The sequence below is a fragment of the Providencia sp. PROV189 genome, from assembly GCF_028480065.1.
Lineage (GTDB): Bacteria > Pseudomonadota > Gammaproteobacteria > Enterobacterales > Enterobacteriaceae > Providencia > Providencia stuartii.
Map to the genome: position 1 here is coordinate 1 of NZ_JAMPOG010000005.1, position 230,686 is coordinate 230,686.

195 protein-coding genes, 1 tRNA gene, 7 pseudogenes and 1 CRISPR repeat array (1 of these 204 cut by a window edge) are annotated in these 230,686 nt (G+C 40.6%); of the genes and pseudogenes, 113 read left to right on the plus strand and 90 right to left on the minus strand.

Annotation, left to right across the window (positions count from 1 at the left end):
• Nucleotides 1–22: 22 nt before the first annotated feature.
• Nucleotides 23–357 (plus strand): annotated as a pseudogene (locus PR833_RS04075) (IS1 family transposase); the annotation flags it as partial.
• A gap of 301 nt (nucleotides 358–658) precedes the next feature.
• On the opposite strand, the gene PR833_RS04080 reads toward PR833_RS04075, so the two are convergent.
• The 10 genes and pseudogenes from PR833_RS04080 to PR833_RS04125 all read right to left on the minus strand — a co-directional run bounded on the left by PR833_RS04080 (nucleotide 659) and on the right by PR833_RS04125 (nucleotide 11,077).
• Nucleotides 659–1,327: a hypothetical protein gene (locus PR833_RS04080; RefSeq protein ID WP_272525899.1), complete on the minus strand. Its 669-nt coding sequence runs from the start codon at nucleotides 1,325–1,327 to the stop codon at nucleotides 659–661.
• 13 nt (nucleotides 1,328–1,340) lie between these two features.
• Nucleotides 1,341–1,901 (minus strand): RHS repeat-associated core domain-containing protein, encoded by a 561-nt coding sequence (locus PR833_RS04085; RefSeq protein ID WP_272525900.1) that lies wholly within the window; start codon nucleotides 1,899–1,901, stop codon nucleotides 1,341–1,343.
• A gap of 48 nt (nucleotides 1,902–1,949) precedes the next feature.
• Nucleotides 1,950–2,030, minus strand: a pseudogene (locus PR833_RS04090) (RHS domain-containing protein); the annotation flags it as partial.
• A gap of 30 nt (nucleotides 2,031–2,060) precedes the next feature.
• Nucleotides 2,061–2,225, minus strand: a complete 165-nt coding sequence (locus PR833_RS04095; RefSeq protein ID WP_230085228.1) for a hypothetical protein — start codon at nucleotides 2,223–2,225, stop codon at nucleotides 2,061–2,063.
• A 456-nt stretch (nucleotides 2,226–2,681) separates the two neighbouring features.
• Complete coding sequence (locus tag PR833_RS04100) at nucleotides 2,682–3,278, minus strand: hypothetical protein (protein ID WP_014656623.1); 597 nt, start codon at nucleotides 3,276–3,278, stop codon at nucleotides 2,682–2,684.
• Nucleotides 3,279–3,290: 12 nt separating this feature from the next.
• The gene (locus tag PR833_RS04105) at nucleotides 3,291–3,506 is read right to left on the minus strand and encodes a hypothetical protein (protein ID WP_004922802.1); all 216 of its coding nucleotides are present in this window, start codon (nucleotides 3,504–3,506) and stop codon (nucleotides 3,291–3,293) included.
• Nucleotides 3,507–3,766: 260 nt separating this feature from the next.
• Nucleotides 3,767–4,357: an imm11 family protein gene (locus tag PR833_RS04110; protein WP_071599657.1), complete on the minus strand. Its 591-nt coding sequence runs from the start codon at nucleotides 4,355–4,357 to the stop codon at nucleotides 3,767–3,769.
• Nucleotides 4,358–4,369: 12 nt separating this feature from the next.
• Nucleotides 4,370–8,641: an RHS repeat-associated core domain-containing protein gene (locus PR833_RS04115; RefSeq protein WP_272525901.1), complete on the minus strand. Its 4,272-nt coding sequence runs from the start codon at nucleotides 8,639–8,641 to the stop codon at nucleotides 4,370–4,372.
• Nucleotides 8,642–8,646: 5 nt separating this feature from the next.
• Nucleotides 8,647–9,078, minus strand: coding sequence for a DcrB-related protein (locus PR833_RS04120; protein WP_014656615.1), 432 nt, complete (start codon nucleotides 9,076–9,078; stop codon nucleotides 8,647–8,649).
• Nucleotides 9,079–9,424: 346 nt separating this feature from the next.
• On the minus strand, nucleotides 9,425–11,077 hold the full coding sequence (locus tag PR833_RS04125; protein WP_072502480.1) for an alpha-keto acid decarboxylase family protein: 1,653 nt from the start codon (nucleotides 11,075–11,077) through the stop codon (nucleotides 9,425–9,427).
• A gap of 290 nt (nucleotides 11,078–11,367) precedes the next feature.
• Here PR833_RS04125 and PR833_RS04130 point away from each other — a divergent pair, with 290 nt between their 5' ends.
• A complete protein-coding gene (locus PR833_RS04130; protein ID WP_004922790.1) occupies nucleotides 11,368–11,637 on the plus strand; it encodes a DUF1471 domain-containing protein in 270 nt (89 codons plus the stop codon).
• Between the two features lie 162 nt (nucleotides 11,638–11,799).
• On the opposite strand, the gene PR833_RS04135 is transcribed toward PR833_RS04130, so the two are convergent.
• The 4 genes from PR833_RS04135 to gltS form a co-directional block, all read right to left on the minus strand.
• Entirely contained in the window at nucleotides 11,800–12,150 is a 351-nt protein-coding gene (locus PR833_RS04135) for a RidA family protein (protein WP_004922788.1), read from the minus strand.
• A 9-nt stretch (nucleotides 12,151–12,159) separates the two neighbouring features.
• Nucleotides 12,160–13,401, minus strand: a complete 1,242-nt coding sequence (locus PR833_RS04140) for a D-amino acid dehydrogenase (RefSeq protein WP_040132383.1) — start codon at nucleotides 13,399–13,401, stop codon at nucleotides 12,160–12,162.
• Nucleotides 13,402–13,457: 56 nt separating this feature from the next.
• On the minus strand, nucleotides 13,458–14,363 hold the full coding sequence (locus PR833_RS04145; RefSeq protein WP_004922785.1) for a LysR family transcriptional regulator: 906 nt from the start codon (nucleotides 14,361–14,363) through the stop codon (nucleotides 13,458–13,460).
• Between the two features lie 230 nt (nucleotides 14,364–14,593).
• Nucleotides 14,594–15,799 (minus strand): sodium/glutamate symporter, encoded by a 1,206-nt coding sequence (gene gltS, locus PR833_RS04150; RefSeq protein ID WP_000599533.1) that lies wholly within the window; start codon nucleotides 15,797–15,799, stop codon nucleotides 14,594–14,596.
• 443 nt (nucleotides 15,800–16,242) lie between these two features.
• Here gltS and PR833_RS04155 point away from each other — a divergent pair, with 443 nt between their 5' ends.
• From PR833_RS04155 to PR833_RS04165, 3 genes are read left to right on the plus strand one after another with little or no spacing between them, the layout of a single operon-like run.
• On the plus strand, nucleotides 16,243–16,563 hold the full coding sequence (locus PR833_RS04155; RefSeq protein WP_040132382.1) for an antibiotic biosynthesis monooxygenase family protein: 321 nt from the start codon (nucleotides 16,243–16,245) through the stop codon (nucleotides 16,561–16,563).
• Complete coding sequence (locus PR833_RS04160; RefSeq protein ID WP_000460651.1) at nucleotides 16,556–16,942, plus strand: hypothetical protein; 387 nt, start codon at nucleotides 16,556–16,558, stop codon at nucleotides 16,940–16,942. The genes PR833_RS04155 and PR833_RS04160 overlap by 8 nt, the downstream gene beginning before the upstream one ends.
• Before the next feature lie 7 nt (nucleotides 16,943–16,949).
• On the plus strand, nucleotides 16,950–17,636 hold the full coding sequence (locus tag PR833_RS04165; protein WP_272525902.1) for an ArsR/SmtB family transcription factor: 687 nt from the start codon (nucleotides 16,950–16,952) through the stop codon (nucleotides 17,634–17,636).
• Here the strand turns inward: PR833_RS04165 and tetR(B) are convergent.
• Entirely contained in the window at nucleotides 17,614–18,237 is a 624-nt protein-coding gene (gene tetR(B), locus PR833_RS04170; protein ID WP_000088605.1) for a tetracycline resistance transcriptional repressor TetR(B), read from the minus strand. The genes PR833_RS04165 and tetR(B) overlap by 23 nt on opposite strands.
• Nucleotides 18,238–18,318: 81 nt before the next feature.
• Here tetR(B) and tet(B) point away from each other — a divergent pair, with 81 nt between their 5' ends.
• Nucleotides 18,319–19,524: a tetracycline efflux MFS transporter Tet(B) gene (tet(B), locus tag PR833_RS04175; RefSeq protein ID WP_001089072.1), complete on the plus strand. Its 1,206-nt coding sequence runs from the start codon at nucleotides 18,319–18,321 to the stop codon at nucleotides 19,522–19,524.
• A 112-nt stretch (nucleotides 19,525–19,636) separates the two neighbouring features.
• On the opposite strand, the gene tetC is transcribed toward tet(B), so the two are convergent.
• Nucleotides 19,637–20,230, minus strand: a complete 594-nt coding sequence (tetC, locus tag PR833_RS04180; protein ID WP_000428546.1) for a tetracyline resistance-associated transcriptional repressor TetC — start codon at nucleotides 20,228–20,230, stop codon at nucleotides 19,637–19,639.
• An 87-nt stretch (nucleotides 20,231–20,317) separates the two neighbouring features.
• On the opposite strand from tetC, the gene PR833_RS04185 reads away from it, so the two are divergent.
• From PR833_RS04185 to PR833_RS04200, 4 genes are all read left to right on the plus strand, one after another.
• Nucleotides 20,318–21,250 carry a helix-turn-helix domain-containing protein gene (locus PR833_RS04185; protein WP_004922753.1) on the plus strand — a complete coding sequence of 311 codons (933 nt, stop codon included), beginning with the start codon at nucleotides 20,318–20,320 and terminating at the stop codon, nucleotides 21,248–21,250.
• 83 nt (nucleotides 21,251–21,333) lie between these two features.
• Entirely contained in the window at nucleotides 21,334–21,738 is a 405-nt protein-coding gene (locus tag PR833_RS04190) for a RidA family protein (protein ID WP_004922750.1), read from the plus strand.
• A 399-nt stretch (nucleotides 21,739–22,137) separates the two neighbouring features.
• Nucleotides 22,138–23,289 carry a lactonase family protein gene (locus PR833_RS04195; RefSeq protein WP_404935976.1) on the plus strand — a complete coding sequence of 384 codons (1,152 nt, stop codon included), beginning with the start codon at nucleotides 22,138–22,140 and terminating at the stop codon, nucleotides 23,287–23,289.
• Between the two features lie 64 nt (nucleotides 23,290–23,353).
• On the plus strand, nucleotides 23,354–23,557 hold the full coding sequence (locus PR833_RS04200; RefSeq protein WP_014656609.1) for a hypothetical protein: 204 nt from the start codon (nucleotides 23,354–23,356) through the stop codon (nucleotides 23,555–23,557).
• Between the two features lie 37 nt (nucleotides 23,558–23,594).
• Here PR833_RS04200 and PR833_RS04205 read toward each other — a convergent pair whose 3' ends face one another.
• Complete coding sequence (locus PR833_RS04205) at nucleotides 23,595–24,938, minus strand: NCS2 family permease (protein WP_036941381.1); 1,344 nt, start codon at nucleotides 24,936–24,938, stop codon at nucleotides 23,595–23,597.
• Between the two features lie 24 nt (nucleotides 24,939–24,962).
• Nucleotides 24,963–26,753 carry an adenine deaminase gene (locus PR833_RS04210; protein WP_272525903.1) on the minus strand — a complete coding sequence of 597 codons (1,791 nt, stop codon included), beginning with the start codon at nucleotides 26,751–26,753 and terminating at the stop codon, nucleotides 24,963–24,965.
• A 195-nt stretch (nucleotides 26,754–26,948) separates the two neighbouring features.
• Here PR833_RS04210 and PR833_RS04215 point away from each other — a divergent pair, with 195 nt between their 5' ends.
• The gene (locus PR833_RS04215; protein ID WP_004922734.1) at nucleotides 26,949–27,863 is read left to right on the plus strand and encodes a LysR family transcriptional regulator; all 915 of its coding nucleotides are present in this window, start codon (nucleotides 26,949–26,951) and stop codon (nucleotides 27,861–27,863) included.
• 12 nt (nucleotides 27,864–27,875) lie between these two features.
• Here the strand turns inward: PR833_RS04215 and PR833_RS04220 are convergent, their stop codons facing one another.
• On the minus strand, nucleotides 27,876–28,382 hold the full coding sequence (locus tag PR833_RS04220; RefSeq protein ID WP_040132372.1) for a DUF2165 family protein: 507 nt from the start codon (nucleotides 28,380–28,382) through the stop codon (nucleotides 27,876–27,878).
• Between the two features lie 279 nt (nucleotides 28,383–28,661).
• On the opposite strand from PR833_RS04220, the gene PR833_RS04225 reads away from it, so the two are divergent.
• The 4 genes and pseudogenes from PR833_RS04225 to PR833_RS04240 form a co-directional block, all read left to right on the plus strand.
• A complete protein-coding gene (locus PR833_RS04225) occupies nucleotides 28,662–29,555 on the plus strand; it encodes a hypothetical protein (protein WP_154610238.1) in 894 nt (297 codons plus the stop codon).
• 199 nt (nucleotides 29,556–29,754) lie between these two features.
• The gene (locus PR833_RS04230; protein WP_004922730.1) at nucleotides 29,755–30,492 is read left to right on the plus strand and encodes a vWA domain-containing protein; all 738 of its coding nucleotides are present in this window, start codon (nucleotides 29,755–29,757) and stop codon (nucleotides 30,490–30,492) included.
• Nucleotides 30,493–30,973: 481 nt separating this feature from the next.
• On the plus strand, nucleotides 30,974–31,153 hold the full coding sequence (locus PR833_RS04235; RefSeq protein ID WP_004922728.1) for a hypothetical protein: 180 nt from the start codon (nucleotides 30,974–30,976) through the stop codon (nucleotides 31,151–31,153).
• A 120-nt stretch (nucleotides 31,154–31,273) separates the two neighbouring features.
• Nucleotides 31,274–31,408, plus strand: a pseudogene (locus PR833_RS04240) (IS256 family transposase); the annotation flags it as partial.
• A 50-nt stretch (nucleotides 31,409–31,458) separates the two neighbouring features.
• Here PR833_RS04240 and PR833_RS04245 read toward each other — a convergent pair.
• From PR833_RS04245 to PR833_RS04275, 7 genes are all read right to left on the minus strand, one after another.
• Nucleotides 31,459–32,160: a tetratricopeptide repeat protein gene (locus PR833_RS04245; protein ID WP_060560814.1), complete on the minus strand. Its 702-nt coding sequence runs from the start codon at nucleotides 32,158–32,160 to the stop codon at nucleotides 31,459–31,461.
• A gap of 334 nt (nucleotides 32,161–32,494) precedes the next feature.
• On the minus strand, nucleotides 32,495–34,894 hold the full coding sequence (locus PR833_RS04250; protein ID WP_272525904.1) for a beta-N-acetylhexosaminidase: 2,400 nt from the start codon (nucleotides 34,892–34,894) through the stop codon (nucleotides 32,495–32,497).
• 264 nt (nucleotides 34,895–35,158) lie between these two features.
• A complete protein-coding gene (gene efeB / locus PR833_RS04255; RefSeq protein ID WP_272525905.1) occupies nucleotides 35,159–36,430 on the minus strand; it encodes an iron uptake transporter deferrochelatase/peroxidase subunit in 1,272 nt (423 codons plus the stop codon).
• Nucleotides 36,431–36,441: 11 nt separating this feature from the next.
• Entirely contained in the window at nucleotides 36,442–37,341 is a 900-nt protein-coding gene (locus tag PR833_RS04260) for an EfeM/EfeO family lipoprotein (RefSeq protein ID WP_004922717.1), read from the minus strand.
• Nucleotides 37,334–38,167, minus strand: coding sequence for an FTR1 family iron permease (locus PR833_RS04265; protein ID WP_004922715.1), 834 nt, complete (start codon nucleotides 38,165–38,167; stop codon nucleotides 37,334–37,336). Before PR833_RS04265 ends, PR833_RS04260 begins: the two co-directional genes overlap by 8 nt.
• An 11-nt stretch (nucleotides 38,168–38,178) precedes the next feature.
• The gene (locus tag PR833_RS04270; protein WP_014656601.1) at nucleotides 38,179–38,514 is read right to left on the minus strand and encodes a cupredoxin domain-containing protein; all 336 of its coding nucleotides are present in this window, start codon (nucleotides 38,512–38,514) and stop codon (nucleotides 38,179–38,181) included.
• A 226-nt stretch (nucleotides 38,515–38,740) separates the two neighbouring features.
• Entirely contained in the window at nucleotides 38,741–39,298 is a 558-nt protein-coding gene (locus PR833_RS04275; protein WP_014656600.1) for an iron transporter, read from the minus strand.
• A gap of 264 nt (nucleotides 39,299–39,562) precedes the next feature.
• On the opposite strand from PR833_RS04275, the gene PR833_RS04280 reads away from it, so the two are divergent.
• Nucleotides 39,563–40,492, plus strand: coding sequence for a DUF7916 family protein (locus tag PR833_RS04280; RefSeq protein ID WP_004922707.1), 930 nt, complete (start codon nucleotides 39,563–39,565; stop codon nucleotides 40,490–40,492).
• A 102-nt stretch (nucleotides 40,493–40,594) separates the two neighbouring features.
• Here PR833_RS04280 and PR833_RS04285 read toward each other — a convergent pair whose 3' ends face one another.
• Entirely contained in the window at nucleotides 40,595–41,461 is an 867-nt protein-coding gene (locus tag PR833_RS04285; RefSeq protein ID WP_272525906.1) for a hypothetical protein, read from the minus strand.
• A gap of 325 nt (nucleotides 41,462–41,786) precedes the next feature.
• On the opposite strand from PR833_RS04285, the gene rimO reads away from it, so the two are divergent.
• Nucleotides 41,787–43,121, plus strand: a complete 1,335-nt coding sequence (gene rimO, locus PR833_RS04290; protein ID WP_004922699.1) for a 30S ribosomal protein S12 methylthiotransferase RimO — start codon at nucleotides 41,787–41,789, stop codon at nucleotides 43,119–43,121.
• A gap of 721 nt (nucleotides 43,122–43,842) precedes the next feature.
• Nucleotides 43,843–43,980: pseudogene (locus PR833_RS04295) on the plus strand (helix-turn-helix domain-containing protein); the annotation flags it as partial.
• 188 nt (nucleotides 43,981–44,168) lie between these two features.
• Here PR833_RS04295 and dhaM read toward each other — a convergent pair.
• Both dhaM and PR833_RS04305 read right to left on the minus strand, forming a co-directional pair.
• Nucleotides 44,169–45,602, minus strand: coding sequence for a dihydroxyacetone kinase phosphoryl donor subunit DhaM (dhaM, locus tag PR833_RS04300; RefSeq protein WP_272525907.1), 1,434 nt, complete (start codon nucleotides 45,600–45,602; stop codon nucleotides 44,169–44,171).
• 701 nt (nucleotides 45,603–46,303) lie between these two features.
• Complete coding sequence (locus PR833_RS04305; protein ID WP_014656595.1) at nucleotides 46,304–46,933, minus strand: response regulator transcription factor; 630 nt, start codon at nucleotides 46,931–46,933, stop codon at nucleotides 46,304–46,306.
• 488 nt (nucleotides 46,934–47,421) lie between these two features.
• On the opposite strand from PR833_RS04305, the gene PR833_RS04310 reads away from it, so the two are divergent.
• On the plus strand, nucleotides 47,422–48,417 hold the full coding sequence (locus tag PR833_RS04310) for a LacI family DNA-binding transcriptional regulator (RefSeq protein WP_036941349.1): 996 nt from the start codon (nucleotides 47,422–47,424) through the stop codon (nucleotides 48,415–48,417).
• 39 nt (nucleotides 48,418–48,456) lie between these two features.
• On the opposite strand, the gene PR833_RS04315 is transcribed toward PR833_RS04310, so the two are convergent.
• Complete coding sequence (locus tag PR833_RS04315; protein WP_196715474.1) at nucleotides 48,457–49,911, minus strand: glycoside hydrolase family 32 protein; 1,455 nt, start codon at nucleotides 49,909–49,911, stop codon at nucleotides 48,457–48,459.
• Between the two features lie 231 nt (nucleotides 49,912–50,142).
• On the opposite strand from PR833_RS04315, the gene PR833_RS04320 reads away from it, so the two are divergent.
• The 3 genes from PR833_RS04320 (at nucleotide 50,143) to purT (ending at nucleotide 53,414) form a co-directional block, all read left to right on the plus strand.
• A complete protein-coding gene (locus PR833_RS04320; RefSeq protein ID WP_272525908.1) occupies nucleotides 50,143–51,087 on the plus strand; it encodes an aminoimidazole riboside kinase in 945 nt (314 codons plus the stop codon).
• A 112-nt stretch (nucleotides 51,088–51,199) separates the two neighbouring features.
• Nucleotides 51,200–52,117: an EamA family transporter RarD gene (gene rarD / locus PR833_RS04325; RefSeq protein ID WP_171830651.1), complete on the plus strand. Its 918-nt coding sequence runs from the start codon at nucleotides 51,200–51,202 to the stop codon at nucleotides 52,115–52,117.
• Between the two features lie 118 nt (nucleotides 52,118–52,235).
• A complete protein-coding gene (gene purT, locus PR833_RS04330) occupies nucleotides 52,236–53,414 on the plus strand; it encodes a formate-dependent phosphoribosylglycinamide formyltransferase (protein WP_272525909.1) in 1,179 nt (392 codons plus the stop codon).
• Between the two features lie 45 nt (nucleotides 53,415–53,459).
• On the opposite strand, the gene PR833_RS04335 is transcribed toward purT, so the two are convergent.
• Nucleotides 53,460–55,067, minus strand: a complete 1,608-nt coding sequence (locus tag PR833_RS04335) for a GMC family oxidoreductase (protein ID WP_102780741.1) — start codon at nucleotides 55,065–55,067, stop codon at nucleotides 53,460–53,462.
• Between the two features lie 353 nt (nucleotides 55,068–55,420).
• Here PR833_RS04335 and PR833_RS04340 point away from each other — a divergent pair, with 353 nt between their 5' ends.
• The 4 genes from PR833_RS04340 (at nucleotide 55,421) to yjiA (ending at nucleotide 59,705) form a co-directional block, all read left to right on the plus strand.
• Nucleotides 55,421–55,897 carry a WG repeat-containing protein gene (locus tag PR833_RS04340; protein WP_014656592.1) on the plus strand — a complete coding sequence of 159 codons (477 nt, stop codon included), beginning with the start codon at nucleotides 55,421–55,423 and terminating at the stop codon, nucleotides 55,895–55,897.
• 382 nt (nucleotides 55,898–56,279) lie between these two features.
• The gene (locus PR833_RS04345; protein ID WP_004922657.1) at nucleotides 56,280–58,433 is read left to right on the plus strand and encodes a carbon starvation CstA family protein; all 2,154 of its coding nucleotides are present in this window, start codon (nucleotides 56,280–56,282) and stop codon (nucleotides 58,431–58,433) included.
• 70 nt (nucleotides 58,434–58,503) lie between these two features.
• On the plus strand, nucleotides 58,504–58,707 hold the full coding sequence (locus PR833_RS04350) for a YbdD/YjiX family protein (RefSeq protein ID WP_004922653.1): 204 nt from the start codon (nucleotides 58,504–58,506) through the stop codon (nucleotides 58,705–58,707).
• Between the two features lie 23 nt (nucleotides 58,708–58,730).
• Complete coding sequence (gene yjiA / locus PR833_RS04355; protein ID WP_272525910.1) at nucleotides 58,731–59,705, plus strand: GTPase; 975 nt, start codon at nucleotides 58,731–58,733, stop codon at nucleotides 59,703–59,705.
• Between the two features lie 670 nt (nucleotides 59,706–60,375).
• Here yjiA and PR833_RS04360 read toward each other — a convergent pair.
• The 3 genes from PR833_RS04360 to PR833_RS04370 all read right to left on the minus strand — a co-directional run bounded on the left by PR833_RS04360 (nucleotide 60,376) and on the right by PR833_RS04370 (nucleotide 64,400).
• Nucleotides 60,376–60,747, minus strand: coding sequence for a helix-turn-helix domain-containing protein (locus tag PR833_RS04360; protein ID WP_004922647.1), 372 nt, complete (start codon nucleotides 60,745–60,747; stop codon nucleotides 60,376–60,378).
• A 780-nt stretch (nucleotides 60,748–61,527) separates the two neighbouring features.
• Nucleotides 61,528–62,847, minus strand: coding sequence for an L-cysteine desulfidase family protein (locus PR833_RS04365; protein WP_014656590.1), 1,320 nt, complete (start codon nucleotides 62,845–62,847; stop codon nucleotides 61,528–61,530).
• Nucleotides 62,848–63,047: 200 nt separating this feature from the next.
• Nucleotides 63,048–64,400, minus strand: coding sequence for an MATE family efflux transporter (locus PR833_RS04370; RefSeq protein WP_004922637.1), 1,353 nt, complete (start codon nucleotides 64,398–64,400; stop codon nucleotides 63,048–63,050).
• Between the two features lie 216 nt (nucleotides 64,401–64,616).
• Here PR833_RS04370 and PR833_RS04375 point away from each other — a divergent pair, with 216 nt between their 5' ends.
• Nucleotides 64,617–65,513 (plus strand): diaminopimelate dehydrogenase, encoded by an 897-nt coding sequence (locus PR833_RS04375; RefSeq protein WP_272525912.1) that lies wholly within the window; start codon nucleotides 64,617–64,619, stop codon nucleotides 65,511–65,513.
• Nucleotides 65,514–65,897: 384 nt separating this feature from the next.
• Here the strand turns inward: PR833_RS04375 and PR833_RS04380 are convergent, their stop codons facing one another.
• The gene (locus tag PR833_RS04380; RefSeq protein ID WP_004922623.1) at nucleotides 65,898–66,725 is read right to left on the minus strand and encodes a phosphoenolpyruvate hydrolase family protein; all 828 of its coding nucleotides are present in this window, start codon (nucleotides 66,723–66,725) and stop codon (nucleotides 65,898–65,900) included.
• A gap of 10 nt (nucleotides 66,726–66,735) precedes the next feature.
• Entirely contained in the window at nucleotides 66,736–67,959 is a 1,224-nt protein-coding gene (locus PR833_RS04385; protein WP_272525913.1) for a Tm-1-like ATP-binding domain-containing protein, read from the minus strand.
• Between the two features lie 310 nt (nucleotides 67,960–68,269).
• Between PR833_RS04385 and PR833_RS04390 the strand changes: the two genes are divergently transcribed.
• Complete coding sequence (locus PR833_RS04390) at nucleotides 68,270–68,902, plus strand: TetR/AcrR family transcriptional regulator (protein WP_014656587.1); 633 nt, start codon at nucleotides 68,270–68,272, stop codon at nucleotides 68,900–68,902.
• A gap of 55 nt (nucleotides 68,903–68,957) precedes the next feature.
• Here PR833_RS04390 and PR833_RS04395 read toward each other — a convergent pair whose 3' ends face one another.
• Nucleotides 68,958–69,368, minus strand: coding sequence for a GNAT family N-acetyltransferase (locus tag PR833_RS04395; protein WP_004922612.1), 411 nt, complete (start codon nucleotides 69,366–69,368; stop codon nucleotides 68,958–68,960).
• A 149-nt stretch (nucleotides 69,369–69,517) separates the two neighbouring features.
• On the opposite strand from PR833_RS04395, the gene PR833_RS04400 reads away from it, so the two are divergent.
• Nucleotides 69,518–70,573 carry an AbrB family transcriptional regulator gene (locus PR833_RS04400; RefSeq protein ID WP_004922609.1) on the plus strand — a complete coding sequence of 352 codons (1,056 nt, stop codon included), beginning with the start codon at nucleotides 69,518–69,520 and terminating at the stop codon, nucleotides 70,571–70,573.
• A gap of 37 nt (nucleotides 70,574–70,610) precedes the next feature.
• Here PR833_RS04400 and PR833_RS04405 read toward each other — a convergent pair whose 3' ends face one another.
• Nucleotides 70,611–70,958 carry a YacC family pilotin-like protein gene (locus tag PR833_RS04405; RefSeq protein WP_004922605.1) on the minus strand — a complete coding sequence of 116 codons (348 nt, stop codon included), beginning with the start codon at nucleotides 70,956–70,958 and terminating at the stop codon, nucleotides 70,611–70,613.
• Between the two features lie 247 nt (nucleotides 70,959–71,205).
• Here PR833_RS04405 and cueO point away from each other — a divergent pair, with 247 nt between their 5' ends.
• Both cueO and hpt read left to right on the plus strand, forming a co-directional pair.
• Nucleotides 71,206–72,831 carry a multicopper oxidase CueO gene (gene cueO / locus PR833_RS04410; protein WP_272525914.1) on the plus strand — a complete coding sequence of 542 codons (1,626 nt, stop codon included), beginning with the start codon at nucleotides 71,206–71,208 and terminating at the stop codon, nucleotides 72,829–72,831.
• 362 nt (nucleotides 72,832–73,193) lie between these two features.
• The gene (gene hpt, locus PR833_RS04415) at nucleotides 73,194–73,730 is read left to right on the plus strand and encodes a hypoxanthine phosphoribosyltransferase (RefSeq protein ID WP_014656584.1); all 537 of its coding nucleotides are present in this window, start codon (nucleotides 73,194–73,196) and stop codon (nucleotides 73,728–73,730) included.
• A gap of 82 nt (nucleotides 73,731–73,812) precedes the next feature.
• Here hpt and can read toward each other — a convergent pair whose 3' ends face one another.
• Nucleotides 73,813–74,466 carry a carbonate dehydratase gene (can, locus tag PR833_RS04420; protein WP_004922593.1) on the minus strand — a complete coding sequence of 218 codons (654 nt, stop codon included), beginning with the start codon at nucleotides 74,464–74,466 and terminating at the stop codon, nucleotides 73,813–73,815.
• Nucleotides 74,467–74,724: 258 nt separating this feature from the next.
• On the opposite strand from can, the gene PR833_RS04425 reads away from it, so the two are divergent.
• The 12 genes from PR833_RS04425 (at nucleotide 74,725) to PR833_RS04480 (ending at nucleotide 88,808) form a co-directional block, all read left to right on the plus strand.
• Entirely contained in the window at nucleotides 74,725–75,666 is a 942-nt protein-coding gene (locus tag PR833_RS04425) for an ABC transporter ATP-binding protein (protein WP_004922590.1), read from the plus strand.
• On the plus strand, nucleotides 75,663–76,433 hold the full coding sequence (locus PR833_RS04430; RefSeq protein ID WP_014656582.1) for an ABC transporter permease: 771 nt from the start codon (nucleotides 75,663–75,665) through the stop codon (nucleotides 76,431–76,433). The genes PR833_RS04425 and PR833_RS04430 overlap by 4 nt, the downstream gene beginning before the upstream one ends.
• Before the next feature lie 754 nt (nucleotides 76,434–77,187).
• Nucleotides 77,188–77,739, plus strand: a complete 552-nt coding sequence (locus PR833_RS04435; protein WP_004922584.1) for a fimbrial protein — start codon at nucleotides 77,188–77,190, stop codon at nucleotides 77,737–77,739.
• A gap of 137 nt (nucleotides 77,740–77,876) precedes the next feature.
• The gene (locus PR833_RS04440) at nucleotides 77,877–78,557 is read left to right on the plus strand and encodes a fimbrial biogenesis chaperone (RefSeq protein ID WP_014656581.1); all 681 of its coding nucleotides are present in this window, start codon (nucleotides 77,877–77,879) and stop codon (nucleotides 78,555–78,557) included.
• A 35-nt stretch (nucleotides 78,558–78,592) separates the two neighbouring features.
• The gene (locus PR833_RS04445) at nucleotides 78,593–81,157 is read left to right on the plus strand and encodes a fimbria/pilus outer membrane usher protein (RefSeq protein WP_040132342.1); all 2,565 of its coding nucleotides are present in this window, start codon (nucleotides 78,593–78,595) and stop codon (nucleotides 81,155–81,157) included.
• A 14-nt stretch (nucleotides 81,158–81,171) separates the two neighbouring features.
• The gene (locus tag PR833_RS04450) at nucleotides 81,172–82,230 is read left to right on the plus strand and encodes a fimbrial protein (RefSeq protein WP_060560824.1); all 1,059 of its coding nucleotides are present in this window, start codon (nucleotides 81,172–81,174) and stop codon (nucleotides 82,228–82,230) included.
• Nucleotides 82,231–82,242: 12 nt separating this feature from the next.
• Complete coding sequence (locus PR833_RS04455) at nucleotides 82,243–82,794, plus strand: fimbrial protein (protein WP_004922571.1); 552 nt, start codon at nucleotides 82,243–82,245, stop codon at nucleotides 82,792–82,794.
• 1 nt (nucleotide 82,795) lies between these two features.
• On the plus strand, nucleotides 82,796–83,338 hold the full coding sequence (locus tag PR833_RS04460; RefSeq protein ID WP_004922566.1) for a fimbrial protein: 543 nt from the start codon (nucleotides 82,796–82,798) through the stop codon (nucleotides 83,336–83,338).
• 578 nt (nucleotides 83,339–83,916) lie between these two features.
• The gene (locus PR833_RS04465; protein WP_004922560.1) at nucleotides 83,917–84,486 is read left to right on the plus strand and encodes a fimbrial protein; all 570 of its coding nucleotides are present in this window, start codon (nucleotides 83,917–83,919) and stop codon (nucleotides 84,484–84,486) included.
• A gap of 66 nt (nucleotides 84,487–84,552) precedes the next feature.
• Nucleotides 84,553–85,227 (plus strand): fimbrial biogenesis chaperone, encoded by a 675-nt coding sequence (locus PR833_RS04470; protein ID WP_239504465.1) that lies wholly within the window; start codon nucleotides 84,553–84,555, stop codon nucleotides 85,225–85,227.
• Between the two features lie 27 nt (nucleotides 85,228–85,254).
• Nucleotides 85,255–87,750, plus strand: a complete 2,496-nt coding sequence (locus PR833_RS04475; RefSeq protein ID WP_102780736.1) for a fimbria/pilus outer membrane usher protein — start codon at nucleotides 85,255–85,257, stop codon at nucleotides 87,748–87,750.
• Between the two features lie 14 nt (nucleotides 87,751–87,764).
• Nucleotides 87,765–88,808 (plus strand): fimbrial protein, encoded by a 1,044-nt coding sequence (locus PR833_RS04480; protein ID WP_014656575.1) that lies wholly within the window; start codon nucleotides 87,765–87,767, stop codon nucleotides 88,806–88,808.
• A 140-nt stretch (nucleotides 88,809–88,948) separates the two neighbouring features.
• On the opposite strand, the gene PR833_RS04485 is transcribed toward PR833_RS04480, so the two are convergent.
• The 10 genes from PR833_RS04485 to sfsA form a co-directional block, all read right to left on the minus strand.
• Nucleotides 88,949–90,163 (minus strand): hypothetical protein, encoded by a 1,215-nt coding sequence (locus PR833_RS04485; RefSeq protein WP_121874632.1) that lies wholly within the window; start codon nucleotides 90,161–90,163, stop codon nucleotides 88,949–88,951.
• A gap of 58 nt (nucleotides 90,164–90,221) precedes the next feature.
• Complete coding sequence (locus PR833_RS04490) at nucleotides 90,222–91,436, minus strand: hypothetical protein (RefSeq protein ID WP_272525915.1); 1,215 nt, start codon at nucleotides 91,434–91,436, stop codon at nucleotides 90,222–90,224.
• Between the two features lie 243 nt (nucleotides 91,437–91,679).
• Entirely contained in the window at nucleotides 91,680–92,060 is a 381-nt protein-coding gene (panD, locus tag PR833_RS04495) for an aspartate 1-decarboxylase (RefSeq protein ID WP_004922542.1), read from the minus strand.
• A 48-nt stretch (nucleotides 92,061–92,108) separates the two neighbouring features.
• On the minus strand, nucleotides 92,109–92,972 hold the full coding sequence (panC, locus tag PR833_RS04500; RefSeq protein ID WP_060560830.1) for a pantoate--beta-alanine ligase: 864 nt from the start codon (nucleotides 92,970–92,972) through the stop codon (nucleotides 92,109–92,111).
• A gap of 33 nt (nucleotides 92,973–93,005) precedes the next feature.
• Entirely contained in the window at nucleotides 93,006–93,797 is a 792-nt protein-coding gene (gene panB / locus PR833_RS04505) for a 3-methyl-2-oxobutanoate hydroxymethyltransferase (protein WP_014656572.1), read from the minus strand.
• Nucleotides 93,798–93,856: 59 nt separating this feature from the next.
• Nucleotides 93,857–94,348: a 2-amino-4-hydroxy-6-hydroxymethyldihydropteridine diphosphokinase gene (folK, locus tag PR833_RS04510; protein ID WP_004922531.1), complete on the minus strand. Its 492-nt coding sequence runs from the start codon at nucleotides 94,346–94,348 to the stop codon at nucleotides 93,857–93,859.
• Nucleotide 94,349: 1 nt separating this feature from the next.
• Nucleotides 94,350–95,921, minus strand: coding sequence for a polynucleotide adenylyltransferase PcnB (gene pcnB, locus PR833_RS04515; protein ID WP_004922527.1), 1,572 nt, complete (start codon nucleotides 95,919–95,921; stop codon nucleotides 94,350–94,352).
• Nucleotides 95,922–96,006: 85 nt separating this feature from the next.
• Nucleotides 96,007–96,897 (minus strand): tRNA glutamyl-Q(34) synthetase GluQRS, encoded by an 891-nt coding sequence (gluQRS, locus tag PR833_RS04520; protein ID WP_004922525.1) that lies wholly within the window; start codon nucleotides 96,895–96,897, stop codon nucleotides 96,007–96,009.
• 61 nt (nucleotides 96,898–96,958) lie between these two features.
• Nucleotides 96,959–97,414, minus strand: coding sequence for an RNA polymerase-binding protein DksA (gene dksA, locus PR833_RS04525; RefSeq protein WP_004922522.1), 456 nt, complete (start codon nucleotides 97,412–97,414; stop codon nucleotides 96,959–96,961).
• Nucleotides 97,415–97,612: 198 nt separating this feature from the next.
• Nucleotides 97,613–98,323 (minus strand): DNA/RNA nuclease SfsA, encoded by a 711-nt coding sequence (sfsA, locus tag PR833_RS04530; protein ID WP_004922520.1) that lies wholly within the window; start codon nucleotides 98,321–98,323, stop codon nucleotides 97,613–97,615.
• A 59-nt stretch (nucleotides 98,324–98,382) separates the two neighbouring features.
• Here sfsA and hrpB point away from each other — a divergent pair, with 59 nt between their 5' ends.
• Complete coding sequence (gene hrpB, locus PR833_RS04535) at nucleotides 98,383–100,875, plus strand: ATP-dependent helicase HrpB (protein WP_272525916.1); 2,493 nt, start codon at nucleotides 98,383–98,385, stop codon at nucleotides 100,873–100,875.
• Nucleotides 100,876–101,605: 730 nt separating this feature from the next.
• A complete protein-coding gene (mrcB, locus tag PR833_RS04540; protein WP_036941313.1) occupies nucleotides 101,606–104,122 on the plus strand; it encodes a bifunctional glycosyl transferase/transpeptidase in 2,517 nt (838 codons plus the stop codon).
• Nucleotides 104,123–104,252: 130 nt separating this feature from the next.
• Here the strand turns inward: mrcB and PR833_RS04545 are convergent.
• Nucleotides 104,253–104,375: pseudogene (locus PR833_RS04545) on the minus strand (NadS family protein); the annotation flags it as partial.
• Between the two features lie 79 nt (nucleotides 104,376–104,454).
• Entirely contained in the window at nucleotides 104,455–105,744 is a 1,290-nt protein-coding gene (hemL, locus tag PR833_RS04550) for a glutamate-1-semialdehyde 2,1-aminomutase (RefSeq protein WP_004922511.1), read from the minus strand.
• Between the two features lie 334 nt (nucleotides 105,745–106,078).
• Between hemL and erpA the strand changes: the two genes are divergently transcribed.
• A complete protein-coding gene (erpA, locus tag PR833_RS04555; protein WP_004922507.1) occupies nucleotides 106,079–106,423 on the plus strand; it encodes an iron-sulfur cluster insertion protein ErpA in 345 nt (114 codons plus the stop codon).
• Between the two features lie 40 nt (nucleotides 106,424–106,463).
• On the opposite strand, the gene btuF is transcribed toward erpA, so the two are convergent.
• Nucleotides 106,464–107,291, minus strand: coding sequence for a vitamin B12 ABC transporter substrate-binding protein BtuF (gene btuF, locus PR833_RS04560; protein ID WP_004922504.1), 828 nt, complete (start codon nucleotides 107,289–107,291; stop codon nucleotides 106,464–106,466).
• A 78-nt stretch (nucleotides 107,292–107,369) separates the two neighbouring features.
• The gene (gene mtnN / locus PR833_RS04565) at nucleotides 107,370–108,062 is read right to left on the minus strand and encodes a 5'-methylthioadenosine/S-adenosylhomocysteine nucleosidase (RefSeq protein WP_102780731.1); all 693 of its coding nucleotides are present in this window, start codon (nucleotides 108,060–108,062) and stop codon (nucleotides 107,370–107,372) included.
• A 122-nt stretch (nucleotides 108,063–108,184) separates the two neighbouring features.
• On the opposite strand from mtnN, the gene dgt reads away from it, so the two are divergent.
• The 8 genes and pseudogenes from dgt to PR833_RS04605 all read left to right on the plus strand — a co-directional run bounded on the left by dgt (nucleotide 108,185) and on the right by PR833_RS04605 (nucleotide 120,162).
• Nucleotides 108,185–109,708, plus strand: a complete 1,524-nt coding sequence (dgt, locus tag PR833_RS04570; RefSeq protein WP_040132328.1) for a dGTPase — start codon at nucleotides 108,185–108,187, stop codon at nucleotides 109,706–109,708.
• Between the two features lie 322 nt (nucleotides 109,709–110,030).
• Complete coding sequence (gene rlmD / locus PR833_RS04575; RefSeq protein ID WP_141173140.1) at nucleotides 110,031–111,362, plus strand: 23S rRNA (uracil(1939)-C(5))-methyltransferase RlmD; 1,332 nt, start codon at nucleotides 110,031–110,033, stop codon at nucleotides 111,360–111,362.
• Nucleotides 111,363–111,378: 16 nt separating this feature from the next.
• Nucleotides 111,379–113,616, plus strand: a complete 2,238-nt coding sequence (relA, locus tag PR833_RS04580; RefSeq protein ID WP_004922493.1) for a GTP diphosphokinase — start codon at nucleotides 111,379–111,381, stop codon at nucleotides 113,614–113,616.
• Nucleotides 113,617–113,699: 83 nt separating this feature from the next.
• Complete coding sequence (gene mazG, locus PR833_RS04585) at nucleotides 113,700–114,494, plus strand: nucleoside triphosphate pyrophosphohydrolase (protein ID WP_272525917.1); 795 nt, start codon at nucleotides 113,700–113,702, stop codon at nucleotides 114,492–114,494.
• A gap of 38 nt (nucleotides 114,495–114,532) precedes the next feature.
• Nucleotides 114,533–114,847: pseudogene (locus tag PR833_RS04590) on the plus strand (ATP-binding cassette domain-containing protein); the annotation flags it as partial.
• Between the two features lie 607 nt (nucleotides 114,848–115,454).
• Complete coding sequence (gene pyrG / locus PR833_RS04595) at nucleotides 115,455–117,092, plus strand: glutamine hydrolyzing CTP synthase (protein ID WP_004922482.1); 1,638 nt, start codon at nucleotides 115,455–115,457, stop codon at nucleotides 117,090–117,092.
• A 63-nt stretch (nucleotides 117,093–117,155) separates the two neighbouring features.
• The gene (gene eno, locus PR833_RS04600; protein ID WP_004922479.1) at nucleotides 117,156–118,457 is read left to right on the plus strand and encodes a phosphopyruvate hydratase; all 1,302 of its coding nucleotides are present in this window, start codon (nucleotides 117,156–117,158) and stop codon (nucleotides 118,455–118,457) included.
• A 319-nt stretch (nucleotides 118,458–118,776) separates the two neighbouring features.
• Nucleotides 118,777–120,162: a DASS family sodium-coupled anion symporter gene (locus tag PR833_RS04605; protein WP_004922475.1), complete on the plus strand. Its 1,386-nt coding sequence runs from the start codon at nucleotides 118,777–118,779 to the stop codon at nucleotides 120,160–120,162.
• Nucleotides 120,163–120,291: 129 nt separating this feature from the next.
• On the opposite strand, the gene PR833_RS04610 is transcribed toward PR833_RS04605, so the two are convergent.
• The 3 genes from PR833_RS04610 to PR833_RS04620 form a co-directional block, all read right to left on the minus strand.
• A complete protein-coding gene (locus tag PR833_RS04610) occupies nucleotides 120,292–121,221 on the minus strand; it encodes a two-partner secretion domain-containing protein (protein WP_014656561.1) in 930 nt (309 codons plus the stop codon).
• Nucleotides 121,222–121,635: 414 nt separating this feature from the next.
• Nucleotides 121,636–124,797: an efflux RND transporter permease subunit gene (locus PR833_RS04615; protein ID WP_004922465.1), complete on the minus strand. Its 3,162-nt coding sequence runs from the start codon at nucleotides 124,795–124,797 to the stop codon at nucleotides 121,636–121,638.
• Between the two features lie 15 nt (nucleotides 124,798–124,812).
• On the minus strand, nucleotides 124,813–126,000 hold the full coding sequence (locus PR833_RS04620) for an efflux RND transporter periplasmic adaptor subunit (protein WP_004922461.1): 1,188 nt from the start codon (nucleotides 125,998–126,000) through the stop codon (nucleotides 124,813–124,815).
• A 133-nt stretch (nucleotides 126,001–126,133) separates the two neighbouring features.
• Here PR833_RS04620 and acrR point away from each other — a divergent pair, with 133 nt between their 5' ends.
• From acrR to mscK, 3 genes are all read left to right on the plus strand, one after another.
• Nucleotides 126,134–126,784, plus strand: a complete 651-nt coding sequence (gene acrR, locus PR833_RS04625; RefSeq protein ID WP_060560836.1) for a multidrug efflux transporter transcriptional repressor AcrR — start codon at nucleotides 126,134–126,136, stop codon at nucleotides 126,782–126,784.
• Nucleotides 126,785–126,798: 14 nt separating this feature from the next.
• Nucleotides 126,799–127,152 carry a DsrE/DsrF/TusD sulfur relay family protein gene (locus PR833_RS04630; RefSeq protein ID WP_004922455.1) on the plus strand — a complete coding sequence of 118 codons (354 nt, stop codon included), beginning with the start codon at nucleotides 126,799–126,801 and terminating at the stop codon, nucleotides 127,150–127,152.
• 80 nt (nucleotides 127,153–127,232) lie between these two features.
• Nucleotides 127,233–130,610 carry a mechanosensitive channel MscK gene (gene mscK / locus PR833_RS04635; RefSeq protein WP_272525918.1) on the plus strand — a complete coding sequence of 1,126 codons (3,378 nt, stop codon included), beginning with the start codon at nucleotides 127,233–127,235 and terminating at the stop codon, nucleotides 130,608–130,610.
• 6 nt (nucleotides 130,611–130,616) lie between these two features.
• Here the strand turns inward: mscK and PR833_RS04640 are convergent, their stop codons facing one another.
• Nucleotides 130,617–130,787 (minus strand): DUF2496 domain-containing protein, encoded by a 171-nt coding sequence (locus PR833_RS04640; protein ID WP_014656559.1) that lies wholly within the window; start codon nucleotides 130,785–130,787, stop codon nucleotides 130,617–130,619.
• 400 nt (nucleotides 130,788–131,187) lie between these two features.
• On the opposite strand from PR833_RS04640, the gene PR833_RS04645 reads away from it, so the two are divergent.
• On the plus strand, nucleotides 131,188–132,153 hold the full coding sequence (locus PR833_RS04645) for an FUSC family protein (RefSeq protein WP_014656558.1): 966 nt from the start codon (nucleotides 131,188–131,190) through the stop codon (nucleotides 132,151–132,153).
• An 82-nt stretch (nucleotides 132,154–132,235) separates the two neighbouring features.
• On the opposite strand, the gene priC is transcribed toward PR833_RS04645, so the two are convergent.
• The gene (priC, locus tag PR833_RS04650) at nucleotides 132,236–132,784 is read right to left on the minus strand and encodes a primosomal replication protein PriC (protein ID WP_053110366.1); all 549 of its coding nucleotides are present in this window, start codon (nucleotides 132,782–132,784) and stop codon (nucleotides 132,236–132,238) included.
• 146 nt (nucleotides 132,785–132,930) lie between these two features.
• On the opposite strand from priC, the gene apt reads away from it, so the two are divergent.
• The 9 genes from apt (at nucleotide 132,931) to PR833_RS04695 (ending at nucleotide 143,232) form a co-directional block, all read left to right on the plus strand.
• Nucleotides 132,931–133,482: an adenine phosphoribosyltransferase gene (apt, locus tag PR833_RS04655; protein ID WP_004922439.1), complete on the plus strand. Its 552-nt coding sequence runs from the start codon at nucleotides 132,931–132,933 to the stop codon at nucleotides 133,480–133,482.
• Nucleotides 133,483–133,590: 108 nt separating this feature from the next.
• Nucleotides 133,591–135,522: a DNA polymerase III subunit gamma/tau gene (gene dnaX, locus PR833_RS04660; protein WP_272525919.1), complete on the plus strand. Its 1,932-nt coding sequence runs from the start codon at nucleotides 133,591–133,593 to the stop codon at nucleotides 135,520–135,522.
• Between the two features lie 49 nt (nucleotides 135,523–135,571).
• Nucleotides 135,572–135,901, plus strand: a complete 330-nt coding sequence (locus PR833_RS04665) for a YbaB/EbfC family nucleoid-associated protein (protein WP_004922433.1) — start codon at nucleotides 135,572–135,574, stop codon at nucleotides 135,899–135,901.
• Nucleotides 135,901–136,500 (plus strand): recombination mediator RecR, encoded by a 600-nt coding sequence (gene recR / locus PR833_RS04670; protein ID WP_004922431.1) that lies wholly within the window; start codon nucleotides 135,901–135,903, stop codon nucleotides 136,498–136,500. Before PR833_RS04665 ends, recR begins: the two co-directional genes overlap by 1 nt.
• 268 nt (nucleotides 136,501–136,768) lie before the next feature.
• Complete coding sequence (htpG, locus tag PR833_RS04675; protein ID WP_004922423.1) at nucleotides 136,769–138,643, plus strand: molecular chaperone HtpG; 1,875 nt, start codon at nucleotides 136,769–136,771, stop codon at nucleotides 138,641–138,643.
• A gap of 192 nt (nucleotides 138,644–138,835) precedes the next feature.
• On the plus strand, nucleotides 138,836–139,480 hold the full coding sequence (adk, locus tag PR833_RS04680) for an adenylate kinase (protein ID WP_272525920.1): 645 nt from the start codon (nucleotides 138,836–138,838) through the stop codon (nucleotides 139,478–139,480).
• Nucleotides 139,481–139,608: 128 nt separating this feature from the next.
• On the plus strand, nucleotides 139,609–140,580 hold the full coding sequence (gene hemH, locus PR833_RS04685; protein ID WP_014656553.1) for a ferrochelatase: 972 nt from the start codon (nucleotides 139,609–139,611) through the stop codon (nucleotides 140,578–140,580).
• 118 nt (nucleotides 140,581–140,698) lie between these two features.
• Nucleotides 140,699–141,817: an LPS O-antigen length regulator Wzz(fepE) gene (gene wzz(fepE), locus PR833_RS04690; RefSeq protein WP_004922411.1), complete on the plus strand. Its 1,119-nt coding sequence runs from the start codon at nucleotides 140,699–140,701 to the stop codon at nucleotides 141,815–141,817.
• Nucleotides 141,818–141,918: 101 nt separating this feature from the next.
• Nucleotides 141,919–143,232 carry an inosine/guanosine kinase gene (locus PR833_RS04695; RefSeq protein ID WP_004922409.1) on the plus strand — a complete coding sequence of 438 codons (1,314 nt, stop codon included), beginning with the start codon at nucleotides 141,919–141,921 and terminating at the stop codon, nucleotides 143,230–143,232.
• Between the two features lie 379 nt (nucleotides 143,233–143,611).
• Here the strand turns inward: PR833_RS04695 and ybaL are convergent, their stop codons facing one another.
• Together ybaL and PR833_RS04705 are read right to left on the minus strand one after the other, a co-directional pair.
• Nucleotides 143,612–145,354: a YbaL family putative K(+) efflux transporter gene (ybaL, locus tag PR833_RS04700; protein ID WP_004922404.1), complete on the minus strand. Its 1,743-nt coding sequence runs from the start codon at nucleotides 145,352–145,354 to the stop codon at nucleotides 143,612–143,614.
• A gap of 262 nt (nucleotides 145,355–145,616) precedes the next feature.
• Nucleotides 145,617–146,840: an MFS transporter gene (locus PR833_RS04705; RefSeq protein ID WP_004922399.1), complete on the minus strand. Its 1,224-nt coding sequence runs from the start codon at nucleotides 146,838–146,840 to the stop codon at nucleotides 145,617–145,619.
• A gap of 376 nt (nucleotides 146,841–147,216) precedes the next feature.
• Here PR833_RS04705 and ushA point away from each other — a divergent pair, with 376 nt between their 5' ends.
• Nucleotides 147,217–148,884 carry a bifunctional UDP-sugar hydrolase/5'-nucleotidase UshA gene (ushA, locus tag PR833_RS04710; RefSeq protein ID WP_272525921.1) on the plus strand — a complete coding sequence of 556 codons (1,668 nt, stop codon included), beginning with the start codon at nucleotides 147,217–147,219 and terminating at the stop codon, nucleotides 148,882–148,884.
• Nucleotides 148,885–148,962: 78 nt separating this feature from the next.
• Here ushA and PR833_RS04715 read toward each other — a convergent pair whose 3' ends face one another.
• The 5 genes from PR833_RS04715 to copA form a co-directional block, all read right to left on the minus strand.
• On the minus strand, nucleotides 148,963–149,748 hold the full coding sequence (locus PR833_RS04715; RefSeq protein ID WP_004922395.1) for a nucleotidyltransferase domain-containing protein: 786 nt from the start codon (nucleotides 149,746–149,748) through the stop codon (nucleotides 148,963–148,965).
• Between the two features lie 166 nt (nucleotides 149,749–149,914).
• On the minus strand, nucleotides 149,915–151,006 hold the full coding sequence (locus tag PR833_RS04720) for a 3-oxoacyl-ACP synthase III family protein (protein ID WP_272525922.1): 1,092 nt from the start codon (nucleotides 151,004–151,006) through the stop codon (nucleotides 149,915–149,917).
• Nucleotides 151,007–151,425: 419 nt separating this feature from the next.
• Entirely contained in the window at nucleotides 151,426–151,902 is a 477-nt protein-coding gene (gene ybaK, locus PR833_RS04725) for a Cys-tRNA(Pro)/Cys-tRNA(Cys) deacylase YbaK (RefSeq protein ID WP_272525923.1), read from the minus strand.
• Nucleotides 151,903–151,921: 19 nt separating this feature from the next.
• Complete coding sequence (locus PR833_RS04730) at nucleotides 151,922–152,722, minus strand: TraB/GumN family protein (RefSeq protein ID WP_076914263.1); 801 nt, start codon at nucleotides 152,720–152,722, stop codon at nucleotides 151,922–151,924.
• 177 nt (nucleotides 152,723–152,899) lie between these two features.
• Nucleotides 152,900–155,845 (minus strand): copper-exporting P-type ATPase CopA, encoded by a 2,946-nt coding sequence (copA, locus tag PR833_RS04735; RefSeq protein ID WP_150375826.1) that lies wholly within the window; start codon nucleotides 155,843–155,845, stop codon nucleotides 152,900–152,902.
• 141 nt (nucleotides 155,846–155,986) lie between these two features.
• Here copA and cueR point away from each other — a divergent pair, with 141 nt between their 5' ends.
• Complete coding sequence (gene cueR / locus PR833_RS04740) at nucleotides 155,987–156,397, plus strand: Cu(I)-responsive transcriptional regulator (protein WP_014656544.1); 411 nt, start codon at nucleotides 155,987–155,989, stop codon at nucleotides 156,395–156,397.
• Here the strand turns inward: cueR and PR833_RS04745 are convergent.
• The 5 genes from PR833_RS04745 to tesA form a co-directional block, all read right to left on the minus strand.
• Complete coding sequence (locus tag PR833_RS04745) at nucleotides 156,351–156,830, minus strand: NfeD family protein (protein ID WP_014656543.1); 480 nt, start codon at nucleotides 156,828–156,830, stop codon at nucleotides 156,351–156,353. The two genes, cueR and PR833_RS04745, sit on opposite strands and share 47 nt — an antisense overlap.
• Entirely contained in the window at nucleotides 156,827–157,771 is a 945-nt protein-coding gene (locus PR833_RS04750; RefSeq protein WP_014656542.1) for an SPFH domain-containing protein, read from the minus strand. Before PR833_RS04750 ends, PR833_RS04745 begins: the two co-directional genes overlap by 4 nt.
• Nucleotides 157,772–157,784: 13 nt before the next feature.
• Nucleotides 157,785–158,642, minus strand: a complete 858-nt coding sequence (locus PR833_RS04755; protein WP_014656541.1) for a co-chaperone YbbN — start codon at nucleotides 158,640–158,642, stop codon at nucleotides 157,785–157,787.
• Between the two features lie 59 nt (nucleotides 158,643–158,701).
• Nucleotides 158,702–159,487 (minus strand): SDR family oxidoreductase, encoded by a 786-nt coding sequence (locus PR833_RS04760; RefSeq protein ID WP_004922369.1) that lies wholly within the window; start codon nucleotides 159,485–159,487, stop codon nucleotides 158,702–158,704.
• A 68-nt stretch (nucleotides 159,488–159,555) separates the two neighbouring features.
• Nucleotides 159,556–160,197 (minus strand): multifunctional acyl-CoA thioesterase I/protease I/lysophospholipase L1, encoded by a 642-nt coding sequence (gene tesA, locus PR833_RS04765; protein ID WP_272525924.1) that lies wholly within the window; start codon nucleotides 160,195–160,197, stop codon nucleotides 159,556–159,558.
• On the opposite strand from tesA, the gene ybbA reads away from it, so the two are divergent.
• From ybbA to PR833_RS04780, 3 genes are all read left to right on the plus strand, one after another.
• Nucleotides 160,165–160,851 carry a putative ABC transporter ATP-binding protein YbbA gene (ybbA, locus tag PR833_RS04770; RefSeq protein WP_014656538.1) on the plus strand — a complete coding sequence of 229 codons (687 nt, stop codon included), beginning with the start codon at nucleotides 160,165–160,167 and terminating at the stop codon, nucleotides 160,849–160,851. The genes tesA and ybbA overlap by 33 nt on opposite strands.
• Nucleotides 160,848–163,295: a putative ABC transporter permease subunit YbbP gene (gene ybbP, locus PR833_RS04775; RefSeq protein ID WP_004922364.1), complete on the plus strand. Its 2,448-nt coding sequence runs from the start codon at nucleotides 160,848–160,850 to the stop codon at nucleotides 163,293–163,295. The genes ybbA and ybbP overlap by 4 nt, the downstream gene beginning before the upstream one ends.
• 224 nt (nucleotides 163,296–163,519) lie before the next feature.
• On the plus strand, nucleotides 163,520–164,884 hold the full coding sequence (locus PR833_RS04780) for an esterase-like activity of phytase family protein (RefSeq protein WP_004922361.1): 1,365 nt from the start codon (nucleotides 163,520–163,522) through the stop codon (nucleotides 164,882–164,884).
• A 90-nt stretch (nucleotides 164,885–164,974) separates the two neighbouring features.
• On the opposite strand, the gene PR833_RS04785 is transcribed toward PR833_RS04780, so the two are convergent.
• The 5 genes from PR833_RS04785 to ppiB form a co-directional block, all read right to left on the minus strand.
• Nucleotides 164,975–166,225, minus strand: a complete 1,251-nt coding sequence (locus tag PR833_RS04785; protein ID WP_272525925.1) for an MFS transporter — start codon at nucleotides 166,223–166,225, stop codon at nucleotides 164,975–164,977.
• 102 nt (nucleotides 166,226–166,327) lie between these two features.
• Nucleotides 166,328–167,410 (minus strand): 5-(carboxyamino)imidazole ribonucleotide synthase, encoded by a 1,083-nt coding sequence (gene purK / locus PR833_RS04790; RefSeq protein WP_121874623.1) that lies wholly within the window; start codon nucleotides 167,408–167,410, stop codon nucleotides 166,328–166,330.
• On the minus strand, nucleotides 167,410–167,925 hold the full coding sequence (purE, locus tag PR833_RS04795) for a 5-(carboxyamino)imidazole ribonucleotide mutase (RefSeq protein ID WP_004922352.1): 516 nt from the start codon (nucleotides 167,923–167,925) through the stop codon (nucleotides 167,410–167,412). The genes purK and purE overlap by 1 nt, the downstream gene beginning before the upstream one ends.
• Before the next feature lie 128 nt (nucleotides 167,926–168,053).
• Nucleotides 168,054–168,803 (minus strand): UDP-2,3-diacylglucosamine diphosphatase, encoded by a 750-nt coding sequence (locus PR833_RS04800; protein WP_088499101.1) that lies wholly within the window; start codon nucleotides 168,801–168,803, stop codon nucleotides 168,054–168,056.
• A 14-nt stretch (nucleotides 168,804–168,817) separates the two neighbouring features.
• Nucleotides 168,818–169,312, minus strand: coding sequence for a peptidylprolyl isomerase B (ppiB, locus tag PR833_RS04805; protein WP_004922346.1), 495 nt, complete (start codon nucleotides 169,310–169,312; stop codon nucleotides 168,818–168,820).
• Between the two features lie 409 nt (nucleotides 169,313–169,721).
• On the opposite strand from ppiB, the gene cysS reads away from it, so the two are divergent.
• From cysS to PR833_RS04850, 9 genes are all read left to right on the plus strand, one after another.
• Entirely contained in the window at nucleotides 169,722–171,110 is a 1,389-nt protein-coding gene (gene cysS, locus PR833_RS04810; RefSeq protein ID WP_014656534.1) for a cysteine--tRNA ligase, read from the plus strand.
• Between the two features lie 725 nt (nucleotides 171,111–171,835).
• Nucleotides 171,836–172,351, plus strand: a complete 516-nt coding sequence (locus PR833_RS04815) for a fimbrial protein (protein WP_272525926.1) — start codon at nucleotides 171,836–171,838, stop codon at nucleotides 172,349–172,351.
• Nucleotides 172,352–172,421: 70 nt separating this feature from the next.
• Nucleotides 172,422–173,147, plus strand: a complete 726-nt coding sequence (locus PR833_RS04820) for a fimbrial biogenesis chaperone (RefSeq protein WP_014656532.1) — start codon at nucleotides 172,422–172,424, stop codon at nucleotides 173,145–173,147.
• On the plus strand, nucleotides 173,131–173,682 hold the full coding sequence (locus PR833_RS04825; RefSeq protein ID WP_004922332.1) for a fimbrial protein: 552 nt from the start codon (nucleotides 173,131–173,133) through the stop codon (nucleotides 173,680–173,682). The genes PR833_RS04820 and PR833_RS04825 overlap by 17 nt, the downstream gene beginning before the upstream one ends.
• Nucleotides 173,683–173,698: 16 nt before the next feature.
• Complete coding sequence (locus PR833_RS04830) at nucleotides 173,699–174,295, plus strand: fimbrial protein (protein WP_014656531.1); 597 nt, start codon at nucleotides 173,699–173,701, stop codon at nucleotides 174,293–174,295.
• A gap of 8 nt (nucleotides 174,296–174,303) precedes the next feature.
• Complete coding sequence (locus PR833_RS04835) at nucleotides 174,304–175,029, plus strand: fimbrial biogenesis chaperone (protein WP_230089043.1); 726 nt, start codon at nucleotides 174,304–174,306, stop codon at nucleotides 175,027–175,029.
• On the plus strand, nucleotides 175,029–175,760 hold the full coding sequence (locus PR833_RS04840; protein WP_042116748.1) for a fimbrial biogenesis chaperone: 732 nt from the start codon (nucleotides 175,029–175,031) through the stop codon (nucleotides 175,758–175,760). The genes PR833_RS04835 and PR833_RS04840 overlap by 1 nt, the downstream gene beginning before the upstream one ends.
• 96 nt (nucleotides 175,761–175,856) lie before the next feature.
• Nucleotides 175,857–178,457 (plus strand): fimbria/pilus outer membrane usher protein, encoded by a 2,601-nt coding sequence (locus PR833_RS04845; RefSeq protein WP_272525928.1) that lies wholly within the window; start codon nucleotides 175,857–175,859, stop codon nucleotides 178,455–178,457.
• Nucleotides 178,458–178,482: 25 nt separating this feature from the next.
• Complete coding sequence (locus tag PR833_RS04850) at nucleotides 178,483–179,625, plus strand: hypothetical protein (protein ID WP_004922316.1); 1,143 nt, start codon at nucleotides 178,483–178,485, stop codon at nucleotides 179,623–179,625.
• 464 nt (nucleotides 179,626–180,089) lie between these two features.
• Here the strand turns inward: PR833_RS04850 and ybcJ are convergent, their stop codons facing one another.
• Nucleotides 180,090–180,302: a ribosome-associated protein YbcJ gene (ybcJ, locus tag PR833_RS04855; protein WP_014656527.1), complete on the minus strand. Its 213-nt coding sequence runs from the start codon at nucleotides 180,300–180,302 to the stop codon at nucleotides 180,090–180,092.
• A gap of 17 nt (nucleotides 180,303–180,319) precedes the next feature.
• Nucleotides 180,320–181,177: a bifunctional methylenetetrahydrofolate dehydrogenase/methenyltetrahydrofolate cyclohydrolase FolD gene (gene folD, locus PR833_RS04860; protein ID WP_004922311.1), complete on the minus strand. Its 858-nt coding sequence runs from the start codon at nucleotides 181,175–181,177 to the stop codon at nucleotides 180,320–180,322.
• Nucleotides 181,178–181,365: 188 nt separating this feature from the next.
• Here folD and PR833_RS04865 point away from each other — a divergent pair.
• From PR833_RS04865 to arsC, 7 genes and pseudogenes are all read left to right on the plus strand, one after another.
• Nucleotides 181,366–181,442 (plus strand) — tRNA-Arg (locus PR833_RS04865).
• Nucleotides 181,443–181,505: 63 nt separating this feature from the next.
• Nucleotides 181,506–181,668 (plus strand): annotated as a pseudogene (locus tag PR833_RS04870) (integrase core domain-containing protein); the annotation flags it as partial.
• A gap of 127 nt (nucleotides 181,669–181,795) precedes the next feature.
• Nucleotides 181,796–182,131 carry a metalloregulator ArsR/SmtB family transcription factor gene (locus tag PR833_RS04875; RefSeq protein WP_004922304.1) on the plus strand — a complete coding sequence of 112 codons (336 nt, stop codon included), beginning with the start codon at nucleotides 181,796–181,798 and terminating at the stop codon, nucleotides 182,129–182,131.
• A gap of 47 nt (nucleotides 182,132–182,178) precedes the next feature.
• Entirely contained in the window at nucleotides 182,179–182,544 is a 366-nt protein-coding gene (gene arsD, locus PR833_RS04880) for an arsenite efflux transporter metallochaperone ArsD (RefSeq protein WP_004922301.1), read from the plus strand.
• A gap of 13 nt (nucleotides 182,545–182,557) precedes the next feature.
• Nucleotides 182,558–184,309 (plus strand): arsenical pump-driving ATPase, encoded by a 1,752-nt coding sequence (gene arsA, locus PR833_RS04885; protein ID WP_014656470.1) that lies wholly within the window; start codon nucleotides 182,558–182,560, stop codon nucleotides 184,307–184,309.
• Nucleotides 184,310–184,364: 55 nt separating this feature from the next.
• Nucleotides 184,365–185,654, plus strand: coding sequence for an arsenic transporter (locus PR833_RS04890; protein ID WP_272525930.1), 1,290 nt, complete (start codon nucleotides 184,365–184,367; stop codon nucleotides 185,652–185,654).
• 10 nt (nucleotides 185,655–185,664) lie between these two features.
• Nucleotides 185,665–186,090: a glutaredoxin-dependent arsenate reductase gene (arsC, locus tag PR833_RS04895; protein WP_053110357.1), complete on the plus strand. Its 426-nt coding sequence runs from the start codon at nucleotides 185,665–185,667 to the stop codon at nucleotides 186,088–186,090.
• 27 nt (nucleotides 186,091–186,117) lie between these two features.
• On the opposite strand, the gene PR833_RS20395 is transcribed toward arsC, so the two are convergent.
• The gene (locus PR833_RS20395; RefSeq protein WP_442959660.1) at nucleotides 186,118–186,234 is read right to left on the minus strand and encodes a putative zinc ribbon protein; all 117 of its coding nucleotides are present in this window, start codon (nucleotides 186,232–186,234) and stop codon (nucleotides 186,118–186,120) included.
• A 377-nt stretch (nucleotides 186,235–186,611) separates the two neighbouring features.
• Nucleotides 186,612–187,179: direct repeats of the CRISPR family, unit length 28 nt; unit sequence GTGTACTGCCGTATAGGCAGCTTAGAAA.
• Between the two features lie 153 nt (nucleotides 187,180–187,332).
• Between PR833_RS20395 and PR833_RS04900 the strand changes: the two genes are divergently transcribed.
• From PR833_RS04900 to lpxL, 3 genes are all read left to right on the plus strand, one after another.
• Nucleotides 187,333–187,680, plus strand: coding sequence for a hypothetical protein (locus tag PR833_RS04900; RefSeq protein ID WP_014656468.1), 348 nt, complete (start codon nucleotides 187,333–187,335; stop codon nucleotides 187,678–187,680).
• The gene (locus PR833_RS04905; RefSeq protein WP_004922284.1) at nucleotides 187,681–188,001 is read left to right on the plus strand and encodes a hypothetical protein; all 321 of its coding nucleotides are present in this window, start codon (nucleotides 187,681–187,683) and stop codon (nucleotides 187,999–188,001) included.
• A gap of 277 nt (nucleotides 188,002–188,278) precedes the next feature.
• Nucleotides 188,279–189,202 carry an LpxL/LpxP family Kdo(2)-lipid IV(A) lauroyl/palmitoleoyl acyltransferase gene (lpxL, locus tag PR833_RS04910; protein ID WP_014656467.1) on the plus strand — a complete coding sequence of 308 codons (924 nt, stop codon included), beginning with the start codon at nucleotides 188,279–188,281 and terminating at the stop codon, nucleotides 189,200–189,202.
• A 168-nt stretch (nucleotides 189,203–189,370) separates the two neighbouring features.
• On the opposite strand, the gene PR833_RS04915 is transcribed toward lpxL, so the two are convergent.
• Nucleotides 189,371–189,703, minus strand: coding sequence for a hypothetical protein (locus PR833_RS04915; RefSeq protein ID WP_004922279.1), 333 nt, complete (start codon nucleotides 189,701–189,703; stop codon nucleotides 189,371–189,373).
• A gap of 1,017 nt (nucleotides 189,704–190,720) precedes the next feature.
• Here PR833_RS04915 and PR833_RS04920 point away from each other — a divergent pair.
• The 3 genes from PR833_RS04920 (at nucleotide 190,721) to ascB (ending at nucleotide 197,514) form a co-directional block, all read left to right on the plus strand.
• Nucleotides 190,721–191,293: a hypothetical protein gene (locus tag PR833_RS04920; RefSeq protein ID WP_014656465.1), complete on the plus strand. Its 573-nt coding sequence runs from the start codon at nucleotides 190,721–190,723 to the stop codon at nucleotides 191,291–191,293.
• A 1,058-nt stretch (nucleotides 191,294–192,351) separates the two neighbouring features.
• Nucleotides 192,352–193,767 (plus strand): NAD(P)/FAD-dependent oxidoreductase, encoded by a 1,416-nt coding sequence (locus tag PR833_RS04925; protein ID WP_004922269.1) that lies wholly within the window; start codon nucleotides 192,352–192,354, stop codon nucleotides 193,765–193,767.
• Nucleotides 193,768–196,083: 2,316 nt separating this feature from the next.
• Nucleotides 196,084–197,514 carry a 6-phospho-beta-glucosidase gene (gene ascB, locus PR833_RS04930; RefSeq protein WP_053110356.1) on the plus strand — a complete coding sequence of 477 codons (1,431 nt, stop codon included), beginning with the start codon at nucleotides 196,084–196,086 and terminating at the stop codon, nucleotides 197,512–197,514.
• Nucleotides 197,515–198,302: 788 nt separating this feature from the next.
• Here the strand turns inward: ascB and PR833_RS04935 are convergent.
• The 7 genes from PR833_RS04935 to nrfA form a co-directional block, all read right to left on the minus strand.
• Entirely contained in the window at nucleotides 198,303–198,719 is a 417-nt protein-coding gene (locus tag PR833_RS04935) for a hypothetical protein (protein WP_004922246.1), read from the minus strand.
• Between the two features lie 235 nt (nucleotides 198,720–198,954).
• On the minus strand, nucleotides 198,955–200,052 hold the full coding sequence (nrfF, locus tag PR833_RS04940; protein WP_272525931.1) for a heme lyase NrfEFG subunit NrfF: 1,098 nt from the start codon (nucleotides 200,050–200,052) through the stop codon (nucleotides 198,955–198,957).
• The gene (locus PR833_RS04945) at nucleotides 200,045–201,925 is read right to left on the minus strand and encodes a heme lyase CcmF/NrfE family subunit (RefSeq protein WP_272525932.1); all 1,881 of its coding nucleotides are present in this window, start codon (nucleotides 201,923–201,925) and stop codon (nucleotides 200,045–200,047) included. Before PR833_RS04945 ends, nrfF begins: the two co-directional genes overlap by 8 nt.
• 21 nt (nucleotides 201,926–201,946) lie before the next feature.
• On the minus strand, nucleotides 201,947–202,903 hold the full coding sequence (gene nrfD, locus PR833_RS04950; RefSeq protein WP_272525933.1) for a cytochrome c nitrite reductase subunit NrfD: 957 nt from the start codon (nucleotides 202,901–202,903) through the stop codon (nucleotides 201,947–201,949).
• Nucleotides 202,900–203,571, minus strand: coding sequence for a cytochrome c nitrite reductase Fe-S protein (gene nrfC, locus PR833_RS04955; protein WP_004922233.1), 672 nt, complete (start codon nucleotides 203,569–203,571; stop codon nucleotides 202,900–202,902). Before nrfC ends, nrfD begins: the two co-directional genes overlap by 4 nt.
• Nucleotides 203,568–204,134 carry a cytochrome c nitrite reductase pentaheme subunit gene (gene nrfB, locus PR833_RS04960; protein WP_004922230.1) on the minus strand — a complete coding sequence of 189 codons (567 nt, stop codon included), beginning with the start codon at nucleotides 204,132–204,134 and terminating at the stop codon, nucleotides 203,568–203,570. Before nrfB ends, nrfC begins: the two co-directional genes overlap by 4 nt.
• Nucleotides 204,135–204,179: 45 nt before the next feature.
• Complete coding sequence (gene nrfA / locus PR833_RS04965) at nucleotides 204,180–205,616, minus strand: ammonia-forming nitrite reductase cytochrome c552 subunit (RefSeq protein ID WP_272525934.1); 1,437 nt, start codon at nucleotides 205,614–205,616, stop codon at nucleotides 204,180–204,182.
• A 764-nt stretch (nucleotides 205,617–206,380) separates the two neighbouring features.
• On the opposite strand from nrfA, the gene napF reads away from it, so the two are divergent.
• The 19 genes from napF (at nucleotide 206,381) to PR833_RS05060 (ending at nucleotide 224,983) form a co-directional block, all read left to right on the plus strand.
• The gene (napF, locus tag PR833_RS04970) at nucleotides 206,381–206,872 is read left to right on the plus strand and encodes a ferredoxin-type protein NapF (protein ID WP_272525935.1); all 492 of its coding nucleotides are present in this window, start codon (nucleotides 206,381–206,383) and stop codon (nucleotides 206,870–206,872) included.
• Complete coding sequence (gene napD / locus PR833_RS04975; protein ID WP_014656456.1) at nucleotides 206,862–207,140, plus strand: chaperone NapD; 279 nt, start codon at nucleotides 206,862–206,864, stop codon at nucleotides 207,138–207,140. Before napF ends, napD begins: the two co-directional genes overlap by 11 nt.
• Nucleotides 207,121–209,607 (plus strand): nitrate reductase catalytic subunit NapA, encoded by a 2,487-nt coding sequence (napA, locus tag PR833_RS04980; RefSeq protein WP_040132254.1) that lies wholly within the window; start codon nucleotides 207,121–207,123, stop codon nucleotides 209,605–209,607. The genes napD and napA overlap by 20 nt, the downstream gene beginning before the upstream one ends.
• Before the next feature lie 6 nt (nucleotides 209,608–209,613).
• On the plus strand, nucleotides 209,614–210,309 hold the full coding sequence (gene napG / locus PR833_RS04985) for a ferredoxin-type protein NapG (RefSeq protein ID WP_004922210.1): 696 nt from the start codon (nucleotides 209,614–209,616) through the stop codon (nucleotides 210,307–210,309).
• The gene (gene napH, locus PR833_RS04990; protein WP_004922205.1) at nucleotides 210,296–211,159 is read left to right on the plus strand and encodes a quinol dehydrogenase ferredoxin subunit NapH; all 864 of its coding nucleotides are present in this window, start codon (nucleotides 210,296–210,298) and stop codon (nucleotides 211,157–211,159) included. The genes napG and napH overlap by 14 nt, the downstream gene beginning before the upstream one ends.
• Nucleotides 211,156–211,605 (plus strand): nitrate reductase cytochrome c-type subunit, encoded by a 450-nt coding sequence (gene napB / locus PR833_RS04995; protein WP_004922202.1) that lies wholly within the window; start codon nucleotides 211,156–211,158, stop codon nucleotides 211,603–211,605. Before napH ends, napB begins: the two co-directional genes overlap by 4 nt.
• A gap of 9 nt (nucleotides 211,606–211,614) precedes the next feature.
• Nucleotides 211,615–212,217, plus strand: a complete 603-nt coding sequence (gene napC, locus PR833_RS05000) for a cytochrome c-type protein NapC (RefSeq protein ID WP_004922200.1) — start codon at nucleotides 211,615–211,617, stop codon at nucleotides 212,215–212,217.
• A 192-nt stretch (nucleotides 212,218–212,409) separates the two neighbouring features.
• Nucleotides 212,410–213,147, plus strand: a complete 738-nt coding sequence (locus PR833_RS05005; RefSeq protein WP_272525936.1) for a heme ABC transporter permease — start codon at nucleotides 212,410–212,412, stop codon at nucleotides 213,145–213,147.
• Nucleotides 213,147–213,359: a heme exporter protein CcmD gene (ccmD, locus tag PR833_RS05010; RefSeq protein ID WP_004922193.1), complete on the plus strand. Its 213-nt coding sequence runs from the start codon at nucleotides 213,147–213,149 to the stop codon at nucleotides 213,357–213,359. Before PR833_RS05005 ends, ccmD begins: the two co-directional genes overlap by 1 nt.
• Nucleotides 213,356–213,835 (plus strand): cytochrome c maturation protein CcmE, encoded by a 480-nt coding sequence (gene ccmE, locus PR833_RS05015; protein WP_036941240.1) that lies wholly within the window; start codon nucleotides 213,356–213,358, stop codon nucleotides 213,833–213,835. Before ccmD ends, ccmE begins: the two co-directional genes overlap by 4 nt.
• Nucleotides 213,832–215,763: a heme lyase CcmF/NrfE family subunit gene (locus PR833_RS05020; protein WP_171830673.1), complete on the plus strand. Its 1,932-nt coding sequence runs from the start codon at nucleotides 213,832–213,834 to the stop codon at nucleotides 215,761–215,763. The genes ccmE and PR833_RS05020 overlap by 4 nt, the downstream gene beginning before the upstream one ends.
• Complete coding sequence (gene dsbE, locus PR833_RS05025; RefSeq protein ID WP_004922181.1) at nucleotides 215,760–216,317, plus strand: thiol:disulfide interchange protein DsbE; 558 nt, start codon at nucleotides 215,760–215,762, stop codon at nucleotides 216,315–216,317. Before PR833_RS05020 ends, dsbE begins: the two co-directional genes overlap by 4 nt.
• The gene (locus PR833_RS05030; RefSeq protein ID WP_040132251.1) at nucleotides 216,314–217,381 is read left to right on the plus strand and encodes a cytochrome c-type biogenesis protein CcmH; all 1,068 of its coding nucleotides are present in this window, start codon (nucleotides 216,314–216,316) and stop codon (nucleotides 217,379–217,381) included. Before dsbE ends, PR833_RS05030 begins: the two co-directional genes overlap by 4 nt.
• 519 nt (nucleotides 217,382–217,900) lie before the next feature.
• Nucleotides 217,901–219,121 (plus strand): PfkB family carbohydrate kinase, encoded by a 1,221-nt coding sequence (locus PR833_RS05035; RefSeq protein ID WP_004922173.1) that lies wholly within the window; start codon nucleotides 217,901–217,903, stop codon nucleotides 219,119–219,121.
• On the plus strand, nucleotides 219,114–219,884 hold the full coding sequence (locus PR833_RS05040; protein ID WP_376738360.1) for a glutamine amidotransferase: 771 nt from the start codon (nucleotides 219,114–219,116) through the stop codon (nucleotides 219,882–219,884). The genes PR833_RS05035 and PR833_RS05040 overlap by 8 nt, the downstream gene beginning before the upstream one ends.
• A gap of 124 nt (nucleotides 219,885–220,008) precedes the next feature.
• Nucleotides 220,009–220,974, plus strand: a complete 966-nt coding sequence (locus tag PR833_RS05045) for a DMT family transporter (protein ID WP_036941236.1) — start codon at nucleotides 220,009–220,011, stop codon at nucleotides 220,972–220,974.
• A 1-nt stretch (nucleotide 220,975) separates the two neighbouring features.
• A complete protein-coding gene (locus PR833_RS05050; RefSeq protein ID WP_004922160.1) occupies nucleotides 220,976–222,007 on the plus strand; it encodes a phosphotriesterase family protein in 1,032 nt (343 codons plus the stop codon).
• Between the two features lie 362 nt (nucleotides 222,008–222,369).
• On the plus strand, nucleotides 222,370–222,804 hold the full coding sequence (locus PR833_RS05055; RefSeq protein ID WP_004922152.1) for a DUF2946 family protein: 435 nt from the start codon (nucleotides 222,370–222,372) through the stop codon (nucleotides 222,802–222,804).
• Between the two features lie 136 nt (nucleotides 222,805–222,940).
• Nucleotides 222,941–224,983: a TonB-dependent copper receptor gene (locus PR833_RS05060; RefSeq protein WP_004922145.1), complete on the plus strand. Its 2,043-nt coding sequence runs from the start codon at nucleotides 222,941–222,943 to the stop codon at nucleotides 224,981–224,983.
• Nucleotides 224,984–225,061: 78 nt separating this feature from the next.
• Here the strand turns inward: PR833_RS05060 and PR833_RS05065 are convergent, their stop codons facing one another.
• The 4 genes from PR833_RS05065 to glgC all read right to left on the minus strand — a co-directional run.
• The gene (locus PR833_RS05065) at nucleotides 225,062–226,441 is read right to left on the minus strand and encodes a sugar porter family MFS transporter (protein ID WP_004922142.1); all 1,380 of its coding nucleotides are present in this window, start codon (nucleotides 226,439–226,441) and stop codon (nucleotides 225,062–225,064) included.
• Nucleotides 226,442–226,756: 315 nt separating this feature from the next.
• Complete coding sequence (locus PR833_RS05070) at nucleotides 226,757–227,644, minus strand: helix-turn-helix domain-containing protein (protein WP_004922140.1); 888 nt, start codon at nucleotides 227,642–227,644, stop codon at nucleotides 226,757–226,759.
• Nucleotides 227,645–227,845: 201 nt separating this feature from the next.
• Nucleotides 227,846–230,299, minus strand: coding sequence for a glycogen/starch/alpha-glucan family phosphorylase (glgP, locus tag PR833_RS05075; protein ID WP_040132243.1), 2,454 nt, complete (start codon nucleotides 230,297–230,299; stop codon nucleotides 227,846–227,848).
• 4 nt (nucleotides 230,300–230,303) lie between these two features.
• Nucleotides 230,304–230,686 carry the 3' portion of a glucose-1-phosphate adenylyltransferase gene (gene glgC, locus PR833_RS05080; RefSeq protein ID WP_272525937.1) on the minus strand. Its footprint extends 910 nt past the window's final position, so only the last 383 of its 1,293 coding nucleotides appear in the window; the start codon falls outside the window, past its right edge — the gene reads right to left on this strand; the stop codon is at nucleotides 230,304–230,306.

Here is a 230,686-nt window from a genome sequence, read left to right on the forward strand (position 1 = left end):
CTTATTTTAGGGGGAGTGGACACTCTGGTATGCTTGGGAACCTCGCCTAAAACGGATTATTGCTCATACGTTTGGTCGTCGAAACAAGAGAACTCTTCGCCAGTTACTGGCTTTACTGTCTAGATTTAATGTGGCTTTTTGGTGCACGGATAAGCTCAGTGCTTATGAGATATTACCCAAACAAAAACATGTGGCAAGTAAGTTTTATACACAACGTAACGTATAGAAAGAGAGAATTTGAACTTGAGAAATCTCTTAAAGCAGCTTAACCGTAAGACGTTAGGTTACTCAAAGTCACCTGAAATGCATGATAAAATCATCGGTACATTCATAGAACGGGAGCATTACCTATTGTGATGATCTCTATATTGAATACACGACCGAAAAATGAGTATTTATTAGATGGTTTTATTGCCTACAGTTTGAAGTCGAAAAAGTCATCACTGAATATCCAACATACTGAAAAATTAAGATTTTAAATAATGGCTTAAACCTCGTTCAGACTATCTAGCTTCTATAGTAGTCTATGTCGTTATTTATAATTAATTACTTCTTCTCACTCTGGTTAGACTGTCAGGTTTAATTATGCCTAACATACTAAACCTGACAATCTAAATTTTAAGTAAATGCAGTCAATTGGAATCTGATGTTTGAATTGTTAATTATTTATACTATTCTCGACATATTCTTTAATGACATTAAAATCGTCAAGTAATTTTTTATTTTTACTGTTAATTGAGATTTCATTATACAATGCCATTGTTTGCTCTACATAATATTTTGGTTGAGAAGATAATTTTAATAACAAGCTTCCTTTTAATATTCTGTTACTAGTACTTAAAGCTAAAGGAGGAAGTTTTAACTGATTAATATCATTGATTTCTTTATTTGATTCGCTGGGGGAACTATATTTATCAAAAAATGGAATGCATATTTTAATAAAATCATTCTTCCATTCGGTAATTATGTCATTAATGCGGGTATCAGATGTTATGATCTGTTCTGTATACTCTCTGCCGATTTTTATATTAAAATGTTCACAAATTTCAGTAATTTCACCTCCATAGATATAAGGAGGGCAAACTGTATTTTTTGCTAATTTTTTGAACTCCTTATTTATGCCATCTATACTAATGTATAAAAAAGTTCTTAAGGCTAAATGACTCCCTCTATTAATAAAATTCAACATACATATTTTGCTGACTTCATTCTCAAAAATCTCAAATTCACATTTTGATTTTTTGTATTTAGCATTATAATGCTTCATGAATTCAATTAATTCGTTTAGCATAAGTTCTTTTTTGCTTGATAGACTAACTGGTTTCATTAGCATGATGTCCTTATTTGACGTAAAGAATTAGGTTTAATTGTTTTGCTTGACTACCTCTAGGTAAAACAGCACTACGGCTTGATCCTTTAAATGTTCCACCTTTTTCATTTAGTAGTTTTTGATTAGCTGTAAATGGGGCGTTTCCATTTTTAGCATCAACTAAGTCTATAATATTCCCTGAGTTTCTATCTATAACCATAAAGTCAGGATTAGAATACAAAGCTTTTCCGGTTGGTCCAACCTCTCCATTTATATAGACTCGCGGTTGCTCTAATATTTCATACTGTGCTGAAGGGTATTTGCTTTGAAGTTGTTTAAGCACCTCCGGTTCTGATAGAGTTTTTGCAGTATTGTAATTATCACGGACAACACTTAACCCCCAAGGGTCAATCCATACCAATGGATTCGGAGCATACTGATACAGATTCACCCCACCCAATAACCCAATTGGGTCGGGCATGATAAAACGGCCTATTTGTGGGTCGTAGAATCTAAAGGTATTAAAATGTAATCCGGTTTCATTGTCAAAATACTGTCCAGCATAGCGTAAGTTCTGCTCAAAGGACTCCATCTTGCGATCTGGGTCGGAGTAGAAACTTAATGGGCTATTGCGAACAAAGCCAAAGCGTTCATATTTCCCTGACCATACCGTATTGCCTTGTTCGTTGGTGACATCAAGTGGGGCACTGCTAATGTCGCAGTGATGCCAGTAATAGTGGTATCCACTGGATTACTTCACAATAACGGCGAGTGGGGTATAGCTGCCGTGTTCTTCGCAGTAATAGGTTTGGCATTTACCGGTATTGATATTCTGCTCTTGCAGTAACCATAGTCCTTGCCAGACAAAATGGGTTTCGTGGCGTGTTGGTTTGCCGTGAGCCCGTGATTCAACCACTTTATGAATATGACGACTCAGTGCATTGTTATTTCAAGAAGGCTATGCCTGTAAGGCAAATATTGAAAAGCAGGGTTGCCCCTGCTGATCGTTATGAAAAATATGAAGGTAGAGCGCCTCCTGTAAGTCTAGGTAACCCCTAATAATTCTTTAACCTGATAATCAGAATGTGGGCTTAATGGTGGGTATTTGGTTAAATGCATCAAAGAAGACGGGGCACCCCCAACTTATGATGAGCTCGGAAAAGCGTTGGGTTATTCAAAAGGTCTGGTCGCACACCGTGTGAGGTTGTTGGCAAAGCGGGATAAAAGCGTGGTTTTTCCCACTTTGTGTTATCAGCCGAAAATCAATAAATTGATTTTCGTAATTTATTTTCAAAACCTATTAGACTTGCCGCCAAACATAATATGTTTGTTAGCAGTCTGAGATGGCAGGTAAAACTGCCTTCTATACTTGTTATTTAGCAATATAAAAATTAAATGCGGTAGCTGTTAAGTAGCGACCATCTGTACCATCATAAATTTTTGCAGCATCAGGCCAAGCAAAATACCGAGTTTCAGGTTTGTCACGATACAATTCACCCGTTTCCCTGTTAATAGCATAAACCTTTTTGGCTCCTTTTTTGAAGATTTTCCAAACTCCTTTAACGAATGCCTCTGTTTCAGGGTCTTCTGCTGGTTTATAAGAAGCTGATATTGTCCCATTTCTCAAGCATCCTGCTGCAAAATCAGCTTCCTTTGAGTGAATAAATTGAACTAATCCTTTACCGACGAAACTACCCGAAAAACCAGCGTTGTTTGGGCGTGGAAATACATAGTTATTTTTATAATCACTTATACTAGTTATATCACTATTGATGATTGTAACGTTTGAATTTATTGCACCATAACATAAGGAAATCGAATTTCTTACAGGGGGATCAAGAGTATCCCAAACATAATTGTCAATGAATTTAATTTCTTTAAAATAATCACCCAAGGCTTTTGAAAAGTTATCTTCATCTACTTTACTCATAAAAACTTCAATACCAGGCAGTTTAACTTTAGCTGTCATATAGAATCCTTTTTAGCGTTGTGTGACTGTGCCAGCAAGCATGTTGTCAACATTCAATGCTCCCGGCTGTAAAGTGTTACCTTTAGGCACGGTAATAACAACAGCGTTTGGATTTTGTTGGGTTATTCGAACTGCGTTATCCCATTCCCGTTGACTCATTCCATTCACATTGCCTTTGTCTACCGTCTGAATGTAAACTGTGCGACCTTTAGCATCAGTAAATGTCATGTCGGTGTAAGATCCTCCCTTACGACCTGTTTCAGCTGGGTTTAGTGGTGGTAAATAGGTTTCCCGCAACTCAACGTTAGTACCTGCTTGTCTGCCACCTTCTATATGTCTAACTATTCCTGCATTATTTTAATCAATTGATCCGGAATATCATCCATATGTGTCTGATATAATCTTATTTATCTTTATAGGATTGTGACGCAATTCGTTTAGTAGTGGTTATCATCCGCTGTATCATGATTAAATTGGAAAACAAATATTTAACTAGTTTCACAGGAACTTCTATTTTTAGGGGTCAAATCAATTGATTTGCAAAATTCAATATTTTTTAGCCCTGCATTAATGATAGCTATTTTTAGCTTATCACTCACAACTATTGTATTGGGAGTTTCTTCACTTCTTACAATATCGAAAGAATATGGTATTTCATCTAACAGTACTGTATATAAAAATGCATATTGGGGATTATGGGGGTCAAAATTAGTTAATGTAAATTCACTTTTTTCCATATCAAAACAATTTATCTTTGTTAACACATTGATAGCACTGTAGCTATGTAGTACGTAATTTCCAAAAAAAATGTTTGCATCAAAAAACTCAACCTCGGTTGGTGCTATTTTTTCTAGAACTTCTCGAAGTTCTGAACTAACTAATTCAATGCCTGTGGTAAATAAAATATGGTTTTTCTTTATTTTATTCAAGCTAGCTTTATTTTTTGCCTTATAATTAATCTGAAAACAGTTTCCTTTTAAACTAATTCCTTCACGGAATAGAGTGTAGTCCACAGAGGTATTATGGCAATATTCAAGTAAGTTAAATGTATTTGTAATACTAGAAATTATATAACTCATTTTATCTTCCTATTAACAGGCATTGTTAAGTTTTATTTGTTTGGTTCTTAGGCGATTACCTACATCATCTGACAGAGCTTGAATCTGCATCCTTTTTATCTCTGGGCTTGCATTATTAGCATGTATCTTATCAAGCTCATTGCTAATATAACTATCGTAAGCTTTATTATGCCTCCCTCGATGTACCGTCCTTTCTGGATTTTGCTCAATCGCAGTTTTAGACGATGGTAATTGAGTAATATTTTGACTATTATTAATATCATAGCCTGAACTTATAATCGCTGGATGATTTGCCATCGATTGTGGAATGTTATGGTGTTTCTGAAAACCAGGCATGACAGGCATTTCTTTATAATCACCAGAAGCAGCTAACCCCCAAGGGTCAATCCATACCAATGGATTCGGCGCATACTGATACAGATTCATCCCACCCAGCAACCCAATTGGGTCGGGCATGATAAAACGGCCTATCTGTGGGTCGTAGAATCTGAACGTATTAAAATGCAATCCGGTTTCATTGTCAAAATATTGTCCAGCATAGCGTAAGTTCTGCTCAAAGGACTCCATCTTGCGTTCGGGGTCAGAGTAGAAACTCAATGGGCTACTGCGAACAAAGCCAAAGCGCTCATATTTCCCTGACCACACCGTATTGCCTTGTTCGTTGGTGACGTCGAGTGGGGCGCTGTTAATGTCGCAGTGGTGCCAGTAATAACGGTAGCCGGCGGGTTGCTTCACGATGACGGCGAGTGGGGTATAGCTGCCGTGCTCTTCGTAGCAATAGGTCTGACATTTACCCGTATTGATATCCTGCTCTTGCAGCAACCGTAGCCCTTGCCACACAAAATGGGTTTCATGTCGTTTCAGTGTGCCGTAAGCCCGTGACTCAACCACTTTATGAATGCGACGACCCAGTGCATCGTAGTGATATTGGGCTTTCATGTCGCTGGTTTGGGCGATAACTAAACGGTTATCCCCATCATACTGATAAGTTTGTTTGGCTTGGTTAGGGTGCCCGCGTGAAATCACGTTACCATAGGCATCATGGCGATATTGCCAGCCTTGAAATTGAAGTAGCCTATCCCCTTGTGGGCTTAGGGCAGGCATTGATGGCGTTTGAGCCTCGATTTCTGATTGAGGACGCTCTAACAGATTATCCGCACGGTCATAGAACAGCATGGCATCCATGTTTTCGCCACTGGCGACTTTTTTCAGTCGCTGCTCAGAGTCATACAGGTATTCCACCCAACCCCGATAATGGTCTTCCATCGCGCCAAGGTTATCTTGTTCGTCATAGAACCATTTTCGTGATGAGGCAATGCCGTTGAGTGGATGCGGTTTATTGCGTGAGCTGAAGGTACTTATCGTCCGTCCCAGCTTATCGTACTGTCGATATTGGGTTAGAGCACCTTGGGTACGGCTGATTTCACGGTGCAGGTCATCGCGTTCAAATTCGGTGATTAAGTGCGGGGTGCCGTCGACAAGGTGATTGATGGCAGTGGCATGCCCTGAACCGTAATAGAGCCAGTTTAGGCTGTCACCTTGAGGTAACGTCAGACAGCTCAGATTATTGAGTTCATCGTAAGCAAATTCGACGATATCATCGCCCGTTTGCTCACGGGTAATACGCCCAAGGGCATCATAGGTAAAGTGAACTTGGTTAGCCTGCAAGCCCATTTCAAGGCCGAGTTGATTCGGTTGCCTCGACGCCACCAACAGGCGGTTTAGGCTATCCCACTGGTATTGATAGCTATCAGTTAATGTTTCCCGTTGAACAAGGTTACCCGCGGGGTCATACTGTAACAACACCGTGCGAGCTGCGGAAGGGAACACGCGGTCGCCTAAACGAGTTTCCTCGGCTAAACGTCCGAAACTGTTATAGCGATATTGAAGCAGCGTATCATCCGGTCTGATTTCCTCGATGAGTCGGCCTTCGGCATCACGGTTGAGTAGGTAACGTCCGCCATTGGCGTTTTCAATTGAAATTAATACGCCTTCAGCATTGTAATGGTAATGGATATGTCGAGCGAGTTTATCGATTTCCGTTGTGACGCGACCGAAGGCGTTGTATTGCCACTGACGCGGGGTATTGTCATTGCGTTGGTGATGGGTGAGGAGCCCCGCGGCATTCCAGGCCAATTGAACGGTAGAATTATCCGGCAACACAATGCGCGTGATGTGTCCTGCATTATCGTAGTGGTACTCTGTGGCTTCATGTAAGGCGTTAGTGTGAGAAACCAAACGACCTTCATCATCATAATGCCAGTAGTGCTGCTTGCCAGAGCAGTCGGTATGACGCAGTAATTGTCCGCGTTTTGTCCAGAGGAACTCGCTGCGCCCCTGTTTGGCATCAATGCGGACGGTGGGGCGCAGTGTAGTTTTAAAGTCATAGCGGTATTCGGTCGTTCGCTCCAGTGGAGAGATTTCTTTGATTAACCGTCCAAAACGGTCATACTCTAAACGTGATTCAGTGCCATCAGGCCAAAAGACAGCAATAAGGCGGTCACGTTCATTTTGGTATTGCCAGCGGGTTTGGTTGCCATTACCATCGGTTAAACTGAGTAATCGTCCTAACTCATCCCATTCACTGGTTTGCGTATGTCCTTCGGCGTTGCGACAGCCGCAAGGTAGCCCAAACTCATCCCACAAGAGTTCGGTTTTGATGCTTGTTCGGTCAGTGTACTGAATGATTTGATAGTTATCATTGAGTTGCCAAAATGAGGTAGAGCCATCATGCCAATAAGCGGTGCGTGTGAGATGGATATCATCGTATTCCAGTCGGTAGCTTTCCCCTTCGCTGGTTGTGTTTTCAATCACACGCCACAGGTTATCGTCGGAGAGTTCCCAACGGTACTCGCTGCGTAAACCATATTTATCCGTATGCCACGCCATGATGCCAGCATCTGTCCAACCAAATTGGCGGTAAGGGTGGTCTGTGTGCTGTTCGACACGTACCAGTTGGGCGTGTTCGTTATAAAAATAAGCACATTGACGGCGACGAGCTTGATTGGCGTTTACCTGATACACGGCTGTGAGACGTGATACCGTTTTTTCTTCAAACGGAAAGGATTGGTATTCACAAACGATATTCAGGTCACCGCAACCGGTAATGTGAATGAGTTGATGCTGTTCGTTGTAGTGGAAACGTTGCTCATTACCGACATTATCTATGACGTGGCTTAAGCGGCTGCGACCTTCGGTATCAAAAGGGGGGTAATGATAACGCAGTTCACCTGCATCCTGAAACGTCCAACTGTCATCGTCATTGTGGATCATCCAGCCTTGGGCAGCCTCACAAAAGCTACGATACCCTAGTGGGATGTCTGGAAACGGAAGGATGTCACCCGACAGGTTTTGCCAAACAAAGCCGTCTTCGGTTTTAATCAATTGGGTTTCCCAAAAGAAACTCCAGCCTCGACCCAATACACCCTCATAACAATAACTGCTTAAATAGTTGCGTTGCCAGTGAAGCGGTAATTCAGACTCATAGGTAAAATCCAGCTCATCCTCGCCGTTTAATACTTTCTGCCCACCAATCACCTCCACAGGGCGAGTGAGTATGCCGATTGCGGGGATTGCCATGCTCATCGCTGTAAGTACCGTTCCATAACGACAGAAGAAACGGCTAATTTTGGCGCTGCCTGGTAATTTGCTCCACAGCTTTGCCACCGCGCTGGGGCCTTTCGCCACTCCTCCACCAAAGCTTAAAAATCCCGCAAATAACATGGTTAAATCAGAGGCCGTAGTGACCCAAGACGGAATTTCAGGCTCTATATCTTCAGTGGCTTGTGTCCCCCCACCAATCCGGACATTGGGGGAGCCTTCCATCACCGTGGCATCACAGGTGGTTTTATCACCGACCCGAGAAGCAGGGAATCCATTGATATACACCGAGTCAGAGCCTTGTGCCATTTGACGCAGACTATTTTCCTTATCGCACTTGACGTCACTGCGAGTGGAAATGGCGGCGGCCTTACCGTTAATTCGTACATTGTGAGAGCCGGTTTTGATTTCCCCGCAGGGGCTTAAGGATTTAGATCCCGTTTCAACACATTTATCCCGTGCCCATTCCGCTAGCTTAGCTGTGCCATACCCAATTGCTACTGAAGCTCCAATAGCAAAAAAGCCGATACCAACATAACTTGTTCCAATGCCAATCCCCATCAAGGCACCAGAGATGACTGCGCCTCCTATGGCAATAGCTGCCCCTAATACCGTACCGATGAGCATTCCCCACATCGATTTTGAATGACCGATGATATCACCGACTCTGGCGGCTTCTGGCATGGTGGTTACCCTCTTGGTTGAAAGCTAAGCAGGAGGGTGTTCATCCACGCCCATTGCTTATCGTTAAAGGCGTTGGGGGATGACATTGTGAAAATCAGGGTTTGGGTATCACTGAAAGGGTAAACGGCTTGAATTTGATACACTTGCTGTTTCTTATTGGGACGATAGCGTGAGCTGATGAGATAGCCGTGAATGCCGTCGAGTCCCAGTACAGAGGGCTTTTCTTCAAGGAGTTGCCAATCTTTCAGGGAGCGTTGTAACAGCTGCTTTTGACGAGCGACATAGTCATCAAAGGTTTCATCAGCGGGTTTGTCATCCCGAGAAATGTTAACCGCATTCCCTGTGGGGGAAATCAGGATATTGACGGTTTGTTCTTTATATCCATCGGGGAGGGTAACACTGCCTTCAGAAAAAACACAACGTGACTCAGTAATCATTCGTATCTCGCTTAAGTATGAATATTATTCTTTTTTAAATTATATAACCATTAAATTTCTCTTAATAATCGGTTATACCATATTAAGCCTACATACCTAAATGAAAATTTGAGTTATTCCAAGATAAATGTTAATCATAATTTTTTAAATTTCGATTTGAAATAACAATTAAATGAAATAACTAATTGATAATTAATGCTTTTTATCATGCTTCTAGCTTGGCATTTTTTAAGAGGAGAACATTGCACAAAAATAAGGCAAAAAGAAAATGACTAATGCAAAAACTGGCAAGGTTTTGATTATTTAATAACCAGCTGCCAGTTCTTATCATAATAGTTATTTCATATTAAGAAGAGTATAACGAATCTAATGCTCCCCGTAATTTATGTGCAAGTTCAGGTGCAACGTATTTATCAGTGACCACTTCAATGTAGGATGCAAAAGGGGATGACTCAGCATGATTGATGGCGATATCAAGTTCATTACAACGTGTTACCTTTTGGCAATTCCAATCATGACAACCTAATGCAGCGGGTAATTTTCCATAATCCCATTTAGCGATATCATTGTAATAAGCTTCCGGATCTTTGCATATTAAGCGCTCAAATAGATACCCATCATTATTGATAATGAAAATAATCGGTTTTAATTGAAAACGTGCAAACTGGCAAATTTCTTGTGCTGTTAACTGATGAGCCCCTTCCCCTGTAATTAAGATCACTCTACGCTTAGGTGCTGCCAAAGCCGCTCCGAAAGCGGCGGCAGTAGACCATCCAATAGACCCCCACAAGGTTTGGTTACAGAATTGAACCCCTTTAGGAAGTTGTGCAAAGACTAAACCCATTAATGGGGTTCCTGTGTCAGTAAAAATAATATCATTTTCTTTAAACATCTTTTCGAATCGAGAATATAGATATTCAGCCGATATTGATTGATAGCCGGTGAACAATGATTCATCTAAGCATTGAACTTTAGGGTGGTTTTGATGAAATGAGGGAATTCGCTCTTTCAATTTAGCGAGTACATCCTTCATATACACCTGAGAGTATACTGTAGAACCAATTTTGACATAATCAGGCATGATATTGATATGATATTCTGAAGGGATAGCGGCAGTAAAACAGCCCGTATTCATATCCGTCATCATTGCACCGATGCTAATAATACAATCGCTGCTTTCTATATATTCACTAACAGGGGTATTTATTAAATGCCCGTAATAGATGCCCATATAATTAGATGCTGTTTCATTGAGTACCCCTTTATCCATAATCATGGTGGCATAAGGTAAGTTTGATTTATTTATTAGGGTTTGAAGCTCATCGATTAATCCTAAACGAGAAGCTAAAATTCCCGGAAGTAGGCTAATTTTTTGGCTAGTTAATAGTTTATTTAAAATTATATTAATAACTTTGGTTAGGTTTTGATTATTACTTTGGGGAATATCAGTGCATACTGAATACCGTTTATTTGTATGAATAGGCATTTCAGCATAATCGGATGGAATACCGATATAGACAGGTTGGCGCTTAAATAAAGCGTATGTGATCAGCCGTTCTACTTCTTCAATACAATTTTCAGGGGTAAGAATTGCTTGCGCACAACTAATAGGTTGAAACATTTTATAGAACAGAGTGAAATCCCCATCTCCTAAAGAGTGATGAAGAATTTTTTTACTTTCCTGTGCACCGCTAGATGGCATACCTACCAAATGAAAAATAGGTAAATATTCAGCGTAAGAGCCCGCAATAGCATTGATAGCACTGAGTTCACCAACACCGAATGTTGTTGATAATGCAGCTATACCTTTTATTCGCGCATACCCATCTGCAGCATATGCTGCATTTAATTCATTACAGCAGCCAATCCAGCGCATTTTATTATTTTCACAAATGGCATCATTAATTGGAAATGAATAATCCCCAGCAACACCAAAAATATCGCTAACACCTATATCGTATAATCGAGTTAATAAATATTGTACTACTGTTTTTTTCATCATTTTCTCCATTATGCTTTTAAGACAGTCGGTAATGAATAATGAAATATCATTTGTAGATGAGTTTAAATGGAACTGCTCTATGTGATCGCTGTTATATAAATAAAATAATATAATAAAGCTTAAAAATGAGAATGTAGGGTAATCTTTTGTTTATTAAGAGCTAACAATATTTTCAATCTAGAAAGGAATAAACGAATTAGATAGTGTAGTCATTGACAGAACAAATATAAGTCATTAACGTTTTTTATTGTTTATAAACAAAAAATTATTGTTAAGGTGGCTTTATTATGAAAAAACTAAAAATACTTGTATTATCTTTTGCATTATTAAGTCCTTTAGCGTTTGGGGCGACAGAAATTAATTATACAAAATCTCTGTATTTGAAATTTGCAGGCACGGTCAATGTTGTTATGAATGATGGTGTATCTGCTGATTATGTAAAGGCAATCTCTCAAAAAGCGGATGAGAAAGGTGCTGAATATTTTGTTATTACTTCGGTTGAGTCTGAAGGAAGTGGAAACGATGTTTCGGTAACGGCCAGCTTATATAAAAAATAATCATTAAACTAAGTTGTATCATTCACCCTTTATTAAAGGGAACGATGCAACTTAGTTGTTTTTTAGGTAGGGATTAACCTGTTGAGAGTGATATGCAAAGGTCAAACGCCCATGGAATATAAAGCGCTTTTTTAGGCCAAAGTATCGTTATTGAAATCGGCACTAACGTTGCGCAGCGGTTACCATGATTTCCACAAGCACTTGCTCTCTAGCCATATTTGCTTCAACGGCAGCACGTGCAGGGCTATTCTCTGTTGGCATCCATGATTCCCAAACAGCATTAAAAGCAGCAAAATCACGTTCCATATTTTTGATCCAAACTTGGGCTGAAAGAATACGTGTTTTGTCACTGTTACTTGCAGCTAATAGAGTATCTATTTTTGCAAGTACATCTTGTGTCTGAGCTGTGATATCACCATTTAAATCATTAGGAACTTGTCCTGATAAATAAACTAAGCCTGCATATTCAACGCTATCAGCTAAACGTGGCTTTGGATTATTACGTTTGATCATATTGTTGTATTACCTCGTTAATCCAGTTAAAGAGATGGGAGATGTTTCTCCTGAAACTAATTGGCTGAGAATTTGAGCGCTGCCAGCGGCTAAGGTAAACCCTAAGCTACCATGACCAATATTTAACCAAAGATTGTTATATCCAGTTTTGCCTAATATTGGTGGCCCTTTTGGTGTTGATGGACGTAATCCACACCATGTTTCGGCATCTTCAATATTTGTTACATCAGGGAATGTGTTTTTAATAATATTTTTTAAGGCGGAAATTCGGTTATCACGCAAGCCTAATTTGTCATAACCGATATCCACCATTGCGGCGATGCGAAGTTGCTGATTAAGTTTTGCATAAACAATTTTATTTCCATAATCAGTTACATTGATTTTAGGCACCACATGTTCTTTTTCTGGATAAGGAATAGAAAGGCTATAGCCTTTTAAGCCAAGCATTGGTACATGAATACCTAATGTTTTTAGCAGTTTCCTGCTTCCATTTCCGGCACATACAATGACATCATCGGCAGAAATTGTTCTTTGCGGAGTAATAACACCTGTAATTCGCTTATCATCTTTAATAAATGAAACAACAGAATGTTGTAAGCATAGTGTAAAATCTGCTTGAGTTGATAAATATTGGAGTAAGTTTTTACAGAATAAATAACAGTCTGCACTTTCATCATCAGGAGCATAAATTGCGCCCACTAACTGTGATTGAATATTCTTTAATGATGGCTCTAAGGCGGTAATTTCAGTCGGATTTAAAACCTTTTGAAATTGACTGTCGATGGTTTCGCAAGCTTTATTAAAGCTTTTTTGGTCACGGTGAATAATTAGTTTACCCGATTTTTCCCAAGCAAAGTCACCGATATCACCATTATTACGCCAGATATTCATGATCTCTTGGCTGAGTAAAGAGAGGCGTAGTTGGTGAGCACCATTAATTTTATTTGTTTTGCGATTACAAGCTAAGGTGAATTGAGTTAACCAAGCCCATTGTTGCAGGGAAAATTGTATTTTTAAATTCAATGGTGAATCATCTTTTCCCATCCAACTTAAACCTTGTAATGGTACTCCTGCATCTGCTAACGGCGAAACATAGCGATAGCTAAGTTGTCCGCCATTGGCGAAACTTGTTTGCATGCCGACATCAGATTCTGATTCTAATAAAGTGACGGCATGACCCGCTTTGATTAAAGCATATGCAGTACTAAGGCCAATGACACCTGCACCAATAACCACCACATGTTTTTTCATAATTATCCGCAACCAATAATAACTGAGGAGTTATTATTTAACGGCGAATAAGTTAACTAAACAATTGAGTTTTCATTGCCAGAGTATAACTTTTGGTTAACTACTTTATTTCTTTTTTCGAGGGTTAGTGACAAAGTATTTACATAGTTTTGAGCCGCTTTAGTCAATGGTCTATCCGCACGATGGAAAACTGAAACAGCTAAATGCAGATCCTCTTTGAGTGGATAGATCATCGATTTTGGTAATGTGTGCTCAGCAGAGAAAATATCAGTAATACTGCAACCTAATCCTGCTCGAACAAATTCAGCCGCCATGTGGTAGGTATGCACACTAATATTTGAAACCGAGAACTCATGGTATTGCTGTAATAATTGCGCTAATGAGTCTGAACCTGGATGTATCCAACGATCTTGGTCAATATCAGCTAATGAAACAGGACCTTCATGTTTTTGCGTATCAACATAAACAAGGGGGATTTCAGCGATGGGTAATACCGTAATTCCGCCTTCAATAGCCAAATTGAAACCAATACCAATATCAAGGTCTTGTTGGGTTAATAATTGCATGATATCGACGGTATGATGGGTGCCAATCGTTAATTTTATATTGGGGTGTTTTTTAATAAACAGAGCGGTGACTTCAGGTACTAAGTTTAAACCTAGGCTTGGTAAACAGCCAATCGCTAATTTTCCCTGAGGGTTTTTGGATAAATTTTGCGCTAATATTCTTAAGCGGTCTAAATTTCGATAAACTTCTTTTGCTTCATCAAAAAGCAGTAAAGCCTCATCGGTTGGTAATAATTTCCCTCTAATTCGTTGGAATAATACTAACCCTAATTGTTGCTCAGCATGTTTGAGTGCTTTACTCGCCGCGGGTTGAGAAATATGTAAAACTTCAGCCGCACGCGTTAAGGAACCACAAGTCATTACAGCATAAAAGATATCGAGATGTCTTAATTTCATTCCATGTAGCCTACTGATTATTTATTTCTACGGACTATTCTAACGAATAAAGTATAAATAATCAGATATACTCGTCATAATTCAAATTTTGGTTTAGTTGTCACGAGAATTAATTCGTAAACGTGCAAGCTAAATAGATTGACTAGGGGAATATACGGGGTAAGAAAGCGGCTCGGCATACTGCCCTATAATAAATTGTTAGGAGAAGTACGCCGAGTAGTGTGTAGCTATTAGGTAAAGTACGTACCAATTTCAATAAATATTTTAATTAAGATACTGTTTGAAATATCAACAATAAAGGCACCGACCATAGGAACGACAAGGAAAGCTTTATGTGATGGTCCAAATGCTTTTGTGACTGTTTGCATATTCGCAATTGCTGTTGGTGTTGCTCCCATACCAAAGCCACAGTGACCCGCGCTGATCACGACAGCATCATAATCTTTGCCCATCATTTTGAAGGTGACAAAGCAGGCAAATAGCACCATGACAACAGTTTGTACAGCAATGATAATTAATACTGGCCCTGCCATGCTTGCCAATTGACCAAATTTTAATGACATTAACGCCATTGCCAAGAAAAGCGATAAAGCAACGCTACCTAATACATCGACGGTCGGCTCAAACACTTCGTGTTTAAATACATGAGTCAGTGTATTACGGATAATAATACCGACAAATAAACACCAGACAAAAGTAGGCAGTTGCAGAAAAGTATCTTTAAACAATGCACTGATATAGCCACCAACAACAATACAGATAATCAGCATTGAAATGGTTTCAATAACGTTATTTGCATTGATTTTTCTTTTGACGCTTGGTTGCTCAAAAGCTTCAACGATAGTGTCGCGCTCTTGCTCGGTTGTTTTAGGAATAGAGACCTTTTTCAAAAGATGACGGGCAACAGGGCCGCCAACTAAACCACCCAACACTAATCCAAGTGTTGCACAAGCCATCGCTAATTCAACGGCGCCTGTTACACCATATTTATCAGCGAGAATAGGGCCCCATGCTCCGGCATTACCATGACCACCTGTTAGAGTAATTGAACCTGCAATTAAGCCAATAAATGGACTTTCATTCATCATGACAGCCATACTCATGCCGACAGTATTTTGAATGGCGATTAGGATCGTTACTGCAATAGTTAATAGAACTAACGGCTTTCCTCCTTTAATCAGTCGAGAAAAGTCAGAACTTAGCCCGATAGAGGAAAAGAATGTGAGCATTAATAAACTTTGCAATGAAGCATCAAAAGTAAACGAATAACCTGATGTTTTATCAATAATTAACAGAACAATTGCAACAATAAAGCCACCAACGACGGCTTCTGGTATGTGGTTTTTTTGTAGGAACGGGGTAAATTTTACGACAAACATTCCTATGAGTAGCGCGATACATGCGACTAATAATGTATAACTGGCATCTAGGATCATTTTTTTACCTCTATTAGTTTACCAGAATTTTCACTATAACAATTTAACAATAGTGAAAAATGAAGTTACTTTGGTTAACTAATTTTTAACAATGAGTTTTATTAGGGTATCCATAACTTTTAGTTAATAGGGTCATAATTTAAGTGTGATCTTAATCATGAAATATTAAAAAGGTTAAAATAACAACAATGGTATTTAATGATGGGTAAACCTAAATACCATGCGGGATCCGCACTATTTTCGGTGATAGCAAAAAATAAAAAAGTATAAATAATAAACAAAATTATAAGAGAAGGAGAACATGATAAGCGCAGGCCAAGCAATTTAAAGAAGTGTGATATACAACATAAAACAGCAGCATGATCTTTCTATATTTCGTTGCTTATCGAAGTGTTAATTTTCGGGTGGATTACTCTGTTTGTTGATTAATAACGGAGAAAAATATGATTGCTGTAATATTTGAGGTGCAAATACAACCCGACCAACAAACTCGCTATTTGACTTTAGCTGAGGAGTTAAGACCACTATTAAGTCATGTAGCTGGTTTTATTTCAATTGAACGTTTTCAAAGTTTAGCTACAGAAGGAAAAATATTATCGCTATCTTGGTGGGAAAACGAATACGCAGTTCTGCAATGGAAAAATCATGTTTTACATGCGAAAGCTCAACAAGAAGGGCGAGAGTCAATATTTGATTTTTACAAAATTAGTATTGCTCATATTACTCGCGAATATTCATTTAAAAAGGACAAGGATAATGTTTGATGTTCACGTTGTTTTAGACAATCAAATAGGACAATTAGCATTACTAGGAAAAACATTAGGTAATAAAGGTATTGGATTGGAAGGGGGAGGGATATTTACGGTTGGTGATGAATGCCATGCTCATTTTCTTGTTGAACAAGGAAAGGAAGCTAAAATAGCGCTAGAGCAAGCTGGACTGTTAGTACTTGCGATCCGGACACCATTAATTCGTAAGTTAAAACAGGAAAAACCGGGGGAACTTGGCGAAATAGCACGAGTATTGGCGGAGAATAACATTAATATTTTAGTGCAATACAGTGACCATGCTAACCAACTGATATTAATAACGGACAATGATAGTATGGCTGCATCTGTTACGCTCCCTTGGGCAATAAAGTGAACTTGCGATGGCTAATTTAATACGAAAAGAGGTTACCTTTGAGTCCTCAATAGCCGCGATAGGGGCGGCTATGTCTGACATTTCACGAGTTAAAATACTCAGTGCTTTGATGGATGGGCGAGCTTGGACGGCCACTGAGCTAAGTTCTGTGGCGAATATATCAGCTTCAACGGCGAGCAGTCATTTATCTAAATTATTAGATTGCCAGCTAATCACAGTAATAGCTCAAGGCAAGCATCGTTATTTTCGGCTAGCAGGAAAAGATATTGCTGAATTGATGGAAAGTATGATGGGGATCTCCTTAAACCATGGCGTACATGCCAAAGTTTCCACGCCTGTGCATTTACGAAAAGCACGTACTTGCTATGATCATTTAGCTGGTGAAGTTGCCGTTAAGATCTATGATTCCTTTTGTCAACAGCAATGGATCACTGAAAATGGTTCAATGATCACATTAAGTGGTATTCAATATTTTCATGAAATGGGAATTGACATTCCTTCCAAACATTCACGTAAAATCTGTTGTGCGTGTTTAGATTGGAGTGAACGCCGTTTCCATTTAGGTGGGTACGTTGGAGCCGCATTATTTTCGCTTTATGAATCTAAAGGGTGGTTAACTCGACATCTTGGTTACCGTGAAGTTACCATCACGGAAAAAGGTTATGCTGCTTTTAAGACCCACTTTCACATTTAAGTTGTTTTTCTAATCCGCATATGATCAATTCAAGGCCGAATAAGAAGGCTGGCTCTGCACCTTGGTGATCAAATAATTCGATAGCTTGTCGTAATAATGGCGGCATACTATCAGTAGTAGGTGTTTCCCTTTCTTCTTTAGCGACTTGATGCTCTTGATCTTCCAATACGCAACCTAAAGTAAAATGCCCCACAGCGCTGAGTGCATATAATGCATTCTCTAGTGAAAAACCTTGTTGGCATAAAAAGGCTAATTGATTTTCGAGAGTTTCATACTGTTTTTCTGTAGGCCGTGTACCTAAATGTACTTTTGCTCCATCGCGATGACTTAGTAAAGCACATCTAAAACTTTTAGCGTTATTACGTAAAAAATCTTGCCAGCTTTCCCCTTCTAAAGGGCAAAAGTGAGTATGGTGCCTATCTAACATCTCAATGGCTAAGGCATCGAGCAAAGCCCGCTTATTTTTTACGTGCCAATACAATGTAGGCTGCTCCACACCTAGCTTCTGGGCGAGTTTACGAGTTGTTAAACCTTCGATTCCGACCTCATTAAGCAGCTCTAATGCGCTGTTAATCACTTTACTTTTATCTAATCTAGACATCATTAATTCCTAATTTTTGTTGACACTCTATCATCGATAGAGTTATTTTACCACCCCCTATCAGTGATAGAGAAAAGTGAAATGAATAGTTCGACAAAGATCGCATTGGTAATTACGTTACTCGATGCCATGGGGATTGGCCTTATCATGCCAGTCTTGCCAACGTTATTACGTGAATTTATTGCTTCGGAAGATATCGCTAACCACTTTGGCGTATTGCTTGCACTTTATGCGTTAATGCAGGTTATCTTTGCTCCTTGGCTTGGAAAAATGTCTGACCGATTTGGTCGGCGCCCAGTGCTGTTGTTGTCATTAATAGGCGCATCGCTGGATTACTTATTGCTGGCTTTTTCAAGTGCGCTTTGGATGCTGTATTTAGGCCGTTTGCTTTCAGGGATCACTGGAGCTACTGGGGCTGTCGCGGCATCGGTCATTGCCGATACCACCTCAGCTTCTCAACGCGTGAAGTGGTTCGGTTGGTTAGGGGCAAGTTTTGGGCTTGGTTTAATAGCGGGGCCTATTATTGGTGGTTTTGCAGGAGAGATTTCACCGCATAGTCCCTTTTTTATCGCTGCGTTGCTAAATATTGTCACTTTCCTTGTGGTTATGTTTTGGTTCCGTGAAACCAAAAATACACGTGATAATACAGATACCGAAGTAGGGGTTGAGACGCAATCGAATTCGGTATACATCACTTTATTTAAAACGATGCCCATTTTGTTGATTATTTATTTTTCAGCGCAATTGATAGGCCAAATTCCCGCAACGGTGTGGGTGCTATTTACCGAAAATCGTTTTGGATGGAATAGCATGATGGTTGGCTTTTCATTAGCGGGTCTTGGTCTTTTACACTCAGTATTCCAAGCCTTTGTGGCAGGAAGAATAGCCACTAAATGGGGCGAAAAAACGGCAGTACTGCTCGGATTTATTGCAGATAGTAGCGCATTTGCCTTTTTAGCGTTTATATCTGAAGGTTGGTTAGTTTTCCCTGTTTTAATTTTATTGGCTGGTGGTGGGATCGCTTTACCTGCATTACAGGGAGTGATGTCTATCCAAACAAAGAGTCATCAGCAAGGTGCTTTACAGGGATTATTGGTGAGCCTTACCAATGCAACCGGTGTTATTGGCCCATTACTGTTTGCTGTTATTTATAATCATTCACTACCAATTTGGGATGGCTGGATTTGGATTATTGGTTTAGCGTTTTACTGTATTATTATCCTGCTATCGATGACCTTCATGTTAACCCCTCAAGCTCAGGGGAGTAAACAGGAGACAAGTGCTTAGTTATTTCGTCACCAAATGATGTTATTCCGCGAAATATAATGACCCTCTTGATAACCCAAGAGGGCATTTTTTACGATAAAGAAGATTTAGCTTCAAATAAAACCTATCTATTTTATTTATCTTTCAAGCTCAATAAAAAGCCGCGGTAAATAGCAATAAATTGGCCTTTTTTATCGGCAAGCTCTTTTAGGTTTTTCGCATGTATTGCGATATGCATAAACCAGCCATTGAGTAAGTTTTTAAGCACATCATCATCATAAGCTTTAAGTTGGTTCTCTTGGATCAATTTGCTGACAATGGCGTTTACCTTACCAGTAATGTATTCAAGGCTAATTTTTTCAAGTTCATTCCAACCAATGATAGGCATCACTTCTTGGATAGGGATAAGGTTTTTATTATTATCAATAATATAATCAAGATAATGTTCAAATATACTTTCTAAGGCAGACCAACCATTTGTTAAATCAGTTTTTGTTGTGATGTAGGCATCAATCATAATTAATTGCTGCTTATAACAGGCACTGAGTAATTGTTTTTTATTTTTAAAGTGATGATAAAAGGCACCTTTGGTCACCAACGCTTTTCCCGAGATCTCATCTATTGAAACAGCTTGATAGCCTTTTTCAACAAACAATATTCGTGCTGAGTTAACCAGTGATTGATAGGTACTCTTAAAATTTTCTTGTTGATGATTTTTATTTTCCATGATAGATCTAAAATAACATACCGTCAGTATGTTTATGGTATCATGATGATGTGGTCGTGACAATCTTAAGAACATTTAGGTTATTTTATGTATATTGAACAGCATTCTCGCTATCAAAATAAAGCTAATAACATCCAATTAAGATATGATGATAAGCAGTTTCATACAACGGTTATCAAAGATGTTCTATTATGGATTGAACATAATTTAGATCAGTCTTTACTGCTTGATGATGTGGCGAATAAAGCGGGTTATACCAAGTGGTATTTTCAGCGGCTGTTCAAAAAAGTAACAGGGGTCACACTGGCTAGCTATATTCGTGCTCGTCGTTTGACGAAAGCGGCTGTTGAGTTGAGGTTGACGAAAAAAACTATCCTTGAGATCGCATTAAAATATCAATTTGATTCCCAACAATCTTTTACACGTCGATTTAAGTACATTTTTAAGGTTACACCAAGTTATTATCGGCGTAATAAATTATGGGAATTGGAGGCAATGCAGCCACCTATCAATTTCGATATTGATTATTTAGCAATTCCTCAAATTGTTGAGTGTGAACAGTATACTTTGCATATTAAAGAGTATCAGTATCTATCTTCATTAGATGAGGTTGGATTATTGCATGAAAATATTAGGGGAAGTTTTTGGGATGATTTTTTTAAGGCGACAAATTTAAAAATAAAAGAATGCTATGTGTTGATCAATTATCAGAAAACAGAGAAAAGATCACACATGGTGCAAGTGAAATACCAGATTGGCTTAAAAGCAATAGATCCAATTGTTGATCACAACCAGTTTAAAGAAATTTATTTACCTAGTGGAAAGTACGCAAAGTTTTCATTTAAAGGCTCTTTGGCTGAATACCGTGATTTCAGCTTAAATCTTTATCTTTATTCTTTGCCTTCTCTAGGGTTACTTCGTCGTGAAGGGGTGGATATTGAAAAATATATTAATAATAAAGAAAATGTAGAATTACCAATAAAAGAAATTGAAATAGAATATTTTGTGCCAATTTACTAACACTGAAAACTAGTTTGTTCAAGCTTTGTTTAAATATGAAAAGGTATTTTATTCAAAATACGATTATTTTAAAATGAGATAATATGTCAAAAAAATCAATTAATCCTTCATCTGTTTTTAATTCATTGCAGTATGGATTTAGTCAAGCTATTGAAACTACAGGTACTCGGCAGCTTTTTCTCTCTGGGCAAGTTGGTGTTGATGCGAATCAACAAACCGTGGCTGGTGGTATTTATGAGCAAACCATTCAAGCAATTAAAAATATCGAGTATGTCCTTAAAGAAGCCCACGGAACGCTGAATGATGTTGTTATGCTGCGGATTTATATTAAGCAAGGTTGTGATAGTGATGAAGAGCAAAATGCGATATCTCAGGCACTAAAAGAAAAGTTTACCTCGGCGCCACCAGCATCATCTTGGGTGATCGTTACGGGGTTATCATTGCCAGAGTGGCTGATTGAAATTGAAGCCCATGCAGTGCTTAATTAAATGAGATTAACCGATAATATTAATTATCGGTTTTCGCCAACTCAATAAAATCTAGGTGAAATACAGACTGTTATTGATGATTAAATAATGATGATTTTTGTTCAATAGCGCGACGCTTATCTCAAAAATAAAAATACATACTAAAGTTAAATTACCTATCCAGATTGATTTTAAAATTCAATTTTATCAACAAAGCCAGTTGTTAATGTGTAACACCAGCTAAGTGGAAATGGATAACGCTAGTTAGTAGATTATTTCCACGAGAAAATGGAAATAATGTGGCTGCACAGTCATAGATGATTTTTCTATTCTACCAATGTAGTGGTTAAGTTTAATACTCATATTCGGTCATATACCAAGATATGAGCGTGTATTGTTATTTAACTAGGAAAATTTATCATGGCAAATAAGTTATCTATCTGGGCGGCGTCATTTATGTTTGCGAGTACTTCTTTGGTTGCCGCTCCTCAATTTGCGTGGGTTGGAACTTATAGCCCTAATGGTGAAGGAATATATCGTTTTGATATCGATAATCAAACGGGGCAATTAAGCCGTAAAGTTTTAGCCGCTCCACTTACAAATGCTGCACAATTGGTTTTATCAAAAAATGGTAAAGTGCTGTATGCAGGGAGTGAAACAGAAAAGGGAACGGTTCATGCATGGCAGGTTAAGGATAATGGGGAGTTACAGGCGATAAATAATGTTTCATCTGGAGGGGATGGCCCTGTTTATTTATCGATAACCCCAGATGGGCGCTACTTATTGGTTGCGAATTACCATAGTGGTGCTGTGTCGGTGCTTCCTATTCGAGATGATGGCGGTCTATTACCTGCAAGTGAAGTTATTCAACATGATGGCCCTGCTGGGGCCGCCTATCCTGAAGCGGCAGTTGAGGGGAGCTTTGCTATCAGTGATCATAACGGGCCTCATGCTCACATGATAGCAACCGACCCTTCAGGGGAATATGTGTTTACCACAGATCTCGGTCTTGACCGCATCTATCAATATCGCTTTGATGGAAAGAATGGAAAATTAATTGCAAATGATCCCCCATACATTATGGCATCATCAAAAGGTGCTGGCCCTCGCCATTTTGTTTTTTCTAAATTAGGAGACAGAGTTTGGTTGGTTAATGAAGAAGCATCAACATTAACTGAATATCAATTTGATAAACAAAAAGGTACTTTAAAAGAGAAGGCGACAGTTTCGACGTTACCTGAAAGTTATAAAGGCACAAATTTTATTTCGGGTATTGTAGAGAGCCAAGATGGTAAACATCTCTATGTTGGAAATCGTTTACACAATAGTGTTGCACATTTTAGTATTAATGAAGAGGGTTCACTCAGCAAAGTATCGCAAACATGGACACGAGGGGATTACCCAAGAACATTAACATTGTCTCCAGACGGTCAATATTTATATGTTATGAACCAACGTAGTGACAATATTACCCGTTTTAAGGTTGAACCGAATACAGGGGAATTGGTGTTTGTTGATGACTATGTACCGATTGGCGCCCCTTCACAAATGGTCGTCAGTGAGACAAAATAACTTACAGGTTTTATTGGTGGTGCTAATAAGTGCGATCAATGCGAGTTGAGAAAAGGAAATTGCAATGTCCGGTGAAAAATTAGGGAATGAACGTATTCGAAGTGCAACAGGGAATAATAAGCGTCTGTCACGGCTCGAAATCAATGAAATTAAGCGTGCGGTTGAAATTGAAAATTCAATCAGTAAGCGTCAAGGTAAACAGCCTAAACAACCTCAAATTGTGCGTTTTCACTGTGGCTGTAATTGCTTTTCAATTAAGGTTGATTAATGGGAAAGCACCCAACAGTTGTTGGGTGCTTATATGATCAGTGTTTGACCAGCGTAGAAAAATAGTAGACGAGTGGTACAGCTAATACCCATAAGCTGATAGGGATCTCTCTCCATTTCCCTGCAACAGCTTTAATCAGAATATAGAACAGTAGGCCACCTGCAATACCCGTACCGAAACTATTGGCGATCAATGTGATCATCACCATCATTAAAACAGGTAAACCATCCGTAAAGTTTGCAAGGTCAACTTTACGTAGTCCACTGAACATATTTAGTCCAATCAAAATTAATGCAGGCGCGGTGGCTTGCGCTGGGATCATTAAAGCAATTGGTGTAAACAGTAGCATTAATAGGAACATAAAGGCCGCTGCAAGAGCCGTAAGTCCCGTTTTACCGCCGGCTTCCGCAGCCGCTGAAGACTCAATTAAAGCGGTTGCCGCAGGAATGCCTACCCATGGGCCGAGTGCGGCTGCAATTGAGTCAACGATAAATGGGCGGTTAATGTTCGGCATATTGCCTTCTTTATCAAGTAACCCCGCTTCACCACCGACAGCCAGTGTCGTACCCATCGTCGAGAAAAATTCAGCGGCAAAAAATACAAATAAAAAGGGTAAGAAGGCGATGTTTAAGGCGCCAATTAAGTCAACCTCTCCGAATACAGGGCCTACTGAATGAGGAATACCAATAAAGCTATCGGGTAATTTTGTGACCCCAAAAGGAATACCTATAACGGTGGCAAATAAAATTGCCCATAAAATAGCTCCGGGTATACGTCGTGCTTGCAAGGCGATGGCGACAAAGAAACCAGCCAAAGCCACTAATGCCCCCGGTGATAAAAAATCACCTAACATCAAGGCGTTGGTTTTAGGGTTAGCAAGTACTAAACCTGCATTTCGAAAACCGAGAACGGCAACAAATAAACCGATAGAGGCGGTTAGCCCAAGTTTGATCGATTGAGGAACCGAACGAGTGACAACTTCGCGTAAACCAAATTTAGTGAGCAGGAAGAATAAAATGCCTGACCAACAAGCTATGCCCAAACCAATTTGCCAGTTAATCCCTTCGCTACCTGCAAGTGTGATACCTACCAGTACAGAGCCGCCAATACCTGGTCCAACGACGAAAGGAAGGTTGGCATAGAAAGCCATTAGCAGACTCGCCAGCACAAAAACAATGATCGTGCCTGTTGTTGCGGCACCTTTATCCATTCCCCCTGCGGCGAGCAGCCCGGGGATCACAACTAACAAATAAGCGGCAGCAAGAAAACCTGTTACCCCTGCTAAGAACTCTGTTCTGACGGTGCTCCCTCGAGCGCGCAATGCAAAACGTTTTTCTAGCCAACTCCCTGATGTTGGCGCATTAATCATATTGTCAGCCATAAATTGGCTCTCCTATCATTATTATTAATTATTGTGATTGTGCGAGTGTTTACTGGTTTGAATCACGGGATCAACAATTTGTCGCGTTGTACCGTCAGTCAACCCTAGGTCAGTCAAATGAGGGCCTGCATTACAGGCAAGACAGGTGCCTTCAATAGCTTTAAAAACACGATAAGGCGGCTCCCAATCGGCTATTTCACTGCTAAGCTCTCGTAATTGACGAAACTGTTCTGCAAGCTGTTTTGCAGGCAGATCGGATAGCATGCCTGCAATTGGCATCGCAACGTGAGCGAGGACTTTACCGTTTTGAACTAAAGCCATGCCACCGCCACTTTCGATAAGCAAATTAGCCGCGTGTGCCATATCTTCTGCATCACGGCCTAGTACAACTAAATTGTGAGAATCATGTGAGTAGCTGGTTGCGATAGCACCGCGTAATTCACCCCAGCCTTCTAATAGTGCAATTTGTGGCTTGGCATCATGGCGTCCATGGCGATGTTGTACGCGGATCAAGCTAAAGCCATTCGGTATTTGAACTTTGCCATCGGTAATTTGCACATCAATTTCACCCCATTGTGTGAAGCGAGCTCCTCGAATATGGCGTAATCGAGCACTGCCATTAATAATATTATCAATTTGCAATGTGCAATCAGCGGCTGTGATAGGTGACAGACACATGGTATCTCTAGGTGGTAAAACGGTTTGATCTGTGGCTAGTGATTTAAATAGTTTTCCATCTTCGGAAATTTGCTGACCTGCAACATACACGCGGTGTGCTTGTAATTTTTTGAGTGAATCAAAGACCACCAAATCAGCGCGACGCCCTGCGGCAATTAACCCCAGATCGTGACGTTGTAAGCGAATGGCTGCATTTAAGGTTGCAAAACGGAGTACATCTGTCGCTTGCATACCATGCTCAATTAATAGATTCAGTAGGGCAATGATCCCCCCTTTTTCGATTAAAATATCAGGTGGAACATCATCGGTGCATACGGTGATTTGTGATGAGAGATGAGGTAGCTTTTGCAACTCAGCGACGATGTCTGGCAATAGATAAGGGGGAGAGCCACGAATTTCGAGTGTTAAACCAGCTCGCAATTTCTCTAAAGCATCTTCTGCTGAGGTAAGCTCATGATCAGATGTCACGCCAGCAGCGAGGTAGGCTTGTAAATCGGCTCCTTTTAACCCTCTAGCATGGCCTTCAATGAGTTTCCCCGACGTAAGCCCCGCGTTTAAAATCTCCTCCATTCGTTCACTACCATGAAGAACGCCGAACATATCCATCACTTCTGCAACACCATGGACCTCTGGCCAACTTAACATGGTTGACATTTCTTTTCCGGCAAAGTCGGCTCCTGACATTTCAAGGCCTGGTGTTGAGGGAACAGAGGAGGGGGCAGCTACCATGACATGCAGCGGTAAATTGCGGCTTGCTTCAATCGCATAACGGACACCTTCCAAGCCTAATACATTAGCCAATTCATGGGGATCCCAAAATACCGCGGTGGTTCCTTGTGTTAGCACTATTTCGGCGTAACGTACGGGAGGAAGATGGGAGCTTTCTAAGTGAACATGTGTGTCAATCAGCCCTGGTGAAATAAAATACCCGTTAAGGTCATGGATTTCCTTGGCATCACTTCGGCTTCCTGTTGGGTGGACACTCGCAATGAGTGAATCGACGATACCAATATCGGCGGCACGGATCTCGCCAGTGACCATGTCGACAATATTGGCTTGTGTGAGAAGCAGGTCAAAAGGGATTTCACCTTTTGCCGCTTGCACTGCTCTGCGTCTGCTGTAGTTGGTTTCGCTCATAAAATACCATCAATAAATGATCCTTTGCTGCTACTTTATGAGTTACGCAAACGTTTGCCAAGATGATAAAACTTATCAGATCATAAGAAAGGGTTATAATGGTGAATAAGAGCATTAAGGCTAGGTTAGGCTTTGTATGGTTAATTAGAGGGTTATAACAACGCCTTATCATAAAATAGAGTGTGAATAGAGAACATGAGTGAACCATGGCAGCGCCTGCCTGCATTGACGTTAAAACAGATACAATATTTTGTGACTTTGGCACATTTAAGGCATTTTACTGATACAGCGAGCCGACTAGCCATTAGTCAACCTGCGTTGAGTAGTGCATTACGTCAAATTGAAAGTGTGATTGGAGGAAAACTAGTTAATCGAACCGCTTCCTCTGTAACGCTAACAGAGCTTGGTGCTGCTATTTTACCGCATGCTGAACGTATACTGAGTGTTTCACACCGTGCTTTTAGTGATATTCAACAGATAATTGACGAAGGCGGAGACGGCACGTTGCGTATTGGCTTGGTGCCTTCCGTGAGTTCACTACTTTTTCCTGATGTGCCGACACAACTTAATTTGCACTTTCCTCGGCTGAATGTGGAGTTTTACGATAAAACCAATGATTCATTAGTTTCTCAATTAATGAATAATGAGATTGATTTTGGGGTTGGTGTATTAGACAGCTCAGTTCCTAGAGAGTTACAACTGTTTACGTTACAAGATGACCCTTTTGTCGCAGTCGTACATCGAGAAGATGTATTAGCGGGAGGCTTCCATTTGCCTTGGAAAATGCTTAATAATCGCGATATTGCGGTGTTTTCTAAAGGCAACATCCAACGTTTAGTGTTAGCCACATTGGAAAGCCACCGCTTAAAGCCCAATATTCGTTATCAAGTTGATTACATTGAAACGCTATATGGCTTAGTCCGTTCTAAATTGGCGATTGCTATTCTTCCTCACCTTTATACCGTACATTTACGCGACCCTGACTTAATGGTTTTGCAGTTACAGCAACCGGCATTGACTCGCACGGTGTCTTTGATGCGAACCAGCCAAATTTTAACACCAATGGTAGAATCCGCATTTACAGTGCTGCTTAAGACACTGAAAGCATAAGCTGCTTTTTAATTACTCATGCGGTTTTTCATCATCGCTGTCACGAGCCGTGACATACATGAGTACTAACAAAATGGTAATAAAGAAACGGAATGCATTGGGTATACCGTTCCATTGTTTTGACATCCACATTGCAAACCATTCACCCCCAATAGACATAAATGCGACTTGCCATAATAAGAATGCCAGTGTTAATCCGATAATTGCCCATTTTTTGCTTTGATTAAAAGCCACAGCATTTTTGTTGATATTTTTAAATAAGATGAAAGCTCCCCACCAACAAATGAGAGCCGCAATAATTTCAATACTAATAATAGTGATATAGACAAGATGGTGAAAGGGCGGTGAATTGATAGCCCGATACTTCACATTTGCATTAGGGAATATTGCATCCATTGTTAGGACATGCTGTACAAATAAAAAATTTGTGTTGTAATCGGTTAAATTATTAAAGGCAGTAAATGAAATGAATAAGGCTATAGCACAAACACAGAGTGATTTTGATAAACGAATTATCATTTGTTTCCCTTAAGTTATTTTTCATCGTTTCATCCATTGATAATTCGACAAGATAGCATCATTGACAAATTGCCGCTATTAACCATAGTAAATATCAGACAATATTCATCATATTGGCGACTTATTCTAAATAAGATAAATATTGAATATAAGTGCTATAAATATTATGAAGAAGGTAGGCGGTTTAGCTTAGTTTAAAATATGTTTCTATTTTTAATATGCTAATATTTTTCTATTAGAAAATGATAATACACACACCAATAGTGAGAAAAATAGATAATGAAAACAATATGTAAAAGTGGATTGCTAGCTATTGCGATGTTTGCTGTATCTGCTTGTGATGATTTTGATCCAATGAGCCATAAAGGTGAGTTTTATTATAGTAATCCAACAAACGATAATATTTCATTTAAGGTCGATAATAACGATTATAATGTGCTACCAGGGCAAAGAGGCATTATTCAACTTGCATCGGGTAAACATACGTTAGAAAACAGCCAAGGTGAATTATTTTCGTTTATGGTTTTTGACAACAATAACGGGGGGATTATTAACCCAAATAACCTTGTTTATTATACCCTTTCAGAGGCTTATGTTGTTGAAGGTAAAGCTGATCGTTTCAAACCGACCACTTATAACGTAACTATCAACGGCCATGATGTCAATATGGCAGTAAGAAGCGCAAATGCGTTTGTCATTGATGCTAATTTATTTAAGTGTAGCTATTTATTGGGAGAGCCTTTCCCTGAATCAATCACGACACATGATCAAAAATTAGACGGTAATATTAAGTCAAAGTGTTTTGATAAGGCTGAATTAATTGAATATATTGCCAATGAATATGGTGAAGATTTACAGCCTAATACGCCGGAAGATGCACTGCATGACTCCATCAATATGGCCTTTAGTTATGAGCTACCAACAGCAGACTTTACGGATCAATCGGTTCAGTCAATAGCCGAAGAATTGGTGAATTTACTAAAACAACTGAAAGAAACCAATGATACTGCTATCCATGAAAAATTAAATCAACAATTTCACCAGCTCAGTATCGAATTAGTGAAAGCTCATGCTAATAACTCGGCATCTAATTCAGTTTCAGATAACGAGCAATACAATAATTTTGTTCATCAGGTTGGTGAATTGAGAGGTTATGGTATTTGGGAGAAATAATAATAAATTTTAAATAATCAAAAAAAGATTGTATTTATAAAATCCCCCCAATCGTTGGGTAATCAATTATTGGGGGATTTTTTCTCCTTTCTTTTTAAGAATCTGCCTGCAAACTAACCAGAGAATTCTTATGTGAAATGATTGTGATAAACGGATGATAGCTATCATCAAATAAGATCATCTGCATAGGAATAATAATATGAAGGCAATATTAAAGCCATTTCTTGGTATTACGTTTGCTTCTATCTTTTTGATGTTTTCTTCAATAGCAAACGGCAAATCGATCGTTGTAGAAAAAACACAGCCTGAAGTCTTAGACCTTGTATTTATACTGGATAAAAGTGGTTCAATGTCAGGTTTTGAATCTGATACGATTGGCGGCTTTAATCGTGTGTTAACAGAAAATCGTAATAAAAAAGGGGATGTCTTTATTACGACAGTGCTGTTCAATGATAAAACAACCCTCTTACACAATAGAGAGCCTATCGATAAAGTACCAAATTTAACTTTAGAAGATTATCAGGTTGGCAGTAATACTGCACTATTAGATGCGGTTGGTGACACCATTAGCAAAATGCAAGAAAACCGGAAGATAACAAAAAATAATAACGTTTTATTCGTTATCATTACTGATGGTGAAGAAAATAGTAGCCACAAATATAGTCAATCGAAAATTAAATCTATGATCAAATCGGCAGAAATGGAGGATAAATGGGACTTTATCTTCCTTGGCGCCAATATTGATGCGATCACTGCTGCCGATAGTATTGGTATTAGTCGCTCCAAAGCAACTGGATATGTGCAAGATAAAACCGGTTACGACAAAGCATATAAAGCGATTAATAATGCCGTTGAGTCAAAGAAAAATGCTGCACCAATATCAGAGGAATGGAAAAAAGAGGTTGAAACTGACGCGATGGAGCGCACAAATAAGTAGTGTAATGGAAGAGTAGATTTACTGATAAACTAATCCCTCAATATTGAACTGCACCCCAAAAGTGAGACGCCTTTAGTCTAATTTGAAGGGTGCTTTTCTATGTTAAAACATACTCTAGAGTTTAAACTTGAAATTATTCAGGCCTACCTAAATGGTGAGAGGGGGTAAAATACTCGATAAAAGATTTAAACGTAATCATGATACGACTTGGTGATGGATTGAAAATTATCAACAGCACGGGGTGTATGGGCTAAACGTTAAAACATGAAAACAGGTTTATTTTCCTGAATTCAAATTTCATGCGGTTCACATGATCCTAAATGGAACATTTTTACATGAGGTGCTCTGACAGCTTGATATCAATGGCTGATCATATAAAGAATACGGTAGATAGGAAGTAAAAATAAACCGAAAGGGTGCCCAAACCAAATGAAGAAGTCTTCCCTGTTTTTGAGACAGCGATGGTAAAATTTCAGCTGAAATGCTGGGCAAGAACACTGTAATTTATGTTGAGAAACAACTTGGTGTTAAAATAGGTGAATATACAACATTTTGTAAAAATACTGTTGGTGCTTGTGCTGAGGCATCAGCAGCAGACTCGTTGATCCGCCAAGGGGTTAAGCCAGAAAATATCCGATTTACCCAAGCGGTCAGGCCATGAGAGGTTTGGGAAAAAGATACAATCCCGCTAAAAGCAATAAAAGAAACATGTGACAATTGCCTAGTTACATGGCCAACAGGCGTAGATAAATGAGTGCATTAGCAAATGACTGGAAACCAAGACTCTGCACAGAAAGTGATTTATTTAGCGATTGAATCGGCCTCTAAAAAATGGAGTATGCCAATTCAAAACTGGAAACAGGCAATGAGTCGTTTTATTATTGAGTTCGGTGACCGCCTAAACGGCCACATTTAATAAAAGGCAAATACACAGAATTATTTACAGGGTCCAATGGCTCTCCCTATTTATTGTTCACTGATATCTTTTAGTTCTAGAACTCTTTTACACCCATCTTGATTACCGTTATCGCACGACTTGCTATACCAAATTTTAGCAGTTGATTTGCTCTGTCTAACTCCTAATCCTTTATCATACATTTGTGCTAGATTGAATTGAGCCAATTCATTGTCTTGTTCTGCACCCTTCTGGTACCACTGTAGCGCCTGCTGGTAATCCTGTTCAACACCATTTCCATACTGGTACAACACGCCAAGATTATTCTGAGCTGCACTATTATTCTGTTCGGCAGATTTCAAATACCACCGTAACGCTTGCTGGTAATCCTGCTCAACTCCTTCTCCAAGATAGAACATCACCCCCAAGTTGCTTTGAGCGCTAGAATTTCCTTGTTGGGCCGATTTCAGGTACCATAGCCGCGCTTGCTGATCATCTTGCTCCCCACCCCAACCATGACTAAACATCACACCAAGCTTATATTGAGCATCTGCATTGTTCTGTTTTGCTGCTTTCTCATACCACTGTCTAGCCTTCTGATAATCCTGTATAACTCCTTCTCCATATTGATACATAGTACCTAATCTGTATTGAGCAGTTGCATTTCCCTGTTCGATTTTTATACATAAATCATGATCTGGTACTTCACAACTTGCGGCACTAACGACTACTGGAAGCATCCCCAAAAAAAGGAGAAAAATCGTTTTTTTCATCTAATCCTTATTCCCTAATCAGCACGTGAGGTAGGTATCGCTATGTTATATAAACATATTAAAATCTAACGAATTTTAGTTCAGAGCATAAAAGCAATAATTCAATATGGGATTAATAAGTGTTATTGCTTATCTGGCTTTATCATCGAGAAAATAGCGAATGAAAAACATACCTGAAAAAGTGGCGATATCATTAAAGTAAGTTTAACTTAAGGTAAAAGAATAGCATAAACAAACAGTGACTGATTTTCCAACTATTAAAACTCTTTATACCGATTATATTCCCCCCAAAAGTCGAATACTTGAGTTTAACTAAAGGGGGGATTGACTGTAACTATTGACCTGTTGTCGGGATGTGGCGGAGTAGTTTTTCTAGTGGTTCGACAATTGCAATGACAACTTCATCTTGCAAACCTGAGCTTTTTTCTAACTGCTGCAAAATAGCTGCTTTACGGCTCTCGGCTAACGGCTCACCTGTCGTATAATGCTTAATCAGTTCTAAACCAATCACCGTCAATTGTTCCACATTCTCGGTAACAGGCGTTAACCTAACTAAGTTAGCATTCTGTTTAATAAGACGCTGGACTTGTGGAATATTATCTTGCCAACGTTTTAATCTCTGCTCTAACCATTGTGCTGCCGCTGTATCATTCGGTTTAGCGATTAATGCGTCAATATGCTGGCGGAAGGCTCTTGCTTGCATACTTTCGGCCGGTAAAGCATCGACAAATCGGTTAAGAGGTTCATATTGATGATATTGGTTTTCTCTCCACTTAAGATGATGGCGAGTATAGTAATGTGCAGGCTCTACAGATTCAGAGAGGATCATCAAAGGCTCAATTTCAACGCCATTTGCTAAACGTGTAAATTCACGGGCCGTTTGTGCATGCTGCTGTAAACCCACCGAAATGGTTGACCAAGCATCTGTTGCGTTTAGGCGACGATACATGTCATTCTCATTATTGACATCTTTTGCAGACCATAGGCGCTCGGATACGGCAAAAGCACGTGGCCATAGCTTAGTATCAATGATGGGAGCGCGAATATTTTCAGCCCATAACGCAATTTCCCCGCCGAGAATATTGGTCATTTTATTATTGTCGGGCGTGGTTGGCGCAATTCCTTCGGGAATGGCTGTTAAGTGGGTTCCTGTCGTTGGATAGCGAGCATTACCTATTATGGTATAGCCGCTTAATTTATCATCCGTTAAAGTAACAACAGGACGAGTTTCTCCCATCCAAGTGTCCACTGAAAAACTGACTTGTTTAGGCGAAAACCACTCAATCTTATTAATTTCTCGACGTGATTTACCTGTAAAATCAATAAATCCACGCCATCCATTTGACCCCTTTATTAATGTAAAACTACCTTTGACGGGGCTACCTTTTAACCTTTCGATTTCAAATTGCCAACTTTGCGATTGTTCACCCTGTTTAACATTTGTCTCTACAGTAAGTGGCTGAGGTAGTATCTCATTTCGATAATGGTATGCCGCACTTTGAGATTGGTCGAGATAGAAACCGGTTGAAAGTAAACCTTTAAATCCTTCTTGAGCGCTATCGCCTAAAGAATCTTGTCCTTGCCACGACTGAATAACAATATTTTTTGATAGTGAAGGGTGTTGAATTTCATCCCAGCCGACCATTTTACGGTTATGTTTTGTGAGGATTTGTTCAAGCCGTTGATTGAAATAAGCCTGTAGTGCATGGGTATCTTTCAGGTTGTTTTTTTGCATAAACTCCTGAATAGCTGGATTGTTTTTCCATTGGGTTGGGTCAACCTCATCTCCGCCAATATGGATATATTCATCTGGGAAGATAGTGGTCAACTCGTTAATTAAGCTATCTGTAAATTGGTACACATTTTCTTGGGTTGGATTAAGTAGAGGCTGATGCACTCCCCAGTGACGTTCCATTTGGTAAGGGCCAGCTGCGCTTATAAGCTCAGGGTAGGCAACAGCAATAGCTGAGGCATGACCAGGGAAATCAATTTCAGGCACCACCCGAATTCCTCTTTCTTTGGCATAGGCGACAACTTGGCGCATTTGATCTTGAGTATAGTATTGGCCATCACTGGCTAGCTGTTGTAATTTAGGGTAGCTAAGTGACTCAAAACGCCAACCTTGGTCATCGGTTAGGTGCCAATGAAAAACGTTTAACTTAGCAGCAGCCATACCATCAATTTGGCGCAAGATATCATTGATTGGTAAAAAATGTCGTGAAGAATCAAGCATCACACCGCGCCAAGCAAAACGCGGACTGTCTTTAATTGTAAGCAGTGGGATAAACGTATTTTCCCCATCTGTTTGTATCAATTGTAATAATGTTTCCATCGCTCGCATTGCACCAAATCGGGTTGCCGCTTTGATCGTGGCGCCATGGTTATCTGTTGTGATTTGATAACTTTCGTCCATTTGTAGAGATGGCAATTCAGGTACTTTTTTCTCGATAAAAATTTTTATCGGGGCTTGAGTGTTGTTTGCTTGGTGTGGTGTTAATTGCCAGCCTGTTTGGGTCTCTATTCTTTCACGCCAACGACGGGTTGCATCACCTAAATCATCGCCTTCTACATAAATATCTAGCGTATTATTTAATACCCATTTTCCATCGGCATTTTTTACTTCAACTTGCTGTGGCCAAGGCATGAGCGGTAATTCAGATAATGATTGTGCTCCGCTTGGTAATGAGTAAATAAGTGAGGATATGACGATAGCAGACGTAAGTTTGTTAATCATAGAGATCCCTTATTATTCGTAATAGTGAATGCCATTTTGAGCATAAATCAATCTATGAAGTCCAACACGGTTATCGTATTAAATGATACGAGTCACATTATTTTTTATTGCGAATTAAGTGTGGATGATGTTGATTTATTTAATTTATTGATTTTGTGATTGTTTTTAAATGTGGCTATTAGAAGGGAAAAGAGGGGGTGATGATGTTTAGTAGAATATTCAAGTGCGGGAAGGCAATGCGCGATCCCGCAAAAATTAAATCGATTAAGCTTTTTTGGCGGCTTCAAACATACCTTGAGCTAGGTAGTCTTGGGCTGTTTGTACACCTGGCAATACAAAATAGTAGCCACCCCCAAAAGGTTTAATATAGCGTTCAAGTGGCTCACCATTAAGCCGTTTTTGAGTATCAATAAAACCTGTTTTAAGATTTTTTTGGTATGAAACGAAGATAAGCCCCATATCAAGTAACCCATTAGGGGTTAAACCAAGTGAGTAGCTGTAGCTACGGCGCCTTAGTTTTGCGGTATAACGCTCAGGGTTACGAGGTTCGGCACGGCGCATGTGGGAGTCGAATAATACGCGGTCCCCATGAGGATCTTTGTCAAATTGAGGGTCATCATGTTCTTGCTTCATACCGATAGGTGCCCCTGTATATTTATGGCGACCGAAATCATTTTCTTGGTCTTCAAGCGGGGTTCTATCCCAAAATTCAAGATTAAAACGGATGAGTCGTACTGCTTGATAGGTGCCGCCAGTACACCAACTAGGCTCTTTTCCTCCTTCGGTAACCCAAATAAGTTCATTCATTAATTGGTTATCATTGGCAGGGGCATTGCCTGTGCCATCTTTAAACCCAAATAAATTGATTGGCGTTGATTGGCTGTCAATATCACGAGAAGGTAAGAAACCATCTATTTTCCACAGTGGGAACATAAAAGGGGATGTATGCCTTAAAATATCGCGTAACGCATAAATGACGCTTTCTTGACTATTCGCACAAATTTGTAATGTGATATCACCGCCACACCACTTTTGCTCTAGCCTATCATTTGGAAAACTGGTCATTTCAACAAGATAGCGAGGTTTGATTTTATCTAACCCAAATCGTGTATCAAATAAGCTCTGACCCAGAGAAACCGTGACAGTTAAAGCATCTGGCTGAATGTGAGTTCCTAAAATCCCTGATTCAGCCGGCGGCATACGGTCATTAGGAGTTTTAGGTGCTGTTTGTACCTGCGTTAGATACGCAATTCTTTTTGTCAGTATTTCGAATAGCTTCTGTAGTTTATCGAGTGATTCAACGGTGACATTAAATGCAATAAATGAGGCATTTTTCTGTTCAGGCGTTAAAACACCCGCTTGGTGTAAGCCTTCAAAAGGGATCGTCTTATCATAGGACGACAAACAGGCATTTTGGCGCGTGTTAGCCGCAAATGTAGGAGCCGCTGCAATAAAACTACCAACAGCTAATGTTTTTAATGCATTGCGCCGAGATAAGCTGACAGTTGTAGAATCGTTTTGTAATTTAGCCTTCATGGCTTGTTACCTCAATATTTATAATATACATCAACACTGAGCTGATATCTGAGCTGTGCGAGGTCTTCAGCTTGCTGCGTTAATACGGAATAAAGTGCCATCATGTCTTTTTTGCTCAACTGGTTATAAGGCTGGTAAATCCCCGAGGGCAATTGATAAGGCTTCATGATCTCATTGGCCTTTTGATAATTATTTTGGATACGTTGGAGCACGTTGGGAGCGATAAAAGGGGTCAGCACTTTAATAACGTGTTGTGAGCCTTGCAGGTTTGCTGCTATATCGCTCAAATCAGATTGGCTATAGATATTCTCTTTGCCAGCCAATTTAGTTTCAAGGATCATCTCAATAAAATCGGCTGACGCTTGCACTAATTTAGGTATCTCAACACGTTCAGTCGCTACGCGTTTTTGAAGATCCCGGGCTTTTAGCAGTAGCTCATCGGTTGCAGCGAGTGCCGCTTTACTGTCTTTACGGTCAAATAATTGATATTCAATAAGATGGAAACCAGTGAAACGGTAATCTTTTTCTTTATCAAGAAAGTAGTCAGCCCTAGCATTAATGGTTCTGTCAGTATTACCAAACAATATAATAATTGGGCGAACAGATTCGTAATATTGATGTGCCTGAATATAGGCTTGTTCAGCGGTTTTGAGGTCGCCTTTTTTTAAACTTTTGTTCAAGGTTTCCAGTTGAGAAACCATTTTGCCTAATTGTTCCGTTGTATAACTTAAATAATTTGTAATGGCGGAATGATATTTCTCAGGGGTGGGAATATCACCTTTAGCGATAATTATGTCATCCCCTGTTTGTACAGGGGATCTTAATGCTTTTGCTGATACAGTAGTGGGTATTGCTATGACTAAAACCATACTGCATAGAAACATAGACTTTAGTGTTTTAGCATTACGCATGTTTTTTACTCCGAGAAAACAGCGCGATAACGACTATCCAATAAATGACAAATGTAATCACACTTAGCCAAATTGGTTGTGAGCGGTAAGCGAAGAACGAAGAGATAAAATTACCTACAATATTTGAATCATCTAATAGTGCTGTCGTATCCCATGCTGGGTAAATTAAAAACTCAGGAATAGCATAATCATATTCAATTAATAAGTTTGCGCTTTCTTCAACCCCTTTGAGTAGTAGCGATAAAGCAAGAAAGAGTAAGACCACGCCGGTGATTTTAAAGAACAGCTTCCATGAAATAAAACGGTTAGTAAGCAAGAAGGCATATAATGTTAGGCCTGCAATTAATACGCCACCTGCGACTTCTAAAGCAAATCCTGAAGCATTTTCTGCATTTAATGACATGATAAAGCTAGATAGGAAAACAACGATCTCACTACCTTCTCGAGCGATAGCAATAGCGATGATGAGTGCTGCTCCCCACCAATTATGGCGCTCTGCATTTCGGCTAATACCGGATTCAATTTCGGATTTTAAGGAACGACCATGCTTATTCATCCAATAGACCATTTGGACGATTAATATACACGCAAGGAATTCCATAAAGATCATAAACAGGGATTGCCCTGTATCATCAAGAATATTAAATACGCCATAAATGAGTAATGCTAACAAAATGGAAATGAGAAGACCGAGGGCAACCCCAGTCCATAAAAAACGCATTCCATTTCGTGCATCAGGGTGGTGTTTGATCCACGCATAGATAATGCCGATAACGAGTAGCGCTTCAAAGCTTTCACGCCATACAACAAACAGAACTTGCCCCATAAATTATCCTACTACTTCGCTATGATCTCACCTTTTGGGTGAGACAGGTGAAAATCATCAAAAAAGGTGTAACTTCCTGGTTTTAGAGGTGCAATGACGACAACAGAGCTAGCCCCCGGAGCGAGCACTTTTTCTTTGCGTAATTGGGTGCTTTCAAACTCTGCAGGTTCAGTGCCTGTATTGGTGATTTTGATCCGAATAATAGTTTTTGCAGGAACCTCGAGAACTCGTGGGATCAAGTCACCATTTTTCATTTCGAGTTCGACGGTAAATTTTTCTGCTGCGAAAACCGTATTCGGTATTAGCACTGAAAAAAGAAGCAGAGTAAGGCTTAGTAGTGTTCTCATCTTCATTTAGCTCAACAAAAGTGACCTTTAATAAAAGTAAAAGGGCTATTCGCAGCAATTAAGCAGCGGCTAGCCCTTAAACCCTATACACTCGCGATATTCAAGTTTAAATAACAGCGATATTAGTGATGCTGATGCGCACAGTTCATAAAGGTTTGTATGATCCTTGTGATACATTCATTTCACTTAGCTGCATCCCGAATGATTTAGAGTATTGATTCGTAGGTTAGTAGCTGCCTTTACGGCCGACGCCCGCATAGTCAAACTCCCATGAAACTTCGAAAGGTTTGAACCAAGGAGCAACGCCTGTTTCTTTATCGATATGACGACCAAAGGCAACTTGTTTGTTGTAGGATGGTGGATAAATTTTGTAGGTTACCTTGTATTTACCATTACCATCTAACTTGATGTTTTCGCCATAGTGAGGCCCATCACTTGCGACCATTGGCATGAAAGTACCCGTTTGGGTTTGGGGTTTGTCACCAAGTTTAGTTACTGTGTATTCGATGCTGAGATATGGGATCCAATCACCTTCAGCAAAACCATTCGGGTTATCTTCAACCGCATGAATATCTGCTTCTAAATGGATATCTGCTTTATCGGCTGGAAGGTGGGACATTGCATGTTGTCCTTCTTCGGTATCCATTGTGATAGGCTGTAGATAAACACCTTGGATTTCCATTCCATTTTTAATGACGGGCTGGCCTAAAGGGTATTCTTGAGCAAAAGCAGCCACAGAGAATAGAGCTAAACCCGAAACAGCAGCTTGATAAGCGAGTTTCATCATTTTGTCCTTACCATTATTTTATTATAGGAAGCGCAATGATAATCATTATTATTACTGCTATTCAAGTTAAAGTTTAAGCTGAAAATTTCATTTAACGCCAAATACATGAAAAGTTTTAAAAAAATAATTACAGTAAGAAAGTTATTATTCTTTAAAAAATATCTTGTTATATCGAATATAATCAGCTTATTGATTTTATGTCACGATGAATTGAACAGAGTTTGTTTATTATCACCCCACGAATATATAAAGGTGTAAAGTATGCAAAAACGTTATCTTGATTGTACGGCTTCTGAAATACTGCATATGAATAAAAAGGCATTATTAGAAGCGATTAAAGGAAGTGAAGGGCGCCTAGTGGTTTCTGAGACTATTGGCACTATTCAACCTGTTTTAATGAATGTGACAAATGCTGAACTTGCAGCGAGTCAAGGTGCTGACATTTTACTATTAAACATTTTTGATGTGGATAATCCCGTTGTTCAAGGGCTTCCTGATAATACACCTCAAACAGAGATCATCCGCACGTTAAAACGCCTTACTGGCCGAGCTATCGGCGTGAATCTAGAGCCTGTTCCAGCAGGTTTTAATAATCCTCATCAAGATGCGCAGTGGAAAATATCTGAAGGGCGATTAGCTACGGTAAAAAATGCCATCAAATTAAAAGAGATGGGAGTGGATATTATTGTATTAACGGGAAATCCAGGCAATGGCGTCACCAATCATGAAATTAATTTAAGCCTAAAAGAGCTTAAAGCGGCTGTGGGTGAAAATATTATCTTGGTCACGGGCAAAATGCATGCTGCGGGGGTGTTAAATGAATCTGCTGAGCAGTTAATTACCGAGACGGATATTCGTAGTTTTATTGATAGCGGTGCAGATGTGATTTTATTACCAGCCCCTGGAACGGTGCCGGGGATCTCAGCCGAATTTGTGCAAAAAATGGTGGCTTATTGTCATTCACAAGGGGTATTAACGATGACGGCAATTGGGACATCGCAAGAAGGGGCGGATATACAAACCATTCGCCAAATTGCGCTGATGTGCAAAATGGCAGGAACAGATCTGCATCATATCGGCGATTCGGGCTATAACGGTATTGCATTACCAGAGAATATTTTAAATTATGGTATTGTGATCCGAGGTGTTCGGCATACTTATTCACGTATTGCTCGTTCAATAAATCGTTAGTGTTTTTTAAGCCGAGAGTTGATAGGGAATAGCTTTCGGCTTTGTGGTTTATATTCGTTTCATTAGGTAAACCAAATGAGGAATGTGCGACAGCTAAGGTGATTATTTATTAACGTTATCGGTATAGCTAATATTGTTTACAGTTTCTGGATAAAGCCAACTCATAAATAAAGTCAATCCAATAAATATCGGGATAACTGAAGCTAATAACAAACCTAAAGCCCATGAAAATGGTAGGTTTATGGACAAAAATGTCCATAATATAAAGGAAAGACCTAAAATTATGATTGAGATAATAATGGCCTCTATATTTTCTACCCTTCTCTTTGATGGTGCAAATTCAAAGGTTTTTGGGTTTACATCGAGTTTAGTAAATACACTTTGATTGATTTTTATATCAGGAGTTCTCGCAAGTCCTTTAAGGACCGCCTTGAGCATCCACTTCCTTTTTTCTATTGGAGAGAAAAGTGAATAGTTAAGCCAGTTTTCGATGGGTAATTTATATTCTTTACGCTCATTTGAGGCATTTTTATATTGAAAAACAAGATAGTCAGGCCGATTTCTACCGCTTGTTTTAATATGCACAATATACTCAGAGCAAATATTTTCCCAGAGTATTTCAATGTTCCCGTTTGGATATAGGGTATTAATAATACGAAATCCGTCGTTATCTACAGAAAAATAACCAACAGTTTTACTTAATCGTTTTAGTAGAGCATAAAATGAAACTAATAGTATGGCCTCAATAGTAATAAAAAGTAACTTTCCCAAGATAATTTCCCATAAAATGAGAGAAGTAAATGCATATAGCAATGCAAAAAATAGCCATAAAAAATAAATAACTGCTTGATTACCATGGCCAATTACGGGTTCTATAGGGCGTTTTAGTTCATTTGGTAATGGGTAAATTATCGTTTCGAAGATAACATAAGGGTTATTGTTGTTACTGATACTATTGTCGTTACTCATGCTATCCATACTGAAAGTATTGCTGTTGTAGCTATGGTTATTTCTACGTCTGTTGCTTTTCTTATTCTTGCTCTTATTTTTCTTCATATTTTAACGAACAGTATTTAGCATCAACCCTTTTTAATGGAATCGAAGAGGGTAACATAAGTCAAATTTGATAGCTAATAAATAACGATGTATTAATAATGTCTATTTTATAGCGGTAAAATCCTTAAGAGGTAAATGGCTTAATCTAATCAATGTTCATAGCTAAAAATTTGTACAATTTTTACTATACTTCAGGTAAAATCCAGCCCATTTTTTAAAACAATAAAAGAAGTGAGTTATGTCGCAAAATACTAATCCGGTGCCAAAAATTGGTTTTGTTTCACTTGGCTGCCCAAAAAATCTTGTCGATTCAGAACGTATCTTGACTGAACTACGCACAGATGGCTATCAAGTTGTACCAAGTTATGATGATGCTGATTTGGTCATTGTGAATACTTGTGGCTTTATTGATAGTGCCGTTCAAGAGTCTCTTGAAGCGATTGGTGAAGCATTAAATGAAAATGGCAAAGTGATTGTGACAGGGTGTCTTGGGGCTAAAGAAAACCAAATCCGCGAAGTACACCCAAAAGTACTCGAAATTACAGGCCCTCATAGTTATGAGCAAGTACTCAATCATGTTCATCATTATGTGCCAAAACCAGAACATGATCCTTTTTTGAGCTTAGTTCCTGAGCAAGGTGTTAAATTAACGCCAAAACATTATGCCTATTTGAAGATATCGGAAGGTTGTAATCACCGTTGTACATTCTGCATTATTCCATCCATGCGTGGTGACTTAGATAGTCGCGCCATTGGGGATGTACTAAATGAAGCAAAACGCTTAGTTGAATCAGGTGTTAAAGAGCTACTGGTGATCTCACAAGATACTTCCGCTTATGGTGTTGATGTCAAACATCGTACAGGCTTTTGGGAAGGTAAACCCGTTAAAACCAGTATGGTTGGCTTATGTGAGCAATTAGCGTCACTTGGTGTGTGGGTTCGCTTACATTATGTCTACCCATACCCACATGTTGATGAGGTAATCCCATTGATGGCGGAAGGGAAAGTTCTTCCTTATTTGGATATTCCATTGCAGCATGCTAGCCCAAAAATTTTAAAACTCATGAAACGCCCAGGTGCGGTCGAAAGAACACTTGAGCGTATTAAACGCTGGCGTGAAATTTGCCCTGAATTAACTTTACGCTCTACTTTTATTGTGGGCTTCCCAGGGGAAACGGAAGAAGATTTCCAAATGTTACTCGACTTCTTACAAGAAGCGCGCCTTGATCGCGTTGGCTGCTTTAAATATAGTCCAGTTGAAGGCGCGAAAGCGAACGAGCTAGCCGATCAGGTTCCTGAAGAAGTTAAAGAGGAGCGCTATCATCGTTTTATGCAGTTGCAACAACAAATTTCAACAGAAAGGTTGCAAGAAAAAATTGGGCGCAAATTGCCTGTTATCATTGATGAAGTCGATGATGAAGGTGCAATTGGTCGTAGTATGGCGGATGCCCCAGAAATTGATGGTATGGTTTATTTAAATGGTGAATTTGACGTGAAGCCAGGTGACATTGTTAATGTGCTGATTGAGCATGCTGATGAGTATGATCTCTGGGGTTCAATTGTCTCTGAATAACCACCAAGTGAAAAGATAATAGACAAAAGCCTGCTCAATAATTGAACGAGCAGGCTTTTTTTAGCCGCATTATTAGTATCTAATTTCGATATAATCAATGTTATTGTCCTAGATCAAAGGATAAAAAACTATTCATGTATTATTTGATTTGTGATATTAAAATTTCATGAAAAATTGACATAATTTGAGAATGACTTACGGATGTATAAGGATGGCTATGTCTATTGATTTATCATCTCCAGTAATTTCTCCCAAATCAAAAGAAGTGGCAAAGGCGATTTCTTCAGAGTTGTTAATTCATTTTGCCAGTCTTGCTATCGAAAACGGATTGGCTCCTATCAATGATATGACTATCGATGCTTCACTCATTGAGCCTAATGGAAAAACGTTGTGGTTAAGTGAGATGCTGACAGCACCATTGGCTATTACCAACGTATTATCAAATTGTACAACTCAGGAAGCGTTATTTAGCTTATTTACTCATCCTGTTAAGTTACAGGGAACCTTTTATTATCTCGCCCCTATTTATTGTGAAAATAGAGCATTAATTGCCATCGTTGCGTTTGCTTCTCAAACGGTTGACAGCACTATTCTACTTGCCTTAGCAAACGCTGTTGGTCGTGAAATCAGTGAGAAAATAAAGCGTCACTTATGTTTGCAAGAGTTGGTTTTTGAAAAACATCAACCTACAGAGCGCCGAGAGCTGAGTATTCAGGAAGTCGAAAAAGCGGCAATTATCGAAGCGGCAAGGCTTTGTGGTGGAAAGGTCCAAGAGATGCATCAAGTCTTGAATATGGGGAGAACAACGCTTTGGCGAAAACTAAAGCAATACGACATTAATATTAAGGAATATAAGTAACTAACTCAAAGCGGCCTCATTATGCATGAAAAACAATGAGCAAAAAATGGTTGTAATTGATGGTTATCATCAAGAGATATAAAAGCCTTTCGAGTCGTTACACAAACCGCCGTATATTTTTACGGCGGCCTATGTTGAATCTATCAGAAATTGTCAGTGGTGGTAGTTGAAGCTCACCGTTTCACCATTTATGACGCCACTATTAATGAGCGAGTCTCAATAGATAATTGTAATTTTGTTTGTTCAGCTATTTGGTGAATGTTGTCGCCAAGATCCGTTAATATCGGTAGCCCCATTTTTGCCGCAATAATACAGGTATGGGAATAAGGGGAACCATTTGCTAGAGCAACACCCACTACGTTTGTATTTCTGTAGCGAAGTAGTTCAGAGGGGCCTAAGTTACCACTTAAAATAATCGTAGGCTCGGTGAAAGCACATGATGGCTGTGCGACAGATGATATTGACATAAGTAACTGATTTTTTAAGTCTTCAATATCAATAAATCGAGCTTGTAAATACTCATCGTCTAGTTGCTGATACTGTTTTGACATATTGTTGAATATGTTGGAAATCGCGTCATAGGCAGTATTGCGTTCATTTTCGATGCTTTGTGTGATTGATTCTACAAGTTCATCATCTTCTAATAATAAGCGATGTCCTCGAAAAATATTGGCAATCTCTTCACCATATTGTTCGCTCAGTGTATTAGCGAGAGAATCTAAGTGCGTTTTTAACTGTTCAATTGCTTTGGTGGCCCTACGGGTTTCGTTTTCACTTGTTTGATAAGACGAAATGCAAGGTTCAGTGTTTGGAGCGTGGCGATGAGCTAACCCTGCTACGGTTGGTACATAGGCCGTTTTCCCTACAAAGGTTTTGCTGTCCGTTGTTGCGATGTTATCTCCAAAATTGTGTTGGGCAAGCTGATTAAAAGCATCGATGGCATTTTGGCTATCTACTCCTTCTGCAACCAAAGTAATTTTGTCACCTTGACGCACTTGTAATAACGCAATTTGGTTCATGCTTTTCGCATCCGCGCGTTTTTCACCATGACGTAATTCTAGTGTGGCTGTAAAACCAGAAAGCAACGTTGCTAATTTTGCCGCTGGGCGGATATGTAGGCCCGAAGGATTTTTGACCACCCATTGGGTTGTTAATGCCTGCTCTGAAAAATGAGTATGTTTGTCTTTTTCATTCTCAGTGGTAGTGACGGTGTCATTTAGCTGTTGCTGTTTTGCCTGTAAAGCTTGTTGAGCTTCATTTAATATTTCATCAATTGAAGCTCCACCCGATGCGGCGGCCGTAATCGCTATGGCGCCTTCCACTAAAGGGGCGCTACATAAATGAACCTTTTCTGCCAAATCTGGATCGATGAGATCAAGTGCCGTTTCTGCACTGAGTAGTGCACTGCCTAAGTCCATTAATAAAATGATATGCTCGGCATCGGATAAACTTTCGATTGCCTCCATCACTTTCACCGCATCTGTGCCGATAGGGTGAGTTTCATCATCAACACCTGCCGCGGTGATGATGTGACACTTTTGTTTGTTTTGCATTTGCGCTGCAAGTTGATGCAACCCATCAGCGAGCAATTTACTATGAGAAACAATAATGAGACCAATCATATCCTTCTCCTTTACCAAAGTGTGGCGTTCAATCGTATCGTTTGATAATAGGGAATTTTACGGCAAAAAGAGAGCGCCTCGGCTGTTATTGAGCAATAAAAGTGCAAAATATTAGCGGAAGCGCAAATAAACCAGCCAATGCTCGTGGATGTTTGCTGTGTGGCAAGGATCGAGACTTAAAAACGTTTGCTCCCTTTTCCTGAAATTTTCATGGTGTCAGCTTACTGATACAAAAATTAAAGAAAAATGAAGTAACGGCATTATTATTGACTAATCATTGATACTTGGATGTCAGTTTTGAACCGTTTTTTTTAGATTAAGAGCATTTTTAGAGAATAGGATTTAACGGGGAGTAACTTAAATTTAAAAGAAAAGTTGAGTGCACCTAAGCGGTTATTTATATGAAAGAGGGCGATAAGTGAAATAACTTAAAACTAATATGCGAAATTATTTCACGGTGAAAATAATAATTCACTTAAGTAACATTAACGATATCGGCGAAGGAGGCTGACACATTGCAAGTTTACATGTGGCAGCCCAGAACATTAACTAATCTAGCCATGAAAATGGCCTATAGCAATTAAAACTGTAAAAACCTTAATATTCAAAATAAAAATATATTAATGGTTAAATTTTTTAATTAATTAAAGCTAAATAGCTAAATTAATATTATCGACAATGTGCATTGATAATCAATGATGTCATAAATTTCTAGAGTAAGTATTTATATATTCATACTCTTGTATTAATTGCGGTAACGATTTTATGCCGAGTTTTGTATAAATATTTGAGCGATGAACTTCAACCGTTCTTGGCGAAAGTGCTAATTTTTCAGCAGTTTCCTTACTCGTGTTACCTTCTAGGATCATATCCATGATCTCTTTTTCTCGATTGGAAAGACGATCAAATTTATCTGCTAATTTATTGTATTTCTTGAGCTCAGAATGCTCATTAGCAAACAATTCCATAGCATGGCTGACAGCATGCGCGATATCCGAATCTTTAAATGGAAATGAAAAGAAATCAAATGCGCCGGATTTGAAACTTTCACGGCAAAGCTCTACAGATGGCTTTTCTGATAGGATAATAAAAGGGATGATACCTAATGAACCATTGATATTATTCAATCTGCCAATATGATTATTTTCACTGTTTAGGAATATTAATACACACTCTTTTGCTCCTTCTTCTTGAGGGTACGTATAATTACTTGTAAATAAATCTTCATCATTATAGAACTTAAAATTGAAACCAAAAGATTCCATCATTAGTTTCAGTTTATTCTTAATGACATTATCATTTTCTATGATTACGTGAATGGTGTTATTCATCACCATACTCCTGTTACACTGATTTGATATTCATATAAAATTTGAAAAATACGTTGAGCCAGATTGCTACGTAAGCTAATGGTAATATTTTCTTGCTAATTTTTTAGATTTATTATTAATGTATTTACGGACCTTTAACGACCTTAATTTATATTATATTTCGCGACTAGGTAAATTTAATATAAAAGTAGGGTTAATGGTTAACGTTTGTGTCATTAAGTAAAAAATAATAAATATCTTACTATATGGTAAGTAGAAACACGTATACTTTGTTTATCTCACTATATATTTTAGATATGTTATAAAATTTTTTTATGTAATGGAATGATAATATCGTAAAATAGTAGTCATAAAAAGCTCTAATACTAGATTTAGTATAGTTTCATTTGTAATAATCACAAATATATTTAATCACTCCTGTAGGTGATTTTTATCCTTATCATGTTAGAATTTTCATTCGTTATTATATGGCTGAGTGAAAACACGTAATGGCTTCTTTAAAAGATGTGGCTCGACTTGCTAATGTTTCATTGATGACAGTCTCAAGAGCCATCAATAACCCTGAGCTTCTGAAACCTGATACCCTAAAACAGGTGCAGCAAGCCATTCAAACACTTAACTATGTTCCTGATTTTTCCGCTCGAAAAATTCGTGGGAAGGGGTCGAAAATATCCACGGTTGGTGTACTTGCGCTTGATACGGCTACAACACCTTACTCAGTTGAAATTATTCTTTCAATAGAACAGACCGCAAGGCAGTTTGGTTGGAGTAGTTTTGTGGTCAATATCACATCAAATGATGATAATGAGCGTGCTGTACGACAATTATTGTCGCAGCGGCCGGATGGTATCATTTACACAACAATGGGGCTAAGAGAAGTATCGATACCAGAAGGGCTACATACTTATCCTCTTGTATTGGCAAACTGTATTGACCCACAGCAGAATTTTCCTGCCTATATCCCTGATGATTACCACGGGCAGTATCATGCAATGTGCAAATTGATTGAAAAAGGTTATCGACGCCCTTTGTGTTTGTATATTCCAAAAGAAACATTAGCAGGACAGACCCGTAGAGAAGCGGTTGAATCTTCATGGAAGTCGGCTGGGTTACCACAAGAGGCATTAAAACAATATCACTTAGCGCTTGGTGATGAACATTATCTGGATGTGATCGACCTTATTAATAGGCATTGTGAAAGTGGTAAACCTGATTTTGATGTTGTGGTATGTGGTAATGATCGTATCGCTTTTTTAGCGTATCAGGTTTTGCTGAGCAAAGGGCTGCGTATACCTAAAGATGTTGCCGTATTGGGGTATGACAATATGATTGCGGTTGGGGAGCTGTTTTATCCACCATTGAGTACGGTTGTGCTGCCTCACTATCAGCTAGGGCAGGAGGCAGCATTACATATTATTGAACAACGAAAAATTGAAGGTACACAGTATGTTTCTTGTGACCTTCTGGAGCGCTCATCAATTTAATGAAAGGATCACGGTTTATTCGCGATCCTTAAAAAGTGGTTATTCGACCGCTTTATGCAGTGGCCATAATGTCGCCTTTATTAATTTGGCTTTCTGGTTTATGGCAAATAAAGTTAAAGCTCGCTCCCCTTCTTGCGGATAAATTCGGCTGGTAAAACACATTTCCCCCTCATTGATAAAAACTTCAATGCTAGATTTATCAATAAAAGCACGCATTTTGAGATACTGGGTTTGTGGTAACGGCGCACAGCGGTAATCACTAATAACATATTCTGGATAGTGGCGGGTGAGCATTAAGGTTTGTGTCTGCCCATCAATGAAGAATTGAGCACCATTACCAATCCAAAAACCGAATTTTTCAGCCGGGCTGTTCTGTAAATCCCAAATTAATTCAATTTCACAGGCTTTGGCATCATCATACATTTTAATCACACTATTTTTTTCTAACACACAAGGTGTGATCTCAATAGCTTCTTGCCGTAACGATGTCAGCTCTTTAATTGGGTTTACCTGTATTTTACCTTGGTTGTTCAAGGTTAGCTCTCTTGGGATGGTAAAGCAGCCTGACCAACCGTGAGGTTTTGATGGCATATGGCTTTCCCACATATCCATCCAAGCAATCGCTATACGCCGTCCATCTTTAGATAAGAAAGTTTGCGGCGCATAAAAGTCATGACCAAAATCGATTTCGGTAAAATGGTGAGTTATTTCATAAGGCTGTTGCGGTGACCAATGACCCACAAGATAGCCATTTTGGAAACGGTTTCGATACTGATGACCCGATGGTTTTTTGCCTTGAGGGGAAAATAATGTGACAAACTGTTCGCCTAAAGGGAAAAAATCAGGGCATTCCCACATATAAACATTTTTATCTTCTGTTTTAGCCAAAACTTGGTATTCACTAGGCCAATTAAGTAGATCCTCTGTGCTAAAGAGGAGAATTTGCCCCTGATTTAAATGGTCTCTTGCACCAACGACCATCCACCAACGGGAATCTTGATACCAAACTTTTGGGTCACGGAAGTGCATATAACCTTCAGGTGGAGGGATAAGGACACCTTTTTTCTCAAAATGTATGCCATCTTCACTCACTGCAAGGCACTGCGCTTGATAGATCTCGCTGTCATCCCCTTCATCGGATAACCAAATATGACCGGTGTAAAATAAGTATAGTTTTCCATGATGACTGACCGCAGAGCCTGAAAAACAACCGTCGCGATCATAGTCATTACCCGGTGCGAGGGCGATAGGTTGATGTGACCAGTGGAGCATATCTTGACTCGTAGCATGCCCCCAATGCATTGGTCCCCAATCTGAACTGTAGGGATGATGTTGGTAAAAAGCATGGTATAGACCATTATGATAAACAAGCCCATTTGGATCATTTAACCAACCCGCATAAGAGGCAAGATGATATTCAGGATAAAATTGCTTGTTTAGAGATTGTCTCGCTGTTTCAAGCGCTATCGATGCTTGTTCAATACGTTGTTTCATCATAGCTCCTTTACGTGTACCGATTGTTTATCAGTGCTTATTGTTAAAAAGATTAGGTAATGCACATTGATCCATAAATAGGATGAGGCGATATAACACGTGCGTTAATATTGTCTTTTATTTATACTCTAAGCTTTAAATGTTAACGTTAACAATCTAGGTTTTCCAGTACTAATTTGTGTTAATGTAATAATTGTATGTCGAGTCATTCAATCTTCGAATGGGGTGAATATGAAAGTTTGGTCTTTAGGTGATGCGGTCGTTGATTTAATTCCTCTGCACAGTATGCAATATGAAGCCTGTGCTGGTGGGGCTCCTGTGAATGTCGCTGCTGGTGTTGCAAAATTAGGGATACCAAGTGGTTTTATTGGGCGTGTAGGTGAAGATGCTTTTGGTCATTTTATGCAAAAGACGTTATTTGATATCGGTGTTGATACTAGCGCGATGGAATTTGATGAGCGGTATCGCACGAGTACGGTGTTAGTGTCTTTACATGAAAACGGTGAACGTGAGTTTTCCTTTTTAGTTTCACCTTCGGCAGATCAATTTCTCAGTAACAAAAATTTACCGCGTTTTGAAAAAGATATACTGCATTTTTGTTCGTTAGCGCTTGTTCATCCAGTTTGCCGCGCATCATTAAATGAAGCAATTGATAAAATTCAGCAAGCGGGGGGATTACTCAGTTTTGATATTAATATTCGACCTCAAATGTGGTCGGATCCTATTGAAATGCATACCAAGGTCGATGAATTTGCTTATCGGGCGGACATACTGAAACTCTCGGAAGATGAGTTATTGTGGCTTGTTGAGGAGGTGACATTGGATAGGGCAATAGAGAAACTCAAGAATTATCCTGCCCGTTTGAAAGTTGTCACTCAGGGAGCGAAGGGCTGCTTGGTATTAACCCATACTCATCAAATCGGCATTAGCGCATATCGTGTCGAAAGTGTTGATACGACGGGGGCTGGTGATGCTTTTATAGCTGGATTGCTTGCGGCCATCGCCCAATTTGGAGTGAGTGATAATGATGACGATTTAATGAAAGTCATTACACAAGCAACAGCTTGTGGTGCATTAGCGACAACACGTAAAGGGGCAATCAGTGCAGCGCCATCCCAGCAAGAGCTAACGGCATTTATTCACCAGCAACCACCATTACATATTCGCGAACTTTGAGAAGGGCTTTACGGATGCGAATAGTGATGTTAATTAATTCAAATTGATAAATAAAAGTGTATGATATTTATAGTGAAATTTTATTTAAGAAAACATCAATTTTGGGTTAATTATGTTACTGAGATCAGGGGTAGCATTGGCTATCTTTTCTTATATTTTATGGGGGATCACACCGCTTTTTTACCGTTTGTTGCCCGGCGCTGAACCTTTAGAGCTACTTGCCCAACGTGTAATTTGGTCGCTCCCCTTTTTATTAGCCATTCGCTTACTGATTAAAAATAAAACGCTTTGGCAACAAGTATGGGCAGATAAACGCTCAATTATTTTATGTTTGTTTAGTTCATCTATTATGGCGATATCATGGGGGGCATTCACTTATGCATTAACCCATGGGCAAGTACTTGCTGCCAGCCTAGGTTATTTTATTAATCCACTGTTTTCTATTTTACTTGGGGTCGTATTTTTACATGAACGGCTAGTTTTAGCCGAGAAAATGGCGGTATTGCTGATTTTTTCCGGTGTCTGTTTCCAAATCTGGCAGTATGGTGAATTGCCTCTACTTGCCCTTGTGATGGGAAGTGCTTTTGCCGTCTATGGTTTGATCCGCAAATTTATTCGTTTTGATGTTATCACTTCGCTTTTTGTTGAGGCGATGTGGCTATTGCCTGTCGCCATTGGGATCACATGGTGGCTATCCGCTAATGGCACGAGTGCTGTCGAGGCGGGGGATTGGCAAATCAAGCTGCTGTATATGCTTGCGGCTCCGGTGACAATTATTCCATTACTGTTTTTCACTGCGGCGATAAAACGCACAACATTAACCGTAATAGGACTTGCCCAATATATTGAACCAACGATCCAATTCTTATTAGCTGTATTCTTATTTAATGAACTATTTGATTGGGTGAAAGGGGTTAGTTTCTCATTGATTTGGTTAGGATTACTGTGCTGTATTATTGCCTTGCTGCATAAGCGCTACAACGAATATCACAAACGTGTCCCTTATGTAACAGGCCGTGATAAGCGTTAGAAATGCTAAGCGAATATTGCGATAAATGAAGTGAAATACGATCTCTTATGGTTTAAGCAAACGATTGCGTATATAATATTGTCCATGAAATCAGCTTTTTTATACAAGGTTATCCATCATGAATAAATTAGGTACAGCGCTTTGTCCTTCTGCAACAAAAGTGATGCTGCTCGGTTCAGGAGAGCTCGGGAAAGAAGTGGCGATTGAGTGCCAGCGTTTGGGCATTGAAGTTATTGCGGTTGATCGTTATGACCATGCGCCCGCCATGCATGTTGCTCACCGTAGTTATACCGTTAACATGCTAGATGGAGAGGCAATTCGCCAACTTGTTGAGAAAGAAAAACCTGATTTTATCGTGCCGGAAATTGAAGCGATTGCGATCAAGACCTTAGTGGAATTGGAGCAACAAGGGCAAAAAGTGGTGCCTTCTGCTAATGCGGTTTATTTAACCATGAATCGTGAAGGGATCCGCCGGCTTGCGGCAGAAGAATTAGGCTTACCGACCTCAGATTATCGTTTTGTTGAGACTGAAGCGGATTTTGTGACCGCAGCTAAAGAGATTGGCTTCCCTTGTATAGTCAAACCAGTAATGAGCTCTTCGGGTAAAGGCCAAAGTGTTATGCGCGGCGAACAGGATCTCAAAGCAGCATGGCACTATTCGCAAGAAGGTGGACGTACTGGTCAGGGGCGTGTGATCGTTGAAAAAATGATCCATTTTGATTTTGAAATCACGATGCTCACCATTAATGCCGTTGATGGTATTCATTTTTGTGCGCCTATTGGGCACCGCCAAGAAAAAGGGGATTATCGAGAATCATGGCAACCACAACAAATGAGTGAAAAGGCATTGGAAAATGCACAAGCGGCCGCTGCCAAAATTGTGACTGCATTAGGTGGGTATGGCTTATTTGGTGTGGAACTATTTGTATGTGGTGATGAGATCATTTTTAATGAAGTTTCGCCTCGGCCTCATGATACAGGTATGGTGACCTTAATTTCACAAAACTTATCTGAATTTGCCCTTCATGTGCGTGCTTTCTTGGGGCTACCTATCGGGGCAATCCGTCAATATGGGCCAAGTGCATCGGCGGTGATCCTTCCTGAATTGTCTAGTCGTGATGTTGTTTTTTCGGGGTTAGGGCAAGCGTTAGATTCGGATATTCAATTACGCTTATTTGGTAAACCTGAAATTGCTGGAACTCGCCGCTTAGGTGTTGCCTTGGCGATTGCGGATTCTATCGATCATGCGTTAAATAAGGCGAAGAAGGCAGCGGCAACCATAACCGTGAATGGGTAATGGCATTATTATCGCCCACTTAGGGTGAGTGGGCGATCATTGGCGTTAATGGTTATCCTGTATCACCATTGCCGCGCCACGCTCGGCAATCATGATTGTTGGAGCGTTGGTGTTACCACTTGGGATTTCTGGCATCACAGAGCAATCAATGACACGAAGTTGCTTAATGCCATGCACACGTAAGCGTAAATCGGTCACGGAAGTTGCTGTGTCTTTTCCCATACGACAACTGCCGACAGGGTGGTAGACGGTTTTACAAAAGTTACGTACAAACTCCTCTAATGCTGCCTCATCATGTTGAACCTGTGCTGGCGGCATTAATGTCTCTTTACTAACCGCTTGTAGTGCCTCCGACCCAAGTACTTTTAACCCAAATTTGACAGCACGTTTGCAGCCTTCCATATCTTCCGGTGCGGCTAAATAGTTGGCATGAATTTTTAGTGGCGCTTGTGGATCTTTGCTACGCAAGAGTAATTCACCGCGCGACTTAGGTTGTAAATAGCCCACTTTTAATGTGAAACCATGTGTCGCGGGCAGTGGCTCGCCGGGAACATCATCCCAGCTATCAAGTATGGGTAAAAAGTGAATTTGTACGTCGGGGCGACCTTGACCACAGCTATCAATAAATGCAGCACCTTCAAGTACGTTTGATGCTAATAATCCACTACGAAAAGCTAACCACTGAAAGCCATGTTTTATAGCATGGATACCTTTGTCAGCGCCAAAGAGGCTAATAGGATCTTTGGTTGTGACATTAATGGACATATGAAGATGATCATGGAAGTTTTTACCGACAGGAAGGTCAGCGACCGTTTCAATCCCTAATGATGAGAGGTGATCTTTAGGACCGATACCTGAGAGCATGAGTAATTTCGCGGAGCCCATCGCGCCGGCACAAATGATCACCTCTTTTTGGGCGAAAACATCGGCTTCACCACCATTTTTATCCTGATAGCTTACCCCAACAGCGACACCATCACGGATAATAATACGGTTAACTTGTTTATTAAGCTTTACTGTAAGTTTATCGCTTTGTGCGACACTCTTAAGATAAGTTTTTGAAGTGCTTGCTCTTTCGCCATTTTTCGTTGTTGTTTGATAAAAACTGACTCCTTGTTGGCTTTCACCATTAAGGTCATTAACATAAGGAAGCCCTTGCTCTTGTGCGGCTCGGATAAAAGCCATAGAAAGAGGGTGCCGATAACGGTTTTCACTGACAGGAAGCAGCCCTGCGGTACCATGATAGCTATCAGATAAACTTTCATTTTGTTCGGCTTTCTTAAACCAAGGTAGGACATCTTGGTAGCTCCAGCCATCACAGCCATAGATTTGCGCCCAATTATCGTAATCCTGTTTTTGGCCTCGAATATAAATCATGCCATTCACAGAACTGCTGCCTCCGAGAACTTTACCTTGTGCTATCTGCATCTTGCGATTATTTGCATGTGGTTCAGGTTCCGTTTCGTAGGGCCAGCTTTTTTGGGCAATAATTTTAGCTACCCCAGCTGGCATACGAATATACAGATGATTATCACTTCCTCCGGCTTCAATCAAAAGAACGCGTGACTGGGTTTCTTTAATAAGCCGTGCGGCAAGCACGCAGCCAGCCGAACCTGCTCCTACAATGATGTAATCATAGTTTTCATTATTCATACAGTTATTCCCCTGATCAAAGTAGCGTTGCTATAACAATTTATTTTCATGTTATTAACAATAACTCTTTATCTTATTAAGGTGTGAATAATGTGTTGTTTATGTGAAGAGTATCAAAATGAAAGTTGTGTGTTTTTTTCTCGGTGTTTTAGTATTTTGTTGTTTTTAAAGGATAAAAAAATCTAATTTATTAAGGTTTTTTGGGGTTTTCTTATTATTAATAAGTAAATGAGCTAATTAACTGATTGTTTTTTATTAGAGTATTTGCTGATTTTCGCTGTATTCTTAGTTTGAATATTAGTGGCATCCGCTATATTGCATTAATACAACTGACTGGGGTGAGGAAGTCGAAGATGAAGCAAGGTTTGATTGGGCTGTTATGCGTATTACCGAGCATGTTATTTGCTGATTCACTACATGAGCAATTTGCACAATTGATAGAAGCACCAGAAAAAACATTAAATTGCTTTGAAGCCGACTCTGCATATCGCTTTTGTTTAAAAAATCTCCCTAATCAAGGAATAGTTGTGGTCGACCAACAGGGCAATGAAGCCTATCGACCTTATTATTTTGATAATTGGCCTGATGAGCCTAAAAATGGGCTTTATCGTATCCGCCAAGGTGACAAAATTGGTTTTGCTGAGGCAAAAACAGGCAAGGTCGTGATTGAAGCAAACTATGATTGCGCCTACCCTTTTGAGAATGGGAAAGCCCATGTAGGAATAGGTTGCCAACGGGAAACGGATGGTGAGCATAGCTGGTGGGTTGGTGGCCATTGGGTATGGATTGATCTACAAGGAAATAGGATAACCGCTCATCCTGCATCGTGAGATTTTACGACTATTCGAGTTTTATTTAACAAACCATTTCATTTATACCATTTCCATTAATATGATTAACTTATTGATAATCAACTGTTATTGTTAAGTTAATCACACTTTTTTCGTCTTTGCCATTTCGATAAAACCATTCGCAGTGAAAAACTGACCGCTTAATTTTGTATGCAACCGCTCGCACTGACTTTAGACATTCGCCAATAGATATTTTCTACCATAGAGACCATGGCAGAGCTCAAATTTTTTCTTATTGCACGGTGATAACGACTGCCAAAAAGAGACTTAGTAATGATAAAGAACGGTTCTTTGAATCGATTTGTTATTGATAAGTCAATAAAACATAAGAGAAGTTCGTTTTACCTCAGAAGGGTGTTTTATGAACAAAAATGGTATTTTAAAGCACATTCCTTGGATGATCCTTGGGATTATCGGTGCGATTTGTCTAGGTGTGGTTGCACTTAGACGCGGAGAACACATCAGTGCGCTGTGGATTGTTGTGGCTTCTGTGGCGGTTTATCTCATTGCTTATCGTTATTACAGTTTGTATATCGCGAAAAAAGTGATGAAGCTCGATGAAACGCGAGCGACACCCGCGGTCATTAATAATGATGGCTTGAACTATGTTCCTACAAATAGAAACGTTCTATTCGGTCACCACTTTGCTGCAATCGCAGGTGCAGGGCCACTTGTAGGGCCTGTCTTAGCAGCACAAGTCGGTTACTTACCAGGCACCTTATGGTTATTGGCTGGGGTGGTACTGGCTGGTGCAGTACAGGACTTTATGGTGCTATTTATCTCTTCTCGCCGTAATGGTGCATCATTAGGGGAAATCGTTAAAGAAGAGCTTGGCCCTATTCCGGGAACCATTGCGCTTTTCGGCTGTTTCCTCATCATGATCATTATCCTTGCAGTATTAGCGTTGATCGTGGTTAAGGCACTAGCAGAAAGTCCATGGGGCGTGTTTACGGTATGTTCAACAGTACCGATTGCGCTGTTTATGGGAATCTATATGCGCTATATCCGACCCGGACGAGTGGGGGAAGTTTCGGTCATTGGTATTGTGTTACTGATCTTGTCGATTTGGTTCGGTGGTGTTATCGCTCATGACCCATATTGGGGGCCTGCACTGACCTTTAAAGACACTACAATTACTTATGTTTTAGTTGGTTATGCGTTTATCTCTGCATTATTACCTGTTTGGCTGATTCTGGCGCCTCGCGACTATCTCGCTACCTTCTTAAAAATCGGTGTGATTGTCGGTTTAGCGATTGGGATTGTGATTTTAAATCCTGAGCTAAAAATGCCAGCGGTCACTCAGTTCGTTGATGGCAGTGGCCCAGTTTGGAAAGGCACGCTGTTCCCATTCTTATTTATTACGATTGCTTGTGGTGCCGTATCGGGTTTCCATGCCTTAATTTCGTCAGGGACAACGCCTAAGTTGTTGGCTAACGAAAAAGATGCTCGCTATATCGGCTATGGTGCGATGTTAATGGAATCGTTTGTCGCGATCATGGCGCTAGTTGCAGCTTCAATTATTGAACCTGGTCTCTATTTTGCGATGAATACTCCACCAGCCGCTTTAGGTATCACTATGCCGAATCTGCATGAGCTTGGTGGTGCTGACGGTGCGGCAATCCTAGCACAACTGAAAGATGTCACGGCACATGCTGCGGCAACCGTCAGTTCATGGGGCTTTGTGATTTCACCTGAGCAAATTATGCAAACGGCAAAAGATATCGGAGAGCCTTCCGTATTGAACCGTGCAGGGGGAGCACCGACGTTAGCGGTAGGTATCGCGTATGTATTCCATGAAATCATACCTGCTGCTGATATGGGCTTCTGGTATCACTTTGGTATCCTATTCGAAGCACTGTTTATCTTAACTGCATTGGATGCAGGAACGCGCTCAGGTCGTTTTATGTTACAAGACTTATTGGGTAACTTTGTACCTGTGCTGAAAAAAACCGATTCACTGTTGGCTGGGATTATTGGTACAGCCGGATGCGTTGGTTTATGGGGATATTTATTGTACCAAGGCGTGGTTGACCCACTGGGCGGCGTGAAGAGCCTATGGCCTCTGTTTGGTATTTCGAACCAGATGCTGGCGGCAGTTGCCTTGGTGCTCAGCACCGTAGTCTTAATTAAGATGAAACGCAGTAAATATATCTATGTCACTGTGTTACCAGCGGTTTGGTTATTGATTTGTACAACTTGGGCATTAGGTTTGAAACTGTTTAGTGATAACCCTCAACTCGAAGGTTTCCTCTATTTAGCTAAGTCTTATAAAGAGAAAATTGCGGCGGGTGGTGCTGACTTAACGGCTCAGCAAATCACTGACATGAATCACATTATTATCAATAACTACACAAACGCAGGGTTAAGTATCCTATTCCTAGTTGTTGTCTACGGTATTATTTTCTATGGTATCAGAACAGCGATGAAGGCGTATAAAAACCCAGAGCGTACCGATGCTGAAACACCTTATGTACCGGTGCCTAAAGAGGGCGTGAAAACCTCATCTTCACACTAATCTTTAGTGTATAAAATGGTGCCCTGCATTGTGAGTAAACATGATGTAGGGCATCTGTATTGGAGAGCATATGTTTGGAAATTTAGGCAAAACAGGTAAGTACTTAGGGCAGGCTGCACGTATGTTGATAGGCATTCCTGACTATGATACCTATGTACAGCACATGAAAGATAATCATCCAGACAAACCGATTATGACTTATAAAGAGTTTTTTCGTGAGCGCCAAGATGCGCGCTATGGTGGAAGCGGTAAAGGTGGATTTCGCTGCTGTTAATTAATGACGTCATGAGGAATACAATGAAACCAATCTCTGTCACGATTTTGACCGGTTTTCTCGGTGCGGGCAAAACCACCTTACTACGCCATATTCTTCAAGCAGATCATGGGCATAAAATCGCAGTCATCGAAAATGAATTTGGTGAAGTGCCAATTGATAATGCCTTAATTGGTGATCGTGCGACACAAATAACGACATTGAGTAATGGTTGTATTTGTTGTAGCCGCTCTAATGAGTTGGAAAATGCTTTGCTCGATTTACTTGATGGGTTAGATAGTGGGAAACTCGACTTTGATCGCTTAGTGATTGAGTGCACAGGAATGGCAGATCCCGGTCCTATCACTCAAACTTTTTTTTCTCATGAAGTGCTTTGTGAACGTTATTTATTGGATGGCATTATTACATTGGTGGATGCGGTTCATGCAAATAAGCAACTTGATGATTTTGCGATAGCGCAGGCACAAATTGGCTATGCTGATCGGATCTTATTAACGAAAACGGATGTTCAGCCTGAGCATGAAGGCTTAATTGAACGCTTACAGCGCATCAATGCACGGGCACCCATCTATCCCGTGACCCATGGTGAGATTGACCTCGATTTACTGTTTAATATTCAAGGTTTTTTACTCGATTCACAACTGAAAGTGAATCAACCCACTTTCCGCTTTACCCCTAAACAGCACAATGAAGTGAATTCTATCGTTGTTGAATTTGATTACCCTGTTGAGTTAATGGCGGTCTCTGATGTTATGGAGTCTCTACTGCTAGGATTTGCGGATAATTTATTGCGTTATAAAGGGATTTTATCAATCAAAAACGAGCCGAAAAGGCTACTATTCCAAGGGGTTCAACGCTTATATAGTGCTGATTGGGATAGCGATTGGGCAGAGAATGAGCCGCGTCACAGTGTTTTGGTGTTTATTGGGATTAATTTACCAGAAAATGAAATACGCCAAAAATTCGCACAACTCCAGACGAATAATGAAGAGCTATAAACATATCGATAACCCCTTTCCTGACTGCTAAGGGAAGGGGGCGATAATAAACATACGAATCTTAACTTAACATCATAGCTTTTCATTGGTTCCGATATTAACTTAACCAAAATTAAATGGGTTAAATTTCTTGTCTCATAGGAACGGTACAAAAGTATCAAAACTAAATTTTAATAATTTCAAAAGGAAATTTATTCTTTATTTTAAGGGGGATTTTAGGTTTGGAAGGGTAAAAGTGTGCTCTAATCGAAAATAATGGTTATAAATTATCGACCTTACTCATTTTTATCCTATTATAAATTAGTATAAAGAATCAGTAATTAAATGATCCATTGGCTTGTGTTGATAGAAAAACGAAAAACCAGCGTGATAAGTTAATTTGCTATTATACTTTTAGTGATGCTATCGCGATATAACGTTCACAATCAATGATACTAAATTTAGTATCGTTGTTTTTATTGGCCATTTTATTAGTTCGGCCTTGGTTCTGTTGAAATAAACACGACTTACTCCACTGATATAACCAATAATAACAAGATTTTTTAACCCACTTTTACTAGCAAATACACTAGGGTGCCAAACAGGGCTAACTTACGTGTCTATCCTAACAGCGGCACCTTGACTGCAAGGGACTGAGAAAAAAGGAGATTAAAAGTTTATTAAATGCGATTTAGCCAAATAATAATGAAGATTTTGAAGTTACATAATGATCAGTTTTCTCACCATTATTTTTGCAAACATTTAATATCCTATCTAAATCAACGTGATTTTTGATCGGGGTTAAATTAATTTCTTCGATAAGTAAAGTATTAAATTCCCCAACGGTAATATCGAGTTTTTCTAATAATAGTAATAGCATGCTGACATTAATATGATTAATGCCACACTCATAGCGTGATATTTGCTGTTGGCTAAGATTGACTAAACGACCAAAATCGGCACCAGTTAAACCTTGATTTTGCCTAAGTCGTTTCAACGTTCGACCAATAGCTAATGAAATAGATGAAAAAAAACTATCGATACTCAATTCTTCACTTTCCATTAAAAACCTCTGTGTAGATAAAGTTAATAAATTATAGCCAACAAGCAATATGCTAAAACGTATTGCTTATTTAAGTTATGTTTTTATGTGAGCTTATTCTTATTTCTAAAACAAATATAAATCTTATTTTTTTTTAGATCAAATATCCGATAGTCTGAATTTATTTATTATACGAGTAAAACCCATAAATGGAGTAATGGTTCTATTAATATAAATCTAATAAAATCAATGCGATAAATGGTTATTGATACTTTTTGAGCACCAATAACTGAGTATTATATGCTTATAACCCTGGTTTTTATGTGTCAATTCGAGATAAACAACTAAGATTATTAACAATTAATAGTTGTTATATAAACATGTTACAAAAAGAAATGTTTAACGGGGAATTGTTAGAAAGTATTAATAAAGTATAAAAAAATATGAATATGAATAAATCAAAAATTATTACTATCAATAAGTTATAGGTTTCTGGTTTTTTGCCATATAAATAAGAAATAATAATGATTGTAATATATTAAATAACGCTCAACTGCATACATGCCAAGTTTAAATAAAAATTACCGATTATTTGGTTAACATCTACATTTTATTGAGTAACAGCACTATGCTCGACCTCTATTGAGCTAAATTATCTACAAACCCATATTTAAGTATTATTGTAAGAATTATCTTAGTTATTTTCTACTGTTTTTATCTGTTTTTTTAATATTTTTAGATGCCATAAAAAAAACAGGCCACGAATAATTAGTGGCCTGTTTTTCTTGAATTTTGATTATGTTAGCGCGCTTTTGCAGCCATTATTTCAATAATTTGAACATCGGTGTGCCTCATAGAGCCGGTAGCTAAAGCGCATAAGTTAGCTATGGATTGGTCTACATCGTCGGACACGATGCCATCAGAGCCTCTTACACAACTGTTGTCGAGAGCCATTAACACGGCTTTATAGGCGGCGCTAGCGCTGGTTGAAACCTTCATCGCACAACTGTTTGATGCACCATCGCATATCATACCACTGACATCGCCAATCATACTGCTAATTGCCATTGCGACAACCTCATAACGTGATTCTAGCAACCAAGCGATCCCCGCCGCAGCTCCCATTGCGGCTGTTGTTGCAGCACACAGCGCAGATAAGGCGGGCAGTTGATTATGGATATAGATTGCCATTAAGTGTGACAACATTAAGGCGCGAGCTAACTGCTCTTCTGTTGATTGTAAGTAGTCAGCAGTGACAACAACAGGCATTGTCGCCGCTATACCTTGGTTACCTGAGCCGGAATTACTCATCGCGGGTAATACGGCTCCACCCATACGTGCATCTGAAGCTGCCGATGTTCTGATCATAATTTCTGACATGAGATCTTTCGACAGCAAGCCTCTATCTCGCTGAGATTGCAACGTTTTACCAATATGCAGACCATAAACATGGCGTAGCCCTTCCTGAGACAGGGCATCATTTAAATGTGCGGCTTCTAAAATAAAGCGGATATCTTCAAATGGCGCTTGTGTTGCAAATTGATAAACAGCTTTGGCCGTGACAGGGGGAAGTGTCACGTCGGCAGCACAATCCACAGGGGATTCATTTTGTTGCATTTGTTGGGTGCTATCAAAAATAACAGTGTCGTTATGGATCATTTTTACGACATGCGTATGAGTACCCGCGATAACGACAGTTGCTGAGCCTTTATCTGTAAATACCGTTGCCTCTGAATAGATCACATCATCACAGGGATGCTTAATATCGACAGTAATAAGGCCCTGCGCCAACATATTTTTACTGCGTTCAATGGCACTCGTTGAGGCTGACTTTAATACCTCTAGCCCAGCGTCGGCATCCCCTCCAACAGCACCTAATGCCGCTGCAATTGGGAGACCCACCATGCCCGTTCCCGGTACGGTCACTCCCATGCCATTTTTCATTAAGTTAGGGGAAACGAATGCGGTGACACGAGTGACCGTACCACCAACGCAAGCAGCAGCTTTTGCTGCTGCTAAGGCTAAAGAGATTGGCTCAGTACAACCTAAAGCAGGTTTGACTTCTTGTTTTACTGCATGGATAAAATACTGCCAAAGAAGTGGCTGAGCTTGAACTTGCATAATGAATTCCCCCTAAAGAACACCTGTTTAATAAGGATATTTTAAAGAATTATTGGGAGAAAATTTTCACTATGTTAGAGAAGATAAAATTGTTTGAGAGAAATTTTTTCTATAAAGATGCGAATAGTAAAAAATAAATTTCAAGTTTGAGCTTAATCACAAAAAATCCTGCCTAAGCGATAGGCAGGATAGTATTGGTTTTAAGACTCACTTTCGAGATCAAGTCTCTTACTTTGCCATCGACGAGAACGCCAACGCCATGCGTTAGTTAAACCACGTAACCATTCATCGGCAAAAAAGCCAATCCAAATGCCTAATAAGCCCATTTCCATTTTTATTCCTAAGAAATAACCGAGTGGAATGGCGACTCCCCACATAAAAATAATGGCGGTGCAAAGTGGGAAGCGAGCATCTCCTGAAGCCCTAAGAGCGTTAACCATGACGATATTGATAGTACGCCCCGGCTCTAAAAAAACAGAGAGTAGAAACAGCGGTAATAACACATGAATAATATTTTGGTCATCCGTTAAATTGTTAAGGATAGGGGAACGGAATAACCAAAAGAAAAATACCACGCCAATCGTGACATAAAAGCCCATTTTTAAGCTTTTTATTCCACGACGGTAAGCCTCTTCAAAACGCTTAGCGCCAACAAGGTGTCCCACCATAATTTCATTACCAATACTGATAGAGATACCAAACAGCATGATAAAGAGTGAGAGTTGGAAATAGAGTGTTTGCGCGGCAAGAGAGGTTTCTCCCATTAAACCGATAAACGCAGATGCGGTCATAAAATGGAGGATCCACACTAAATTTTCACCCGCAGATGGCAAGCCTATATGCAGTATTTTACCTAGCATTGTACGTGACCAGCGAACCAGCAGCTGTGGCGTAAACTTGATCCTTAATCCATAGAATAACAGACAGAACAGCAAGATAACGGCGACAATACGGCCCACTACCGTCGACCATGCTACCCCTTCAAGGCCATATTGCGGCAGACCAAAAAAGCCATATAGCACAATCATATTACCAACAACAGTGATCACGTTAGCAATGAGCGTTACCCACATAGCGGGTTGAGCTTTGCCGTACACACGCAAGCAAGCAGCAAGAATGATGGAGATGGCTTCGGGGATTAGACAAATACCAAGAATATGCAAGTAAGCATAACCATCTTCCATTAGATGGGATGGCGTATTCATGATACTGAGGATTTTATATCCAAAAAACAGCGCGATAAGAGCACTGGAAAAACCGAGTAGAAAGTTAAAAGCGATAGAAATATGAATAGCTTGGCTGGCCTTTTCACGGCGTCCAGCCCCTAAATATTGGGCGATGACAACGCTACATCCCACACTAATAAAGTTAAATATGGTAATAAAAAGATCAAATACCTGATTCCCCACGCCCATTGCCGCAAGGTAGGCGGTTGAAACATGGCTCACCATATAGGTATTGATAAGTAATGTGGCCAAATGAAGAAAAATATCAATAAATATTGGCCAACTGAGAGAAAAGAGTGATCTCTCAGTGACATCGGATTGATGCATTGAGAACCTTCAAAATAATTAAAATAAAATTCATATGGATAAAGGAAAAGCAGGCAGATTTTACCCGTATTTATGTTGAGTTAATAGAGTCTATAGGTGCTTATTTAAGGAAAAGTTAATCTTTTGTTTAATAATGATGATTCTGCTAATTTATTCCTGATTGATAGTTATGATATCAATATAAAAAGACAACATCAGAACAGTAAAGGAGTCACAATGACAAAAATTAAAGCCGCAATAGTGGGGTACGGAAATATTGGCCGTTATGCACTCGAAGCGGTATTGGCAGCGGATGATTTTGAACTTGTCGGTGTGGTACGCCGTAATGTACAAAATATCCCAGCAGAATTAGCGGGGTACACCGTTGTCGATGATATTGAAAAATTAGGCAAAGTTGATGTGGCGCTTTTATGCTCACCCACACGGGCGATTGGTGATTTAGCTGAGAAAGTTTTAAGTCAGGGGATCAATACCGTCGATAGTTTCGATGTGCACTCCGATATTGTGGCACTAAAAAAACGGTTAGATAACGTTGCGAAAGAGCATAAAAGCGTTGCCGTTGTTTCCGCGGGTTGGGATCCGGGCTCTGATTCAATTATGCGTACACTCATGTTGGCAATGGCGCCAAAAGGGGTCACCTACACTAACTTTGGCCCAGGAATGAGTATGGGGCACAGTGTTGCAGCTAAAGCTATTGATGGCGTTAAAGACGCACTATCGGTAACGATTCCGTTGGGTACTGGCGTTCACCGCCGTATGGTCTATATTGAGCTTGATGCGGGCGCAAACTTTGCAGACGTTTCTAACGCGATTAAAGCCGATAGCTATTTCTCATCCGATGAGACCCATATTCGCCAAGTTGATAGTGTGGACGCGCTGAAAGATGTTGGCCATGGTGTCCATATGACGCATAAAGGGGTTTCTGGAGCAACGCATAATCAATTATTTGAGTACTCAATGCGAATTAACAACCCTGCACTGACATCGCAATTTATGGTTTCTGCGGCAAGAGCGACGATGAAACAATCTGCCGGAGCATATACCGTGATTGAAATCCCACCAGTGCATTTCTTGCAAGGTGATCTCGATAGCTTGATTGCTAAGTTAGTGTAATCACTGGATGGCATGATTGTTTTTGCTACACTCATGCCAACTCCGTTTGACCTATTTAGTCTTTTTAGATAAACCATTAACGTTGGTTTACCGCTTATTTCCCCCGCAATATCGCCATGTCGCGCAGAGTGATAATCTGAGTTTTATTTTAGGTGATCGGGCTATTTTTATGATGGCGCAACGAACGCTTTGTTTTTCCTTGAACGCAACAAAGACAAACGGATAAGTAAGAGAATCAATTCTGGCAGGCTGTAAAAAGAAAAGCACCTACGGTGAAGTAGGTGCCCTGGTGTTGGCAAAGCCATAGATACTCGTGATATTAAAGTTGCATTATTATTAGCGGTTTATGATTACCATGGACAACTTTCATTGAGTATTAAAGTACTAACGTTTAATTGATTTAAATTTTTCGGTTGTTGCAGTGAGAGCGACCTCCGTTGGTAGGCGCTCCATGGAGCTTGCACCATAGAAACCGTGGCAGTCTGGGCAGTTCGCTAAAATATATTCCGCATCTTCTGGGGTCGCAATTGGGCCACCATGGCACAGAACGATAACATCATCGCGTACTGATTTTGCGGCTTTAGCCCAGTCATTGATTAATGGCACACAATCTTTAAGTGTTAATGCTGTCTCTGCACCAATATTGCCCCCCGTGGTTAACCCCATATGAGGCACGATAATATCTGCACCCGCTTCGGTCATTGCAATAGCATCTTCACGGCTGAAAACATAAGGGGTAGTTAATAAGCCTTTCTCATGGGCTAGGCGGATCATATCCACTTCTAAACCATAGCCCATCCCAGTCTCTTCGAGGTTAGCTCTGAAGTTACCATCGATTAAACCTACGGTCGGGAAGTTTTGCACACCCGCAAAACCTTTGGCTTTTATTTCATCAAGAAAATGATCAAATTGGCAGAATGGATCTGTGCCATTAACACCGGCAAGTACAGGCGTATGTTTTACAACTGGTAAAACCTCTTTAGCCATATCCATAACGATTTCATTAGCATTACCATAAGCAAGTAGGCCCGCGAGTGAACCACGACCCGCCATCCGGTAGCGGCCAGAGTTATAAATGACAATTAAGTCAATGCCGCCTGCTTCTTCACATTTCGCAGAAAGGCCTGTACCGGCACCACCGCCAATAATTGGCTCGCCTCGCGCGATCATCTCTTTGAATTTTTTCAGCAAGCTTTCGCGATTATGTTTCATTGATGAACCTCTATTTGTTGTTCAAAATGTCCTGGTGTAATTGAATCACTTGTTCACAAAACTCCAGTGAGTTGATGTGATATGGACTCAAAATAAGTTTGCGTTTTTCTGTTGTTATAAGATTTTCAGTTAATGCATCAATGAAGGCTTGATCGGCTTCTGGATCCCAAAATTGAGCGCCTTCAATATCCAATGCTGAGAAGCCTGCCGTTGGGATAATAAAACGCACTTCACCTTCGCAGCGGTTCAGTTTGTTTGCTATCCAGCGGCCCATCTGCTGGTTTTCTTCTTTCGTTGTGCGCATCAATGTTACTTGCGCGTTATGGTTGTAAAATAATCGATGGCGATAATGGTCGGGCACCGTTGATGGGCGTCCAAAATTAACCATATCCAATGCCCCACAAGACAGAACACAAGGGGTCTGTGTTCGTGCTATCGCACCAAATCGATCGTCGTCACAAGCTAAGACGCCGCCAAAGAGGTGGTCACACACTTCTGTGGTGGTGATATCCAATACAGAGTGCAGTAAATGGCTATCGATTAATTTTTCCATCGCTTTACCGCCACTGCCTGTTGCGTGAAAAACCAAGCAGTCATACTGTGATTCAAGTTGCTCAGTGAGCTGTTGAACACAGGGGGTGGTTACCCCAAACATCGTTAATGCAATGGCTGGTTTTGATACATCGTCTACTTTATCTTCACGGTTAAAATAGGTTGAACCAGCAATTTGGTTAGCGGCATTTTTTAGCACTTTACGAGAAATCACATTTAGGCCCGAGACATCGGTGACGGAGTACATCATCGAAATATCACTTGCACCGACATATCCAGAAGTATCTCCTGATGCCATGGTGGAAACCATGAGCTTTGGAATACCAACGGGAAGTGCCTGCATCGCGGGGGTAATTAACGCGGTACCGCCGGAGCCACCTAAGCCTAAAATAGCCGCTACATCGGTTTGTGCATTGAGGTAAAGGCTAAAAGCCAATGACATTGCCTCAATCGCTCTTCCTCTGTCACCACAAAAAACGGCTTCAACACCTGCTGGGTGGAAACTGGCAACCGTCTGTGCACTAACATCTGCATCTCTTTTTAATTGTGTTGGTTGCGTAGTCAAATCTACAGTGCGTACAGATAAACCCGTCTCTTTGATCAAATCGCAGACATAGAACAATTCATCGCTTTTAGTATCTAATGTTGTTGCTATGTAGATGTATCCCTGATGTTGTTTCATAGGAAAATCCTTACAGGTTAGGAAGATGTTTAATTTCTCATCTGAATGAGACTATAGTATCATTTTGGCTGAATGTAAAATGAGACTGTAGTCTCATTTTGGGGTTGTTCAATAATTTTTAGATATTGGTTTCTTTTATGGCTTGATAAATAAGGCATATTTGAATTTTTTGTGTTTTAATTTTTTTTAAGGCGAACGATAAAAATACAAGGTGCTTTAAGAATCGGTAGCTGTCATTATGGCAAAGTGTCATGATGAGTAACCATTCACTATTTTATCGTAGCGAAATGTTTTTAAGGGGAGGGAGACGATGTCATTAACACATTCTAATCATGAATATAAAGGCACAAGAAAACGGACTTACATTTTACTCGTTAATACAGCATTAGCGCTTTTTGAAAAAGGGAGCATGCCGTCAGTCTCTGAGCTTGCCGCTGAAGCGGGAGTGTCAAGGGCTACCGCGTATCGCTACTTTCCGACGCAAAGTGATCTGATCGCTGCCACCGTTAATGCGAGCTTGGGGCCAATTTTAACATGGCAACCACGTAGCCAAAAAACTGAAGAGCGTATTGATGAGTTATTATCATTTGCCTTACCTCGGATGTTTGAGCATGAAGGCGCATTGAGGGCGGCATTGCAAGTTTCATTGCAACAATGGGCACAGGGGCGATCACTGGCGCAAGACCCTAAAGAAAAGCGTCTTGAAAGGGGGAACCGTAAAGACATTTTAACGATGGTGACCGCTCCCATGAAAGATGAGTACCCTCAAGAAATTATTGATAAGGTGATCAAAGCATTTTCAGTCATTTATGGTTCTGAAATCTTTTTAGTACTCAAAGATATTTGGAAACAAGATGATGCTGAGGTCATTGAAATCGCACAGTGGATGGCAAAAGCAATTATTAACCAAGCCACTGCGGATAAAAATGCCCAAGGGTGCTGATATATCGCACTAAAAGAACGGTAGGGGGAGTACCTATCGTTCCTGATATATAGATTTATAACGCTTTCATAAAATAATACCTTTCATGCTTAATCGGGTACTCAATCAGTGTTGAGATCACCTGATAACCTTGTTTTTCATAAAAAGGTTTTGCTTGGAAACTGAATGTATCGACTTGTGCATATTTGGCCCCCAACTCTTTCGCTTTGTTCTCCATGGCTTGTATTAATTGTGATCCAATGCCTTGCTTTCTCAGTGACTCTTCGAGCCAAAAGTAGTTAATTCGTAGCCAATTTCCGAGTGTTGAGCCTGTTATTCCGCCTAATATTTCCCCTTCTTGTTCATAAAATACGGCTAATGGGGAATGAATATCTTCACTGAAAAATTGCAAATTATAGTTAATTAATGATTGATGAATACGAGCAACTTCAGATTCAGACGGGGATGTTGTGATACGTATTGTCATAATTTTGCTTATCTCTCAAGGTAATGATGATTTATACGGTTATTTACTATCTAATAATTTAATGAATTTAAAGTATTAAGAGGATACTATTAAGACTATTACAGATAATATAGGTACGCTAACTGCTCTCGCAGTGATAGGATTTTGCGATGATAAGATTATTGAAGATGGGCTTAGGCATTGCTATTTGTGCCTTAATTGGTGGAACCCTCACTTATCTTGGCGTACCTCTCGCATTAATGTTTGGTCCAATCATTGCTGTCATTGTGTTTAATCGCTTCAAAATTCAATTTGCCATTCCAAAATATACGCTCACATTTGTCCAGATATCATTAGGAACGTCTGTGGGGCTGATGTTTAATCAAGTCTCATTGGGGCAAGTGGAAAATCTATTTCTACTCCTTTTGATGTTGGTCGTCTGTTTAGCCGTCCAATTTTCATTCAGTTACTTTTGGTTTCATCGCAAAGTCGGGTGGACAAAACAAGAAGCGATGCTGGGCTCTGTTCCGGGAGCCATGGCGGCCATATTAGCATTAACAGATCATACCCATACCCCGCCACAAAAAATTGTCATTTCTCATACGATCCGCCTCATCATTTTAATTTTGTTAGCTGGGATCGTGGTAGGTAGCAATGGGGATCCCCAGCCGTTAATTGTACTGCCATCTTTGACGTTAGAAGCAACCTTCTGGTTAACGCTCATTGTATTAACGGGGTTAGGATTAGGCTTGGTATTGCAGCGGATGCATGTTCCTGCTCCATTTATGCTGACATCATTAGGTGCTGCGACGCTGATCCAAGGCTGGCTAGATGTGCAAATCCATTTTCCGGTGATGATCACTGAACTCAGTATGGTTTTGATCGGGATGAATATTGGTAACCACTTTATTGTTTTTCCACTGTCGTCATTGATCAAAAATATCTATTCATCGGCTCAAGTGGTCATTATTAATATTTTCCTAACCTTATTGATCACACTGTTTGCTGCATGGGTGACTGGCTATCCGATTTCGGTATTGTTGCTGGCTTGGGCACCGGGAAGCATGGAAGCGATGACGTTTGCTGCAATCACAATGAAGCTGGATGCTGGATTTGTTATGTCAAATCACATCATTAGGATGGTGATTATTCAAAGTATTCCTTCCATTGCTATGTTCTGGCAAGAAAAGCGGGCGAAAAAAAAGCGTAATAGCGATGTTGGCTGATCAGTGAGCGTTGACTCCCCTCGATAAGGGGAGATGTTTATTTTACATAAGCAAATAAGCCTAATGAATCACGCGCAAGAGATTGGCATTTAAATTCTTGCGGGAGCGGGATCCCTTTTAGGTCATTGTAGCTCTCTTTGTTCAAAACAGTCATTTGGTGTGAATCGTAATCCCCTAAATCCCACTTATTGCTGCGAGCAAAGTAAACGATAGCTCGTTCAATTTCTCTATCAGGGATTTGGGTGTAGCCACAATCATATTTTAAGTAGATAAAGACCGCTGTGAGATCAGCAAGATCTTCAGCTTCGTTGGGGGTCAATGCTCTGGCAGAATGGGTTATTCCTAACAGAGTTATGATGTAAAAAATTACAGTAAATTTGCGCATTCAGTATTCTATCTGTTTTTTATGTCAAGTAACGTTAACATAACAATAGAATTGTTAGTCAAGTATATTTTTCTTAAAACTGTGTAATATACCCTTAATAAGTACATGGTTTCCTTGACCTTCCTGTAAGGGGAAGCTTTATCATTTTTGGACATTAAACCATATTTTGGCCCTAAACGGTAATCACCCACGGAGCCAGATAGTTTGAATTCGTTTATTAATTTGATAAATAAAAGGAAGGTTATCAATGTTACGTCGCGATTTCATTAAGTTGAGCGCTATCACTTATGCGGCTAGTGCACTACCGATTTGGAGCCGTATCGCTGTGGCAGCCGAAAATTACCCAACACTGGCAATCCCTCCACTGCTAGAGCCTGATGCCCAAGGTAATATCCAATTAGCAATCAAACAAGGTGCTTCCCAATTTGTTCCCGGTAAAAAAACGACAACGTGGGGATATAACGGAGACTTGCTCGGCCCAGCTTTGAGCCTGAAAAAAGGTCAGAGCGTAAATATTCATATTGCTAACCAATTACCAGAAGATACAACCGTTCACTGGCATGGCCTTGAAATTTCAGGGGAGCAGGATGGTGGGCCACAAGCGATCATCAAACCGGGCGCTAGCCGCCAAGTCAATTTCACCATCGACCAACCAGAGGCGACCTGCTGGTTCCATCCTCATACTCATGGCAAAACAGGTTATCAAGTCGCAATGGGGCTTGCGGGCCTTGTGATTATTAAAGATGAACAAAGCGACAAACATGGGTTACCAAGCCAATGGGGTGTTGATGATATCCCTGTGATTTTACAGGATAAGCGACTTAAAGATGATGGGCAAATCGACTACCAATTGGATGTGATGAGTGCGGCCGTGGGTTGGTTTGGGGATTTGATGTTAACCAATGGTGCGGTATTTCCGAAACATGTGGCACCAAAAGGCTGGTTGCGTTTAAGGCTACTTAATGGTTGTAATGCACGTAGCTTGAACATCTCAACCAGTGATGGACGTAAAATGTATGTTGTAGCAAGTGATGGCGGATTGCTCGCTGAGCCTATTGCTGTGACCGAATTACCTATCCTGATGGGGGAAAGGTTTGAAGTGCTGATTGATGCGAGGGATGGCCGCTCTTTTGACTTGCTGACACTGCCTGTTAATCAAATGGGCATGACAATCGCGCCATTTAATCAACCCTTACCTGTGTTACATATTGAAACCACAATGGGTACTGGTGCGGGGAAATTGTCTGAACAGCTCGCGACGTTGCCCGCCCTCCCTTCATTGGCTGGATTAACGCGTCGTCGTTTTCATTTAATGATGGATATGCGCTTGGATATGCAAGGGATGATGATGTTACGTGAGCGCTATGGTGAGCAAGCGATGGGTCATATGGGCGGACATGGTGGCATGATGCAAGGCCACATGATGTCGAATGGTGAAAATGGCGGTATGGGCATGATGGGGCATGGTAATATGGGCGGTATGCGTAATGGCGGAGGCCACTGCGGAACTGGCTCTGGTGAACTTGATATCCATAATGCCAATACAATCAATGGTCGGGCATTTTCGATGACGGAAGCCGCCTTTGATGCCCCTATGAATCGCCAAGAAATATGGGTTATTTCCGGTCGTGGCGATATGATGCTTCACCCATTCCATGTTCATGGAACGCGCTTTCGCATACTAAAAGATAATGGTAAGGTCGTGGAACCTCATCGACAAGGTTGGAAAGACATTGTTAAAGTTGAAGGCCAAGTCAGTGAGGTGCTGGTGGAATTTAAACATCCTGCCACCAAGGCGCATCCTTATATGGCGCATTGCCATCTCTTAGAGCACGAAGATACTGGCATGATGATGGGCTTCACAGTGAGTTGAGGTGATATCACTTAGCCTTGTGTATTAGGTCGTTAATGAGCCATGCTGCTATGCCCTCATTACGCCCTAATACTGAAGTGAAAAAGTCAAGGATGACATCTTTTATTCATATCTATTGCTATTGATTTTATTCGTTTTCTCATCATAAAAAGGCCATATTGCCTGAAATTGTGAAAGATGAGTTATAAAATTTATAACAAGTTATCGGATCCTCTTTTACGACAAATGGTGAGTTCTGTTATACTCCTTCCAAATTTTGTTCTCATATTTCTAATGTTGCTGTTGGTCGCGGCTTAAAAGCGTTTTGCGTCTTATCATAGAAATGTGAATTTTAGTATTCAAAACAAATAGGTAGTGGGAAATTGAAACATACACTAGAAGTGATGATCTCTGAAGAAGAGCTCAGCCAGCGAGTCAGTGAACTAGCTGAAAAAATTAGCGCACATTATAAAAATATTGATGGCGAGCTAGTCTTAGTAGGTTTATTAAAAGGTTCATTTATTTTTATGGCTGACTTATGCCGTAAGATTGAAGTCCCACACGAAGTCGATTTTATGACCGTTTCAAGTTACGGTAACGCAATGAACTCAAGTCGCGATGTTAAAATAGTCAAAGACTTAGATGAAGACATTCGCGATAAGCATGTGTTGATTGTTGAAGATATCATTGATTCAGGGAATACCTTAAATAAGGTTCGTGAGATCTTTGAATTGCGCGGTCCTAAATCCGTGGCAATCTGTACTCTGCTTGATAAGCCATCACGCCGTGAGGTTGAAGTACCTGTCGAGTGGATTGGATATTCAATCGAAGACAAATTTGTTGTTGGGTATGGTATCGATTATGCACAACAATATCGTCATTTACCTTATATTGGTCATGTCACGCTGATTGAAGAGTAAGTGAATAATATTCGATGCGTTAGTTAAAAGAAGGGCCGTTCCATGGAACGGCCCTTTATTCGTTTATCGCGATAAATAAAAATTATTTTTTATTGGTCAATTTAGCAATTGCTTCACGGTAGCAAAGCTCTAATCTTTCACGGCTATCTGCGGTAATATGCAAGTCATGTAGACGACCATTGTTGATACCGTAAACCCAACCATGGATCATCACTTTTTGCCCACGTTTCCACGCTGATTGCATAATGGTTGAGTGACCTAGGTTGTAAACTTGCTCAACGACATTTAATTCACATAAGCGATTTAAGCGTTCGCAAGGTTTTAATTCACCTAACATTGAGCTGTGTCTGTACCAAATATCACGAATATGCAGTAACCAGTTATTGATTAAGCCAAGTTCAGTATTGTCAACCGCAGCCTCAATACCACCACATCCATAGTGGCCGCAGATGATAATATGCTCAACCTGAAGGACATCAACAGCATATTGGATAACCGACAAACAGTTTAGGTCGGTATGGATAACTAAGTTTGCAACATTACGGTGAACGAAGAGATCGCCTGGTGCAGCATTGATTAATTTTTCGGCAGGTACTCGGCTGTCTGAACAACCTATCCATAAGAATCTCGGTTTCTGAGCTTTGGATAGTTCTTTAAAAAATTCAGGATCTTTTTCTTTTACGGAAGCTGACCATGCTTCGTTGTTAGCAAACAGCTCTTCAATTTTTCTCATCATGACGTATAGCCTAGTTGTGTTACTTTACGTTAAAATCTTATACAGCATTTATTTATTAATTAATATTCAGTTGTATTAATCTTTACATCCTTATGATGTGCATTTCATTCTGATTAGACAATATTGATATGGCTAACCACATGAATTGGTTAGCATATACCTATTTTCTCTTTTCTGCATAACAGTGATCAGAAAAAAATGGCATCATAGTATTATATTGCTCCCAAACCTACCCAAGAATAAAGGTGTTTTTTACATATGACTTACGCACTTGAGTTATCGCAGCTCACCAAAACCTATCCAGGTGGCGTGAAAGCCTTGCGAGGAATTGATCTAAGCGTAGAAGATGGTGACTTTTATGCATTACTTGGACCTAATGGCGCTGGTAAGTCGACCACAATAGGAATAATTAGCTCATTGGTCAATAAAACGAGTGGGTCTGTTAAAGTGTTTGGTTATGATTTAGATAAGCAAGTCGTACAAGCTAAACAACAATTAGGGTTAGTTCCTCAAGAGTTTAATTTTAACCCATTTGAAACCGTGTTACAGATAGTACTTAACCAAGCGGGCTATTACGGGGTTTCTCGTTCTGTAGCCCATCAACGGGCAGAAACCTATCTTTCTCAATTGGATTTATGGGAAAAGCGCAATGAGCGCGCGCGTAACCTATCCGGTGGGATGAAGCGTCGCTTAATGATTGCACGAGCGCTAATGCATCAGCCAAAACTACTGATTTTGGATGAGCCGACCGCGGGGGTCGATATTGAATTACGTCGTTCTATGTGGAGCTTTTTGAAAAAGCTCAATGCACAAGGAACGACGATTATTTTGACCACACACTACCTTGAAGAGGCAGAAATGCTTTGTCGCAATATTGGTATTATTCAGCATGGCGAGTTAGTTGAAAATACGAGTATGAAACAATTATTAAGTCAGCTGGAATCTGAAACCTTTATTTTTGACCTTGGCACAAGAAGCCCTATTCCAGAGCTTAAAGGGTATGAAACTCGTTTAATTGATACGTCGACCTTAGAAGTTGATGTGAAAAGAGAGCAAGGATTAAATGGGGTATTTAGCCAACTTAATGAGCAAGGCATCGAAATTTTAAGTATGCGCAATAAAGCTAACCGGTTGGAAGAACTGTTTGTGAACTTAGTGAAAAAAGAAAGTCATGCCGCTCGTTTGGAGGAAGCACAATGATTTCTCTATATTGGGTCGCATTAAAGACTATTTGGATTAAAGAAGTCACACGTTTTGGTCGTATATGGGTACAAACGTTATTACCGCCAGTGATTACAATGTCTCTCTATTTTGTCATTTTTGGTAACCTGATTGGTTCCCGAATTGGCGATATGGGTGGGGTAGATTATATGCAGTTTATTGTTCCTGGCTTGATTATGATGGCTGTGATAACGAACTCCTATTCTAACGTCTGCTCCTCATTCTTTGGCTCTAAGTTCCAAAAGAACATTGAAGAATTGCTCGTTGCGCCAGTACCGACACATGTCATCATTGCTGGTTTTGTTGGTGGTGGTGTTGCTCGCGGTATTTTGGTTGGGCTACTTGTCACCATCGTGTCATTGTTCTTTATTCCACTCCAAGTACATTCTTGGAGTATGGTGATAATTACATTGTTATTAACTTCAATCGTTTTTTCACTGGCAGGGTTATTAAATGCAATTTTTGCCAAAACATTCGATGATATCAGCATAGTTCCTACTTTCGTATTGACACCATTGACCTATTTAGGTGGCGTATTCTATTCACTCTCATTATTACCTCCCTTTTGGCAAGCGGTATCAAAACTCAACCCGATTGTGTATATGATCAGTGGCTTTAGGTATGGCTTTTTAGGTATTGCTGATGTATCAATTGCCGTGACATTAGGTGTATTGATGATCTTCTTTGTGATTTTTTATGGATTAACATGGTATTTAATTGAGCAAGGGAGAGGGCTAAGAAGTTAACGATATAACTTATTTTCTTATCTCGAAGTGACTTAATTTAACCCCTAATAGCTAGCTAACTATTGGGGGTTTTTTTATACCTTAATATCTAGCGACGATTAGTTAGATCCCTATATTCAATTCAGATTTTTATCAATCATGAAATTAACATGGAATACAGTTACGAAAATATACTTAGTTTGGTTTCTGGCGTAAATAATATTAATAAAAAACAATCACTATAATTTATGAGATAAATATAACTAAACTGTCTTTTTGCGATATATGTTCAAATGTAACTAACAAAAAAGTATTAAAATAATTTCAATCTTAAATTTTTTTTATTTTTCGTTGGGTAGGAAAAATAGATATTCTTAACATAATGATTTTATTGTGTTTTCTGATATCGAAAAAAAATAGCAAACGCAAAATAGTAGAGATATCAGCACAGTAGGGTGAAATATTGCCTTACATTTATGTATTAGAATATTGAATACTCTCTTATCCCTCAAATTGGATTTAATAGCTTCTTTGTGTTTTATTTTTGGTTTTTTGTTCTGTGATTTTCTTTTTTATAGCGTTTTGTTTAGTGATTTGTTTGTTTTTAATGTAAATTAACGGTTTTCACACGTAAACTGGATTTTACACATAAATTGCATATACTCCTATGCAGGATGGTCGAGATAAGAAATAACCTTATTAAACTATGTAATTTCATAGTGAAATACCAATAAAAGAATTAGATAACAAATTATATATTTTAGGAGTCATCAAGATGAAACTAAATAAAGCCTTATTAGTTACTTCAGCTATCACTATGTCTTTATTCACTGGCGTTGCAAATGCAGATGTCATTGATGGTAAAGAAACGGGAACTATCCATTTTAAAGGGCAATTTGTTGAATCAACTTGTACTATCGAAACAAATAATGAGAACTCAAGTGAAGGAACAGTACAGTTAGGCACTTGGTTGGTGAGCCATTTTCAAAAATCCGATGAAACAACAAAACCAACAAAGTTTGTGATTGCACTTAACGAATGCCCTGATGTTATTAAAAAAGCAAAGATCACTTTCACTGGAACTGCGGATAGTACAAATAGCAGCTTATATAAAACATCCACAGAAGTTGGTGCTGGTATTGGTATTACTCATGCTGAAAGCGATACAGCTTATATTACCCCTGGAGCACCAGCGGGTGAAATTGAACTTAAAGGAGCTAATAATAGCGGTGAGAAGGAATACTATGCCCGTTATGTGACAACTGGCCCTGTAAAAGCGGGTGTGGCTAACGCGGATGTGACAGTAACAATTTCTTATAACCAATAATGCCAAGTAAATAAACAATAATAATTAAAGTGAGAAAAATTCTCGATTTAATTTAACAAAGTTTTAGCATTAATGGGAACATATCATTCTACACGTGATTATCAGAAGGTATGTTCCCCATATTTAGGGATAGCATTATGGTTAAAACATTAATATCTACTCTTTTTTTCTTCTTTTTAATCGTAACCCAAGCGAATGCAAGTGTTGTACTTGGTGGAACACGGGTTATTTATGATGCAAACAGCAAAGAAGCTTCCATTACAGTTCGTAATAATGATAAGACACCATATTTAATTCAATCTTGGATTGATCATTTCGATAGTAATAATCAAACTAAGTTACCTTTTGTTATCACCCCTCCCTTATTTAGAATTGAACCTGAATCCAGCAATTCATTGAGGATTGTTTATACAGGTAAAGATCTACCTGACGATAAGGAAAGCGTTTTTTGGTTGAATGTAAAGTCGATTCCACCGACTGATCCTAATGCTAAAAATAACCTGACTATTTCGATTAATAATCGAATCAAACTGATTTATCGCCCTAAATCATTATCGAGCGCAGACGCAGGGGCTGCTTATAAAAAAGTGACATTTGAAAGAAAAGGCAACCTGTTAGTGGGTAAAAATCCAACACCTTATTATGTCTCTTTTAGTGAATTAAAAGTAGGGAATAAATCTATCGACGAGCCTGTTATGCTTCCTCCTATGGGAGAGCATTCGTGGAATATTTCAGGTATTCAAGTTAATAAAGTGATGTGGAAAGCCGTGACTGATGTTGGTGGGATAACAGATAGTCAAGAGCAAGAATTAAAATAATAAAAAATTAAAGTCAGGTATGGAATTTTACTATTATGCTAATTTTTAATAAAGAAGAGTACATACAAGAAAATTTAGTATCCATATTTGAACTCAGCAAGATTGCTCCTCATTCGCTCAGCAAAGCCATTGCAGGTTTAACTCTGTCAGTTGCTTGCCTTCCAATGGCGTTTGCTGGTGACTATTTTAGTCCTCACTCGTTAACGCCAGTTAATGGACAAAATATAGCCGAACTGCAAAGTTTAGAGCAATTTTCAACGCCTGGAGGACAGCAGGAGGGCGAATATCATGTAGATATTGTCTTAAATGGGCGAGGAGTAGGTTCTAAATCTTTGGTTTTTGTTAAGAGCAAAGAGGATCAAAAATTAATACCAGTACTCACTAAAGAGGAACTTGAAAATTGGGGGGTTAATGTTAAAACCCTTCCTACTTTTGCCAATTTAACTGAAACACAGCCAATTGAAGATATTTCAAAGTATATTCCAGATGCGTATACACGGCTTGAATTGACTAACCAGAAGCTGATTATTTCTATTCCTCAGATAGCGATGAATAAAACAGCGTCTGGAACAGTTGATCCTAGTTTATGGGATGATGGTGTACCCGCTCTGGTATTAAGTTATTTTTATCGGGGATCTAACACTTGGTATAAATCTTCTCATGCAGATACGTCATCCCACTATGTTAACTTACGCAGTGGGTTAAATGTTGGCCCTTGGCGTTTGAAAAATTATTCAACGTATTCTTATCAAAATAATCAAAGCCGTTGGCAAAATATTGAAACCTACCTTGAACGAGGCATTAATCCTCTTAAATCTCAATTAACAATTGGTGATACTTCAACGCCGAGTGAAGTCTTTGATGGTTTTCAATTCCGTGGTGCTAAACTCGCTTCAGATGAATCGATGATCCCCAGCTCTCTACGTGGTTTTGCTCCGATCATCCGAGGAATTGCGCAAAGTAATGCCGAAATAACGATAAAACAAAATGACTATATTATTTATCAATCTTATGTTTCACCCGGCCCCTTTGAAATAAACGACCTCTATTCGACGGGAACGAGCGGAGATTTAACGGTGACGGTAAAAGAGGCCGATGGGAGTGAACGCTCATTTATCGTTCCTTTTTCTTCATTAGCCATTATGCAGCGTGAAGGTCAATTGAAATACGCAGTGACTGGCGGGAAATTTAAAAATAATAACAGTGGCAAAGAGCCTAATTTTGCGCAAGCAACGGTCATTTATGGTTTACCTAAAGGAATAACGGCGTATGGCGGTGGTCTATTTTCCAAAGATTACCAATCTTATGCTGCGGGTATTGGATTAAACCTAGGTTATGTTGGTGCTTTGTCTTCAGATGTGACCCAAGCAAAAACAAAATTTACTCAATTTGATAACCGACAAAAAACAGGTCAATCGTACCGTGTTCAATATACTAAAAATCTGTTAACTACAGGTACCACAGTCACCTTTGCAGGTTATCGTTATTCAACAGAGGGCTTTTATTCTTTCCCAGAAGCTAACGCTAATTATTTGCGAGACAGTTTTTATAGCAAAAAAAATCGTTATCAAGCGACGGTTAATCAGGATTTGGAGGCTTATGGCAACCTTTATGTTTCCGCTTATCAGCAAGATTTTTGGAATCAAAGTGGTCATGAGCGGACATTAAATGCGGGTTACAATAATAACTATAAAGGTTACCAATATACCTTGAATTATAGCTATTCTGATTTTTCAGGCTACGATAAGGCTGATCACCAATTTGTTCTCTCTTTTAGCATACCTCTTGGTGGCCTATCGATTAATAATAGTATGCTAAACCTCTCTATGAGTAGTAATAACAGAGGGGATAGTAATTATATGGCTGGATTGAGTGGATCCCTGTTGGATGATCATAATTTAAATTATTCAGTACAGCAGTCATACGGCAATCGAAATCAAAAAGCACAAGGTAATGCTTCATTATCTTATAAAAGTACGTATACCATCGCAAATGCTGGCTATAGCTATGACCAATTTTCACAACGCGCCAATTATGGCTTAAATGGTGCCATTGTTGTGCACTCTGATGGTGTGACATTATCTCAGCCAATCTATGACTCTTTTGCTATTGTGAAGGCACCGGGAGCAAAAGGGGTTAAAGTTAAAAATAAAACAGGAATAAGAACTGATTGGCGAGGTTATGCGATAGTTCCTTATCTCAGCGCCTATACACAGAATGAAGTGTTATTAGATACCACGTCATTACCAGAAAATGTTGATTTGCAAAAAAGCGCACTGACCCTAGTTCCGACAAGAGGTGCGGCAATGTTAGCGGAGTTTAAGACATATACAGGATATCGTGTTTTATTGACAGTGACGCACAATGGGAAAGCCGTTCCTTTTGGTTCAATAGGACAATTAGTTTCCGAACAAGATGGATTAAGCAGTGGTGGTATTGTTGGGGATAATGGTGATATTTATTTTAGTGGTATGCCAGAGCAAGGAAAGATCCATATTAAATGGGGAAATCAAACAGATGAACAGTGTATGGCCAATTACCAACTTAATGAACAAGAAAAGCAAATGCCAGTAGCATCTCTGCAAGCAATATGTGAATAAAGAACGGAGATAAAATGAAAAATACAGTATTAAAATTATCATCAATTGCATTTTTTCTCGGATTGCTATGTGGTTACCCAAATATAGCTATAAGTTCAGATATTTCTGCAAGGATCATTTTTCCTGATTCAGAATTAGTGTTTGATGATGCTGCGGGAGAGGTCGCATCGGGAACGATTATCGGGGAGGGATGGCAAATATATTCAGGAACAGTTTGTCAAAGCAACCTTAATAACCCGAAAGAACAAGGGAAGTTTACCGAAATGATATTTTATGATGCTAGGTACGCAACAGGCCTAACAGTTAATTTTGGAGGAAAAGCGTTCCCTGTTTATGCTGGAAATGTTAAAGGCGTTGGTTATGCTTGGGGAATTAGAGAGGATGGTGATCCTGAGTGGTATCCAATAAAAGATAGGTATGGAAGTGGCCTTTTTGGTTTAGAAAAACCTGATACTGAGGTTAGGATTGAAATTGCCTTTGCAAGAGTCAGAGTTGATGGTATCCCGCCAAAAGGTGATACAAAGATCTCTCGCGATGCTCGGGCATTTTTTACCTGTTATAAGGAAGATGATCCCCAATATACTTATGATGGATTTATAGATAGTAGCTATACTCATTTAAAGTCGACAGCCTCTACTTGTAATATCAATACAAAAAGATTAAATATCGATTTAGGGGAACATGATCTAAATAGGGTAAATAGGTTTGATGTTGGCTATAGGTTTGGTTTAGCAGAAGAAAGTATTGAGATGAGTTGTAATGCTGAGATGCGTGTTTATATGACATTAGGCGAATATGGAAGAGCCTCTAAAATAGGCAGTGATTTCATCGAGTTAACAGATAACTCGGACTCACCTGGCTATGGCGTGCAGGTTTTTCATAATGGCTCTCCGGCATTAAAAGTTGGTGGTGATAAAAACGTTGTTACCGATAATCATCAGCTTCTATTTCGTACGGAAGCAGGCAAAAAGAATTATACCGTTCCATTGCGTTTTGAATATGTTAAAACGGCCAAAAAGGTTAAAGCGAGTTCAGGGAATGCAGCATTAACACTAACGTTTGCTTATGACTAAAGGATTGATACCATGAGACAAGGTTACAATCTAATACGTTATTTTTTTCTCGTATTCCTTATCCCTATTCTGATTAATTCGGCCTCTGCAACAGTAATGGTCAATTATACAGGAAGCATTAAACATTCGACTTGTGGTATCAAAACACGGAATATCAGTGTTGATTTAGGAACTTGGCTAACTAATAGTCCTAGAGGTTTTGGCAGTGCAATAAATTCCCAGTCTGAATGGATTGAATTTACACTTGAGTTTGATTGCCCTGATAAAATGAGTGTATTAAATGGCCAATTTCAAGGTGTTTCAGAATCTAATGGCCGTTATTTATCGCTTGATAAAGGTGATGGATATTCAACGGGAGCTGCAATTGAATTACAAAGCTATGAAAATAGTCTCCACAATTGGGTCAACCGAGATATTAATACGCTATATAACTTTATGCAGAATGAAGCTATTAATAAGGGAAATACTGAATTAAAAGTGCGTGCTCGTTATGTTCAAACCAATAGTAAAATTACACAAGGTAAAGCAAACGCTTCGGTTACCTTTGTCGTACAGGCTAATTAATATGACCACTAAAAAAATACTGCGGATAGTATTGCTGAGTTATTTCGGGTTAACTATAAACCATGCTTACAGTTACGATGTGTTAGTCAACATCACAGGTGCTGTAAAAGCTTCAACTTGTGATTTAAGTTCTAACCAAACTAAAAATATTAATTTAGGGGATATTTATTTAAGCTCTACAGGTTTGGGAGGCAGCGTTGGTTCGACTAGCCCAAAGGCAGATTGGTCAATTAGCTTGAAATGTCCAAGTAATATTCCAGTGATATTTATACCTAAAGGTAACAGTTATTCTGGTCAATCTAGTGTCTTAGCGCTTGATGCGGTCGATGGCGTTGCAACGGGGGTTGGGATAGAAACAGAATATTCAATGGATAAAAATAATTGGAAAGCATTAACGCTTAATGTACGAAATGAAATTATTAATAGTGTAAAGAGTGAGGGTGACATTCATATTTTTATGCGGGGTTACTATAAACAAATAAATGAAAAAGTAACACCTGGTTTTGCAAATGCCTCCATGACTATCGATATTGTTTACCAATAAAGATAAGAAAAAAATTATTGAATAAAGCCAAGATAAATGAGTGAGATTTATCTTAGCCTTATTTTTTATTTAGAAAACCAAATTATTATAAAAGTTAAAATAATCAACAAGGAAACTATATTTTTACCCGCAATAAATGTAAAAAAGTACTACAGAGCAGATAAAGATGTTCAATATAGGTAAGTAAAAACAGTTATACATAACCGTATGATAATAAAGTAATTTTAGGTATATAATTTTAATTATTCATTTTTTGATGCAGATCAAAAAATAATATTCCTATATAACAATGAGTTGTGATGTGTGAGTTGTTTTTTTGTCACCTCTAAAATTTACGTTTTGAAAAACTTACACAAATCAAATACTACTTTAATGTTATATACTCTTTTTACATGTTACTCATCAGTCGGGTAACATGAATTTTTAACTATTTCTTATTTGTGTATATAAGTCTTTAATATGTTCTCGCATTAATTTTTAGAATAGCGATATTTACCTATATCTATACTATTTTATTAATTACGCGCTGAATAATTAACATTACTATTAATTACTATGTAGAGTGTAAAGGTATATCAATGAAAAAATTATCAACTCGAAATATTTTTATGGCTGTTATTGCTTCAGCATTTGCTTTTTCAGCAACAGCAGAAGAGCAAAGTGGAACGATTAAGTTTAAAGGACTTATTTATAATGCTACATGCACTATTAGCCTGAATGATACTAACTCACCAAACGCTGATGTAAAAATGGGACGTTTTGCTACTAGTGAGTTTACTGAGGAAGGTGATGAGGTTGGTGGTACTGGTGGTGATGGTAAATTAAAAATTAAATTAATTGACTGTCCTGATCAAGGTACTATATCTATCAATTTAACGGGTCATGAAAACCGTTTTGATAAAACTATTTTAGAACTGGACAATAAAGGTAGTGCTGGCGTTGCAAAAAATGTGGGTATCCGTATTTACAATGAAGATGACCTATCCAAGCCATTAAAAATTAATGGTAGTAAAAGTGAAGAAATAAAAGTAAATGGTAACAGTGCTCAATGGACTGGAACTTTTATTGCTAAGTATGTAAGTACAGACGATGACGTAGAAGCAGGCCAAGCAGACGCAACATTAAATTATAAAATTACTTATAAATAATTTGATAACGCAGATTATCAATTATTAATCTGCGTTACTTTTTTTCTTGGAGGACATCCTATGTTTATGAAAAAAATAGTTCCTACACTGTTATTGTGTTTTCTTGCTAGTTCAACCAGCTATGCTGGCTTTGGTTTAGAAACAACGCGTGTTATTTATCACGAAAAAGAGAATAGCGAAGGTGTTGTTGCATTTAATACAGATAAAAATAGGAATTATTTACTTCAATCTTGGGTGGAAGATAAAAATGGAAAAATAACACAAGATTTTGCAGTAACACCTCCATTAATTAAGCTAAAATCTGAGCAAAAAAACACGATTCAACTGACTAAAATAGCATCATTACCGAGTGACCAAGAAGCATTATATTGGCTAAATGTAAAATTTGTGGCGCCGAGTAGTGAGGATTTAGAAAACGTTTTACGTTATTCAATGACAAACAAAATAAAGCTAATTTATCGACCTACAGCATTATCCGATAAAAAGCTTGAAGATGTTGTCAATGAGTTAACTTGGTCTCGCTCTACCGCTGGAGTCAAGGTTGTTAACCCAACACCATTTTATATTAACATTGCAAAAATAAAAATTAATAACAGAGAAGTCGAAGCACCAAGCTATTTAGAACCACGCTCTGAAACAGTAATTAATGTTTCTAATTTAGGGGCTAGTTCCAATAAGGTTTCTCTAAACTATATCAATGATTATGGTAAAGGGTTAGATAGTCAATATCTTATAAAATAATAATCTAATAAAGTAGAGTAAAGGCCTATGAATCGTCTTTATCATAAAAAGTATCCATATTCACCTCTGTTTATGGCTATTGTATTCGCTTCATTGTCATTTGAAATGCGGGCTGCTGATTATTATCCACCTAGCTTGTTAAATATTGCAGGTACAGATACGCAATTGACTAATGAAGATCTGGATGTGTTTAGGGAAAATGATATAGCACCAGGGAAATATCATGTCAGGTTTTTCATTAATAATAATTTAATTCTTAATAAAGAAATTAGCTTTGTGATGATGCCTCGGGCAGATGGTGGAGAACAACTTACACCTTGTTTTAGTTTTGCGGATTGGGAAAGTTTTGGTATAGATTTTCATAAGACCTTAAAAGGTGATCAAGAATGCTTCAATATTAATGATATTGAGTATATGACACAGTCACTTGATTTAAATACTAAAGTGTATTCAATGACTGTTCCGCAATCAATGATTAATCAGCAGCGCATAAGAAAAGCTGAAGAAGCACAGTGGGATGATGGCATTCCTGCTGTATTTTTAAATTACTCTTTTTCAGCTTTTAACACCTATGAAGGCGGTAAAGTCGATGATAACTATTATGGTAATATTCAGACGAAAATTAACATAGGCTCATGGCGTTATCGTAATTATTCCACATGGGCCAACAATCGGCACGATAAGAATAAATGGAATAATATTAGCAACACCTTATCAAGAAACATTAATATAATAAAAAGTGAGCTAACACTAGGGGACTTATATACAAGCTCGCAATTATTTGATTCTTTTAAATTTAAAGGGGTTAAATTAGCATCAGATAGGCAAATGGAACCTTATAACTTAACGAGTTATGCGCCAAGCGTAAATGGTATCGCTAATTCTGAATCTATCGTGACTATTGTACAAAATGATCAAGTTATCTATAAGAAAAGTGTGCCTGCTGGGCCATTTGAAATTACAGATTACTATCCAATGAGTAATGGTGGCAATCTATATGTCACAGTAGAAGAAGCAAATGGTAATGAAGTTAACTTTATTGTTCCTTTCTCATCAATTGCTTTTTTAGAGCGAAAAGGCAGTATTAAATACAGTTTCTCTAGTGGTGAATATGATGGGAATAATAACGGTGATGGCCGTTATGTGAATGAAGCTGAAATCTATTATGGATTAACAGACTTTGTGACCGTTTTTGGTGGTGCACTCTACGCTAAAAAATACCAATCCTATGCAATCGGTACAGGGTTTAACTTAGGTGAGGTTGGCGCAATTACAACGGATGTTGTGCACTCTCGTACTGATGTTGATAATCAATCTACGTTGAGTGGTAATGCATTTAGAGTCAATTACTCAAAACATATTGAGACAACGAATACGAGCTTAGCTTTAGCGGGTTTCCGTCATTTTGATGCTGATTTTATGAATATAGATGACGCATTCTTTTATGAGGAAAAATACCGTGGCAGCTATGAAAAACTAAAAAATGAATACACCGTATCTCTTTCTCAACCAATACTCGATAGCTCAAGCTCGATTAACTTAAATAGTGTTGTTTATGAGTATTCAAGTGGTCATAAACAACAATCTTATAATGTTGGTTTTAACAGTAATATCGATAAGGTTCATTACAGTGTCTATTACACCTATTCAAAAGGTAGACAATTTGAAAATGATAACAGCCGTTCATACAATTTGAGTTTAAATGTCAGTATTCCGTTCGATGTGTTAAATAACACAATGAGTGTGAATTATGGCATATCAACGGATGACCAGCATCGTACTTCACAAACAGCACGTTTAAGTGGCAGCTATGGCGAATTATATCGTGGAACGTGGGATATTTATCAAGGCTACGGTAATAAAGGTATGGGCTATTCAGGGGGGTTAAGTAGCTCTTATCGCTCCCCTTATGCAGTCGTTAATGCAGGGTACGCTTATAACGATAGCCATAAAAACTTTAATTACGGTATTAGTGGTGCATTTGTTGGCACTCAATACGGTGTGGTATTAGCACCTTCAATGCAAGATACAAGCGCATTGATTCTTACCAAAGGGACACAAGGTGTCGGTATTATTAATGGGCAGTCAGTTGAAACTAACGCTTACGGTTTAGCGATTGTTCCGGGGATGGCGCCATATCGTAAAAATACACTGGCGATTGATACAAAAACTATCCCACAAGATACCGAAATTGAAAATAACATTATTAATAATGTTATCCCAACAAAGGGCGCTTTGATACTGGCTGATTTTGACGCTAAAAAAGGCTACAAGTTATTATTTAAGTTACAGCATCCAACGAATAAAGAATTACCGGTAGGTGCAAAAGCTGTTACAGAAGATGAAGCGACTCATCTCGTTTCTAACTTTAATACCTTGTATTTAGTTGCAGATAAGCCTAAAGGACGCATTAAAGTTAATTGGAAAAATGAGGGTGCTAATGAATCCTGTGATGTAGATTACAACATCGAAAATACCATGCCAACAAATGGGCTTTATATCCTGAATTCAGAATGCCGCTGAAAGGAGTAAGAATAATGAGAAAACAGATTAATTGGGGCTATGCAGCAGCGTTCAGCGTGGTGTTAATGTTCTCTGGGATAAATAGCAGTATTGCGGCTCAGAATTGTGTTGAAGGAGGGGATGGTCAAAATCACTCTGCAATGCGCGCAATGGTGGACATTAAATTAAGTGGTGCGATCAAAAAGAACGATGAGATTGCTCGTTATACATTTGTGCGAGAGAGTGGACGAGGTGGTGTCGCGCAGTGTGGGCCTGACTCACAAGTCTATGCTTATGCAACATACGGTGAAGGCAGCGGCATTATAGCGAGATATTATGGCGAAATTGATGGGAAGCCCGCTTACCATGTGCATGCTGGTGGCCCCGTAAATATCGTCTATGTCTTAATTGAAAGTAAATCAGGATTGCCTTTTACAAATCGTCCAGGACAAGTGTTGCCTGTTCCTGAAGGTGCACTTATGCCTATAGATGCAACGGTTATTTTTTATGCCGGTAAAGATAACCCGACGGCAACATCCTTTGATAATTCGGTGATTGGGGCGATACTCATTAAACGGTTTGACCCAGGTGGTGGCTCGACAAAAGTTGGTTATACTTATCGACTAAAAGGAAAAGTGACAAGCGCGCCGACATCTTGTGAAGCTAAAAATACCGATTTGTCATTTACGTTACCTCGGGTACCGACCACGGCATTCCCATCTGTAGGGTTCCCGACAACGCCGTCATCTGTTGAGGAACATATTAATATCGTCTGTACGGGGAATGTTTCAGCGAAGATCAAGCTCATTGCAAACAATACAGCGAGTTATAATGGCAAAGATGCAGTGATTAAAATCGATAATGAAGGGCAAGGTAATAATGCCAGTGGTATTGGGTTTGTTGTAAAATCACCATTAAACAATGATAACGTATTAGTTAATCAGGAGTTTGTTAAATTAGCTGATTTAGAAAAAGGTGAAACGCGTGTTCCCCTGAAAGCGGAATATTACCGTTATGGTAATTCTGTCAAAGCAGGGAAAGCAGAAGCGACGGCACAATTTGTTTTGCAATTTAACTAAACGATAGCAAAAGGGGATGAGCAGATCATCCCCTACAATGATGAATGAACAAAATACCCCGCCTATCTATTGGCTATAATGTCATGATAAAAATCGGTTGCACGAAAATAATAAAGACTCGTTTTTCTTAAAGTGGTTATTTAAACGCTGACAGTACCATACATATCCTCTTCAAATACAATATTAATATTCCCCCTATTACCATACTCATCGATAATAAAAATTTGCAGAGGGTCGGCCACATGATAGGGGGCAGGGCAATAATATCCCCAATAATAGAGTTTCTTATCTCTAAGATACATTTGATGACAGACGATAGTGATGGCGTGTTTATCTAAGGTGGTTTTTGACCAAAGAGGACCGAGATTTCCTTCCAGCCGAGGCCAAATCGCATAAGTTGTATCGCCTACAAATCGGCCATCTTTTTCCTCAGTACAATAAAGAGATTGGCGGATATCTTTTATAATCCTATTTAGCCCTTTATTTAATATATTGGAATAGCCAATCTCTATATTATTAGGCTCTATAAACCAGCTATTAACATAAATTCCGCTATAATAAGGCCCTCCAACGATCTTTATTGCATGGGGCATCACGTGATTATGGTACCAATCTTTAATTTTAGGGATATGTTGTAAGCTATATACAGGAGATTTATACTTTAATTTATATTTATTATGCGTTGTAATTTTAAATGTTTTACGTCTTATGACCCCGTAATTATGCTCATAATTCCCCAGTATCGCCCCTTTACTGATATGAAATGAAATATTTTTTGAGATTTCCTGCCAATCGTTATCTGTTATAGCGATGTTTTCATTATTATCATAATCAATTTTTTTAATTCCTTGAATGATAACCCGCTTAGGTGCAATAAAAATAATTTCTCCTTTATGATTTAAAGTGCCATTTTGTGAGGTATTGAATAAACCTTCACCATCGATTCTCACCCCGACTGCAATTTCATGTCCGGGATTGATCTCTTTCAGTGAGAAGTAATATGAGGCACTGATCCTTTTTGTGCTTTTTATGGCCTCTATAGATGCATTTTTTATGTGAGTAATCTCATTCTGTACGGCTTTACAATAGTCTCCCCGATGTTCAGAGATTATCCATTCATTACCGAGTAGTTGTTGATCTGAAAAGGAACAAAAATAGATACAGTCTCTAAATTCTTTTTCATTTTCAAAAAAAGCGTCATTATTTTCATCTAAGATTTCAGCAGTAACAATAACCTCAACTTGATTATATCCATTTGCATAAATAACCGAATGAATATTAGTCGGATTATCTTTAAAATGAATGCTAAGATGGTTGATTTGTTTGAATTTTTTAGCTGGGGGTGAGTTAAGCATTTTGGCTCCAAATATTTTAAGCTAAAAGATCAATAGTGCCACTTTTAACAAAACGGATTTAAACAGTAATTTCCCCATCAATATTATGGCGATACTCAATAGTCATGATGCCTTCATTGCCAAACTCATCAACAATTTCAACATGGCTTGCTAAGGATGTGTTTGATTGAGCACGGCATTCAGCACCGAGATAGAGAGGAATGTGATCCACTAAATTGATTTGATGGCAAACAAGGGTGATACTATTTTGATTATTATTTGAAAAGCGGGCAAGTTTAGGCATATCGTTGCTAAATTGTGGCCACACAGAAAACGTATTTTTTTTATTAAATTCACCATTTCTCATGCTTGTAAAATAGAGTGGAGGCTTTTTCTTGTGGGTTAGCTCTGTCCAACCTTCGTTAATTGCGTGAAAATAGCCGACTCTATCTCGAGTCTCAATAAACCAACTCGTTAAGTATGCACCGAGCGCCTGATCATCGGTGGCATAATTCATTGCATGGGGCATGGTCGTACTATAAAACCAATCTTTATAAGGAGCACTATAAGGCAATGTAGGCGAGACCCTTTTTTCGATAATGTTATATTTGTTGGCTGTAATAATAGATATTTTTTTATAGCGAATAATGGCTGCATAATTCCGATAAGAGCTGGAGTGCCGATTGCTACCATTGCGGAATAATGCATCGGTCATGATATATTTCCAACCTTTATCAATCACCATAACATTTCTATTATCTGTATAATCGATAGGGGATATCCTGCTTACTGAAATTCGGCTAGGTGATTTAAAGACAGAGCCTGAATTTAAAGTAGGCGTTCCATTCATTGAGGTGTCAAAATTGCCTATACCAGGAATATTAATTCCTACTGCGATTTCTAAGGCGGGGTTAACAATGTCGGATGAAATAAACTTGGATATTTGAAATGTCGAGCGGGTTATCGTTCGTAGGGTTGGTGGCTCCCGCCTTGATAGAGTTGTGTCATACTTAACTGCTTTACAAAATGGCCCTTTTTCATTCGAAATTTGCCAATTGTGATTTAAGGGTTTACCATCAAAAAATGAACACAGATAAGTGGCATCTTGCACTTCTCGTTCATTATTAAAATAAGGCTCTCCATCTTCACTAATAGCATCAACAGTAATCAATATTTCGATTTGATTTTTTTTATTTGCATAAATAAAGCCACTGGAAAACGAAGGCATATTTTGAAATTGGATCTTTAGAGTATATAACAGTCCAAACGTCTTCTTGTTTCTATTATCATTCATAGCATCCCCTTTATGTGATGTTTTTTTCAATCTAATATAAATTGGGATGTTAAATAATTATCTTTTTTATTAGCTATGGTGATTTAAATGATATTTTCTAGAGGTATTACTGAGATTAATATAATAATTTTTAATGTTATAGAAAAAGATCAAATAACGAAATGAAAGCTGTATTTTCTTGCTTGGCTAAAAAAGGAAGCTAAGTAACCCCCAACAAGCTAACTGCCGTTGGGGGATATAGCGTTAAGCGACTTGTACAGGAACTGCTTTGGCAACACGGCTCATAATATTGTCACCGTCAAAGTAAGCGACTTTGGGTTTATGGTGACGAGCATCTTCATCTTTGATATCAACGTATGAGCAGATAATCAATCTATCGCCAACAGCAGCACGACGTGCAGCGGCACCATTGACTGAAATAATTTTAGAACCTCTTTCACCTGCAATTGCATAAGTAGAAAAACGTTCTCCATTATCGACGTTGTAAATATCAATGGCTTCGTATTCGAGGATCCCTGCGGCATCCATAAAATCCTGATCAATAGCACAAGAGCCTTCGTAATGAAGGTCGGCTTGTGTGACCTTGACCCGATGTAATTTACCTTGTAACATTTTTCTAAACATAATTATTGTCTACCATTTTTAATCGTCATGCTGTGTTTGCTTGTTTTTTTAAGCTGAAACTGTGGGTAGGTCAACCTGTAAATTATCAATCAAACGGGTTTGCCCTAACCAAGCTGCCATTAAGATGACTGCTTTTTGACTTATATTGCTCAATGGAGCAAGGGTTTCGGCATCACGAATAAATAGCTCATCAGGGGTAAAACCTGCTTGGCGAAGCGAATCATCAATTTCTTGGATAATTGCTTCAACGTTGTCAGGGGCTGCAATTAGCTTCTCTGCCGCCTGTTGCATAATGCTATATAGTTGTGGTGCTAGTTTGAGTTCACTTGCTGATAGATTGTTATTTCTTGAACTCAATGCAAGCCCATTTTTCGCTCTGACGGTAGGCACAGAGACAATTTGTATATCAAAAGAAAGGTCACTCACCATTTTGCGAATTAGCTGTAATTGCTGGAAATCTTTTTCACCAAAAAACGCTAAATCAGGTTGGACTAAATTAAACAGTTTGGTAACGACTGTTGATACACCGCGAAAATGCCCAGGGCGACTCGCACCTTCAAGTATTGATGACAATTCAGGCACTTCAACAAAAGTTTGTTGCGCCATTCCTTCAGGGTAAACATCTTTCACAGAAGGGGCAAAAACGAGATTGATATCGCGACGTTTCAGCTTTTCACAATCCTCTTGCAAGGTTCGAGGGTAATTGGCTAAATCGGATTGGCGATCAAACTGCATAGGGTTAACGAAAATGCTGACAATCACAATATCAGCTTGTTGTTTCGCTTCATCAATTAAAGCTAAATGTCCATCATGCAGGTTGCCCATGGTTGGTACAAGAGCGATACGTTTACCTTCTAGCTTCCAGCGGCGGATCTCACGGCGAAGAATGGGAGATGTTTCGACGATAAGCATAGGTGAATTCCTTATTATTGAGCCGTAATAAAATTATTCAAAAGAATGATCTTCACTAGGGTAGATCCCTGCTTCAACTTCTTGAATATACAGTTTAACTGCATCTTGAATATTGCCTGCTTGAGCAAGGAAGTTCTTGGCAAACTTAGGAGGGCGGGCCGTAATGCCTAATGCATCATGCATGACAAGAATTTGCCCATCAGTACCATTGCCTGCACCGATACCAATAACCGGAAGGAGTAGTTCTTCTGTAATATTATTGGCTAGTGAGGTAGGAACACACTCAAGAACCAAAAGCTGTATTCCCGCATTTTCTAGCGCAATGGCATCTTTCATGAGTTGGTTGGCGGTAACCTCATCGCGACCTTGTACTTTATAGCCACCAAGAACGTTGACGGCTTGTGGCGTTAGCCCTAAATGCCCACATACGGGAACGGAACGTTCACACAGCATTTTGACGGTATCGCATAGCCAGCAACCCCCTTCAAGTTTTACCATGTTTGCACCAGCCTGCATCAGAATAGCGGCATTAGCACAAGCTTGTTCAGGGGTGGCATAACTCATAAAAGGCATGTCTGCGATAATGAATGCGTCTGGTGCACCTTTGCGTACACAGCGAGTGTGATAAGCGATTTGCTCTACGGTAACAGGGAGGGTGCTAGATTCGCCTTGTATGGTCATACCAAGGGAGTCACCGACGAGCATGACTTGGATACCTTGCTCTGCAAATAGCTGAGCGAAGCTGGCATCGTAAGCCGTCATGGTAGCAAATTTGTGTTTGTCTTTTTTAAACTGACCCAGAGTAGCCAGAGAAATTGGTTTCATTATAATAACCTCCGGAAAAGATCCCACTGACGACCCCTCCTGTTTAGGAGGTTCACTGTTTAGGTTGTAATATCCCAAAGGGTGAGGCCATTACGTGGGACGAGTGTGAGCCTTTCTGATAGCGGTTCGCCATCAGGAAAAATCAGATCAGGGGCAATGTCATTGAGCGGGTATAACATAAATTCCCGCTCTTTTAGCCCATAATGAGGTACGGTCAATCGTGGGGTATTAATAATATGATTGCCGAAAAGCATAATGTCGAGATCGAGCGTTCTAGGGCCCCAACGCTCAGCTTTGCGAACTCGACCAAGCTCCAGCTCAATGCGTTGTGTATGATCAAGCAACGCTTCTGGCTCAAGCTCAGTTTCAAGTGCAACCGCCATATTAAGAAAATCGTTTTGATCTTGTGGCCCCAGCGGTTTACTACGATAGATCGAAGAGGTGTTGACTATACGGCTGTTTGGGAGCGCATTTAACGCATCAATAGCCTGTTGAGCCTGTTTCAATGGCTCGCCAAGGTTACTGCCAATAACAATATAGACCAACTCCATTCTATGACCCCTGATTTTTATTTGGTTTATGGGCGCTTGATGATGACTTGCGTGGGCGATGGCGTTTACGCACTGGCGCACTACCTAGCTCAGCTATCATCTCACGCTGCTTAGTATTATTGGAACGCTGATATTCATCCCACCAGACAGCAAGCTCTTGAAGCTCATTTCTCCGTTCAACATTGGCCCTTAATTCTAATAAATCAAATGCAGCACGGAACTTTGGATGCTCCATTAATTTATTCGCTCGGCGCCCTTGGCGGCGAGGAAGGCGTAATTGCAATTGCCAAATATCACGCATGGTGGTGGTGATACGTTTAGGTATCGCAATCGAACGGCACTGCTCATCAAGTATGTCATTCATCGCCAGTGCGAAAGCATCATAGTAGGCAAGCCCACCTTCTTGAGACAGCTTTTCTGCATGTTCCGTAACGGGATACCATAACATGACTGCAAATAAAAATGCAGGATTAACCCGTTTATCATTTTTGAGCCTAAAGTCAGTATTTTTGAGTACCTGATCAATGATTTTTTCCATTGGCGAATCATTGTTATTGGTAAAGCGACTACTGATAACCGGAAACAGTTGCTCAAATAAGTGGTACTCTTTTAGCATGTTATAGGTTGCATAACCTTGACCCGCTTGTAGTAGTTTCAGTGACTCTTCAAATAACCTTGCTGAAGGAATTTCGCGCAATAGCGGTGCCAGACGTTGGATTGGTTGCGCCGTATTTGGCTCAATACGCATATCCAATTTACAGGCGAAACGCACCGCACGTAGCATGCGAACAGGATCTTCGCGATAACGAGTCTCTGGGTCACCAATAAGGCGAATAATCCCCGCTTTAAGATCGTTTAAGCCGCCCACATAGTCACGAACAGAGAAGTCATCAATGTTGTAGTAAAGGCTATTGACGGTAAAGTCACGGCGGATTGCGTCTTCTTCGATAGAGCCGAAAATATTATCCCGTAGCAACATGCCATTTTTGGCTTGCTGGGAGCGGTTTTTATCTTCCGACTCAATTTGGTCATGGTGACCGCGGAAAGTGGCAACTTCAATGACCTCTGGCCCGAACATAATGTGGGCGAGACGGAATCGACGACCGACTAGCCGGCAGTTACGAAATAGTTTGCGGATCTGCTCAGGCGTTGCATTAGTTGTAATATCAAAATCTTTGGGTTTTTTACCAAGGAGTAAGTCACGTACACCACCGCCAACGAGGTAGGCCTCATAGCCATTTTTATTTAAGCGATAAAGTACCTTCAGCGCATTATCACTAATATCACTACGTGAAATAGTATGCTCTGAACGAGGAATTACAGTGATATTTTCATCTGTTTCAGTCGTCATTGTCTCTGATTTCTCTGCCTGAATACCGGCACGTTTGGACTGACGAACCGTGGTTTTTGTTTGTTTAGCGTTCTGTTCTACGGACTGAGCTGTCGCAGTGTCAGAATAAGTGACTGGCCTTTCACCGGCTGCCTGTGCGTCACGCGTGTCCTTGTCATTTCGCGATAAAATATTACGGCAGAAATTTGCTACTCGGTTAAAAATAGTACACCTCGATATCATTACGAATATTCATTAAACAAAATAAGCGGCTAATCATAGCTTACTGGCCTTTCTTTGAGAATGCTTAAACGCATAAAAGTCATATTCAGTCATAAGCATTGTCAATAATATCATGAGATGGGATCGCCGCTAGCTGCCATTTATCCGTTGCGGTTTTTAAAATCTCATCGGTACTCAAATCACGCCAGTGCTGGATTGGCGGTTGATTCAGTAATGTTAGTGCATGGCATATTACTGGGCGAGGATCCGTCATCGGCAGTGCTGTGGCATGATTTTGCTTTGATAGCTTATTATTATCATGATTTAGGATCAGCGGTAAATGGGCATAATCAGGAACAGGCAATGAAAGGTGGTGATATAACGAAATTTGCTGTGAGGTGGTAGGGATTAGGTCTGCGCCTCTCATCACTTCAGTGACATTTTGATAATGATCATCAACAACAGCGACTAAATTATAAGCAAACAAACCATCTTTACGATGAATAATAATATCTTCTTCAGCGACATTGGCTGGTGTCACAATTTCGCCTCTGAGCCTATCTGTAAATTGATAAACGGGGTGAGTTTGTTTTAATCGAATAGCCGCTTGATGGTCTGGAAGATGGAGGTTGCGACAATGACCATCGTAATGCCCTTGCAATGCTTTGATACGTTGCCGTGAGCAAGTGCAGTAGTAACTTTTGCCTTGTTGGCGAAGGTCATCTAATGCAGCACGGTAGGCATCATGACGTTTTGATTGGTACAGTACCTGATCATCCCAATATAAGCCGTAATGCGCTAACGTTTTTAGAATATTATCAGCCGCGCCGGGAACTTCCCTTGGGGGATCAATATCATCAATACGCACCAGCCATTTACCTTTTTGCGAGCGTGCTTGCAAATAGCTACCTAGGGCGGTGACGAGTGAACCAAAGTGAAGGTTACCTGATGGAGATGGTGCAAAGCGACCAATATAGGGTGAAGTGGAGGTGCTCATTACTAGATTTCCTTATAACGGCGCAAGGTTAGTGCGCCGTTAAGGACTCCATAATCAGTGATTAGCCAGCCATTTGCTTTTCGCGAATTTCTGCTAATGTTTTACAGTCGATACACAAATCAGCGGTAGGGCGGGCTTCCAAACGACGGATGCCGATTTCCACACCACAAGATTCGCAGAAGCCAAAATCGTCTTCTTCGACTTTCTTCAGTGTTTTCTCGATTTTCTTAATCAACTTACGTTCACGGTCCCGGTTGCGTAATTCAAGGCTGAATTCCTCTTCCTGGGCTGCCCGATCAACAGGATCTGGAAAGTTAGCTGCCTCATCTTGCATATGAGTAACTGTCCGGTCTACTTCATCCCTGAGTTGATTGCGCCATGCTTCGAGAATGAGCTTAAAATGCGCCAACTGGGCTTCGTTCATGTACTCTTCGCCAGCTTTTTCATGATAGGGTTCAACCCCAGCAATGGCGAGAATGCTTAAGGACGATGTCTTACGTTTTTGCCCTTCTTGCATAATGCTTCTCCTACACACGCAAATTTCACAAAACCCCAAAGGGGGGAAAAATTAAGGTCGCTATAAATAGCAGAAGAGTGCCCTCTTGGCAATCGTTCATGCAATGAGTTTTGTAATGCTGTGAAGGCGCGCGTGTTTATTCCTTTTTAAGCCTCCAGAACCCATGCGTCTTCGCTTTGAGCAGCGAATAAACTATCATTATTTGATAGGTGTAAACTTAATTTTTTTACCCAATAGCATTTTTTGCGTATTGATATCTACTTGATAACACAGTACTTCAACACCATTTTCGATAGCTTCCTTCAAAAGTGTGGCATATTGCTTATCAATATGGGCTGCTGCCGAGACCTCGTAGATCCCCGTATGCAAAACTGCAAACAACAGTATGGCTTTTTTTCCTTCTTTAGCAATTGTTGTTAGCTCTCGTAAATGCTTTTGTCCGCGTTCAGTCACAGCATCGGGAAAATAGCCATGGTTATTTTCCAATAACGTGACAGATTTTACTTCGATAAAACAATCGGGTAGCCCATCTCCAGATAAAAAGAAATCAATCCGGCTATTTTCAGAACCGTATTTCATCTCAGGCTTTATTACACTATATTCGGATAATTCTGGAATGGTTTTTTGCGCCAACGCCTCGGCAATGATCTGATTAGCTCGTAATGTATTGATACAAATTAGATGATTTTGTGACGTTTGTGTCACTTCCCAACTGTGTGGGTACTTGCGTTTTGAGTTATTCGATGTTGAATACCAAATTTTATCTCCGGGCGTTGCACAGCCAGTCATCGCCCCCGTATTGGCACAGTGGATAGTCATGACTTCACCGTCAGGTGTAACGACATCCGCTAAAAAGCGCTTGTAGCGTTTGATCAGTGTGGCTGGTTGTAACGGGGGAATAAACTCCATATTGTCTCCGCAATCAGTATTCAGGAAATAAGCAGCAATGCTACAATCTTTGCCTGAAAATGTTAAATACCATTGGAGTTATCAGCCGCGTGTTACCGATTTATGACGTTAGTGATTCCTTACTTACGGCCTTACAGCAATCTCCGCAAGTGTTATTACATGCCCCTACAGGGGCGGGTAAATCAACCGTTTTACCTCGGCTAATATTAGAAAGTGGGGTGATTGACGGACGTATTATCATGTTGGAGCCGAGACGAATTGCGGCTCGTAGCGTCGCTAAACGGTTAGCCGAGCAGTTAGGCGAAGATATCGGTAACACGGTAGGGTTGCGCATGCGCTCTGAAAGCCGAGTTAGTGTAAACACACGTATCGAAGTGGTGACTGAAGGGGTTTTGACTCGCATGTTGCAAGATGATCCGATGTTAGAAGGGGTCGGTTTAGTCATTCTTGATGAGTTTCATGAACGCAGTTTACAAGCGGATTTAGGCTTGGCGCTACTGCTTGATACTCAGCAGGCACTGCGTGATGATTTAAAAATCTTGTTGATGTCGGCCACATTGGATGATCAAGGGCTGGTGGCTCTATTCCCTGATGCCCCCGTGATCGTATCCGAAGGGCGTGCCTATCCTGTCGAAAGGCATTTTTACCCCATCAATGCGAATAAATTATTCCACAAAGAGGTGGCAAATGCGGTTTGGCGATTACTTCAACAAGAAAGTGGCTCGCTATTGCTTTTTCTACCCGGTGCGGGGGAAATCGAGCGAACACGCTCAGAGCTAGCTTCTATGGTTAGTGAGGACATACTTTTATGCCCAATGTATGGGGCACTATCAATAAAAGAGCAGCAGCAAGCCATTCAGCCTGCCCCTGAAGGCAAACGTAAAGTCGTTTTAGCGACCAATATTGCAGAAACTAGCTTAACGATTGAAGGCATTCGCTTAGTTGTTGACAGCGGTTTTGAACGAGTAGGCTTATTTAATCCTCGCACTGGACTAACAAAACTGGTTAAACAGCGTATTAGCCAAGCGTCCATGCAGCAGCGGGCTGGGCGAGCAGGACGGTTAGAAGCCGGTATTTGTTGGCATTTATTCAGTCAAGAGCAAGCGGAAAGAGCTGCACAATTTAGTGAAGCTGAAATATTACACAGTGATTTAAGTTCGTTATGGTTATCCCTGTTGCAGTGGGGATGCCAAGCGGTGGAGCAGCTTCAATGGTTAAACCTGCCACCACAACCCGCAATAGCCGCAGCGAAAGAGTTGCTGAGTCGACTTGGGGCGATTGATCAACACGGCAAGCTAACTCCGCTTGGAAGAGGAGTCGCAGAACTCGGAAGTTCAGTGCGCACTGCCGCCGTGTTGTACAAGGCCTTGCAAAGTCAAAATAATGAAGTGATTAAATTAGCGGCGTTATTAGTGGCAATATTAGAAGAGCCTCCACGACAAGCTCACAGTGATATTTATTATTATTTGGATAAGCCTACAGAGAGTTGGTGCAAACGTGCCACTTTATTATGTGGTTATCCGGTCACAGCAGCAGTTGGCAGAAACGTCTCGCTAATAAGTGAGTGGTTACCTACTTTATTAGCGAGCGGTTTTCCAGACCGTATTGCGAAAAGTCGAGATCATCAAGGCCGCTATCAGTTAGCAAATGGATTAGGGGCATCGTTAGATGAAAATGACGCGTTGTTAGGAAATGAGTGGCTAATCGCTCCAACACTTTGGCAACCTGAAACCTCAGCAAATGCCAAAATAAGTCTAGCAACCCCTATTGAGATCGCTAGCTTGCAGGCGGCTTGTCCTGATTTGTTATATCAGCAGGAAACCGTCGAGTGGGATGAACAAAAAGGCACTTTAATTGCTTGGCGACGGTTGCAATGTGGGCAATTGGTTGTTCGCTCTGAAAGATTAACCCATCCTGATAGACAACAAATTAAACAGGCATTGTTACATTGGCTAAGGCAAAATGGATTAGAAAGTTTAAATTGGAGCCCGTTTGCACAGCAGTTTCGGATCCGTTGCCAATTGGCTCAACGTTGGTTTGCTGATACCACTTTACCAGATGTGGCTGATGAGGCTTTGTTGGCTTCCTTAGAAGCTTGGCTTGCGCCTTACTTAGATGGAATAACTCACCGTAAGCAACTTCAAGAAATCAATGTCGGGGAGCTGCTGATGCATCGTTTAGATTGGGAGCAACAAAAATGGTTAAAAGAGGCTTTACCGACGGACTATTTAGCGGGTTCGGGGAGTCGTGTAAGCATTCACTACTCTTTAGATAAGCCCCCGATGATAGAGATCCGCATGCAGGAGATGTATGGGCAGACATCGAACCCAACGGTTGCTCATGGCAAAGTCGTTGTGGCGGTTGCTTTGTTATCACCTGCGATGCGCCCATTACAGATCACCCAAGACTTAGGGGCTTTTTGGCAGGGCAGCTATCGAGAAATACAAAAAGAGATGAAAGGTCGCTACCCAAAACATTTATGGCCAGATGATCCTGCTAATACGCAACCTACCAATAAAACTAAAAAAGCGATGAATACCGAGGGGCGTTAAATAGAAGCGAATGAAAAAACAGGCGAGATATACACGAAACACGCCGTGAAAAAGCATCATCAGTCAATTTGAGCCTTCTAATTTTTTGTTGGTATGGATAAGGTGCGCTAGCAACTCAATCCAGATATGGGTCGTGATAGAAGGTCTAACTGAGAGCGTTTTTATCTTGCGTTGTTGTGCTATGTCTCAGACATGGCATGAGTTTCACTGTCTGTCAGTAAATCGATGTAAATATCTGCATAACGTAACAGAAAAAAGTTATAGCTAGCTTCAGGCATTTTTTATCCACTCATTGCGCGACAAAATTGATATGGATCCTACACGCTCTATTTGATATGGAATAATAGAGTAAACTTTAAAAATTACTTTAAATATTAATTGGTTAATTGAGTGTTACGTGTATGCGTGTTTTTAGTTGGAAAGTAAAGTATCACGGATAAAAATATTCTATTTTATTAATTGCTTATAGGGTTTATTTTGTTTTTTTGCCGTGTTGGTATGTCATTGGCAGTTTTTGAGATAAAATTTAGCGATGCAAATGATGTGCAGACAAAGATAAGTGCGTAACAAGGCTATTTTATGCTCTAATAGATGTCCGTGGTGATGGAGTGATATTATTTGCTGCGTAAGGTAATGAAATGTAATTAAGAGCTTTCTTCTGTGAACGCTTTGACATTTTAAGTCAGAATCAAGGATAGTACGTTAAGAATGTAGGTGATATGGAGCGACCATGTCCGGTAAAGATTTTGAACCTATTGGTAGACGTAAAAATACGTCGACGAAAAAAAAGCAGTCTCATTCACGCCGCCGCCGTGATGACTATGATTATGATGAAAAATTATTTGATGACGATGATATTGATGAGCAAGACCTCGATGATGAAGAGGACGAGCTAATGGCGAAGAACAAAAATAACAAAGGTAACAAAAATCGTAAGCCAAAAAGCCGATGGCGCTGGTTTTGGTTATTGGTCAAAATTTTTATTGTCTTTGCTGTATTGCTTGGAGCCTATGCTTTTTATTTAAACCAGCAAATCAAAGAACGCCTTGATGGCAAGGTTTGGGATTTACCTGCGGCAGTGTATGGCCGGATGGTTAACCTTGAACCGGGAATGGATTATAGCCAAGCTGAAATGATCCGCTTACTGGAAGGTATGCAATACCGTAAAGTGACGAAAATTACTAGCTCAGGTGAGTTTTCCGTTAAAGGCAACACGATTGAAATATTACGGCGTCCATTTAATTTCCCTGATCAGAAAGAAGGGAAAATATTGGCGCGCATGGTGTTTGACCAAGGGATCTTAACTAAAATTGAAAATATGGAAAATGGCCGTTCATTTGGCTTCTTCCGGTTAGACCCTAAACTGATCACCATGATGCAGTCGGCGAATAATGAACAGCGCTTAGTTTTACCGTTGTCAGACTTCCCTGAATCGCTAGTGAAAATTTTGATAGAGACCGAAGACCGTAACTTCTATGAACATGATGGGGTGAGTCTTTACTCTATTGGTCGAGCGGTTGTCGCTAACTTATCGGCGGGCAAATCTGTGCAAGGGGGAAGTACCCTGACGCAACAGTTAGTTAAAAACTTATTTTTAACGAATGAGAAGACATTCAGGCGCAAAGCGAATGAAGCCATTATGGCGCTCTTGCTAGATTACAACTATAGCAAAGACCGTATCCTTGAATTGTACCTCAATGAAGTGTTCTTAGGGCAAAACGGGAACGATGAAATTCGTGGCTTCCCATTAGCGAGCCTCTATTATTTTGGTCGCCCTATTAATGAATTAAGCCTAGACCAACAAGCGTTATTAGTTGGAATGGTTCAAGGTGCCACAAAGAATAACCCGTGGACGCAGCCAGAAAATGCGATTAAACGTCGTAACATCGTGTTGAAAATACTAGAAACACGCAATGTTATCGATAATGAAATGTATCAAGTGCTTAGCGCGCGTCCTTTAGGAGTAAAACCAAGAGAAGGGCTTGTCGCCTCTCAGCCTGCTTTTATGCAGATGGTTCGTCAGGAATTAAATGAAAAACTGGGCGATAAAGTTAAAGAGCTTTCTGGCGCAAAAATCTTTACGACTCTTGACCCCGTAGCACAAACTGCGGCTGAAAATGCGGTGGAATCAGGTGTGGCTCAGCTACGAGCAGATCGCAAACTGAATGATATTGAAGGGGCGATGGTCGTGGTTGACCGCATTAACGGTGAAGTTAGAGCGATGGTGGGTGGCTCACAGCCACAATATTCCGGTTTCAACCGTGCGCTCAATGCGCGTCGTAATATTGGTTCATTGGCGAAGCCACCGGTTTATTTAGCGGCATTGAATGAGCCTGATCGTTTCCGCCTGAATACATGGCTAAAAGATGAACCATTATCCGTTAAGGTGGGGAATCAAGTCTGGAGGCCAAGAAACTATAGCCGCAATTTTACAGGGGGAATGATGTTGGTTGATGCATTAGCGAAATCACAGAATATCCCAACGGTAAACTTAGGGCTAGAAGTTGGGCTGGATCAGATAGTTAATATCTTTGTGCGCCTAGGTGCGCCAGCGAGTGCGATGGAAAAAGTTCCCGCAATGCTACTTGGTGCGGTTAACTTAACACCGGCTGAAGTGGCGCAAATCTACCAAACCATTGGTGGTAATGGTAACCGCGCTAAACTTTCTGCATTACGCTCTGTTATTGATGGCGATGGTACTGAAATTTATCAAAGCTATCCATCCGCTGAGCGTGCAATACCGTCACAAGCGGCTTATTTAACGCTCTATGGTATGCAGCAAGTGGTGCAACAAGGTACTGGGCGAGTACTGCTGAAGAAATATGGCAAATATAATTTAGCGGGTAAAACGGGAACAACCAATGACTTGCGTGATAGCTGGTATGCAGGTATTGATGGTAAAGAAATCGCCATTGTCTGGATTGGTCGTGATAATAATGGGCCAACACAGTTAACGGGCTCTACCGGTGCATTGCGTGTGTATCAGCGTTATTTGGATAATCAAACACCATTGGCGTTGATTAATCGTCAGCCTGAAGGGATTGTGGATATGAAAGTGATGCCTGATGGTCAATTTAACTGTTCAGACTTTGGTGGCGGACGCGTATTGCCGATTTGGACTGAGGCGCCAGACGCATTATGCCAATCATCCGCACAGCAAGAGCCAGTTTGGGATTTAAATAACAACGCTCAACCGGCCCAAGAAGACGCACCAGATTGGGTGAAGGAAATGTTCGGTAATAATTAATTAGTACCGTAAAATGAAAATGCCCCGTGAGTATCAACTCGCGGGGCATTTTTTATAGGCGGAGCTTATACGATCAACACTTGAAATAACAACAGACTGTTTGCATCGCTATAAATATTTTCACCACTTATCCAAGTGGGATATGCCGTTTTAATTCCCCACTTTTTATTGTTTCAGCACTTGTTCCCAATGCTTTGACGGGTTCAACTTGTGAAATTGTAAGTTGTGCTCTAATCGCTTTAACATTAATGAGGAAACGCTAGTCGCGACAAAATGAGGGAGTAAAGGCGTAAATAAGGAGGCGAAGATATCGCCTCCGAGTGAAAGAAAGGTTAAGCAGTTTTCATTTTTGCAAATGCAACTTCTGCTGCTTCGATGGTTTTCTCAATATCTTCATCGCTGTGAGCAATAGACATAAAACCCGCTTCGAATGCGGAAGGCGCTAAATAAATACCTTGCTCTAACATAAGGTGAAAGAAGGTTTTAAAACGCTCAACATCACACTTCATGACGTCTTGGTAGCAAGTCACACTTTTTGCGTCAGTGAAGAAAATACCAAACATGCCGCCGACATGGTTGATCACCATTGGAATGCCTTGCTCCTGTGATACGCGTTTTAAACCGCGGGCTAATTTTTCAGTTAGCTCGGTCAGTCTCGCGTGAACACCTGGCTGTGCAACCTCATTAAGACAAGCAAGGCCTGCTGCCATTGCAACTGGGTTACCGGATAGCGTTCCTGCTTGGTATACAGGCCCAATCGGCGCAAGTTTCTCCATGACTTCGAAACGACCGCCAAATGCGCCAACCGGCATACCACCACCAATGATTTTACCTAGGCAGGTTAAATCAGGTTGTACACCATAGTAATCTTGCGCGCCGCCGAGTGCCACACGGAAACCCGTCATGACTTCATCAATGATCAATAGGGCATTAAATTCATCACACAGTGCACGTAGGCCGGGTAAAAACTCATCGGTTGGTGGAACACAGTTCATGTTACCCGCAACAGGCTCAACAATGACGCACGCAATATCTTGTGGATAATTTTCAAAAGCCTGACGAACCGATGCTAGATCGTTATAAGTGCAGGTGAGTGTATGTTTAACGAAATCTTCAGGTACACCCGGAGAGTTAGGCTCTCCCATTGTCAATGCCCCTGAGCCTGCTTTGACTAATAAACAGTCAGCATGGCCGTGGTAGCAACCTTCAAATTTAATAATTTTGTCGCGACCTGTGTAACCACGTGCTAAGCGGATCGCACTCATGGTTGCCTCAGTACCTGAGTTCACCATACGGATCATATCGATAGAAGGTACTAATTCACAAACCAGTTTTGCCATTTCCACTTCTGCGGCAGTTGGCGCACCGAAACTTAAGCCTTTATTGACAGCTTTGATTACGGCATCACGGACGGCGGGGTGGTTATGACCAAGCACCATTGGCCCCCAAGAGCCTACATAGTCAACATAAGCTTTACCATCAACATCAAAAATATAAGCGCCATCAGCACGTTCAATAAATAAAGGCGTACCACCAACACCATTAAATGCTCGTACTGGTGAGTTGACGCCTCCGGGGATTAGCTGTTGCGCTTCATTATATAAGTTTAAAGATTGGCTCATGCAAGGCTCCTGAATAGGGACAAATAAATCGACTAAATACCGTTGAAACGAGACTTATCATACTTCAAGTTACTTAGATAGGGTGGCTCAAGCCATAAGGTAGCGCTGAGTGAGGCCACTTTTGGTTGGTCATCTACATGCAACTTGAATTATTTAATAGGCCTATTCTAAAGCACGGAACCAATTAAACCAAATGCATTGATTGGTATGCACAATGTGTTGAATTACGACACAGGACTTGAATCAATGACTAAGCTGGCGGATAATTAGTAAATTGATCTGAGTAAGCTATCTGCTTACGCTGAATTACCGGTTGACCGGCTTGGAGTAAAAAATGAGTGATGATGCAGCTCTGCCATTGCAGTTTACTGATGCGGCAGCAATTAAAGTAAAAGACTTAGTTTCTGAAGAAGACAACCCAAACCTGCGTCTACGTGTTTACATTACCGGTGGTGGTTGTAGCGGCTTTCAGTATGGCTTTACCTTTGATGACCAAATTAATGATGGCGACATGACCATTGAAAAACAAGGCGTTGCCTTGGTGGTTGACCCAATGAGCCTACAATATTTGGTTGGCGGAAGTGTTGATTATACTGAAGGGTTAGAAGGTTCACGTTTTATTGTGACCAATCCAAATGCGAAATCCACCTGTGGTTGTGGTTCTTCATTTAGCATTTAAGTCTTATCGTTGAGAGGGGCGTTCCCCCTCTCATTCATCGCTATTCTGAGTGTAATTGTTCACACAATGACTGGGCCGCCAGCACTACGCGAGGGCCAGCACGATGAAACCAATCTTCATTTAAACGAATAATCGGGATAGAAAGTTGCGTTTGCCAAAATTGGCGAACGGCAGTTTCTTGAGTCTCGGTTCCTGTCATTACAATCATCTCGGGCTGCCTAGCAATAACCTGTTCACGGCTGACTTGAGGCCAAGGCACAGCACTGTTTGCGAAAATATTTTCCCCACCACACATTGAAACAATGTCATTTTGAATAGTGTTACTGCCTGTACTAAATAGGGGTTGAGTGCCTAGTTGAATAAAGACCCGTTTTTTGGGGCGCTCTTGCTGAGCGTAACGTTGTTTTAGCTGGTTAAGTTGCTCACGCATCGATAAAACGGACTGCTGGGCAATTTGGGGCTGCGGGCTGTATTTAGCCAGTTGTTCGATAGCAGAAATAACCCCTTCAACGCTTTGTGGATCGAAATAGATAATAGGGATCCCCAAAGCAGCAAGTTGGTCGAGTGGGCGCTGAGGGTTACCACCTCGCCAAGCTAAAATAAGATCGGGTTTTAGTGCCACAATCCGTTCGACATTAAGGCCTTGCCAATCGGAAACCTGCTCTAATTGTTTCGCTTCGGCAGGATAATCGGAGTATGCACTGACAGCAATCAGGCTTTCGCCTAATCCAGCCGCATAAGCCAACTCAGTATTCGCTGGAGAAAGGCTGATCACGCGGTGTTTCGTGTCTGCAACAACCGATGTATTAAAAAATAGCAATAGTAGTAAGGCGAGTGTGGTTTGAAGTGTGCTTGGGTGCCATTTCATGCAGTCATTGCCTCTAACTAAAAGAATAAATAAAAAGCATAGCGTTTTATTGACTATGCTTTTTATTTTAAACGAAAGTTATGCGAGTTCAGCTAAAATTGCCGCTATCATCAGTGATGATTGGCGCGCTGCAACAGGTAAAAACTCATCAAAACTGGTGTGTGATTCTTTATCTGCTACATCGGAAATAGCGCGTACGACAACAAAAGGTACAGCGAATTGATGGCAAACTTGGCCGATGGCGGTAGCTTCCATCTCAACAGCAGCGACTTGAGGGAAGGTTTTTTTAATTCGAGCCAAAGGCTCTGCGCCATTGATGAAAGCATCACCACTGCACACAAGACCACGAACCGCATTCATATCCAACTGTTGAATACATTTTTCGGCGAGCGCGATCAATTTAGGGTCAGCTATAAATGCGGGAGGGCATTGCGCCATTTGGCCTGGTTCATAACCAAAAGCAGTTACGTCCGCATCGTGATAACGTACCTCAGTTGAAACAACGATATCGCCAACATTTAAGTTAGGATCTAAACCACCCGCTGAGCCAGTATTAATTACTATATCGGGTTGGCAATGTTCAAGTAGCAACGTGGTGCCGATTGCCGCCGCCACTTTACCAATACCTGATTTTAGCAGCGCAACGTCGACGCCATTAATTTTCCCTGTGTAAATTTCACAGCCAGCACGGCTGAGAGTTTGGCAGCCTTCAATTTGTTCACGCAGGATGGCAACTTCCTGCTCCATTGCACCTATGATACCGACTTTCATTATGTCATACTCACTGTTGATTAATTAGACACTTAAGGTAGAGATGACTAAAGTGTAACATTGAAAGGTATTATTTCTCTGCCTTTTATTTTTGTCTCGTGTATAAAGGATGAGGAGTTGGTGTGAGCGAAATTAATTTTCTAACAAAATTAAATTATCAACGAAACTATAATAGCGCGAAAAGTCCTCGAGTCTCTGCTCACAATGAAGATGCTGTTAATCGCCAATTTGAAAGTGATAGAGGCCGAATTATCAATTCAGCGGCAATCCGTCGGTTGCAGCAAAAAACACAAGTATTTCCATTAGAACAAAATGCCGCAGTGCGCAGCCGATTGACCCATTCCTTAGAAGTACAACAAGTCGGGCGTTACATTAGCAAAACGGTTCTTCACGAATTAAAAAAGAAAAAGTTACTGGAAAAATATGGGCTACATGAGCGTTGTGATGCGTTTGAAAGCCTAGTCGAAATGTCTTGTTTGATGCACGACATCGGTAACCCTCCTTTTGGGCATTTTGGTGAAGCCGCAATTCAGAGTTGGTTTCGCCAACTGCTAGCCCCTCAATACCAATACACACCCGATTATCCTGATCCTTGTAAAATCGCCGCCATGCGTTTAACTGGGGATGAACGTCTTGATCTCTTCCGTCGTCAACTTAAACAGGATCTATGCTCTTTTGAAGGTAATGCGCAAGGGATACGCATGGTACATCGCCTATTGAAGCTAAACCTCACTTATGCACAAGTCGGCTCTATCTTGAAATATACGCGTGGAGCATATGATCTTGAGCCTATTCCTGAAGAATTTGATTATTTGATGAAAAAGCCGGGCTACTATTGGTCTGAACTCGGTTTCGTGAATGAACTATGTAAAAAATTAGAGATGGGTGAACATTGTCGTTTCCCACTTTCTTATATTATGGAGGCGGCTGATGATATCTCTTATTGTATTGCTGATTTAGATGATGCCGCTGAGAAAGGAATTTTTACCGTTGAACAATTGATCAACTATTTGCGGAACGAATGGGGGGTAGTCGAAAAAGGCGACTTATTTGATGAAACCATTATGAGCGCTTTTAATAATATCAGTGATAACCATACAAGACGAATTCAACAAGACCAATTTTTTATGTATTTACGAGTGAATATTACCAGTAAATTGGCTCGTTACAGTGCTCAGCGTTTTATTCAGAATCTCCCCGAAATCTATGCAGGGCGCTTCAATAGCGCATTGTTGGAAGATAAAAGCCCTGAGCATCGTTTACTTAAAGTTTTGAAAACGGTTGCATTTAAGCATGTCTTTAGCCATCACGAAGTAGAAGAGCTGGAGTTGCAAGGTTATCGCATCATTGGGGGGCTGTTAGATTTTTATCGCCCATTATTGATGTTAGAAAGGGAAGACTTTATTTCGCTAGTTGAAAATAACTATCACAAACAATTTTTTATCGAAACACGGTTATTCCATAAACTCTCTAATAAGCACCGTTTGTCATACAGTGAAGCAATTGAAGGCATATGTGCAACAAATGAAATAGAGAAATCTATTCTTGAGTTTTATTATCGGGCACGATTGATTCAGGATTATATCAGCGGCATGACGGATCATTATGCCTATGAAGAATATCGTAAATGTATGGTGTCAAACTGATTGTTTATTCGGCAGTAAGGTGATGAAGGCGTCAATTATTTTGAATAAGAGCCGTTCAAACAAACAAAAATAATAAAAAAATATACGTTAAGTGAAAAAGTGATAACTCATCTTGGCAAAAAAACTGCTATTATAGGCGCGCTTTTACTGAGCATATATTCTGCTGACTAGGTGATATGCACTAGTAGACGCTATAGTTACGCGTAGGTAGAGCTTAAAGTCAGTGTGTTGTCGCGTATCTTATGCCAGTGAGAGAGCATCTCTTTAACCAAAGAGAATATAAAATTATTTTCTGAAACTTAACACCTCGTAGTGACAAATTATGGCCCAATTTTACTCGCCAAACCGCCGTACCACCCAACGCCGTCAAATAACGGTGACAATCGATAGTCTAGATGCAGCAGGTCAAGGAGTTGCACGCTCTAATGGTAAAGCGATTTTCGTAGAAGGGCTTCTACCCGGTGAACAAGCGCTAATTGAATTGGTTGAAGAGAAAAGCCGCTTTGCGAAAGCAAAAGTGGTTAAACGTTTAAGTACCAGCCCACAACGGGTTAAGCCACAGTGCCGTTATTTTAATCAGTGTGGTGGCTGCCAGCAGCAGCACATTGATATTTCTCTACAAAGAGAAAGTAAAGCCAATGCATTACAGCATCTAATCGCCCGAGAAACTGGGGTTCAAAAAGAAGCCAAGCCCATTATTTTTGGTGAAGCTTATGGTTACCGCCGTAGAGCGCGTCTTGGATTACAGTATCAAAATAAAAGCAAACACCTGTTAATGGGGTTTCGCCAAACTCAATCGAATACCTTGGTCGATATCAAGCAGTGCCCTGTGCTGCATCACGACCTTGAACGATTGATCCAACCACTATCTGACTGCTTAAATCAGCTAAAAGCTGCACCAAAACTCGGCCATGTGGAGTTGATCCGAGCAGATAATAGCCTCATTGTCTTACTGCGCCACCTTGTACCATTGGCTCCCTCCGATCAGCAGCTGCTTAAAAGCTTTGAACAGCAACATGAGGTCTGTGTTTGGTTAGCAGGGGATGAACATAGCTTACATCCGTTAAGCGCTTCTACCGTGATACCCGAATATCAGGTTGCTGGGGAAATGTTACAGTTCAGCCCATTAAACTTTATTCAAGTCAATAGTGACATTAATCAGAAAATGGTTGCTCAAGCACTTGAATGGTTGGATCTGCACCCACATGATCGAGTTTTAGATTTGTTTTGTGGCATGGGGAATTTTACATTGCCTATCGCGAGGCGAGTCAAAGCCGTGGTTGGTGTTGAAGGTGTCGAAAATTTAGTCAAACAAGCGAGAAATAACGCGCAGCGCAATTCAATTGGTAACGCGACCTTCTATAATGAAAACTTAGAGGCGCAAATCCATACTCAGCCATGGGCAGCTGAAGGGTTTAATAAGGTATTGTTAGATCCTGCTCGAGCGGGCGCCGCTGGCGTAATGGAACATTTAGTTAAACTGATGCCCGAAAAAATTGTCTATGTTTCTTGTAACCCGACCACCTTGGCACGGGATAGCAAAATTTTGCTTCAAGCGGGATATCAGTTAGTACAACTGCGGATGTTGGATATGTTTCCGCATACCAGTCATCTGGAATCAATGGCGCTATTTATCAATAGCCCAGAGGGTTAACAGGTAGGGAGAATATATGGTTGCTGTAAGAAGTGCACATCTTACCCCAGCAGGTGAGTTTGCCCCAGAAAAATGGGTAAGCGGGCTGGGCCTAAATAATCCACAATCAGAACAAAAACTTATCCATACCTGGCAGTATTGTCATGAAAAATTAGCAGGGCAAGAAACGGCACCCCTACTGCTATGGCGTGGGATCGAGATGACCGAAATACTCTCGACGCTGAGCATGGATATCGGTAGCTTACAAGCCGCACTGCTATTTCCGTTAGTTGAAGAGAAACAGCTCGATGAACAAGCGGTAATTGATGATTTCGGTCAATCAATTTATGAGCTGGTAAAAGGTGTCCTTGAAATGGATGCCATCCGCCAATTAAAGGCGACACAGTCGGGGGAAACTAGCTCCGTTCAAGTGGATAATATTCGTCGTATGTTACTGTCGATGGTTGAAGATTTCCGCTGTGTTGTTATCAAGCTAGCCGAACGCATTGCGCATCTACGCGAAGTGAAAGATGCGACAGAAGATGAGCGCGTATTAGCCGCTAAAGAGTGTTCCAATATCTATGCGCCATTGGCCAACCGCTTGGGTATCGGTCAACTCAAATGGGAATTGGAAGATTTTTGTTTCCGTTATTTGCACCCAGAAGAATACAAGAAAATTGCGAGCTTATTGCATGAGCGCCGTATTGATCGCGAAGAGTATATCGATAACTTTGTGACCACATTGCGCAAAAAAATGCTGAAAGAGAATATTCAAGCTGAAATTTATGGGCGTCCCAAGCATATTTACAGCATTTGGCGCAAAATGAAGAAAAAATCGCTAGCATTCGATGAGTTATTCGATGTCAGAGCGGTACGTATTGTCGTTGAACGTCTACAAGACTGCTATGCAGCGCTGGGGATAGTACATACCCATTTCCGTCATTTGCCGGATGAATTTGATGATTATGTCGCCAACCCTAAACCCAATGGCTACCAATCTATCCATACCGTAGTACTTGGGCCAAATGGTAAAACCCTCGAAATACAGATCCGCACCCGCCAAATGCATGAAGATGCAGAGTTGGGGGTTGCTGCACACTGGAAATATAAAGAGGGAGCAACAGGGGTTGGTAAAGGAAGCAGCTACGAAAACCGTATTGCATGGTTGCGTAAATTGATAGCATGGCAAGAAGAGATGGCTGATTCAGGTGAAATGCTTGATGAAGTGCGTAGCCAAGTTTTTGATGACCGCGTATATGTATTTACACCTAAAGGGGATGTTGTTGATTTACCTGCGGGGTCAACGCCACTCGACTTTGCTTATCATATCCACAGTGATGTTGGGCACCGTTGTATTGGCGCTAAAATTGGTGGTCGTATTGTACCGTTTAGCTATCAGTTACAGATGGGTGACCAAATTGAAATTATTACCCAAAAACACCCAAATCCAAGCCGTGACTGGCTCAACCCTAATTTAGGCTATGTGACAACCAGCCGGGGGCGCGCTAAGATCCATAACTGGTTCCGTAAGCAGGATAGGGATAAAAACGTGCTGGCGGGGCGTCAAATTCTTGATAACGAATTAGCGCACCTTGATATAGGTATCAAAGAGGCGGAAAAATTATTGATAGCACGCTATAACGTCCATTCTCTTGATGAGGTCTTGGCCGGAATTGGCGGTGGTGATATTCGTATCAATCAATTAGTCAACTTCTTACAAAGTAAATTCAAGAAAACGTCAGCGGAAGAAGCCGATCGCGAAGCGATGAAGACGCTGGAAAGTAAAACTGCGGCGCCACGACCAGCTTCCCAAACGAATAGCAGTGGTCGCGTAGTTGTCGAAGGTGTGGGTAACCTAATGCACCATATCGCACGCTGCTGCCAGCCCATTCCTGGCGATGACATTGTTGGATTTATCACGAAAGGGAGAGGTATTTCTATCCATAGTGTTGATTGTGAACAGCTTGCTGAGTTACAGAGTCATGCACCAGAACGTTTAGTTGACGCGGTCTGGGGAGAAAACTACTCCAGTGGTTATTCGCTAGTGGTGCGTGTTGTTGCTAACGATAGAAGTGGGCTGTTACGTGATATCACAACCATCTTAGCTAACGAAAAAGTTAACGTACTTGGCGTTAGCAGCCGTAGTGATGTTAAACAGCAGTTAGCGACCATCGATATGACGATTGAAATTTATAACCTACAGGTATTGGCTCGAGTATTGGCCAAACTGAATCAATTGCCAGATGTGATCGAAGCGAAACGCCATTCTAAATAATCGTAACATCGTTATGCAGTAATAAACGATCCCATGTTATCCTTGCGAAACATGGGATTTTTATGGTTTAAAAAGGTCAAAAAATGAGTACGACAGCATCACAGCTTGAACGATTACTAGACATTATGGCGAAATTGCGTGATCCACAAACAGGTTGCCCGTGGGATACTCAACAAACGTTTAAAACGATTGCTCCTTATACGCTTGAAGAAACTTATGAAGTCATTGATGCCATTGAGCGTGAAGATTTTGATGACCTAAAAGGTGAATTAGGCGATTTGTTATTCCAAGTCGTGTTTTATGCGCAAATGGCGAAAGAGCAGTCACGTTTTGATTTTAATGATATTTGCCAAGCGGTTAGCGATAAACTAGAACGGCGCCACCCGCATATTTTTGACGCAGAAAATCACCCTGATAGCAGTGTTGCACTGGCAGGATGGGAAAAGCGTAAGTCTGCTGAACGTGCACAAAAGGCGCAATTTTCCATCCTTGATGATATTCCAAGCGCGCTACCTGCCTTAATGAAAGCCTATAAGATCCAAAAACGTTGTGCATCAGTGGGTTTTGATTGGGACACGTTAGGGCCTGTAGTCGACAAGGTTCGCGAAGAGCTGGATGAAGTAATGGAAGAGGCCACTCAAGTGGTTGTTGATGAGCAGCGCTTAGAAGAAGAAATTGGCGATCTACTGTTTGCGACCGTGAATTTATCACGTCATCTAGGCCATAAACCCGAAATGGCACTTAACAAGGCCTGCCAGAAGTTTGAAAAGCGTTTTCGCCAAATAGAGTCACGTCTTGCACTAGAAGGTAAAACCACAGAAACCGCAACGCTTGAGGAGATGGAACAGCATTGGCAGCAAATTAAGCTCGCGGAATAATATTTGTTTTTAATGTGTTACCTTATTTTTTAAAATAGTTAGCATCAATACACGAGGAAATATCTTCATTTCCTAGAGGATATTAAACGATAATTGGTGATATAGGAAGTCTCCTTTCTGGAGGACAAAGGCAACGAATATCGATTGCAAGAGCACTTTATCGAGAACCTAAAATTTTGTTAATGGATGAAGCGACAAGTGATTTGGATGTAGAAAATGAGCGTAAAATAACGGAGGCGATTGCCTCACTACAAATTACCCGTATTTTTGTTGCCCATCGCCCTGAAATGATAAAGTCGGCAGATAAAATTTTTAATCTGCAATTAAATCGCTGGATGTCACAATATGATTGACTATTATTGTTGCTGAAAAAGTCATCATAACTGCAAAGCAAGCTTAAGTTAACCTCATTAACATCCACTTAATACATGCTAGATTGCTGATCTTTTCTACGAGATATACGAAAAATTTCACCTAATTTAATAAAACCATCTTAGTTCACTCTAGTTTTGCTGAAAGGATTTAGCTTTTGCGAAAAATATGCTAGCCTTAGGAGGTGTTTCTGTATAGAGACACGAATTAAAGAGAGGTGAAGTGTTATGAGTGGCATCATAACGCAAATTTGCTAACCTAAAATAGGTATATGATGAGTAAACTCACATTGCTATTTTACTTTAGGGAAAACAGTTTCTACGCTGTCGTATCTCAAAAGCTATGGTAAGCAAAGTCACTTAATGGGTTAAATGGCTTGAGTGATAGCACTGTTGCTGTTTGCATGTTAATCAACCTTGTTTGGGGCTAGAAAATATTTTTTATTTTAACTAGCTGATATTAATGGAATATAGAGGAAAATTAACCTTATTATGCTTAGAACATTTGTAGCGAAATTAAGGTTCGGGTATACTGTTTTCCCGTCCTGTTATATCCATCATCTTTTAAACCTAAACTTTCAGGTTCAGCATGAAAACTAATTATATTTTTGTGACCGGCGGGGTCGTATCCTCTCTGGGTAAAGGCATTGCCGCAGCCTCTTTGGCGGCTATACTCGAAGCCCGTGGACTCAATGTCACCATTATGAAACTGGATCCGTACATCAACGTTGATCCAGGGACAATGAGCCCAACCCAACACGGGGAAGTTTTCGTTACAGAAGACGGCGCTGAAACTGACTTGGATTTAGGTCATTATGAGCGTTTCATCCGTACCAAAATGACGCGTCGCAACAACTTTACAACGGGGCGCGTTTATTCAGAAGTATTGCGCAAAGAACGTCGCGGAGACTATCTTGGCGCGACTATCCAAGTTATCCCTCATATTACCAATGAAATTAAAGACCGCATCATCCGTGGTGGTGAAGGTCATGATGTTGTTTTAGTCGAAGTTGGCGGAACAGTTGGTGATATCGAATCATTGCCATTCTTGGAAGCTATTCGTCAAATGGCGGCAGAAGTAGGGCGTGAACGCACACTCTATCTGCATCTGACTTTAGTTCCTTATTTGGCGGCAGCGGGTGAAGTGAAAACTAAACCAACTCAGCATTCTGTTAAAGAGCTGCTATCCATTGGTATTCAGCCAGATGTGCTGATCTGTCGTTCAGACCGCGTTATTCCTGCGAATGAGCGTGCCAAAATTGCACTGTTCTGTAATGTTCCTGAAAAAGCGGTTATTTCACTCAAAGACGTTGATTCCATCTACAAAATCCCTGGTATGTTGAAATCACAGGGCTTAGATGAGTATATCTGTAAGCGTTTCAATCTTGACTGCCGCGAAGCAAACCTTGCTGAATGGGAACAAGTGATTTATCAAGAAGCAAACCCTACTGGTGAAGTGACCATTGGTATGGTTGGTAAGTATGTTGAATTACCCGATGCTTATAAATCAGTTATTGAAGCTTTAAAACACGGTGGCTTGAAAAATCGCCTAACTGTGAATATCAAACTGATTGATTCACAAGATATTGAAACTCGTGGTGTTGATCTATTAAAAGGCTTAGATGCTATCCTTGTTCCGGGTGGATTCGGTGAGCGTGGTATCGAAGGTAAGATCATGACAGCGAAATATGCACGCGAAAATAAAGTGCCTTATTTAGGCATTTGTTTAGGTATGCAGGTTGCCTTGATTGAATTTGCACGTAACGTTGCCAATATGGAAGGTGCAAACTCAACTGAGTTTGATGCAAACTGTAAATACCCAGTCGTTGCGCTAATTACTGAATGGCGTGATGAAAATGGTAACCTAGAAGTGCGTTCTGAAGAGAGCGATCTTGGTGGAACCATGCGTGTTGGTGGTCAACCATGCCACTTAGTTAAAGACAGCTTGGTTCGTGATATGTATGGTGCAGATACGATTGTTGAACGTCACCGTCACCGCTATGAAGTGAATAACCTGTTGCTAAAACGCATTGAAGATGCGGGGCTAAAAGTTGCAGGTCGTTCAGTGGATAACAAACTGGTTGAAATTATTGAAAATCCAAATCACCCATGGTTTGTGGCATGCCAGTTCCACCCTGAATTCACTTCAACGCCAAGAGATGGTCACCCATTGTTTGAAGGTTTTGTTAAAGCCGCTGGTAGCTACCAGAAAGGTGAGTTGAAATAAGATATGGCGGGGTAGGCAGATGTGCCTGCTCCCCACAATTTAACTTGTACTGAGGAAAACCTAATGTCCAAAATCGTTAAAGTGATCGGTCGTGAAATCATTGATTCTCGTGGTAACCCAACTGTAGAAGCTGAAGTTCATCTAGAAGGTGGCTTTGTTGGTTTAGCAGCCGCGCCATCAGGTGCATCTACAGGTTCTCGTGAAGCACTGGAACTGCGTGATGGTGATAAATCACGTTTTCTGGGCAAAGGCGTTCTGAAAGCGGTTGCCGCTGTTAATGGCCCAATTGCAGAAGCGCTGATTGGTCAAAATGCAAAAGACCAAGCGACTATCGATAAGATCATGATTGATCTAGATGGTACTGATAACAAATCTAAATTTGGTGCGAACGCGATTTTGGCTGTGTCATTAGCTAACGCGAAAGCGGCAGCTGCGGCAAAAGGTATGCCTCTTTATGAGCATATTTCTGACCTAAACGGTACTCACGGTCAATATTCAATGCCTCTGCCAATGATGAACATCATCAATGGTGGTGAGCACGCTGACAATAACGTCGACATTCAAGAGTTCATGATCCAGCCAGTTGGTGCTTCAACACTGAAAGACGCTGTTCGCATGGGTTCTGAAATTTTCCATCACCTAGCGAAAGTACTGAAAGCTAAAGGCATGAACACCGCTGTTGGTGATGAAGGTGGTTATGCGCCAAACCTAGAATCTAACGCTGCTGCACTAGGTGCTATTAAAGAAGCTGTTGAGCAAGCTGGTTATGTATTAGGTAAAGATGTCACTCTGGCGATGGACTGTGCGGCTTCTGAGTTCTATAACAAAGAAACTGGCAACTATGAGCTAAAAGGTGAAGGTAAAACCTTTACTTCTGAAGAGTTCACTCATTATTTAGAAGGCCTGACTAAAGAGTATCCAATCGTTTCTATCGAAGATGGCTTGAACGAATCTGATTGGGATGGTTTTGCATACCAAACTAAAGTGCTTGGTGACAAAATCCAATTGGTTGGTGACGATCTGTTTGTTACAAACACTAAGATCCTCAAAGAAGGTATTGAGAAAGGCATTGCTAACTCTATCCTGATTAAATTCAACCAAATCGGTTCTTTGACTGAAACATTGGCTGCTATCAAAATGGCGAAAGATGCGGGTTACACTGCGGTTATCTCTCACCGTTCAGGTGAAACTGAAGATGCAACCATTGCAGACTTAGCGGTTGGTACTGCGGCAGGCCAAATCAAAACAGGTTCTATGAGCCGTTCTGACCGTGTTGCTAAATACAACCAATTGATCCGCATTGAAGAAGCATTGGGTGACCGTGCTCCATTCAATGGTCTGAAAGAAGTTAAAGGCCAAGCATAATTTAAGCTAGGTTGAGTTATTTCTCAAAACGGGGAGCATTGTCTTCCCGTTTTTTATTAGCCCCCATCCCCCCATTTTTTTGTTTAAATTTCTTTATCTTTTGCTAAGGAATTACACGGACTCATCATTTTTTAGATGTTCACAAAATCGATAGTTTTTTATGTATCAAATGAAAAAAGTGTTTAATTGCGCGGTACAGCTCTCAATTTTGCATCATCTACATTTGAATTTCATTCGATTAACTCTATATTCCCCATACTGTAAATAAATATTAACAAGAGCTTGGGCACTAGGATGCTGATAAGCCAATGGAGTGAATATGGATGCTTCTGAATCTCTGAAACCTTCTGTTGGGCCAACGCCATCAAATGTAAAAGGTTGGGTGATTTTAGCGGTTGATATCGTATTGCTAATTTTACTTTTAAAATATTTACCATTTGATGATAAAGCGAATGCTGGGCTTGCAATGATGGTATTTATTGGTGTGCTTTGGTTGACTGAAGCGATACACGTTACTATCACTGCATTATGTATCCCAATATTAGCGGTTGGTCTTGGTTTGATGAATACAGGCGATGCCTTGAAGTCATTTGCAAACCCAATTATTTTCCTATTTTTTGGTGGTTTTGCTTTGGCGACAGCGTTGCATATTCAAGGCCTAGACCGGCTGATCGCTAACCGTTTATTAATGGTAGCACGTGGGCGTTTATCCGTAGCCGTGGTGTTGCTATTTGGTGTAACGGCACTGCTATCAATGTGGATTAGTAACACGGCAACAGCCGCGATGATGCTACCCCTTGTGTTAGGTATCCTTTCTAATTTGGATGCGCGTCATGAACGTAACACCTTCGTGTTTGTTCTATTAGGTGTTGCTTATAGTGCGAGTATTGGTGGTTTAGGTACCATTGTTGGTAGTCCACCAAACGCAATCGCAGCTTCTGCACTTGGCTTGGATTTCTTGTCATGGATGAAATATGGCATTCCAATTATGGTTGTGCTGTTACCAATGATGTTTGTGCTGATGTTTATGATGCTACGTCCAAATTTGAAGCATCGCTTTGAATTAGAGCTAGAGCATGTGGAATGGAATGGTAAACGTATCACAGCGATGTGCATCTTTCTTATCGCGGTGCTGTGCTGGATCACTAGTACATTTATCAGTAAAGCATTAGGTGGCGTTAAAGATCTGGATACGATTATTGCCGTAAGTGCAGCAATCCTTATCGGGGTAACTGGTGTTGCGAGCTGGGCGCAAATCCAGAAAAACACGGAATGGGGCGTATTGATGCTGTTCGGTGGTGGTTTAACACTGAGCGCTATTCTAAGTTCGTCAGGTGCAAGTAAGATTATGGCTGACTGGATGCAAATGACTTTTGGTCAAAGCCATTGGTTCGTCATTATCTTAGCGGTCACTACGTTTATCATTATCTTAACGGAATTTACAAGTAATACAGCGAGTGCGGCGTTGTTAGTACCTATTTTTGCTACCGTAGCTGAAGCATTGGGCATGCCTGTTATGGCATTGACGATGATTATTGGTATTGGTGCATCTTGTGCCTTTATGCTACCAGTGGCAACACCGCCAAATGCTATTGTCTTTGGTTCTGGTTATATCAAGCAGATCGAGATGGTGCGTGTTGGTGCAGTGTTAAACGTTGCTTGTATTATTGTGATATCACTATTTGCTTGGTTCTTCTGGTTGTAATTCGAGTCAGTCATAACCGCAAAGTGATTGGAGGCCTCATATTGATGAGGCCTCCAGCTATTTAGCCCCGCTCGGCTTAAGGTAATAGTCAAAGAGTAAAGGAATAAAATGGCATTTTATACTCAATGATTATTCGACAGTTTGTCTCACCAACTCTTGCTGGTTGCTGCCAAGGCGTAATCGTCCTGTAAGGGCAAACTGGCTATCCCCCTGTAAAGAAAAGTTCATCGCTTCAATGAGACCTTTTATATCAATCTTATTTTGTGGACACATAAAGCTGTCCTTACATTGATATCGATGGCTTTCGAGTAAAATAGAACGCCCCGTCAGTTTACCATTTTCACTTAGTTCGAATTGACTCCCTTCACTATGCAGTGTTGTTGCTTTGTATTTTGCTCCTGAAACCAGTAGACCTTCACGAATAGAGAGAGAAGCATTACCTGAGCTACTTAGATAGTTTTGGACGGCAGAGGTGATGTTGACTGCATTTTGTAGTTTTATACGGTCAGCGAATACATTGATTTTAGATAACTGTATAGGATTAGCTTGTTGTTGATTAATGGTGACTTGGCTACCGGGAGAGACGGTAAATTTTAATTGGCTATAGTCTTTTAATGGTTTCGGTAGCAGTTTTTTGGGATCTGTTTTGTCTTTAATAAACTGTCTTTCAAAATTCCCTGCGACCAATGATAGGCTAGCAATATTGCTTGCAGAGCCGTTGTTCCATGTAATGCCATTAGGATTAGCAATGACTAAGTTGGCTGTTTGGCCTTTTATACCAATAACTCCTTGAATATTTGTAGCTTCGCTCCCGGTCACTTCGGCAAGGATCATTTTAGCGGCTTTCCCACCGAGAGCGCTATTGTCGCTGATATCATTATTAAATACTAAACCATGTTCATTAGAAGAGAGTGTTTCAAAGCGGTTAAATGAAATATGGTTCTCTAATGGAGCGGTAATATTGATGACTTTGGCTTGAGTTGTGTTGGTGGATGCGATTGCGTAGTGGTAAAAGGTAAATAAAAATAACGAGGTAATACAACGATAACGTAGTTGCATGGTGATGCTCCTTGCGATGAAAGATCCTATAAATTTAATTAAAGTATATCGGTAAAAGAAAGCGGTTAACCATATCAAAAAATATGGGGAGATAATCAAAAACAAAAAGAGTGAACATATAATAAATAAATTATTGCTTTGATTTAATAAGAGATATTTAACTTAAGGGTATGTAAGGTGAGATTGTAAACAATGACTATCAGTAGAGCCGCAAAGATACCTATTTCAATTAAGCGTTAATTTAAATGAATAATAATGATTATTTGGTGTTTAGTATCTCTTGTGGTATCGAATGGCATCGACTGCGTCAGGCGTTATAGGGAAGGGAAGAATAATGTCACGCTTAAGCTGACAAGTAATGCATTAAAAAGGGCCACTGTTGTGGCCCTTAGCGATTATTTTAGCTGAATATAATTATTCGGCTTTTTTGACTGGATGAGCATGCTCAAGCTCTTCTGTTTTTCCTGCAAAGCGGCGACGGATCACCACGTAGAATACAGGAACGAAGAAGATAGCCAGTGAGGTTGCAGCGAACATACCACCCAGAACGCCTGTACCAACGGAGTTCTGGGCTGCTGAACCTGCACCATTACTGAATACCAGTGGGATAACACCTAACATAAAGGCCAGTGATGTCATCAGAATGGGTCGTAAACGCATTTTCACAGCTTCTAATGTCGCTTCAACTAATCCTTTGCCTTCTTTTTCCATCAAGTCTTTGGCGAATTCAACAATCAATATTGCGTTCTTCGCCGACAGACCAATGGTTGTTAAGAGGCCCACCTTGAAGTAAACGTCGTTTGACAGTCCACGAACGGAGGTAAACAGTAATGCACCGATAATACCCAATGGAACAACCAACATAACAGAGAATGGTACAGACCAGCTCTCATATAGGGCTGCCAGACATAGGAAGACAACAATCAGTGAGATAGCATACAGGGCAGGTGCCTGGTTACCAGACAAACGTTCCTGATATGACATACCTGTCCACTCATAACCAATCCCTTTCGGTAGGTTTTCAGTTGTCAGTTTTTCCATCATCAGCATAGCATCACCCGTACTTTGACCAAATGCTGCTTGCCCTTGAATGTTCATTGAAGGAACACCGTTATAACGCTCTAAACGCGGTGAACCATATTTCCAAGGATCTTGAGATTCATCCAAGAAGGCAGAGAATGGCACCATGTTCCCTTCGGCATTTCGAACATACAATGAACTAATATCCGAAGGTAGCATACGGCTTTCTGCATCACCTTGTACGTAAACTTTCTTAACACGACCACGGTCGATAAAGTCGTTTACATAAGTACCACCGAAAATTGAACTAAGCGTTGCATTGATATCTGCAATAGCGACACCTTGTGCTTGCGCTTTTTGTTGATCAATATAGATACGGTATTGTGATGTATCATCTTGCCCGTTAGGACGAACACCTTGCAAAATTTCAGGGTGTTGAGCCGCTAAACCAAGTAACTGGTTACGTGCCGCCATTAAGGCATCATGTCCTAAGTTACCTTGGTCAACCAATTCAAAGTCAAAGCCGTTGGCCGTACCTAACTCAACAATAGCAGGTAGGTTAAAGGCGTAAATCAATGCTTCTTGCTTTTGTGATAGTGCAGCGTTTGCACGACCCACAATCGCTTCAACGTGGTTTTCATCGCCTTTACGTTCACTCCAATTCTTCAGAACCACGAATGCGAGACCCATGTTTTGGCCTTGACCCGCGAAACTGAATCCACCCACGGTAAAGACAGACTCAACGTTACGTTCTTCTTTGGTATGGAAGTAAGTGTTAACTTCATCCAGTACAGCTTGTGTTTGCTCTTGCGTTGATCCTGGTGGTAATTGAACCATCGCTAAGAATACCCCTTGGTCTTCTTCTGGTAAGAATGAAGAAGGAAGGCGGATAAACATTAACGCCATACCTGCCACTAATACGAGATAAATGAGCAAGTAACGGCCTGTACCATTCAACATGCGGCTAACACTATCAGTATAGTGGTGTGCTTGCTTTTCGAATGTACGGTTAAACCAGCCGAAGAACCCTTTTTGGCTACCATGACTGCCTTTTTTAATTGGCTTTAATATAGTGGCACAAAGTGCAGGGGTTAAGATCATTGCAACCAGTACCGATAAGATCATGGCTGAAACGATGGTAATGGAGAACTGACGGTAAATTGCACCTGTTGAGCCACCGAAGAAGGCCATTGGAACAAATACCGCGGACAGTACCATGGCGATACCCACCAACGCACCTTGAATTTGCCCCATGGACTTCTTGGTTGCTTCTTTTGGTGATAAACCTTCTTCTTGCATAACACGTTCAACGTTTTCAACCACAACGATGGCGTCATCCACGAGAAGACCGATAGCGAGTACCATCGCAAACATGGTTAAGGTGTTGATCGAGTATCCAAATGCGGCCAAGACGGCAAATGTTCCCAACAAGACGACAGGAACCGCAATTGTTGGTATCAATGTGGCACGAATGTTCTGTAAGAACAGATACATTACTACAACAACCAGCATGATTGCTTCAACGAGCGTTTTAACAACTTCGTTAATCGAAATCTTAACGAATGGCGTTGTATCATATGGATAAACAATTTCTAACCCTTCAGGGAAGAATGGTTCCATATTCGCTAGTGCTGCACGGACATTGTTCGCCGTATCCAGCGCGTTAGCGCCCGTCGCTAGCTTAATACCGATACCTGCTGCGGCTTTACCATTAAATCGGGCAATGGTGCTGTAGTTTTCAGCGCCAAGTTCAACCGTTGCTACATCTTTTAAACGTACTTGAGAACCGTCTTTATTGACTCGTAAGAGGATATTGGCGAATTCTTCAGGGTTGTTTAAACGGGTTTGTGCAATGATAGAAACGTTCAAGCGTTGGCCTGCAACTGGAGGTGTTCCCCCTAATTGACCTGCCGCCACTTGGTTGTTTTGTACTTTAATTGCATTGATAACATCGGTTGTTGTCATGTTGTACTTAACGAGCATTTCTGGTTTTAACCAGATACGCATCGCATATGGCGTACCAAACAACTGTGTTTCACCAACACCATTAACACGGCTAAGTGGGTCTTTAATATTAGAGCCAACGTAGTCGGCAATATCATATTGTCCCATTGAGCCATCGGCAGAAACGAAGCCGGCTACCATTAAGAATGAGCTGGTAGATTTATCAACGCTAATACCTTGTTGCTGTACTTCTTGGGGAAGTAATGGCATCGCGAGCTGAAGTTTGTTTTGCACTTGAACCTGTGCAATGTCGCCATCCGTACCGGCTTCAAACGTCAGCATGATATTAGCAGAACCTGATGAATCACTGGTTGATGACATATACACCAAGTTATCGATACCATTCATATTCTGTTCGATAACCTGAGTCACTGTGTTCTGTACCGTCGATGCATCGGCGCCCGGATAGTTTGCCGAGATAGAAACAGACGGCGGTGCAATGGTCGGATACTGTGCCACAGGTAACTTGATAATTGCCAACAGACCAGCAAGCATAGTAATAATAGCAATTACCCATGCAAAAATTGGTCTTTCTATAAAAAACTTAGGCATTAATCAACCGCTCCCTTACTTAGACTTTTGTTCAGGTTGTGCCTGATTGTCTATAGATTGCGCTTCTAAATTAGCTTCCTTAGGAACGACAACAAGACCTGGTTTGATTTTTTGGAGGCCAATCACAATAACGCGATCGCCATCTTGCAAACCATCAGTGACTAGCCATTTGTTGCCTACAGCTTGTGCTGTTTTTACTTTTCGGACTTCAACTTTATCGTCTTTACCTACCACCATGACTTGAGCGTCACCTTGTGGAGTACGAGCCAAACCTTGTTGAGGAACCAAAATCGCTTTTTCCATGACACCATCTTCTAAGATAGCGCGCACAAACATTCCTGGCATAAGCTCTTTATTTGGGTTCGGGAAGACTGCTCTCATTGTGATTGAACCTGTTGTTTCATCCACAGTGACATCAGAGAATTCCAGAGCACCTTTTTGGGCATACTCTTGGCCATTATTAATGACTAAGCTCACAGGGGCTTTGCCCGGCTCTTTTTGTAGAGCGCCTTTTTCTATCTCGTTACGTAGACGCAAGAAATCTTCACTGGATTGCGTCACATCAACATAGATAGGGTCAAGCTGTTGAACTCGCATCAACTCAGTGGCTTGACCAGAAGAAACTAAAGCACCTTCGGTGACATTTGATTTCCCCGTGCGACCACTGATTGGCGCAGTAACTTTGGTATAGTTCAGATTAATACGCGCAGTTTCAACGGCAGCTTCTGCTGCTTTCACAGCCGCTAAAGCTTGTGCATAAGTTGATGTTGCCTGATCGTATTCTTGCTGACTAATGTAATTAGTACCTAAAAGTGGCTTGTAGCGTTTTACCGTCAAACCGGCCAAATTTGCATTAGCTTGCGCTTTAGCAAGTTCAGCTTTCGCACTATCATAAGTGGCTTGGAAAGGCGCTGGATCTATCTGATATAAAGACGTTCCGGCCTCAACATCGCTACCTTCTTTGTAGTTACGTTTGAGTATAATGCCACTTACCTGTGGACGGACCTCTGCGACACGATATGCGGATGTACGTCCAGGTAATTCGGTCTTGATAGTCAGAGGTTCGGCTTTTAGCGTAACAATTCCTACTTCAGGCGCCGGGCGTTCACCGCCACCTTTCTGTTCATCGTTACAACCTGATAAAGCTAAGCCACCTGAAAGAACCAACAGAGCCAGAGGTAACACCCCTCTGTTTTTTCGCATAAGTTAACCTCAATTAATCAACATGAGTAAAAAACAATATAAGAAAAATGGTAAACAATAAGATTTATCACTATGCTATAGTACAAACATACACGAATGTATGTAAATCAGCTTTGTCGATAAACGAGTTACAATGGCACGAAAAACTAAACAACAGGCCGAAGAAACCCGTCAGGAAATTTTAGATGCTGCCATCAAAACCTTTTCTGAACGAGGTGTATCGGCGACATCTTTAGCCGATATTGCCAAATCCGCTGGTGTGACCCGCGGAGCGATATACTGGCATTTCAAAAATAAAGTCGACCTATTCCACCAAGCTTGTGAGTTTAGTGACAGTCAAATACAACAGGCCGAAAATTATTATCGTTTGAAGTATAGTAATGATCCACTGGCAATTCTAAAAGAAATTTTAGTTTATATTTTGACAGATTTTATTGAAAGCCCTAAAAATCGCGCTTTGATGGATATTCTGTTCCACAAGTGTGAATTGGTAGGGGATATGGCGGCCATTGTTGATTTAAAAAAAGAGAATTACGTTGCTAGCCATCATCGTATCATTGAACTCCTACGCCATTGTGTTGAAGCAGGGCAACTCCCAGCTAATCTCGATTTAGAGTGTGGGGCAATTATGATCCGCGCCATGATGGCTGGGTTACTTGAAAACTGGTTATTGCAGCCTGATAGTTTTAAGATACATAAACGTACGGAAATATTGGTGGAAACGATGCTAGAAACATTGAAATACAGTCCATCATTACGCGTAAAAACGGATCAGACTGAATAACCGGAGAAAATACCATGTCATCAATTTTGATTATTGCTAATGGCGCCCCTTATGGTAATGAAACTTTATTTAACTCATTACGTTTGGCGATTACACTCAAAGAGCAGCACCCACAAACAGAACTGAAAGTGTTTTTAATGTCAGATGCGGTTACAGCGGGTCTTAAGGGGCAAAAGCCGAAAGAAGGTTATAATATTCAACAGATGTTGGAAATTCTAACGGCACAGCAAGTGGCGGTGAAATTATGCAAAACCTGCACAGATGCACGTGGTGTGAGTGAACTTCCCTTAGCCGATGGCGTGGAAATTGGCACTTTAGTTGAACTTGCAGCTTGGACATTAGAAGCAGATAAGGTTCTGACATTTTAAAAATATAATGTGCTGTTAACAAAAGTTAGCAGTACATTATTGACTCAACAAGATACAAAAAACCTTTTATGGGTTCATCCATGCAGACGACTAAATATCAATGGGTTCAGCAATTCATCATGATTTGCGCACTCTTTATGTTGCTTTTTTCTGGCTATAGCCATGCGGTGGTAAATAGCTCTCTTCCAAATAAAAATGATATTCAAAATAAACTGAATACATTAAATAAAAAAAGCCATCCTAGTGCTGAAGATAAACTGGCTATTGCAGATATTGAAAAGTCGCTGGGTTTTTATGATGAGTTAAACAAACTTGATAGCAAGTCGGATGAACTGCAAAAAAGTCTAGATAGAGCGGGTGAAGATGCAAAGCATGCTGTTCGTGCTTTGCAGCAGCTTAAAAAGAGTAGCGAAGAAGATGCACTGAATTTTGCTAATAGCATCAAAAACATTCCCCAAAGTCAGCTGGAAACTATGCTCAGTAATACCTTAGAGCAGCTACAAGCAGAGCAAAATGATTTGGCTAGCTATAATAGCTATTTAATTAGTTTGCAAACTCAGCCTGAAAGGGCGCAAACCATCATGTTGGAGAATGCTCGTCGGTTACAAGAAATTCGCAATGAATTAAATAATGTATTTAATGACTCGGCAAAGTTACGCGATACGCAAATTGAGCTACTGCAAATAGAGCAGAATTATTTGCAACAACAAAACGAATATCAAAAGCGGGTATTACAAGGCAATACTCAGTTGCAAGAAGTATTACAAAAGCAACGTGACTATACGATTTTTTATATCGAACAACTTGAAAAACGGATTGAATTGCTTCAATCCTATATCAGTGATAAACGGCTTAATGACTCTGAAGCAACAGCAAGAGAAGCACAAACCTCCACTGAAAGCGATTTACAACTAAAACAAAACCCATTAATTCAAAAAGAATTAGCGATGAATAATGCCCTGAGTGAGCGCTTGATTGAAGTCACTCAAGGAAATAACCGCATGGTACAAAATAGCATTCGCGTGAAAGCGTGGCTAGAACGAGCAACGCAATCAGAACGCAACTTGAAAGAGCAAATTAATGTCCTACGTGGAAGCCTATTGTTATCGCGTATTTTATTCCAGCAACAAATTGACCTTCCTGATGATATTTTAACCAAAAATCTGCCTAATACGATTGCTGATTTACGTCTGGAGCAGTTTGACGTTAATCAACAACGTGACGCTTTATACCAAGTGAATAATTATATTGCGAATATAGAAAAGCAATTAGCAGAAAAATCAGGCGCTGAGCAAGGTCATAGCCAATTACTTTCCACAGAAGATAAAGAGGCATTAACGAAGCTGCTGGATGTAAGGCGTGAATTACTAGATGAATTAAACCTGCAATTAGGTAACCAAATTTCTCAGGCCATTAATTTGCAGCTCGACCAAAAACAGTTATTGAGTGTAGTGAGTTCACTGGAACATACGTTGGCGCAACAAATTTTCTGGGTAAACAGTAATAAGCCGATCGACCTTACTTGGGTCAGTGCATTTCCAGAAGCGGCAACACAACAAATCAATAATTTTGATTTTAGCCTGTCAAAAGGCAGCATCAAAAAAGGAATAACAAACTCATTATTTGTCGTTGTTCCACTGCTATTATTAGCGTTAGTGTTTGTTTGGTTATACCACAAAATTTCGGCTCGCCTACAACAGATAAATCAAAGCTTATCTAGCTTAAGGCAAGATAGTTTATTAAATACGCCATTCGCGCTGTTCTTGACTCTTTTGCAAACCTTACCGACGGCGTTAGTGCTGGTGGCTTTAGGTTACTGGTTTTTAAAAACAGGTAATGTTCAAGGTGAATTTGTTTGGGCGCTCTGTTTGCAATTAGCCACTTTTTGGGTGTTATTTGAATTAACTTGGCGTGTGTTAAAACCCAAAGGAATTGCAGAAAAACATTTTGGTATTGACCCCAAATTTGCTGCACAAACACGGCGTCGAGTAACGCGTCTGTCACTGCCTTTATTGCCATTAATTTATTTTTCTACGTATGGGGTGATTAATCCTCTAAAAGTTTCTGAAGACGTGATTGGGCAATTAATTGTTTTATTGTCATTGTTGATGCTGTTTATTTTTACATTGCCATTTTGCAAACATATTTGGAAAGAGAAGGGCAGCCATTTAACGCGTTCAGTAGTGATAACAATATTAACGTTCTCGCCTTTGGTATTGATTGGTTTAATGATGGCTGGGTACTACTATACAACGTTGCGTCTTGCTAATCGTTGGTTAGATAGCCTGTATTTATTGCTGCTTTGGTATATCACTTATAATGCGTGTTTACGTGGTCTAACATTAGTGGCTCGGAAACTCGCTTATCAACGCGCAATTGAGCGTCGTAAAGCACAAAACCAAGAGGAGAGTGAGAACGAGCCAATTAAAGAGCCACCAATGACGATTGAGCTTATTAGCCAACAATCATTGCGCTTAACCACAATGGTCTTGTTTATTATCTTTGCATTAGGTTTTTATGCCATTTGGTCTGATTTCATTACTATTTTCTCATTTTTAGATAGTGTTGATTTATGGCATTACACAGCAACGACCGCCGAAGGTAGCAATACCTTACAGTCGGTGACCTTAGCAAACTTATTATTGGCTATGGTGATTATTGTGGTGGCATGGATCATGACTCGTAACTTACCGGGATTATTAGAGGTTTTAGTATTATCACGGTTAAAATTACGTCAAGGCTCAACCTACGCGATCACGACAATTTTAACTTACATTATTGTCGGGATCGGGGCGATAACTTCTCTAGGTATGCTAGGTATCACATGGAGCAAATTGCAATGGTTAGCGGCCGCATTAACGGTTGGTTTAGGTTTTGGTTTGCAGGAAATCTTTGCTAACTTTGTTTCCGGGATCATTTTGTTATTTGAGCGCCCGATCCGTATTGGCGATACCGTGACTATCGGCACCTACTCAGGTACGGTGAGTAAGATCCGTATTCGAGCAACAACCATAATTGATTTTGATCGCAAAGAAGTGATCATCCCAAATAAAGCATTTGTAACGGAACGCCTAATTAACTGGTCGCTTTCAGATACCGTCACGCGGATCACGGTTGCACTTGGTGTGGCATACGGCTCTGATCTCGATAAAGTGAAACAAGTGCTACTTAATGCGGCGACATCGAATAGTAAGGTGATGACAGATCCTGCACCAGCGGTATATTTCACAGGATTTGGGGCGAGCACCTTAGATCATGAATTGCGTTTTTATGTACGCCAAATTGGTGATAGAGGAACGACCAGCGATGAAGTACACCGTGCAATCGACAGGTTATGCCGTGAAAACGATATCAATATCGCCTTTAACCAACTAGAAGTTCACCTTCATAATGACCAAGGTGAAGTGATCCAAGAAATTAAGCGTGACCCAAATTTAAAGAAAGGGGATAACGATTAACACGGTTTAGTCATCGGTTAAACAGGTTGCTTCGGCAGCCTGTTTGACTAAATAGTCATGTTTTACAATTTCAAGGGCTTTGAGAACAATATCAGTTTCAATATCTGATGTTTCAAGTAAGTAGATTAAATCAACAGCAAGCTGTGTTTCTTTTGGGGCATCTTTTAAAGAATCCATTCTGACTCCTTATTATTGACAGCGGGCTATTATGATACGAATTTTTTGCTATTTATATATTGATAGATATTAAATTTTTATCGAAATGTGAGCAAGTTGATATTATTTAATGATAACGGTGATGATTTTCACTGTAAAACATGAACAGATATTGAGCATATTTATCATGGTATATGAATTGCTAAATCGAATAATGATACTACTAATGTTAAATATATCGGAAAATTATTAATTCAACTCATCTTTTATTGATGACTGAAAATAGATTGCATTGATTTGATAATCTAAAAATTGTTATTTCTTTATTTATTAACATTATGACAGTATATTTATTGTTATTGAATTATATGCGTGCTAATGTTGCTAGTTATTATTAGTGGTATAACTAGGTGATTTTGTGGTGAAATTATCAGAAAGTTTTTATTTAACAATTTGTATAGTGATAAGTTTTATTGTTACTTATTATATTGCAGGTATTGATGCGACGTTATGGAGCTCGCTATCAACACTTCATGGTTATACTATTTTTAATAAAGCCACACGTTATAAAAATATAATTTATTCATTATTATGCTCGCTGTTTGTTTTTGTAGGAACTGCACTTGGCTACTATTTAGGTTTTAGCTATCTATTTTTTATTGTTTTATTCTTATCACCTTTTTTCTACTATCAACTTTATAATGTTGACTCCTCTTTAGAGATGTCATTTAAGTACTTTATGATTTTCTTCATCATAGGGGCGACATTGAATAAATCCAGTTTTGATGGTCTGGTGATAGGGTTACTGATCGGGACGTTCATAACACTAACCTTTTGTTATAGTATCAGTAAACGGAAGAAAATTACCTTTTTTCAAATTAAAAGGTATATTTCATTAAAAAGGGATAGGGTCACTTACCATTTGATCTGCCAGTCACTGATCTACGCAGTTGGTTTATTATGTTGTGTCTTATCATCAAGAGCAATCAACGTTGATCACTTCTTTTGGGCGCCTTTGACCTTTATTTTTGTATTAAATCCTAAGTTAACAAATATTGTTAAATTAACTCGTGATAGAGTGATTGGCACATTGATTGTTGTTTTTGTTCTTTACTTGGCATTTAACGCATCGGTATTAATGCCATACATTGGTTTTGCATTAATTCTTCTCTTTTCGTTTTTAATTCCAATTAGTAATACAAAGAAAAATAACGTATTTGGAACAATTTGTCTCACAGGGCTTGTATTATCGCTTATTGAAATGTCGATTTACTTTAATAATGTTGACTATCACTTATTGTCCGAAAGGATCATGGAAACATTGATAGGGGGTCTATTTGCGATAGTAAGTAGCTACTGTATTAAATTGGTTATGAAAGGTAAGTAATCAATATTATTAATATAAAGCAATGTGTAGCCTTCGTTTTCTGTTATGGAATGAGGCTACATCCAAAAATTGTTCGCTTTATTTAATCTAAATATTGATTTTCTTGATGTTCTATTGCTTTTTCGATTCGTATCAACGCTTGTCGGCAACGGTATAAACGGCCGGCTAATGCGGCGATATCTTTTTGGCATTGGTGGCGTTGTGCCTGATTGGTTAGACTGTTTAGCTGTAATTCGCGTTCACTCACCATTGCTAATAAACGGCGCTCATAGTCTTGATGTTGGGATAAACGCTCATATAGGTCGACTTGCTCTTTCTTTTCTTGATAATGACTCTCCTTTTTACGTAAGCCCTGTGTCGATAGTTCACGAGATAGCGCTTGAATTTGGTGAGCAATTTTTTCTGTCAAAAAGTTAACTTGTTCTTTATGGTTGAGTGACACACTGTGACAAAGTTGCTGATACAACTTATCTAACTCTTTCTGGCAATCTCCTAGATGCGTTGATTTTGTACTAAAAAGCTGAGTATCAAAGCGAGCGTGTGAAAATTCCTGATCTGCAATAGGCGCAATACGAGCTTGCAATGCGTCAATTTGCGTTTTTAGCGCATCTAAAAGAGGCTGTACTTTCATTTTTGTTCTCGCTAAAAGTGAAAAATCATGGAAAATTGATGTGTAACAATAAAACTTGCCGCAAATAAGCAGCCCCTTATTGCATTTTTATGGTACTTTAAATAGATTCTACCTTTTCGTGTTTACTATACTGATTGGCACTTATTATGACTGCTAAAGAGCAACAACTGCAATTAATTAAAGAAAGTATTGCAACCATCCCTAATTACCCAAAAGAAGGGGTGCTATTTCGCGATATTACCACACTATTAAATAACCCTGCTGCTTATCAGGCCACCATCGATTTGTTGGTTGACCATTACAAAGATAAAGGGGTAACTAAAATTGTAGGTACTGAAGCCCGCGGTTTTCTGTTTGGTGCACCAGTCGCATTACGTTTAGGGGTTGGTTTTGTTCCTGTACGTAAAAAAGGGAAATTGCCCCGTGAAGTATTAAGTATGACCTATGACTTGGAATATGGTACAGATACTCTTGAAATCCATCGAGACAGTATCCAGCCTGAAGATAACGTCTTAGTCATTGATGACCTGCTGGCAACAGGGGGAACGATTGAAGCGACAGTAAGAATGATCAAGCAACTCGGTGCTAAAATTGTTGATGCTGCCTTCATTATTAGCCTACCTGATTTAGGTGGCGAGGAGCGCCTTGCCGCAGAAGGGATCCACTCATTTAGCTTAGTCGAGTTCCCAGGTCACTAATTCTCGTTTCCTCACTATTTTCCTTACTATTTTTATCACGGTCTCGCCGTAAGGGCAGAGGCTGTGGTAGCATGGTGCTATATACCATGTTTAGAAACTGCATAATTCATGAGCTATCAGGTACTTGCCCGTAAGTGGCGCCCCCAAAAATTTTCAGATGTCGTAGGTCAACAACATGTATTGACCGCGCTTGCAAATGGTCTGGAACACCAGAGGCTTCACCACGCCTATCTTTTTTCAGGCACTCGTGGTGTCGGCAAGACGACAATTGCTCGTCTGTTTGCTAAAGGTCTTAACTGTGAAACGGGGATCACTGCGACACCTTGTGGTAAATGCACAAATTGCCAAGAGATAGAACAAGGGCGGTTTGTGGATTTGATTGAAATTGATGCGGCATCCAGAACAAAAGTGGAAGATACGCGAGAGCTACTGGATAACGTTCAGTATGCCCCTGCACGTGGACGCTTCAAAGTTTATCTGATTGACGAAGTTCATATGCTATCGCGCCATAGCTTCAATGCGTTGTTAAAAACCCTTGAAGAGCCGCCTGAACATGTCAAATTTCTTTTGGCGACGACAGATCCGCAAAAATTGCCAGTGACTATTTTGTCACGTTGCTTGCAATTCCACTTAAAAGCGTTGGATGTCAGCCAGATCAGCGAGCAACTTGAGCATATTCTCACCGCAGAAAATATTGAACACGATACTCGCGCGCGCCAACTGATCTCTCGCGCCGCTGATGGCAGTTTGCGAGATGCCCTCAGCCTAACTGACCAAGCGATTGCTATGGGGCAAGGAAAAGTGACGGCAGATATTGTCAGTCAAATGCTCGGCACGCTCGATGATGAGCAGCCACTCGCTATTATCGAAGCCTTGGTTCGAGCTGACGGTATTGCGGTCATGTCAGAGGTAGAGCATGCGGCGAGCCGAGGAGCGGATTGGGAGAATTTGCTGGTTGAAATCCTCTCCTTGTTGCATCGTATTGCCATGATCCAGCTGTTACCAGCCGTTAAAGAGACGGATCCATCATCGACAGAGGGGCGGCTCAGGCAAATTGCCCGAATGATCTCGCCTGCTGATTTACAACTCTTTTATCAAACTTTGCTTGTTGGTCGTCGAGATCTTCCCTATGCCCCTGAGCGTCGCATGGGGGTTGAAATGGCGCTGTTACGTGCACTGGCATTCCATCCCAAAAGCATTATTGAGGAGCCAGTGACACCCACGGTAGTGGCTGCACCAGCACCGACAGCGATAGAGCTTGCTCGTTCTGTACCGCCTAAGCCAACAGCGGCAACAGCAAATGCCGCAATATCGGAAAATAGCCCGACATTGCAGCTACTAAAAGCAAAGGAAGCGTTACACTCCTCTCAAAATGAGGGACCTGACGCAAAAAAGAATAAACCGGCCGCGCCTGAAAAGGCTAAGCCGGCGATGTCAGCACTTGAGAGGCTGGCCGCCGTCACTAGCCAGCACCAACAAAATATGGCTAGCCGCGCATCTGACGCAAAAAAAGCGGCGAAACCAAAACCTTATCAGTGGCGTCCACAGTCTGAAGAGGCTAATACCAAAGAGGCGGTTACAACACCAACAGAAATAAAAGAAGCGTTGGAATATGAGAAAACCCCGGAATTAGCCGCGAAAATTACTGAAGAAGGTCGGGCGCGTGATAGCTGGTCTGCCGAGATCGCACAATTAAATATTCCTAAGCTGGTTGAACAATTAGCTTTGAATTCATATATAGAGAAAATAGACAGCTCGCACATTGTACTTCATTTACGCTCAGCACAGCGTCATTTGAATAAGCCTTCAGCGCATGAAGCGTTACAAAGTGCATTGAGCCAACATTATGGTCAACCTGTTGAACTGAAAATCGTTCAAGATGATAATACGGCAGTAAAAACGCCACTTGAATGGCGACAGGCGATTTATGAAGAGAAACTGGCGCAAGCCCGTCAGTCAATTATTGCGGATAAAACGATTCAAAAGCTACGCTCAATGTTTGATGCGCAGCTAGATGAAGAGAGTATTCGCCCCGTTTAACGCTACAGTCTCTGTTAGTAAGCTGTAGCCTCAGTAGTGAGAGATAACTATGTTTGGTAAAGGTGGTTTGGGCAATTTGATGAAACAAGCCCAACAAATGCAAGAAAAAATGCAGAAAGTTCAGGAAGAAATCGCCAATCTAGAAGCAACAGGCGAATCTGGTGCCGGCCTAGTCAAAGTTACCATCAATGGTTCACATAACTGCCGCCGTGTTGAAATTGATCCGAGTCTTCTTGAAGATGACAAAGAGATGCTAGAAGACTTAATTGCGGCAGCATTTAATGATGCGGCTCGCCGTATCGAAGAAACGCAAAAAGAAAAAATGGCAAGTGTTTCCAGTGGAATGCAATTGCCACCAGGCTTTAAGATGCCGTTCTAATGCAAACAAGTCCGCTTCTTGAATCATTGATGGAAGCCTTGCGCTGTCTCCCTGGTGTAGGACCAAAGTCAGCGCAGCGTATGGCATTTCATCTGCTTCAGCGTGATCGTAGTGGCGGCATGCGCCTTGCGCAGTCGCTCACTCGAGCCATGTCTGAAATTGGTCATTGTCGCGATTGCCGCACCTTTACAGAACAAGAGGTGTGCAATATTTGTGAAAATCCACGTCGCCAACAAAACGGGTTGATCTGTGTGGTCGAAAGTCCAGCAGATATCTATGCTGTTGAGCAGACAGGGCAATTTTCTGGGCGCTACTTTGTACTGATGGGGCATTTATCACCCCTTGATGGTATTGGGCCGATGGATATTGGGCTTGATAGGCTAGAAGAAAGGTTGTCTTCTGAAACCATTATCGAAGTGATACTTGCGACAAACCCAACTGTAGAAGGTGAAGCGACGGCAAACTATATTGCACAAATGTGTGCCCAATATGGGGTGGCTGCAAGCCGCATTGCGCATGGCGTACCTGTCGGTGGTGAATTAGAAATGGTTGACGGCACAACGCTATCGCATTCACTTGCGGGTCGTCAGCGCCTCTAATTTTTACTCCAAGCTACAGCTTTACAGGCTTCCTAACTATCTGAGTCACATACTTAGGTATGCGACTTGGAGTGCGTACGCTTACGGCCCGCTGTAGCTCGCAGCTTCCCGCCTTTCGCCATTCTTTTTTCGCTTTTCGTTAGCTGTTATCTTTATTGCCGTAATGCATTTTTTACCTTAATGAGTTGAATTCCTATTTTTTGCCCCCAATTAAACTCCATCGATAAGTCAAAATTATCCCATTAGATTGATGATATAAGAGGCATTAATGAGTATGAAAGGACAAGAAACTCGTGGGTTCCAATCCGAAGTTAAGCAACTTCTCCAGTTAATGATCCACTCTCTTTACTCAAACAAAGAAATCTTTTTGCGTGAACTTATTTCAAACGCATCTGATGCGGCAGATAAATTACGTTTTCGTGCACTTTCAAAGCCTGAGTTGTATGAAAATGATGGTGAGTTACGTGTTCGTATCAGCGCGAACAAAGAAGATGGCACCCTAACAATTAGCGATAACGGTATCGGTATGAGCCGTGATGAAGTGATTGAGAACTTAGGGACTATCGCTAAATCAGGAACAAAAGCCTTTTTAGAATCTCTGGGAAGCGACCAAGCGAAAGATAGCCAAATGATTGGTCAATTCGGTGTTGGTTTCTATTCTGCATTTATTGTGGCTGATAAAGTGACCGTCCGCAGCCGTGCGGCTGGTGCAGCAGCAGATCAAGGGGTATTTTGGGAATCAGCAGGTGAAGGCGAATACACTATCGCTGATATCGAAAAAGCCGATCGTGGTACGGAAATAACCCTTCATTTACGCGAAGATGAGAAAGAATTTTTAGATAGCTGGCGCTTGCGCTCGGTAATCAGCAAATACTCTGACCATATTGCATTGCCTGTTGAGATTGAAGTTAAGAACGAAGAAGATGGCACTATCACTTGGGAAAAAATCAACCAAGCGAAAGCACTGTGGACGCGTAATAAGTCTGAAATTTCCGATGAGGAATATACCGAGTTTTATAAGCATATCTCTCATGACTATGCAGACCCACTGACTTGGTCTCATAACCGTGTTGAAGGTAAACAAGAGTACACAAGTTTACTGTATATCCCTTCACAAGCCCCGTTTGATTTGTGGAATCGTGAGCAACGCCATGGTTTGAAATTGTATGTTCAGCGCGTCTTTATTATGGATGATGCAGAACAATTTATGCCAAACTATTTACGTTTTGTCCGCGGTGTATTGGATTCAAACGACCTACCACTCAACGTGTCGCGTGAAATTTTACAAGACAGCGCATTGACTCGTAGCCTACGTAGTGCACTCACTAAACGTGTTCTGCAAATGTTAGAAAAATTGGCGAAAAACGACGCAGAAAAATACCAATCTTTCTGGCAACAGTTCGGTTTAGTGATGAAAGAAGGGCCTGCAGAGGATATGAGTAACAGTGAAGCTATCGCTAAACTGTTACGTTTTGCATCAACCCATAACGATAGCAGCGTGCAAAATGTGTCTTTGGAAGAGTATGTTGCTCGCATGGTTGAAGGTCAGGAAAAAATTTATTACATCACTGCTGATAGCTATGCTGCCGCGAAGAGCAGCCCACATTTAGAGCTATTCCGTAAGAAAGGCATTGAAGTATTGCTACTTTCTGATCGTATCGACGAATGGATGATGAACTATCTGTCAGAGTTTGATGGCAAACAGTTCCAATCTGTTAGTAAGGCTGATGAGTCACTAGATAAGCTGGCGGATGAAAACAAAGCTGAGCAAGAAGAAGCTGATAAACAGTTAGAGCCATTTGTTGAGCGAGTAAAAACGTTGCTGGGTGATCGCGTCAAAGAGGTTAAGTTAACGCATCGTTTAACGGATACCCCAGCGATTGTCACGACCAATGCGGATGAAATGAGTACTCAAATGGCGAAACTCTTTGCTGCAGCGGGTCAAACAGCGCCAGAAGTTAAATACAACTTTGAACTGAACCCTTCACACCCATTGGTTAAAAAAGCATCTGAAATAACGGATGAAGCGCTGTTTGCAGATTGGGTTAATGTGTTACTTGATCAAGCGCTATTCGCTGAACGCGGTACCTTAGAAGATCCAAACTTATTTATCCGCAAAATCAATGAATTATTAATGAAATAATGAGATAATTGATTTTCGTTTTTGAGCAAAAACCACGTTTTAGCGGGCGCTTTAGCGTGGTTTTTTTCTTTTGCGAAAGAAGTTAAATGCGAAAACGTTTACGTGTCTTCTTGAGTAAAGCGGCATGCTAATGGTATGGTATCTTGTTTTCTTTTCAAATTATAAAAAACTAAATAGCAAGGGGTTTACGCAATGCGTATTATTTTGCTCGGTGCTCCAGGCGCCGGTAAGGGCACTCAAGCTCAATTTATTATGGAGAAATTTGGTATCCCACAAATTTCAACTGGCGATATGTTACGTGCAGCAGTTAAAGCAGGTAGTGAGCTAGGTTTAAAAGCAAAAGAGCTAATGGACAATGGTAAATTAGTGACTGATGAGTTAGTGATTGCATTGGTTAAAGAGCGTATCAAACAAGATGACTGCCGCAATGGTTTCTTGTTGGATGGGTTCCCACGTACCATTCCTCAAGCAGACGCGATGAAAGAAGCAGGCATTAATGTCGATTTCGTATTAGAATTCGATGTGCCTGATGAAATCATTGTTGAACGTATTATTGGTCGCCGTGTGCATGCGCCATCGGGTCGTGTTTATCATGTGATATTTAACCCACCTAAAGTTGAAAACAAAGATGATGTCACTGGTGAAGAGCTGACTATCCGTAAAGATGACCAAGAAGACACCGTGCGTAAGCGTCTGGTTGAATACCATGACTTAACAGCACCTTTGGTTGCTTACTATCAAAAAGAAGCTGATGCGGGTAACACCAAATACTTCAAAATCGATGGTACACGCAAGGTCACTGAAGTGAGTGAAGAATTAGCGAAGATCCTTGGCTAATATTCAACAATAGTTATCAACAAAGGCAGCGATTATCGCTGCCTTTGCTTTTCAAGCATTAGAAAACAATAAAAGACAATATTTTGTGATATAAAGTTGGGAATAATTATCATTAAGGAGTAATTACCATGTCAAAAAGTCAATACGGCATTTTATTGGTTAACTTAGGAACCCCTGATTCCCCAACAACCCCAGCAGTGAAACGTTACCTTGCAGAGTTTTTAAGCGATGTACGAGTGATTGATGTTTCACGTACGATTTGGAAGCCTATTTTATACGGTATTGTCTTGCCATTTCGCTCACCAAAAGTGGCTAAACTCTATCAATCGATTTGGACAGAAGAGGGGTCACCCTTACTTGCTTACACGCTACGTCAGAAAGCAAAGCTATCAGCTTGTTTTCCTGATATCCCAATGGAAGTTGGGATGAGCTATGGTTCACCATCATTGAAAAGTGCAATTGATTCATTAATGAGCCAAGGTGTGACAGAGTTGATTGTGCTACCTTTATATCCACAATACTCTTGTTCAACCACCGCCGCAGTTTATGATGGGATCTCGGCAATTTTCCGCCAAATGCGCACGATACCGTCCTTACATTTTATTCGTAGCTATGCGACGCATCCTGCCTACATTCAAGGGTTGGTCAATTCCATAGAGCAAAGTTTTGAGCAGCACGGGGAGCCTGATCGATTAATACTGTCATTTCACGGTATTCCTAAACGCTATGCAGACACTGGGGATATTTACCCTCAAGAGTGTGAAGCAACGACACGTTTAGTCAAAGAAGCCTTGAATTTCCCAGCAGAGAGAGTATTGATGACCTATCAATCTCGGTTTGGGAGAGAGCCGTGGTTAACCCCTTATACTGATGAAACGATGAAGCAATTACCCTCACAAGGTGTAAAGTCAGTACAAGTTATTTGCCCCGGATTTTCAGCGGATTGCTTAGAGACACTAGAAGAAATTAGTGAGCAAAATCAACATTTTTTCAAAAGTCAGGGCGGAGAATCGTATCATTATATCCCTGCGTTGAATGATAATGATGATAGTATTAACTTATTTAAATTACTTATTACTAGTACAATAAATACAATCTAAAGTTGTAATTGATATTAAATATGGCGTTAATCGATATATCATAAGTATCAAAATTCACTATACTAGTTAATATAAAAAGTTAATTTATTGTTAATATTTGTATTTTATTGGAACTGATATGAGCACTGATAGAGAGTCACCGGATGGCAAAACCGCAAAAGGAAAGCAAGTCTCACCATTTAACTCACAGCAAAGCGATGAAATCGATTTGATGGCTTTATTCGCTGTTTTATTAAGGAATAAGCTTCTTATTATCGTTATTACTGTTGTTATCACGCTTATCAGTATATTTGTGGTATTTCAGTTGCCTCAAAAGTGGAGCAGTACGGCTGTTGTCATCCCACCTTCTTCTGAGGAAATTAAAGATATCAATACATTGAGCGCACAGTTGAGTGTGCTCGATGTTAAGATTGATTTATCGGCACAGCAGATCTTTAATGCCTTTATTGACCAGTATCGTTCGAAAGTTAACCAAGAAGCTTATGTTCGGAGTACCAATTACTTCAAAAAGTTGTCAGAGCAAGTGAATTCTACAGATAAAGAAAATGAGCAGCAGCGGCTAGTCAATACTATTATTTCGAATAATATCGGCCTTAAGGACCAGTCAAAAGAGAAAAACAGTACCTCTAGCGACATCATACTGACTTTTGTGGCGCCAACACCTTCTGAGGCTCAAGACTTACTGTCTGGTTATGTTCGCTATACGGCAACTAAGGTTAGAGAGCAGTTTAAGAAAGATATTCAAAATGCGATTGCACAGCAATTGGTCTATGCTAATGAAACTTTTAAGCAAGAAGTGACAAAGATCCGTTCTGAATATGATGTAAAAGTTGAAAGGTTAAAACGTGCTATTGATATTGCAAAAGCAGCGGGTGTGCGCAAGCCCATTGTTAGTGATTCGGCAATCATTAGTGATGACCCCGATTACCCTATTGCATTAGGTACGGAAGCTCTTGAGAAGAAGTTAGCGATTGAATTACAAAACCGTGATATCGCTCTGTTGAATGAAGACCTACAAATTCGCCAACATTACATTAAAAATCTATCAGAGCTTGATATTGATACCCTTGACTTTATCCCTGCTAAATTTATGTTAGCGCCGGATCTACCCACTCAAAAAGATTCACCTAAATCAGTATTGATTATCATGCTGAGTGCTATTTTAGGCTTTATTCTGAGTTGTGCTTATGTACTGTCGCGCGAGCTATATCGCGACTATCACAAGAATAATAGCTAACTAAAAAGTGTTATTGATGTAAGCCAGCGCCTTTGTCTAAGGTGCTGGTTTGCATTTATCGTGCTAGAATAGTGCCATGTATACTCTCTAATTTATCCATTATGAAATTCCCCGGTCAACGTAAATCAAAGCACTACTTTCCTGTTAGCCTCAGAGATCCGCTGTTACAGCCTATTAAAGAGCGTTTAGATGATGGCGAAAACTGCCAATCTTATATTGTCGGTATCGATCAAACACTGGTCGATATTGAAGCTAAAGTCGACGATGCATTCATTGAACGCTATCAACTCAGTAAAGGTCACTCTTTAGTGATTGAAGATGATGTTGCAGAGGCTTTATATAAAGAGCTAACCAGTAACGCATTAATCACACATGAGTATGCCGGGGGAACCATCGGGAATACGCTGCATAACTACTCCGTGCTGGCGGATGATCGCTCGGTGTTATTGGGAACGATGTGCAATAACATTCAAATTGGAAGCTACTCTTATCGCTATTTATGCCATACATCGAGCCGCATGGATCTCAACTATTTACAAGGGGTCGATGGGCCAATTGGTCGCTGCTTTACCCTTATTGCTGAAAACGGTGAGAGAACCTTCGCGATTAGCCCAGGGCATATGAATCGTCTACGCCCTGAAAGTATCCCAGAAGAGATTATTGCTGGCGCTTCGGCGTTAGTTTTGACCGCTTATTTGGTTCGTTGCAAGCCCGGTGAAACCATGCCAGAAGCCACGATGCAGGCGATTAGCTATGCTAAAAAGCATAATGTTCCCGTTGTATTAACACTCGGTACTAAGTTCGTGATAGCGCAAGACCCCCAGTTTTGGCGTGATTTTCTGGCTGAGCATGTCTCTGTTGTCGCGATGAATGAAGATGAGGCGTTAGAGCTAACAGGGTGTAATGACCCGTTGTTAGCTTCGGATATGGCTCTAAATTGGGTCGATCTTGTGCTGTGTACGGCGGGGCCATCAGGGCTATATATGGCAGGTTATACGGAAGAAGCATTTAAACGCACCACCCAACACCCATTATTACCGGGCGCTATTCCTGAATTTAACCTCTATGAATTTAGCCGCGCAATGCGCCAGCAAGATTGTGAAGTTCCTATGCGCATATACTCTCATATTGAGCCTTATATGGGGGGACCTGAAAAGATCATGAATACTAATGGTGCAGGAGATGGCGCGTTATCCGCATTGCTACACGATATCACCGCAAACTCCTATCATCGCTTCAATGTGCCTAATTCCAGTAAGCATACGCGCCAATATCTAACTTACTCTTCGCTTGCTCAAGTGTGCAAATATGCAAACCGCGTGAGCTATCAAGTCTTGACTCAACATTCGCCGCGTTTAACGCGTGGCCTACCTGAAAAAGAAGACAGCTTAGAAGAGTCCTATTGGGAGCGTTAATACGCAAGCCTTTACATAATGCCTCATTGTTTGAGCAAAACAGTGGGGTATTTTTTTACCTCAATGCCAGAAAAAAATTCCCCCACATCGTGGGGGAAGAGGACACAAAAAATATCATCAATAATGGTTTAGGCGGGGATGAGTATAACGACTTATCTATGCTAAAAAGTGGAGAAAATGTGAATCTATTTATTATTAATTATTCTATTTTAGAATTTTTAATAGTGAAAAATCGCATATTAGTCGGGGGCGAACAGTTCACGCTCTCTCAGTAAACCAGTCATGATTGAAAAGAGTAAGCTGCATCCCTGATACAGGGATTAACATAACAGAATTACCAGATAAACAAAGGGAAGCCGAAGCTTCCCTTAAACGTGTTTTAATGAGAGGGTTTTAGATATTCATCTAGGCTTTTACCTTCACCGGCTGTGGGAGAAGGGTCATCATCCATTGAGCAACCATATTCAGTGACATCATTACACATAAAAGTTGCCATCGCTTTAGCAATTTCATGTTCACCAATAATAATATGCTCAGCACCACGCTCTTTAATAAAGCTGACTTCATCATCGTAGTGCGCGCGAACAATCACTGTGATATCTGGGTTTAGCTCTTTAGCATGCGCGACGATTTCACCTGCTTCATAACCATTTGGAATGGTAAGAAGCAGCGTTTTTGCACACTCAATACGAGCAAGGCTGATGATATCTCTATTAGCACCGTTACCTAAAATAGCACTGAACCCGTTTTCTGCTAGCTCTTCAAATTTAGCGCGAGTATCTTCAACCACGACTAATGGGATATCACGTCTACGCAGTTTATCTGCCAGCATAGTTCCTACACGACCGTAACCAACGATAATTGCATGGCCACAAATATCGACAGGAATTTGAGTTTCTTCTTCCAAAGTCTCTTCGAGTAACTGTTCTTCGGCGGTTTCGGTCTTCTCTAAGTACTTATCCAATAAGCTGAACAGCACTGGGTTAAGCATAATAGAGACAATGGCACCGGCTAACACAAGGTTTTGTGCCTCTTTATCCATCACGCCAAGCGCCATTCCCATCCCCGCTAAAATAAAGGCAAACTCACCGATTTGGGCAAGGCTGACAGAGATGGTTAATGCGGTTCGCCGCGAGTGACCAAATAAACGCACAAGCACCAACGCTGCGGCGGATTTACCCACAATGATAATAGCGAGAACAGCAATCACACCTAATGGGTGATCAATAATGACCACAGGGTCAAATAGCATACCAACAGACACAAAGAATAGAACAGCAAACGCATCTCTGAGCGGTAATGTGTCTTGTGCTGCACGGTGGCTTAGTTCTGACTCATTTAATACCATACCAGCAAAGAACGCGCCAAGAGCGAAGGAGGCATCAAATAAGGCGACAGCCGCATAGGCGATACCTAATGCAAGTGCCAATACAGCCAATGTAAACAGTTCACGAGAGCCGGTGGACGCGGTGCGCGATAAAATCCAAGGTATGACTCTGCGGCCAATCACTATCATGAGGATAATGAAGGCGACAACTTTACCTATTGTCCATGCAAGACCGATGAGTAACTCACTTAAGCTGGCTTGCTCTGAATTCATAATCGCGGCGGCGGCTGGTAGTAGTACCAGTGTTAATACCATTGCCAGATCTTCAACAATCAACCAGCCGATAGCAATTTTACCGCGTTGGCTGTCAATCAGTTGCCGCTCTTCTAAGGCGCGAAGTAACACTACGGTACTGGCTGTGGATAAACAGAGGCCGAAAACAATCCCTGAAAAGGTTCCCCAACCAAAAAGGGTGGAAAGGCCTAAACCTAACAGTGTAGCAACCGCAATTTGTGCAATAGCACCGGGAATGGCGATGGTTTTAACCGCCATAAGATCTTTAAGCGAAAAGTGTAACCCAACGCCAAACATCAGTAGGATAACACCTATCTCAGCGAGTTCAGGTGCAAGTGTTGTATCGGCAACAAAACCAGGTGTAAAAGGACCGGCCAAGACTCCAGCCGCAAGATACCCCACTAGAGGGGAAATTTTTAATCGCTGAGCGATCATACCTAACAAATATGCAAGGGCGAGACCACCAACAATGGTTGTGATTAAGGGCGTAGAATGCTCCATTTAGTCTCCTTTTATTAATTTGAATTTTTAGGAATAAAGTTCCCGTATTTTGGAATGCGCTTTGCATATAATTCTATTTTATCGTTATTTGAGAAAAATTTCCTTAAAAAATTTCAATGTTTTTCAAATAAAAGTACTGTATTAGTGCTAAATCGTTACAAAGATGTCATTTTTATGATTTTTTATTGAATTTTAAGTGGGATATAGAAGGAAATGCCCATACTTATTTTTCAATAAGTATGGGTGAAATAAAGAGAAATGGTTATTTTTGTTCTAAATTTGGTAGTAGTACAGTGAAAATTCCTAATAATGGTAGAAAAGCACAATATTGATAAACTTGTTCAATACTGGTCTTATCGGCAATCTGCCCTAGCACTGCCGCTCCAACGCCTCCCATACCAAATGCTAATCCAAAAAATAGCCCTGAAATCATGCCTGTTTTACCGGGGATGAGATCTTGTGCGTAGACTAAAATGGCTGAAAATGCAGAAGCTAATATTAATCCGATAATAACGGTCAAAATACTGGTCCAGTACAGGGAAGCATGCGGTAGCATTAGCGTGAAAGGCGCAACGCCTAAAATAGAAAACCAAATAACATATTTGCGCCCGATCTTATCGCCAACAGGCCCACCAATCATGGTTCCTGCTGCGACGGCAAAGAGAAAAATAAACAGATGGAACTGGGCGTTTTGTACACTAACACCAAATTTATCAATGAGATAAAAGGTATAATAGCTACTAATGCTGGCTAGATAAAAGTACTTGGAAAAAATTAAAATCAGCAATATCGTCAATGAGCCAATCACCGCTTTACGTGGTAGTACTTTGACTTCCACGTGACGAACTGGTTTTTTGCTGGTGGTGCGATGCTGTTGCTTATACCAACGGCTCACTTGCAATAAAACCACAATAGCTAATAAGGCCGCCAGAGAGAACCAGCCAACGTTCCCTTTACCATATGGCTCAATGATGAGTGCCGCGAGTAGCGGGCCTAATGAGGAACCTAAATTTCCACCGACTTGGAAGAACGATTGTGCAAGGCCATGTCGCCCCCCTGACGCCATACGCGCAACGCGAGATGATTCAGGATGGAATACGGAAGAGCCTGTTCCTACCAGCGCAGCAGCAAGCAAAATAACCGGGAAGGTTTCCGCCATAGCGAGTAGCAACAAACCTGTTAGCGTAAAGCCCATTCCGATTGGGAGTGAATAAGGTTGTGGATGTTTGTCAGTATAATAGCCAATGATCGGTTGTAGTAGTGATGCCGTAATTTGGTAAGTCAACGTGATCAAACCAACCTGTGCAAAACTTAATGAAAAGTCGGATTGCAATAACGGATAAATAGCTAATATCAAAGACTGGATCATATCATTCAGTAAATGAGAGAAGCTAATTGCGGTTAGAATACTGAAAACGGTTTTGCCTGTTTTGCTGATAGGCTTTGATGGTGCGGTATTGCTAGAACTTGTTGTTTGGTCGCTCATAGTTAGTAACTTCTAGTTGTGTTGCACAATTGTTATCAATATAGCGTATTTGTAATTTATTTGAACTAATAAATATCACGATAAAAAAAGTCACTCGTGTCATTATTTTGATTGATGTCTCACTTTAATGAAACAAGCATCATTTTATGCACTGGTTATCTAATTATGATCGCGGTTTTGTGCTATATACTCATCATACTTCAACGCGTGGTGCTACTGACGGCGCTCATTCGTATGAGACACAGCCTGCCTTATATTTCTATGGTAATACGTCCGTGACGTATCTTAAATGATATAGAGTATAAGATAGGCGGTGATATTAAACTTATTATCTACTTATACCGCACAAAATTCCTATATCGGCAGGGAGAAAGAGATGAAATTAACCTTTAAAGCATCGGTATGCGCATTAACGGTATCTTTAGCACTGTTGCCTATCGCACAGGCAAATGCTTGGGAAAAAGATAAAACCTATAACATCACCATTTTGCATACTAATGACCATCATGGTCACTTCTGGCATAACGATCACGGTGAGTATGGCTTAGCGGCTCAAAAAACGGTGGTTGATGAAATCCGTGATGAAGTTGCGAAACAAGGTGGAAGCCTATTGCTGCTTTCTGGTGGTGATATCAATACAGGTGTACCTGAATCTGACTTGCAAGATGCAGAGCCTGATTTTAAAGGGATGAACTTAGTCGGTTATGATGCGATGGCATTAGGTAACCATGAGTTTGATAATCCGCTTGAAGTGTTACGTACCCAAGAAAAATGGGCTAATTTCCCATTCTTATCTGCCAACATTTACCAAACTAGCACCGGTAAACGCTTGTTCAAGCCTTATCAAATTTTTGATAAGCAAGGCGTCAAAATCGCCGTATTAGGATTGACCACGGACGATACAGCGAAACTCGGCAATCCAGCTAATTTCCCAGACGTGGAATTTAGAACGCCATCGGTAGAAGCGAAAAAAGTGATTGAAGAGCTGCGTGAGACTGAAAAGCCAGACATTATTATTGCAGCCACCCATATGGGGCACTACGATGACGGTCAACATGATTCGAATGCACCGGGTGATGTTGAAATGGCTCGTAGTTTACCTGCTGGATATTTAGATATGATAGTAGGTGGTCACTCACAAGATCCCGTTTGTATGTCTGCGGAGAATAAAAACTATAAACAAGTCGACTATGTGCCGGGAACACCTTGTGCACCTGATAATCAAAATGGCACTTGGATCGTTCAAGCCCATGAATGGGGGAAATATGTCGGTCGCGCAGATTTCGAATTTAAAAATGGTAAGTTCACACTGAAACATTACCAATTGATCCCTATCAACTTGAAAAAGAAAGTGACTAAAGAAGATGGCACCACTGAGCGTGTCTATTACACTCAAGAAATTGCGCACAACCCAGAAATGATGAAGTTACTGACACCTTATCAAGAGAAAGGGGGTGAGCAGCTGAATGTTAAAGTTGGCTCTGTTGAAGGCAAACTCGAAGGCGACCGTAGTAAAGTTCGTTTTGTGCAAACTAACATGGGGCGTCTCTTGTTAGCGGCACAAAAAGAGCGTGCAGGCGCTGATTTTGCAATTATGAGTGGCGGCGGTGTCCGTGATTCGATTGAGAGCGGTGATATTACATATAAAGATGTTTTAAAGGTACAGCCATTTACGAATGAATTAGTGTATGTTGACTTCAAAGGCAGCGAAGTGCTTCCATATTTGCAGGCTGCTGCGAACATGAAACCTGATTCAGGCGCTTACGCACAGTTTTATAATGTCAGCCTGACTGTTAATCCGGATGGTAGCATCAGTGACGTGAAAATTGATGGTAAGCCAGTTGATCCTGAAAAAACTTACCGTATGGCAACACTGAATTTTAATGCTATAGGTGGTGATGGCTATCCGAAAATCGATAATCATCCTAACTACGTCAATACAGGGTTTGTCGATGCGGAAGTGTTGAAAGGCTATATTGAAAAACATTCACCACTAAAAGCGGCAGACTATGAACCAAAAGGCGAAATTGTTTATAAAAAATAATGCCTAAGTCGCCTATTAATAACATTTCAATAGGCGAGTGAACTGCTTACAAGGCCTGATCCCAGACAGTAACTGGGGTCAGGCCTTTTCGTTTGCTTTCATACTTTCATCTGCTTGCAATAGGCGAGTTATTGCCGTGTGCAAATGGGGGATAAAATCTTTTTTAGAGTAAGTCGCGAACTGGATTTGCGCCTTAAAAAAGGGTAATTGATGCGCTAAGGCGGGATATTTATTGTGTAGCCGAGTGATATGTTCATCTAATGTATCTGGCCAGTCTGTGTCGTTAGGCGTCCGTAAAATATTTGTAGAGCGGATAAGTTTCTTAGAAGCTTCTTTGGATAATTTTAAGAACGTTGCCTGATCATCCGTACTTGCCATTTTCTGAATGTAATCTAAGAGAGTGGTGTGATAATCACCATTGACGGCTAAGGCGATGGCCCTTGATGGGCGGAATAGGGGAAAATATCGGGAAAGGTCGTCACCATAAATGATACGGCAATGGTGCTTTAGCCAGTATCCCCAACTGTTGGTGTTATTCGGTGACAGAACCTCCTGTTGACTGGCTATATCGAAATCCACCTTTGGAACAATAGGGTAAAGTCGAAGGCTATTTTCGCCTATCTTGCTGAGCGCTAAAGCCTCTGTGTTATCAATATTGCCGTGAAAAATAACACAGAGATCCAGATCGGATTTAGGAGGAGTAGCTTTGCCACGTGCAACGCTACCATAAATAAAAATACTGCAAATTCTATCGCCATACTGAGCGAGTAGTTGTGATTGAACAGATGTGAGTAGTTCTTGATATCTCGCGGGTATAGGTTGCTTTTTTAATGTGCAGATATAGCCATTTTCATCAACTGCCATTTTTGAGTACCTTTTTCATGATGAAGATTGCAGTAACAAGGAGCGTTTTATTCCCCCTTTATCTCGAGAAATCTATTTTGTGATCTGACCAAAAATAACGTAAATCCAGCAAGTTAACAAATGCCGTTGGTTAAGCTTACTAATTTTGCACCTTGAAAGAGGTCATCTACGGTATGTCTTTATGATCGATCACGGAAGCAGGCTCCGGTGGTGCACCAAGGATAACATTAGGCCAGCGCAATACAGCGGCTGACGCTTCTGTTTGTCCTCCGTAGGCGTATAACAGCATAATGCCGCCGGGCTTAATCGATTTTTGTATCGCTGCGGTATACAGATGGATCGGCATCATGGCGGGGCCATTGTAAGCAAATTGAGGAAATGTATTGATGACCCGTTTGGTTTCGATCCCCAATACATTAGCGGAAAACTCGGCATGCCAAGCTGTCGGGGCATTGAGTGCGACACAATCGATATCGTTAATAGAGAGTTTTGCTTTGGCTAATGCGCCTTTTACGGTCTGTTTAAGGTAATATTCCGCTGTTGAACGTAGCACGTGGGTTACTGGCTTATTGAAACTGAGGCGGATATGTTGCGCTGTTGGCGAATATTGGTCTTCGACGACCTTAAAGCACCAAGTGCCACATGTTTCACCAAGGTGTAACGATTTAGAGCCCAGCAGGCCATATCCTTCTTTAACAGGGCCTACGATGAAGGCGGTGGATGCGTCACCATGAAAACGCATGGCGGCATTGTCGTCGTCAAGTGCCCGAGAGAATAGTGCTGTGGCAATGACTAATACCTTGTTATTTAAGCCGCTGCTTACCAAGCCACAAGCTGTTAGTAATGCTGACATCGAGCTATTACAGGTTGTCCCAATATTAAAGGCGCCACCACCGATACCGAGTGCCTGTGCGATATAGCCTGCATCACCACAACCAATATGGTCATCAAACATGGAAGTGACAATGAGGCAATCTATATCACTAGCGGCGACTTTTGCGGCTGATAACACCTTGGTTGCTGCTTTGATCCCGAGTGAGGAAGCGCTTTCATGATTGACCACGACTCTGCGCTCGACACTGCCTAAAAAGGGATCGGATAGATAAGGTTGCATGGCTTTATCATAAAGAGACTGGTGTTGGTGAGTTGAAAATTTAGGTGAATGAGAAGAGGTGATGGCCTTTTTATCCCACCATGCATTAGTGCGTAAACCTTCTGGTAAATGAATGGCAACAGCTTGAATTCCAACTGATAACATAGGTTCTCCTTACATGGTTTCTATGATGATGCCAAATGCATTGAGCGTTCATAACATTCATCGCAAATAAAACAGAAACGGTTTTTAACCTTTAGGAGTCTGTTTGAGTTGTTATTATAAAGACGGATATAAATTATTATTTTATTTATACGGTAAATAATAATTTTTGGATTTTTAAATGTAATATAAAAATAAATATTAATTTATAATTTTCATAATTCAAGCTGGTAGCATATAAAAATATGCTTATATATCAATCGATTTAATAAAGGTGCTCATTTATTTTAGATGATGACTATTTTATAAAGTTATGATAAATCGACTGGCTTATGACTTATAAATAATAAAGTATAAACCAGTATGATGAATTGATAGTGTAAGGGAAATGAGAGTATTATCGATAACAACGCTCAGGGGTTTTACACTTTCTTTATTTCAGCAAATGTTGCATTGAGAACGCGAGCTAAATCCTGTGGCGCTATTTCAATGTCTAACCCTCTTTTACCGCCAGAAATAAAGATGGTGGAAAATTGTTGCGCTTGGCTATCGATAACGGTAGGCAGACGTTTTTTCTGCCCTAGTGGGCTTATCCCTCCAACTAAATAACCTGTTGTTTTTTGTGCTATCTGTGGGTCGGCCATTTCAACTTTTTTGGCTTTGAAAACCTTAGCAACCAGTTTTAAATCTAACTGCCCTGATACAGGGGTTACTGCAACCGCTAACGTTTTTTGATCACCATTAAGTGCAACAAGTAGCGTTTTGAAAACTTGTTTAGCATCTAAACCGAGTTTGCTCACTGCTTCATTACCAAAATCATGCACATTAGGATCATGATCATAAGGGTGGAGCGTGAAGTTTATTTTTTGTTTTTCAAGTAACTTTACAGCGGGAGTCATGTTTTTACCTGTTTTGTATTCAATTTCGTAGATAACTAACTAAACTATCATCACCAAATAAATGTAAAGCACCAACGGTAACCACATAATTACCATCAGGTAATGCCTTTAGCTTGCTACTCCAATCTTGGTTACGTTGTTCCATGAGAACACGATAAACATCATCACTGAATGTTTTAGGTAATGTGACACGGTTATGGGGTTGGTAATCAAGCCACCAGCTTATCATGGTCTGTAATGAACGGGCATTAGCGCGCCAGTGCTCTAACGTATCTTGTAATAAAGGTAAGCCTTCTTGGGGCAAGTTTAATAATAGCTCGACTTGCGCATCAGTACCTTCCAACTCGATGATTTTCATCCGCTGAGATTGTGCATTACGGAGTAATTGGTAATCAATCCCATAGTGCCCGTGTAGTCCTAACCCTTGAGCTTGGGTGGATTGTAAAATTAGGGCGACTTGCCATGAGGGTAACGCATCAAATTGGCTTGGATTTTGATGTATTTCTTGGCAGCAACTTTGCAGTCGCTGATATTCGTCAGCGCTTAGGCGATCTTGTAGGGGGGCACGAAGAGCATTATCGGTTATAAAGGGGGTGCGGGTATCCGTGATGTCGGCTTCAACAATCAGGGCATCGGCTCGGTTGAGTTTATCGAGAAGAATGTCAGAAAGTGGAAACATGTTTTCAGTTCCCATATGAATACTACCAACAATATGCAGCTTAAGATTTTTTGATAAGCGAACATCAATAGCTGGATAAGGGTAGACGGGAGCTGCTTCTGTATGTAACCAGTTTTTTAAGTTTTCGAGCAGCTTGGCCATTTCACTTTCCTACGTTTTAGTATCAGTCCTTTAGATTAAACAATCTTGTAGCGATTTGCGACTCACTTTGCGCTATTTTATCTGTAAAATTGGATTGGGGTTAGGCATGATATCACGAGCAATTTACCTAAGCGTGAAAAGCCCGACATTCAGTTAAACTCAATGTCGGGCTGTAGCCTATTGTTGTTTCGGTTTAAAGCGTAGCAGTCGGTTGGCGTTAGTCACGACGGTGATTGAGGAGAGGGCCATTGCTGCACCTGCAACCACAGGGTTCAACAATGTTCCTGTTAGAGGGTAAAGAATACCCGCTGCAATTGGGATCCCCAATGTGTTGTAGACAAAGGCACCGAATAGGTTTTGTTTCATATTGCGCAATGTGCCTTTTGAAATGGCAACCGCATCTGCAACACCATGTAGGCTTTGGCGCATTAAGGTAATCGATGCTGTTTCTATCGCAATATCACTGCCGCCTCCCATTGCGATACCAACATCGGCACGGGCCAGTGCGGGGGCATCGTTGATCCCATCGCCAACCATTGCCACTTTATGGCCTTTGGCTTGTAAAGCTTCGATTGCAGCCGATTTACCATCTGGCATGACGCCTGCGATCACTTCATCAATTCCCGCTTCTTTTGCGATGGCTTTTGCGGTAACTGGGTTATCCCCTGTTAACATAACTAAACGAAAGCCTTGTTTATGTAAGCGAGCTAAGGCACTGACGCTGTCTTCACGTAATGGATCACGGATAGAAAGCAATGCAGCGATTTTATCTTCTACGGCTAACAAAACGGGGGTGACCCCCATTGAAGCTTGTTGATGCAATGTTTCTTCAATCGCACTGGTATCGATATGACTTTGCATCAATAATTTTTGGTTACCAAGTAATACCGTTTTGCCTTCGATGACGGCACTGACACCGAGACCCGCTAATGTCCTAAATTGTTCGCTTGTAGGGAAGGAGAGCCCTTTGGCTCGATTGACAATTGCACGAGCAAGCGGGTGGTTAGAGCCACTTTCCAATGAAGCCGCAAGTTGTAGTACTTCTGTCTCAGAAAAGCCATTAAAGGTATGGATATCGGTAACCTGTGGCATGCCTTCTGTTAATGTGCCTGTTTTATCGAAGACGATAGTGTCTAACTCACTTGCTTGTTGCAGAGCATCGGCATCACGGACAAGCACACCAAATTCTGCCGCCCGCCCAACGCCAGAGATGATTGACATGGGGGTCGCCAGACCAAGAGCACACGGACAAGCAATAATCAAAACAGTCGTGGTGATGACTAATGCGTAGGTAATTTGCGGGGCTGGGCCGACAAAATACCAAATAAGCCCTGAAATAACAGCAATGGCAACCACGACAGGTACGAATATCGATGAAATACGATCGGCTAATTGGCCAATTTGAGGCTTACTGCTTTGAGCTTGGCGCACAAGATGGATAATACGCGCTAGTGTGGTTTGGCTACCCACAGCCGCCGCGCGAAATAACACAGTACCATCTTGAACGACAGTGCCTGCATGTACCTGATCGCCTTTGCTTTTTTGTTGAGGAATGGGTTCACCGGTTAGCATCGCTTCATCTAGCCAGACTTCACCTTCAATAATTTCGCCATCAACAGGTACACGATCCCCCGTTGTTAGGCGTAAAGTCATCCCTTTTTTGACTTGCTCAAGTGGCATATCCACTTCACCTTGCTCGGTAACCACGCGGGCAGTCGGAGGCGTCAAGTCCAGTAATCGCTCTAAGGCTTTTGAGGAGCGCTGGCGGGCACGTTGCTCTAGTGCATGGCCTAAATTAATCAGACCAATAATCATCGCACTGGCTTCATAGTAGAGATGGCGTGCTTGCTCAGGGAAAATCTCAGGCCACAAGTTGACGACAATTGAGTATAACCAAGCAGCACCTGTACCGAGAGCGACCAAAGTATCCATTGTCGCACTGCCATTTTTTAGGCTTTGCCAAGCGTTTTTATAGAAATGACCACCAGCAAAGACCATCACAGCGAAAGTTAAAACCCCAATGGTTAGCCAAATTGAGTGGTTTTGTGGCGTGAGCATCATATTGTCGCCGATCATCCCCCAGATCATCACAGGGATACCAAGGGCTAATGCAAGTGCAGATTGCCAACGAAAACGGCGCATATTTGCATCAGCGACTTGTTGCTGCCGTGCTCGGCGTTCAGCTTCGTCTTGTATGATTTCGGCGCCGTAGCCAGCGTTTTCCACCGCAGCTATCAGTGCGGCTGGCTGCGCGGTTCCCGTCACTAGCGCGCTACGCTCAGCAAGGTTAACACGGGCATTTTCAACGCCCGGAACACTGTTGAGGGCTTTTTGCACTTTATTAACGCAACTTGCACAAGTCATACCATCTAATAATAGCTGGATACTGTCATCTGAAGGGGAGATGTCAGGTTGCTCGCCTAAATCGGACTCTTGAGCCGGTATTTCACAGATTGCCGCTGAGTCAGTTTCCGGCTGTTCAGGCGATTTTGCTAGCGGCTGCGTTTTTGGGAAGTTAGCCCTCGCTTGATTTAATGTGGCTTGGTAACCCGCATCAGCCACAGCGGCAATTAACGCCTCTACAGGTGCGTTACCATATATCACGGCAGAGTTAGTATCGACATCCGCATGATCAACACCGTCAACGGCCTCAAGGGCAAGGCGGGTTTTTTCAGCACATTTCATGCAACTAAGCCCCGATAATGCTAATGTCACCTGACTGGGTTGTGCCACTTTTGCATGATAGCCTGCTTGCTCAACCGCATTAATTAAGGTATCTGCTGCTGCACTACCGTAAACTTTTGCTTGTTGAGTATCGACAATAGCAGCCGCTACACCGTCAACCGCTTCAAGTGCTTGCTGTGTTTTACCGGCACAGTTCATGCAGCTAAGGCCGGATAGCTGTAGCGTGATATCCGGTTGTTCGGCCATTTTTGCGTCATAACCCGCCTGTTGAATAGTTTCAATCAATGATTGAGCGCTAGCATTACTTTCAATCACTGCATACTCAATGGTGACGTTGAAATGATCAATGTCCGAGCGGGCTTCAAGTGCTTTGGTGACTGTACCAACACAGTGCATACAACTTAGCCCTTGCAGGGAGAGAATGATTTTGCTACTCATAAGTAAAATCTCCTTAACTCATGACGGATCCTGTCGTTTTTATTATCATGGCAGAATACACTGAAATTTTTAAACAAATATAAATTTTTTGATATGTAGGGAAGGTTAAACCTTCCCTCAAGGGTAAGGTCAAGGGGTATGATGAATATTAGTGAAATTGCCAAGAAAACCGGTCTTACCGCAAAGGCCATTCGTTTTTACGAAGAAAAAGGTTTAATTACTCCACCTGAACGGGGGGAAAATAGTTATCGCTATTATCAAGATAGACACCTTAATGAATTAGGTCTGTTAAAACAGGCAAAAGATGTCGGTTTTACGTTAGAAGAGTGCGGCGAGTTATTGAGTTTGTTCCGTAACCCAGCAAGACACAGTGCGGATGTGAAAAATACCACAATGGCGAAAATTGCAGAGTTAGAGCAGACAATCGCGAAATTGTCTGCTATTAAAGATACGCTGCAAAACTTAGTGGACGCTTGTCCCGGTGATGAGAATGCAGACTGCCCGATTATTGATCACTTGTCTCGGGGTTGTTGCCATCATGATAAGGCTTAACATGCAGAGTGATCCCATCCACTGAGGTGATGATCACCTCAGTGCCTGCTTTTAAAGGTCGCTCACTGTATGTTCGCCAACTGCCATCGGCTAGGCGTGCGCGGCTAAAACCTTCATCCGTATCGGAAATCAGACGGACTTTAGTGCCAATGAGTTGGTGGCTCTTTTGGTTGACCTCATCTGCTTGTGAGTTTTTACGTAAACTCAACCATTTCCGCCATAATACGGCTGAAAGGATAGTTAAGATAGCAAATAAAATCCCTTGCCATTCCCAACCCAGAAAAGGCAGCACGAAAGTAATGATCGCCACCGCAACAGCGGCGATCCCCGACCATAATAGATAACCACCGGTACCGAGCAGTTCACCAATCAGCAATAAACCACCAAGGCACAGCCAAAACCATGCGGGTTGAGCGCTGATAAGTTCTATCATGAGTTTTCCTGTTTCTTATTCGAGTGCGTTTTTTTGCTTTCACCGACAAGTTCAGCAATCCCTCCGATAGCGCCCATTAAATTGCTCGCCTCAAGTGGCATCATGATCACTTTACTGTTGTCAGCAGAGCCAATACTTGTCAGTGCCTCGGTATATTTCTGAGCAACGAAATAGTTGATTGCTTGCATATCACCCGCCGCGATAGCCTCAGAAACCATCTTAGTCGCTTTTGCTTCCGCCTCAGCAGCCCTTTCACGGGCTTCTGCTTGTAAGAATGCAGACTGACGATCCCCTTCTGCTTTGAGAATTTGTGACTGTTTTTCACCTTCCGCTTTCAAGATAGCCGCTTGACGAATACCTTCAGCTTCCAGAATGTCGGCACGCTTAGTACGCTCTGCTTTCATCTGCGCATTCATCGCGTTGACTAGCTCTTTCGGTGGCTTAACATCACGAATTTCGATACGGGTGATTTTCACCCCCCAAGGGTTGGTTGCGTCATCCACAATGTGCAGAAGGCGTGAGTTGATGGAATCTCGTTGTGACAACATCTCGTCCAGCTCCATGGAGCCTAATACGGTACGAATATTGGTCATTGTCAGGTTCAAAACAGACAGCTCAAGATTGCTAACTTCATAAGCTGCACGCACTGGGTCAACGACTTGAATAAAACAGACGGCATCGATGGTGACGTTAGCATTATCACGCGAGATAACTTCTTGCGATGGGATATCAAGGACTTGCTCCATCATATTGATGCGACGACCTATTTTATCCATAAATGGCACAATAATATGTAACCCCGGCTGCAATGTTCTGGTATAACGACCAAAACGTTCAACCGTCCATTGATAGCCTTGCGGTACTGTTTTGACACAGGTAAAAACAATAACAATCGCAATAAAAATAATAATCGGTATAGCACCAAACGCGAACAAATCCATGATCATTCCTTATTTAGTAAAGTAATGAATATACTTGTCGGCGATACTTACTGGCCATCGCATCTCCTGTTCCCATTGCCGACATAATATCCATCATTGTTTTTTTCACGGCGCCATCTCCAGCGCTGAGGTCTTTTTTCAAGAAGCTAAATAGCATTTCTAAAGCTTCTTCATTGCGATTCACTTCATGTAATTTTAATGCCAATTGCACAGCTAGCTCGGCATTGTCTGAGTCAGCATCAAATTCTTGTTGTAATTGCTGGATCTCTGGCGTATCCGCCGCTTGTCTGAGCAACTCAATTTGTGCCACTAACCCTTGATAGCGGCTATCTTGGTCCTGCATCGGAACCGATGTCAGTGTTTTTTCTGCCTCATCCACAAGATTCAGACCGATCTGTGTTTCTGCTAATAACAGGGTGATATCACTGTTTTTCTCATTAAGCTGATGCGCTTCTTTAAGTAACGGCAGCGCTTCTTGAGGTTTCCCCTCAGCAATCAACTCTGCTGCTTGTGCGGCTTTCAACTCTTCTGGACTAGGCAATACGCGCGAAAGCATCTCTAATACGACTTCTTCGGGTTGAGGGCCTTGGAAACCATCAACAGGACGACCTTCTTGCAGAATATAAACGGTTGGTATTGCTCTAAGACCAAATTGAGCTGCAACATTTTGCTCTACGTCACAATTGACGCGCGCCAACATAAACAGACCCGCATAGTCATTGGCAATTTTATCGAGAGTCGCACCAAACTCTTGACAGTGCGGGCTTTGTGCAGACCAGAAGTAGAACATAACTGGCATCTGCATGGATTGTTCTACAACTTGGTGTAAATTTTGTTCATTAACATCCACGATTTGGGCAAAAGATTGCATAAAATATCTCTTTTAAATAAGTTTTTAATACTCTAAAGGTGGGGCTATTTTATTTTTTTTCAAGCCTTTTTTCCCTGACCTGCCAGTATTTTATCCATCAAGCAATCCGGTAGCAGCCGTTTCAGTATGCGAACTATGACGGTGAGCAAAGTGACTGAATAACGGATACGTGGACGAGGGCTTTCAAGGGCATGTACCAATTTTGCGACCACATGTTCTGGCGTTAAGGTAAAACGTTGTGCAATTCCTGGGTTTTTAACCGGATTATCTTGCTGTGTTTGCGCCACATTACTGGTGAAATTGGTATGGATGGGGCCTGGTTCAATTAAACTGACATGGACACCCGTGCCTTTTAGCTCCAAACGGAGTGCATCGGACCATGCCTCTAACGCATATTTACTCGCTGCATAGGCACCACGACCCGGCGTTGAAATAATTCCCATTACCGAGCTAGTTTGTACGATACGCCCCTCATGATGAGCTAGCATGGCTGGAAGCAAGCGCAAGGTCAATTGGTGTATTCCGAAAAAGTTAGTCGAAAATTGAGACTCTAATTGCTGGCGGTTAATACTCGTTAGCGCGCCGTACACACCAAAGCCGGCATTATTGAATAAGCCAAAAAGGCGCCCTTGGCATAGCGTCAATACCTCATCGGCAGCGCTATCTATGCTATGGCTATCATCAAGGTCGAGTACAACAGTATCGAAGCCTAGTCCTTTTAGGTGCAAAACATCAGCTTCTTTACGGCAGGCAACTATCACATGATAACCTCGTTTGCGAAGTGTTTGGGCGGCACAAAAGCCAATACCGCTAGAAGCACCGGTGATAAATACCGACTTTTGCATAACTTTACCTACCTATAGGCTCAAATTGATATAAAAACTGCTTTACAATTACCCACTTATTTATTCTTTTAATTTGCTGAAGAAGTTAAATAAGGGAGTAATTGTTTTTCCATAAAATCAGCGATAGAAGGTTGAGCTTCTACAGTTGGGTGAATACCATCTTGTTGGATCCACTCAGGTTTAGTAATGATGGTTTCCATATAAAAAGGCAGTAGTGGAACCGCGTTTTGTTGTGCAAGTGCAGGATAAACATTTTCGAAACTAGAAGTATAACGCTTACCGTAGTTCGGCGGTATACGAATTTGCATTAAAAGCGGTTTCGCACCGGACAGCGTTATTTGTTCAATAATTTGTTGTAGTGTGTTCTCCATCTGTTTAACAGATAGCCCTTGCAAACCATCGTTTGCACCTAACTCGATCAATACCCAATCGGGTTTGTGTTGTTCAAGTAAGGCAGGAAGGCGCTCTAGCCCTTGGGCTGAGGTGTTTCCACTAATGCTACCGTTAATGACAATAACGGGTGGCGACGATTTCTGCCAACGTTCGGCAAGGAGTGAAGCCCATGCTTGCTCTGCCGGTAAGCGATAGCCCGCACTGAGGCTGTCACCAAGGATTAACAGTTTTGTGGCTGCGAGTGCTTGCCCACTTGCGACAAATAATAGGAGAAATACCAGTAAATGTCGGCGGAAAATATTCTTGAAGTTCATCATCTCATTAAACGTGTTGGTCAAGGGGAACATGAACTCACTATATTGCAAGGTGTTGAACTAATTGTCGAGTCCGGTCAAACAATTGCATTAATTGGCGAGTCTGGTTCTGGTAAGTCAACTTTATTAGGCATTATTGCCGGTTTAGATGATGGTAGCAGTGGCAGCGTTAGCCTATTAGGGCACGAATTGACCCAAATGGATGAAGAACAACGCGCTTATTTGCGTGCCCAGAGTGTGGGCTTTGTTTTTCAATCTTTTATGTTGATACCAACACTTAATGCCCTCGAAAATGTGCAATTGCCTGCTCTATTGCGAGGTGAGCCAGAGTCACAGAGCTATCAACAAGCAGCCGCCTTGCTTTCTGAACTTGGGTTAGGTCATCGCTTAAAACATATGCCGGCGCAGTTATCTGGAGGTGAACAGCAGCGCGTTGCATTAGCAAGAGCATTTAATGGGCGGCCTAAAATTCTGTTTGCCGATGAGCCAACGGGAAACCTTGACCGACATACTGGCGATAAAATCGCCGATCTTCTATTTTCCATGAACAAAGAGCATGGCACAACATTGATCCTTGTGACACATGATAACGAATTAGCTGCCCGTTGCCAGCGTCGCTTACGACTGGTAGATGGTGTATTGAGGGAAGAAGCATGATTTGGCGTTGGTTTTGGCGTGAGTGGAAAACGCCATCACTTCTGATCGTCTGGCTGGCGCTGACTTTAGCCGTCGCTTGTGTGCTTGCTTTAGGGCGTATTAGTGACCGTATTGAAAATAGCATGAGCTACCAAAGCCGAGAGCTATTAGCGGGTGACTTGGTGTTGCGCTCCTCTTATCCCAGTGATCCTGAGTGGTTGCAACAAGCAGAAGCGATGGGGCTAAAACTAAGCCAACAAATGTCGTTTTCTACTATGGCTTATTCGACGGCTGATGAAGATTTACGTCCACAATTAGTGCTGGTTAAAGCCGCAGATCAGGCTTATCCACTTTATGGTGAGCTTATCACTGAGCCAGCCGGACTTCGACCAACCAAAGGGGAAATTTTAGTTGCCCCTCGCTTGTTGGAGTTACTTAACTTAAAAATTGGCGATAACATCGATATTGGCGACGCGACCCTAAAAGTTGCTGGAACATTAGTCCAAGAGCCGGATAGCGGCTTTAACCCATTCCAAATCGCTCCGAGAGTACTTATCTCATTAGAAGATGCTGAATTGACAGGCGCCGTGCAGGTGGGGAGTCGATTAACCTATCGAGATATGTTTGCTGGAGAAACCGCCACAGTTGATGCTTTTGAATCTCAGTTTGATGGGCAATTAAGAACGGATCAACGTTGGTTTACGTTAAAAGAAAATAGTGGGGCGGTAGGAAAAACTTTCCAGCGGGCGCAGCAATTTTTATTACTGTCGGTATTGCTGACATTGTTGCTAGCAATAGCGGCGGTGGTGGTATCGATGACTCACTATTGCCGTAGCCGCCACCAATTAGTTGCTGTACTTAAAACCTTGGGTGCAGGGCGCTCGGCGTTACAAAAATGGATAATAGGCCAGTGGTTGGCTATTTTGATAGCCGCAGCCTTGCTAGGGTCGCTACTAGGGCTAGCTTTTGAAGGTATTTTAATGCAAATACTCGGTGCAATGCTGCCGAAAGCGTTACCTTCTGCCAGTTTATGGCCATGGGTTTGGGCGATTGGAACTTTGTTTGTGATTGCTATTCTCGTGGGGATTCGTCCTTATCGTCAGTTAATTGCAACGCAGCCATCACGGGTATTACGTGAAGATGCTAACTCACCTGTTTGGCCATTACGTTACTATTTACCTATTGTCACCTTAATTGTTGTTGGTGGGTTATTTCTGTTTACAGGTGTGAACCCACTATTATGGTCGATTTTAGTGGGCATCGTGATCGTCGCTATTTTATTAGCTTTGATTGGTTGGTTGGGGTTATGGGTACTACGCCAATTTAAGTTTAAGCAATTAAGCTTACGGCTTTCGGTGAGCCGTTTATTGCGTCAACCTTTACAAACGGTCTCGCAAATGAGTGCCTTTTCACTCTCATTTATGCTGTTAGCCCTGTTGATTCTAGTCAGAGGGGATTTATTGGATAGGTGGCAGCAACAACTGCCAGCGGATAGCCCTAATTACTTTTTGATCAATATGAATGAATCGCAGATTAAACCTGTAACAGAGCTACTTGTGCAACACCAAGTGAAGCCGACGGAGTTTTATCCTGTGATCTTAGCGCGTTTATCAGAGATAAATGATAGCTCAGCGATAGAGTGGGCGGACGAGCGTGATCCAAATAATAATACCGTGCGACGCGAGCTGAGCCTAACATGGCGAGCTAAACTACCGGAAGCCAATGTGGTTGATGAAGGCACTTGGCCGCCTAAAGACGGTGAGGTCTCTATCGAGCAAACCGTCGTGAAACAATTAGGACTTAAAATCGGAGATAAACTCACTTTTAATGCCGGCGCTCAGGTATTTAGTGCAACAGTCACTAGTATTCGTACTGTTGATTGGGAAAGTTTGCGACCAAACTTCTTCTTTATCTTTGCTGAAGGAACATTAAAAGATGTGCCTGCAACATGGATGAGCAGTTTCCATTATGATGGCGACGGTAAGCTACTGACAGACTTAAGTCGTCATTATCCAACCATCAATGTATTGGATACAGGGGCATTAATTACTCAAATACAACAAATCCTTCAACAGGTCAGCCAAGCACTGGAAGTGATGGTCGTATTGGTGATCTTTTGTGGACTACTGTTGTTATTAGCGCAAATTCAGGTTGGTATGAGTCAGCGGGAGCGTGAGTTAGTGGTCTATCGTACCTTGGGAGCAAGCCGGAAACTGATGCGTAAAACCTTATGGAGTGAGTTTGCGCTATTAGGGCTAATGGCTGGATTAGCTGCTGCCTTTGGTGCTGAGGTCGCTTTATGGTTACTGCAAACTCGCGTGTTTGATTTCCCTTGGCAGCCTGAATGGTCAATGTGGTTACTATTACCATTATGTGCAGCCCTATTACTGTCTATTTGTGGTAGTTGGTTAGGATTAAGATTGCTAGGAACAGGCAATCAGCATCGTCGCATGCCGAATAATTAATCGCATTGATATACCACACAACAACCTTTCAACGCCCAGATCGCAGATAACATGTGATCTGGGCTATTCCCTATTTAGCCGCGAATTTTATTTCTTTGAAAAATAGCTTGTTACTTGCCCTAGTTGAATAAAATAACTGTCTTATATCTATCACTAAACTGTCATCAATGCTGTTTATGATCCTATGGTCAACAAATGATTAACTATTTGATAGGAATATAATAATGCAGCATCGCCGCACCATAAAATTGCGCTCTTTATCATTACTCGCGACATTGATTACTTTTTCTACCACGGGATACGCACAACAAGAAGTTTCAGCAACATTAGCAGGGCACGCGGTGTTACCTGTGAATTCGACGATATCTGCCCCAGCGGATGCAGCGAAAGATTTACAAAACAGTGGTAAATACACGACGGGAAGTCGTATTGAGACATTGGGAAGCGTTGAAGGGAAGTCAGCCGATCGCCCGACAGGCATGCATGTTCCCATTAAAGGGCAGCCATTACAAGGGCACTCAGGCATCAAACGTATGTCAGATGGCACTTATTGGGTACTGACTGACAATGGCTACGGCAATAAAGTTAACTCACCTGATTCAATGCTGTATTTAACTCAATACGACATCGACTTTAAAACTGGAAAAGCAACGCCATTAAAAACGGTTTTCTTTCATGATCCCGATAAAATCATTCCGTTCCATATTATTAATGAAAGCACGGATAAGCGTTATTTAACCGGAAGTGATTTCGACCCTGAAAGCTTCCAGTTTGCCGATGGCGCATTATGGGTTGGAGAGGAGTTTGGCCCGTATTTGATTAAGATGGATCTGAATGGCAAGGTGCTTGCTCTCTTTGAAACGTACGTTGATGGGAAAAAGGTCGTGTCACCAGATCATTATCAAGTGACAACACCGGCTAAGCCAAGCGATAGCGTCAGCTTTCAAGTGAACCGTTCAAAAGGTTTTGAGGGGATGGCCTCATCGCCAGATGGTAGCAAACTCTATCCAATGCTCGAAGGCGCATTGTGGGATAGCGAAAAACAAGATTATGAGAGCGTAGAAGGGAAACGGGCTGCACGCATTCTTGAATTTGATGTGAAAAAACAACAATGGACGGGGCGTAGCTGGTTATATGTTTTTGAAGATAATCAAAATGCCATCGGTGATTTTAATATGATTGACGATACTCATGGCTTGATTATTGAACGTGATAATGGCGAGGGAACCGCCGATAAAGCTTGTGCAGAGGGGGCTACGGATACCCAACATTGCTTTAGTCATTTAGCTAAATTTAAGCGAGTTTATCGGGTTGAATTTTCCGATAAAAACCAAGGTAAGCCAGTTAATAAGCAAGCCTATGTAGACTTAATGAATATTAAAGATCCTGAAGGCGTCGCGAAGAAACCATTGAATAATGGCGTATTTACCTTCCCATTCTTTACAATTGAAAATGTGGATGTTGTCGACGGTGAACACATCATTGTTGGCAACGATAATAATTACCCATTCTCATCCAGTCGCGAACCGAACCAAGCGGATGATAACGAATTTATTTTATTGAAAGTGCCTGCGTTATTAAATCCTTAATTTCCTTGTCTATATTGATTTTGCTCGGGGAGTAGCCCGAGTTTTTTTATTTATCGCCAATTGTAAACATCGTGATTTTTACCGCCACCATTATTTTTTAGCGGATAATTCAGGCGGCTTCATCATTAATGTAAACATTAGCACCACAATAACGGGAGCCACAATAATAAGAAATGCCGGCGTGAAACTGTGCGTATAATCTTTAATAGCACCAGCAATAAAGGGGGCTAAGCAAGCGAGGGTCGATAGCAAATTAACGACAGAAAATAACTCTAAATAGGGGCCTCTGCCAAAATAGTTCGATAACAATACGCTAGATGCTAAGAAAGTCATGCCATAGCCGATACCAACACAGAGCACAAACAGTATTAACCATAACCAAGAGGTGGTGATACTGAGAGAAATAACCCCAATGATCATAATAATCAAACTACCAATTAACAGTTTTTTCGGTTCCAGCCATTCGCCCGCCGCACCGCCAATAAAGCGTGAAAATGCGTTCACAAATGCCATGGTACTGAGTAATGAAACAGCTACGGTGATCCCAAAACCACGCTCTTCAATATGAGCGACGGCAAAACTGTTTACTGTAATACCGCACCATAAAAATGAGGTATAGGTTGCTGCGATTAAATAGAATTGCCAAGTACGTAGCGCACGGCGTACTGTCCAAACTTCTTTGGTGCGATAAATAGGTTTGCTAACATCACTGACCTGTTTTTGTACCACGCTTTTAGCGTGTTCACGTTCGCGTTGACCTTCGCGTAAGACCAAAATAGTCAGCAGTGTGACAATACCGAGATAAAGCGCACAGAGTACCCAGTGCATACGCCATGACCCTAACTGGTTTGACGCATAGAAATAGATCCAAGGCCCCGCGACGCCCCCTAATCCCCCGATGGTAAAATAGAGGCCAAAAGCGAGAGACTGTTTTTCAAATAGGCGAGAAAGAACATAGGTTCCCGGAACGGTCGCGAGTAGAGTAAAGCCTATACCTATCAGGGCAGTACCGAGAAAATAGCGACTAATGGTTTCGGTCGAATAGAGGCTATAAAACCCCGCGATAAAGATGAGAGCACCGAGTAAAAGGGTGAGGCGAACGCCGATTTTACGGATCAGGACAGACGGAAGAAAACTGGCTAAACCACAAGTCAACCCCAATAACGTGAAACCAAACCCTGCCTCTGTCCAACTCCATTGCAGTTCCTCAATCATACTGGGGAGAACAACACCTAACGAGGTAAAGGTTGTCGCGGTGGCTAAAAAATAGACTATCCCTAACAAAATGAGGATACTCCACTGATAAAGTGGGCTAAACAACGGGGAATTTGAGGCTACCATGTCAACTCCGGTCACTCTGCCTGTTTTTTGCACAAAAAAGACAGCGATATAAACGCAAAATGCCCGAAAATATCGGGCATCGTATCGCGCTATTTTCCCTGTTTATTGGGCATAGTACCAGTTTAATTTTGCTTTTGCCCATTCAATGCCACTTTTGTACTCATTTGGTAACATATCGACGAGTGCGTCTAATGTATCAGCAAGCATTGACGGAGCATTATGCGTGAGATTTAAATGACCAACCTTGCGGGCTGGGCGTACTTCTTTTTCATACCAGTGTAAGTGTACGAGTGGTAGTCTGAGCCAGTGTGAGTTGACATCAGTACCAATCAAATTAACCATAACGGATGGACTAAACACTTCAGGTGATGGCATTGGTAAATCTAAAATAGCCCTCAAATGTAGCTCAAATTGGCTAATGGAGGCGCCATTTTGAGTCCAATGGCCGCTATTATGCACGCGAGGAGCAAGCTCATTGATGAGTAACTTATCACCAACCACAAAGCATTCCATTGCCATCACGCCAACATAATCTAACTCATCCATTACTGCACTCAACATGGATTGTGCTTGTTTTTGCTGTGAGTTATCTGCCTTCGGAAATGCTACGCTGGTACGTAAAATCCCTTCTTGATGTAGGTTATGGGTAATCGGATAAAACACACTCTCACCAGCGCGGTTACGCGCGCCAATGACTGAAACTTCGGCATCAAAAGGGATACCTTGTTCGACAATGCACTCCCCGTAGATTTCATCGGGCAGGCTGGCTTCATCACCAGGGCGAACACGCCATTGACCGCGCCCATCATAGCCACCAGTCCTACGTTTAACTATCAAAAAATCGCCAAGCGTTGAGAATAACTCAGGCCATTGATCTTTGGATTCAAGACAGGCCCAAGGAGCGGTTGCTAGGCCCAATGAATCAAATAGACTTTTTTGGGGGAACCTGTCAGCTAGGCGAGGGAAAATATCGCGATTAATAAACGCATTATGGCGGGCCAATTCTTTGGTCAGTGGTGTCTCAGGCCAGCGCTCAATTTCTGCAGTAATGACACTTTGTTGATAGGGAACGGCTTCTGGCTCGGCATCTAAACCAACAGGAAACACCGCGATACCAAGTGGTTCACCTGCTTGGCGTAACATTCTTCCTAATTGACCATTACCAAGGACACAAACAGGTTTCATTACGCCTCCCGAGGGTCTGGGTTGTTCAACACGTCATTAGTTTGACTTTCGCGCCAAGCCGATAGGCGTGTTAATAAGGCTGTGTCAGTGTTTGCTAAAATTTGCGCTGCCAATAATGCCGCATTTGCTGCTCCAGCTTTGCCAATTGCTAATGTGCCAACAGGAATGCCTTTTGGCATTTGCACAATAGAATAGAGACTATCGACACCGCTTAAAGCTGCACTTTGTACAGGAACACCTAATACAGGAACCAATGTTTTCGCAGCTAGCATCCCCGGCAAATGTGCCGCGCCACCTGCACCAGCAATGATCACATCAAAGCCATTTGCTTTTGCTTTTTCAGCAAAGGAGAATAATTTATCAGGCGTACGGTGTGCTGAGACGATTTCAACGTGAAAGGGCACTTGCAGCTCAGTTAAAACATCCGCCGCATGTTGCATAGTTGACCAGTCACTTTTAGAACCCATAACAATGGCGATTTTAGCCGCAGATTGTGCAGATACTTGGGCAGTCATTTGATGTGATCCTGTGGTTAATAAACTTTCACCGTGAGGTGGGAAAAATAAATTACCTCGATCATATCATGGTAAAAGGGTAAGGAAAACGTTTGCGTGATTAAAATGTCAGCAAACAGACTGGGGGTTTAAGAGCGAGTCGAGTGTGTCTCAGGCTCGAAAGGGAAAAAAATAAGTTCGATACCTTGTTCGTTAATCACAAATGCGGAGCCTTCATGGTGCCATGCTCCTAATACACCACGATAGCAGTACTTATCACCAACCTTCACTTCATGAATAGCAGGACGATGTGTATGTCCATGGATCATCCAATCAGCTTGGTAATTTGTTAAGGCGTTAATCACCGCTTGTGGGTTGACATCCATGATTGATTCGGCCTTCATACTGCTGGCGTATTGGCTGTTTTGGCGCATTTTTTCTGCTATCCGTCGGCGAATAAACAGCGGTAGGGCTAAAAATAGGCGTTGGATCCAAGGCGTATGCACTTTTTTACGGTAATTTTGATAAGCCTGATCATCAATACACAGTGTATCACCGTGTAAAATGAGTACGCGTTTACCATAAAGCTCCAGTAATGTTTCTTGGTTGAGTATAGTCATACCACATTGTTTGGCATAACGTTTCCCAAGTAAAAAGTCTCGATTACCATGGATAAAGTAGCAGGGAATGCCTCGCTCAGTGAGCATTGTTAGGGCATTGGCGACTTGCTGGTGGAGTGGGGTTTTATCGTCATCACCAATCCAGTAATTGAAAAAATCACCGAGTATATAGAGGCTATCGGCATGAATTGCTTGCTGATGAATAAAATTCATAAAACCGGCGGTGATCGCCGGTTCATCTTCACTCAAATGCAAATCTGCAATGATATAAGTGGACATATTGTTGAGTCGAATTATTCGCTAACAGTCACTTTTTCGATCACAACATCTTCGCGAGGAACGTCTTGGTGGAAACCGCTGTTTCCTGTTGCAACGCCTTTGATTTTGTCAACAACGTCCATGCCTTCTACAACTTCAGCAAAGACACAATAGCCCCAGCCTTCAGGACGTTCTGAACGGAAGTTAAGGAAGTCGTTATCAACAACGTTAATGAAGAACTGTGCTGTCGCTGAGTGAGGATCGTTGGTACGTGCCATAGCAAGAGTACCACGCGTATTTTTTAAGCCATTGTTAGCTTCGTTTTTGATTTGTGCTTTTGTTGCTTTTTGTTTCATGCCTGGCTCAAAGCCACCGCCTTGGATCATGAAACCGTCAATGACTCGATGGAAAATGGTATTATTGTAAAAACCTTCACGGCAATAGCTTAAAAAGTTTTCGACAGTAACAGGGGCTTTATCGTCAAAAGTCTTAATAACAATATCACCGTGATTGGTATGAAAAGTAACCATAATAGCTATCCTGAATAATTGTTTTATTGCGCCTTCTTATGAAGGCGTTGTTGTCAGAAAGTTTATATCACAGATGAAACCTGACTTGAAGTCACAGTCTGGTTTGTAAAAGCAGCGAGTGATAAAAATAGACAGGTAAACACTATGGTTAAACCTTGCATTATTGCAATGTTCAGGTTTCAATATCACTCTATTTAACAGGTTGATACCTTATTATTGAGATACCCCTTATAGCTTGAGCGAGTAATACGCTAAATAATTCAAGGTGTAACAGGGCGGCAACAGACTAGTCGGCTAGGCATAGGCAATATGTATGGCTAGCGTTAAAGGCAGTCGCCGTTTGTGTTGTGGCTTGAATCAAGGTAAGCCAGTAAGGAAAAACACGTACACATTAAACGGAATAGTTCAGATGCTACAGATTTTTAATACACTGAGTCGTCAAAAAGAAGAGTTTAAACCCATTCATCCAGGGAAAATAGGGATGTACGTGTGTGGTATCACCATTTATGACTTGTGTCATATTGGTCATGGTCGAACCTTCGTCGCTTTCGATGCGATTAGCCGCTACTTGCGCTATTTGGGATATGACCTGAATTATGTGCGTAATGTAACAGATATTGACGATAAAATTATCAAACGTGCGGCTGAAAATAATGAAACCGTCGATTCGCTGACAACACGGATGTTAGCTGAGATGCATAAAGATTTTGATGCATTAAATATTTTACGCCCAGACAGTGAGCCGCGAGCCACCCAGCATATTGATGAAATTATCGAAATCACCGATCTGCTTATTAAACGAGGTCACGCTTATGTGGCAGATAACGGTGACGTGATGTTTGAAGTCAAAACGGATAAAAATTATGGTCAATTGTCTCGCCAAGACCTAGAGCAGCTGCAAGCTGGGGCACGCGTTGAAGTTGCTGATTCAAAACGTAATCCGATGGACTTCGTTCTTTGGAAAATGTCAAAAGAAGGCGAGCCTAGCTGGGAATCACCATGGGGGTTAGGTCGCCCTGGTTGGCACATTGAATGTTCCGCGATGAATAGCAAAGCATTGGGTAACCATTTTGATATTCACGGCGGTGGTTCGGATTTGATGTTCCCACATCATGAAAACGAAATTGCGCAATCATCTTGTGCTCACGATGGTCCTTATGTGAATTATTGGATGCACTCAGGAATGGTGATGGTTGATCGTGAAAAAATGTCTAAGTCACTGAATAATTTCTTTACTATCCGTGATGTGCTTGAGTATTACGACCCTGAAACGGTGCGCTATTTCTTGCTATCTGGTCATTATCGTAGCCAACTTAATTACACTGAAGAGAATTTGAAACAAGCACGTACAGCCTTAGAACGTTTATATACTGCCTTACGTGGTACTGATAAATCAGTCGCCCCAGCGGGTGGTGAAATCTTTAAAAAACGTTTTGAAGATGCCATGAATGATGACTTCAATACACCTGAAGCTTATTCCGTACTGTTTGATATGGCGCGTGAAATCAACCGACTGAAGTCAGAAAATAAGGTTGCAGCCAATGAATTGGCCTCTGAGTTACGTAAATTAGCGGGTGTGCTTGGTTTACTTGAGCAAGACCCGGAAGCCTTTTTACAAGGTAATGCTCAAGGTGAAGGCGACGAAGAAGTGGCTAAAATTGAAGCGTTAATTAAACAGCGTAATGATGCTCGTAAAAATAAAGAGTGGGCATTGGCTGATGCAGCCCGTGATGAACTGACGGCAATGGGAATCGTATTAGAAGATGGTGCTCAAGGAACAACTTGGCGCCGTAAATAGTCTTATCTTTATTTAAAATCAACCCGTTAAAATTTGAGTAGATAGCACTCAATCATTTTAACGGGTTTTATTATATCTATCGATATTCAACAGCTAGCCCTATTATTAGAGCAATAAGTCAAATTTTTATCGATTCAGCTTAATAGATTAGCTGAATTAAACTTTATGCGGTATCACATATTAATTATCTTTATATTTATAAAATAGAGATAGAAAAAAACAGCGTTATTTTGGGAGTAAACGCAAGGTGAGTCTTTTTACGACTATCATAATAAGTGTATTTTGGATAAGTTGTATTTTATAATAATTAATTATTTTTAACTTTTTTAATAAATAACAGTTATTGTCATCTAACGATAATAAGTATTAACACCTAATTGAAATAAAAAACTACCAATGGAATCTAATATAAATTTATATTCTAATTTTGTGTTTAATATTTAATCGTTATGGGTTTTATTGCTTGTTTTTCGCTTTAAGTGTTTTTACTATATTATTTTAAATAAAAACTTAGATTTATATAAAGGTAAAAATAATATAATGACGTGATATTTTTCAATTATTAAAATTGTAGGTATTTACATACTTTTATTTTTATCTATTATTCTGATGAGTAGGAATAAACTCCTATTCTTGTTTTAAATTGATTTTTTATTTCTTTATTTTGTATTTGTTGTGGGGTCTATTTAGGCTCTATTAATCACTACTTGTTCATGAGGTATATCATGGCTTTTAAAACTAAGTTAATTACAGTGATGTTATTTACCGGTGTCAGCCTAGGTGCTGTTGCTGGTAGTAATAGTGACAATATTACACTTAATGGTGTAATTACGGCGGTAACTTGTAATGTGACTGCTAATGGTGGTAATTCAGTATTTTATGTAGGTAAATTTGCTCAAGATACCTTTAGTCCAAATGTACAAAACGGTGATACTCCACTTGTCGTACAATTAGATGCGTGTGACAAGGCATCCGATAAAGGTGCACTGTATGTACAAGGCACAACGGCTACTTCAAATACTGCAAAAAATATCTTCATTGGTGAAAGTTCAACCGTTGGCTTTATGCTGCAAGAAGACGGTAAAACCGATCAAGTTGTTGCAAACAAAGCAATTCCTGTGACTGTTTCTGATACTGCACCAATAACGTATACCTTCAAAGTTGGTATGGGTACAACGGATGCCTCGCCTGCTGTTGGTGCCTATTCAGCGCCAATTATTATTTCTTACGCATCTGAGTAATTAATAATATTTGAAGCGCAGAGCCCTGCGCTTCATTTTATCGTTTAAGGTGAATTATTAGGATAGGGAAATGATAGTAAAAGTATTTAGAGTTATCGGAACCATATTATTATTACTGAGTACAACTTCAGCAATGGCGGGGATCGTGCTGCATGGAACTCGTATAATTTATAATGAAAGTCAGGATAATGTAGGGGCTAATATTACTATCAAAAGTGAAGATAATTCGAATACTCCTTATTTAGTTCGTACGCAAATTTACCGTGATGTACAGGGGCAAATAGCGCAAAATAATTTTATTACCACACCTTCAATGTTCCGTTTAGAACCGAGTGACTTGAATCAAGTTAAAATTCTAAAAGTTAAAAATGACTTACCTAAAGATCGTGAGTCTATTTTTTATTTTAGAGCAATAGCGTTACCTGCAACGGATAGGTTAGATAATAACTCTACCCCCAAATTAGCAGGCTCATTGCAAATCGCAACGGGAAACACAATAAAATTATTCTATAGACCTGTTCAGTTTTCTGTCAGCCAAAAAGAGGCAATGGGCTTATTGAAGTTTTCTTTGCAAAATAATGGCTTAAAGGTGACCAATCCGACACCTTATTATATTACGCTCAGTGAAATCAAAGTGGGCAATAAGCTCGCTAAGCTGGAGCCTAAATTAGGTAATACCATGATTTCGCCTTTTAGTGACATGCTGTATCAAGATATTCACCAAAAAGGCAAAGTACAGTGGAGCGCAATCAATGACTTTGGCGGAAAGGATCAATTCGATGGTTGGGTTCAATAAGTCTTCCTCGATCTTTTTTGTGCTGATGCTAACTAACATTGGCCAATTATATGCGGTAGGTACTGCAGAAGTTGATCTGTCGGCTTCCTTAGTCGATGGTAGTTGTTCCATTGAATTATCAGATAAGGCGCTACATTTTAAGCCTTATTCGGTTGCTAGTTTCCCAACAGCAAAAACAACAGTTGAAATTCAACCTATTTCAGCAAAAGTGACCTGTGAAGGGGGAAATACCACACCGTTATTAACATTAAAAGGCATAACGCCTTATAGCGGTAATAATCAAGTTTTTTTAGACAGTACGCCTAATGGCACAGGGTTTATGATCCAGCATGGTAAAAAAGAGCTTGGATTAAATGATTTCTATAATGGTGACGCGCTAGAAAATCAAGGAAAACAGGTGGCTTTAACACCGCTAAATTCATCGAACCAATTTTCAAGTACCGAGTATTTTGGGATTGGGCTTGTAAGCGTGGATAACACAGTTACCCCTGATTTTTTAAAAGCCAATATTACATTTACCGTTCTTTTTCAGTGAAAAGTAAGGGGCCACTGTGCAGAATTTTTTTACATTGTATAAGAAATTAAAGCGGGTGACGCAAATTAGCTTGATGATACTGACATTGAGTTATTTACCCTTAGCAAAGGCTGCACCAGTTCAAATAAATTTTTCAGCTGAATACTTTCAAGGCACATGTGAAATTAGCGTTAGTCATCCAGTTATTGCGTTTAATAATGGCGCTAATATTTCGACCTCTCAGGTTAAAAATGGTACAGCTAAACAAGAAAAATTTACCTTAGACTTTATTGATTGTGATAGTAAAGGGTTAACACACTATACGCCGAAAATTAAAGTTACGGGGGAAAGCAAAACCCTTGGTGGGCGTCATCTATATGTGAACTCAGCAAGCTCAACTACTAAAGGGTATGGTTTTTTACTTAGTACTGAAGGAAATACTTATTTCAAGAAAAATACTAATGTAGCCGAAACAGGATTAATTAATGCTAATTGGGTGGCAGAAAGTCCACTATCAATATTGAATAAAACCAAAATACCATTTACGGCAACAATTTCATGCGGGAATTGTAGTGGCGAATTACAAGCTGGGAAATTACACAGCACCGTAACTTTTCAATTTCTTTATGACTGAAAACGATGATGAAATATTTCTTAGCTTTATTAACATTATTGCTTAGTTCTCTATTTAATAGCGCTATTGCGGATGGCGGTGTGTTATTGAATCAAACGCGTGTGATCTTTTTAGAGACCGATAAAAACACAAAAGCAACGATTCAAAATCGTAGCAATAATACCTATTTAATTAAAGTTAATGCACTTATTTCACCTGATAGCTTAGAAAAGGCTCCCTTTTTAGTAAATCCACCATTATTTAGAATGGAGCCACAAAGTCAAAATACGGTAGTGATTGTTCCTAATCAGATAAAGCATCTACCTAAAGATAGGGAATCGGTTTTCTATTTAAGCTTTTTAGCAATACCGAGTATACCTAAGGAAGGATTAAGTGAGGAGAGTGATAATTACTCACAAGTTTCTTTTGGTTTGCAAATGGTGATTAAACTATTTTATCGCCCTGAAAGTATTATCAAGGGTGTAAATTCGTCAGCATCACAACTCACTTTTCAACAAAAAGGAAATGTTTTAGTTGTAAATAACCCAACAGCCTATTTTCAGACCTTTTCTTCGTTAAAGGTGAATGGACAACAAATTGATAATCAAAATAATGGAATGATGGTTGCACCGTTTTCGGAAATAAAATATCACATCAACCAAAATGCTAAAGAGGTAACTTGGCGAGTTGTTAATGATTTTGGTGGAGAAAGCCGAGAGTATCATTATTTAATGAGTCATACGGAGAAAAAATAATGAGACGCTCATCATGGTTTACTTTGTTTATTTTTCATTGCTTCTGGTTATTTTCTCTTTCATCTTATGGGCAAAATATGGTGAAGCATGATGGCATTGCCATGCAATCGACAAGGGTCATTTATCCAGAGTCTGCGAAAAAAGGTGTACCCTTTAAAGTGACTAACTACAGTAATATGGCTTATTTATTGCAATCTCAAGTTGTAAACCCAAATGATGATGGACTTAATAAGCCTGATTTTATTGTTTTGCCGCCATTAGAAAAAATAAATGAAAAAGACGCGGTCGTATTAATGATTAAATCAATTAATCATAAAATGCCGCAAGATCGTGAGTCACTATTTATTCTTAACATTAAGGCGATACCTAATCAGAAAAAAGAAACAGGCCATACAGGAAAGTCACAAATGATTATTGCGACACAGAATCATTTAAAACTTTTTTATCGCCCAAGTGGTTTACCCAAATATGGTACTGATGAAATATCAAAAAAATTAGTTTTTTCTCGTGATAAGGACTCTTTAATTGTTAAAAATCCAACACCTTATTATGTCACTTTTTATTCAATAAAAGTGGGCAATCAAGATGTTGACTCTTTATCTCTATTTGAAATGGTTCCACCTATGGGGCAACAGCGGTATCCATTACCTGAGAATATTAAAGGTGAGCTTGAATGGAGTTTAATTGACCAAGATGGTGGAGTAACACAGCAATATACGCGTTTATTGTAATTATTTCAGAACTCGTTATTGAAATGAATATAAGTAAAAAAGAGCACTTACTGCTTTAGGCTTAATTTTGCTATTGATAAGTCAATGGATATAAATATGAATAGAAATAAGCACACACTACCTGCTTGCGTAAGTCCAGCTAAGTTTACATGGCATCCTATTGCGTTGTGCTTGATGTTAAGCATTCACTCCGCTACCGCAGAAGATTATTTTGATCCTGCTTTTTTACAAGCAATGGGAGAAACCGATCAAGTTGATTTATCCGTGTATTCTAAAAAAGGGAGTATTGCTCCGGGTGAATATCTCGTTTCTGTTTATATTAATAAGGTCGGTATTGGGCAACTTCCAATTACATTTAAGGAAAATAAACAAGGCGTTGTTTCTCCAGTATTAACACCTGAGCTACTAGAAAAACATGGCGTTAATATTAAGCAACTTCCTACAACAAAGGATTTGCCGTTAGATTACCCGATTGATAATTTGCCGGCTTTGATCCCAGATGCATCAACACATTTTGATATTTCTATTCTAGAACTTGAAATCAGTATTCCGCAGATAGCAATGAAATCGAGCCATACTGAGGTACTCGATCCTGACTTATTGGATTATGGGATCCCGGCACTTATTGCGAATTATAATTTAAGTTATGGGCATACTGAAAATAGTTCACGGTATAGCTCAGATAGAAAAACCGATAACTTCTTTGCAACAGTAAGAGCTGGTTTGAACGCGGGGGCATGGCGTTTACGGAGCACGATCACCCATAGCCAAATAAAAACGGATGGTGGTGATAACCAAGATAATAACCAGCACTATACCCGTTTTACGAATACATATTTATACCGCGAATTATTCCCACTGCGCTCTGTGCTGTTAGTTGGTGAAAATAATACGGGGAGTGATGTTTTTGATAGTGTTCCTTTTCGCGGTATAAAATTGAGTTCTAGCGAAGAGATGCTACCAAGCCAGCTACGGGGCTATGCTCCACCCATAGAAGGGGTTGCGAATAGTAATGCAAGGGTAACCATTCGCCAAAATGGGAATATTATCTATGAAACCTATGTCGCTCCAGGTGCTTTTTACATCAATGATATTCAAGAAGCAGGGCTTTCAGGTGACTATGATGTCACTATCACTGAGGCAAATGGTACTGAACGGAAGTTCATTGTGCCTTACTCATCATTACCTGTCATGCTAAGGCCCGGTGGCTGGAAATATGAAGTTACGGTTGGACGTTATGACGGTAATGTGACGAATCAATCCCGCGAGGCCGATTTTTTATTAGGAACGGCTGTTTATGGGTTACCTTATGACACCACAGTTTATGGTGGTGTATTAGCTGCTGAAGATTACCAAGCTGCAAACGTAGGAACGGGTATTTCACTAGGCAACGTAGGTGCCATTTCTCTTGATATCACGGCTTCTGCTGCAAAATTAAATCACAACTCACGGAAAACGGGGCAGTCTTATCGCCTTCGTTACTCGAAAAGTATGATGAATACGGGAACCTCCGTAGATCTCACCGCATTACGTTATTCAACACGTAACTATTATAATTTTAGTGAATTTAACTCTGAAGGTTATCAGCTTGAAGACGGGGTTTACCCGTGGTCAATGCAAAGACGGCGTAGTAGTTTCCAAACTCAAGTCAGCCAGCGTATGGGAGAATGGGGAACAATTTACCTTCGAGCTACGCGTGATGATTATTGGGGAAGCTCTAGAACCCAAACTGGAGGTTCGATTGGCTACAGTAATAGCTATAAAGGGATAACTTATGGCAGTAACTTTACTATTGATAGGGTTAAAGATGATAACGGAAATTGGCCTGAGAATAGACAAATTTCCTTTAACATAAGTATTCCATTTAGTGTATTTGGTTATTCAGATTCCTTACAGTCTATTTATTCTACTAGCTACTATACACGCGATAACAATGGTAAATCGCAAATTCAAACTGGGATAAATGGTAGTTTGATGGATGGTGATTTTACCTATAGCGCTTCTCAAAGTTGGGAAAATAAAGATGGCGCTAATAGCAGTAATATTAATGCTGGTTATCAAGGAAGTAAGGGAAGTATTACCGCGGGGTATAGTTATAGTAGCCAGATGAAGACATTTAATATGAACGCAAATGGCGGCATGCTGCTCCATTCCGGCGGACTTACACTGACAAAAAATATGGGGGAATCAGTCGCATTAGTTTATTTACCGGATGCACCGAATGTCAGTATTAATAATGGTTCCTCTTACTCTGATTGGCGAGGTTATGGTATAGCTCCTTATCTTTCTGACTATAAGAGAAATAGTATCAGTATCGACCCAACAACATTACCTGATGATGTCGATGTTGCTCAAACAAATATCAATATTTATCCGAGTAAGGGCGCAGTTGTTCCGGTTAAATTTGCGACAAAACGAGGGTATCAAGTGTTAATGACGTTGATTAAGAATAATGTCAATGTGCCGTTTGGTGCGATAGCTAGCTTACAAAATACGTCAGATAGTTATAGCAGCATCGTTGGTGATTCAGGGCTGGTTTATTTAACAGGATTACCTGAAAAAGGAAAATTATTGGTTAAATGGGGGGAGTCTACAGAAAAACAATGTGAAGTTCGCTTCGATTTAGCCAATATCGAGTTAGAGGCAGACCAACCAATACGCCAAGTAACTTATACATGTACCCCTGTGAAATTATAAAATAGATTAAGGTATTTGCCTGACCATGAAATATTATTATTTTAAATATAAAACCATGATGAGTTCAGTGTTTAATAAATATATGACTAGCACAGTCATTGCCTTTGGTTTTATCCATCCAGTCGCGTTGGCTGCAAATTTTAATGCGATGCCTGGCCAAGAGATTATTTCACTTGGTAATGTGAACGCCGAAATAACCCTAACAAAAATTAGTGCCGTAAATTCATCTAGCGCGATTAGGGCCGATGGTTTTGGTATTAATACATCTTCTTCTAAGGTTGATTGCTTACCAAGCTCGTATGAAATGACGGTGGGTAAAATGAAAGGTTATAGGGTAGATCAGGACATAATTATTGGTTTTCGTAGTACAAATGCAACAGGGGTTGCGTCGGTTGGAGCAGGTGCGAGCACATCAGGACCTTTTCATGATGTTACTGTAAAAGGGGCGTGGGATAACTACGGTAATTATACACCGTCACCAGTACAAAATGCGTCGACCATGTGGTGTGGCTCTGCTTGGCCTGAAGCAACTCAGCATCAATGGAATACGAATAGGAAAAATAATAAGGCATCAATACGAGGGGAGTTATTTTTATATGTTGGTAATAATGCAAAGCCTGGCTCTTATACGTTACCGAGTCTTTATCTTATAAAATCAGCTTCATCGGGTGATTTGGTCTCCCATCTAATTTTTCCGAGCGGAACAGTGACGGTCAGTTATCCACCTTGTTCCATTTCAACGCCGACAGAAGTCTCATTTGATACGAGAAAAGGGCTTCCCGTTATCAATCCAACATCTTCAATTAGTGTGAATTGTGGTGCTAATGATGGGCGAGCTTTCCAAATTGCTATTTCAGGCCAGCCTGTTGCCCCATCAACTGCCGTCGGAAATCATGCAATTAGCTTACACTATAGTGATGGCACAATCGGGGGATTAGTGCGCGGCTATATTGGCAGTAATGCGGCAGCAGATGCAGTAGGCTGCGTGGATAGGACTTCAAGTATCCCTTTTTCAGTCAATAATCAAGGGTTAAATTTCATGCAAATAGGTGCACAAACCGCAAGCTCTTCACAATCTCAGCCGTTGGTGTGGTCGCTATGTCCTAATAAGACGGAAAAACCAGGGAAAGCAACCGGCGCAGCGCAGCTTGATATAATTTTCAAATAAAAATAAGTAAGATAAAAAAGTCCCCCATTGAAGGGGGAAAACAGAAGTATATTAATTGTTATCATAATCAAGTAGGAGTTGCTATTAGGTGTGGTTGTTGCACCTCTTACAAACTTGCTTTTCGATAATGGCACACAGTGCAGCAGAAAGGCAATATAGGTATAGGCGGTTATTATCACATTTCGAGACTAAATAATTCTTGGGCTATTAATTTCTTAAATTAATCATCTAGTTTAGGAAGAATAGTTTATTGGAATAGAGTGCAAATATTTCTCCTAATTCGGATGTCGGTCACAGATAAGTTATTCAGTTATAGCTCGTTGGTGGGGTAAAGCTTACTCGCCTTCATTTTAAGATGAGATTGAGATGAGCCGACTCGGTGGTAAGTGAGAGAGAAAAGTATGTTAATAGAGAAAATGGCGGTAAAAGTAAGCTGATCTGCACATCAGCTTACTTGTTGGTATTTAGTCTTGAACTTTGATTTTTTGGTCGCCCATAGAAACTACTTTTCCTGCCGCGATTTTGCAACGCTTGCGAGTTTCTATTACGCCATCAACTTGCACTAAGCCTTCAGCGATCATGGCCTTAGCCATTGCCCCGCTTTCTGCCCAGCCTTCTATTTTGAGCAAATCACACAGTTCTATGTGTGGGTGGCCTTCAAGCCTGAAAATATCCATGACAGCTCCTGATTTCATTAAATATCGTGATACTCTTCGCACGCTTGCAATGTATTTTGGATCAGTGTGGCTACCGTCATCGGGCCAACACCACCAGGTACAGGGGTGATCCAAGAGGCATATTTGGAGGCCTCATCAAAGTCTACATCACCGGTGACTTTACCATTTTCAAGGCGGTTGATGCCAACATCAATCACGATAGCACCCGGTTTAACCCATTCACCCGGAATAAAATTCGGTTTTCCTACTGCAACAACTAAAAGATCGGCATTGCGAACGTGTTGCTCAAGATCTTTTGTAAAACGGTGAGTCACGGTGGTTGTACAGCCAGCAAGTAGCAGCTCCAAGCTCATAGGGCGACCAACAATATTAGATGCACCAATGATAACGGCATTTAGCCCATAGGTGTTAATACCGTAGCGGTCGAGCAGGGTAACAATCCCTCTTGGTGTGCATGGGCGTAGACGTGGTGCGCGTTGGCATAAACGGCCGACATTATACGGGTGAAACCCATCAACGTCTTTATCTGGGTGAATGCGCTCAATAACTTTAACGTTATCGATGCCCGCCGGCAGAGGTAACTGAACTAAGATACCATCGATTTCAGTATCTTGGTTTAAATCATCGATCAGTTTTAGAAGCTCTGCTTCAGTTGTTGTATCAGGCAAATCATAAGAGCGAGATAGGAAACCCACTTCTTCACATGCACGGCGTTTGCTGCCGACATAAATTTGTGAAGCCGGGTTTGCACCGACTAAGATAACAGCAAGGCCTGGTGCGCGTTTGCCCTGTTCTATACGTTGTTGGACTTTTTGGGCAACTTCCTGCCGAATTGTCTGCGCAATCGTTTTCCCATCAATAATTTTTGCTAACATCTGTGACTTAATCCATATATGAGACTTGGGGATGTGCCTATTTTGTCAGAAGTTAGCGCCAATGTCAGTTCAATCTGTAACATAAAATGAGCAGATAGTTATTTTAGTAGAGAAAAGCCATTGACTCAGCGCGTAGCAACCGTATAATTCAACGCCATCAACCGTATAGGTTGCCGCATTTCTCTTATGCGCCCTTAGCTCAGCTGGATAGAGCAACGGCCTTCTAAGCCGTAGGTCACAGGTTCGAACCCTGTAGGGCGTACCATTTCGAAGTCAATGGACATCAACTGATGTCTTTTTTTATGCCTAAAATTCAGTGAATTAATTTAATTACTGTGAAAATAATCAGATAGCGTTATGCCATATTCAACCCGATAAGCTACAGCAAAATGGCTTTATCGAGCGTTTTAATGGTTCGTTTTGTCGTAATTTTTTGATTTGCTTATTTATTTGAATCGTTGAGCCAAGCTAGAGAGTTAGCGTGGTATTATCATCATTGATTCTTACCTTTTCTATCAACTAGTACAAAAAGGAACAAATGGTTTATAAATAAAACATATTCGATTTGACGTATGTGTTTTTTAGGTATAATTTAAAGAAAAGGCTAAAGAGGTACATATGGAACCATTACAACTGTTTAAAATTTTAGGCGACCAAACAAGGCTCGATATCGTGCTGCTTTTGAAAGCATCCGGTGAGCTATGTGTCTGTGATATCTATACGGCCTTAAATTTATCGCAACCGAAGACCTCTCGACATCTAGCAATGCTTAGAGAGGCGGGTCTTCTACTCGATTCAAAACATGGGAAATGGGTTCATTATCGGCTATCTCCGGCATTACTACCGTGGGTAAAAAGTATCATTGATGTCACCTATGCCACAGAGAAAAATAGAGTCGCAGATTTACTCAAAAGCTTAGAGAAAAAAGAATCTGCTAATCGCTGTTCTATATAAAATTTTTTAAATTAACATATTCGAAAAATCATATATAAGGTTGAGACATGAAAAAACTCGAAGTATTTGATCCCGCGTTATGCTGTAGCACTGGCGTTTGTGGAACAGAAGTTGATCAAGCATTAGTGGACTTTGCAACAGATGCAGATTGGTTAAAAAAACAAGGAGCGAATGTAAAGCGTTTTAATTTAGCGCAAGAGCCTATGGCATTTGTTAACAACATAAAAGTAAAAACATTTCTGGAAACCGCTGGCGCCGAATCACTCCCACTCTTTATTCTTGATGGTGAGATTGTGCTGACAGGTCGATACCCTAAACGTCATGAGCTAGCAAGATGGTTTGGTATTCGCCTGAATATTGAGAAGGTGGAGACAGTTAAGTCGTGTTGCGGTAATGACAAAACATGTTGTTAACAGGGGCGATAAAATGAATTTTTTAGACAGCACACCTAATTATTTATTTTTCACTGGAAAAGGGGGGGTGGGTAAAACCTCTATTTCCTGTGCGACAGCAATCAAGTTGGCAGAGGAAGGGAAAAAAGTCTTACTGGTGAGTACGGATCCGGCTTCTAATGTTGGGCAGGTATTTTCTCAATCGATTGGCAACAATATTCAGCCAATAACATTGGTTCCAAACCTATTTGCCATTGAAATAGACCCTCAAGCTGCTGCCGAAGAATATCGAAATAAAATTATTAATCCAATCAAAGAAAATTTACCTGAAGCGGTAATTCAAAGCATTACGGAGCAGCTATCAGGCGCCTGTACCACAGAGATTGCGGCTTTCGATGAATTTACTGGATTGTTAACCAATACCGAAATTACCCGCCAATTTGACCATATCATTTTTGATACCGCACCTACGGGGCATACCATCCGTTTATTACAACTCCCGAGCGCGTGGAGTGATTTTATTAGTGACAATCCTGACGGTGCGACATGTTTAGGCCCAATGTCTGGCCTTGAAAAACAACGTGAGCAGTACAGCATGGCAGTGCAAGCGTTGAGTGATAACTCACTAACAAGGTTAGTATTGGTTGCACGTCCTCAGTCAGCCGCTTTGAGGGAGGTTGCGAGGACCTATAGTGAATTGTCTTCTCTGGGTATCAAAAATCAACAATTGATTATAAATGGTGTTTTCCCGGAAACGGCGATGACTGAAAATGATAAGTTATCCCATGCACTCTACTCTCAAGAGCAAGCCGCATTAAAGTCTCTGCCTGAGGCATTGCGTTCGTTACCCATTGATATTCTTTATTTGCAAAATATCAATATGGTTGGTGTCGATGCATTGAAGCAGTTGTTATCGAATGACATGCCACAATTTTCAACCATTACTCCGACAAAACAACCTATTTCTTTACCCTCCTTGTCAGAACTGGTTGGGGAAATATCTCAGCAACAACATGGGCTGATTATGTTAATGGGCAAAGGCGGTGTTGGGAAAACAACGATTGCAGCATCAATAGCGGTTAAATTGGCAGAAAAAGGGCTTGATGTGCATCTGACTACATCAGATCCTGCTGCTCATGTTGAATCAACACTTGATGGTGTTTTACCCAATCTTCAAGTTAGCCGAATTGATCCCATCGCCGAAACTGAACGCTATCGTAATTATGTCTTAGAAACAAAAGGGAAAGATTTAGATGCAGAGGGGCGTGCATTACTTGAGGAAGATTTGCGCTCTCCATGTACTGAAGAAATTGCTGTGTTTCAGGCCTTTTCTCGCATCATTAGAGACGCAGGGAAACGTTTTGTCGTCATGGATACTGCACCGACTGGACATACATTATTACTTCTTGATGCAACAGGGGCATATCATAAAGAAATTGCTAAGAAAATGGGCAAAAAAGGCCACTTTTTGACCCCTATGATGCAATTACAAGATCCTGAACGCACCAAAGTCATTATTACGACACTCGCTGAAACAACGCCTGTGCTTGAGGCGGAAAACTTACAGAATGACTTAATACGGGCAGATATACATCCGTGGGCGTGGGTAATTAATAATAGCCTATCTATCACGGAAACTACCTCACCATTGTTACTTTCAAGGGCAGAGCAGGAAGTCGTTCAGATTGAAAAGGTGGCATCAACGTTAGCAAAACGTGTTGCTATCGTTCCTTTACTTGAGACTGAGCCTGTGGGGATATCCGCATTAAGTCAGCTCGCAGAATAAGTTTTATTTTTGGAAAATAAAAGGTGCACGAAAGCACCTTTTAAACGAGGTTGTTATGTTTATTGCCGCATTAATTTTTGTTCTAACGATTACGTTTGTTATATGGCAGCCCAAAGGGTTGGGTATTGGCTGGAGTGCTACAGTAGGGGCTGTATTAGCACTGATCTTTGGTGTGATCAGTTTTCAAGACATTCCGATTGTTTGGAACATTGTTTGGAATGCCACCGCGACATTTGTTGCAGTGATTATTATTAGCCTACTTTTAGATGAAAGTGGTTTCTTTGAATGGGCGGCATTACATGTTGCCAAGTGGGGCGGTGGTAAAGGAAGGCTGTTATTCAGTTATATCGTATTGCTTGGTGCAACTGTTGCAGCCTTATTTGCCAATGATGGTGCGGCATTGATATTAACGCCCATTGTGATTGCGATGTTACTTGCACTTGGTTTCAACAAAGGCACGACGTTAGCGTTTGTCATGGCGGCGGGTTTTATTGCAGATACAGCGAGCTTACCGCTTATCGTTTCAAACCTCGTGAATATTGTTTCTGCGGACTTCTTTAATATTGGATTTACTGAATATGCCTCAATTATGGTGCCAGTGGATATCGCGGCGATTATTGCAACGTTAGTGATGCTGCATTGTTTTTTCCGTAAAGATATTCCTAAGCAATATGATATGACTAAATTGAGTGAGCCTGCTTTAGCCCTTAAGGACATGACAACGTTTAAAGCAGGTTGGCTTGTATTGGTGCTGTTGCTCACCGGTTTCTTTGTCTTAGAACCATTAGGTATCCCTGTTAGCGCTATTGCTGCAATTGGCGCCTTAATTCTTTGGGTGATTGCAGCCAGAGGCCATACGATTAATACCAAAAAAGTCTTACGTGGTGCACCGTGGCAAATCGTCATTTTCTCTTTAGGTATGTACTTGGTGGTTTATGGCTTAAGAAATGCAGGGTTAACCGATTATCTTTCTGAAACGCTCAATTACCTTGCCGATAAAGGGTTATGGGTAGCAACTCTGGGAACTGGATTTATTACCGCATTTTTATCATCCATAATGAATAACATGCCAACGGTATTAATTGGTGCTCTATCCATTGAAGGGAGTGAAGCGTCAGGGGTAATTCAGCAAGCAATGGTTTATGCCAATGTAATTGGCGCAGATTTGGGGCCAAAAATTACACCAATTGGTAGCTTAGCAACATTGTTGTGGTTACATGTTTTATCACAAAAGAACATGACCATTACATGGGGATATTATTTCAAAACAGGGATTATCATGACGATCCCTGTGCTCATTGTCACACTCGTTGCTTTAGTGCTTCGACTTTCACTGTTAAATTAAGGGTAACCCAATGAATGAGATCACCATCTACCACAACCCAAATTGTGGCACTTCACGCAATACCCTTGCAATGATCCGCAATAGTGGTATTGAGCCGGCGATTATTCATTATCTAGAAACACCACCCTCTAGAGATGTGTTAGTAAAACTTATTGCCGATATGAAAATCACGGTAAGGGCGTTATTACGAAAAAATGTCGAACCCTATGAACAATTAAATTTAGAACAAGATAGCTATACAGATGACCAACTCATTGATTTTATGTTGCAGTACCCGATACTGATTAATAGGCCGATTGTCGTCACTCCGCTAGGCGTAAAGTTGTGTCGGCCTTCAGAGGTAGTGCTGGATATATTACCTAATCGGCAACAAAATGAATTTGTCAAAGAAGATGGTGAAGTTGTCGTTGATAAACAAGGGTGCAGAATAAAGTAAATGATGCTTTGAAATCATTGTTGTTGGTTAATGTTTATCAGCGACATTCTTTGTTGGAATAGACCAAATGCCCTTATGGTAAGTAAGGCAGTATTTTTGATTATTTGTAAAGTCGTCATGGCACGGTACACAAAACCAATCCATAACCTTTAAAATCGGTAAAACGGAATGAAATTACTGATTAAGTTTATACGTTGAATGAGTTAACAATAAGAGCCATTTTAATAGATACATTAAAATGGCCCTTATTGTAATAAGTTGATTAATCAAGCGAAGGTTAAAATGTCACTGTTACTTTTGAAGAGATTGTTTTATCCGCAGCTTCGAATAAGGCTCTTTCTATCTCTTTTGATGTAAGAAGGGGAAGATGCGTGATAGTTATCTTATTTTACCTTCTATTTTTATTGAAATTTTATTCTGTTTAAAAACAAAGTGTTATGATACCCTCTAAAAAATAAGGTATTTTGCACAAATTAGCCATAATTTATTGTTGCACGAAGGTTTTTTCCTGATAGTTTATAGTGTACTGCCGTATAGGCAGCTTAGAAATAACACACGAGCACGGAATTTATTTGCAAACGGTGTACTGCCGTATAGGCAGCTTAGAAAATTATGAGCGTCAAGTTGTACTCACACTGATCGTGTACTGCCGTATAGGCAGCTTAGAAAAAAGTGATATTTCTATCCTCAGCGTATTTCTTGTGTACTGCCGTATAGGCAGCTTAGAAATGAACAGCAAACCGCATTACGCAAAGCCAAAAGTGTACTGCCGTATAGGCAGCTTAGAAAAAACGCGGTACCGATTCTAGTGATGCCACTCAGTGTACTGCCGTATAGGCAGCTTAGAAAGCTAACGAAGCCATTAAAACGCGCTGCGAGTCGTGTACTGCCGTATAGGCAGCTTAGAAATCATCTGTTCCAGCAGTTGGGGCTTTTCTTTTGTGTACTGCCGTATAGGCAGCTTAGAAAACGATGATAAAATAAAACCCCCGAATTCGGGGGTGTACTGCCGTATAGGCAGCTTAGAAAAGTCGCAATTCTCGACGATATGTCCGTACAGCGTGTACTGCCGTATAGGCAGCCTAAAAATGATAAATGATTATCCTGTGTGCTTTCCAATAAGCTGCACAGGCTTCTTTTTTCGCTATTTTAAGATTAATAATTAGATTATATTTATTGAGATTTCTAGTTTATTAAAACAGTGCAATTCCTTTAAACAATAAAATTAATCGGTGAGGCAGGATGAAACTGCTAAATAAAACAATCTATACGCTTATTGTGGCATTTATATCAACAGCGGCAATGGCAGAGGAGTGTATAGGTGATAGTACCTATCAAGCATGTACAAGATCGAGTACTAATGCACAAGGCGATAATATTATTGAATCGTATGATACTGACGGTAACTCATATTCAATAACATCTGGCTCAAGAGACTATGCGGATGGTTCATCTGAAGTCTTTTCAGTTGATAGTGAAGGCAATGAATACTCGATAAAAAGTTGGTGTGACAGCTCTGGATGCCATACATCTGATAGCGAAGGGAATACGTGCACAATAACAAATACTGGTGAGATGATAGGCTGTTAAATGATAAAGAAAATACTAATAATATTTATTGTTTTAATCAGTGCAATATCAGTATTTGCATATAATAAGCTGACAATTTTTACTGTTCAGCCAATAGGCGCAATACCGGATGGTGTCACTGTTGTTATGTGGAAGAAAGGTGATATGCGTTTTTTTGAAAGTCCTGACGGATTATGTATGCAGAGAGTCGGCAAGGTTAATTTACTCTGTAGAATGACAATGTTAGGAAGCGCTATTGATAAAGATAATATTATTATCAGACTTCCCTATAGTGAATATGCCTATTTAAAATCAACAAATGGCAGAAAATTTGATAGATGATAAGACTCATAGCTATTATTAGGGATATGATGAGTTAGTGTTTTTAACTATTTTTGATATGTCTTCGCTAAATGGTGATTTAAACTTTTATACACATTAGGTGCGTGATATATAAAATCAATCATTACAAAGTGATTGATATCTTTTCTCTATCATTTATCTTATTGAAAACAAAGGGTAAATAGACGATGGCGGATTGATGAAATTTTTGAATTAAAAATAAGAATAACTGTCTAACTTACATTGCATATCGCAAAGACGAAGTGTTGAGATACATATGTACGCTAAAAACCTGTTCTCCCTAAAGTTACTCCATCCCAAATACGCTACAACATGGTTAGGAATTGTTATTTTATTTTTATTGGTTCAACTCCCTTATAAATGGCTTGTTCGGCTTGGTGCATTTTTGGGGGTTAATTCGAAGTATTTTATTAAAAGACGAGTTTCCATTATAAAAAGAAACTTAGAATTGTGTTTTCCAAATAAAAACCGCAAAGAAATAGACGATTTAGTTATCGAAAACTTGAGATCGCTAGGTATTGCGTTATTTGAAACCGGAATAGCGTGGTTCTGGAGTGATAAAAGAATTAAAAAGCTCTTTCAAGTCAAAGGAATATCTAATTATCAAGAAGCCATTGCCAAAAATAAAGGGGTAATTATCGTTGGGGTTCATTTTATGTCGCTGGAGTTAGGTGGCAGAATTATGGGGCTATGCTTTCCTGTAAATGCGATGTATCGACCACATAACAACAAAGCAATGGAATATATTCAAACAAAGGGTCGATGTCGTTCTGGCAAAGGAATGATTGATCGTAAAAATTTAAGATTTATGGTTCAAGAATTAAAAAGTGGCAAGGCCATTTGGTTCGCACCTGACCAAGATTTTGGTCGAAAGGGAACTGTATTTGCTCCGTTTTTTTCAGTCAAAAATACTTCAACGTCAAAAGGTACATCAACGCTTGCTCAATTATCTCACTCACCAACATTAACTGTCACACTGCTACGTAACCGTAATGGTATTAGTTATGACTTGGTGCTAGGGAAAGAAATAGTCAATTACCCAACTAGCGATACGCTACATGATGCCGCGACAATTAACTCTGTACTAGAGAAAGAAATAATGAAAGCACCAGAGCAGTACTTGTGGGCGCATAGAAGGTTTAAAACTCGCCCTGATGGGGAGCCTTCTCTCTATATTTAGAAAATGGTGACGCAAGATAAGGGGGATTCCCCCTATAATATAAGACCCGCATTGGTTGGGTCTTTTTAATTATTTGGTACTTCAAACATAAAGGGTATTTATTGGTAAGAGAGGGAATAGGAATAATTAATTATAGCAAATAATCCTATTTCTAGATTACCCGTAATATTACATTTCCCAATGATCATCAACCCATGTAGCTTCTGAGTCTTCGATGCTAACACTCCATTGTGCTGTCGAAAACGCTAGAGTTAATTGCGAAAGACAATCTAACCAGTAATCGATAGACTCGAGCAAAATGGACTCATCATCAAGTGGTAATTTTGTTGAACCTTGTAGTAAGAATTGATCTGATGGCTCTTCATAAAAATAGAGAGTCTCCGCATCTTCTTTGTATGGAAAGGCTTGATTCAACTGATTTACCATGGTTTCAAACGTATTTTTTTCTTCAAAATTGAAAGGAGTCTTTTTTGTTGCGGAATAATAAATAGAAACGCCCATATTCGTACCTTGCTTGTAAGAATCCAATGTAAGAGATAAGTCAGATAATAAAAAAGAGGGGTAATATTTTAAATAAGAGTTAACTGAGATTGGCATGCTCAAGCAGAGCCTTTGCTTAAAATGTGACGTTAATTGATCGCTGTGACTGTGGTAGCTGGCTAACCTCTGGGCTAAGGCGAAACTAAATGCTGTTATTGAACTTATCGCTTAATCATTGGCTAGTCTGAATACCTCGATACTGAAAAATGACTTAAGAAGGTGAAAAGGCAAAGAATATTAAAAAACGTGTATCGCACAAAGAAGGAAACTATAAAAATAGCGAATTTTATTTTGCTAATTACCTTAATTTAAAAAAATATTGCCATACAGACGATAACATAAAAAATTATTGTAAGGCTGCTTAAGAAGGTCAGTAAGTTATTTTTATCTTCATTTATTATGACATAGACAAGCGGTGAGATAAAAAAGAGGATAGAAAAAATATAAAAATATAATGCGTAGCCGCGTAGAGAAAACATGAATGTCCAGCCTTTAATTTTACTGACTATCGTATGCTGCATACGAACAATAAAAATCAAAGTATAGTATTTAATTCTCTTGGTGAGTAGGATATTTCTTATTTTTAATGAAGTGAGAATTAAGATATATCTGACAAATTTAGTTATTAATACTTAATAATGATGTGTGTTTTTATTTTAAATTTCATTTTGTCGTGATGAACAAATCGAGAGTAGGAAAGAGACAGATCACAACCTCCGTCGACTTTTTATATAAACTCAGTGCCCATCATTAGGGCTATTGATGGAAATTTTATTTTTAAATATCGGATTAAATTGATGTGATAGTTTTTTTATTACCTTGTAGTTTCTATGCTTAATTTATCTGATAAATTTAATGGTAATTGATATTAAGGCACCTATTTGCAGATTATTTATTTCCTAGATACAATGAAAATACTTTAAAAATCATTGGTTACAAATCTATCGCGTACTATTAATCTTAACTTTTAGGGTAAAAATGAAAAAACATATTCTCTCAATTACAGTACTTAGCGCCGCCACATTGTTGGTTACAGGCTGTAGCTCAAATAATGATATGTGGGGTGAATTCGCGAATATTCTGAGCGACGCCAACCCAGTTGTTCAAGAGTCAGAGGAATGGGAAGCATATAGTATTAAAACAACACAGCAGGGTGTGACTTACGCTTCTGCTAGCTCTGCTGATCAACAGTTTGTCAGCAAAAAAATGGATGCTGAATATGCTGATGCTCTATATCGCGTATCAAGCCCTTTTGCGAGAAGCGATAAAACGAAAGAACAGTTAGCTAAAGACAACCAAGGTTATCGTTTTAAATATAATGAAATCATGGTGGTAAAAGATAAAAAAACGGCTAACACAATTGGGTATTGTGTGAATTATGACTCTGACCAAATAGAAAATGGTCAAGTAAAACCAGTGAAAGAAAAAGATAAGATTAGAAACCACTTTATCTATGTCGATAAAGTTAAGCCTTTATCTGTAATGACCGTTGGCAGCGACTTTACTAAAGTGATGTGCGGTGAAGAATTTTATAATAAATATAAAAAATAAGTTTCATCACAATCACTTCTTATAGGCAAAAAGAATTATTGTTGTGCCATCATTTAATATCCAATGAGTTAGGAGGAAGCTCCTAACTCGGACTGGGGGATTTTTATATCAGACTAAATTGAATATAGCACAGTTAGTTGATATCAGATCAGCACCTCTCTAGACCACCTTATTTTTAAGCATGATTTTTTTGATCAGCCTTGAAAGGGAAATACCGACAAAGCTAGGCCTAGCAATGAAAATGAATGAGTGAGAAAAGGTTGACAAAGGGCGCCTATTATTTGTTCTAGCTCCCAGTTTTATATCAATATAATTTATTCTTTGATTCGAAGAAAGTCGGGGTTTAGGTACTGATAATACAATATGTAAGCACTGTAGGTTAAATTGTGGTGAGATATGAGATAACCATTAAATAGCTTTAACTAACATGAATAGTCTCGTCATAACAGCTCAAAGAATAAGGTTAATTTTAGTGTGAAATTTAATCTTAAAATAATAGAGAGTAAAGTGCGATGGCATAAAAAGACCTTAATTAATAAGTGGTCAATAATATCCGTAAGAGTGATTCAAGAGTCCCTCTTTTTTTAATGGTTATTGATATATTAAGCTAAAAATGAATTGATAAAATACTTAAGTAAAATAACGTATCCTGTTAGCTTTAATATTGCCCAAATCGTAGGTCTACGATAGGTTAATTTTCCTACAGATGTTACAAATTCTCCCTAGCGACCAAGTGTTTTTCTTTTAAATAATGAAAATAACTATTCATTTATAGTGACTTGTCATTTTTCTGTTAGCGCTAAATATATTATATCTTGCAGAAGTTCCGATATTGATAGAATAGGGGTTTTGCATTGCTGTTTGTCTAAAAAGTATTCAGTTTTATTTAGTTAATATTCTATTTTTATTTTATGAATAAACATTCATTAAAAATAATTTTTAACAAATAAATTTAATTTTAATCTAAATTAGAATACAATTACGTTACAAATAAAAATTAAATGATGATCTTATTATTTAGATACTGACGTTCATTTGATAAAAGGAAATGTTTTAAAATGGCAATAACTAGAAGAAAGTTTCTTATCGGCGGGGCTGTTGTAGCCGTGGCTGGTGGGGCGGGAATTTTAACCCCGATGTTAACTCGAGAAGGTAGATTTGTTCCTGGCACACCAAGACATGGGTTTGTTGAAGGAACCGCAGGTCCTCTACCTAAGCAAGCTGACGTTGTTGTGATTGGTGCTGGTATTTTAGGTATTATGACCGCTATCAATCTTGTTGAACGCGGCTTGTCTGTTGTAATCGTTGAGAAGGGGAATATTGCTGGCGAACAATCTTCTAGATTCTATGGCCAAGTCATTACTTACAAAATGCCTGATGAGACATTCCTGCTTCATCATATTGGTAAACAGCGTTGGAGAGAAATGAATGCGAAAGTGGGTGTCGATACTAGCTATCGTACTCAAGGGCGCGTAGAAGTTCCTCTTGATGAAGAAGATTTAGATCACGTCAGAAAATGGATTGATACAAGAAGTAAGAATGTCGGTTCAGATATTCCATTCAAAACTAGAATTATTGAAGGTGATGAATTAAATCAGCGCCTTCGTGGAGCTACATCAAATTGGACAATCGCCGGTTTTGAAGAAGACTCAGGTAGCCTAGATGCTGAGATTGCAACCTTTGTTATGGCGGAATACGCTAAAAAAATTGGGGTTAAGATCTACACAAACTGTGCTGCAAGAGGCTTAGAAACTCAAGCGGGTGCAATTTCTGATGTTGTGACAGAAAAAGGTGCGATTAAAACTTCTAGAGTGGTTGTTGCTGGCGGTGTATGGTCTAGACTGTTCATGCAAAATCTGAATGTTGACGTACCAACATTACCGGCTTACCAATCTCAGCAATTGATCAGTGGTTCACCTACTGCACCGGGTGGTAACGTCGCTTTACCAGGTAACATTTTCTTCCGTGAGCAAGCTGATGGCACCTATGCGACTTCACCTCGTGTGATCGTTGCTCCAGTCGTAAAAGAATCATTTATCTATGGTTATAAATATCTGCCATTGCTATCAATGCCAGATTTCCCAGTACACATTTCATTAAATGAACAGTTAATTAATTCATTTACACAACCGACACACTGGGAGCTAGACGAAGTTTCTCCGTTTGAGAAAAATAGGAATATGACCGCACTGCCAGATATTCCTGAGCTAAATTCTTCATTAGAGAAATTGAAAGCAGAGTTCCCTGCATTTAAAGACTCTAAACTTATCGACCAGTGGAGTGGTGCGATGGCGATAGCACCAGATGAGAATCCTATCATTTCTCAAGTTAATGAATACCCAGGTCTGGTGATTAACACCGCGACAGGTTGGGGTATGACAGAAAGCCCTGTTTCTTCTGAAATCACGGCAGATCTACTGTTAGGTAAAGAACCTTCATTGGATGTGAAACCATTTAGCCTTTACAGATTTTAGATTAAATCGATTTTAAGTTATCCGACCCATATTTGATAACAGCCCTCCTTGTGAGGGCATTTTTTGCTTTCTGCAATCTATTCCCTCATGCTAATGCTAAATAAGGCCGCTATTAGCGCATTCGAGAATCCATGCAGGAGGGGAGTCATCTCATTCGTGTAAAGGAAAATACAAAATATGTGGGCCATTTAATTTCTTATCTCTTTCTATGCAGAAAGGAATGATTGTATTTACGCTAACGGATACAGCTACTTTTTGAAGCAGTGGTAATACGGTGATGTACCATGATGGTAGAAATTTATATCGGTTGATTGGTTGTCGTAAGATATAGAAAGTGAGGTGACAAAGCAGCCATGGTTAATAGGTATTTAAAGGAAGAAACAGCGATTGAGCATCATTACAAATGAAGCTAACTGTATTTAAGGCGGGTCGTAGGTATTTACTCTGACTTTAAGGATAACAATACGCAGGCTTTTATCTTTGCTGATGTGCTTAGTGACTATTGATAGTTATTTTTACTGATTACGTATTGCTCTTTTGATTTATGGTAAAAAGTGAATTAGGTGCTAATACGTAATTTTTAATCAACTAACGGCAAAAACAGGTGCATGTGTGTTGTTAAAAAGACAAAGTCAAATGTTATAGCTCAATGTATTCAACGTTACTTAGTTTACCCTGTTCATTATAAATTTATATATTTCAGGTAGATATAGTGAAAAACTAATAAATATAAATGCGGCTATAAAATAGATGTTGATAGACTCCATGGTTACTGTTGTTGAAATCGTTGCGACAGCTAAGATTGTCACAATGATACGTCGGCTATTTGCAGTCATTATATTGGACAGCTCATTAAAAAATGTTTCAAAAAATCTAAACATAACAATTCCTTTTTATCGTTTCATGCTGAGTGTATATGATTTAAATAAATTATTGAAGTTTTTATTAGCTATTTGTGCTATTTAATATTACACCAAATTATCAAACTGGCTGATTTTTATCTTTTTTTAATGCAGGGCTATAAAAAGTAATTTATAAAATTTATTATTACGATGAAATATTTAAATTAAAATAATAAAGAGATATAAAAGGCAATGGATGTTGTTTCCATCTGATTGATTTGAATGGGTTATTTTTTATTCTTGTCCTTTCTAATAAGAATATTTCATGCTGGAATTATTATTAAAACATCAATGATTAAGTTGGTGTGGAAATAAGGTTAAGTGTTAATACTTAACTTTTTTATAGTGGTTTTCAGATTGATCGACTTCACAATTTTATTCTTTTAATAAAATATCTCGCGTATTCTAAATAAGCCTTCTATTAACCACTATATAGGTGATTTAATTATATTGTGATGCTATTATAATTAAAACGTCAGGTAATAATCACGATTTGATATCGATAAATTTAAGATAAGTTAGGGTTATTGGGCGATTTAGCATGTTTTCATTTAAAGGCAGTGAAAACATTTTTTAGCTTATCGATTGTATTTTAGTCATGACATAATATTGACAAAGGGGATAAATAGGTGGTGTATTTAATAGATGAGTTTTAACACGATTCTGATTGATAGTTTTAATTGGATTATTTATCCTGCTGAGAGCCATCAAAATGAGGAATGAGTATGCCAACAGTTGATATAACTGACCTACTAGGTTATTCCATTATCAATACCATAAATATGATTTTTAACCCATTGGAGTATTTCTGCCAGGAAAACATGATTGAGAGTATGGGCACCTTGTTGCTATCTTTTATGATTTAATCACCTTACTGCTTGAAACCACTATTTTAATGATCAAAAAACGATAGTGGTATTTAGTAAAGCAAGTAAAAAGTGATTGTTAACTAATTGATAGTATTTGGTTTTTGTAATTATGACGCTTTTTTTAATTTATCCTATCAATAAAAACATTATTCTCTAACAAAACTCCCCCCTTATAGATAAATATTGTAAATAAAATAATCAATCAAATGATTATTATTTTATCGATATGAATGATGTGGCATAGCGCTTTATTGCGTGTGTGATTTTTTTATTGTGTGTGGTGCATCACAAAAAATAATTACTATTCAAAATGGCATTGTTTTTATCTTTAATCAACGGATAGTTGTGGCTGTTACCGCAATGGTTTCTACTGATTTTGTGATTAATAAAGATGATTAATAGGGAGTTAATAGATATTACCGTCATTAATTATCAATAAATAATTAATAGGTAAGATTAAACAAAAACAGTATCGCCAAAGAAATATAAAAAATTTTTGTTAACCAGAAAGTAAATAATTTTTTCACTATTGAATGAGGGTAATTATGCCAGGATCTCTATTTCCTCAAGATTTTCTGTGGGGTGGTGCAATAGCGGCAAATCAAGCGGAGGGGGCTTGTTTTGAAGGGGGGAAAGGACTCAGTATTGCAGATGTTATTCCTTATGGAGCTAACAGGCATCCGGTAAAAATGGGGATCGAAAAACGTTTTAAATTACGAGATGATGAATATTACCCAAGCCATTTGGCAATTGATTTTTATCATCAATACAAGCGTGATATTGCGCTAATGGCAGAAATGGGATTTTCGGTATTTCGCACATCGATTGCATGGAGCCGTTTATTTCCGCGTGGGGATGAAGTCACTCCAAACCCAGAAGGTATCGCCTATTATCTCGACTTATTTAATGAATGCAAAAAATATCATATTGAACCGCTAGTAACCTTGTGCCATTTTGATGTTCCGATGCATTTGGTCACTGAGTATGGCTCATGGCGTGACCGGAAGATGATTGATTTTTTTGTGACCTATGCCAAAGCCTGCTTTGAAGCATTTGATGGGATAGTGAAATATTGGCTGACATTTAATGAAATTAATTTGCTATTGCATACGCCGTTTTCATCATCAGGGTTAGTCTTTGAAGCGGGGGAAAATAGCGAACAAGTTAAATATCAAGCCGCTCATCATCAATTAGTTGCTAGCGCATTAGCGACAAAAATAGCCCACGAAGTCAATGCTCAAAACCAAGTTGGCTGTATGCTTGCAGGTGGTGGATATTACCCTTGGTCGCCTAAACCAGAAGATGTATGGGCGGCAATGGAAAAAGATCGTGAAAACTTGTTTTTTATTGATGTACAGGTGCGTGGGTATTATCCCGCCTATGCGCAACGTGTTTTTCGTGAAAACAAGGTGACACTTCTGGTCACGGAAGAGGACGAGCAAATCCTTAAAAATACTGTCGATTTTGTTTCGTTTAGTTATTATGCCTCTCGTTGTGCCTCAGCGGATATGGGGGATGGTACAAACCCGTCGATTAATGCTGCACAATCTTTAAGCTCTCCGTATATAAAACAGAGTGAGTGGGGGTGGGGAATTGACCCTCTCGGTTTAAGATTAACCGCAAACATGCTCTATGATCGCTATCAAAAACCATTATTTCTAGTAGAAAATGGTTTGGGTGCGCATGATAAGTTAAATGAGGATGGTGAAATTATTGATGATTATCGAATCGATTACCATCGTTCACACATTCAAGCTTTAGGTGATGCTATCGCTGATGGTATCCCCATTATGGGATATATTTCATGGGGATGTATTGATTTAGTCTCTGCTTCAACAGGCGAAATGAGTAAACGATATGGTTTTGTGTATGTTGATAAGGATGATCAGGGTGCTGGCTCACTAACAAGGATACGTAAAAAATCTTTTTGGTGGTATAAAAAAGTGATAGCAAGCCATGGTAATGATTTGTATTAATTGCTTTTTTCCATATTAAAACATAAAAAAAAGAGTCCCTTTAGGGACTCTAACTGAATGAAATCACTACTACATGATTTGTTCTTTACAGCGATATTATAATTATGCAATCGGTACTATAGCATATCTACGTACATGATGAAGACGTTAGTTTTTAATAAATATCTTAGCTTTTCGTTGATACATAGCTTAAATATATAATGTTTATATGATAATAACTTAAGTATTCAACTTAGCATGTTATTTTATATTACAAGCGTAATATTTTGTTACGCGCTATATCAGATAGGAAATGATATAACACTGGTACTAATAAATTCCCTGGTATTAGAATTCAGTATTCAACTGGTTAAATATTATACTTTTATTTTTGCGAATATTATTATTTACTATTTTATGGTGTAACGACATTGATACTGGTTAATGTGATTAAAGAACATCAACATTAATTTTTATTCCTCAATGATGAGATATCTCTCCCTTCGTTTGACTTGACACTAATGTACCGTATAAATCCGATGATAAAAATGTGAACTGTGTATCAAAACACACGTCAAGTGTTAATATTTTTAAAGATATTAATATTGTTTATGTAAAATTTTCTTGTGTATTCAATAGATTGGCTTTTTGGCTTATGTAATAAATAGACATGAATTGAAGGAGATTAACAATATTCATCAATGGGTTGAAGAAAAGAGGGCGTGCTGGTTTATTAAGAGTGATTTATTACTAAGCCAAAAAGGTGAGCTGATAAAGGTTAAGTTGCATACTACAGGCGTCAAAAGAGATTATTCTTTCTTATCAGATTGTTCACGGCAAAATTGATCCCAGATGATGTTGAAGTTGTCGTTAGGAAAAATATTTCCAGAACGTTCAATTAAAGGGATAGAAACGACATTTCTTCCATCTTGGTGCATATATGTTTTGACGAGGAATCGTTTATAGCCAAAGGAATTTTCGCTTTTAAAAACGAGTACCTCACCACATACATAACCAAGTATTCCGTGATCGAGTGTTTGCCGAATTTCATAGTAATGAACATTTTTATATTCGGCGGTTTCGGGAAATGTAAGGAAATCCTCCACTGCTTTTTGTGATTTTTTAACGATATCCAGATCAGGGGTATAATTTGCCATCATGCCAGCAACAAATGAGCCGCCTGCGATAAGAGCAATAATTAAATATGAAAATATATTCTTTTTCATGAAGTTACTCTTTTTATATTTGAATAATAGTAGTAATTTTAGAATTAGGCGATATTAAGGTAGCATAAGCATAGGCGTGTTTATATGGGGATGAAATAACAATAGTCAATTAAAGACAAAGGGTTACAATTAATAATAAATTGTTATGTTAAGTTTATTTGAATAGTTATTGTTATTTTAAGTTTTTTATTGATGACGTGTATGTACTTTAAATGAAAAATAATCAAAAAATGATTTAATGATTATTTTTCATTATTGTGGCCATATTTATCGCTTCTATTAATTGTGAACGATTAATTCTAGGGCTATTACTATCGAGTAGTTGTTGCCATAGGCTAATGGCTTTTTCATAGTTGGCGTGCATAAAGGCGTCTGAGGCTAATAGCATTAAAGCGGTCACTTCATGTTTATCAATGGATAATGCATGCTCTATTACTTGCATTGTATCTTCAGTCATCTGTTGCCCCGCTTGATAATAGAGCACAGTCGCGATAGCTGAATAAAGTTGCGCGTTTTCTCCTGTATATTTAAGTGCTTGGTTATAGGCAATCAAGGCATTGTCATAGCTATTTTGATATAAATAATATTCACCGAGGATTGCCCAAAGGTCACCATTTTGGGGGGATTGTCGAATATTATTTTGTAAGCGTATCAGATCACTTTGTTGTTGCTGTAGTGGGGTCAATATATGTAATGGGTCTGAGATGCGCTGGTATTCATGATAAGTGGCGCTAAAGCGCGGTAGAAAAAAATACCCTGCTATTGTAAGGAGCAGTAATAGAGCTACGCATAAATGGATAGCATAATAAGAAAGGGTATCGTTGCGCTTCACTTCGGCGTGCTGTGATGGAATTTCATGAGTTAATTGTATGGACAGCTTAGACGTCGGAGTAATGGTAGCTTCCGTTGAATTATGTTGATTTGTTCGCGGTACTGAGGCTCTTTTTTTTATTAAATAATAGAGCAGGGCGATGACAAAGATGAATCCGATAAACGGCAGGCTCCAGAGTACAATGGTTCCCATGTGTAATGGCGGATTGTAGAGTACAAAATCACCGTATCGCTCGGTCATATAAGAGCGTATTTCAGCTTCAGTTTTCCCTTCCGCTACCATTTTATACACTTGATGGCGCATACTGACAGCGGTAGGGGCATTGGATTCGAGCAGGTTTTGATTTTGGCACTGAGGGCAGCGTAATTGAGCCGCAATTTGTAATGAAGTTGTTTGCTGTTCTGCGGTAGCAAATTGCCAAGTATCCACAATGTCGGCTTTGGCTATATTCGTCACCATAAGTAATAATGTTAGAACAACATAATGCAAGAGTTTATTCATGCTGACTTCGCCCTTTAAACCACCCAATAAAGAGACCGATGCACATGATAAAAGCCCCTCCCCAGATCCACTGGATACCATCTTGCACATAGAATCGTAGCGCATAGCGGTTATTTCCCGTCTTTTCACCTAATACGGCGTACCAATTTCGCATCCATCCCCAGTGCATACCAGGTTCAATCATTATCTGTTGGCGAGCGGTATAAAATCGACGTTCAGTCTCAAGGTGTGTAATAAATGTATCTTTTTGATAAACGGCAATGAGCGCTTTTTCAGTGGTGTAATTGGATTGAGTATCCAACTGTAATTGCTTGAAATTAAATTGATAACCGGCGAGTGAAACGGTGTGATTAACCGTCATATTGGCACTGATTTCTTGTTTGCTTACAGTAGAAAAAGCAATACCAGTGGCAAAAATAATCACGCCAGTGTGTGCAAGTAATGAGGCTAGTCGCTTCTGTATTTCATTGAGAGGGCGTAGCCATAATAGCAACAGTAAGCCAACCATTATAGCCGTTGCGCTCGCGATAAATTTAGCATCACTCCATCGCAAAAGTAGGGCGATTACAGCGGCAATGATGCTAACAGACAAACGCCAACGGAAAAAAGAGCGGGTAGATGATTTGAGGCTCCCCACGGCCCAAGCGCCGATAACCATCAGCATAATTAAGCCAAAAGGCAGTAATGTTTGGTTAAAATAAGGCGCTCCGACTGATATCTTTCCCCACCCAAGTAGGCTGTAGAGCATGGGATATAGCGTGCCGACTAACACAATAAACAGGACAACCACAAATAAAATCAATGTCATCTGTAAATAGATTTCGCGTAGGGTTAATGCCCGTTTAGAGGCTGATGCTGCGGGTTTCGCCTTACAACCATAAATAAGTAAGGTGACGATGCTCATGCTAATAAATAATAAAAATAATGGTATTGCACGAACATTATCTAGGGCAAATGCATGGACTGACACGAGTATGCCCGAACGAACAATAAGCGTGCCAAGTAATGATAAAATAAATGTGACTATGGCTAAGATCATCGACCAATGGCGGTAACTTCCCTGTTTTCGCGAAGCCGCTAAACTGTGTAGTAGGGCGGTTGCCGCTAGCCAAGGCAACAGTGAGGCATTCTCGACAGGATCCCAAAACCACCAACCGCCCCATCCTAATTCGCTATAGGCCCACCATGAGCCTAGCGTGATCCCCATGGTAAGTATGCACCAACTTGGTACGGCCCAACGCCAACAAACCCATGCAATAGTTTGGCTGAAATTTCCAGCAATCAGCGAAGCCAAAACGCATGATGTGACGACCATCAAGCCGCTATAACCCAAGTAAAGTAGCGGAGGATGTAAAATAAGTCCCCAATGTTGCAACATTGGGTTGAGGTCGCGACCTTCAATCGCGGGCGGAAAGAGCCGCATAAAAGGGTCTGAATAGAGCACGATAAACCAAAGTAGCGCTGCGCTCATTGCGGCAAGAATAGCTAAGGTTAAAGCAAAAAAGGGGTGATCTTGTTTGCGATAGCGCCAAGCGAATAACAGATGCCAAGTCGACAGTAAAAGCACCCAAAGAAGGAGTGAACCTTCATGCCCACCCCAAACCGCCGCTATTTTTATTAATAAAGGGGATAAACGGTGGCTATGTTGAGCAACATACACCACCGAAAAGTCACTTTGAATAAAGGAAATAGTTAGGCAAAGAAACGCAATAACGAGAAATATAAATTGCAGAGTAGACCAATAAACCCCAAGTAAGCGTGATTTTTGGGTGTGTTTGTAGGTACTAACCAACCCAAACAAGGCATGAAAATTGGTTATGCAGAGTGTTAACAGCAAGCTAATAAACCCGATTTCAGGGAGTATAAGTTCCAATGAGCACCTTGTTTGTGTTAATTAAGCGACGGTTAATTGCCCTGCATAAAGGACAAAGAAACGTAATAAAAAGACCCCAACCAAACTCGCACTACTGACAAAAACCACTCGGGCGGCACTTTGGCTATTATTGACCCATTTTTTCAAGGCCAGTGGGATCATAAAACCAATGCCAACCACACCAATCCAAAACCACCAAGTCCAAAAGCCTCCACCAAGTGCTGCGATAAGCGCGCGCATTTTGCCATCATCCCCTAATGCTAAACCGACAAAGAAAGCCGCTAATAAGAAGATTTCCAGCCAAACGACAAAGCCTTCAACGCGATGTAGAAAATGCGCTTCTGGGTTATGGACATTTTGGCGATAGCGCAATGCTAAAGCAATGAGCGCGACGGCAAGCCCCGATGAGATCCCTGAAAAGAGAAAGAGAGCAGGTAAGATAGGGTTATTTAAGAATGGATAGGATTTTAACGCGGAAAGTAAAAAACCGGTATAAGCCCCTAATAATACCGCCAGTACGAGCATGGTGATTTCAATGGCGCGTATAGCGGGTGTGAATAAATTTAATAGTGAGCGAATAAAGCCAAAACGCGGTAGCCATTTTTGCTGTATTGCGACCAGTTCAGTTTCGAAAACTTTAGCTAACCAGACAACGAGTACCACCATGTAGACTTGGAAGAGCATAACCCCCATCGACATGACGGAGGTCGGACTGTAGTGGAACATCAATTTCCAAAAGGTCCATGGGCGTGTTAAATGGAAAATTAAAATGAGTAATCCCAAAATAACGGTCGTCGGTGCCAGAAATAGAGTGGCTCTCATTAGTGTGCTCTTACTGGTTGCTTCAGGCGGATAATATTGACGCAATAGCACGGCAAGCACCACTAACCCTGCTGAAATACCAATTAGAAAGAGGTAAACGGCAATGGGCCAATCCCAAACTAAAGATTCAAAATGGAAAGCAGAAGCAGTTGTCATTGGCTAACCTCCCCATATTTGAACGGAACTCGGTACATTTTGGGGCGAGTACCGAGGGCTATTTTATAGCGATACGTGGTTTTTTGACGCAACATAAGAGAAATATCACTGTTAGGATCATCCAGATTGCCAAAGACCAATGCCTTGGTTGGACAGGCTTCGACACAAGCCGGTTGTTTACCTTTTTTCAAGTTTGTTTTTCGGCAAAAATCGCATTTGTCGGCAGTTTTATTGACTGGGTGAATGAATCTTACTCTGTAAGGGCAAGCCGCAATACAATATTGGCAACCAACACATAGGTCTGGGTTAACATCGACAATCCCTGTCGTTTTATCAATAAATGATGCGCCCGTTGGGCAAACATCGACACAAGGTGCATGCTCACAGTGCTGACATGAATGCCGGAAAAAGCGATATTTGATATCTGGGAAGTGACCAATTGGCTCGCTGCGAATAATGGTTAGCCGAGAAACCCCTTCAGGGACTTGGTTGACTTCTCGACAGGCATCCATACAAGCAGTACAACCTATGCATAAGGTTTCATCGTGGATCATGCCGTAACGTACGCCATCCACTTTCATCGTATTTGCGAGGCTATGGAGTGTCGCACCTCCTGACGCCGCCAAGGCTCCTGCATAAATAATAAACTGACGACGCGAACAACTCATGGCTGCTCCTTAAGCAATTTTACCGCCGCTGGATTGAAGTCAGGGTTATTACGTTGGTCTGAGTGACAATCAACACAAATTTTTACGCGACCTTTGTCATTAAGTGTTTTCATCGTATCTTGTTTTGGATGCAGATCATGGCAACTGGCACAGGCAACTTTAGTCACATGAACATCGTGTGGCCAAAACGCTTTTTGTAGCTGTTCGGGTAAGTGACATGACATACAGACACTATTTTGTTGCTCCACGCTATACATAGGGTGGTTAAACCGCATCACATCTTTAGCCCCCTCACGGTGATGAGGGCCTGGGTTACCATGGCAGTTGGTACAGGTAACGGGAAGGTTATTATTAGGGTTAATGACCGATGCGTGAGTGCCATGCATACCTTCTTTGTCGGGTTTATGACAATCCAAACAGGCTGCATCTGGGTTACGTTGCTGAGTAACAACCCAACGTTCACCCGTCTCTGTCGCGGGAGGTGTCGCAGTAGAGGCTGCAATGCTCCATAACAAGCCTAATGCCAGCCCCCCAGCAGTGAATAACGAACGTAGTACGCTCATATTAACTCCATTGGTTATACCGCCTCTGTATGAGGCGGATCACGGTTATTGGCTTAACAGGTTGTTTTTACGAGCTTGTGCATCCCATTCGGGCACGACAGTTTTCAAAAACTCTTGTTTTTCAGCGTTGATTTTTTCCATATCCAGACCAATTGCTTGTTGCGCTTTTTCTTTGGTTGAAATGTCTGGAATAGCAATTTCATGTGTAATGCCTTTAGCACCTAATAGACGAACGAGTTTGGTGCGAGCATCAGCAGCTTTGTTCATTGCGCCACCGAGCATGCGCAAGCCTTCCTCTGGTGCGTGCATATGAATACCATGAGATGCAATAGCTAAATCCCAGCGCCATTGTGCATGGCGAATATCAGCTAAAATGGGCGCCATCTCTTTTTCGGTTGCCCCTGCATCCCAAGCTGCTTTAGCTTCAAAATGGGCATGAACAAGTTGATCTTCCACTTTGATTTTCATCTCTTGGATAGCTTGTTTGCGCTCGGCAACGACAGCTTGTAGCTCTTGCTTGCTTTGGGTATGGCAGTTACGACAGGTTTGTTCGAAATTATCGAATGGATTACCTATCTTATGGCTGGTGTAGAGCTCGCCTTTTTCATTTTGTAATTTAGGCATGTGGCAGTCGATACAGGTCACGTTGTTTTTACCGTGGATCCCCGCACTCCATGTTTCATACTCTGGGTGCTGTGCTTTTAACATAGGGGCTTTCGACAGTGAGTTTGTCCAGTCAGAGAAGGCGATATTGTCATAATAGACTTCCATATCCTCCACTTTCGTACCGTTATCCCAAGGGAATTTGACGGATTTATTTTCCCCTGCAAAGTAGTACTCAACGTGGCATTGCCCACACACCATAGATTGCTGATCAAAACGACTGGCTTTATCGAAGGGTTTACCAATCGCTTCCATGGCTCGAGCGGCATAAGGACGGGTGAGTGTTAAAGCGGGCTGGCCTTGCGCGAATTCTGGAGAGTCGGTTTTGTGGCAGTCAGCACACCCTAGTACGTTAACAATTTCAGGCCCACCTTTAGCCCATTTACCGTGGAAATATTCATCTTCCCCTTGCTCTTGGATAAGTCTGGCGACATCTGGGCTTTTACAGCTCCAACAAGCCATAGGGAGAGGGCCATCTTGTGCATCTTTCGGTGCACCAGTACGTAGTGTTTCTCGTACGTCAATTAAAGCATAAGCATGGCCTCGAGGCTTGTTGTAATCACGTGAAAAAGGGTAGCCAGCCCAGAGGATCACCAACCGGGGGTCTTCTGCCAGCGCATCTTCACGTTGTGATTGTTCGGATGTTGCACGCCACGAGTGATATTGATCAGGGTGAGCCTGAGCAAAGGATTCATTTTTAGTATTTATTGTTGATGATGCTTCCTTTGATGCAGTTTGTGCATGAATAGCAGGGGTTAACAACCATATCCCAGCCACCAAACTGAGTAAGTACAAAGTCCTGTTGATTATCTTTGCCATAAGGGCCTCGAGTGATATAAGCCAGCCATCCCATTGGCTGTGATATTATTATTTATAGGTGATGGCATAGGTTTTGATGCCATCATGACATGCTCAAGGAATAGCTCTAACAAATAACCACACTTAAAATATTGTTTTTGATCAAAGCTAAATTTACTAAAAGAAATGTCATTAAAATAATGTGATTAATATCGAATCGTGAATGTAAATTAGGAAAGAAAATATTGAGTCAGTTAAAATAAATGAGAGCAAAGCATTTAAGCGTCACTTTCATGTGAGTGAGGGTTTTTATTTATTGAATTCATATTGAAAGGCTTTATTATCAGTAGGATATGACTAAGTAATCTGCTTATCTATTATTTAACTAATAACCAAAGTGTGCAGTACCTCTAATATTTTCAATGTGGATATTCATCGTTGATGACCATAACTACTACTTTAGTGGTAGTTTATAATGTTATATATATGAGGGTTTCATGAAACATTAGGATTAATTTGGTTTCTCATATTTAAAAAATGTTAATATTTTTTGTTTGAAGATAATTTATTTAAGTTCTAGTCAATAAGTTACATCGTTATTTCAAATAATACTTTCTGTATAAATTATTTCATTCTAAATAGTACATTCATTAATGTTACCTATTAGGTGGTATGTATTTTTTTACTCTCTATCGATAAGATTCTGCGTGAATACACATATAATAATTGCGGTTAATTTTTACTTTTTGCATTAATTTTGTTTGGGCAATGTTAAGGAAATCAACATGGCTGATATCACCCGTCGGGGAGTGTTGACTGGTGCATGGCGTCGCGCCGCACCCGTTATTCGACCGCCATGGAGTCGTAGTGAAGATCATTTCATTGAAAGTTGTACTCGTTGCAACCATTGCCTGACGCATTGTGAAACCTCAATTTTAATATCTGGCCCCGGTGGCTATCCCGTTGTTGATTTTTTGCAAGGGGAGTGCACGTTTTGTTATGCCTGTGCTGCCGCTTGCCCTGAGCCAATATTTCTTCCACAACTCTCCCAACCTTGGGATATTTCCATCTCAATTGCTCAAACCTGTCTGGCATATCGCTCTATTGAATGTCGGCGATGCGAAGACAATTGTGAGCCACAAGTGATCGCGTTTCTCCCATCACTGAGTGGAATTTATCAGCCCAATATTGATAAGCAAGGTTGTACAGGTTGTGGTGCCTGTGTTGCCGGTTGCCCCGTATCAGCCATTACTTTGGAGCATGAAAATGCGCAATAGCTGGCAAGTATGTAGTTTGATTGTACAAGTAAAAAGTGAACAGGCTTGCGCTGTGACGGCAGCTTTAAATCAATTACCCGGTTGTGAGGTGGCTATCAGTTCACCGGAAACAGGCAAATTGATTGTTGTTGTCGAGTCAGAACACAGTCGCACCCTGATTGAGACTATTGATTCAGTACGCAATGTTAATGGTGTGCTGGCTGTTTCGCTGGTTTACCACCAGCAGGATGAGCAATGTGAGGAAAATGATGAAACTCAGTCGTCGTAGCTTCATGAAAGCCAATGCTGTTGCGGCCGCTGCTGCGGCGGCAGGTATTGGCGTTCCGAGTATCGCTAAAGCGGTCGTCGGGCAACAAGAGGCCATCAAATGGGATAAAGCACCTTGCCGCTTCTGTGGTACAGGTTGTGGTGTACTTGTGGGAACGCAAAATGGTCGCATTGTGGCGAGCCAAGGTGACCCAGAAGCGCCAGTTAACCGTGGCTTAAACTGTATTAAAGGCTATTTTTTACCGAAAATCATGTACGGTAAAGATCGCTTGACTCAGCCATTGCTGCGAATGAAAGACGGTGAATATGACAAAAATGGTGAATTTACCCCGGTGACTTGGGAAAAAGCCTTTGATGTCATGGAAGAAAAAGTAAAAACCACATTAAAAGAGCGCGGCCCTGAAGGGATTGGCATGTTCGGTTCAGGCCAATGGACTGTGTGGGAAGGTTATGCTGCATCAAAATTGTTTAAAGGTGGCTTCCGCTCTAACAACTTAGACCCTAACGCACGCCATTGTATGGCCTCAGCGGTTGTTGGTTTCATGCGTACTTTTGGTATGGATGAACCTATGGGCTGTTATGATGACATCGAGCAAGCCGATGCATTTGTGCTTTGGGGTTCGAACATGGCAGAAATGCATCCTATCCTATGGTCACGTATTACCAACCGGCGTTTATCTGACCCTAATGTGCGTGTTGCTGTACTCTCCACATTTAAGCATCGTAGCTTTGAGTTAGCTGATAACGGTATTGTCTTTACCCCACAGTCTGACTTAGTGATCCTCAATTATATTGCTAACTATATTATTCAAAATGATGCGGTGAATCAGGAATTCTTCGATAAACACGTTAACTTACGTCGAGGAACAACGGACATCGGTTATGGATTGCGTCCTACTCATCCATTAGAACAAAGTGCTAAAAACCCGGGTTCAGATGCCTCTGTGCCGATGACTTGGGAAGAATATAAGGCCTTTGTGGCTGAATACACATTAGATAAAACCGCTGAAATGACAGGGGTGCCGAAAGATCAGCTAGAAGAACTAGCAAAATTGTATGCAGATCCAAACACAAAAGTCGTCTCTTATTGGACAATGGGCTTCAATCAGCATACTCGTGGTGTTTGGGCGAATAACCTCTGTTATAACTTGCACTTACTGACAGGTAAAATTTCTCAGCCGGGTTGTGGTCCGTTCTCATTGACGGGGCAGCCGTCTGCGTGTGGTACTGCTCGTGAAGTCGGTACGTTTGCCCATCGCTTACCCGCCGATATGGTGGTAACGAATGAAAAACACCGCGAAAAAGTGGAGCAAGTTTGGCAACTCCCCGCCGGCACGATCCCTGAAAAAATTGGCTTACATGCCGTGGCGCAAGACCGTGCATTAAAAGACGGCACGCTTAACTTTTATTGGGTCATGTGTAACAACAACATGCAGGCAGGCCCCAATATTAATCAAGAGCGGATGCCGGGCTGGCGTGACCCACGCAATTTTATTGTTGTTTCTGATCCTTATCCAACCGTGAGTGCTATCGCCGCAGATTTGATTTTGCCAACCGCCATGTGGGTAGAAAAAGAGGGGGCTTACGGGAATGCGGAGCGCCGGACACAATTTTGGCGTCAGCAAGTGAAAGCGCCGGGAGAAGCGAAATCTGACTTATGGCAAATGGTGCAATTTGCCCGTCGCTTTAAAACGGAAGAGGTTTGGCCTGAAGAGTTACTGGCTCAAAAACCGGAGTATCGCGGTAAAACCCTGTATGACGTGCTGTTTGCTAACCAAGCGGTTACCAAGTTCCCGATCACTGAGTTAGCTGAAGATCAGCTCAATGATGAGTCACGCGAATTGGGCTTCTATCTACAAAAAGGGTTATTTGAAGAGTACGCCAGTTTTGGTCGCGGTCATGGTCATGACCTTGCGCCTTTCGATGATTATCACAAAGCACGCGGTATCCGTTGGCCTGTGGTCGATGGCAAAGAGACGCAATGGCGTTACAGCGAAGGCCATGACCCCTATGTCAAAGCCGGTGCGGGTTATCAATTCTACGGTAAGCCAGATGGTAAAGCGGTCATTTTTGCATTGCCGTTTGAACCCGCGGCGGAAGTACCTGATAAAGAATATGACTTATGGCTATCAACGGGGCGTGTGTTGGAGCATTGGCATACCGGCAGTATGACTCGTCGTGTACCAGAACTGCACCGAGCTTTTCCTGAATCACAGGTCTTTATCCATCCTCTAGATGCGAAAGAGAGAGGGTTACGTCGTGGTGATAAGGTAAAAGTGATTTCACGCCGTGGTGAAGTGACCACTATTGTGGAAACACGAGGGCGTAACCGACCACCAAAAGGATTGGTGTATATGGCTTTCTTTGACGCATCTCAGTTAGTTAATAACTTAACGCTGGATGCAACAGACCCACTCTCTAAAGAGACGGATTACAAAAAATGTGCCGTTAAATTGGAAAAGGTGTAATTGCATATGTCCCAGAAACCTAAACCTCAAAATAGTCGTCGCCGTTTCTTACGCGATGCCGTTCGTGCGGCAGGCGGATTGGCGGCGGTTGGTGTGGTACTGGGCTTACAGCAACAAACTTCCCGCGCGAGTGGAATTCGTCTCCGCCCGCCGGGAGCCATTAATGAAAATGCATTTGCGAGTGCGTGTGTTCGTTGTGGGCAGTGCGTACAAGCTTGCCCTTATGACATGTTGAAATTAGCAACATTAGCATCAGGACTGGCAGCGGGAACGCCTTATTTTATTGCGCGAGAAAACCCTTGTGAAATGTGTGAAGAGATCCCGTGCGCCAAAGTGTGCCCGAGTGGTGCACTGGATAAAGAGATTGAGTCTATCAATGACGCACGAATGGGGTTGGCAGTGTTACTTGATCAGGAAAACTGTCTCAATTTTCAAGGGTTGCGCTGTGATGTGTGTTATCGCGTTTGCCCGCTAATTGATGAGGCTATCACGCTGGAGCTTGAGCAAAACCACCGTACGGGTAAGCATGCACGTTTTTTACCAACAGTGCATAGTCAAGCTTGTACGGGATGTGGTAAGTGCGAGCAGGCTTGTGTCCTCGAAGAAGCGGCCATTAAAGTCCTGCCGCTAACGCTTGCGAAAGGTGAATTGGGGCATCACTACCGTTTTGGTTGGCTGGAGGGAAATAATGGCAAATCGTAAACGTGATGCCGGACGCGAAGCTCTGGCGAAAAAGGGCTGGTGGCAGAGCCATAAATGGTTATGGATGCGTCGTATCAGTCAACTATTGGTAATCGCGATGTTTTTGAGTGGACCTTGGTTTGGGGTCTGGATCTTACATGGTAATTACAGTAGCAGTTTATTGTTAGATTCAATCCCGCTCACTGACCCTTTGATCACGTTAGAAAGTCTTGCTAGTGGCTATTTACCTGCTATTTCGACATTAATTGGTGCAGCAATAGTATTGCTAGTTTATGCATTACTTGGAAAACGTATTTTTTGCAGTTGGGTTTGCCCTGTAAACCCTGTTACGGATGCGGCAGCATGGTTACGCCGTAAGCTCGATTTTAATCAATCCGCAACGATCCCTCGTTATATCCGTTATGTGTTGCTTGTGGTGATTTTAATCGGCTCTGCGGTAACAGGGACTTTATTGTGGGAATGGATCAACCCCGTTTCATTAATGGGCCGAAGCCTCATCTTCGGTTTTGGTAGCGGTGCTTTATTGCTGCTCGCCTTATTTTTATTCGATTTACTCGTTGTGGAGCATGGCTGGTGTGGTCACCTTTGTCCTCTCGGTGCCTTATATGGGATCGCCGGTTGTAAAGGGGCACTGATGGTCACAGCGATAAACAAGCAAAATTGTACTCGCTGTATGGATTGCTTTCACATTTGTCCGGAGCCGCAAGTTTTGCGTACCCCGGTTTTAGATAAACAGGCCCCAGCATTCATTTCGGATAAGGACTGCATAACATGCGGTCGTTGTATCGATGTGTGTTCTGAGGATGTTTTTAAAATAACACTACGATGGAGTTCGGGAGCGAAATCATGAAAACCCATGCCCTGATTAAGACAATGAGCCGTTGGATGGCGGTAATAGGACTCGTTGCCTCGAGCCTTGCTTGGGCGACAAATGGCGTTGATCTGTCTAAGTCACCAGAAGTTTCTGGTACTCAAGAAGGTGGCATTCATATTCCTAAAGAGCAGGAAAGAATGGCTTTAAACTATGTGAATCAACCTCCAATGATCCCACATAGCGTTGATGGTTATCAAATTACCACCAATACAAATCGCTGCTTACAATGCCATGGTGTTGAAAGTTATCGAACAACAGGGGCGCCTCGCGTTAGCCCGACACACTTCGTGGATGCTACGGGGAAAGTATTAGGTGGCGTAGCACCAAACCGCTACTTCTGCCTACAGTGCCATGTGCCGCAGTCCGATACATCACCGATTGTGGAGAACACATTTACCCCATCCAAAGGTTTTGGGAAATAAGAGGCCGACATGGGAAACAATAACGCTAAGCCTGGTGTGATCCGTAGAGTGTGGCAATGGTGGCGACGCCCGAGCCGTTTGGCTTTGGGAACCTTACTATTGATTGGTTTTGTTAGTGGCGTCATTTTTTGGGGCGGCTTTAATACGGGAATGGAAATGGCTAATACTGAAGAATTTTGTATTAGTTGCCATGAGATGCGTGAAAACGTGTATGAAGAGTATATGGAAACGATCCACTACACCAACCGTAGTGGTGTTCGAGCAACCTGTCCTGATTGCCATGTACCTCATGAGTTCGGACCTAAAATGGTCAGAAAGATTAAAGCCAGCAAAGAGCTTTATGGCAAAGTATTCGGCATCATTGATACACCACAAAAATTTGAAGAGCACCGTTTAGCCATGGCGCAAAATGAGTGGCGACGGATGAAAGATAATAACTCTCAGGAGTGCCGTAATTGCCACAATTTTGAATACATGGATTTTACGGCACAAAAAAGCGTGGCAGCCAAAATGCATGATCAGGCCATTGTTGATGGAAAAACCTGTATTGATTGCCATAAAGGGATAGCTCATAAGCTACCTGATATGCGCGAAGTTGAGCCGGGTTTTTAAATGGAAAAGCGTCACTCAGGAAGGTTGATTAAATGGGATCACGCCTGAGAAGCATAGAGGCTAGTCAACAGTTAATGGTTTGACTAGCCTCAGTTTATATTTGTGCTATATCAATAAACCCATTGTTATTACGTGTATTGTATATTGCAGCAGCGCAAAGTTTGCCTGAGATATGATCTGGAGCCTTTAAATATGTGGAAAAAGCTTCACCAACTTGCTATTCCTGCCAATCTCTACCAACTATGTGGGCGGTTGACCCCTTGGTTTATTACCCTGAGCGTGATTTTTTTAGCACTAGGTTGGGGATGGGGATTCGGATTTGCGCCCGCCGATTATCAGCAAAGTGATAGCTATCGCATTATGTACCTCCATGTTCCAGCAGCAATGTGGTCAATGGGGATCTATGCCATTATGGCGTTCGTCGCTTTTGTTGGTCTTGTTTGGCAAATGAAAGTGGCTGAATTAACGATTGCCGCTATGGCACCTATTGGTGCGGTATTTACCTTTATTGCCTTAGTCACGGGGGCAACGTGGGGCAAACCCATGTGGGGCGCATGGTGGGTATGGGATGCACGTTTAACCTCAGAACTTATTCTCTTTTTTCTGTATGTTGGCATTATCGCGCTTTGGCATGCATTTGATGACCGCCGGACAGCAGGAAAAGCTGCGGCGATCTTAGTCTTAATTGGTGTGATTAATTTACCTATCATCCATTATTCCGTTGAATGGTGGAACACATTACATCAGCCTTCAACGCGAATGCAGCAAAGTATTAACCCTGCAATGCGCACACCTTTGCGTTTGGCTATCTTAGGCTATCTATTTTTATTTATTTCTCTGACGCTGGTGCGTTTGCGTAACCAATTATTACTACTGGAGCGTAACCGCCCATGGGTTATGGATATCGTGAATAAGAAGGGGTGTAAATAATGAGTCGTGCATTTGCATCTTGGGCGGATTTTTTTGCAATGGGCGGTTATGCCTTTTATGTCTGGCTGGCAGTTCTATTGACGGTAACACCGCTATTGCTGTTGTGTATTCACACCGTTTTACAACGCAAAATGATTATAAATTCCATCACTGCACAGCAAGCAAGAGAAGCAAGACAGAAAGCAGCACGAGCGCGTCGGGAGGCTGAGTGAATATTCGTCGTAAAAATAGATTATGGCTAGTTTGTTCCATTCTAATTGGTGTGGGGTTAATGGTCGCGCTGCTTTTATATGCACTTCGCTCCAGTATCGACCTATTTTATACCCCCGGTGAGATCATTTATGGGAAGCGAGAAACCCAGCAGATACCTGAAGTTGGCCAACGCTTACGTGTCGGGGGAATGGTGATGCCAGGTACCGTTCAGCGTGATCCGGACTCCCTGAAAGTTACTTTTACGGTGTATGACGCGGAAGCGGAAGTTGATGTGAGCTATGAGGGAATTTTGCCTGATCTGTTTCGAGAAGGGCAAGGGGTAGTTGTCCAAGGGGAGCTGGCTGAAAACCATCATGTCATTGCCAAAGAAGTGCTCGCTAAACACGATGAAAATTATACGCCACCCGAAGTTGAGCAAGCGATGCAGGAAAATCACCGTCGACCTGCCGCGGCTTATAAGGATAACGCACTATGATCCCTGAGGTTGGCAATATACTGCTATGCCTAGCGTTAGGTATTGCAGTATTACTCTCTATCTATCCATTATGGGGCGTATCTCGTCACGATGAGCGCTTAATGCGGGCTTCAAGGCCTCTTGCTTGGCTACTGTTTTTGTGTGTGGCTGGCGCATTTTTAGTGCTAGTCAACGCCTTTGTTATAAATGATTTTTCAATTACTTATGTTGCAAATAACTCCAACACGCAATTACCTGTTTGGTATCGGGTTGCGGCAACATGGGGTGCGCATGAAGGTTCACTGCTGTTGTGGGTGCTATTGATGAGCGGCTGGACGTTTGCGGTTGCATTATGTAGCTACCGCATGCCGCTGGATATTGTTGCTCGTGTTTTAGCAGTAATGGGGATGGTGAGCGTCGGGTTTCTGTTGTTCATCATTTTCACCTCTAACCCCTTTTCGCGCACCTTGCCCTCCTTCCCAATTGAAGGACGTGACTTAAATCCGCTCTTGCAAGATCCCGGCCTGATTTTCCATCCACCATTGCTGTATATGGGGTATGTTGGCTTTTCAGTCGCCTTCGCATTTGCTATCGCGGCGTTGCTTAGTGGCCGGCTGGATAGTTCATTTACCCGTTTCGCTCGCCCTTGGACGATGGCTGCGTGGTTTTTTTTAACGCTCGGCATCATGTTAGGTTCGGCTTGGGCCTATTATGAGCTAGGCTGGGGCGGCTGGTGGTTCTGGGATCCCGTTGAAAATGCGTCGTTTATGCCTTGGTTAGTAGGAACCGCGTTAATCCACTCGCTGGCGGTGACAGAGCAACGAGCAACATTTAAGGCATGGTCTTTATTGCTATCGATATTTGCGTTTTCACTTTGTTTGCTCGGTACTTTCCTCGTACGTTCAGGGGTGCTGGTTTCTGTGCATGCCTTTGCATCTGACCCCTCGAGAGGACTCTTCATTCTCGCCTTTATGGCCTTAGTTATCGGTGGCTCATTGCTGCTGTTTGCCATAAGAGGTCACAAGGTTCGTTCTCGTGTTAATAATGCGCTTTGGTCTCGGGAATCAATGCTACTGGCGAATAACGTCATCCTAACCGCTGCAATGCTGGTCGTGTTATTAGGCACCTTACTGCCTTTAGTTCACAAACAAATTGGTTTAGGCAGTATTTCGATTGGTGAGCCCTTCTTTAATACCATGTTTATCGCGCTAATGGTGCCATTCGCACTCTTACTGGGGATTGGGCCTCTAGTGCGTTGGGGGAGAGACCGCCCCGCAGCGATTAGAAAATTACTCTTAATGGCCTTGCTCGTGACCTTGATATTGTCATGCCTACTGCCATGGCTAATGCAAGATAGATTAGAAGCGTTGACCGTGCTTGGCTTAATGATGGCTTGCTGGATAGCATTACTGGCGTTCGCCGAAATGCGTGTACGTATTAGTAAAAAAATCAAGCTCACACCAAGTTATTGGGGAATGGTACTTGCACATTTAGGTTTAGCAGTAACCATTGTGGGGATTGCCTTTAGTCAAAATTACAGCATTGAACGTGATGCCAAAATGAAGCCCGGTGAAAGTGTGGTTATTCGTGATTATACCTTTGTCTTTAATGGGGTACATGAAGCGAATGGCCCGAATTATCAGGGTGTGATAGGGAATATTGACGTTAAGAAAAATGGTGAATTACTCACTAAATTACAGCCTGAAAAACGTTTTTATAGCACCAGCCGTGCCGTGATGACCGAAGCGGCTATCGATGGGGGAATAACCCGAGATTTGTATGCTGCATTAGGAGAAGAGGTCGGTAAAGAGGTATGGACTATGCGCCTTTACTACAAACCTTTTGTGCGCTGGATTTGGTCGGGAGGCATTTTAATGGCTGCTGGAGCGCTATGCTGCCTATTTGATCCGCGCTATCGTCGCCGTAAACCCGTGCAGGAGGCTGCATGAAACGCAAAGTTTTCTTGATCCCTTTTATTATTTTCGCTGCTATTGCCGCCGTTTTGTTATGGCAATTGATGCGTAATGCCGAAGGGGATGACCCTCGTTTACTTGAATCTGCATTAGTGGGTAAACCGGTGCCTGTGTTCCGTTTAGAGTCACTTGAAAACCCCGGTCAACATTATGAGTCAAATGTATTGATTCAAGGGAAACCTATCCTCTTAAATGTTTGGGCGACATGGTGCCCTACTTGTCGCGCTGAACATAAATACCTCAATCAGCTTGCTGCTGAAGGTGTACGCGTGGTGGGGTTAAACTATAAGGATGATCGCAATAAGGCGATTGTTTGGTTGCGCGAACTTGGTAACCCTTATGCTTTAAGTCTTTTTGATGGTGAGGGCATGTTAGGCCTTGATCTGGGCGTTTATGGGGCTCCTGAAACCTTCTTAATCGATGGCAATGGGATTATTCGTTATCGGCATGCAGGCGCAATGGATGAGCATGTCTGGAATAAGGAAGTGAAACCATTATGGGAACGCTATAGCAAGGAGGCCAGCCAATGAAATATGTTATTGGTTTGCTGATGCTAGCGGTTAGTGCAAGTAGTGCTTTTGCGGCGACTGAAGTTTTTACCTTTGATAATGAGCAGCAAGAGCAGCAATTTCGTAAGTTAACAGAAGAGTTACGTTGCCCGAAGTGCCAAAACAATAGCATTGCAGATTCAAACTCAATGATTGCTTTAGATTTACGGCAAAAAGTGTATGAGTTGATGAAAGAAGGCAAGAGCCGCGATGAAATCGTTGACTATATGGTGGCACGTTACGGCTATTTTGTGACGTACAATCCTCCATTGACGCCATTAACGGCCATCTTATGGGGATTACCTTTTGCAGCCATGATTGTCGGTGGGTGGATCATTTACGCACGTACTAAAAAACGTGTTCGCATAAAACAAGATGTTCCAAATGATCAGCAACATACCGCTTCAATAAAGCCAACGCGCTCAACTGGGTGGGTGTATGTCCCGGGGGTGATCATGGCTTTCGGAATTGGGGCCGCGGCTTATTATCAGGTAGGCAGTTATGGCAAAGTTGCAGATTGGCATTTAGCTTACCAACAGGCGCCAGCGCTGCTTGACAGAGCATTAGATCCCTCAGAGCCACCACTTAATCTTGAAGAAATGGAGCGCCTTGCGTTAGGTTTACGTACTCGTTTGCAGGATGAGCCTCAAAATGCCGATGCATGGGTGATGCTAGGTCGGATTGGCATGGTATTAAATAATGCCACGATGGCGACAGATGCTTATGAGCGGGCTTATCGACTCAAGCCGAATGATGATAACGTGGCGCTAGGGTATGCCGAAGTGTTAACGCGTTCGTCTGATCCAGAAGATAATCGCATTGGTGGTGAGTTATTGCGTAAGCTGATTGCTGAAAATAGGACCAATGTTAAGGCACTAAGCATGTTTGCTTTTAATGCATTTGAGCAGGCTCGTTATGCAGAAGCTATCTCAGCTTGGCAGATGATGCTGCAATTATTACCTGAAAATGATCAGCGACGAACAGTCATTGAGCGCAGTATTGAACAAGCATTGATGATGGTGCATGAGAAAAAAACAGTTCAATAGTGGGTTGTTAACTGATTCAAAGCACTAAAACGGGAGCAATCGCTCCCGTTTTTATATTCTGCGTACCATTTTTTGATTTTATTTTTCTCGATACGTTTTATTTAAATGGTGGTCATTTTTAGTTTGAATCGATTCAATATTGAAATTAGGCGATTAAAATTGAAAAATAAGTAATTTATTTATTTGAAATCCTTTATAGTTAATTATTAATGATAAATTAACTTGGTTCCTTGTAAGCTATTGAAGTTAATATTTAATTTTATTTAATCTTATGATTGTATTATAAGTAATATAATTATTATTTTATGATTAAATTAAATGATGATTAGATTACTTAATGCTTTCCTATTTTGTTTTGCATTAAAAACTAAATTTACCTTAACGTAATATGCTTTTGCTTTTTTTTGTTTTAGCTTTTGTGTTTTTTGCTTTTTTTTGCTTTGCATTGGGAACATATGATTATTATCACATTAAAATAACATTATCTAATTTAGAGTAAATGCCATGAGGTAAAATGGCATGAAAGCAGAACGACATAAAAAAATAATTAATTTTTTAAAAAACGCAGGCTCAGCAAAAGTTTCTGTTTTATCGAAAGAACTGAATGTCACAAAAGAAACCATTAGAGCAGATTTAAATTCTTTGGCAAAAAAAGGAATTATTAACCGTTGCCATGGTGGCGCATTCATTGAATTTGAATCCCTAGATAAGGTTGCTAAAAAAGAAATTATACAGTTTCTGGAATGTAACGATAGCCTTAATGAAATAACCAATAAGGATGATTCAGTGAACGGCAAAGTTTGTGTATTAGGTTCATTTAATGTTGATATGATTAGTTATTTGCCTCGATTACCAGAGGCAGGCGAATCATTATTATCAAACAAATTTATTTTTTCACCAGGTGGCAAAGGTTGCAATCAGGCTTTAGCTGCAAGTTATTCAGACTCGCAAGTCCATTTTATTACTAAAATTGGCACTGACCAATTTAGTGATTATGCGGTGAATTTTATTTCATCATCAAAAATTAAGACATCAACAATTTACCAAACTGAAAAGTTCCAAACGGGTACAGCATCAATTTTCGTGTCAGAAAATAGTGGCGAAAACATTATCTCCATATATCCTGGCTCAAATATGGATATCAGTGCTGATGAGGTAAAAATTCAAAAAGATAAAATTATTAATTCGAATATTATCTTGCTACAACTTGAGACAAATATTGAAGCCTTAAGGGAAATTATATCGATAGGTAATGAGTATAATATACCGATTATTTTAAACCCTGCACCTTATAGTGATATTGCTATCGAACTACTTGAAAAAGTCGATATTTTAACGCCGAATGAAACGGAAGCCAGTTTGCTATCCGGAGTGAATGTTGTGGATATGGAGTCGGCTAAAAAAGCAGCCGACGTCATCTATCATAAAGGTGTTAAAAAGGTTGTGATCACATTAGGAAGTAAAGGCTCTATTGCTTACGATGGCAATAAATTTATTTACTCACCGGCCTACACAGCGGTGGTCAAAAATACGGCTGGCGCTGGGGATGCTTTCAATGGCGCATTGGCGGCCTCATTAGCAAAAGGTAAGCAATTTTCGTATGCGTTGCGTTATGCTTCGGCATTTTCATCGCTTGCGGTAGAAACGAGCAAAGCTTCAGAAATGCCTGAAGATATTAACGTGATATATCGTATTAACCAAACAACCTACTCTCAGGTTGTCACTCAATCCCCTGAATAATTCATATTCTGAAAGAGGAATAAAAATGAAAATTTTATTTATTGGTGAGTCATGGCACATTCATATGATTCATACTAAAGGCTATGACAGTTTTACTTCGAGTAAATATGAAGAGGGTGCAACATTTTTATTAGATTGCTTAAGAAATAAAAATGTTGAAATTGATTATATGCCTGCTCATACCGTTCAAATGGCATTTCCTAAAACGGTAGAAGAGTTAGAGAAATATGACGTCGTTGTCATTAGCGATATTGGTGCAAATACTTTCTTACTGCAAAACGATACTTTTTATAATATGAAAGTATTACCAAATGCACTGCAATTAATTAAGCAGTATGTCATTAATGGCGGTGGATTATTAATGATTGGTGGCTATCTATCCTTTATGGGAATTGAGGCTAAAGCGAATTATAAAAATACATTATTAGCAGATGTATTACCGGTAGAAATGCTTGATGGTGATGATCGTGTTGAAACACCTGAAGGTATTTTTGCAGTACCAGTCAATGCAGAACATGAATCCGTTAAAGGATTTGGACAATGGCCAATGTTTTTAGGCTATAACAAAGTTAAAGCTAAAGAAAATACAGAAACCGTTTTAAATATTGGCGAAGATCCTTTATTAGTCTTTGGTCAATATGAAAAGGGTAAAACAGCCTGCTTTATGAGTGATTGCTCGCCACACTGGGGAAGTAAAGAATTTATGGCTTGGGAACATTACTCTGACATGTGGGTAAATATCCTAAAACAGATCGCTCGTTAATTCAGTTATTGTCAAAAGTAAAATATCAAAAATAAGAAATTAAGTGTGGGGAATTTCCCCCGCACTTTGTACTCCGATTACAAAAATAATGACTCATAGTCAAAAAATCCAAAAGGAATATTTTATGAGTGCAAAAAGTTATTCTACACCATTACTGATGATAGCGACGGTTTTAGCCGGGATGTTATCGCCAATGCAATCTGCCGTTAATGGGCAGCTCGGGGATGTATTAAAAGATGGCAACGCAAGTGCGGTAATTTCGTTTGCTAGCGGTCTTGTCGTCATGTTTTTTATTATCATAGCGAAAAAACAGACTCGTCAGCAATTTGCCTCTATTCCAAGTTTAATTAAACAACGTAAAATTCCATTGTGGAACTGGTTTGCAGGCCTTTGTGGCGCAATGGTGGTTTTCTCTGAAGGGGCTTCTGCCAGTGCACTAGGGATTGCTACTTTCCAAACCGCATTGATATCGGCGCTATTATTATCAGGCCTATTGTGTGACCGTTTCGGTATTGGTATCGATGAGAAAAAACCGTTCACCCTTTTTCGCGTATTAGGCGCTGTTTTTGCCGTGGTAGCCACCTTATTTGTGGTGTCTCCACAATGGCACTCTACCTCTGCTATCTATTTAGCCATTCTTCCTTTCTTAGCGGGTCTATTAGCGGGTTGGCAACCAGCGGGTAACTCTAAAGTGGCAGAAGCGACAGGTTCAATGATGGTATCTATCACATGGAACTTTATTGTCGGCTTCACGGTTTTGACTGTCGCTTTGGTGATCCGTATGGCTCTTGGTCACATTACTCTTGAATTACCGGGGGTGTGGTGGATGTATCTCGGTGGTCCATTAGGGCTAATGTCTATTGCGTTAATGGCAATCTTAGTTCGTGGATTAGGGCTGTTAATGCTCGGAGTTGCATCAACAGCAGGGCAATTACTGGGTTCAGTTCTGATTGATTTACTCTTGCCATCATTGGGTAACACTGTCTATCTGGTCACGATTATTGGCACACTGTTTGCGCTGGTTGGTGCAATTATCACAACAATTCCTGAGTTTAGAGAAGCAAAAGCTGTGAAAACGGCGGGAGTGTAAAATGAAAGGTTATATTCAGACTGTCACTGGGCCAGTTAAAAAAGAAGATATGGGTTTAACCCTACCACATGAGCATTTGTTTAACGATCTCTCTACCGTTGTCGATGAACCTTTTTACGATTTCTCGCATGTGTTGGTCGATAAAAAAGTCAGTGCAGATATTCAATGGGGGCTAAAACACGATCCTTATTGCTGCTGTGACAATATGGATAAAAAACCTATCGACGATGTGATTTATGAAGTGAATAACTTTAAGGAGCTTGGCGGTAAAACGCTTGTTGATGCGACAGGCTCCGAAGCAATTGGTCGAGATGTTCGTCAATTGCGAGAAGTGTCCATTAAAACAGGTATCAATGTCGTTGCCTCATCAGGCTTATATATCGAAAAATTTGAAGGCGAGCGCCTAGTAAAAAGTATCGATGAAATGGCGAAAATGATTGATGACGAATTGAATATTGGTATTGATGGCACTGATATTCGAGCGGGGATGATTGGCGAAATTGGGGTTTCTCCATTTTTTACGGAAGGGGAAAAAAATAGCCTTAGAGCCGCATCCGTCGCTCAGCTTGCCAATGATCATGTCTCGATGAATATCCATATGCCAGGTTGGCAACGTCGTGGTGATGAAGTATTGGATATTTTAATCAAAGAGATGGGCGTTAATCCCGCTAAGATCTCATTAGCGCATTCAGACCCATCAGGAAAGGATATCGATTATCAGCGTCGTATGTTAGACAGAGGCGTATGGCTTGAGTTCGATATGATAGGGCTTGATATTTCATTCCCTAAAGAAGGGGTCGCACCAACTGTTACAGAAACTGTTGATGCGGTTTATAAGTTGATAGAGCTGGGATATAGCAATCAGATCGTTTTGAGTCACGATGTGTTCTTAAAACAGATGTGGGCAAAAAATGGCGGAAATGGATGGGGCTTTGTACCGAATGTTTTTCTATCGCTTCTGGCGAAGAAAGGCGTCGATCAAGCTACCCTTGACCGCTTATGTATCGATAACCCAGCTAACTTATTAGCTTAATCAATAATCTCCCCTTGTTTTTTTCTGTTCGATTTTGCGGTGATAGCTAAACTATTGCCGCTTTTTGTTTTTTTATGGGGCGTGAAAGCAAAAGGGCTTTTTGTCGATAATTTCCGTTTTACTATTTTTTATTATTGAGAATGCCATTGGTGGATATGACTTATAAAAATAATATTTCGAATGGTTTTTATTTCAGGTGAATGTAATGGAAATTACGCCAATATAATGGTGCCAAATTGTTCTATTTGAATATAGAGGGAATGTAGGCCAAGTAACATTATTGACAAAAAACGATAACAACGATGATGTAAATGAGATACACTTTCGCGCATTAAAATAACAATAGATATTACGGAAAAACGTTGCACCTGCATGATAGATTAAGACAATTTGCAGCCTATCTTGCGCTACTTGCAGTAGCAATGCTGTTTATTGCACCATTGGTCTCAAAGTCAATGATGCAAATGGCTGATTGTTCTTCAATGGAAAATATGGCACCACACGTGATGCACCATTCGCATCAAGGTGCTCTATTGCCTGAAGAATGCCATTCTAACGGCATGATGAATCATCTGTTAATGTCGGGAGTCGGACTATCGCCGATGGAAGACATTGCCTGTGGTTATTGCCAGTTGTTGATCCATTTTCCATTTATCATTCTATTTATTGCCATTGCAATTCGCCAATTGGCAACGCTGACGACGCGGATCTCCCTTGAGCCTTGTATTCATCCATATTTGTTTCGGCCTTGGTCTCTGCGTTTTGCGCGCGCTCCTCCGTCTCTCTTTTCTTATTAATTATTGATCATTTTAAATTCACAATGTTGCATTTGCCGTATTGAGTGCAAAGGGCTTCGCCTGCTCTCTATCTTGAATTTGATTATCGAATTCAGGCGGCATGGCTACGTCATAAAGAAAAGAATTAGGCAAAATAATGAACAAAGAAAAATGTGTAATCGCACCACTGACACTTTTAGTAACGACCGCGCTGTTGTCGAATAGCGCAGTCGCTGAGGCAGAGAATCAAAGTCAATTTTCAGAACACTCAGTGATGATAGTCACTGCCCCCGTTGATTCACCATTAACTATCAGCACCTCACCAAAAACACCTAGACAGCCAGTGCCAGCGAGTGATGGTTCTGATTATTTGAAAACGATCCCCGGCTTCTCGCAAATTCGTAATGGCGGCACGAACGGTGACCCCGTTTTTCGTGGCATGTTTGGCTCTCGCTTACGGATTTTAACTAATGATAGTGAGATGTTAGGCGCTTGCCCATCTCGCATGGATGCCCCAACCTCTTATATTTCGCCAGAAAACTTCGACCTATTAACGATGATCAAAGGGCCTCAGTCAGTTCTTTGGGGACCAGGTAACTCGGCAGGTACAATTCGTTTTGAGCGTGAAAAACCCATTTTTGATAAAGCGGGTGTTCAGGGGAATGCAAGTGCGTTAACGGCCTCTAATCAGCGTTGGGATGCGAATGCAGATGTCAGTATGGGGAATGAAAAAGGTTATTTACGCTTAATAGGTAATAAATCTCGCTCTAATGATTATAAAGATGGAGATGGTAAGAAAGTGCCATCAAAGTGGGATAAATGGAATGCGGATGTTGCTGTAGGCTGGACGCCAGATGAATACACGTTACTTGAGCTTACCGCGGGGAAAGGGGATGGTGAAGCTCGCTATGCAGGTCGTGGAATGGATGGCTCGCAATTCAAACGCGAAAGTCTAGGTGTGCGTTTTGAAAAGACAAATATTGGCACAGTGCTTGATAAGCTAGAAGCGAATATGTACTACAACTATGCCGACCATATTATGGATAACTATTCATTACGTGACACAAGTGGCTCAATGGGGGGCGGCTCTGGTCATATGGGGCATATGATGGGCGGTGGTCATGGCATGATGAATATGCCAATGAAAATGCGTGTTGATCGTAAAACGGTGGGTGGCCGAGTTATGGGAACTTGGTTATGGAACGATTACGAATTACGTGCAGGGGCCGATATGCAAACTAATACTCACCGTAAGGAGAGCAATAACCACTGGAATAAGGATGCAACATTCCAAGATTATGGGCTGTTTGGTGAGTTAACGTGGAATGCAAATGCGCATGGGAAAGTCGTTACAGGTGCGCGTGCCGATAGGGTATTAGTGGATAATGAGACCGCGGTAGGGTCATCGGGGCGCAATACTGTGATGCCAGCAGGGTTTGTGCGTTATGAGCATTCGCTTTCTGATATGCCTGTCATGCTGTATGCCGGTGTCGGTTACACTGAGCGTTTTCCTGATTATTGGGAGTTATTTTCACCAACCTACGGCCCTGATGGAACAAGCAATGTGTTCGATCATTTAAAAACGGAAAAAACGACCCAGTTAGATATCGGTGCAAAATATAGCAATGATAAAACTAACGCATGGGTTTCCGCTTATATTGGGCGAGTCGATGATTTTATCCTATTCCGTTATAACCCACATAATTCGCGACAAAGTCAAGTTGAAAACGTGAATGCGATGATCATGGGGGGAGAAATGGGCGTCGCCTATAAGCTCAGTGATGCGTGGAAAGCGGATGCAAGTCTCGCTTATTCTTGGGGGGAAAACCGCAGTGATAGGCAACCATTACCGCAGATGCCGCCATTAGAAACCCGTTTTGGTTTATCTTGGGAAAAGAATGATTGGACGGCAACAGGGCTAATGCGTATTGTCAGTAGCCAACATCGTGTGGCGATTAATGATGGTAACGTAGTCGGGAAAGACTTCGGTAGCAGTGCTGGTTTCACGATTTTCTCCGTTAATACCGCTTATCGGGTGAATGATCATGTTAAGTTAAGTGCTGGTGTTGATAACCTATTTGATAGAAATTATAGCGAACACCTAAACTTAGCGGGTAATAGTGGGTTTGGTTATTCCTCTAATCAACCCGTGAATGAGCCGGGCAGAACGTTTTGGGCGAAATTGAACTTAACTTTCTAACGAGAAGCGGTTTTATCAAAACAGAACACCCGAGGTAATATCGGGTGTTCTACAAAAATAAGGTTTAATTGTGGATGCTTATCGACCAATATTGCGTAGCGCATTGCCTTTCATTAGGTTCTCTTCTATCTGCTCTAATGAAACATTTTTTGTTTCTGGGACAAAATAGAGCGTGATAATAATAAATACAGCATTTAACCCAGCATAAACCCAGAAAGTATTCGTATCCCCTAAAGTCGATAGCAGTGTTAAGAACGTAGCGCTAACGATCATATTTGCTACCCAATTTGAGGTAGTTGAACAGGTGATACCGAAATCACGACCTCTCAGTGGTTGTATCTCAGAACATAAGACCCACATAATCGGTCCCGCACTCACGGCAAATCCAATAATAAAGATAAGTAAAAAGGCAATACTACTATATTGGATTAGAACGGTATGCGTATCAAAAGAGAGCAAGTAGGCGAGTAAGCCGATACTGATTGCCATGACACTAAAGCCAAAGATCAATAATTTTTTACGGCCAAAACGGTCAACGATTGAGATGGCAAAAATGGTTGTGATGACGTTGACTAAGCCAATAAGAACTGTGCCATACATTTGTTGGGTGGTACTTTCAAACCCCGCTAATGAAAATATTTTAGGGGCATAGTACATAATGACATTGATACCTGTCAGTTGCTGCATAAATTGCAGAGCAATACCCAAAAATACAGTACGTCGGAAATTACTGTTATTTTTAAATAAACCGAATCCCGATTGCTTGATCTTTAGGCTATTAAAAATATCATCCAGCTCTTGGATCGCTTCATTTTCTGATTTTCTTAATTTTAATAATATAGTTTTAGCATCATTCGATCTATTTTTACTGGCAAGCCAACGGGGGCTTTCGGGTAAAAAAGTGACGCCAATAAAAAGCAAAACAGCAGGGATAGCTGTGATCCCTAACATCCAACGCCAAGCATGATCATAACTAAAAGCGGTATCAGAAATAAATGCAAGTAAGATACCTATTGTAATCATTAATTGATACATAGATATCATTCCACCACGGATCTTTTTCGGTGCGATTTCTGATAAATAAGCTGGAGTTGTGAATGAAGAAATACCAATTGCGAGTCCTAATATGACTCGCGAAATAATAAGTATATTGGCATTAGGGGAAAAGGCGGAGCCTAATGCACCAATAATAAATAATATTGAACTGATCAGTAAACTCTTTTTTCTACCACTTAAAGATGATAACCAACCGCTAATAATAGCGCCAGCTGCGGCACCAAACATCATTGAGCTGACAACCAGTTCTTGCTGGGTTGATGAGATATCAAACTGTTGACTAATAAAGGGAAGTGCACCAGAGATAACCCCAGTATCTAAACCAAAGAAGAGGCCTGCGAGTGCTGCCAGTAAACCGACAAAGATAACCATAAGACTTGTTGAGGTATTATTCTTAACCATTATTATTAGTCCTTTATTGCAAAGTTGGATTATTAACTCAGTTATCTGTCCTTTAAAAAAGATGAAACTAAAATTTATGCTAACGTGATATTTGTTTATTTTCAACACTCGATATATTTAATATGAACTTTAATGAAGTAATATTCAAATAATTATTAACATCATAGAATTGATTATCTATATTTGATGGGCTTTTAATGATGATTTTTTTATGAAAATGAAATGAAAGTTAATTATCTGTTAGATAAGTTATTAAGATTAAATATAAGAAATAAAGAAAACTAACTCATTGTAAGTTAGTTTTCTTTAATTTAATCAAATAATGACAGGGATATAATAATTTAATTCTTTAAGATAGAGGCGTGAGTTTTCAATAAACTCTTTATAATCGGGCGTAGACTTTAAAACATAGTTTTCAATGTCACAGCCTTCACCCCGAGCAATATCCATACTCGCAAGTACTTTTCCATATACGGTATAGATAATGTCGTTGTAATCAATACCGTGGAGCTCATCACACGTAAACTTAATTTGTAGATAATCGCCAGCAGGGAGAGTTATGCTTTTAAGATTAGGGGTAGGGGAGTCAACACCACTTTCTTCAAAGGTTGTGGTATAGCAGAATTGCCCCTCTTGATCATTGATAGAATCAACACCGTGGATAGCATACATATTGGTTGTGACACACTGAGCTTCATTGATAAAGTCTCTCCAATAGTAGCGTCTCAGCTCTTGGGTTTTAAAATTCCATTCATTGATGCTTTTGGTATAGCGATGCTGTTTACCGATAACCTTAACGGGATCTAATTTGGTTAGGCTGACCTTAACGCTGAACTCTTTACTTTCTCTTAGTGGCAGGCAAAAACCTTCAATTTTCCATCCGGTACGTTTGCGGTATTCAGAAGGGGTGATATTGAATTGTTTTTTAAATGCACGACAAAATGTTTGCTGTGAATCGAAACGATAGCGTAAAGAGATATCCATGATGCTATCATTAGTTAGCCTCAATGCCACGGCTGAGCACGATAATCGTCTAGCACGAATGTAAGAACCGAGAGCAAGTCCTGTTTGGTTTTTAAATAGGCGCTGAAAATGCCACTTGGTGTATCCTGATTTTTCGGCAACAGTATCTAAAGACAGGCGTGACTCTAAGTTTTTTTCGATCCAGAGAATCATTTCTCTAATAACACTTTCCTGAAGCATGATGACCCTTTTAAATTAACTTTGCCCAAAGTATAAAATCATAACTGGCTAAAAATTGGACTTTTATACTAGACAGATACATCCCAGTCGGTATCAGGATAGCATGCCGACTGAGAATTTTTTTAAATAGTTGTGAAGTTAAGTAAGTTTCTCGTTAAATTGACCTTAACCAAAATGCCTAGATTAATCTAATTCATAGGGTCATAAATTGATAGATTCGATATTCCAAATTTGTGAGGCATAGTCTTGGATTGTTCTATCAGTAGAAAAAAAGCCCATATTACAGATGTTTTTTGCTACCTTAGACTGCCAAGATAATGGGTCTTGATATAAATTGTCGACTTGTTCCTGTGTATTGATGTAACTACGATAATCTGCAAACAATAAATATGGGTCACCGCCATCGAGCAAGCTGTAGGTTAAATCTTGATAAAAGTTAGGAACGTCAGGTTTAAAGTAACCCTGTGCTATCTGGTCTATCACTTGTTTCAGTTCAGCATCATTTTCATAATACCAACGTGGATAGTAGTAATTCTGTTTGATTTGTTTTACTTCATCGATGGTATGACCAAAGATAAAAATATTATCGTGGCCAACATGTTCGCGTATCTCAACATTTGCCCCATCGAGTGTACCGATGGTCAATGCACCATTTAGTGCGAATTTCATATTACCGGTTCCGGAGGCTTCTGTACCTGCAAGTGAAATTTGCTCAGAAAGGTCGGTGGCCGGAATTATTTTCTGAGCTAGGCTTACTCCATAATCAGGAATAAACACCACTTTCAAGCGCGAACCGATACGCGCATCATTGTTGATAACCGCAGCAACGTCATTAATGAGGTGGATGATTTTTTTTGCCGCGCTATATGAGGAGGCGGCTTTGCCTGCAAAGATCACCACGCGGGGCACCCAGTTGTGCTCTGGATCCGCTAATATTCGATTATAACGAGTGATGACATGCAGTAAATTTAAGAGCTGCCGCTTATATTCATGAATACGCTTGATCTGTACATCAAATAAGGCTTCAGGGCTAACCACAATTTGTTGTGTCTGGGCAATAAAACGCGCTAATTTAATTTTGTTACTGTGTTTAACTTGTTGCAACTTATCTAAAAATTGAGGGTAATCCATCCACTGCTTCAATTCAGTCAATTGAGGCAAATTAACTAACCATTGTTGGCCGATATAGCTTTCTATAACCGAAGTCAGCTCTGGGTTAGCAATAGCTAGCCAACGTCGCGGTGTCACGCCATTGGTGATGTTGCAGAATTTATTAGGGAAAATTCGGGCAAAGTCGGCAAACAGAGAGTCGGTCATAAGTTGACTATGTAACTCAGAGACGCCGTTGACTTTATGGCAGACAATAGCCGCCAGCCACGCCATTCGCACAAGCTGCCCATACTCTTCATTAATGATGGAGACACGACGCGGCAATTCGTAATCTTGCGGAAATTTTTGGCTCACATGTTGCAAAAATTCGTCATTAATTTGATAAATGATTTGTAGATGGCGCGGCAGAATTTTACGGATCATCTCGACAGGCCAAGTTTCTAAAGCTTCACTCATCAGCGTGTGGTTAGTATAAGAGAACACGTTTTGTGCTAATGCTAAAGCATCCTGCCAACTGACTTGGTGTTTGTCGACTAATAGACGAATTAACTCAGGAATGGCAAGAACAGGGTGGGTGTCATTTAAATGGATTGCCACTTTGTCAGCTAAGTTATCCCAACGTTGGTAAACCAACCAATGGCGGTGAAGTATGTCTTGCACAGATGCAGAAACTAAGAAGAACTCTTGTTTTAAACGCAGCTCTTTGCCTGAATAGGTTGAATCGTTTGGGTAGAGGACGCGAGAAACGTTTTCAGACTCATTTTTTTTCTTAACCGCGGCATAATATTCGCCATCATTGAAAATTTGCAGATCAAATTCATCGCTAGCTTTGGCACTCCATAAACGCAGAGTATTTGTTGCCTCAGTATTATAGCCAGGAATAATTTGGTCATAAGCGACAGCGATAATATCGTTCGTTTTTACCCACTGATAGCGGCCCTCTTCTTCGGTCACATGGCCTTCAAATTGGATTTGGTAGCGATTTTCTGTTCGAGGAAACTCCCAAGGGTTGCCATGAATCAGCCAATCATCAGGGGATTCGATTTGTTGTCCATTACGAATGGTTTGTTTAAACATGCCGTATTCATAACGAATACCATAACCACATGCGGGGAGATTCAGGGTTGCGAGAGAATCGAGAAAACATGCGGCAAGGCGGCCTAAGCCGCCATTACCGAGGCCGGGATCTGTCTCTTGCTCTAACAATTGCTCAAAATCAAAGCCAAGCTCAGCCACGACTTGGGTTAGATCCTCATACATATTCATTGAAATTAATGTATTAGATAATGATCGACCGAGTAAAAACTCCATCGATAGATAGTAAACCTGCTTAAGCTGCTGTGAATAGGTTGCACGGTTCGTCGCCATCCATCGGTCAACGATCCGATCGCGAGCCGCCAGTATGATGGCTTCTAACCATTCTCGTTGTGTCGCAATATAAGGTTCTTTGCCAATCACAAATTTTAATTTATAGATAATGGAGCTTTTTAGTGCTTCTTGTGTCACTAGTGGCGAATGACATTCGTAAACAAAATGAGTGCTCACAATCTTATTCCTTATTGTTATGTAAATTATCTAACATCTCTTTTGTGACGAGAACGATACCTTGTTCTGTGCGATAGAAGCGTTGGCTATCTTCTTCAGGGTTTTCGCCAATAACGCTATTTTCTGGAATGACGCAGCCTCTATCGATAATACAGCGGCGTAAACGTGATGAGCGCCCAATATTCACTCCGGGCAGTAAAATAGAAGATTCGATATTACAGAATGAATTAACTCTCACGCGAGGGAATAACACAGAGTGTATGACAATCGATCCTGAAATGATACAACCCCCCGCAACAAGTGAATTCATGGTCATGCCATGGCTTCCCGAGCGGTCTTGGACAAATTTTGCAGGTGGTAAAGGCTCCATATAAGTACGGATAGGCC

Coding starts and splice junctions, on each gene's coding strand:
- eno (WP_004922479.1), top strand. CDS start 117,156: ATGTCCAAAATCGTTAAAGTGATCGGTCGTGAAATCATTGATTCTCGT.
- PR833_RS05005 (WP_272525936.1), top strand. CDS start 212,410: ATGTGGAAAAAGCTTCACCAACTTGCTATTCCTGCCAATCTCTACCAA.
- nrfD (WP_272525933.1), bottom strand. CDS start 202,903: ATGACAACTGCTTCTGCTTTCCATTTTGAATCTTTAGTTTGGGATTGG.
- PR833_RS04460 (WP_004922566.1), top strand. CDS start 82,796: ATGACCACTAAAAAAATACTGCGGATAGTATTGCTGAGTTATTTCGGG.
- PR833_RS04225 (WP_154610238.1), top strand. CDS start 28,662: ATGAAAACAATATGTAAAAGTGGATTGCTAGCTATTGCGATGTTTGCT.
- PR833_RS04310 (WP_036941349.1), top strand. CDS start 47,422: ATGGCTTCTTTAAAAGATGTGGCTCGACTTGCTAATGTTTCATTGATG.
- PR833_RS04780 (WP_004922361.1), top strand. CDS start 163,520: ATGCAGCATCGCCGCACCATAAAATTGCGCTCTTTATCATTACTCGCG.
- PR833_RS04730 (WP_076914263.1), bottom strand. CDS start 152,722: ATGGCCAAGCTGCTCGAAAACTTAAAAAACTGGTTACATACAGAAGCA.
- PR833_RS04430 (WP_014656582.1), top strand. CDS start 75,663: ATGATTTCTCTATATTGGGTCGCATTAAAGACTATTTGGATTAAAGAA.
- PR833_RS04435 (WP_004922584.1), top strand. CDS start 77,188: ATGAAACTAAATAAAGCCTTATTAGTTACTTCAGCTATCACTATGTCT.
- hemH (WP_014656553.1), top strand. CDS start 139,609: ATGTCAAAAAGTCAATACGGCATTTTATTGGTTAACTTAGGAACCCCT.
- PR833_RS04620 (WP_004922461.1), bottom strand. CDS start 126,000: ATGCGAAAAAACAGAGGGGTGTTACCTCTGGCTCTGTTGGTTCTTTCA.
- PR833_RS04755 (WP_014656541.1), bottom strand. CDS start 158,642: ATGCAATCTTTTGCCCAAATCGTGGATGTTAATGAACAAAATTTACAC.
- PR833_RS04215 (WP_004922734.1), top strand. CDS start 26,949: ATGAGTGAACCATGGCAGCGCCTGCCTGCATTGACGTTAAAACAGATA.
- PR833_RS04705 (WP_004922399.1), bottom strand. CDS start 146,840: ATGAGCGACCAAACAACAAGTTCTAGCAATACCGCACCATCAAAGCCT.
- PR833_RS05045 (WP_036941236.1), top strand. CDS start 220,009: ATGAGTGCAAAAAGTTATTCTACACCATTACTGATGATAGCGACGGTT.
- panD (WP_004922542.1), bottom strand. CDS start 92,060: ATGTTTAGAAAAATGTTACAAGGTAAATTACATCGGGTCAAGGTCACA.
- napF (WP_272525935.1), top strand. CDS start 206,381: ATGGCTGATATCACCCGTCGGGGAGTGTTGACTGGTGCATGGCGTCGC.
- htpG (WP_004922423.1), top strand. CDS start 136,769: ATGAGTATGAAAGGACAAGAAACTCGTGGGTTCCAATCCGAAGTTAAG.
- cysS (WP_014656534.1), top strand. CDS start 169,722: ATGCTACAGATTTTTAATACACTGAGTCGTCAAAAAGAAGAGTTTAAA.
- relA (WP_004922493.1), top strand. CDS start 111,379: ATGGTTGCTGTAAGAAGTGCACATCTTACCCCAGCAGGTGAGTTTGCC.
- cueR (WP_014656544.1), top strand. CDS start 155,987: ATGAATATTAGTGAAATTGCCAAGAAAACCGGTCTTACCGCAAAGGCC.
- ybcJ (WP_014656527.1), bottom strand. CDS start 180,302: ATGGATATTTTCAGGCTTGAAGGCCACCCACACATAGAACTGTGTGAT.
- PR833_RS04925 (WP_004922269.1), top strand. CDS start 192,352: ATGGCAATAACTAGAAGAAAGTTTCTTATCGGCGGGGCTGTTGTAGCC.
- mazG (WP_272525917.1), top strand. CDS start 113,700: ATGAGTACGACAGCATCACAGCTTGAACGATTACTAGACATTATGGCG.
- napG (WP_004922210.1), top strand. CDS start 209,614: ATGTCCCAGAAACCTAAACCTCAAAATAGTCGTCGCCGTTTCTTACGC.
- PR833_RS04715 (WP_004922395.1), bottom strand. CDS start 149,748: ATGGCAGTTGATGAAAATGGCTATATCTGCACATTAAAAAAGCAACCT.
- napA (WP_040132254.1), top strand. CDS start 207,121: ATGAAACTCAGTCGTCGTAGCTTCATGAAAGCCAATGCTGTTGCGGCC.
- PR833_RS04400 (WP_004922609.1), top strand. CDS start 69,518: ATGATAAGATTATTGAAGATGGGCTTAGGCATTGCTATTTGTGCCTTA.
- PR833_RS04340 (WP_014656592.1), top strand. CDS start 55,421: ATGAAGCAAGGTTTGATTGGGCTGTTATGCGTATTACCGAGCATGTTA.
- apt (WP_004922439.1), top strand. CDS start 132,931: ATGACTGCTAAAGAGCAACAACTGCAATTAATTAAAGAAAGTATTGCA.
- PR833_RS20395 (WP_442959660.1), bottom strand. CDS start 186,234: ATGGATTGGTTTTGTGTACCGTGCCATGACGACTTTACAAATAATCAA.
- PR833_RS04130 (WP_004922790.1), top strand. CDS start 11,368: ATGAAAAAACTAAAAATACTTGTATTATCTTTTGCATTATTAAGTCCT.
- PR833_RS04890 (WP_272525930.1), top strand. CDS start 184,365: ATGTTTATTGCCGCATTAATTTTTGTTCTAACGATTACGTTTGTTATA.
- ybbA (WP_014656538.1), top strand. CDS start 160,165: ATGTCGGCGGAAAATATTCTTGAAGTTCATCATCTCATTAAACGTGTT.
- ascB (WP_053110356.1), top strand. CDS start 196,084: ATGCCAGGATCTCTATTTCCTCAAGATTTTCTGTGGGGTGGTGCAATA.
- PR833_RS04455 (WP_004922571.1), top strand. CDS start 82,243: ATGAGACAAGGTTACAATCTAATACGTTATTTTTTTCTCGTATTCCTT.
- folK (WP_004922531.1), bottom strand. CDS start 94,348: ATGGAGTTGGTCTATATTGTTATTGGCAGTAACCTTGGCGAGCCATTG.
- PR833_RS04760 (WP_004922369.1), bottom strand. CDS start 159,487: ATGCAAAAGTCGGTATTTATCACCGGTGCTTCTAGCGGTATTGGCTTT.
- dhaM (WP_272525907.1), bottom strand. CDS start 45,602: ATGATTGGTCTCATTATTGTTTCTCATAGTAAATTGCTCGCTGATGGG.
- PR833_RS04080 (WP_272525899.1), bottom strand. CDS start 1,327: ATGAAACCAGTTAGTCTATCAAGCAAAAAAGAACTTATGCTAAACGAA.
- btuF (WP_004922504.1), bottom strand. CDS start 107,291: ATGAAATGGCACCCAAGCACACTTCAAACCACACTCGCCTTACTACTA.
- PR833_RS04120 (WP_014656615.1), bottom strand. CDS start 9,078: ATGATTACTGAGTCACGTTGTGTTTTTTCTGAAGGCAGTGTTACCCTC.
- napH (WP_004922205.1), top strand. CDS start 210,296: ATGGCAAATCGTAAACGTGATGCCGGACGCGAAGCTCTGGCGAAAAAG.
- yjiA (WP_272525910.1), top strand. CDS start 58,731: ATGAAACCAATCTCTGTCACGATTTTGACCGGTTTTCTCGGTGCGGGC.
- PR833_RS04900 (WP_014656468.1), top strand. CDS start 187,333: ATGAAACTGCTAAATAAAACAATCTATACGCTTATTGTGGCATTTATA.
- PR833_RS04605 (WP_004922475.1), top strand. CDS start 118,777: ATGGATGCTTCTGAATCTCTGAAACCTTCTGTTGGGCCAACGCCATCA.
- PR833_RS04185 (WP_004922753.1), top strand. CDS start 20,318: ATGTATATTGAACAGCATTCTCGCTATCAAAATAAAGCTAATAACATC.
- pyrG (WP_004922482.1), top strand. CDS start 115,455: ATGAAAACTAATTATATTTTTGTGACCGGCGGGGTCGTATCCTCTCTG.
- PR833_RS04815 (WP_272525926.1), top strand. CDS start 171,836: ATGGCTTTTAAAACTAAGTTAATTACAGTGATGTTATTTACCGGTGTC.
- PR833_RS04345 (WP_004922657.1), top strand. CDS start 56,280: ATGAACAAAAATGGTATTTTAAAGCACATTCCTTGGATGATCCTTGGG.
- PR833_RS04800 (WP_088499101.1), bottom strand. CDS start 168,803: ATGTCCACTTATATCATTGCAGATTTGCATTTGAGTGAAGATGAACCG.
- PR833_RS04395 (WP_004922612.1), bottom strand. CDS start 69,368: ATGACAATACGTATCACAACATCCCCGTCTGAATCTGAAGTTGCTCGT.
- PR833_RS04835 (WP_230089043.1), top strand. CDS start 174,304: ATGAAATATTTCTTAGCTTTATTAACATTATTGCTTAGTTCTCTATTT.
- PR833_RS04385 (WP_272525913.1), bottom strand. CDS start 67,959: ATGAAACAACATCAGGGATACATCTACATAGCAACAACATTAGATACT.
- PR833_RS04665 (WP_004922433.1), top strand. CDS start 135,572: ATGTTTGGTAAAGGTGGTTTGGGCAATTTGATGAAACAAGCCCAACAA.
- PR833_RS04440 (WP_014656581.1), top strand. CDS start 77,877: ATGGTTAAAACATTAATATCTACTCTTTTTTTCTTCTTTTTAATCGTA.
- purT (WP_272525909.1), top strand. CDS start 52,236: ATGAATAAATTAGGTACAGCGCTTTGTCCTTCTGCAACAAAAGTGATG.
- PR833_RS04745 (WP_014656543.1), bottom strand. CDS start 156,830: ATGATAGAACTTATCAGCGCTCAACCCGCATGGTTTTGGCTGTGCCTT.
- PR833_RS04155 (WP_040132382.1), top strand. CDS start 16,243: ATGATTGCTGTAATATTTGAGGTGCAAATACAACCCGACCAACAAACT.
- napC (WP_004922200.1), top strand. CDS start 211,615: ATGGGAAACAATAACGCTAAGCCTGGTGTGATCCGTAGAGTGTGGCAA.
- lpxL (WP_014656467.1), top strand. CDS start 188,279: ATGTACGCTAAAAACCTGTTCTCCCTAAAGTTACTCCATCCCAAATAC.
- copA (WP_150375826.1), bottom strand. CDS start 155,845: ATGAGTAGCAAAATCATTCTCTCCCTGCAAGGGCTAAGTTGTATGCAC.
- nrfC (WP_004922233.1), bottom strand. CDS start 203,571: ATGAGTTGTTCGCGTCGTCAGTTTATTATTTATGCAGGAGCCTTGGCG.
- PR833_RS04470 (WP_239504465.1), top strand. CDS start 84,553: ATGAAAAAAATAGTTCCTACACTGTTATTGTGTTTTCTTGCTAGTTCA.
- hemL (WP_004922511.1), bottom strand. CDS start 105,744: ATGAGCCAATCTTTAAACTTATATAATGAAGCGCAACAGCTAATCCCC.
- PR833_RS04115 (WP_272525901.1), bottom strand. CDS start 8,641: ATGCCAGAAGCCGCCAGAGTCGGTGATATCATCGGTCATTCAAAATCG.
- tetC (WP_000428546.1), bottom strand. CDS start 20,230: ATGGAAAATAAAAATCATCAACAAGAAAATTTTAAGAGTACCTATCAA.
- PR833_RS04445 (WP_040132342.1), top strand. CDS start 78,593: ATGCTAATTTTTAATAAAGAAGAGTACATACAAGAAAATTTAGTATCC.
- PR833_RS05020 (WP_171830673.1), top strand. CDS start 213,832: ATGATCCCTGAGGTTGGCAATATACTGCTATGCCTAGCGTTAGGTATT.
- ccmD (WP_004922193.1), top strand. CDS start 213,147: ATGAGTCGTGCATTTGCATCTTGGGCGGATTTTTTTGCAATGGGCGGT.
- PR833_RS04935 (WP_004922246.1), bottom strand. CDS start 198,719: ATGAAAAAGAATATATTTTCATATTTAATTATTGCTCTTATCGCAGGC.
- rimO (WP_004922699.1), top strand. CDS start 41,787: ATGTCGCAAAATACTAATCCGGTGCCAAAAATTGGTTTTGTTTCACTT.
- PR833_RS04245 (WP_060560814.1), bottom strand. CDS start 32,160: ATGAAAAAAACGATTTTTCTCCTTTTTTTGGGGATGCTTCCAGTAGTC.
- PR833_RS04320 (WP_272525908.1), top strand. CDS start 50,143: ATGAAAGTTTGGTCTTTAGGTGATGCGGTCGTTGATTTAATTCCTCTG.
- PR833_RS04615 (WP_004922465.1), bottom strand. CDS start 124,797: ATGCCTAAGTTTTTTATAGAAAGACCAATTTTTGCATGGGTAATTGCT.
- PR833_RS04640 (WP_014656559.1), bottom strand. CDS start 130,787: ATGGATTCTTTAAAAGATGCCCCAAAAGAAACACAGCTTGCTGTTGAT.
- dsbE (WP_004922181.1), top strand. CDS start 215,760: ATGAAACGCAAAGTTTTCTTGATCCCTTTTATTATTTTCGCTGCTATT.
- PR833_RS04110 (WP_071599657.1), bottom strand. CDS start 4,357: ATGAGTTATATAATTTCTAGTATTACAAATACATTTAACTTACTTGAA.
- purK (WP_121874623.1), bottom strand. CDS start 167,410: ATGAAACCTGTTTGTGTCCTTGGTAATGGTCAATTAGGAAGAATGTTA.
- priC (WP_053110366.1), bottom strand. CDS start 132,784: ATGAAAGTACAGCCTCTTTTAGATGCGCTAAAAACGCAAATTGACGCA.
- PR833_RS04845 (WP_272525928.1), top strand. CDS start 175,857: ATGAATAGAAATAAGCACACACTACCTGCTTGCGTAAGTCCAGCTAAG.
- folD (WP_004922311.1), bottom strand. CDS start 181,177: ATGTTAGCAAAAATTATTGATGGGAAAACGATTGCGCAGACAATTCGG.
- PR833_RS04125 (WP_072502480.1), bottom strand. CDS start 11,077: ATGAAAAAAACAGTAGTACAATATTTATTAACTCGATTATACGATATA.
- PR833_RS04195 (WP_404935976.1), top strand. CDS start 22,138: ATGGCAAATAAGTTATCTATCTGGGCGGCGTCATTTATGTTTGCGAGT.
- PR833_RS04375 (WP_272525912.1), top strand. CDS start 64,617: ATGACAAAAATTAAAGCCGCAATAGTGGGGTACGGAAATATTGGCCGT.
- ybaK (WP_272525923.1), bottom strand. CDS start 151,902: ATGACTCCCGCTGTAAAGTTACTTGAAAAACAAAAAATAAACTTCACG.
- PR833_RS04210 (WP_272525903.1), bottom strand. CDS start 26,753: ATGAGCGAAACCAACTACAGCAGACGCAGAGCAGTGCAAGCGGCAAAA.
- PR833_RS04220 (WP_040132372.1), bottom strand. CDS start 28,382: ATGATAATTCGTTTATCAAAATCACTCTGTGTTTGTGCTATAGCCTTA.
- acrR (WP_060560836.1), top strand. CDS start 126,134: ATGGCACGAAAAACTAAACAACAGGCCGAAGAAACCCGTCAGGAAATT.
- PR833_RS04370 (WP_004922637.1), bottom strand. CDS start 64,400: ATGCATCAATCCGATGTCACTGAGAGATCACTCTTTTCTCTCAGTTGG.
- PR833_RS04490 (WP_272525915.1), bottom strand. CDS start 91,436: ATGAATGATAATAGAAACAAGAAGACGTTTGGACTGTTATATACTCTA.
- PR833_RS04360 (WP_004922647.1), bottom strand. CDS start 60,747: ATGGAAAGTGAAGAATTGAGTATCGATAGTTTTTTTTCATCTATTTCA.
- nrfB (WP_004922230.1), bottom strand. CDS start 204,134: ATGAGCGTACTACGTTCGTTATTCACTGCTGGGGGGCTGGCATTAGGC.
- PR833_RS04875 (WP_004922304.1), top strand. CDS start 181,796: ATGGAACCATTACAACTGTTTAAAATTTTAGGCGACCAAACAAGGCTC.
- PR833_RS04250 (WP_272525904.1), bottom strand. CDS start 34,894: ATGATTAACAAACTTACGTCTGCTATCGTCATATCCTCACTTATTTAC.
- PR833_RS04140 (WP_040132383.1), bottom strand. CDS start 13,401: ATGAAAAAACATGTGGTGGTTATTGGTGCAGGTGTCATTGGCCTTAGT.
- purE (WP_004922352.1), bottom strand. CDS start 167,925: ATGACTGCCCAAGTATCTGCACAATCTGCGGCTAAAATCGCCATTGTT.
- PR833_RS04305 (WP_014656595.1), bottom strand. CDS start 46,933: ATGAATAACACCATTCACGTAATCATAGAAAATGATAATGTCATTAAG.
- PR833_RS04230 (WP_004922730.1), top strand. CDS start 29,755: ATGAAGGCAATATTAAAGCCATTTCTTGGTATTACGTTTGCTTCTATC.
- arsA (WP_014656470.1), top strand. CDS start 182,558: ATGAATTTTTTAGACAGCACACCTAATTATTTATTTTTCACTGGAAAA.
- ppiB (WP_004922346.1), bottom strand. CDS start 169,312: ATGGTTACTTTTCATACCAATCACGGTGATATTGTTATTAAGACTTTT.
- PR833_RS04850 (WP_004922316.1), top strand. CDS start 178,483: ATGAAATATTATTATTTTAAATATAAAACCATGATGAGTTCAGTGTTT.
- arsC (WP_053110357.1), top strand. CDS start 185,665: ATGAATGAGATCACCATCTACCACAACCCAAATTGTGGCACTTCACGC.
- sfsA (WP_004922520.1), bottom strand. CDS start 98,323: ATGGAGTTTATTCCCCCGTTACAACCAGCCACACTGATCAAACGCTAC.
- PR833_RS04235 (WP_004922728.1), top strand. CDS start 30,974: ATGCTGGGCAAGAACACTGTAATTTATGTTGAGAAACAACTTGGTGTT.
- gluQRS (WP_004922525.1), bottom strand. CDS start 96,897: ATGAGCACCTCCACTTCACCCTATATTGGTCGCTTTGCACCATCTCCA.
- PR833_RS04205 (WP_036941381.1), bottom strand. CDS start 24,938: ATGGCTGACAATATGATTAATGCGCCAACATCAGGGAGTTGGCTAGAA.
- panC (WP_060560830.1), bottom strand. CDS start 92,972: ATGCTTATCGTCGAAACATCTCCCATTCTTCGCCGTGAGATCCGCCGC.
- PR833_RS04105 (WP_004922802.1), bottom strand. CDS start 3,506: ATGACATTTACTGATGCTAAAGGTCGCACAGTTTACATTCAGACGGTA.
- PR833_RS05070 (WP_004922140.1), bottom strand. CDS start 227,644: ATGCTTCAGGAAAGTGTTATTAGAGAAATGATTCTCTGGATCGAAAAA.
- PR833_RS04915 (WP_004922279.1), bottom strand. CDS start 189,703: ATGGGCGTTTCTATTTATTATTCCGCAACAAAAAAGACTCCTTTCAAT.
- nrfF (WP_272525931.1), bottom strand. CDS start 200,052: ATGAATAAACTCTTGCATTATGTTGTTCTAACATTATTACTTATGGTG.
- PR833_RS04165 (WP_272525902.1), top strand. CDS start 16,950: ATGGCTAATTTAATACGAAAAGAGGTTACCTTTGAGTCCTCAATAGCC.
- PR833_RS04750 (WP_014656542.1), bottom strand. CDS start 157,771: ATGGATTTGTTCGCGTTTGGTGCTATACCGATTATTATTTTTATTGCG.
- ushA (WP_272525921.1), top strand. CDS start 147,217: ATGAAATTAACCTTTAAAGCATCGGTATGCGCATTAACGGTATCTTTA.
- PR833_RS04480 (WP_014656575.1), top strand. CDS start 87,765: ATGAGAAAACAGATTAATTGGGGCTATGCAGCAGCGTTCAGCGTGGTG.
- PR833_RS04260 (WP_004922717.1), bottom strand. CDS start 37,341: ATGCGTAATGCTAAAACACTAAAGTCTATGTTTCTATGCAGTATGGTT.
- PR833_RS04825 (WP_004922332.1), top strand. CDS start 173,131: ATGGTTGGGTTCAATAAGTCTTCCTCGATCTTTTTTGTGCTGATGCTA.
- PR833_RS04270 (WP_014656601.1), bottom strand. CDS start 38,514: ATGAGAACACTACTAAGCCTTACTCTGCTTCTTTTTTCAGTGCTAATA.
- PR833_RS04390 (WP_014656587.1), top strand. CDS start 68,270: ATGTCATTAACACATTCTAATCATGAATATAAAGGCACAAGAAAACGG.
- PR833_RS04315 (WP_196715474.1), bottom strand. CDS start 49,911: ATGAAACAACGTATTGAACAAGCATCGATAGCGCTTGAAACAGCGAGA.
- PR833_RS04450 (WP_060560824.1), top strand. CDS start 81,172: ATGAAAAATACAGTATTAAAATTATCATCAATTGCATTTTTTCTCGGA.
- can (WP_004922593.1), bottom strand. CDS start 74,466: ATGATGAGAAAAATTGAAGAGCTGTTTGCTAACAACGAAGCATGGTCA.
- napD (WP_014656456.1), top strand. CDS start 206,862: ATGCGCAATAGCTGGCAAGTATGTAGTTTGATTGTACAAGTAAAAAGT.
- PR833_RS04695 (WP_004922409.1), top strand. CDS start 141,919: ATGAAATTCCCCGGTCAACGTAAATCAAAGCACTACTTTCCTGTTAGC.
- tesA (WP_272525924.1), bottom strand. CDS start 160,197: ATGATGAACTTCAAGAATATTTTCCGCCGACATTTACTGGTATTTCTC.
- PR833_RS04485 (WP_121874632.1), bottom strand. CDS start 90,163: ATGCTTAACTCACCCCCAGCTAAAAAATTCAAACAAATCAACCATCTT.
- mrcB (WP_036941313.1), top strand. CDS start 101,606: ATGTCCGGTAAAGATTTTGAACCTATTGGTAGACGTAAAAATACGTCG.
- mscK (WP_272525918.1), top strand. CDS start 127,233: ATGCAGACGACTAAATATCAATGGGTTCAGCAATTCATCATGATTTGC.
- efeB (WP_272525905.1), bottom strand. CDS start 36,430: ATGAAGGCTAAATTACAAAACGATTCTACAACTGTCAGCTTATCTCGG.
- PR833_RS05060 (WP_004922145.1), top strand. CDS start 222,941: ATGAACAAAGAAAAATGTGTAATCGCACCACTGACACTTTTAGTAACG.
- PR833_RS04630 (WP_004922455.1), top strand. CDS start 126,799: ATGTCATCAATTTTGATTATTGCTAATGGCGCCCCTTATGGTAATGAA.
- PR833_RS05065 (WP_004922142.1), bottom strand. CDS start 226,441: ATGGTTAAGAATAATACCTCAACAAGTCTTATGGTTATCTTTGTCGGT.
- hrpB (WP_272525916.1), top strand. CDS start 98,383: ATGTTAAATACCATTGGAGTTATCAGCCGCGTGTTACCGATTTATGAC.
- PR833_RS05050 (WP_004922160.1), top strand. CDS start 220,976: ATGAAAGGTTATATTCAGACTGTCACTGGGCCAGTTAAAAAAGAAGAT.
- gltS (WP_000599533.1), bottom strand. CDS start 15,799: ATGATCCTAGATGCCAGTTATACATTATTAGTCGCATGTATCGCGCTA.
- PR833_RS04285 (WP_272525906.1), bottom strand. CDS start 41,461: ATGAGTAACGACAATAGTATCAGTAACAACAATAACCCTTATGTTATC.
- rarD (WP_171830651.1), top strand. CDS start 51,200: ATGTTACTGAGATCAGGGGTAGCATTGGCTATCTTTTCTTATATTTTA.
- dksA (WP_004922522.1), bottom strand. CDS start 97,414: ATGCAAGAAGGGCAAAAACGTAAGACATCGTCCTTAAGCATTCTCGCC.
- erpA (WP_004922507.1), top strand. CDS start 106,079: ATGAGTGATGATGCAGCTCTGCCATTGCAGTTTACTGATGCGGCAGCA.
- PR833_RS04720 (WP_272525922.1), bottom strand. CDS start 151,006: ATGTTATCAGTTGGAATTCAAGCTGTTGCCATTCATTTACCAGAAGGT.
- pcnB (WP_004922527.1), bottom strand. CDS start 95,921: ATGATATCGAGGTGTACTATTTTTAACCGAGTAGCAAATTTCTGCCGT.
- PR833_RS04135 (WP_004922788.1), bottom strand. CDS start 12,150: ATGATCAAACGTAATAATCCAAAGCCACGTTTAGCTGATAGCGTTGAA.
- rlmD (WP_141173140.1), top strand. CDS start 110,031: ATGGCCCAATTTTACTCGCCAAACCGCCGTACCACCCAACGCCGTCAA.
- PR833_RS04190 (WP_004922750.1), top strand. CDS start 21,334: ATGTCAAAAAAATCAATTAATCCTTCATCTGTTTTTAATTCATTGCAG.
- PR833_RS04335 (WP_102780741.1), bottom strand. CDS start 55,067: ATGAATAATGAAAACTATGATTACATCATTGTAGGAGCAGGTTCGGCT.
- PR833_RS04840 (WP_042116748.1), top strand. CDS start 175,029: ATGAGACGCTCATCATGGTTTACTTTGTTTATTTTTCATTGCTTCTGG.
- cueO (WP_272525914.1), top strand. CDS start 71,206: ATGTTACGTCGCGATTTCATTAAGTTGAGCGCTATCACTTATGCGGCT.
- PR833_RS04785 (WP_272525925.1), bottom strand. CDS start 166,225: ATGGTAGCCTCAAATTCCCCGTTGTTTAGCCCACTTTATCAGTGGAGT.
- PR833_RS04475 (WP_102780736.1), top strand. CDS start 85,255: ATGAATCGTCTTTATCATAAAAAGTATCCATATTCACCTCTGTTTATG.
- PR833_RS04380 (WP_004922623.1), bottom strand. CDS start 66,725: ATGAAACATAATCGCGAAAGCTTGCTGAAAAAATTCAAAGAGATGATC.
- PR833_RS04085 (WP_272525900.1), bottom strand. CDS start 1,901: ATGGAGTCCTTTGAGCAGAACTTACGCTATGCTGGACAGTATTTTGAC.
- PR833_RS04275 (WP_014656600.1), bottom strand. CDS start 39,298: ATGAAACTCGCTTATCAAGCTGCTGTTTCGGGTTTAGCTCTATTCTCT.
- nrfA (WP_272525934.1), bottom strand. CDS start 205,616: ATGGCAAAGATAATCAACAGGACTTTGTACTTACTCAGTTTGGTGGCT.
- PR833_RS04280 (WP_004922707.1), top strand. CDS start 39,563: ATGCAAAAACGTTATCTTGATTGTACGGCTTCTGAAATACTGCATATG.
- PR833_RS04425 (WP_004922590.1), top strand. CDS start 74,725: ATGACTTACGCACTTGAGTTATCGCAGCTCACCAAAACCTATCCAGGT.
- PR833_RS05035 (WP_004922173.1), top strand. CDS start 217,901: ATGAAAGCAGAACGACATAAAAAAATAATTAATTTTTTAAAAAACGCA.
- PR833_RS05030 (WP_040132251.1), top strand. CDS start 216,314: ATGAAATATGTTATTGGTTTGCTGATGCTAGCGGTTAGTGCAAGTAGT.
- PR833_RS04145 (WP_004922785.1), bottom strand. CDS start 14,363: ATGAAATTAAGACATCTCGATATCTTTTATGCTGTAATGACTTGTGGT.
- PR833_RS04365 (WP_014656590.1), bottom strand. CDS start 62,847: ATGCAAGTTCAAGCTCAGCCACTTCTTTGGCAGTATTTTATCCATGCA.
- PR833_RS04160 (WP_000460651.1), top strand. CDS start 16,556: ATGTTTGATGTTCACGTTGTTTTAGACAATCAAATAGGACAATTAGCA.
- napB (WP_004922202.1), top strand. CDS start 211,156: ATGAAAACCCATGCCCTGATTAAGACAATGAGCCGTTGGATGGCGGTA.
- PR833_RS04405 (WP_004922605.1), bottom strand. CDS start 70,958: ATGCGCAAATTTACTGTAATTTTTTACATCATAACTCTGTTAGGAATA.
- PR833_RS04100 (WP_014656623.1), bottom strand. CDS start 3,278: ATGACAGCTAAAGTTAAACTGCCTGGTATTGAAGTTTTTATGAGTAAA.
- panB (WP_014656572.1), bottom strand. CDS start 93,797: ATGAAACCAATTTCTCTGGCTACTCTGGGTCAGTTTAAAAAAGACAAA.
- PR833_RS04905 (WP_004922284.1), top strand. CDS start 187,681: ATGATAAAGAAAATACTAATAATATTTATTGTTTTAATCAGTGCAATA.
- dnaX (WP_272525919.1), top strand. CDS start 133,591: ATGAGCTATCAGGTACTTGCCCGTAAGTGGCGCCCCCAAAAATTTTCA.
- PR833_RS04820 (WP_014656532.1), top strand. CDS start 172,422: ATGATAGTAAAAGTATTTAGAGTTATCGGAACCATATTATTATTACTG.
- recR (WP_004922431.1), top strand. CDS start 135,901: ATGCAAACAAGTCCGCTTCTTGAATCATTGATGGAAGCCTTGCGCTGT.
- PR833_RS04920 (WP_014656465.1), top strand. CDS start 190,721: ATGAAAAAACATATTCTCTCAATTACAGTACTTAGCGCCGCCACATTG.
- PR833_RS04265 (WP_004922715.1), bottom strand. CDS start 38,167: ATGGGGCAAGTTCTGTTTGTTGTATGGCGTGAAAGCTTTGAAGCGCTA.
- PR833_RS04200 (WP_014656609.1), top strand. CDS start 23,354: ATGTCCGGTGAAAAATTAGGGAATGAACGTATTCGAAGTGCAACAGGG.
- ybbP (WP_004922364.1), top strand. CDS start 160,848: ATGATTTGGCGTTGGTTTTGGCGTGAGTGGAAAACGCCATCACTTCTG.
- PR833_RS04350 (WP_004922653.1), top strand. CDS start 58,504: ATGTTTGGAAATTTAGGCAAAACAGGTAAGTACTTAGGGCAGGCTGCA.
- mtnN (WP_102780731.1), bottom strand. CDS start 108,062: ATGAAAGTCGGTATCATAGGTGCAATGGAGCAGGAAGTTGCCATCCTG.
- arsD (WP_004922301.1), top strand. CDS start 182,179: ATGAAAAAACTCGAAGTATTTGATCCCGCGTTATGCTGTAGCACTGGC.
- ybaL (WP_004922404.1), bottom strand. CDS start 145,354: ATGGAGCATTCTACGCCCTTAATCACAACCATTGTTGGTGGTCTCGCC.
- PR833_RS04465 (WP_004922560.1), top strand. CDS start 83,917: ATGAAAAAATTATCAACTCGAAATATTTTTATGGCTGTTATTGCTTCA.
- PR833_RS04610 (WP_014656561.1), bottom strand. CDS start 121,221: ATGCAACTACGTTATCGTTGTATTACCTCGTTATTTTTATTTACCTTT.
- adk (WP_272525920.1), top strand. CDS start 138,836: ATGCGTATTATTTTGCTCGGTGCTCCAGGCGCCGGTAAGGGCACTCAA.